Annotated in this window: 194 protein-coding genes and 2 pseudogenes (1 of these 196 cut by a window edge); 97 read left to right on the top strand and 99 right to left on the bottom strand. The window is 52.4% G+C overall.

The genetic code is table 11. The features are described from left to right. Positions 1-1,153: the start of an EAL domain-containing protein gene (locus PSCS_RS08520; protein ID WP_068811682.1), read on the bottom strand. 2,108 nt of this gene lie to the left of the window's left edge; 1,153 of the gene's 3,261 nt are visible here — the first part of the coding sequence; it begins with the start codon at positions 1,151-1,153; the stop codon falls past the left edge of the window. Positions 1,154-1,257: 104 nt separating this feature from the next. Here PSCS_RS08520 and yrfG point away from each other — a divergent pair, with 104 nt between their 5' ends. From yrfG to gshA, 3 genes are all read left to right on the top strand, one after another. Then, complete coding sequence (yrfG, locus tag PSCS_RS08515) at positions 1,258-1,917, top strand: GMP/IMP nucleotidase (protein ID WP_068811681.1); 660 nt, start codon at positions 1,258-1,260, stop codon at positions 1,915-1,917. Positions 1,918-1,931: 14 nt separating this feature from the next. Further along, positions 1,932-2,351, top strand: coding sequence for an RNA-binding S4 domain-containing protein (locus tag PSCS_RS08510; protein ID WP_229694580.1), 420 nt, complete (start codon positions 1,932-1,934; stop codon positions 2,349-2,351). A 178-nt stretch (positions 2,352-2,529) separates the two neighbouring features. Beyond that, entirely contained in the window at positions 2,530-4,116 is a 1,587-nt protein-coding gene (gene gshA / locus PSCS_RS08505; protein WP_082866466.1) for a glutamate--cysteine ligase, read from the top strand. A 38-nt stretch (positions 4,117-4,154) separates the two neighbouring features. On the opposite strand, the gene PSCS_RS08500 is transcribed toward gshA, so the two are convergent. Beyond that, entirely contained in the window at positions 4,155-4,685 is a 531-nt protein-coding gene (locus PSCS_RS08500) for a disulfide bond formation protein B (protein ID WP_229694581.1), read from the bottom strand. 31 nt (positions 4,686-4,716) lie between these two features. Next, on the bottom strand, positions 4,717-6,189 hold the full coding sequence (locus tag PSCS_RS08495; RefSeq protein ID WP_082866463.1) for a mechanosensitive ion channel family protein: 1,473 nt from the start codon (positions 6,187-6,189) through the stop codon (positions 4,717-4,719). A gap of 99 nt (positions 6,190-6,288) precedes the next feature. Here PSCS_RS08495 and PSCS_RS08490 point away from each other — a divergent pair, with 99 nt between their 5' ends. The 5 genes from PSCS_RS08490 to ubiD all read left to right on the top strand — a co-directional run bounded on the left by PSCS_RS08490 (position 6,289) and on the right by ubiD (position 11,392). Beyond that, positions 6,289-6,783: a flagellar basal body-associated FliL family protein gene (locus PSCS_RS08490; RefSeq protein WP_082866462.1), complete on the top strand. Its 495-nt coding sequence runs from the start codon at positions 6,289-6,291 to the stop codon at positions 6,781-6,783. 53 nt (positions 6,784-6,836) lie between these two features. Beyond that, a complete protein-coding gene (gene hemB, locus PSCS_RS08485) occupies positions 6,837-7,865 on the top strand; it encodes a porphobilinogen synthase (protein ID WP_267890012.1) in 1,029 nt (342 codons plus the stop codon). Between the two features lie 141 nt (positions 7,866-8,006). Beyond that, entirely contained in the window at positions 8,007-8,333 is a 327-nt protein-coding gene (gene trxA, locus PSCS_RS08480) for a thioredoxin TrxA (protein WP_068811678.1), read from the top strand. Between the two features lie 306 nt (positions 8,334-8,639). Further along, complete coding sequence (gene rho, locus PSCS_RS08475) at positions 8,640-9,899, top strand: transcription termination factor Rho (RefSeq protein WP_068811677.1); 1,260 nt, start codon at positions 8,640-8,642, stop codon at positions 9,897-9,899. Positions 9,900-9,916: 17 nt separating this feature from the next. Further along, entirely contained in the window at positions 9,917-11,392 is a 1,476-nt protein-coding gene (ubiD, locus tag PSCS_RS08470) for a 4-hydroxy-3-polyprenylbenzoate decarboxylase (RefSeq protein ID WP_068811676.1), read from the top strand. Here ubiD and PSCS_RS08465 read toward each other — a convergent pair whose 3' ends face one another. The 4 genes from PSCS_RS08465 to hemC are packed head-to-tail and all read right to left on the bottom strand — an operon-like array spanning position 11,393 to position 14,727. After that, positions 11,393-11,638, bottom strand: a complete 246-nt coding sequence (locus tag PSCS_RS08465; protein WP_068811675.1) for a heme biosynthesis HemY N-terminal domain-containing protein — start codon at positions 11,636-11,638, stop codon at positions 11,393-11,395. A 4-nt stretch (positions 11,639-11,642) separates the two neighbouring features. Beyond that, a complete protein-coding gene (locus PSCS_RS08460) occupies positions 11,643-12,965 on the bottom strand; it encodes a uroporphyrinogen-III C-methyltransferase (protein WP_068811674.1) in 1,323 nt (440 codons plus the stop codon). A 7-nt stretch (positions 12,966-12,972) separates the two neighbouring features. Beyond that, positions 12,973-13,761 (bottom strand): uroporphyrinogen-III synthase, encoded by a 789-nt coding sequence (locus tag PSCS_RS08455; RefSeq protein WP_082866460.1) that lies wholly within the window; start codon positions 13,759-13,761, stop codon positions 12,973-12,975. 33 nt (positions 13,762-13,794) lie between these two features. Continuing rightward, complete coding sequence (gene hemC / locus PSCS_RS08450; RefSeq protein ID WP_068811673.1) at positions 13,795-14,727, bottom strand: hydroxymethylbilane synthase; 933 nt, start codon at positions 14,725-14,727, stop codon at positions 13,795-13,797. A 132-nt stretch (positions 14,728-14,859) separates the two neighbouring features. Here hemC and argH point away from each other — a divergent pair, with 132 nt between their 5' ends. Beyond that, positions 14,860-16,272 (top strand): argininosuccinate lyase, encoded by a 1,413-nt coding sequence (argH, locus tag PSCS_RS08445; protein ID WP_068811672.1) that lies wholly within the window; start codon positions 14,860-14,862, stop codon positions 16,270-16,272. Positions 16,273-16,482: 210 nt separating this feature from the next. On the opposite strand, the gene PSCS_RS08440 is transcribed toward argH, so the two are convergent. From PSCS_RS08440 to PSCS_RS08430, 3 genes are read right to left on the bottom strand one after another with little or no spacing between them, the layout of a single operon-like run. Beyond that, positions 16,483-18,294 carry a hybrid sensor histidine kinase/response regulator gene (locus PSCS_RS08440; RefSeq protein WP_068811671.1) on the bottom strand — a complete coding sequence of 604 codons (1,812 nt, stop codon included), beginning with the start codon at positions 18,292-18,294 and terminating at the stop codon, positions 16,483-16,485. 4 nt (positions 18,295-18,298) lie between these two features. After that, on the bottom strand, positions 18,299-23,983 hold the full coding sequence (locus PSCS_RS08435) for a GMC family oxidoreductase N-terminal domain-containing protein (RefSeq protein WP_068811670.1): 5,685 nt from the start codon (positions 23,981-23,983) through the stop codon (positions 18,299-18,301). Then, a complete protein-coding gene (locus tag PSCS_RS08430; protein ID WP_158662868.1) occupies positions 23,980-24,714 on the bottom strand; it encodes a response regulator transcription factor in 735 nt (244 codons plus the stop codon). Before PSCS_RS08430 ends, PSCS_RS08435 begins: the two co-directional genes overlap by 4 nt. 213 nt (positions 24,715-24,927) lie before the next feature. Between PSCS_RS08430 and lptM the strand changes: the two genes are divergently transcribed. The 6 genes from lptM to PSCS_RS08405 all read left to right on the top strand — a co-directional run bounded on the left by lptM (position 24,928) and on the right by PSCS_RS08405 (position 33,013). Continuing rightward, positions 24,928-25,095: an LPS translocon maturation chaperone LptM gene (lptM, locus tag PSCS_RS16490; RefSeq protein WP_423811323.1), complete on the top strand. Its 168-nt coding sequence runs from the start codon at positions 24,928-24,930 to the stop codon at positions 25,093-25,095. Next, positions 25,055-26,308 (top strand): diaminopimelate decarboxylase, encoded by a 1,254-nt coding sequence (gene lysA, locus PSCS_RS08425; protein ID WP_068811669.1) that lies wholly within the window; start codon positions 25,055-25,057, stop codon positions 26,306-26,308. The genes lptM and lysA overlap by 41 nt, the downstream gene beginning before the upstream one ends. Before the next feature lie 83 nt (positions 26,309-26,391). Further along, positions 26,392-27,234, top strand: coding sequence for a diaminopimelate epimerase (gene dapF / locus PSCS_RS08420; RefSeq protein ID WP_068811706.1), 843 nt, complete (start codon positions 26,392-26,394; stop codon positions 27,232-27,234). Positions 27,235-27,292: 58 nt separating this feature from the next. Beyond that, positions 27,293-27,955 (top strand): DUF484 family protein, encoded by a 663-nt coding sequence (locus PSCS_RS08415; protein ID WP_068811668.1) that lies wholly within the window; start codon positions 27,293-27,295, stop codon positions 27,953-27,955. Beyond that, positions 27,952-32,142 carry a glycosyltransferase gene (locus PSCS_RS15560; protein WP_082866456.1) on the top strand — a complete coding sequence of 1,397 codons (4,191 nt, stop codon included), beginning with the start codon at positions 27,952-27,954 and terminating at the stop codon, positions 32,140-32,142. Before PSCS_RS08415 ends, PSCS_RS15560 begins: the two co-directional genes overlap by 4 nt. A 4-nt stretch (positions 32,143-32,146) precedes the next feature. Further along, positions 32,147-33,013 (top strand): phytanoyl-CoA dioxygenase family protein, encoded by an 867-nt coding sequence (locus PSCS_RS08405; protein WP_068811667.1) that lies wholly within the window; start codon positions 32,147-32,149, stop codon positions 33,011-33,013. Between the two features lies 1 nt (position 33,014). Here PSCS_RS08405 and PSCS_RS08400 read toward each other — a convergent pair whose 3' ends face one another. The 5 genes from PSCS_RS08400 to PSCS_RS08380 all read right to left on the bottom strand — a co-directional run bounded on the left by PSCS_RS08400 (position 33,015) and on the right by PSCS_RS08380 (position 38,222). Further along, positions 33,015-33,974 (bottom strand): glycosyltransferase family 2 protein, encoded by a 960-nt coding sequence (locus PSCS_RS08400; RefSeq protein WP_068811665.1) that lies wholly within the window; start codon positions 33,972-33,974, stop codon positions 33,015-33,017. Continuing rightward, positions 33,974-34,915 carry a glycosyltransferase family 2 protein gene (locus PSCS_RS08395; protein ID WP_157885672.1) on the bottom strand — a complete coding sequence of 314 codons (942 nt, stop codon included), beginning with the start codon at positions 34,913-34,915 and terminating at the stop codon, positions 33,974-33,976. Before PSCS_RS08395 ends, PSCS_RS08400 begins: the two co-directional genes overlap by 1 nt. Before the next feature lie 65 nt (positions 34,916-34,980). After that, positions 34,981-35,445 carry a hypothetical protein gene (locus PSCS_RS08390; RefSeq protein WP_068811704.1) on the bottom strand — a complete coding sequence of 155 codons (465 nt, stop codon included), beginning with the start codon at positions 35,443-35,445 and terminating at the stop codon, positions 34,981-34,983. Between the two features lie 150 nt (positions 35,446-35,595). Beyond that, on the bottom strand, positions 35,596-37,737 hold the full coding sequence (locus PSCS_RS08385) for an ANTAR domain-containing protein (protein WP_157885671.1): 2,142 nt from the start codon (positions 37,735-37,737) through the stop codon (positions 35,596-35,598). A 26-nt stretch (positions 37,738-37,763) separates the two neighbouring features. Further along, entirely contained in the window at positions 37,764-38,222 is a 459-nt protein-coding gene (locus PSCS_RS08380; RefSeq protein WP_068811661.1) for a response regulator, read from the bottom strand. A gap of 209 nt (positions 38,223-38,431) precedes the next feature. Here PSCS_RS08380 and gshB point away from each other — a divergent pair, with 209 nt between their 5' ends. Genes gshB through ruvX form a run of 4 tightly spaced genes read left to right on the top strand, consistent with a single transcriptional unit; the run spans position 38,432 to position 41,360 of the window. Beyond that, a complete protein-coding gene (gshB, locus tag PSCS_RS08375; protein WP_068811660.1) occupies positions 38,432-39,388 on the top strand; it encodes a glutathione synthase in 957 nt (318 codons plus the stop codon). Positions 39,389-39,394: 6 nt separating this feature from the next. Next, on the top strand, positions 39,395-40,243 hold the full coding sequence (locus PSCS_RS08370; RefSeq protein ID WP_068811659.1) for an energy transducer TonB: 849 nt from the start codon (positions 39,395-39,397) through the stop codon (positions 40,241-40,243). Between the two features lie 18 nt (positions 40,244-40,261). Then, positions 40,262-40,879, top strand: a complete 618-nt coding sequence (locus tag PSCS_RS08365; protein WP_068811658.1) for a YqgE/AlgH family protein — start codon at positions 40,262-40,264, stop codon at positions 40,877-40,879. A 1-nt stretch (position 40,880) separates the two neighbouring features. Next, on the top strand, positions 40,881-41,360 hold the full coding sequence (gene ruvX / locus PSCS_RS08360) for a Holliday junction resolvase RuvX (protein WP_068811657.1): 480 nt from the start codon (positions 40,881-40,883) through the stop codon (positions 41,358-41,360). 72 nt (positions 41,361-41,432) lie between these two features. On the opposite strand, the gene PSCS_RS08355 is transcribed toward ruvX, so the two are convergent. Beyond that, positions 41,433-42,116, bottom strand: coding sequence for a fumarylacetoacetate hydrolase family protein (locus PSCS_RS08355; protein ID WP_068811656.1), 684 nt, complete (start codon positions 42,114-42,116; stop codon positions 41,433-41,435). A 24-nt stretch (positions 42,117-42,140) separates the two neighbouring features. Then, positions 42,141-46,640 carry a DEAD/DEAH box helicase gene (locus PSCS_RS08350; RefSeq protein WP_068811654.1) on the bottom strand — a complete coding sequence of 1,500 codons (4,500 nt, stop codon included), beginning with the start codon at positions 46,638-46,640 and terminating at the stop codon, positions 42,141-42,143. A 171-nt stretch (positions 46,641-46,811) separates the two neighbouring features. On the opposite strand from PSCS_RS08350, the gene lepB reads away from it, so the two are divergent. The 5 genes from lepB to PSCS_RS08325 all read left to right on the top strand — a co-directional run bounded on the left by lepB (position 46,812) and on the right by PSCS_RS08325 (position 52,862). Next, complete coding sequence (lepB, locus tag PSCS_RS08345) at positions 46,812-47,471, top strand: signal peptidase I (protein WP_068811652.1); 660 nt, start codon at positions 46,812-46,814, stop codon at positions 47,469-47,471. A gap of 100 nt (positions 47,472-47,571) precedes the next feature. Further along, positions 47,572-48,684 (top strand): glycine cleavage system aminomethyltransferase GcvT, encoded by a 1,113-nt coding sequence (gcvT, locus tag PSCS_RS08340; protein ID WP_068811650.1) that lies wholly within the window; start codon positions 47,572-47,574, stop codon positions 48,682-48,684. 31 nt (positions 48,685-48,715) lie between these two features. Then, positions 48,716-49,099 carry a glycine cleavage system protein GcvH gene (gcvH, locus tag PSCS_RS08335; protein WP_068811648.1) on the top strand — a complete coding sequence of 128 codons (384 nt, stop codon included), beginning with the start codon at positions 48,716-48,718 and terminating at the stop codon, positions 49,097-49,099. After that, positions 49,096-51,984 carry an aminomethyl-transferring glycine dehydrogenase gene (gene gcvP / locus PSCS_RS08330; RefSeq protein WP_068811647.1) on the top strand — a complete coding sequence of 963 codons (2,889 nt, stop codon included), beginning with the start codon at positions 49,096-49,098 and terminating at the stop codon, positions 51,982-51,984. The genes gcvH and gcvP overlap by 4 nt, the downstream gene beginning before the upstream one ends. A 26-nt stretch (positions 51,985-52,010) precedes the next feature. Beyond that, on the top strand, positions 52,011-52,862 hold the full coding sequence (locus PSCS_RS08325) for an ion transporter (protein WP_068811645.1): 852 nt from the start codon (positions 52,011-52,013) through the stop codon (positions 52,860-52,862). Between the two features lie 22 nt (positions 52,863-52,884). Here PSCS_RS08325 and PSCS_RS08320 read toward each other — a convergent pair whose 3' ends face one another. Beyond that, complete coding sequence (locus PSCS_RS08320) at positions 52,885-53,919, bottom strand: type IV pilus twitching motility protein PilT (protein ID WP_068811643.1); 1,035 nt, start codon at positions 53,917-53,919, stop codon at positions 52,885-52,887. Positions 53,920-54,097: 178 nt separating this feature from the next. Between PSCS_RS08320 and PSCS_RS08315 the strand changes: the two genes are divergently transcribed. Beyond that, the gene (locus PSCS_RS08315) at positions 54,098-54,550 is read left to right on the top strand and encodes a hypothetical protein (protein WP_068811642.1); all 453 of its coding nucleotides are present in this window, start codon (positions 54,098-54,100) and stop codon (positions 54,548-54,550) included. A gap of 263 nt (positions 54,551-54,813) precedes the next feature. On the opposite strand, the gene PSCS_RS08310 is transcribed toward PSCS_RS08315, so the two are convergent. Continuing rightward, positions 54,814-56,391, bottom strand: a complete 1,578-nt coding sequence (locus PSCS_RS08310) for a S8 family serine peptidase (protein WP_068811640.1) — start codon at positions 56,389-56,391, stop codon at positions 54,814-54,816. Between the two features lie 113 nt (positions 56,392-56,504). On the opposite strand from PSCS_RS08310, the gene PSCS_RS08305 reads away from it, so the two are divergent. The 4 genes from PSCS_RS08305 (at position 56,505) to PSCS_RS08290 (ending at position 59,902) form a co-directional block, all read left to right on the top strand. Continuing rightward, positions 56,505-56,978, top strand: coding sequence for an RNA polymerase sigma factor (locus PSCS_RS08305; protein ID WP_068811638.1), 474 nt, complete (start codon positions 56,505-56,507; stop codon positions 56,976-56,978). A gap of 15 nt (positions 56,979-56,993) precedes the next feature. Further along, positions 56,994-57,719 (top strand): hypothetical protein, encoded by a 726-nt coding sequence (locus PSCS_RS08300; RefSeq protein WP_068811636.1) that lies wholly within the window; start codon positions 56,994-56,996, stop codon positions 57,717-57,719. An 86-nt stretch (positions 57,720-57,805) separates the two neighbouring features. Further along, entirely contained in the window at positions 57,806-58,513 is a 708-nt protein-coding gene (locus tag PSCS_RS08295; protein WP_068811634.1) for a YggS family pyridoxal phosphate-dependent enzyme, read from the top strand. Between the two features lie 9 nt (positions 58,514-58,522). Continuing rightward, positions 58,523-59,902 (top strand): serine hydrolase domain-containing protein, encoded by a 1,380-nt coding sequence (locus PSCS_RS08290; protein WP_068811632.1) that lies wholly within the window; start codon positions 58,523-58,525, stop codon positions 59,900-59,902. Positions 59,903-59,918: 16 nt separating this feature from the next. Here the strand turns inward: PSCS_RS08290 and PSCS_RS08285 are convergent, their stop codons facing one another. The 3 genes from PSCS_RS08285 to efp are packed head-to-tail and all read right to left on the bottom strand — an operon-like array spanning position 59,919 to position 61,853. Further along, on the bottom strand, positions 59,919-60,224 hold the full coding sequence (locus PSCS_RS08285; RefSeq protein ID WP_068811631.1) for a hypothetical protein: 306 nt from the start codon (positions 60,222-60,224) through the stop codon (positions 59,919-59,921). Between the two features lie 55 nt (positions 60,225-60,279). Next, complete coding sequence (gene epmA / locus PSCS_RS08280; protein WP_068811629.1) at positions 60,280-61,257, bottom strand: EF-P lysine aminoacylase EpmA; 978 nt, start codon at positions 61,255-61,257, stop codon at positions 60,280-60,282. A gap of 26 nt (positions 61,258-61,283) precedes the next feature. Further along, positions 61,284-61,853, bottom strand: coding sequence for an elongation factor P (gene efp, locus PSCS_RS08275; RefSeq protein WP_068811627.1), 570 nt, complete (start codon positions 61,851-61,853; stop codon positions 61,284-61,286). A gap of 65 nt (positions 61,854-61,918) precedes the next feature. Here efp and epmB point away from each other — a divergent pair, with 65 nt between their 5' ends. The 5 genes from epmB to PSCS_RS08250 all read left to right on the top strand — a co-directional run bounded on the left by epmB (position 61,919) and on the right by PSCS_RS08250 (position 68,470). Next, positions 61,919-62,914: an EF-P beta-lysylation protein EpmB gene (gene epmB / locus PSCS_RS08270; RefSeq protein ID WP_068811625.1), complete on the top strand. Its 996-nt coding sequence runs from the start codon at positions 61,919-61,921 to the stop codon at positions 62,912-62,914. 4 nt (positions 62,915-62,918) lie between these two features. Further along, positions 62,919-65,021 (top strand): EAL domain-containing protein, encoded by a 2,103-nt coding sequence (locus tag PSCS_RS08265; protein ID WP_068811623.1) that lies wholly within the window; start codon positions 62,919-62,921, stop codon positions 65,019-65,021. 140 nt (positions 65,022-65,161) lie between these two features. Then, positions 65,162-67,798: an intermembrane phospholipid transport protein YdbH family protein gene (locus PSCS_RS08260; RefSeq protein ID WP_157885670.1), complete on the top strand. Its 2,637-nt coding sequence runs from the start codon at positions 65,162-65,164 to the stop codon at positions 67,796-67,798. A gap of 76 nt (positions 67,799-67,874) precedes the next feature. Continuing rightward, entirely contained in the window at positions 67,875-68,090 is a 216-nt protein-coding gene (locus PSCS_RS08255) for a YnbE family lipoprotein (RefSeq protein ID WP_082866452.1), read from the top strand. A 29-nt stretch (positions 68,091-68,119) separates the two neighbouring features. Continuing rightward, the gene (locus PSCS_RS08250; RefSeq protein ID WP_068893763.1) at positions 68,120-68,470 is read left to right on the top strand and encodes a YdbL family protein; all 351 of its coding nucleotides are present in this window, start codon (positions 68,120-68,122) and stop codon (positions 68,468-68,470) included. 49 nt (positions 68,471-68,519) lie between these two features. On the opposite strand, the gene parC is transcribed toward PSCS_RS08250, so the two are convergent. Continuing rightward, a complete protein-coding gene (gene parC, locus PSCS_RS08245; protein WP_068811616.1) occupies positions 68,520-70,775 on the bottom strand; it encodes a DNA topoisomerase IV subunit A in 2,256 nt (751 codons plus the stop codon). An 81-nt stretch (positions 70,776-70,856) separates the two neighbouring features. Here parC and PSCS_RS08240 point away from each other — a divergent pair, with 81 nt between their 5' ends. Beyond that, a complete protein-coding gene (locus PSCS_RS08240) occupies positions 70,857-71,621 on the top strand; it encodes an exodeoxyribonuclease III (protein WP_068811614.1) in 765 nt (254 codons plus the stop codon). Positions 71,622-71,697: 76 nt separating this feature from the next. Here PSCS_RS08240 and PSCS_RS08235 read toward each other — a convergent pair whose 3' ends face one another. Both PSCS_RS08235 and metE read right to left on the bottom strand, forming a co-directional pair. Continuing rightward, on the bottom strand, positions 71,698-72,579 hold the full coding sequence (locus tag PSCS_RS08235; protein ID WP_068811612.1) for a LysR family transcriptional regulator: 882 nt from the start codon (positions 72,577-72,579) through the stop codon (positions 71,698-71,700). 82 nt (positions 72,580-72,661) lie between these two features. After that, entirely contained in the window at positions 72,662-74,953 is a 2,292-nt protein-coding gene (metE, locus tag PSCS_RS08230; protein WP_068811610.1) for a 5-methyltetrahydropteroyltriglutamate--homocysteine S-methyltransferase, read from the bottom strand. A 196-nt stretch (positions 74,954-75,149) separates the two neighbouring features. On the opposite strand from metE, the pseudogene PSCS_RS08225 reads away from it, so the two are divergent. Next, positions 75,150-76,787 (top strand): annotated as a pseudogene (locus PSCS_RS08225) (carboxylesterase/lipase family protein). A 52-nt stretch (positions 76,788-76,839) separates the two neighbouring features. Here the strand turns inward: PSCS_RS08225 and PSCS_RS08220 are convergent. From PSCS_RS08220 to PSCS_RS08210, 3 genes are all read right to left on the bottom strand, one after another. Then, a complete protein-coding gene (locus PSCS_RS08220; protein WP_068811608.1) occupies positions 76,840-77,052 on the bottom strand; it encodes an RNA-binding S4 domain-containing protein in 213 nt (70 codons plus the stop codon). Between the two features lie 68 nt (positions 77,053-77,120). Then, complete coding sequence (locus PSCS_RS08215; protein WP_082866449.1) at positions 77,121-78,368, bottom strand: alkaline phosphatase family protein; 1,248 nt, start codon at positions 78,366-78,368, stop codon at positions 77,121-77,123. A 203-nt stretch (positions 78,369-78,571) separates the two neighbouring features. Further along, a complete protein-coding gene (locus tag PSCS_RS08210) occupies positions 78,572-81,790 on the bottom strand; it encodes a TonB-dependent receptor (protein WP_068811606.1) in 3,219 nt (1,072 codons plus the stop codon). A gap of 224 nt (positions 81,791-82,014) precedes the next feature. Here PSCS_RS08210 and PSCS_RS08205 point away from each other — a divergent pair, with 224 nt between their 5' ends. Together PSCS_RS08205 and arsS are read left to right on the top strand one after the other, a co-directional pair. Next, entirely contained in the window at positions 82,015-82,890 is an 876-nt protein-coding gene (locus tag PSCS_RS08205; protein WP_068811604.1) for a universal stress protein, read from the top strand. 32 nt (positions 82,891-82,922) lie between these two features. Continuing rightward, positions 82,923-83,873, top strand: coding sequence for an arsenosugar biosynthesis radical SAM (seleno)protein ArsS (arsS, locus tag PSCS_RS08200; protein ID WP_068811602.1), 951 nt, complete (start codon positions 82,923-82,925; stop codon positions 83,871-83,873). Here the strand turns inward: arsS and PSCS_RS08195 are convergent, their stop codons facing one another. Further along, positions 83,874-84,464, bottom strand: a complete 591-nt coding sequence (locus tag PSCS_RS08195) for a DUF2726 domain-containing protein (RefSeq protein ID WP_068811600.1) — start codon at positions 84,462-84,464, stop codon at positions 83,874-83,876. A gap of 481 nt (positions 84,465-84,945) precedes the next feature. On the opposite strand from PSCS_RS08195, the gene PSCS_RS08190 reads away from it, so the two are divergent. Further along, complete coding sequence (locus tag PSCS_RS08190) at positions 84,946-85,563, top strand: outer membrane beta-barrel protein (RefSeq protein WP_068811598.1); 618 nt, start codon at positions 84,946-84,948, stop codon at positions 85,561-85,563. Between the two features lie 58 nt (positions 85,564-85,621). Here PSCS_RS08190 and parE read toward each other — a convergent pair whose 3' ends face one another. The 4 genes from parE to PSCS_RS08170 are packed head-to-tail and all read right to left on the bottom strand — an operon-like array spanning position 85,622 to position 89,573. After that, on the bottom strand, positions 85,622-87,544 hold the full coding sequence (parE, locus tag PSCS_RS08185) for a DNA topoisomerase IV subunit B (protein WP_068811596.1): 1,923 nt from the start codon (positions 87,542-87,544) through the stop codon (positions 85,622-85,624). A gap of 22 nt (positions 87,545-87,566) precedes the next feature. Continuing rightward, on the bottom strand, positions 87,567-88,427 hold the full coding sequence (cpdA, locus tag PSCS_RS08180) for a 3',5'-cyclic-AMP phosphodiesterase (protein ID WP_082866448.1): 861 nt from the start codon (positions 88,425-88,427) through the stop codon (positions 87,567-87,569). Between the two features lie 23 nt (positions 88,428-88,450). Continuing rightward, on the bottom strand, positions 88,451-88,984 hold the full coding sequence (locus PSCS_RS08175; protein WP_068811594.1) for a DUF1249 domain-containing protein: 534 nt from the start codon (positions 88,982-88,984) through the stop codon (positions 88,451-88,453). Next, positions 88,968-89,573, bottom strand: coding sequence for an NUDIX domain-containing protein (locus PSCS_RS08170; protein ID WP_188619120.1), 606 nt, complete (start codon positions 89,571-89,573; stop codon positions 88,968-88,970). The genes PSCS_RS08175 and PSCS_RS08170 overlap by 17 nt, the downstream gene beginning before the upstream one ends. A 132-nt stretch (positions 89,574-89,705) precedes the next feature. Here PSCS_RS08170 and PSCS_RS08165 point away from each other — a divergent pair, with 132 nt between their 5' ends. Further along, positions 89,706-90,284 (top strand): DUF2889 domain-containing protein, encoded by a 579-nt coding sequence (locus PSCS_RS08165; protein WP_068811592.1) that lies wholly within the window; start codon positions 89,706-89,708, stop codon positions 90,282-90,284. A 92-nt stretch (positions 90,285-90,376) separates the two neighbouring features. On the opposite strand, the gene pdsS is transcribed toward PSCS_RS08165, so the two are convergent. Together pdsS and pdsR are read right to left on the bottom strand one after the other, a co-directional pair. Continuing rightward, positions 90,377-92,578 carry a proteobacterial dedicated sortase system histidine kinase gene (gene pdsS / locus PSCS_RS08160; protein WP_229694582.1) on the bottom strand — a complete coding sequence of 734 codons (2,202 nt, stop codon included), beginning with the start codon at positions 92,576-92,578 and terminating at the stop codon, positions 90,377-90,379. Positions 92,579-92,608: 30 nt separating this feature from the next. After that, positions 92,609-93,322, bottom strand: coding sequence for a proteobacterial dedicated sortase system response regulator (pdsR, locus tag PSCS_RS08155; RefSeq protein WP_068811590.1), 714 nt, complete (start codon positions 93,320-93,322; stop codon positions 92,609-92,611). A 324-nt stretch (positions 93,323-93,646) separates the two neighbouring features. Here pdsR and PSCS_RS08150 point away from each other — a divergent pair, with 324 nt between their 5' ends. Beyond that, positions 93,647-94,309 (top strand): glutathione S-transferase family protein, encoded by a 663-nt coding sequence (locus PSCS_RS08150; RefSeq protein WP_068811589.1) that lies wholly within the window; start codon positions 93,647-93,649, stop codon positions 94,307-94,309. Positions 94,310-94,546: 237 nt separating this feature from the next. Beyond that, positions 94,547-95,752, top strand: coding sequence for a GGDEF domain-containing protein (locus PSCS_RS08145; protein WP_157885668.1), 1,206 nt, complete (start codon positions 94,547-94,549; stop codon positions 95,750-95,752). 2 nt (positions 95,753-95,754) lie between these two features. Here the strand turns inward: PSCS_RS08145 and PSCS_RS08140 are convergent, their stop codons facing one another. Then, a complete protein-coding gene (locus PSCS_RS08140; protein WP_068811584.1) occupies positions 95,755-96,831 on the bottom strand; it encodes a 3-deoxy-7-phosphoheptulonate synthase in 1,077 nt (358 codons plus the stop codon). Positions 96,832-96,923: 92 nt separating this feature from the next. Then, positions 96,924-98,855 (bottom strand): phosphomethylpyrimidine synthase ThiC, encoded by a 1,932-nt coding sequence (gene thiC / locus PSCS_RS08135; protein WP_068811582.1) that lies wholly within the window; start codon positions 98,853-98,855, stop codon positions 96,924-96,926. Between the two features lie 259 nt (positions 98,856-99,114). Here thiC and PSCS_RS08130 point away from each other — a divergent pair, with 259 nt between their 5' ends. Next, a complete protein-coding gene (locus tag PSCS_RS08130; protein ID WP_068811580.1) occupies positions 99,115-100,470 on the top strand; it encodes a TolC family outer membrane protein in 1,356 nt (451 codons plus the stop codon). 122 nt (positions 100,471-100,592) lie between these two features. On the opposite strand, the gene hemH is transcribed toward PSCS_RS08130, so the two are convergent. The 6 genes from hemH to PSCS_RS08100 all read right to left on the bottom strand — a co-directional run bounded on the left by hemH (position 100,593) and on the right by PSCS_RS08100 (position 106,864). Continuing rightward, positions 100,593-101,672 carry a ferrochelatase gene (gene hemH, locus PSCS_RS08125; protein WP_068811698.1) on the bottom strand — a complete coding sequence of 360 codons (1,080 nt, stop codon included), beginning with the start codon at positions 101,670-101,672 and terminating at the stop codon, positions 100,593-100,595. Beyond that, complete coding sequence (locus tag PSCS_RS08120) at positions 101,672-102,088, bottom strand: hypothetical protein (RefSeq protein ID WP_157885667.1); 417 nt, start codon at positions 102,086-102,088, stop codon at positions 101,672-101,674. Before PSCS_RS08120 ends, hemH begins: the two co-directional genes overlap by 1 nt. Before the next feature lie 24 nt (positions 102,089-102,112). Beyond that, positions 102,113-103,387 carry an O-acetylhomoserine aminocarboxypropyltransferase/cysteine synthase family protein gene (locus tag PSCS_RS08115; protein WP_068811576.1) on the bottom strand — a complete coding sequence of 425 codons (1,275 nt, stop codon included), beginning with the start codon at positions 103,385-103,387 and terminating at the stop codon, positions 102,113-102,115. A gap of 41 nt (positions 103,388-103,428) precedes the next feature. After that, positions 103,429-104,871: a GTPase/DUF3482 domain-containing protein gene (locus tag PSCS_RS08110; protein WP_068811574.1), complete on the bottom strand. Its 1,443-nt coding sequence runs from the start codon at positions 104,869-104,871 to the stop codon at positions 103,429-103,431. Continuing rightward, entirely contained in the window at positions 104,864-106,285 is a 1,422-nt protein-coding gene (locus PSCS_RS08105; protein ID WP_068811572.1) for a DUF2868 domain-containing protein, read from the bottom strand. Before PSCS_RS08105 ends, PSCS_RS08110 begins: the two co-directional genes overlap by 8 nt. A gap of 81 nt (positions 106,286-106,366) precedes the next feature. After that, positions 106,367-106,864, bottom strand: coding sequence for a lipocalin-like domain-containing protein (locus PSCS_RS08100; RefSeq protein WP_068811571.1), 498 nt, complete (start codon positions 106,862-106,864; stop codon positions 106,367-106,369). A 247-nt stretch (positions 106,865-107,111) separates the two neighbouring features. On the opposite strand from PSCS_RS08100, the gene PSCS_RS08095 reads away from it, so the two are divergent. Beyond that, on the top strand, positions 107,112-108,017 hold the full coding sequence (locus PSCS_RS08095) for an acyl-CoA thioesterase (RefSeq protein WP_068811569.1): 906 nt from the start codon (positions 107,112-107,114) through the stop codon (positions 108,015-108,017). On the opposite strand, the gene dinB is transcribed toward PSCS_RS08095, so the two are convergent. Further along, positions 107,993-109,099 carry a DNA polymerase IV gene (gene dinB, locus PSCS_RS08090; protein ID WP_068811567.1) on the bottom strand — a complete coding sequence of 369 codons (1,107 nt, stop codon included), beginning with the start codon at positions 109,097-109,099 and terminating at the stop codon, positions 107,993-107,995. The two genes, PSCS_RS08095 and dinB, sit on opposite strands and share 25 nt — an antisense overlap. 45 nt (positions 109,100-109,144) lie before the next feature. On the opposite strand from dinB, the gene pepQ reads away from it, so the two are divergent. Beyond that, the gene (gene pepQ, locus PSCS_RS08085; protein WP_157885666.1) at positions 109,145-110,551 is read left to right on the top strand and encodes a Xaa-Pro dipeptidase; all 1,407 of its coding nucleotides are present in this window, start codon (positions 109,145-109,147) and stop codon (positions 110,549-110,551) included. Here pepQ and waaA read toward each other — a convergent pair. After that, positions 110,525-111,895: a lipid IV(A) 3-deoxy-D-manno-octulosonic acid transferase gene (gene waaA / locus PSCS_RS08080; RefSeq protein ID WP_068811565.1), complete on the bottom strand. Its 1,371-nt coding sequence runs from the start codon at positions 111,893-111,895 to the stop codon at positions 110,525-110,527. The genes pepQ and waaA overlap by 27 nt on opposite strands. A gap of 170 nt (positions 111,896-112,065) precedes the next feature. On the opposite strand from waaA, the gene PSCS_RS08075 reads away from it, so the two are divergent. Further along, a complete protein-coding gene (locus PSCS_RS08075; protein ID WP_157885665.1) occupies positions 112,066-113,277 on the top strand; it encodes an FAD-dependent oxidoreductase in 1,212 nt (403 codons plus the stop codon). Then, positions 113,256-114,068, top strand: a complete 813-nt coding sequence (locus tag PSCS_RS08070; protein WP_082866446.1) for an aldo/keto reductase — start codon at positions 113,256-113,258, stop codon at positions 114,066-114,068. Before PSCS_RS08075 ends, PSCS_RS08070 begins: the two co-directional genes overlap by 22 nt. A 23-nt stretch (positions 114,069-114,091) precedes the next feature. Here PSCS_RS08070 and PSCS_RS08065 read toward each other — a convergent pair whose 3' ends face one another. Beyond that, entirely contained in the window at positions 114,092-115,837 is a 1,746-nt protein-coding gene (locus PSCS_RS08065; RefSeq protein WP_068811563.1) for a hypothetical protein, read from the bottom strand. Between the two features lie 30 nt (positions 115,838-115,867). Further along, positions 115,868-117,742 (bottom strand): signal peptide peptidase SppA, encoded by a 1,875-nt coding sequence (gene sppA, locus PSCS_RS08060; RefSeq protein WP_068811562.1) that lies wholly within the window; start codon positions 117,740-117,742, stop codon positions 115,868-115,870. Between the two features lie 148 nt (positions 117,743-117,890). Here sppA and wrbA point away from each other — a divergent pair, with 148 nt between their 5' ends. After that, on the top strand, positions 117,891-118,499 hold the full coding sequence (wrbA, locus tag PSCS_RS08055) for an NAD(P)H:quinone oxidoreductase (RefSeq protein ID WP_068811561.1): 609 nt from the start codon (positions 117,891-117,893) through the stop codon (positions 118,497-118,499). On the opposite strand, the gene tal is transcribed toward wrbA, so the two are convergent. Continuing rightward, complete coding sequence (tal, locus tag PSCS_RS08050) at positions 118,496-119,443, bottom strand: transaldolase (RefSeq protein WP_068811560.1); 948 nt, start codon at positions 119,441-119,443, stop codon at positions 118,496-118,498. The two genes, wrbA and tal, sit on opposite strands and share 4 nt — an antisense overlap. A gap of 189 nt (positions 119,444-119,632) precedes the next feature. Between tal and PSCS_RS08045 the strand changes: the two genes are divergently transcribed. The 5 genes from PSCS_RS08045 to PSCS_RS08025 all read left to right on the top strand — a co-directional run bounded on the left by PSCS_RS08045 (position 119,633) and on the right by PSCS_RS08025 (position 126,677). Next, positions 119,633-120,475 (top strand): hypothetical protein, encoded by an 843-nt coding sequence (locus tag PSCS_RS08045; protein ID WP_157885664.1) that lies wholly within the window; start codon positions 119,633-119,635, stop codon positions 120,473-120,475. Positions 120,476-120,588: 113 nt separating this feature from the next. After that, positions 120,589-121,602, top strand: a complete 1,014-nt coding sequence (locus tag PSCS_RS08040) for a hypothetical protein (protein WP_157885663.1) — start codon at positions 120,589-120,591, stop codon at positions 121,600-121,602. Positions 121,603-121,746: 144 nt separating this feature from the next. Next, positions 121,747-124,296, top strand: a complete 2,550-nt coding sequence (locus PSCS_RS08035; protein WP_068811557.1) for a TonB-dependent receptor — start codon at positions 121,747-121,749, stop codon at positions 124,294-124,296. Positions 124,297-124,390: 94 nt separating this feature from the next. Continuing rightward, positions 124,391-125,299: a tyrosine-protein phosphatase gene (locus tag PSCS_RS08030; protein ID WP_068811556.1), complete on the top strand. Its 909-nt coding sequence runs from the start codon at positions 124,391-124,393 to the stop codon at positions 125,297-125,299. A gap of 151 nt (positions 125,300-125,450) precedes the next feature. Beyond that, on the top strand, positions 125,451-126,677 hold the full coding sequence (locus PSCS_RS08025) for an alpha/beta hydrolase family protein (protein WP_229694583.1): 1,227 nt from the start codon (positions 125,451-125,453) through the stop codon (positions 126,675-126,677). 12 nt (positions 126,678-126,689) lie between these two features. Here PSCS_RS08025 and PSCS_RS08020 read toward each other — a convergent pair whose 3' ends face one another. Then, positions 126,690-127,598, bottom strand: a complete 909-nt coding sequence (locus PSCS_RS08020) for a glycosyltransferase family A protein (protein ID WP_068811554.1) — start codon at positions 127,596-127,598, stop codon at positions 126,690-126,692. A 319-nt stretch (positions 127,599-127,917) separates the two neighbouring features. On the opposite strand from PSCS_RS08020, the gene PSCS_RS08015 reads away from it, so the two are divergent. Next, the gene (locus tag PSCS_RS08015) at positions 127,918-128,694 is read left to right on the top strand and encodes a 3-deoxy-D-manno-octulosonic acid kinase (RefSeq protein WP_068811553.1); all 777 of its coding nucleotides are present in this window, start codon (positions 127,918-127,920) and stop codon (positions 128,692-128,694) included. Between the two features lie 24 nt (positions 128,695-128,718). Here PSCS_RS08015 and PSCS_RS08010 read toward each other — a convergent pair whose 3' ends face one another. After that, positions 128,719-130,179, bottom strand: coding sequence for a flavin-containing monooxygenase (locus tag PSCS_RS08010; protein WP_068811552.1), 1,461 nt, complete (start codon positions 130,177-130,179; stop codon positions 128,719-128,721). Between the two features lie 230 nt (positions 130,180-130,409). On the opposite strand from PSCS_RS08010, the gene PSCS_RS08005 reads away from it, so the two are divergent. Both PSCS_RS08005 and PSCS_RS08000 read left to right on the top strand, forming a co-directional pair. Further along, entirely contained in the window at positions 130,410-132,470 is a 2,061-nt protein-coding gene (locus PSCS_RS08005; protein ID WP_068811549.1) for an outer membrane protein assembly factor BamB family protein, read from the top strand. Between the two features lie 185 nt (positions 132,471-132,655). After that, on the top strand, positions 132,656-133,528 hold the full coding sequence (locus PSCS_RS08000) for a cytochrome c (RefSeq protein WP_157885662.1): 873 nt from the start codon (positions 132,656-132,658) through the stop codon (positions 133,526-133,528). A 311-nt stretch (positions 133,529-133,839) separates the two neighbouring features. Here the strand turns inward: PSCS_RS08000 and PSCS_RS07995 are convergent, their stop codons facing one another. Then, positions 133,840-134,325 carry a c-type cytochrome gene (locus PSCS_RS07995; RefSeq protein ID WP_068811547.1) on the bottom strand — a complete coding sequence of 162 codons (486 nt, stop codon included), beginning with the start codon at positions 134,323-134,325 and terminating at the stop codon, positions 133,840-133,842. 66 nt (positions 134,326-134,391) lie between these two features. Beyond that, positions 134,392-135,819, bottom strand: coding sequence for a bifunctional D-glycero-beta-D-manno-heptose-7-phosphate kinase/D-glycero-beta-D-manno-heptose 1-phosphate adenylyltransferase HldE (gene hldE, locus PSCS_RS07990; RefSeq protein WP_068811694.1), 1,428 nt, complete (start codon positions 135,817-135,819; stop codon positions 134,392-134,394). A gap of 124 nt (positions 135,820-135,943) precedes the next feature. Between hldE and lpxL the strand changes: the two genes are divergently transcribed. Continuing rightward, positions 135,944-136,885 carry an LpxL/LpxP family Kdo(2)-lipid IV(A) lauroyl/palmitoleoyl acyltransferase gene (lpxL, locus tag PSCS_RS07985; protein ID WP_068811545.1) on the top strand — a complete coding sequence of 314 codons (942 nt, stop codon included), beginning with the start codon at positions 135,944-135,946 and terminating at the stop codon, positions 136,883-136,885. Between the two features lie 3 nt (positions 136,886-136,888). Continuing rightward, a complete protein-coding gene (locus PSCS_RS07980; RefSeq protein WP_068893761.1) occupies positions 136,889-138,427 on the top strand; it encodes an ArnT family glycosyltransferase in 1,539 nt (512 codons plus the stop codon). A gap of 34 nt (positions 138,428-138,461) precedes the next feature. On the opposite strand, the gene PSCS_RS07975 is transcribed toward PSCS_RS07980, so the two are convergent. Genes PSCS_RS07975 through glnE form a run of 6 tightly spaced genes read right to left on the bottom strand, consistent with a single transcriptional unit; the run spans position 138,462 to position 148,098 of the window. Beyond that, a complete protein-coding gene (locus tag PSCS_RS07975) occupies positions 138,462-140,219 on the bottom strand; it encodes a carbamoyltransferase family protein (protein ID WP_068811541.1) in 1,758 nt (585 codons plus the stop codon). A gap of 3 nt (positions 140,220-140,222) precedes the next feature. Beyond that, positions 140,223-141,764 carry a lipopolysaccharide core heptose(I) kinase RfaP gene (gene rfaP, locus PSCS_RS07970; protein ID WP_068811539.1) on the bottom strand — a complete coding sequence of 514 codons (1,542 nt, stop codon included), beginning with the start codon at positions 141,762-141,764 and terminating at the stop codon, positions 140,223-140,225. Beyond that, entirely contained in the window at positions 141,761-142,909 is a 1,149-nt protein-coding gene (locus tag PSCS_RS07965) for a glycosyltransferase family 4 protein (protein ID WP_068811538.1), read from the bottom strand. Before PSCS_RS07965 ends, rfaP begins: the two co-directional genes overlap by 4 nt. Further along, complete coding sequence (gene waaC / locus PSCS_RS07960; protein ID WP_157885661.1) at positions 142,909-143,991, bottom strand: lipopolysaccharide heptosyltransferase I; 1,083 nt, start codon at positions 143,989-143,991, stop codon at positions 142,909-142,911. Before waaC ends, PSCS_RS07965 begins: the two co-directional genes overlap by 1 nt. After that, positions 143,972-145,099 (bottom strand): lipopolysaccharide heptosyltransferase II, encoded by a 1,128-nt coding sequence (waaF, locus tag PSCS_RS07955; protein ID WP_068811535.1) that lies wholly within the window; start codon positions 145,097-145,099, stop codon positions 143,972-143,974. The genes waaC and waaF overlap by 20 nt, the downstream gene beginning before the upstream one ends. Next, positions 145,096-148,098 carry a bifunctional [glutamate--ammonia ligase]-adenylyl-L-tyrosine phosphorylase/[glutamate--ammonia-ligase] adenylyltransferase gene (glnE, locus tag PSCS_RS07950; RefSeq protein WP_157885660.1) on the bottom strand — a complete coding sequence of 1,001 codons (3,003 nt, stop codon included), beginning with the start codon at positions 148,096-148,098 and terminating at the stop codon, positions 145,096-145,098. The genes waaF and glnE overlap by 4 nt, the downstream gene beginning before the upstream one ends. Positions 148,099-148,203: 105 nt before the next feature. On the opposite strand from glnE, the gene PSCS_RS07945 reads away from it, so the two are divergent. Both PSCS_RS07945 and PSCS_RS07940 read left to right on the top strand, forming a co-directional pair. Continuing rightward, a complete protein-coding gene (locus tag PSCS_RS07945) occupies positions 148,204-150,129 on the top strand; it encodes an ATP-binding cassette domain-containing protein (RefSeq protein ID WP_068811532.1) in 1,926 nt (641 codons plus the stop codon). A gap of 10 nt (positions 150,130-150,139) precedes the next feature. After that, positions 150,140-151,015 (top strand): DUF1295 domain-containing protein, encoded by an 876-nt coding sequence (locus PSCS_RS07940; protein ID WP_068811530.1) that lies wholly within the window; start codon positions 150,140-150,142, stop codon positions 151,013-151,015. A 6-nt stretch (positions 151,016-151,021) separates the two neighbouring features. On the opposite strand, the gene PSCS_RS07935 is transcribed toward PSCS_RS07940, so the two are convergent. Continuing rightward, positions 151,022-151,831, bottom strand: coding sequence for a DUF2189 domain-containing protein (locus tag PSCS_RS07935; protein ID WP_068811528.1), 810 nt, complete (start codon positions 151,829-151,831; stop codon positions 151,022-151,024). Between the two features lie 287 nt (positions 151,832-152,118). Between PSCS_RS07935 and PSCS_RS07930 the strand changes: the two genes are divergently transcribed. Then, positions 152,119-153,750, top strand: coding sequence for a methyl-accepting chemotaxis protein (locus PSCS_RS07930; protein WP_068811527.1), 1,632 nt, complete (start codon positions 152,119-152,121; stop codon positions 153,748-153,750). A 103-nt stretch (positions 153,751-153,853) separates the two neighbouring features. On the opposite strand, the gene PSCS_RS07925 is transcribed toward PSCS_RS07930, so the two are convergent. Together PSCS_RS07925 and PSCS_RS07920 are read right to left on the bottom strand one after the other, a co-directional pair. Then, positions 153,854-155,011, bottom strand: a complete 1,158-nt coding sequence (locus PSCS_RS07925; RefSeq protein ID WP_068811525.1) for an NHL repeat-containing protein — start codon at positions 155,009-155,011, stop codon at positions 153,854-153,856. Positions 155,012-155,155: 144 nt separating this feature from the next. Next, complete coding sequence (locus PSCS_RS07920) at positions 155,156-155,986, bottom strand: DUF4097 family beta strand repeat-containing protein (protein ID WP_068811522.1); 831 nt, start codon at positions 155,984-155,986, stop codon at positions 155,156-155,158. 336 nt (positions 155,987-156,322) lie between these two features. Here PSCS_RS07920 and PSCS_RS07915 point away from each other — a divergent pair, with 336 nt between their 5' ends. Then, positions 156,323-158,314 carry a transglycosylase SLT domain-containing protein gene (locus PSCS_RS07915; RefSeq protein WP_158662867.1) on the top strand — a complete coding sequence of 664 codons (1,992 nt, stop codon included), beginning with the start codon at positions 156,323-156,325 and terminating at the stop codon, positions 158,312-158,314. 82 nt (positions 158,315-158,396) lie between these two features. On the opposite strand, the gene PSCS_RS07910 is transcribed toward PSCS_RS07915, so the two are convergent. The 3 genes from PSCS_RS07910 to PSCS_RS07900 form a co-directional block, all read right to left on the bottom strand. Next, entirely contained in the window at positions 158,397-158,942 is a 546-nt protein-coding gene (locus tag PSCS_RS07910) for a pyridoxamine 5'-phosphate oxidase family protein (RefSeq protein ID WP_068811520.1), read from the bottom strand. Between the two features lie 99 nt (positions 158,943-159,041). Then, the gene (locus PSCS_RS07905; RefSeq protein WP_068811518.1) at positions 159,042-159,425 is read right to left on the bottom strand and encodes a DUF1761 domain-containing protein; all 384 of its coding nucleotides are present in this window, start codon (positions 159,423-159,425) and stop codon (positions 159,042-159,044) included. A gap of 30 nt (positions 159,426-159,455) precedes the next feature. Then, positions 159,456-161,027 (bottom strand): amidohydrolase family protein, encoded by a 1,572-nt coding sequence (locus PSCS_RS07900; protein WP_068811517.1) that lies wholly within the window; start codon positions 161,025-161,027, stop codon positions 159,456-159,458. 309 nt (positions 161,028-161,336) lie between these two features. Between PSCS_RS07900 and PSCS_RS07895 the strand changes: the two genes are divergently transcribed. Together PSCS_RS07895 and PSCS_RS07890 are read left to right on the top strand one after the other, a co-directional pair. Then, positions 161,337-162,434 (top strand): branched-chain amino acid ABC transporter substrate-binding protein, encoded by a 1,098-nt coding sequence (locus PSCS_RS07895; RefSeq protein WP_068811516.1) that lies wholly within the window; start codon positions 161,337-161,339, stop codon positions 162,432-162,434. Next, complete coding sequence (locus tag PSCS_RS07890) at positions 162,421-164,349, top strand: diguanylate cyclase (RefSeq protein WP_068811513.1); 1,929 nt, start codon at positions 162,421-162,423, stop codon at positions 164,347-164,349. Before PSCS_RS07895 ends, PSCS_RS07890 begins: the two co-directional genes overlap by 14 nt. On the opposite strand, the gene PSCS_RS07885 is transcribed toward PSCS_RS07890, so the two are convergent. The 4 genes from PSCS_RS07885 to PSCS_RS07870 form a co-directional block, all read right to left on the bottom strand. Continuing rightward, a complete protein-coding gene (locus PSCS_RS07885; RefSeq protein ID WP_068811511.1) occupies positions 164,315-165,736 on the bottom strand; it encodes a PepSY-associated TM helix domain-containing protein in 1,422 nt (473 codons plus the stop codon). The two genes, PSCS_RS07890 and PSCS_RS07885, sit on opposite strands and share 35 nt — an antisense overlap. A gap of 7 nt (positions 165,737-165,743) precedes the next feature. Further along, on the bottom strand, positions 165,744-166,337 hold the full coding sequence (locus tag PSCS_RS07880; protein ID WP_157885659.1) for a hypothetical protein: 594 nt from the start codon (positions 166,335-166,337) through the stop codon (positions 165,744-165,746). Continuing rightward, a complete protein-coding gene (locus PSCS_RS07875) occupies positions 166,324-168,492 on the bottom strand; it encodes a TonB-dependent receptor (protein ID WP_068811507.1) in 2,169 nt (722 codons plus the stop codon). Before PSCS_RS07875 ends, PSCS_RS07880 begins: the two co-directional genes overlap by 14 nt. A 110-nt stretch (positions 168,493-168,602) precedes the next feature. Further along, positions 168,603-169,820 carry a GNAT family N-acetyltransferase gene (locus PSCS_RS07870; RefSeq protein ID WP_068811505.1) on the bottom strand — a complete coding sequence of 406 codons (1,218 nt, stop codon included), beginning with the start codon at positions 169,818-169,820 and terminating at the stop codon, positions 168,603-168,605. A 64-nt stretch (positions 169,821-169,884) separates the two neighbouring features. Between PSCS_RS07870 and PSCS_RS07865 the strand changes: the two genes are divergently transcribed. After that, positions 169,885-170,163: a SelT/SelW/SelH family protein gene (locus PSCS_RS07865; RefSeq protein WP_068811503.1), complete on the top strand. Its 279-nt coding sequence runs from the start codon at positions 169,885-169,887 to the stop codon at positions 170,161-170,163. On the opposite strand, the gene PSCS_RS07860 is transcribed toward PSCS_RS07865, so the two are convergent. The 4 genes from PSCS_RS07860 to PSCS_RS07845 form a co-directional block, all read right to left on the bottom strand. Then, positions 170,160-170,501: a hypothetical protein gene (locus tag PSCS_RS07860; protein WP_157885658.1), complete on the bottom strand. Its 342-nt coding sequence runs from the start codon at positions 170,499-170,501 to the stop codon at positions 170,160-170,162. The two genes, PSCS_RS07865 and PSCS_RS07860, sit on opposite strands and share 4 nt — an antisense overlap. Before the next feature lie 60 nt (positions 170,502-170,561). Beyond that, positions 170,562-171,401, bottom strand: coding sequence for an alpha/beta hydrolase family protein (locus PSCS_RS07855; protein WP_082866439.1), 840 nt, complete (start codon positions 171,399-171,401; stop codon positions 170,562-170,564). Between the two features lies 1 nt (position 171,402). Further along, positions 171,403-173,163, bottom strand: a complete 1,761-nt coding sequence (locus PSCS_RS07850) for a tetratricopeptide repeat protein (protein ID WP_068811498.1) — start codon at positions 173,161-173,163, stop codon at positions 171,403-171,405. A gap of 135 nt (positions 173,164-173,298) precedes the next feature. Then, positions 173,299-173,787, bottom strand: a complete 489-nt coding sequence (locus tag PSCS_RS07845) for a GNAT family N-acetyltransferase (protein WP_068811495.1) — start codon at positions 173,785-173,787, stop codon at positions 173,299-173,301. 635 nt (positions 173,788-174,422) lie between these two features. Here PSCS_RS07845 and PSCS_RS07840 point away from each other — a divergent pair. The 5 genes from PSCS_RS07840 to PSCS_RS07820 all read left to right on the top strand — a co-directional run bounded on the left by PSCS_RS07840 (position 174,423) and on the right by PSCS_RS07820 (position 178,377). Then, positions 174,423-175,802, top strand: a complete 1,380-nt coding sequence (locus PSCS_RS07840; RefSeq protein WP_082866437.1) for an MFS transporter — start codon at positions 174,423-174,425, stop codon at positions 175,800-175,802. Between the two features lie 19 nt (positions 175,803-175,821). After that, positions 175,822-176,532 (top strand): GDSL-type esterase/lipase family protein, encoded by a 711-nt coding sequence (locus tag PSCS_RS07835; protein ID WP_068811493.1) that lies wholly within the window; start codon positions 175,822-175,824, stop codon positions 176,530-176,532. Positions 176,533-176,678: 146 nt separating this feature from the next. Further along, positions 176,679-177,161 (top strand): hypothetical protein, encoded by a 483-nt coding sequence (locus tag PSCS_RS07830; RefSeq protein ID WP_068811491.1) that lies wholly within the window; start codon positions 176,679-176,681, stop codon positions 177,159-177,161. Next, entirely contained in the window at positions 177,161-177,394 is a 234-nt protein-coding gene (locus PSCS_RS07825) for a helix-turn-helix transcriptional regulator (protein ID WP_068811489.1), read from the top strand. Before PSCS_RS07830 ends, PSCS_RS07825 begins: the two co-directional genes overlap by 1 nt. After that, entirely contained in the window at positions 177,394-178,377 is a 984-nt protein-coding gene (locus tag PSCS_RS07820; RefSeq protein ID WP_068811487.1) for a homoserine kinase, read from the top strand. The genes PSCS_RS07825 and PSCS_RS07820 overlap by 1 nt, the downstream gene beginning before the upstream one ends. Here PSCS_RS07820 and PSCS_RS07815 read toward each other — a convergent pair whose 3' ends face one another. Then, on the bottom strand, positions 178,378-180,021 hold the full coding sequence (locus PSCS_RS07815) for a hypothetical protein (protein WP_068811486.1): 1,644 nt from the start codon (positions 180,019-180,021) through the stop codon (positions 178,378-178,380). Positions 180,022-180,126: 105 nt separating this feature from the next. Between PSCS_RS07815 and PSCS_RS07810 the strand changes: the two genes are divergently transcribed. Continuing rightward, positions 180,127-180,879, top strand: coding sequence for a class I SAM-dependent methyltransferase (locus tag PSCS_RS07810; protein ID WP_068811484.1), 753 nt, complete (start codon positions 180,127-180,129; stop codon positions 180,877-180,879). Here the strand turns inward: PSCS_RS07810 and PSCS_RS07805 are convergent. Continuing rightward, entirely contained in the window at positions 180,856-181,488 is a 633-nt protein-coding gene (locus tag PSCS_RS07805) for a DNA-3-methyladenine glycosylase family protein (protein WP_068811482.1), read from the bottom strand. The two genes, PSCS_RS07810 and PSCS_RS07805, sit on opposite strands and share 24 nt — an antisense overlap. Positions 181,489-181,584: 96 nt before the next feature. On the opposite strand from PSCS_RS07805, the gene PSCS_RS07800 reads away from it, so the two are divergent. Then, positions 181,585-182,424, top strand: coding sequence for a methylated-DNA--[protein]-cysteine S-methyltransferase (locus PSCS_RS07800; protein ID WP_068811480.1), 840 nt, complete (start codon positions 181,585-181,587; stop codon positions 182,422-182,424). A 63-nt stretch (positions 182,425-182,487) separates the two neighbouring features. After that, positions 182,488-183,411, top strand: a complete 924-nt coding sequence (locus PSCS_RS07795; protein WP_068811478.1) for a hypothetical protein — start codon at positions 182,488-182,490, stop codon at positions 183,409-183,411. A 27-nt stretch (positions 183,412-183,438) separates the two neighbouring features. Here the strand turns inward: PSCS_RS07795 and PSCS_RS07790 are convergent, their stop codons facing one another. Genes PSCS_RS07790 through PSCS_RS07735 form a run of 12 tightly spaced genes read right to left on the bottom strand, consistent with a single transcriptional unit; the run spans position 183,439 to position 196,834 of the window. Then, positions 183,439-184,911: a M48 family metalloprotease gene (locus PSCS_RS07790; protein WP_068811477.1), complete on the bottom strand. Its 1,473-nt coding sequence runs from the start codon at positions 184,909-184,911 to the stop codon at positions 183,439-183,441. 33 nt (positions 184,912-184,944) lie between these two features. Continuing rightward, a complete protein-coding gene (locus PSCS_RS07785) occupies positions 184,945-185,628 on the bottom strand; it encodes a hypothetical protein (RefSeq protein WP_232790084.1) in 684 nt (227 codons plus the stop codon). 18 nt (positions 185,629-185,646) lie between these two features. Further along, the gene (locus PSCS_RS07780) at positions 185,647-186,288 is read right to left on the bottom strand and encodes a hypothetical protein (RefSeq protein ID WP_068811475.1); all 642 of its coding nucleotides are present in this window, start codon (positions 186,286-186,288) and stop codon (positions 185,647-185,649) included. A 29-nt stretch (positions 186,289-186,317) separates the two neighbouring features. After that, positions 186,318-187,328 (bottom strand): hypothetical protein, encoded by a 1,011-nt coding sequence (locus PSCS_RS07775; RefSeq protein WP_068811473.1) that lies wholly within the window; start codon positions 187,326-187,328, stop codon positions 186,318-186,320. Further along, entirely contained in the window at positions 187,325-188,422 is a 1,098-nt protein-coding gene (locus PSCS_RS07770) for a hypothetical protein (RefSeq protein ID WP_068811471.1), read from the bottom strand. The genes PSCS_RS07775 and PSCS_RS07770 overlap by 4 nt, the downstream gene beginning before the upstream one ends. Continuing rightward, on the bottom strand, positions 188,406-189,824 hold the full coding sequence (locus tag PSCS_RS07765) for a hypothetical protein (protein ID WP_068811469.1): 1,419 nt from the start codon (positions 189,822-189,824) through the stop codon (positions 188,406-188,408). Before PSCS_RS07765 ends, PSCS_RS07770 begins: the two co-directional genes overlap by 17 nt. Then, on the bottom strand, positions 189,821-190,660 hold the full coding sequence (locus PSCS_RS07760) for a MotA/TolQ/ExbB proton channel family protein (RefSeq protein WP_068811467.1): 840 nt from the start codon (positions 190,658-190,660) through the stop codon (positions 189,821-189,823). The genes PSCS_RS07765 and PSCS_RS07760 overlap by 4 nt, the downstream gene beginning before the upstream one ends. Positions 190,661-190,681: 21 nt before the next feature. After that, complete coding sequence (locus PSCS_RS07755; RefSeq protein WP_068811466.1) at positions 190,682-190,984, bottom strand: hypothetical protein; 303 nt, start codon at positions 190,982-190,984, stop codon at positions 190,682-190,684. Further along, on the bottom strand, positions 190,981-193,107 hold the full coding sequence (locus tag PSCS_RS07750; RefSeq protein WP_068811464.1) for a PEGA domain-containing protein: 2,127 nt from the start codon (positions 193,105-193,107) through the stop codon (positions 190,981-190,983). Before PSCS_RS07750 ends, PSCS_RS07755 begins: the two co-directional genes overlap by 4 nt. A gap of 8 nt (positions 193,108-193,115) precedes the next feature. Further along, positions 193,116-194,612: a tetratricopeptide repeat protein gene (locus tag PSCS_RS07745; RefSeq protein WP_068811462.1), complete on the bottom strand. Its 1,497-nt coding sequence runs from the start codon at positions 194,610-194,612 to the stop codon at positions 193,116-193,118. Then, positions 194,612-195,814 (bottom strand): hypothetical protein, encoded by a 1,203-nt coding sequence (locus PSCS_RS07740; protein WP_068811460.1) that lies wholly within the window; start codon positions 195,812-195,814, stop codon positions 194,612-194,614. The genes PSCS_RS07745 and PSCS_RS07740 overlap by 1 nt, the downstream gene beginning before the upstream one ends. Positions 195,815-195,838: 24 nt before the next feature. Beyond that, a complete protein-coding gene (locus tag PSCS_RS07735) occupies positions 195,839-196,834 on the bottom strand; it encodes a hypothetical protein (protein WP_068811458.1) in 996 nt (331 codons plus the stop codon). Here PSCS_RS07735 and PSCS_RS07730 point away from each other — a divergent pair. Continuing rightward, a complete protein-coding gene (locus PSCS_RS07730; protein ID WP_068811456.1) occupies positions 196,833-197,201 on the top strand; it encodes a hypothetical protein in 369 nt (122 codons plus the stop codon). The two genes, PSCS_RS07735 and PSCS_RS07730, sit on opposite strands and share 2 nt — an antisense overlap. A 185-nt stretch (positions 197,202-197,386) precedes the next feature. Here PSCS_RS07730 and PSCS_RS07725 read toward each other — a convergent pair whose 3' ends face one another. After that, positions 197,387-198,856: an energy transducer TonB gene (locus PSCS_RS07725; protein ID WP_068811454.1), complete on the bottom strand. Its 1,470-nt coding sequence runs from the start codon at positions 198,854-198,856 to the stop codon at positions 197,387-197,389. Positions 198,857-199,004: 148 nt separating this feature from the next. Here PSCS_RS07725 and mutM point away from each other — a divergent pair, with 148 nt between their 5' ends. Further along, complete coding sequence (mutM, locus tag PSCS_RS07720; protein WP_068811452.1) at positions 199,005-199,820, top strand: bifunctional DNA-formamidopyrimidine glycosylase/DNA-(apurinic or apyrimidinic site) lyase; 816 nt, start codon at positions 199,005-199,007, stop codon at positions 199,818-199,820. Positions 199,821-199,929: 109 nt separating this feature from the next. Here the strand turns inward: mutM and coaD are convergent, their stop codons facing one another. The 3 genes from coaD to rsmD are packed head-to-tail and all read right to left on the bottom strand — an operon-like array spanning position 199,930 to position 202,201. Continuing rightward, on the bottom strand, positions 199,930-200,418 hold the full coding sequence (gene coaD, locus PSCS_RS07715) for a pantetheine-phosphate adenylyltransferase (RefSeq protein ID WP_068811450.1): 489 nt from the start codon (positions 200,416-200,418) through the stop codon (positions 199,930-199,932). Between the two features lie 33 nt (positions 200,419-200,451). After that, positions 200,452-201,477: a YheT family hydrolase gene (locus PSCS_RS07710; protein ID WP_068811448.1), complete on the bottom strand. Its 1,026-nt coding sequence runs from the start codon at positions 201,475-201,477 to the stop codon at positions 200,452-200,454. Between the two features lie 46 nt (positions 201,478-201,523). Then, complete coding sequence (gene rsmD / locus PSCS_RS07705) at positions 201,524-202,201, bottom strand: 16S rRNA (guanine(966)-N(2))-methyltransferase RsmD (RefSeq protein ID WP_068811446.1); 678 nt, start codon at positions 202,199-202,201, stop codon at positions 201,524-201,526. Between the two features lie 211 nt (positions 202,202-202,412). On the opposite strand from rsmD, the pseudogene ftsY reads away from it, so the two are divergent. From ftsY to ftsX, 3 genes and pseudogenes are all read left to right on the top strand, one after another. Then, positions 202,413-203,480 (top strand): annotated as a pseudogene (gene ftsY / locus PSCS_RS07700) (signal recognition particle-docking protein FtsY); the annotation flags it as partial. Next, positions 203,467-204,159, top strand: a complete 693-nt coding sequence (gene ftsE / locus PSCS_RS07695; RefSeq protein WP_068811443.1) for a cell division ATP-binding protein FtsE — start codon at positions 203,467-203,469, stop codon at positions 204,157-204,159. The pseudogene ftsY and the gene ftsE, both read left to right, overlap by 14 nt. Continuing rightward, a complete protein-coding gene (gene ftsX / locus PSCS_RS07690) occupies positions 204,156-205,121 on the top strand; it encodes a permease-like cell division protein FtsX (protein WP_082866572.1) in 966 nt (321 codons plus the stop codon). Before ftsE ends, ftsX begins: the two co-directional genes overlap by 4 nt. Here the strand turns inward: ftsX and PSCS_RS07685 are convergent. After that, on the bottom strand, positions 205,108-207,219 hold the full coding sequence (locus PSCS_RS07685; protein ID WP_082866573.1) for a M13 family metallopeptidase: 2,112 nt from the start codon (positions 207,217-207,219) through the stop codon (positions 205,108-205,110). The two genes, ftsX and PSCS_RS07685, sit on opposite strands and share 14 nt — an antisense overlap. Positions 207,220-207,303: 84 nt before the next feature. On the opposite strand from PSCS_RS07685, the gene rpoH reads away from it, so the two are divergent. The 7 genes from rpoH to PSCS_RS07650 all read left to right on the top strand — a co-directional run bounded on the left by rpoH (position 207,304) and on the right by PSCS_RS07650 (position 214,121). After that, on the top strand, positions 207,304-208,179 hold the full coding sequence (rpoH, locus tag PSCS_RS07680) for an RNA polymerase sigma factor RpoH (RefSeq protein WP_068811440.1): 876 nt from the start codon (positions 207,304-207,306) through the stop codon (positions 208,177-208,179). 208 nt (positions 208,180-208,387) lie between these two features. Beyond that, the gene (locus PSCS_RS07675) at positions 208,388-208,768 is read left to right on the top strand and encodes a DUF423 domain-containing protein (protein WP_068811689.1); all 381 of its coding nucleotides are present in this window, start codon (positions 208,388-208,390) and stop codon (positions 208,766-208,768) included. A gap of 16 nt (positions 208,769-208,784) precedes the next feature. After that, positions 208,785-208,985, top strand: a complete 201-nt coding sequence (thiS, locus tag PSCS_RS07670; RefSeq protein WP_068811439.1) for a sulfur carrier protein ThiS — start codon at positions 208,785-208,787, stop codon at positions 208,983-208,985. Between the two features lie 86 nt (positions 208,986-209,071). Beyond that, complete coding sequence (locus PSCS_RS07665) at positions 209,072-209,866, top strand: thiazole synthase (protein ID WP_068811437.1); 795 nt, start codon at positions 209,072-209,074, stop codon at positions 209,864-209,866. Then, entirely contained in the window at positions 209,866-210,654 is a 789-nt protein-coding gene (gene trmB / locus PSCS_RS07660) for a tRNA (guanosine(46)-N7)-methyltransferase TrmB (RefSeq protein WP_082866574.1), read from the top strand. Before PSCS_RS07665 ends, trmB begins: the two co-directional genes overlap by 1 nt. A 134-nt stretch (positions 210,655-210,788) precedes the next feature. Further along, a complete protein-coding gene (locus PSCS_RS07655) occupies positions 210,789-212,012 on the top strand; it encodes a TAXI family TRAP transporter solute-binding subunit (RefSeq protein WP_157885657.1) in 1,224 nt (407 codons plus the stop codon). Between the two features lie 96 nt (positions 212,013-212,108). Further along, entirely contained in the window at positions 212,109-214,121 is a 2,013-nt protein-coding gene (locus PSCS_RS07650) for a TRAP transporter permease (RefSeq protein ID WP_082866577.1), read from the top strand. Positions 214,122-214,197: 76 nt separating this feature from the next. On the opposite strand, the gene PSCS_RS07645 is transcribed toward PSCS_RS07650, so the two are convergent. Then, on the bottom strand, positions 214,198-214,947 hold the full coding sequence (locus PSCS_RS07645; RefSeq protein WP_157885656.1) for a M48 family metallopeptidase: 750 nt from the start codon (positions 214,945-214,947) through the stop codon (positions 214,198-214,200). Positions 214,948-214,994: 47 nt separating this feature from the next. Here PSCS_RS07645 and PSCS_RS07640 point away from each other — a divergent pair, with 47 nt between their 5' ends. The 4 genes from PSCS_RS07640 (at position 214,995) to PSCS_RS07625 (ending at position 218,575) form a co-directional block, all read left to right on the top strand. After that, positions 214,995-215,420, top strand: coding sequence for an HIT family protein (locus PSCS_RS07640; RefSeq protein ID WP_068811435.1), 426 nt, complete (start codon positions 214,995-214,997; stop codon positions 215,418-215,420). Between the two features lie 14 nt (positions 215,421-215,434). Then, a complete protein-coding gene (cmoA, locus tag PSCS_RS07635; RefSeq protein ID WP_317621797.1) occupies positions 215,435-216,181 on the top strand; it encodes a carboxy-S-adenosyl-L-methionine synthase CmoA in 747 nt (248 codons plus the stop codon). Then, the gene (cmoB, locus tag PSCS_RS07630; protein WP_232790083.1) at positions 216,145-217,185 is read left to right on the top strand and encodes a tRNA 5-methoxyuridine(34)/uridine 5-oxyacetic acid(34) synthase CmoB; all 1,041 of its coding nucleotides are present in this window, start codon (positions 216,145-216,147) and stop codon (positions 217,183-217,185) included. The genes cmoA and cmoB overlap by 37 nt, the downstream gene beginning before the upstream one ends. A 418-nt stretch (positions 217,186-217,603) precedes the next feature. Beyond that, entirely contained in the window at positions 217,604-218,575 is a 972-nt protein-coding gene (locus tag PSCS_RS07625; RefSeq protein ID WP_068811429.1) for a helix-turn-helix domain-containing protein, read from the top strand. Between the two features lie 138 nt (positions 218,576-218,713). Here PSCS_RS07625 and rpmG read toward each other — a convergent pair whose 3' ends face one another. The 3 genes from rpmG to radC form a co-directional block, all read right to left on the bottom strand. Further along, positions 218,714-218,869: a 50S ribosomal protein L33 gene (gene rpmG, locus PSCS_RS07620; protein ID WP_068811427.1), complete on the bottom strand. Its 156-nt coding sequence runs from the start codon at positions 218,867-218,869 to the stop codon at positions 218,714-218,716. 27 nt (positions 218,870-218,896) lie between these two features. After that, positions 218,897-219,133: a 50S ribosomal protein L28 gene (gene rpmB, locus PSCS_RS07615; protein ID WP_068811425.1), complete on the bottom strand. Its 237-nt coding sequence runs from the start codon at positions 219,131-219,133 to the stop codon at positions 218,897-218,899. Between the two features lie 109 nt (positions 219,134-219,242). Beyond that, positions 219,243-219,917, bottom strand: coding sequence for a RadC family protein (gene radC / locus PSCS_RS07610; RefSeq protein ID WP_068811423.1), 675 nt, complete (start codon positions 219,915-219,917; stop codon positions 219,243-219,245). A 179-nt stretch (positions 219,918-220,096) separates the two neighbouring features. On the opposite strand from radC, the gene coaBC reads away from it, so the two are divergent. The 4 genes from coaBC to slmA all read left to right on the top strand — a co-directional run bounded on the left by coaBC (position 220,097) and on the right by slmA (position 224,645). Next, entirely contained in the window at positions 220,097-221,326 is a 1,230-nt protein-coding gene (gene coaBC / locus PSCS_RS07605) for a bifunctional phosphopantothenoylcysteine decarboxylase/phosphopantothenate--cysteine ligase CoaBC (protein WP_397387224.1), read from the top strand. After that, positions 221,326-222,780: a phosphomannomutase/phosphoglucomutase gene (locus tag PSCS_RS07600; RefSeq protein WP_068811421.1), complete on the top strand. Its 1,455-nt coding sequence runs from the start codon at positions 221,326-221,328 to the stop codon at positions 222,778-222,780. Before coaBC ends, PSCS_RS07600 begins: the two co-directional genes overlap by 1 nt. A gap of 217 nt (positions 222,781-222,997) precedes the next feature. Further along, positions 222,998-223,945, top strand: coding sequence for an acetylglutamate kinase (gene argB / locus PSCS_RS07595; protein ID WP_068811420.1), 948 nt, complete (start codon positions 222,998-223,000; stop codon positions 223,943-223,945). A gap of 61 nt (positions 223,946-224,006) precedes the next feature. Continuing rightward, entirely contained in the window at positions 224,007-224,645 is a 639-nt protein-coding gene (slmA, locus tag PSCS_RS07590) for a nucleoid occlusion factor SlmA (RefSeq protein WP_068811418.1), read from the top strand. Positions 224,646-224,916: 271 nt separating this feature from the next. Here slmA and pyrE read toward each other — a convergent pair whose 3' ends face one another. After that, complete coding sequence (gene pyrE, locus PSCS_RS07585; protein ID WP_068811416.1) at positions 224,917-225,570, bottom strand: orotate phosphoribosyltransferase; 654 nt, start codon at positions 225,568-225,570, stop codon at positions 224,917-224,919. A gap of 54 nt (positions 225,571-225,624) precedes the next feature. Beyond that, on the bottom strand, positions 225,625-226,374 hold the full coding sequence (gene rph, locus PSCS_RS07580; protein ID WP_068811414.1) for a ribonuclease PH: 750 nt from the start codon (positions 226,372-226,374) through the stop codon (positions 225,625-225,627). Between the two features lie 289 nt (positions 226,375-226,663). Here rph and PSCS_RS07575 point away from each other — a divergent pair, with 289 nt between their 5' ends. After that, the gene (locus PSCS_RS07575; RefSeq protein WP_068811412.1) at positions 226,664-227,530 is read left to right on the top strand and encodes a YicC/YloC family endoribonuclease; all 867 of its coding nucleotides are present in this window, start codon (positions 226,664-226,666) and stop codon (positions 227,528-227,530) included. Between the two features lie 199 nt (positions 227,531-227,729). Here the strand turns inward: PSCS_RS07575 and PSCS_RS07570 are convergent, their stop codons facing one another. Both PSCS_RS07570 and PSCS_RS07565 read right to left on the bottom strand, forming a co-directional pair. Further along, positions 227,730-228,002, bottom strand: coding sequence for a hypothetical protein (locus PSCS_RS07570; protein WP_068811410.1), 273 nt, complete (start codon positions 228,000-228,002; stop codon positions 227,730-227,732). Beyond that, the gene (locus PSCS_RS07565) at positions 227,999-228,157 is read right to left on the bottom strand and encodes a hypothetical protein (protein WP_317621795.1); all 159 of its coding nucleotides are present in this window, start codon (positions 228,155-228,157) and stop codon (positions 227,999-228,001) included. Before PSCS_RS07565 ends, PSCS_RS07570 begins: the two co-directional genes overlap by 4 nt. A 141-nt stretch (positions 228,158-228,298) precedes the next feature. On the opposite strand from PSCS_RS07565, the gene tnpA reads away from it, so the two are divergent. From tnpA to tnpC, 3 genes are all read left to right on the top strand, one after another. Further along, positions 228,299-228,670: an IS66-like element accessory protein TnpA gene (gene tnpA, locus PSCS_RS07560; RefSeq protein WP_068810618.1), complete on the top strand. Its 372-nt coding sequence runs from the start codon at positions 228,299-228,301 to the stop codon at positions 228,668-228,670. After that, positions 228,667-229,002 carry an IS66 family insertion sequence element accessory protein TnpB gene (tnpB, locus tag PSCS_RS07555; RefSeq protein ID WP_068810617.1) on the top strand — a complete coding sequence of 112 codons (336 nt, stop codon included), beginning with the start codon at positions 228,667-228,669 and terminating at the stop codon, positions 229,000-229,002. Before tnpA ends, tnpB begins: the two co-directional genes overlap by 4 nt. A gap of 85 nt (positions 229,003-229,087) precedes the next feature. Continuing rightward, a complete protein-coding gene (gene tnpC, locus PSCS_RS07550; RefSeq protein WP_068810616.1) occupies positions 229,088-230,671 on the top strand; it encodes an IS66 family transposase in 1,584 nt (527 codons plus the stop codon). The last annotated feature ends 15 nt before the right edge of the window (positions 230,672-230,686 follow it).

The raw sequence follows: 230,686 nt of genomic DNA, 5'->3' as shown, positions 1-230,686 counted from the left end.
AAACCAGACAACGCTCTTCACGATGCGCCCCGGAAAGCAGGCTGCCACTTAATTCGAAGAATTTCTCTTTACCGTCAATGCTAAGTTGATAGCTGCGACCCGTCGTATAACCGTTTTGGAAAATATCCTGAATAGCCAACGCCACTACGTCAGAAACAGCAGGCGGTAAGATATCCTGATACCGCTTTCCAAGAAAAGCAGCAGGTGGCATCATTAACTTGGAGCGCGCGTGATCTGAGTAATAGGACAGAATATCACCGGCTCGATTCACCTCGAAAATCATGTCCGGTATAGCATCAATAATCGCCTGCAATCTTTTGGTTAGCTGATCCAGCTGCAAGTATGGCGCTTTAATACCGGTGGCCACCAATGCCTGATAAATAAATGCAAACCCGATAAGTTCATAAACTTCCCCCAGCAATCCTGATGCCACGTGACCTTGTGGTGTCCCGTAATAGACTTCACTCATTGCCAGCAAAGCGGCTGCCACGAACAGATGAAGAAGGTCTATCCGCTCATCCTTGCGCGCCTTTTGGAACCAGCGCCAGGCGCTGAACAATAAAGCAGGCAGGATTAAGTGGCTTAAATCAAAAGGGAAAGGAAGCCAGACCGGCTCAAATCGCAGTAAAGGCAACAACGCGATATCAGAGCCAACCAACAGCAGAAAGACCACTGACAGGAAAACCAGTGCGCCACCCCAGATCAACATTTTCACACCAGATCCAAGCGGCGCGCGTGTCGGCATAAGAGCGCTGCCAAGCAAGGCAAAACCGGTACAAAAACGGGACAAAAACCAGAAATTCTCAGCCTGTTGTTCAGCCGTATCGGCTGTCACACCAAGCAGGCCGGCATGGGAAAGCAGGTGCCCCATATCCAGAACTGCTATCACCGCAAAAAAACTGCCCATTATCAACAGCCTGGCATCGCGGCGACCCGTCAGCGTATGCCAGACCAGAATGGCAATCATGGCCGTTATGACAATGCCAACCAGGTCCAAAATGCCGTGAGCTGTTTCCTCAACCCCCAGCAATGCCCCACCAGCTGCACCCGATACAAACAGTATCGGCACTGCCAGAGTGACTAATAAAGCAAAACACAGCAGCACACAGGCTGCCCGGAAACTACGGTTGTAAAAGGCTTTTCGGTCGTGCAATTTAGGCTCCGATCAACTATACAGAGATCGCGTCTGTCTCTATCATGAACATGATAAGTTCAATGTCCGCTTTTTGCTATTAAAACACTGGGACCAAATCAGGCATGATTGACTGGCAAGAGATTGATACAGTGCTGTTCGATATGGACGGTACGTTGCTCGACCTGCATTTTGATAACTTCTTCTGGGAGACCCTGGTACCAAAAACCTGGGGAGAACAGAACGGTATGAACCTGGATCAGGCCTGGCAACAGCTGCAGCAACACTACAATTCCATCCACGGCACCCTGAACTGGTATTGTATTGATTACTGGACGCAGCAACTGCAACTGAACATCCAGGAACTGAAAGATTCTGTAGCGGACAAAATCAGCATGCGCCCTAACGTCATACCATTGCTGACAACGCTTAAACAGCAAGGCATTCAACGAGTTCTGGTAACTAATGCGCACCCTGGCAGCCTGACCCTGAAGATGGAGCGTACCCAACTGGATCAGCACCTTGATTTCATAATCAGCTCCCATGAACTGGGCAAAGCGAAGGAAAATGACGGTTTCTGGGAAGCCCTGCACGGGCGCTCACCTTATCAGCCAGAACGTACCCTGCTGATTGATGACAACCTGTCCGTTCTGGCGTGCGCAGAACAGTCCGGTATTCGGCACCTGCTGGCAATTACGCAGCCTGACAGTCAGCGCCCCGCGCTTGCGCCAGGTAAATACCGACAGGTTGAGAATTTCTCTCAATTACTAACGTCGACGACTTAGACAGAATTTCAGCGATGACCAAAAAGCAAAACAGTCAGAAAACCGAACAGGCCTCGATGACCAAAGTCCGATTGGATAAATGGTTGTGGGCAGCACGGTTTTACAAAACCCGCGCACTGGCAAAAGCCGCGATAGATGGCGGCAAGGTGTCGGTTGATGGGCAAAAAGCCAAACCCAGCAAAGAAATCACCACAGGTAATCGGGTAACCGCCAGGCAAGGCTGGGATGATAAAACAGTCGTGGTCCTGGCATTATCGGAGCAGCGTCGGTCGGCCGATATAGCAAGCCAGCTCTATGAGGAAACAGCCGAAAGTATTCAGACCAGGAATGAACGCACCGAGCAGCGCAAAGCTAATGTACTGCATTCCCTGCACGAAAAGCCCAACAAAAAAGAGCGTCGGCAGCGTCAGGCCATGAAAGGTAAATTACTTTGACCCGTGACAAACCCTGCTCCTGTCACAGTAGCCAGACAGCTGTCAGAGTTTGGTATTCAGTTGCCACAAACTTTGGCATAATGCCTGGCAACCCAGCTTTGTAGCAGAAGGTGCGGGGCTCTTACCTCATTGCAAGAGTCAAACAAACAGCCGCTATGCCGTTTACAGAGGCAATATTTTGTCCGATACATTGAAATCAGCGCTGGAGCGCTTTTCGCTTTCAGCCTTCCCCAAACAATGGGCCCTTATCCAGCGCGGTATTGAAAAAGAAAGCCTCCGTGTTAGCGCCAACGGTCGCCTTTCTCAATTGCCGCATCCGCAAGCACTGGGCTCTGCGCTGACCCACCCGTACATTACTACGGATTATTCGGAAGCCTTGCTGGAACTGATTACCCCGGTTTCCAATGATATTGATGAGTCTCTCAGCTTCCTGCAGTCTTTGCACAATTATGTGTATGACCACTTGCCGGAGGGTGAAAGACTATGGGTTGCCAGTATGCCCTGTCTGCTGGAAAGCGAATCCGAGATTCCGCTGGCACAATATGGCACTTCCAATATGGGGCGCCTGAAAACCCTCTACCGCGAAGGGCTGGGGCATCGCTACGGTCGTCTTATGCAGACCATCTCCGGCATACATTACAACTTTTCCATGCCTGATACGTTTTGGCAGGAAATGTATGAAGAGAGTCAAGGTTTTAACTCTCTGCAGGATTTCCGCACCCACAAATACCTGCACCTGATCCGGAATTTTCACCGCTATTCCTGGCTGCTGGTTTACCTTTTTGGCGCTTCACCGGCTGTATGCAGCTGTTTTACACGTGGCCGCCCTCATCAACTGGAAGCATTTGATACGCGCACCCTTTATCTGCCTTATGCAACCTGTTTACGCATGGGTGACCTGGGGTATCGTAGCGACGCGCAAGGATCCATATTTGTCTGCTACAACGATCTGGATAATTATATCGACAGCCTTTACCAGGCCATGTCGACGCCTTACCAGCCCTATCAGGAAATTGATCAGGGAGCGGCCAAAGGCGAATATCGGCAGATCAACAGCAATTTACTGCAGCTGGAAAACGAGTTCTATGCCACCATCCGGCCCAAGCGGGTTGGCAGCGACGGACGACGTCCCCTGCAACTGCTGAAAGCCGAAGGCATACAGTACATCGAAGTGCGTGCACTGGACTTAAATCCTTATCTGCCTCTTGGCCTTGACGCCACCCAGATACAGTTTCTGGATAGTTTCTTATTGTTCTGTCTGTTGGCAGACAGCCCGGCTTGTAACCAGGATGAACATCAGCAGATTGAAAGAAACCTGTCCAGGACGGTTAACCGCGGCCGCGAACCTGGCCTGACACTGGCAGACGGGACAAAAACCAGAACACTGAAAGAATGGGCAGAGGATTTGCTGGAACAGATTAACGACAGCGCAATTTTGCTGGACAGCGCCGCTGAACAGCCAGACCTTCACCAGCAAGCCGTTACAGCACAGCTGGCAAAAGTTATCGATCCCGAACTCACTCCCTCGGCTCAAGTTCTTGCCGACATGCGAGCTAAGCAGCAGTCATTCGGCGAATTTGCCAAACAGCGCTCCAACCAAACACTCGACACACTCCGAGGCAAAAGCAATGGTGACGAGCAGTGGCAGCAGGATTTCAAACAGGCCAGCGAGCAGTCACTGGCAGACCAGCGCAAGGCGGAAGCCGCGGACAAACTGTCCTTTGACGACTTCCTGCGCGAATGGAATGATTACTCGCTGGACTAGCGAGCTGCTTACACTAACGGCCCTGAATCACCAGCCCATCAGCTTGCCGCTGGGCTGGGTTCCTGTCGAAAAGCCTGAAACAGGCACAGTGAAAACAGTCCAACAAAGCCAATCAGAGCCAGCTCAGGAATAGACAGCAGCCCCAGAAAGCGCCAATGCACTTCTGCACAGTTACCATCGCCTTTGAGCAGAAAGCTTAATGTATCCATCAGGGGAAAGTTATCCAGCATGTAGCTGAACCCCGGACCACAGGCAGGCACCTGGTCTTCAGGCAGATAAGTCAGCCAGATCTGGCGAACAGCAAAGTAGCCACCCACCACACACAGAGCGGCGGCCGCCATACCGTAACGCCGACGCCCAGTCGCTGATGGATTATGTATCGCCGCTGCCAGGCAGACCAGCCCCGTCAGCACCACAAAAACCCGTTGCGTGATACACAAGCCGCAAGGCTCAAGCAGCATGACATGCTCCATGTATAGCACGATGCCGATGATCGCCACTGATGCCAGGAATATCAGCAGATTAAGTGTTCGGGACTTTGGCATCATTGCCAGGAGCTTTTCAGTCATTGCGTTTTCCTTACGATGGAATGCGTACTCATTAATTATCGCCCGATTCAGACCCGGAGTCGTCCTCTTCTCGTTCATCCGATTGCGTTTTTTTCTGCCTCACCGAGCTTTTCTTTACCGTCTTTTGTTTAGTTTTCTTTTCTTGTTCTTTCTCTTGCTCTTGCTCTGTCTCATCTTCAGTATCCGCTTCTGCACGTCCCTCATCAGCAGCCGAATCATCCAGAACCGACTCATCCGGAACTTTGCGGCGTTCGTCCTGTTGCTCGGCCAGTGATGTGAAGGACATTCGCATATCTTTACCACTAGGTACCTGGAATACGGAAAGCCCGAACTCAGGAAGAATGGAGAGCAAATGATCGAACAGATCTGATTGAATACCCTCATAATCAACCCATGCTGTTGTATCAGTAAAGCAATACACTTCCAGGGGCAGCCCTTCTGGCCCCGGACTCAGTTGGCGAACCATTAATGTCATATCTTTCCGCAGCTTGGGGTGTGCCTTGAGATAATTAACAACATAAGCCCGCAACGTACCTATATTGGTGATACGACGGGTATTGGCCGGCAACTCGCCAGCGTCCTTTAATTCGGCATTCCAGTCATCAATCTCTTTTTGCTTGTCTTTCAGGTAATCAGTTAATAAAGAGAAGCGGGTCAAATGCTCTTTCTGCTCGTTGCTGAGAAAATTAACGGTATTCTGATCCAGATATATAGATCGCTTAATGCGCCGGCCGCCCGCGTCCTTCATGCCACGCCAGTTCTTGAAAGAATCTGACAGGAACAGCTTGGTAGGGATGGTAGTGATCGTTTTATCCCAGTTCTGCACTTTTACGGTATGCAGCGCGATATCGATGACATCGCCATCCGCGTTCAGTTTGGGCATTTCAATCCAGTCACCCAATCGGATCAGGTCGTTGGAAGAAATCTGGATACTGGCAACCAGTGAGAGCAAAGTATCCTGAAATACCAACATCAAAACGGCAGCAAGAGCACCCAAACCAGACAGCAGAATCAGAGGGGAGCGATCCAGCAATGTGGCGATCATCAACAATGCCGCGATCAGATAGATCACGATCTTTACGATTTGCAGATAACCCTTGATGGGGCGGACATCGTCGGCCCCTGAGCGGCGCGAATATATATCATTACCCAGATCAAGCAGACCTGACAAGGCAAGCGCCAGTGTCAACACAATGAAGGTATTAGCCACATTGAGCACAACCGTAACGGCAGCTTCGGGCATATCGGGAATCAGTCTGACACCAAAAGTAATGACCAGTGCGGGTATCACATTAGCCAGACGGCGAATGAATGCCCGCCCCTGCAACATCCCCGGCCGGGTCAGCTTGGAATCGATCAGCTTGTCGATGCCACGGACCAGTATGCGTTTGGTGATGAAATTCGCTACCCAGGATGCAAGCAGCACAATGACAATGGCGTACAGGGTATAAATCCAGTCATGCGCATCCATCCACTCTATTAACTCAGGCGGTAATTCTGGCATTGCTTCCCCTAAGACATTTAAATAAGGCATTTGAAATAATGAAGAGCATGCTACCAAAAAGCGCTTCAGATTTGCCAGATATCGCCGACATACTTCGATATGATTACTTTCACGGCATTTATGGCCTCATTACTGCGCTTACTTTCCCACCGGAACAAACCAGTACTGGTGCCCTTTGTATTGCTTATCGCGGCACTTGCCGCGACATCACCTGATGCCTGGTCGGCCGCATCTGCGCCTGCCCCCCCCAGCAATGTCACTGCATCCGGTGAAGTATACATTCAGCTTGGCCCCAGTTTTGTGACCAACTACGACGGTGCTGGCCGACTCAAATACCTCAAGGCAGACGTCAATGTCCGAGTGCACCAAAGCTCAGAGGACACCTTGCGCGAGCACATGCCGTACCTGCGCAATCAACTGGTTGTTCTGTTCTCTCAGCAGTTGGAAGAGGATCTGACGTCGATTGCAGGCAAGGAATTGTTGCGGGAACAGGCGTTGCAAACTGTGAAAACAGGGCTGGCCCACCTTGAATCACAGGAACTCGCCGACCAGGTCAGTGATCTGTTCTTCACCGCATTTGTCGTCCAGCGCTAGCCCTGTGGTATATTGATACGTTACAAACGTAGCGATTCCAAAGGTCCATCACCGTGAGCCAGCAATCTGTAGCAAACAGCCCAAACCGCCAATTCCCCTTCGCCCGGATGCGCCGCATGCGCCGGGACCCCTTCAGTCGTCGCTTGATGCGTGAAACACGACTCACGACGGATGACCTGATTTACCCGGTTTTCATTGTCGAGGGTGAAGGCGAGCGCCAGGAAATACCATCAATGCCTGATATCTACCGACTCAGCATAGACGAGTTGGTAGAGGAAGCAAAGGAACTGGTGGAGCTCGGCATACCTGCCATCGCCTTGTTTCCCTCCCCCAACCCGGACACCAAATCACTGGATGGCCAGGAAGCCTGGAACCCGGAAGGCCTGGTTCAACGAGCCGTCAGAGCCTTGAAAGCAGCACAACCCGAACTCGGGCTGATTACAGATGTTGCCCTCGACCCTTATACAACACACGGTCAGGACGGCATCATAGATGATGATGGCTATGTACTGAACGATGAAACAGTTGCGGCCCTGGTCCAGCAAGCATTGTCACACGCTGAAGCTGGCGCCGACGTCGTCGCCCCTTCTGACATGATGGATGGCAGAATTGCTGCTATTCGCGAAGCGCTGGAAGAAGAAAGACACATCCATACCCGCATCCTGGCTTACTCTGCCAAGTATGCATCCAGTTATTATGGCCCCTTCCGTGATGCGGTTGGTTCCTCCGGCAGCCTTGGCAAAGCGGATAAAAACACCTACCAGATGGATGTCGCCAACAGCGATGAAGCACTGCATGAAGTGGGCATCGATCTGGATGAAGGCGCTGACATGATCATGGTGAAGCCCGGCATGCCCTATCTGGATATCGTTCGGCGGGTCAAAGACGAGTTTGGCGCCCCCACCATGGTCTACCAGGTCAGCGGCGAATACGCGATGCATATGGCTGCCGTGAAAAATGGCTGGCTCGATGAAAATGCCGTTGCCATGGAGTCATTGCTTTGTATTAAACGGGCCGGTGCTGACGCCATCCTGACTTATTTTGCTAAAAAAGTAGCCAGGTTGCTGCAACAAAGCACTTGAAACCAGAATTTTAGGCCTTATGATAGATTACAACCGTTGCTGATCAGACAAGGATTGGCAACAGATCAACACCCGAATTGTTATTAAGCCGCTCGAGCGTTGCGCCTGAAGCTTAGAATGACACAACGTAAGGAACTCGATATGAGCGACAAAATCGTTCACACCACTGACTCCGGTTTTGAACAAGACGTATTACAAGCTGACAGCCCCGTTCTGGTAGATTTTTGGGCAGAGTGGTGCGGTCCCTGTAAAATGATTGCTCCCGTTCTGGACGAGTTGGCAGACGAGTACGACGAGCGCCTGAAAATCTGCAAACTGAACATTGATGCCAATCCGGAAACGGCACCACGATATGGTGTTCGGGGCATTCCAACGCTGATCGTTTTCAAGAACGGTCAAGTCGCTGGCACAAAGGTTGGCGCCTTGTCTAAATCGCAGCTCGCTGCCTTTATCGACAGCGTTATCTGATCTGAACCGATAACTTGGCCTGACAGAGATCGCATTTTCTTTGTCAGGCCAAAAAAGAGCGGACTTTTTGGCAAATAGTAGTAGACAGCGCTTCATTTAGTCTTTATATTCAGCCTCATCCCCGCGAGAGCGGTACGGATTCCAGTCTCTTACCTGACTGACACTTAGCCTGAATCCTTATTAGCATTTAACCCGAATCTTTTTAGCAACCGGCATTCGCCAGTCCGTTTTCTTTATTGCAACGATTATTGGCTGTGCTGCCTGTAATGCAGATTCCCATATCCGAAACCAACTTAACCTTAGCCTATGAATCTTACCGACCTAAAAACGCAGCCCATTGCCAAATTGCTGGAAACAGCACAAGAGATGGGACTGGACAATCTTTCCCGCACCCGTAAACAAGACATTATTTTCTCCATCCTGAAGAAACACGCCAAGAACGGTGAAGACATCAGTGGTGATGGCGTACTGGAGATCCTGCAGGACGGGTTTGGTTTTCTGAGGTCCTCAGATTCATCCTACCTGGCGGGCCCGGACGATATTTATGTCTCTCCCAGCCAGATTCGTCGCTTCAACCTGCGCACAGGTGACACGATTGCTGGCAAAATTCGCCCCCCGAAAGATGGCGAGCGGTATTTTGCACTACTGAAAATTGCTGAGGTCAACTTCGCCAAGCCGGAGAATTCCAAACAGAAAATCCTGTTTGAAAACCTGACCCCACTATTTCCAACCGACCGCCTGCGACTTGAACTGGGCAATGGCAGCACCGAAGACCTCAGTGCTCGGATCATTGACCTCACGGCGCCGATTGGCAAAGGTCAGCGCGGCCTGATCGTCTCCCCGCCCAAAGCCGGTAAAACACTTCTTCTCCAGAACATCGCCCAGTCCATCACTCGTAACAACCCGGAAACCCGCCTGATCGTTCTGCTGATCGACGAGCGTCCGGAAGAAGTGACAGACATGCAGCGTTCTGTACGCGGCGAAGTCGTCGCCAGTACGTTTGACGAGCCACCAGCACGTCACGTACAGGTTGCAGAGATGGTTATCGAGAAAGCCAAGCGCCTGGTCGAACACAAAGAGGACGTGGTTATTCTGCTTGACTCTATTACTCGTCTGGCGCGTGCTTACAACACCATCGTTCCTTCGTCAGGCAAGGTATTGACCGGTGGTGTGGATGCACACGCACTTGAGCGCCCCAAGCGTTTCTTCGGTGCGGCACGTAACCTGGAAGAAGGCGGCAGTCTGACTATCATTGCCACCGCTCTGGTAGAAACCGGCTCCAAAATGGACGAAGTTATCTACGAAGAATTCAAAGGCACAGGTAATATGGAAATCCACCTGGATCGCAAGATTGCCGAAAAACGCATTTATCCGGCCATCAATGTACGCCGTTCCGGCACACGCCGTGAAGAGTTGCTGACATCCGAAGATGAACTGCAACGCGTCTGGATCCTGCGCAAAATCCTCAGTTCCATGGAAGATGTACAAGCCGCAGAGTTCATCATCGACAAGCTGAAGGACAGTAAAACCAACGACGAGTTCTTCAACGCGATGAAGCGTAAATAAGACAACGGACTCCTCGCATGGCCTTTCGCGATTTACGTGAGTTCATCGACATCCTCGAGGCTGAAGGTGAACTCAAGCGCATTCAGGTACCGGTCGACCCCAACCTGGAAATGACAGAAATCTGTGACCGCACGCTGCGTGCTGGCGGTCCGGCTCTGCTGTTTGAAAACCCGGTCGGTCACAGCACACCGGTGCTGGGCAACCTCTTTGGCAACACGCGCCGCATCGCCCTGGCCATGGGGCAGCAGGACCTGGAAGGCCTGCGCGACTTGGGCAAGCTTCTGGCCTTTTTGAAAGAGCCAACGCCTCCTAAAGGATGGAAGGAAATCTGGCAAAATCTGCCCAGCTATAAGCAGATCCTGAACCTGCCTCCTAACGTGAAAAAAAGCGGCCCTTGCCAGGAAGTCCAGATCGACGAGCCGGATATTGATCTGGGCAAATTGCTGCCGATTCAAACCTGCTGGCCCGGCGATGCGGCCCCATTGATTACCTGGCCTCTGGTTATCACTAAAGGCCCGGATAAAGACCGCCAGAACCTTGGCATCTATCGGATGCAGTACCTGGGTGGCAACCGGCTGATCATGCGCTGGCTCTCCCACCGTGGCGGCGCCCTGGATTTTCGTGAGTGGCAACAACAGCATCCTGGCGAACCCTTTCCAGTATCGGTAGCTATTGGCGCCGATCCGGCAACGATTCTCGCAACAGTTACCCCGATACCCGATACATTATCGGAGTACGCCTTTGCAGGGCTGCTACGAGGCGACAAGACCGAAGTGGTCAAATGCCTCACAAATGATCTGCAAGTACCGGCCAGCGCCGAATTCGTGCTTGAAGGCGTGATTGAGCCAGACGACCTGGCTCCGGAAGGTCCCTATGGCGATCACACTGGCTATTATAATGAGGTGGATAACTTCCCGGTTTTTACGGTTAAAAAAATTACTCACCGCAAAGATCCGATCTATCACAGCACCTATACCGGACGCCCACCGGATGAGCCAGCCATGCTCGGCGTTGCCCTGAACGAAGTTTTCGTGCCGCTGCTGCAAAAACAGTTCCCTGAGATAGTCGATTTCTATCTGCCGCCTGAAGGCTGTTCCTATCGCCTGGCAATCATCAGCATCAAAAAACAGTATCCTGGTCATGCCAAACGCGTCATGTTCGGCATCTGGTCCTTCCTGAGACAGTTCATGTACACCAAGTTCGTCATCGTCACAGATGATGACGTGAATATTCGTGACTGGAAAGATGTGATCTGGGCGATGACGACACGGATGGACCCGGCCCGGGACACCATCATGATAGAAAACACCCCGATTGATTATCTGGATTTCGCCTCACCTGTATCCGGACTTGGCTCCAAAGCAGGTTATGACGCCACCAACAAGTGGCCAGGTGAAACAGACAGAGAATGGGGTGAGCCGATTGTCATGGATCCAGCTGTCAAAGCCCGTGTCGATGAGATATGGGACGAGCTCGGCATTGATCAAAACTGATCAGTTGCGCCTTTCCGTTTTGTCAGCCTTCACCCACCGAGCGGGATTCATCCAGCGCAACAGACTCAGAATCAACTTTAGCAGTGCGTAAAGAATGATCATCACCACAATCAGTGCAAACAAGCTGGTTTCAAAGGTGTAATTGCCGTAGGCAATCATAATGTAACCTGGATCACGTACAAGCTGAACCGCCAGGGCAGCGCCAGCAATAAGCGCCAGCAAGATCAGAATAAAGCCTTTTCTCACAGCCCTACTCTCCGCCGTCTACTGAATCAGCCGCCAGCTGACGCACCAGATTTACCGAATCCGTCAATGTCGGCAACGTGGTAGTAACCTCCACATCACGCATCGCATTAAGCTCTGACACCAACTGTACCGCCTGGGCACTATCCTGATTAAGGTAGCGCTGCATGATTGCTTGCAGCTGATCCAGTGTTATCTGGTACATTTCTGCATCGGCCTGAACCACCGCCAATCGGGCCTGTTCGAGTTGCAGCAACATTTGCTGCTTAACAAGCTGCTCCTGATCCGGCATGAGTGAAACTGACTGGTCAGGGTCAGCTTCACGCCAGACAAACACAGTACGAATCAGATTCAGTGCCGCTGCCCACCAGCTTTCCATACCGGCCTCTCCCTGAGCCAGGCGCTGCTGGACCGACTCCACATAAGCTGCCTGGCGCGAAGATGACAGGGACAGGCTATCGAGCTCGCGACTCAGATCATTCAGACGCTCGGCAATGCCAACCCGGTCAGGCAACCGCAATGCTTCCAGCCGCTGAATGTCACGACGCACACTATCCCGGGCGGTATTGGCCAACATACTGTCCTGACGAGATAAAAGATCTTCGACCGTTTTTAACAGCAACATGGCTGAAGCCACATCCGCCTCCATGGCCAGTTTGCGCTGTGCCAGGCGCATCAAATAATTAGCCTCACTATTTAACCAGCCCAGGTCCTGGTTCTGCAGGTCAGTTACCTGCCCTTGCAGTGCTGACACCAACGTGGTGACATCGCGCATATCTTCCGATAGCCGACTTGCTACCCCTTCCATGTTCCTGTTAAGCGAGTTCTGCAGCTCTTCGAGTCGTTGAGCATCCGCCTCAGCATTACTGTCAATTTCAGCCACGGCTTGTTGTAGCAGACTTTCACTTTCACTCAGCCTGGCCACCTGGTTATCCACAGTTTCAGACATTGCCGAACGGGCCTGCTCCAGCTGCTCGCGCATTTGCGCATTTTCCTGCTCCAGCTCAGCAAGTGACGCCTCATATTCCTTTTGCGCCAGCCATTGCTGATACGTAAACCAGCCTCCGGTACCGGCAAGAACCACTATCAGCAGAAAGAGCGCCGCAGCAGAAGCATAAGAGGTTTTGTGTCGACCGTGGACCTGGTTCTTTTTCTCCAGCTCAGCAAGCAATGCAGCTGTATCGACTTTACTGTGTCTCTGCCCGGATGAACCAGCTGCTGACGTGGCAGACGCCTCGGCAGACCGACTCTCATCATTGTTCACATCATCTTCTGCTGGCAATGCCTCACTATCATGGTCATTGCTGGAGCTGCCAGGGTTGTTCGACATCAACTTGCTACCTTGTCATTGAAACCACTTTTTCCAGAGCATCGAGAACTGTCTCATCATCAGCACCTCCGGCATTTATCACAACATTCAGTCCATAATCCATGGCACGCTGCCGCACGCGTTCAGACGGCACCAATACCGGCACCACGCGCAAACTATCAGCATTTTGTCGTGAGCAATGCAGTAACACATCCAGTATTTGGGCACTTGTGACAACAACAGCATTAATGTTTCGGCGCTGAATCAACTCCGACACAACATCCTGAGAATAGTCTGGTGTATGACGACGATAGAGTTCCAGGTAGTCAACCTGGGCACCACGTTTGCGTAATGTCTCGGCGATTAGCTCTCTTCCGCCCACACCACGGAATAAAGCAATACGCTTGCCTTGTGCCTGTTTTAATCCTGGCAGAGCCAGGAGATCCTCACTGGTCACGCCCTTATCAGATACATGGACCGGCCAGTCAAAGTGACGCAGGATTTTCGCGGTACCGGGCCCAACAGCGTAGGCTTCCAGCCCGACAGGAAGTTGCGGCCAGTACTGATCGATCCACTCCATGCCCAGCTGAGCCGCATTACTACTAATAAAAATCGCCGCATCATACTGATCCAGGGAGAGAATTCTGGACTTTATGCCTTCTCTCGCATCGTCATCCATTTCCGGCTCAATTTCGATTAAAGGCAGCTCACAAACATCCCCCTGCCGCTGGCGAATTGCTCGCGCCAGGCTGTCTGAACGCCCTGAAGGTCGGGTCAGCAAAACCGTCAAGCCAGACAAGTCGTGCTGTTTACTCATATTTCTGCCTGCTACTTAGACAAATAGTGCGGATTAACTGTTAGCGTATAATTCTGCCAGGATTTTGTCAGCCCCTTGCGCCAGCAAGTGCTCGGCAGCCTCAATCCCCATCTTTTCAGCATCACGACGGTGCCCGGTTTTTTCCGTGCGCAAAATCGTCTTGCCATCGACTGAGCCAACCAGCCCACGCAACCAAAGATCATCGCCATTCAACTCGGCGTAACAGGCAATCGGCACCTGACACCCGCCTTCGAGGCGACGATTCAGGGCACGCTCGGCCATCACCCGATCTGCAGTATCAACATCATGCAGCGGTTTGAGCAACTCGATGACCCTGGCATCGTCGCTGCGACATTCTATGCCAACCGCTCCCTGACCGCCTGCTGGTAAAGACAGGGTGTCGGGCAGATACTGAGCAATTCGTGACTCCATCTTGAGTCGCAGCAAACCGGCAGAGGCCAGCACAATTGCATCAAACTCACCGCTGTCCAGTTTGCCCAGACGGGTCTGAACATTCCCTCTCAGGCTGCTGATCTTCAGGTCTGGCCGTGCTGCCATCAGCTGGCATTGTCGGCGCAAGCTTGCAGTACCGACATGAGCCCCCTGTGGCAACTCATCGACGGAATGATAATGATTGGAGACAAAAGCATCTCTGGGGTCTTCCCGTGGACAGATCACAGGTAAAAAGAGCCCATCAGGAAACTCCATCGGCACATCTTTCATCGAGTGCACTGCAATATCAGCCTCACCCGATAACATGGCCACTTCCAGCTCTTTCACAAACAGGGCTTTACCGCCAATTTTGGCCAATGGCGTATCAAGGATCTTGTCTCCTCGAGTCGCGATACCGACCAGTTCAACCTGCAACTCCGGGTTACGTGCCAGCAGTTCATCGCGGACATATTCGGCTTGCCACAACGCCAGCGGGCTGCGCCGCGTGGCAATACGAATGGTTTCTGCGCTCATATTCCTTCCAATTACATAATCATGACTAGATGGCCAACATTCTACGCCAAATCGCGATTTAATGCGCCCTCGCAGACTGCCAGCCCGGTGCATGCTATACTCTTCCGCCACTTTTCAACCAGGTAGGGACTGATGAGTAATTCGGGAAAGACACAAGGCAGCGGCTCCAACACGCTTTGGGGCGGTCGGTTTTCAGAAGCGACGGATGAATTCGTACAACGCTTCACCGCATCGGTAAGTTTTGACCAACGCATGGCGAACCAGGATATAACCGGGTCTGTCGCCCATGCACGCATGCTGGAGAAGGCAGGCATTCTGAGCGCTGACGAATGTAAAAGCATCATCGATTGCCTGGAAGCCATTCGCATCGACATCGCCGAAGGACGCATGGAGTGGTCGGTTGCGCTGGAAGATGTGCACATGAACATCGAAGCCGAACTCACCAAACGCATTGGCCCTACCGGCAAGAAACTGCACACTGGCCGTTCCCGAAACGACCAGGTAGCCACGGATATACGCCTGTATGTCCGGGATGCCATTGATCATCTGACCGGTGAGTTAACGCGTCTGCAATATGCCCTGGTTGAATTGGCAGAGCGGGAAGCGGACACCATCATGCCGGGCTTCACGCACCTGCAAACAGCTCAACCGGTGACTTTTGGTCATCATATGCTGGCCTGGTACGAGATGCTGGACCGTGATCACAGCCGACTCCTGGACTGTCGCAAGCGGATGAACGTCTCCCCGCTGGGATCAGCAGCCCTGGCAGGCACAACCTACCCGATTGACCGTCACTTTACTGCCGAGCAGTTAGGCTTCGACGGCCCGTCTCGCAATTCACTGGATTCAGTGAGTGACCGCGACTTTGCCATCGAACTCAGCGCCTGCGGCTCGTTAATCATGACCCATCTGTCACGATTCTCAGAAGAGCTGGTTTTGTGGACTTCAGCTCAGTTTGACTTTATAGACCTTCCGGACAGGTTCTGCACTGGCTCATCCATCATGCCTCAGAAAAAGAACCCGGATGTACCGGAGCTGATCCGAGGCAAAACAGGTCGCGTGCACGGGCACTTGATTTCATTGCTGACGCTGATGAAATCCCAGCCCCTTGCCTACAACAAAGACAACCAGGAAGACAAAGAGCCCATTTTTGATCTCTTGGACACCCTGAGCGACTGCCTCAAGGCCTACGCAGACATGATGCCAGCTATTACGACCCGCAAAGAAAACATGCTGACTGCCGCGCGTAAAGGCTATGCAACCGCCACTGACCTGGCTGACTATTTAGTCAAAAAAGGCATGCCCTTCCGTGACGCACATGAAGTCGTCGGAAAATCGGTTGCCTACGGCATTGAACAGAAAAAAGACCTGGGCGAACTGAGTCTGAGCGAGTTGCAGCAGTTCTCAGACAGCATTAGCGAAGATGTATTCGATGTATTAACGCTGGAAGGTTCAGTGGCTGCACGTAATCACATCGGTGGCACAGCACCCGAGCAAGTACGGGCTGCAGCAGCCAATTGCCGGATACTGCTCCAGCAACGCTAGGAACTATCTAACATACTACCCAAAAAATAAGAGGCTGGACAATCCATGAGTCCAGCCTCGAATGGGAGTATTCACAATTTAGCTTTTTTATCCAACCAGCTCTGCAAAAGCAAACGCTAATCGGACGCCCTGCTGTCAGGGAGGGTCCTTCCCCCCATGTGACTATCCATGTCGGGCCCAGCTTGTTGCCGATAGTGCCACAGGCAACAATCAAGACATATTAGCCATATGGGTTAGTGTTTCCTGAAGCTGCAAGTGTTCAACAGGTTTAACCAGCACTTTGAATCCTGCCCCTTTCAAGGTATTGAGGCGAGTACTGTTAGCGTTTCCTGTGACCAGAAGTATTTTGGATGTCGGCACTGTCGTCTGCAGTTGCCTGGCCAGATCCAGACCGGTCAGTTCATCATCCAGCATATCATCAAGCATGATGAGGTCATACTGACTTGCTTGCGGCAGGTAAAAGCGAAAATTTTTCACATCAGCGACTGCGTCAACATAGCATCCCCAGGTATTGAGGAGGGAGGTCATGGCATCAAGGATTGAGTGATCATCATCAACAATCAACACTTTCTTTCCCGACAGCACTTGCCCATCTACATCCTTACTCAGCATGGGCTCCGGCTCGACAATCTCATCAACCACAATTCGGTTTGGCAGCAACAAGTTAAATGTACTGCCCCCACCCAGGCTCGATTTCAAGGTAATTTTAATATCCAGCAGACTGGCAATACGTTTCACAATCGCCAGACCAAGCCCGGTGCCTTTCGCGGTTTGTCGGGCCTTGTTACTCACCTGATAATAATCCTGAAAGATTCTCTGCTGCTCTTCCAATGAGATACCCACACCCGTGTCTATGACCGCAATATTCAACCCGTGCTGAACCCGCCTGGTATGCAAGCTGACCGCACCACTCTCGGTATAACGTACCGCATTGGTAACCAGGTTTCGCACCATACGTTCCATCAATAACATATCAGAACGAATCACGATGGGAGTGGTGTACAGGTGCAAGGAAATATCTTTTTGCTGCGCTTCCTGTTGTGCGGCATCAGCAATATTTTTCAACATATGGTCGAGACGAAACTCTGCCTCGTCGGCAGTGACCACACCGGCATCAAACTTAGACAAATCCAGCAAGCTGTTAAACTGTTCATGAAGCAGGGTGGTGGTCTCATCAATCCGGTCGACAACATTCAATACTTTCTCGTCCTGAACCATATGACGCAGACTACCTAAAAACAGCGTCAACGCGTGCAAGGGCTGCCTTAGGTCATGACTGGCAGCCGCCATAAAACGATTCTTCTCTTCATTGGCTGAAGTCGCCATATCCAGCGCTTTCTGGATAATGAGCTTATCCTTTTCCAACTTGATGTTCTGCGCCCTGTTTTCATCCCGCATTCGAATTGAGTCCGCAAAAATATTGGAATTTCGTCGAGCGAATTCATTTAACAGGATAGCAATGGCAATAATAGCCGCGCTGACCTCAATCTCAGCAGGCTGAACAAATATAGTCAGATAAACAAAGGCCTGTCCGAGATTGGTAATGAGCAACACCCAAAAGCCACGGAAGTGAATGGAAGAATTGACCGTGGTGCCAATCGCGTAAATTAAAGAGAGCAGGATGAGGGCGAATACCGACCTCGGTGACCCTCCAAGACCAACCATCCAGAAACCTGCGCCGACCGCCAATGTGCTGAACAATGACGTCAGATAAAGGTTCACTTCATTACGATATAGCGCCGGCACTGTCGCTAGCGACAATCCTGCCTCCACCCTGCGACAGACCATTACCCGGATAACTGCAGCTAATGCAATAAGACTCAACCACAGCACCAGCGCACCACTGTCGACCTCATCCCAAAGGCCATAGAGGTAAACCAGTCCTGACAGTATGACCAGCCACAATGATTTATGAGACTGAGCCACTCTTACCCGCTGAGATTCTCGCGTCAGGCTAAGCAGGCCGGCGTCGAGGGACTGTTCATAACGACTAAACCCAACAATGTAATCAAGAACCTTCATGGTGTTAATCCAGCGCTAACTCGATTTTGTCTGTGATGGCATCACCGTAACCGTCATAACAACTCAGCTCAAGAACAAAGTGCGAAAGTTGATGCCGCAATGTTAAACGCGTGAAATGCTGAGCGGCATCACTCATCAGGCGTTGTTCCCCGGCAACTCTGACTGCATTTTCCTGACCATGATGCGTCAGCATAAAGTCAAAAGGCTCGTGCCAGTCATAAGCTGCCGGGTTGGCATTGGCAAATGGAAGTGGCGCGTACAGACCCGAACTGCATATCTGCGTTATTTTCACCATACTACCATCAGTTGTTGTAAGTGAAAGTCGGGCCGTACAGGACAGGTGCGGATCCCCGCACAACCACACCAGGTGACCTGCAACTTTACTCTCTGAAATCAGTTTTGCCAGACTGGACAGGAAGGCCGGATAGGCCAGTAGTGAATCTTCGTTAACCGCCAGCTCGGGGTACTGACTGACTGACCGGCTAACCGGAGCGATCGGTGATCCACTGACCAGGAAAATGACCGGCTCCCCAGCCTGGGCGGAAAACCATTGCTGCAGTGCGTGCCACTGCTCATCATCCAGCAGACGCATCTCGCGCTCAGTCTCAGGCTGGGTAACTCGCTGGAAACGGCTGTCTATCACAAAAAAAGGATACCCCATGCTTTCAAAATCGTACCAGAGTTTTGCCATTTCAGGTTCAGGCGACTGCGGTCGTACATGGCGTTGAAACAGTGCTGCCATCTGGCGCGCATAATGAAATTCTGCCTGGTCCCCCTGGTGAATGCCACGCCAGTTATCACGGTATTCATGATCATCAACAGCAAAGTAACTGGGCACATGGCTGAAAAGGCGGCGAGCAGCCGGGTTCGCCAATGCTAACTGGTAAGGGTTGCGGTAGCGCTCATAGTGCGTTTTGGGATCAAAAAGATCGGCTGTGGCATCGGCGTATATCTGGTCACCAAGCAAAACAATAGCATCCACACCTGCCCATGTATCATCTACAGCCGGACTAACATGACGGAACATTCCACTAAATACCTGCTGTGCCAGTTCCCGATCAAGTGGAGTACCGGGATAGAAACATGAACCCAGCAGCAACCTCAACCTGTCTTCTTCGTCGGCACGATCTGCCAGATCTGTCTGATTCTTTTCGCTGTGCTTTTGTTGCTGTTTTTCCAGTCCCCTTGACACCCAGTCGAGATCTGCAAGATTAACGCTTACACTATCTTTTTCATCCGGGAACTTATGATCATCGACCGGGTAGTCAAACGCCCAACTTATCTGTCGATCTGACTCTGGAAAAACCACCCGGCCTAACCAGAACTCTCGTTCTGAATAAGCTGTCGATGGCAACGGTGTCACCATGTCTTTCACCAACTCGTGATCTGTCGTCAGGGCTGTCGCCTCAAGCGCACAAAAACCCTGTTCCTCTGCCCAGACCGTCAACTCAAGCTGCCCACTTTCATGCCATTGCGGCCGCGAGATGACTGGTCCCGCTTTAGGGCGTGTCACAGGTTTTTGACGTTGCTGGCTACCAGCACTGGACCAAAATCTCTGCAAATCGGCATGACTTACATCTGCTCTGGAGTAAGTTTCGGTCACTGACTTGCGCTCTACAGCCTCAAAGAAACGATGCAGTCGCGGGAAGACATCGAGATGACCACTTTTGCTGAAAATCATGTCCATGTGGCCATAATCATTGAGCACTTCTATCCAGATATTTTCTTCAGCATATTGATTGGGGCTCAAGGGCCCGACAGGCAGTACCCCGGTACGCTCCTTGATGCGCAGTCGCGTTAACTGATCCGCTGAATGGCGCGAGGACGCCATATCAAACACTGTATTGCGATTGCCGTGCAGGAACATTGTCGGAAACGTCCAGTGAGCGGCAAAATTATCAGCCTTAACAAAATCATTATTACCACTTTTGCTGGATAGCAGGCCTCTTGTCATCGAGAAATACACCTGTTGCATGACTCCGATAGGCACCGGCCCGATCATCCCTGCAAACTCCCGGCGGGTTTTCCGGCTGATATTCTCATTCCACCATTGGCGGCCCCAGAAAATGGTATATCGTGTATAAATTGAGCGCGCAAACCCGGGGCCACGCCAATCCCGAAAGCCATATAACCACCGCCACTGTTTACTCTCATCTCGGTTGACCGCCAGCGCAGCCAGCCTGTCATAAATCAACTCCAATGGTTTCGGGTCACGGTAAGGCAATGGTTCTATCACCTTAATGGGCTCAAGTTCTTTGATCAAAGCCCAGGCATTAGCTCGCACCCGGTTTTCTGCAGAAGCGGTCAACCACGGTGTTACCGCATGAGGGACAAGTGATGCCAGCATCGAACGCTGACTCAACTGACCTTCTGGGGTGCGATAATCGTAATCAAGGTCACCTTTTAATGCTGACATGGATATGGCACCAGCGCCGATACAGTGGGCAAAAACATGGATACCCTTTTCCTGCCCCGGCAACGATAGCCTGTTCGCCTGGTTAAATGCCGTTTTCACGGCCCAGGGCACATCCCGGTGTGCTATTTGTTCCCAGGTGTGCTCCGGATCAATGTGTCTGACATAGTTTGCGCTGACACGATGATCCAGTATCCAGACATCATAATTTTTATTCAGAAAATACTGCGTAAAATTGCAGGTGATAGTATCCGTCCAGAAAACACGACTACTGTGCGCCAACCCATGTATGAGCAGGATTGAACGGCGCGATTCAACTCCACCGTGTGAAGGCTGGTATCGAACCAGGCGGGCAACCGGTATGGGTTTACCGTTAACCATTTCTGCATTTTCGTATTTCTCTTTCGGCAGGCTGTGGTGCTCACCATTGTCACCGTAGAAAATCATATCCGGCGGCTCGTAATAACGCCCTTGCTTTTCCGTGGTTTCAATCGCTTTGCGCTTGGCATACTGCGCATAATCGGGCGCGGCAAATGACCAGAAATGCGTTTTCATGACCAAACGCAAGGCATACATACCAAACCCGGCAGCAGCCATCACCGAGGTAGGCAAATCCGGCGAACGCGTAATCTGCAGCGGTGCAGGACCTTGACTGATACGCTGACCATCCAGCTCCAGCACGGCAGTATCACACTGTCTGCCCTGGCGTATTGTCACGGGCAACACCATCAGGGCACGCAGCAAATCATCAGCCGCCAATCGATAGCAAAGTGTTTTTTCTCCCTGAATTTTCAAGCCCTGCTCTGACTCAAACCGATAACTCAACAGGCGTGGCTCGGCTTGCAGCGCGGCAATGCGGATAAAACTTTTTATTTCTGCCCAGATGCCCCTGTTATGTTTCTGCTTTTGCCCTGATTCTTTACCAAATCTCACTTGCCAGGCTTTCTCGGGTAATATGAAACGTGCCGGGCCAGCAGGAATCCGGCATAGCAGATCCAGACCCCGGTAACGCAGGTAGCGCAGCAGAGCACTGATGATACCCAGTGTTTTCTTGATCATCCCCTGAGACCTGGGTATGCCTATACATACCTCACCAGTCAGTGTCGCTAAAGGGACCAGGTGGCGATCTTCGGTTGTCAGAATACTGCCCTTGGTGTCACAGCTTAGTGTGGCCCGAGCATTTAAGGGTGAAGCGGGATGTTGTAACCACTGGTCCAGCGAGTTGTCTTGTGCGAAGAAAAATGACACATCAAGAACAAGTGATTTCGTATCAGCGTCTATAGTGTCCAGACCAGTCAGTGATATGAGTCGTTGCAGCGATGGGTTTTTCCCGCGTCGACTCCAGGGCAAAAAAGACCGTTTACTGTCATCCAGGTGCATCACCAGACGTTCATTAAAACGTGCTTCAACGCGCTTGTCAGTCGCAGAGCGCAGCCGCCGGGGCTCACCAGGCGGAATCTCGCGAAATGCCTCTTCCAGGACGGGGAAGTGACTGGCAAAAACTGCCTTTTTCCCTGACAGTTGCTGACGTATTTTTCGCCCCAAACAAAAACTCAGAGAGGCTATCGTTAAAAACGGGTTTGTGCCAACCGGGCCGGGCAAAATGGCACCGTCTGTCACATAAAGCCCACTCCATACACTCTCATCGCCACCCTCTTCCAAAGAAAATACCTGCCCGTCAGGGTTGACCACCCCCTCTTCAGGCTTGCCCCCCATTGCGCAACCACCCAGCGGGTGCACTGACAGGGCCAGGCCACTAAGAGCATCTGCACCCTCAACAACATTCTGGAAGGCAGGAGGCAAGGGCTGTGAGAGGATATTCGGAGAGTACAGCCCCGCATCAAAAGCAACTGCTTCATGCTGCCTTAACGCCCGATCCAGTACGGCATAATAACTATCATCACTGTCTTCCGCCGGCCAACTTGGGCGAATACCGTCATCCTCCCACTGCAGACACCCCTGCCCTTCATCGTGTCCCATTATCAGCAAGGTTTGCGAATGTCTGGCCAGTTCATCTGAACGAGCAAGCAGGTCATGCTCCGGATTGGCCTGATGCCAATGCGACAACTTGCCATCACCGAAGTGACGCAACAATGCCTGACTGGCGATCATTTCCTGCCAGACATCCCGGAGCGCGTTGGGTATAACAGCATCCTCTACAGTAACTGGCGGAGCCCTGTCATCTATATTGATCGATGCCATCCCGGAAATAGTCGGTCCGACTGCATCAGTGGCGATAATATCGGGACCAGGGAAAGGGGCTTGTTTACTTGCTTGTTGCTTCTGACCAATACCAAACACCAACGCATCGCCATTTGTCGAAAATCGCTGCCCCAGCATTGGCGATAAGGACAGTCCGGCTTCTTCACGAGAGCGCATCAGTATTTCGGTGCTACCCAGCGTACCCGCCCCCAGTATCACCGTTTTGCAATTAACCATGAAACGCTGCTCAGGCTGGCCAGCAACCTGACAATGAACCAACCAGCGGCCGCCTTCTTCGCGAGACAGATGGCTCACTACAACCCCGGTAAACAGCTCCGCACCCAGCTGTCTCGCCAGCGGCCAGGCATTCATATTAAGGGAACCCTTGGCACCGGAGTGACAACCAGTAACGCAATTACCGCAGTTATTACAGGGAGCATGCCGGGCGCTGTGAGGCGTAGGGCCATCAAAATTGATCGTCAACGGCGCCGGCTCTGCCTTCCCCCCCATTGCTGAAGCGCTTCGCCCCAGGCTCTGAAAAGAAACATTATTGGCAATATCCGGGTGCCGGGACACACCTAGCAATTTCTCAATCCGCGGCACAACTGACATCAACTCCGTATGCCAGCGACCGCTCTCGAGCGTGTTTGCACCAGGCCATTTGTCCAGCACAGCGGCGGAAGGCCGGGCTGCGACATTGGCATTAACCAGTGAAGTGCCACCCAGGCCACGCCCACTGACTGTTACAACATTATCTCCCAGCCTGACGTCCCAGAGCCCCCGACTGTTTATTGAACCACTGCCCACTTCGCCGGGCAGGTCTGACAAATTGCCCGGAAAATCACCAGGCACGTACTCTTTGCCGCGCTCAAAAATCCATATTCGTTCTGACAGCTGCTGACCATCCTGATCAGGCTCCAGCAAGGCAAGTGCCGCCATTGCAGCACCATAGCCGGAGCCAACGATCAGCACGTCCGTTTCAATCTGATGGGTATGGCGATTGCCAGGCTTTGTATAGGGGTAGTGCTCATCCTGCAGCAAACGCTCTACCGGTTTAGATAACCAGTGCGTCACTGACTTGCGATCTCCTCATATTGAACAATGTGCCCCGGTTGTATACCAAGCTGGGCAGCAGCATAAACAGCCTCCGTCCGGTTCTGAACACCGAGCGTGCGAAACGCGACGGAAAGGTGTGCTTTGACTGTGTGATCCGATATCTCAAGCTCACGCGCAATCACTTTGTTGGACTTGCCCTGAACCGCTTTCATCAGCACTTCAAATTGTCGGCGGGACAGGTTAGCCATATTAGAGTCGGCGTACCTTTGCATAGCCCCGCTTGATCTGACTGCTGATGGCTGCGAGATGCCTTGAGGCCTCAGGGCATGCTTGGGCAAGTATGTTCCACCGCCAAGAACGACTCGCAATGCGTTGCATAACTCATCTCGCGACGATGACTTGGGAATATAGGCAGAGGCTCCCAGCTCAATTGATTCACGAATGACACGCGGGTCCTCTTCGCCCGAAACCACTACCAGATTGGCACTTTCATAGGCATCACGGCAGGCACGCAAAGCGCTCATGCCACCCACGCCAGGCATGTAGTAATCCATTAAAATCAGGTCGATAGGCTGGTCTGGCTGGATTTTTAACGCTTCATCCAGGCTACCAGCCTCATAATAGGCCACTTTTTCGTCCAGGACCGGCAATAGAAACTTGAGCCCTTCACGAAACAGGTCATGATCATCTATCAGCAATATATGCACCTGCTCGCTCCTTCCTGTATAGCCAGCATAATAGCTTTCCATGTTGTTATTTCCCCGTCGTGTAAGCATATCGCCTTGTCATGTCCATGTGTAGCCAAGAACTGTCGCATAACGTGTCAGACAGGACGACTAGCCATTTGGGTAGGTCAGCCTGACAACCGCTGGGAATAGGTGCTGGAAATTAGCAGAAGGTCACACTCATCTGTATAATCCGCGCAATATTCGCCTTTTCCGGTTCTCTGAAGGATCCAGCAGATGTCTGATGTTACCCGCCTGCTACTGACAGCCACGACCCTATTGTTGTTGGCCGGGTTAGTTGCCTGTGGCCAAAAGGGCCCGCTGCGCCAGGAAGAACCGGCAAATTACACAGTTTCAGGACATCATGACCGCATTCCACTATCAAGATCACTCACTATTTGTTGAAGAACTGCCGCTCAGCCAGGTTGCAGAACAGTTTGGCACGCCTTGCTTTGTCTATTCACGGCGAGCGCTGCAGGACAACTTCCTGGCCTACGAGAAAGCCTTCTCTGGCAGCGACCATCTAATTTGCTACGCTGTGAAAGCGAATTCCAACCTGGCCGTCCTGAACGTCCTGGCAAAACTTGGCGCTGGCTTTGATATTGTCTCTGGCGGTGAGCTGGAACGGGTTATCCGTGCCGGTGGCGATCCTGCAAAAGTGATCTTTTCTGGATTAGGCAAAACTGAAGATGAAATCCGGGCTGCACTCAATGCCAATATTCTGTGCTTCAATGTCGAATCCGAAGCCGAGTTATTGCGCATCAGTGCCGTCGCCGATTGGCTTGGCAAGACAGCGCCGATCTCCCTGCGGGTGAATCCGGACGTGGATGCAGGCACTCACCCATACATATCCACCGGGCTGAAAGAAAACAAATTCGGCATTGATATCAATCGCGCACTATCAGTCTATGAACAGGCGAAGACCCTGCCCGGCATCTCAATTGTAGGTATTGATTGCCATATCGGCTCTCAGTTGACAACAGTCGCCCCATTCCTGGACGCCGTTGACCGGGTACTGCAACTGGTAGACACCCTGTCAGAACGAGGCATTAAGCTGACTCACATCGATGTCGGTGGCGGTTTAGGCGTAACATATCGAGACGAGACACCTCCCGACCCTTCAGTCCTGGTATCCGCCGTGCGGGACCGTCTTGGCGACAGGGCCCTTGGGTTGATTATGGAACCAGGCCGCTCCATCGCGGCCAATGCTGGCGTTCTGTTGACCCGGGTTGAGTTTCTAAAGCCCACAGAGCATAAGAATTTTGCTATTGTCGATGGTGCTATGAACGATTTACTGCGACCCTCCCTGTACAGTGCCTGGCAGGATATTGTGCCCGTTGAAACCAACCGGGATGACATTCAGTCATACTGCTACGATGTCGTTGGCCCGGTTTGCGAATCTGGCGACTTTCTGGGTAAAGATCGTGATCTGGCGATAGCCGCAGGTGATTTACTGGCTGTTAAATCCGCTGGCGCTTACGGGTTCGTCATGAGTTCCAATTACAATACTCGAAATCGGGCCGCCGAAGTAATGGTTGATGGTGCTCAGTGCCACCTTGTCCGCCAGCGCGAAACGATTGACTACCAGTTAAGTCTGGAAACAGTTTTACCGGAATAACTGCCATGGCCGATACAAGGAATCGACAGCGTCGTCATAACCGGGGTCAACGCCAGACCTCATCCCGCCTGCCATTTACAAAAATGCACGGCCTGGGCAACGACTTTGTCGTTATTGACCTGATATCGCACCCAGCCAGCCTGAGCAGCGAACAAATCAGGGAGCTCGGCAACCGTCACCGGGGCATTGGTTTCGATCAGTTATTAATGATTGATGCCCCGAACCGACCGGATGCTGACTTCCTGTACCGGATATTTAATGCCGACGGCAGTGAAGTTGAGCATTGCGGAAACGGTGCCAGGTGTTTTGCAAAGTACGTGCTGGATCGTGGCTTGATAGCCAACAGTCCGATTCATGTTGAAACCGCCAATCGCCTGCTTACCCTTCATAGAAATACCGATGGGCAGGTGCAGGTCGATATGGGAGAGCCTGAGTTCACGCCAGCCTCACTACCACTGGACGCACAACAACAGGATAGCTACCAAACCACCGTCAATGCAGACGGCAGCGACCATCTCATCGAGTTCTACGCCGTTTCCATGGGCAACCCGCACGCGGTTCTGGTGGTATCTGACTGTGAGAATGCCCCTGTTAAATCTCTGGGAGCCAGGATTGGCAAACTCCCCTTGTTCCCCCAAGGTGTCAATGTCGGGTTTATGGAAATACAGGACCGCAACCATATCCGTTTGCGTGTCTTTGAGCGCGGTGCAGGTGAAACAGAAGCTTGTGGCACGGGCGCCTGTGCCGCGGTCGTTGCAGGCATCAAAGCCGGCTTATTGAACAATACCGTCACCGCCACACTGAATGGTGGCCAGTTGCAAATTAACTGGCAAGGTGAAGGCCACCCGGTGCTCATGACAGGCCCGGCAGCTACTGTTTTTGAGGGACATATCACGCTCCCGAAAAGAGCAGGGACGGGTGAATAATACTCACACGGGTGATTGACGGATAACAAAAAGCAGACAATTATTCAGGAGCAGACTTTTGGCAAATAGTGATTCCAACTCCAGCATCAGTGCCAGCGCCATTGCGGACTACCTCAAAGAAAACCCGGATTTTTTTGCTGACAAGGATGACCTGCTGGCAGACATGACGGTACCACACGAAAGTGGCAGAGCAGTATCATTACTGGAGCGGCAGGTTAAAATACTGCGCGAACGAACCATTGAGTCACGCCACACACTGAACAGCTTACTGGAAAATGCCCGGTATAATGATCAGCTATTCAATGTGACGAGGCACCTGATTTTATTGTTACTCGAAGAGACTCACCCCAAAGGACTGATCTCTGTTACGGAAAGCAACCTGGTCACTCAACCAGGTATCGATGCCTGCCGGTTGATTCTGGTTGATACCCCCCAAGTCGCAACCAACATGCAGAACCGCTTTCCCTCATTGTTCCGCAGCAAGCAGGTATTGGCTGAACAACTGGACAAAGAGACGTCGCGCTTCCTCTTCCCGGCAACTCTGAATCCGCTTCGATCGGCAGCGCTCTGTCCTATTACTTATCAGAACAGCCTGCTGGCTATCCTGGCCATTGGCAATCAGAGCCAGAATTATTTCAACGAGGACCTCGACACCCTGTTCCTCGATTTTATTACTGAAGTACTGGGTACACTGTTACACAGGATGGATACTGCATCATGAGTGACGTGCCAGTTTCGTCGTTACCTACGGTTTCTATCATTTGTCGTACCGTTTTCCGGGACACATTAAAAGAAACACTGGCTTCGGTGACGGCACAAACCTGGCCTAATATTGAACTCATTATTGTTGACGCCGCAGGTAATGGTCAGCACGGCATTGCACTGGATAAATCAGCTTACTCTCTTGTCAGTAAAAACTTCCCTTTAGACCGCCCTCAAGCCGCCAACGCAGGGCTGGCAGCAGCTACCGGCGATTACCTTCTTTTCCTGGACGATGATGACTGGATCAGTTCGGATCACATCCAACGGCTGGTTGACACTCTTGCCCCTTCAGATGCACTGGCCTGCTATAGCAGTACCCGCAAAACGCTGGATGATGGCACATTAACAGATGAAGTGATCGACGAAGCATTTACCCTGGCGAAATTGCGTCGTGATAATTTTATGCCAATCCATGCCGTACTGTTTTCCCGGCAGCTACTGGGCTCGGGCTGTGCATTTGACGAATCGCTGGCGGTTTACGAAGACTGGGATTTTTGGCTGCAATGCGCGCAGTTTACAACCTTCACCAAGGCACAACATATCGGTGCCTTTTATCGTATGGGTGGCGATTCGGCCACTATGCTTGATGAGCATGAGCAACGTTATCAGCCAGGTCACCCAATGGCAGATGCGCGCGCAAAAGTCCTGCATAAATGGCGCAATAAATGGAGCGGTAGCGAATGGAATGAACTGCTCGGCCTTGTCGATCAGACACCGACTCTGCAGAAAACACATGATGAACTGGTAGCCGCACACCAGGTTATCGGAGAAGCCAATTCAGAAATTGAATTGCTGCATGACAAACTTTCCGAGCTGGATGTATTGCGCGAAGAGCACCAGAATCTTCAGATAGCACATGCAGAATTAAATCTGGCACACGAGGAACTCGATCAGGGTGTGCGCGAAATTCTTGATTCTTTTTCCTGGCGGATAACAGCTCCGTACCGTTACCTGCGACGTCGGCTGCATCACTGGATACCGCTATCAAAAGAAGCATCCCAGCCCCAGACAGCCGCAATGCAACCTGCTGGTAAGGACCAGGAAAAAAATGGTGCCCTGGAGGGCGGCATACTGCTGCCAGTACGCGACAACATGCTGTTCACTCAGAATCCGACCATCCAGGCCTGGGCATGGTCTGCTGACAAATTATCAGCACTCACTATCAGCCTGAACGACACCGTTATCATTGAGCAACTGCAACCCCGTACTGAAGAGACAACCGAACTCGCCAGACGTATCGGCATGGCCTGGTCACTGAATGAAAAAGACCTGACCCCAGGGACACACAAAATTGATATCACTGTCTCGGACAGTGTCGGGCGAACGATAACACTGTCACGCTCATTACTGTTTCAGCGACCCGCGTTACGCTATCAGCAGTACCTGAACAAACACCAGTCTCAACCAAAAAGTTCACCCGTGCCAGAGACTGAATTCCATGTCGTCTTGCGCATTAACGGCCAGGTTGACGAACAAGCACTTGAGCAGTCCATCTCCAGCCTTGAGTCTCAACCTTTTACCGACTTCACGCTATACCTGTGGACAACAGAAAGCATAAAGCCGGAAGTATCATCACGGTTGGCAATAACACCTGTTAGCAGTCTTAAAGAACTGCCAGAGAGCAAAAACTGCTTTACCGTTTTTCTCGAACCCGGTGACAAGTTATATAAACACTGCCTTTGGGAAGTCGCATCAACCCGACAACGTCAAAAACTGGTTTACACCGACCATGATAAATATGACAGCAAAGGACAGCGCAAATCACCCTGGCTGACATGGGACTGGTCACCTGATTTATTACTGAGCACACATTATATTGGCAATGTATTCTTTGCCCGTCAGGAGCTGCTCACAGAAACAGTGCTCAACCAGGCGCTTGATGTTGATCATTCCGCCTGGCGCTATTCGTTGCTGTTAGCACTGACTGACTCACTGCAAAATGAGCAGGTTCGTCGAATCCCTTTATCACTGTGGGGTACTGCTGAACAGGCACCAGCCGCTGAACAGGAAAGTGAACGACAAGCTGTAGCCAATTATTTACCAAGGCTCTCGGCACACCAAACAGCTGTACAGCCTACAGGTGTCACAACACTGCCTGCTACGGGTCATCGACGTGTGCAGTGGCAGGTCACCAGGCAGCCCAGAGTTTCTATCATTATTCCAACTACGGGGAATATGCAATTTCTCAAACCCTGCCTGGATACACTGGCAGGGAGTGATTATCCGGACATTGAAGTGGTTATTCTGGATAACAGCCGAGGCAGTCACCCCGAGGGCATTCAATATGCCAATGACCAGGGTGCGGTAGTCATTGAGTGCAACGAAGCCTTTAACTGGTCCCGGCTGAATAACATTGGCGCAGAAAAAAGCAGCGGTGACCTGCTGCTGTTTCTCAATGACGACATTGAGGTCACTGCCCCAGACTGGCTTGATGACCTGGTCGCGCAAGCCTTACGAGAGGATGTCGGCACTGTAGGATGCCTTCTGCTTTACCCTAATGGCACCATCCAGCACGGCGGGGTTTTCCTGGTTGATCACGGTGGTGGCGCTCGCCACCTGTTCCATAAGCAATTACCCGATAGCGGCATATACCAACGGCTTGATGACTGTGTGCGGGAAGTCTCCGCAAACACAGGCGCCTGCCTGATGATTACCCGTGACAAGTTTGACAGGCTGGGCCGCTTTGACGAGTCACTAGCTGTAGTCGGCAATGACATCGATCTGTGCTTGCGAAGCCTGGAAGCCGGTTACCGAAATATCTGGACACCGCATAGCCAGCTGATCCACCACGAAAGCGTTAGTCGTCAAAGCAAACCGATCGGCAAGGACGAGCAATCCATGTGGAAGCGTTGGGGACATCGTTTCAAATCCGGTGATCCTTATTACAACCCTAACCTGTCTCAGCAACGAGAAGACTGCGCACTTAGAGACGACAGGCTGCCAGCCACCAGCAGGCGGCCTGCCAATGTCGTCAGCCGGCAAACAGAGAAGTCACTGCCTGCCGAGTCAGCACCAAATACCAACGACGCAGTTAGTGGTGTCAACCTGATCGCATATATACGCGCCAGCATGGGCGTCGGTGAGGCCGCAAGAGGTAACGCCTCGGCATTGCAAGCGGCCGGAATTCCTTTCAGCATTATCAATTATGAGAAGGGAAACCCGGCACGAATGGATAACCTGCGCTGGCAGCACAAAGAATCGGACGAAGCGCAACACCCGATTAATCTATTGCATATTAATGCTGATCACAGCCCCGCAGTGATGAAAGACCTGGGTCGGGCAACTTTTAAAAACCGCTACAATATCGGCTTCTGGGCCTGGGAAATGCCGAAGTTTCCGGATCGATGGCTCAACAGCTTCGACCAGTTGAACGAAATCTGGGTACCTTCACGCTATGTCTATGAGGCAGTCGCAGAAAAGTCGCCCATCCCGGTCATCACCATCCCGCATATCATTGATGTCGATATGGTCAGCGCACAAACCTATGACCGGACTTCCTTTGATATACCGGAAAACAGCTTTGTCTTCCTGAGCATGTTTGATACGCACAGCATTGCCCAGCGAAAAAACCCCTTCGGTTCGATCATTGCGTTTCAACGAGCATTTTCAGCAAACGACACTGCAGCGCACCTGGTCATCAAAATCAACAATGCTGATGATGCTGCAAGCAAGTCTCTGCATGACATGATCACAGGCTGGTCTAATATCCAGATCCTTGACCGCCATCTTGACCGGGCAGGTATTGACTCCCTGATCAACTGTTGCGACTGTTATGTGTCCTTACATCATGCAGAAGGATTTGGCCTGGCTCCTGCCGAAGCAATGGCTATGGGTAAAGTCGCTTTGCTGACAAACTGGTCCGGCAATACTGAATACATGACATCTGACAATTGCATCCCCATCAGGTACTCGCTCAAAACCCTGGGGAAGGACTATGGCCCCTATGAATCACATCAATACTGGGCAGTGCCTGACCTCGACCACGCAGCCAGCGAAATGGCTGCCATCGCTAACGATAGCGTTCGTGCCGATCGACTGGGAGAATCTGGACGCAAAACCATTGATGAGCATTTCTCTGCCGATGCGATTGGCAAACGCATGAAAACCCGACTGAAGACAATCAACCAATTAATTAAAACGAGGTAGCAACATGAAAGCAAGCGAGACATCTACGAACGGTGGTAACGGCTATCTTAGTGACGATCAGATCGCTTTCTTTGAAAAGAATGGCTATGTCATTGTTGATTTCGGATTCAGTGAAGAAACACTCGATGCTCTGGTCAGCGAACTTCATCCCTACTACAACCCTGAACACCTGCGTGCTCCCAGTTTCGGCGCACGTATTCAGGACGCCTGGAAGTTTGTTGAACCGGCTCATCAACTGGCCACCCAGGCAAACGTACTGTCTGCGCTGGAGCAGTTGTTTCAACGCAAACCGCTCCCTTTCCAGACACTCAACTTCCCGGTAGGCACTCAACAAGCCACACACTCTGACACCATTCACTTCAACAGCATGCCGAACGGATTTATGGCCGGAGTATGGATCGCACTGGAAGACATTGACGAAGAAAACGGACCGCTTGAATACTACCCCGGATCACACAAGCTTCCCGAAATTACCATGCAGGACGCGGGCCTCGAACCCGGCTACCAGAACTACCCTGAATACGAAGCTTTCATCGCCAAACACGTCCAGGAGACAGGTATCGAAGCAGCTTACGGCTACATGCCAAAGGGGCATGGGCTAATCTGGCATGCCAATCTGCTACACGGCGGGTCAAAGCAAAAAGATACCCGTCGCACACGTCACTCTCAAGTGACTCATTACTTCTTTGATGGCTGTCAGTATTTCACGCCGATGCATAGCCAACCAGGCAAGCCAGCACTACGACACCCAGAATGGATCGAACCAGGCAATTTCGTCTATCGTCCGCCACATGCGACAGAAGATGGGACAAAGTCAGCACCGGTTAGAAGCGTGAACCGGCTGCTGCGCTGGTTAAAGCGAAAAATCTGACTTATTCAAACCAGCGCTGCCAACGAAACAGTATTCGTTGTTGCCAACGTCCCAGCGTTGGCATACGCTCGGCTCTATCCAGACTTTTCTTCTGCTCTGCTGTCAATTGTGCAGCAAATCTGGACCGGAATGCTTTTGCCTGTTCAGCGCTTTGGTAAAATAATTGCTGAGCCTGCCCTGCTTCTTGCGAGGCCCCGTGCCCGCTCAGCAATGTTTTCAATCGCTGCCAACCCGGCTTTGAGTGCTTTCTGGCACCCAAAGTATTGGCACCATGTTGCCGATACTCGATCAACGGTTCATTCACATAGGCGATTTCCCCGAAAGCACTGGCGACCAGTGACAGCCACCAATCATGCATCATGGCCTGCTCAGGGACAGGGAGAGCCAGTTCCAATAAGGCTTTATTACAGACAGCTGTACAGCCTGTTACCGTGTTACTTAACAACTGAGAGGAAAATTTCCTTTTGCCAGCATCAAGTCCTTGGTACTGCATCAAGGATGCTGCAATTTTCTCTCCTTTTTTATCAACAACCCGCAGGTCCGTATGCACGAGAAGCGGATAGTCACCCGGTTTCCCCTGGGCAGATCGCATCAGCGCATCAAGTGACAGCTTAAGCTTATTTGTTAACCAGATATCATCCTGATCAGCCAGAGCGATCGCTGCATAGTCGCAACCTGATTGCCATTTCCTTAACGCAGTAGACAATAGTAAAGAGAAACTGCCAACTGCCCCTAAATTATTATCCTGCCCTTCCAGCAATTCGATTTGATCAGGATATCTGGCTTGCCAGTCAGCCAGGATCTCAGGTGTACTGTCACCAGAACCATCATCGCGGACCAACAATGCTATCCGAATACCTTGCTGTGCCAGAATCGAAGACAGTTGCTCATCAAGATATTCAGCGCCGTTATAGCAGGCCATCACGACCAGTACGAATGGTAGTTTTTCCTGGGCCATCATCAGGGCAACCTCTTACTATCGCGCCTGGCGTTCCACAGCGCACGCCAGTATTCAGCACGCTGGTTGCTGCTTATCAGGAGGTAGACGGTTTTAATCAGGAAGCGCAGGTGATCCCGCCATACCCAGTCGCTGGGGGCATAAGGCTGCTGTCTGAGGTGGAGTCGATTCCGGGTAGAATAGTAAAATCGCAACGGGCCATGTGACACCATAAGCCCATGTTTTACCAGCGGGTTGTCAGAGACCTCTCCAATCCGATGCAACAACTCAGCACGATCGCAGCCGAGCAGTTGCCACCCCAGATTGCGCGCACGAAAGCACCACTCCAGATCAATATTGTCGACAAAATAAGACTCTTTCATCGGCCCAATACTCTGCAATGCTGACAGTGACAACAATGTGCCGGAGCTGATCAGAAAATCTGCGGTAAACAGGTCAGTGGCGCCTGGCAGTTTGCTATCGCTGCGCTGGCTCAGGCGGAAGCGACGGAAAGACGTTTTTCTTCCCGACTCAGGATCCACCAATCGTGGTCCTAGCGCTGCCAACCGGCCTGTTAACTGACTGCCCGTATGCCATGCAGACAGCATGGACTCACAGAAATTATCAGAGATATCACTATCCTGATCGAACAGCCATGCAAACTGATAACCTTTTTGTCTGGCCCAGGACAAACCACGATTCATGCCTGCAGCCAGCCCTTTGTTGTCCGGCCAGGGCAACCAGCTTATCGGCTGCGCGGGTGTATTATCGCCGGCAGTCTCACTTTTCACCAGCGAAGGCTTCAGTTCATCGATTAATGCAGCGATGTCAGGCTGGTTACCCGAGCCATTATCAACGATGACAATTTCAACACCCTGCCCCAGCAATCTGGCCACCAGCCGCCGCAATGAGGTGACATCCGGCTGCCAGGTAATGATAATGGCAACACACTGCGATAGCATCATTGATGCTGGATTGCTCTTCCCCGGATCTTGCGTGTCTGACTTAGGGGTTGCAGTCATTGCTGGTCTCAGACTGGTACATCTGGCGAAGCAGGCAAGCTAGCCGCACCACTTTGCCGGAGCTTGAAAACGAAAAACAAAATAGAAAGTACACCAACGCCCAGGCCAGCAACGACACCAACATCAACAATGCCACGCCAAGGCTGTGGTAGCAGCCTTACCATAAGCACAAAACATATAATCATTGTTGTCAGTGCGATTGAAACCATGCGCCTTTTGGCCGTTGCGTGAATGTACCCCATGCAAAACAGTGGGGCGAGCAGAACATGCAGCAAACGCGGGTTAGCAGCAAGATAATTTGCCCGAACCACCACTCTGGGTGCAAATGCTTTATAAAACCCTTTATAACCTTCAGCCCAAACCATATAAATCAGCCAGAATAGCAGTATGGCCCACTGCCATAATGATAATGCTGCCTGGTCAAGTTCAAAGATCATGCCGCTCAACCGGGATATAGCAAACCCAAGCAGCATGATAATGCCACCTATACCCCATATAAAACCAATTACACCCACCGAAGACTGCCTGTTGATTAACTGTATGAATACCACCCGCGTTACTCGCGAGTGACTGCAACTGTTGCAAACCGGAAGCGGGCATTATAGCCAGTTTAGCGCACTTCATCATGGACTAAATGCATCCCTGAGCAGTCTCGCCTGCTCATTGATCAGCCGCCCCAGTGTAGAAGCAGCACCAGATTGCAGTTTTTGCTCCTCCAGGACCATTTTAATCAACTGGTTCAACTGCCTGCATTGTTGATATTTATCTTTTATGTCAGCAGCTTGCCTGTAATTACCAGGCCCTAGTTCAGCAACCTGGGGCAGAGTGCGGTTTTGGCCATTAACGTCTTGCTGGCCGTCGAGCAAACTTTCAGCACCAAATCGCAATTGCAGTAACCGGTTTATGCTGCCAGAAGCGGCGGACACCTTTTGCCAGGCTGCAGCCTGGTCCAGCATTCGACAAAGCCGATAGAGCCCACGTACCACCAGTCGGCGCCGGGCTGCTCTCTGATTCTCCTCAGACTCTATCTGTAGCGCTTGCAGCAGGGCATACGCCAGTGCTCCAACCCAGGTAACGCCTAATCGTTCGGCACCAGTAATCAGCCGCCTTAACTCCGCCTGAAGATCACTGACCAGCGTTGCACTGCCCGCTTTCCCGTTCATGAGAGAGGATGCTATCAAGTCCGGACGAGGCAACAGGTGCAGACCGCCTGATAAACGATACTGCACTGCTTTAGAACGAACAGCCCGCGATAGCCTGATCTCGAAACCAAGGCAACGCGTCAGCAATCCACTACTTCCGGAACGCAGTAATGTCAGGATAGTAACCAGCTCCCAGTAACCTTCTGTTCGCTCGCTGCGATCATGCCAAACCAGATTTCTGGACGATTGATAGAGGCTTCGCAGTAAAAGGTTTTCAATGAGACATTGCCAGGCTGATTGCTGCTCTTCAGCCGTGACTTTCACCGAGACCATGAGTTGATACAACGCGTCACTAATGAAAAGCATATGCTGATCCAAGGCATCAGCCTTTGGGGAATCTGAGGGCGTGACCCTGCGCAACAACAGATCCAGCCTTGTACAGCAAGCATTTGTACCGGGGTGTTTCAACCATTTTCGCCACACATCATTGCCAACCTCTGGCAAGGTGTCACCCATATTCATACAAGCGTTTTTGACTTGCCTGTGGCCCTTTTTATTATTCCCGTAGCGTACACATTGGCTGACCGAGACCCGTTGCGAAAACCACAGCCACTGACCACGACTGTCCTCTAACAAGTCATGTTGTGAGGCGGCAAGGTGAACAAGCAAAGCAGGTAATTGACTTGTCCACCTTAGCGGTAGCTGCCGGGGGTTTAACGCTTGTACTGATACCACTATAGACAGTAATCGTTGACGCAGACGCTGCTGATCCGATGATCTCTGACCACTCTCCAATCGGCTTAAACCAGCCAGCAACTCATCTCTGATTACCTCACAGGCCTGCCAGGCCAGAATTGGCTCAATACCGCGGCGCAGTTGCCTCCCCGGGTGATTGGCAGACATGACCGGATATTTCAGCACCTGAAGGCATTTCCAGCGTTGCAATGGATGCTTGCCCCTGACCCATTCAACCAGTTCGCGATCCAGCAACCGGAACACAAAAGACATTACCTCCTGCTTGCTGAACAGAACACCTCTGTCATAACTGTCAATATCCGGACTGTTTCTCAGGGTACTGCAGCTCGCCAGCGTTTCATTCAGGACTTGGGCGAGCTGTTCTCTGGCATGTTTAAATACCAGCACCTTTTTTCTCATTTTATTGATGGGATGGGAGCTCTTCTTCTCCTGTCCCCATGCAACCTGCGAACCTGAATTAACAGAGGGAGTGATGCTGCCTTTCTCATTATCCATATTCAAAGCCCTGCGGATAACTTGCAGGAAAGCCTTTTTCCCCTGGAGGCGAGAGCAGCAAAAAGTGATGCCCCGAGACCTGGACCATTGATGGTCAGCCTGATCATTTCGGTCACTGAGCAAGATCACCGGACATGTCAGATCCCGACTCAACGTTGCTGCCAGACTGAAGCCATTGCCTTTACAACGCTGTAATTCAACCAGTACCAGAGTTAACAGATGCTGGCGCTTACTTTCACGGCAGACCTGCCGTGCAGCCGGCAAATTTTCAGCGCAACACACATCCACACCAGGTAAAGTGCGCAACAGAGCCTGAGTGGCATCACAAAGCGGACCCGGCTCAGCGACCAGAACAACACGCTGTTCTTTCACACTACGAGCTCCCACACCGTGATCTGTCACTCTGCTACCGAGGGGGCCAGTATGGCTGACAGATCCTCTGTACTGAACGGGCTGGATAAAACACCGTCAGCGCCACAATTTGCCAACTCAAAGGCTGTATTTTGATTATGTCTATCACCATGGCTGAGAATGAATATCGGCAAATGCTGATAATCCGGACACTGTTGCAACAAGGCGCAAACTTGCGGGCCTGTTAATCTGGGTAAATCGACTGAGGCCATCAATATATCGGGACGCCACTCGGGAATACGGCAAATGAGTTCAAAACCATCAGCAACACTGAACACCTTAAACCCCTGATCTTCCAGGATGCCTTGCATTCTTTTACGGCACAGGTCGTCACTCTCAGCCAAAATGATGCGTGAGCCGGGCTGCAGGGGATTTGCAACACCTCCGGCAAACTGCCCAGCAAGAGGCTCTTGCACAACGGTCTTATCTATCACTGATTCCTGCATAACTTTCCTCCCTGAAAATGCGAGCACCAGGGCCTTTGAATGCCCCTACAGTTAATAGCAGATCGGTCTGGACTTCGCTGTTTCTGCCCATTCAGGTTTTGCCACGACCCTGGCCCTCAGGCTGGCAAAACGTTCGCAAACAAGTCGCTGGCCCACTATCCATGCTATGATTCACGCCATCAAATGACGTTGTTCAGGAGTCAACACACATGTCGATCAAGATTGGTATCGTCATGGATCCTATCCAGGCTATCAGTTACAAGAAAGACACCAGCCTTGCCATGCTGGTTGCTGCTCAGAAGCGCGGCTGGTCATTGTTCTATATGGAACAGGGCGACCTGTATTTGCAAGGCGATGCAGCCATGGCAGAGATGCGCCCATTGAAAGTCGCTTATGACCCGAATGACTGGTATGCGCTGGGCGACGCAGTTCAGCAGCCACTGGCTGAACTGGATGTCATCCTGATGCGCAAGGACCCGCCTTTCGACAGCAACTTTATTTACTCCACTTATTTGCTTGAGCGAGCAGAGCAAGCTGGCACACTCATTGTGAACAAGCCGCAGTCTCTGCGCGATTGCAACGAAAAGGTGTTTGCCACGCAGTTTCCACAATGCTGCCCTCCACTGCTGGTCAGCAGCAAAGCCAGTCTGTTGAAAGCCTTTCACAAGGAGCACGGTGACGTTATTTTCAAACCGCTGGATGGTATGGGCGGCAGCTCTATTTTTCGCTTGCAGGCTGGTGACCCGAACTTCAGTGTTATTGCTGAGACGCTGACTGCCGGCGGCAAAAACCCCATCATGGCACAACGTTATCTGCCGGAAATTATCAATGGTGACAAGCGCATTCTGCTGATTGATGGTGACCCTGTCCCCTACGCGCTGGCCCGAGTGCCTGCAATCGGAGAAACCCGTGGCAACCTGGCGGCAGGTGGCTCGGGTCGAGCCCAGCCTTTATCAGACCGGGATCGCTGGATTTGCGAACAGGTGCGAGACAGTGTGCGGGAGAAAGGCCTGTTATTTGTTGGTCTGGACGTGATCGGTGATTACCTGACCGAAATCAACGTGACCAGCCCGACTTGTGTGCGGGAAATCGATCGTGCCTATGACTTGAATATTGCGGACGACCTGATGCAGGTTATCGAGAACAAATTGCAAACTTCGAATTAACGCACTATGCAATCGGAACGATTTGGCTTCACTGTTTTCCTGTCAGCCTGCCTGCATGTCATTATCATCGCGGGAATTGGTTTTGCTTTCCTGAACGAAAGCCCGGCAACACCTGCTATCGAAATTACACTGGCGCAATTCCGTAGCGAACAGCGTCCGGAGCAGGCTGATTTTATCGCCCAGGCAAACCAGGTCGGCAGCGGCAGCGTTGAGGAGAGAGTGGCGCCAGCCACACCGATTGAGTCAGCGGTTCATGCCGACACGATACAGGAAGTTCAGCCAATTCCCGCCGTGGAAGCCAGCTCTCAGCAACAGGATGATACCCGCGTTATCACGGCTACCAGTGCTGAACAGCAAATCAGCCAACAGTCCGAATCTGACGTGCTGGATAATTCGCGTCGCTTATCAGAAGAGTCTGCACCACAAGACATCGCTTTGGCAATCGCCAGCTTGCAGGCACAGCTTGACCTTCAGCAGGAAGCGTATGCCAAACGACCCAGACGTTATACGATTTCATCAGCATCAACACAAAGGCGCCATGATGCCCTTTATCTGGACAACTGGCGAAAGCGCATTGAGTTTATAGGTAACCAGAATTACCCCAGTGAAGCCCGACAAAATGACATATTCGGCAGCCTGCGTATGATGGTCGCCCTACGCCCCAATGGGACGGTGGCAGAAATCCGCGTTTTGCAGGGTTCCGGGCACCAGGTACTTGATCTCGCCGCAGTCGAAATTGTACAACGAGCCGCACCATTCGACCCATTCCCGGCAGAGTTGCGAGGAGAAGTTGATATTCTGGAAATCATCCGAACCTGGCGATTCATGCCTGGCAATGCTTTCAGCAGCCGATAGCGGTTGAGGAGAAGTTCCATGACTGACAAGAAAATACCGCAGCCTCAAGGTGGCACCTTACAGGAAGATACCGTCAACTGTCTGGAGCATCATTTCCTTGTTGCAATGCCCCAGTTGAATGACCCCAACTTCAATGGCACGGTGACCTACCTGTGGAAACATGACAGCCAGGGTGCCATCGGCATTGTCATCAATCAGCCAGCCGAACTGTCAATTGGCAGACTACTGGAAGAGCTTGATATGGATATTTCAGATCATGTCCTGCCGCAACTCGATACTCAGGCTGTCGTCGATGGCGGCCCGGTAGAGCGCAACAAAGGCTTTATTATTCATGATGCGGGCACTGAATGGGAATATACCATTCCGATCAATGACGAGATCAGCATCACCATGTCGCGAGATATTTTACAGGCGATTGCTGAAGGCGAAGGACCACAGCGTCACCTGGTCGCACTCGGTTGTGCCGGTTGGGATGCAGACCAGCTCGAACAGGAAATTGCCGACAATGCCTGGCTGACAGTCCCCGCTAACAGCGACCTGCTTTTCTCCAGGGATTTTGATGGTATGGCTGCTGCAGCCGCAGGCATACTGGGCGTTAGCCTTTCCCAACTCTCATCCATGGCAGGCCACTCCTGATATGAGTTTGCCACAATGGCCATCTCGGTTGAAAAAGCCTATCAATGTGCTTGCCTTTGACTTTGGTACCAAACGCATAGGCGTGGCATTCGGCCAGAGTCTGACAGGCACCGCGCGCGCTGTCGCCATCGTTCCCGCAAATGACGGTGTACCTGACTGGTCGCAACTGGAAACACTGGTCCAGGAATGGGAGCCAGATGTCTTTGTTGTTGGCCTCCCCTATAACATGGACGACAGTGAGAATGAATTGTTTTTCAGAGCCAGAAAATTTGGCCAACGCCTGGAAGGTCGATTACATAAACCCTGCTATGGCATGGATGAAAGATTATCTTCATTTGAAGCTCGCGATCAGATTGTGAACCGCGCTGGTGCCGGGAAAAGCAAACATACAGACCTGAAAAAAGAAGTGGATGGCCTGGCAGCCAAACTGATTCTGGAAAGCTGGTTGGCCGGTTTGCCGTCCCTGCAGGCCGAAGATTGAACGACCGAATTGCCGCCTCTCATCCTGCCTGCCAATCAGCCCGCCCATCAGTCAACCTCAAACGTAACACGGCTATTTCAGCTGAAAGCCCAGTTCTCCCAGGTCTGCAATCTGGCAATGAATGCGATCTCCGGCTGATACGGGGCCAACACCGGACGGGGTTCCGGTAAATATCACATCCCCCGCCTGCAAGGTGTACCAGGTTGATAACTCAGCAATGATTTCATCCACCTTCCAGATCATATCAGCCAGATCTCCCCGCTGCCGGAGCTCATCATTTACAGTCAACGTAATCTCGCCATGATCCAGCCAACCTGTATCAGTCAGCGGTCGTAGCGCCGAAGCGGGTCCCGAGTGATCAAAACCTTTGGCAACATCCCAGGGACGCCCGGCTTTTTTAGCCGCCGCCTGGATATCACGCCGGGTAAAATCGACAGCGACAGCATAACCATAAACAGTGGCACGTGCTTCTGCCAGACTCAGATTGCAGCCACCCTGTTTCAGCGCTACCAGCAATTCCACCTCATGGTGCAACTCTTCTGTGCGGGGTGGATACGAGACGGAGCCCTGCGGGCTAAAGACAGCTGAAGCCGGCTTGCTAAAAAAGAAAGGCGGCTCTCTTGACGGGTCGGCGCCCATTTCCCGAGCATGGTCTGCATAGTTTCTTCCCACACAAAAAGCTCGGTTCAACGGGAATAACTGATCGCTGTCCGCGATCGGTAATGCCGGTGTCGGCAGATCAAACAAATAAGTCACAATAACTCCTGACAGGATTAAACGTTAAGGTCGTATGCTGGCTGAGCCAGCCCGACCAAGATAACTGCGCAACCTCGGGTTCACCTCCTGTCGGCGCAGCAACTGTTCCACCGCCCAGCGGAATTGCTCAGGCACCTCTCTTAGCAGGCGAACTTTAGCGCCTTCCAGGACAGCGATGGGGGTACCGTTTTGAAACAATACGCGGTTCCGCACCACCCTGGCCAATTTCACTTCGGGTAGCAAAATAGCAAGATGATTAACCGGATCGCAAGCTGAAAGACTGTGATAAACAGCGCCTTCCCAGTCAAGCTCAGCTGATTGTCGCGACGCCAGTTCACTGGCAGCCTTTCGCAAGGGCTTCACATCATCGGGATGGGCAAATTGCTCCCCACCCATACCCGCAATAAACCGTCCACCTCGTAACTGCCCCCGCAATTCCATGGTTCGTAACACGGGCAGCAACTCTCGCCAGGGTGGTGCATGTACCTCTCTGGCGAGGATTTGACGGCTCAGTACTCCCCAGCGCCTGATATAAATGCCGATTAACTCGGCACGTTCATCTTCGGACAGCGCCTCAATATCACGAGGCCGCCGAATCAGCGACCATCGACCCGCATCGGCAGCCTGATAGGTAGCACTGCGGCGTCGGCTTCGGCCACCTCGCTGGCTCGATGGTGTCAGTAATGCCCGCAAACCGGTAAATGTGTCACTGGTTACCCTGCCAGCTGCAACCAGTTCCGCCAATGCCTCTTCAACCTGAACAGGCATTAACCTGCTGTCTTGTTGTAATTCGTGATAGAAACTTGCGCCATGTTCTTTCAGTACTGTGAGGACTGATTCAGCATTGTGGCTTAACGAGGACTGTCCGGCCGCTTCGCCTGTCAGCTTTAACCAGAGCGCTAATGAAGAGCGCGCTGCCAATGAGACTGGCGTATTCTTGATCGGTGTGGCACTTTTCCTTGGCTTCGCAGTTGTTGCAGACCTGGCACCGGAAATGGCGGTCGTCAGCCGATATCGCCCCCACGTCAACCGCCCACTGCTACATAACTTATCCAGCCAGGAAGGATCATAAAAACTGAGCCTGGCTGGCAAAATATCGCCTTCCCAACTCGCTGCCGGCGCATCAACACCGTCCAGTAACTGGCAAACCCGCTCAAGCAGAGCCTCAGACTCAGCACCGGCCGGTAATGCCTGGGGCCGTGGCACTATAGATTGGGTTCGTAACTCATGGCGGCTAAACAGGAACAGCGTCCAGGCCTGTAATGATACTGGCTTTATGCGCTCGCGATGGGATTCCAGTGTATAACGATGAATACGTTGCAGCAGACGTCGCTCGCACCATTGTTGCTCCGCCTCAGTTGTTACAACGTTATTGGTTGTCGTTGCCGAGTATTGTCCGCAAAATGCAAAGCCTTCACTTTGTAAAGCCAGTAAAGCCTGCTGCGTATCAGCCAAAGAAAGCCCCCCCAACCCGGAAAGCTCCCTGGCTGTCACTGGCCCCATCACACTCAGGCGGCGCTGAATCAGCTGCTTTACAGCCTCTTCTCTGCTCAACTCTAGCGACAGCAGTTCATCGGGCAACACCGGTTCGCGGTCCACCTGACACGCTGGCCAAACCAGGCGGCAAAGCGGAAGTACTTCAGCAGCCACATGCAACAATACCGCATCGCAACCACTTTGTTCACTGTTAATCGTGATCGAGCAGACGCGATGACTGGCCTGCAATGTTTGCCACAAAGGCTGAAGCTCTCCGGCGCTTAGTTCGGAAGCGACAAAAAAACCGGCGGTATAAAGCGCATCATGCAGTTCTTCAGCATCCCGCATCAGCGGCCAGGCTTCTTCTGTGACACGCGTTATTGCCGACTCATCCAGATGTCCGTAATGGCCGGCATCCTCTTCACCCTGCCAGCTTCGGTTCCTGATCGCGAGTGTTCTACGTTCTTCAAACGGCGCATCATCCAGAAAGGCATAAGGCCGGGCATTGATGATTTCCTGGGCAAAAGGAGAAGGCTCCCGAAGATCCATAGCCAACAGGTTCAGAGAGCCACTTTCCATCTGTTCCAGCAAGGACAATAAACCATCTACGTCCATGGCTTCGGTCAGGCAGTCATCAATGGTTTGCTGAACCAGAGGGTGATCCGGTACCGTCCGTTCACCCGTTAAGTTTTCCTGACAGGCTAGCTGATCGGGAAACACCTGAGCGACCAGGTCCTCTGCATCCATGCGCTGAAACTGCGGCGGCACCCGTTTGCCACTGCGGTTACGTTGAATGGCCAGCGCCCGGGTTGCATTCCAGCGCCAGCGCACCTCGAACATCGGTGCATCGAGCAGCGCCTGGGTAAGCACTTCTTTCGCACTGGCTGAATTCAAATACTTGAACACTTCATCGAGCACAAAACTGTGTACTGAACCCAGCGAGATAACGATGCTGTCTTCATTGGCGGCGGCTTGCAGCTCAAAATTAAAACTGCGGCAAAAACGCTTTCGTAACGCCAGCCCCCAGGCACGATTGTGGCGACTACCAAAAGGGGCATGTATCACTACATGCATATCACCTACATCATCAAAAAAACGTTCCATGACAATATTCTTTTGGGTAGGCATCACCCCCAGCGCACGACGACCGATTGCCAGGTATTCAACCAGTTGCTGCATGGCATGAACGGGCAATGACAAACGTTCAGCCAGTATCCCGGCAACCTGTGTTTCTTCCTGCTCCATCAGCAGTTCATCAACCACCTCACGTAAACGGGATACCGATACCGACAGTTCCGCACTACGCCCCGGCCCTTCGCCAAACCAGAATGGCACTGTCGGCTTTTGCCCGACAGCATCACGCACACGAACCTTGAGCCCATCGACTCGCATTAATTGCCAGGCATGTGAACCCAGCGTAAAGATATCGCCGGGCAATGTTTCTAACGCAAAGTCTTCATTCAGGGTACCCACGACCTGATCATCTGGATCCAGCACCACCTGATAGTCGAACATGTCAGGAATGGCCCCACCGTTGGTTAATGCGGTCAGCCTGGCACCACGCCTGGCACTGACTCGGGCATTGACTCTGTCCAGGTGAAGCCAGGCGCCACGACGGCCCAGCCGTGTGGCATAACCTTCGCAGAGCATGCTGAGCAGCTTATCGTACCTGTCACGCTCCAGGTCGCGATACGGCCAGGCCGAGCACATGACATGAAACAGTTCCTCAACACAACTGTTCCCCTCTGCGGACTCATCCTGACGAGCCGCAATTTCAGCGACCAGTTGTTGCGCCAGAATATCTGCCGGCTGTTCTGGCATCAGAATTTTATCCAATTCTCCCTGATGTATGCTGTCGATCAGCGCCGTACATTCCACCAGGTCATCACGAGTCAGCGGGAACAGCACACCCTTGGGCACACCACCTACCTGGTGCCCACTTCGCCCAATGCGTTGCAAAAACGTGGCAATACGAAGTGGCGAGGAAAATTGCACGACCAGATCAACAGAGCCAATATCAATACCCAGCTCCATTGATGCGGTGGCAACCAGCACTTTTAGCTTACCGGCCTTTAATTGCTGCTCGGCATGATGACGCCGCTCTTTACTCATACTGCCATGGTGCGAACTGACCAGACCTGCCGCACCGTCACCATAAAGCGCATCCGACCCCAGGCGTTCACTTAGCGCCAGCGCCAGGCGTTCGGACAGCCGACGTGTATTCACGAACACCAGCGTCGTCTGATGCTGCTGTATCAGGGCAACCAGTTGCTCATACAGCTCACCCCAGACATCATTGCTCATCAGTGCCGTCAGCGGTGAGTCCGGCATACCCAGTCTGATATCCAGTTTCCGCTGGTGTCCGGTATCAATGATTTCACAGTGCTCCTCACGATTCCCGACCAGGTAATTCGCCACCAGTGACAGTGGTTTCTGGGTGGCTGACAGGCCAATGCGCTGTAAAGGGTGCTTCACCAGCGCCTGCAACCGTTCCAGTGACAACGCCAGATGTGAGCCGCGCTTATCTCCCAGCATGGCATGAATTTCATCGATGATGACGGTCGTGACGGTTGCCAGCAGACGCCGGCCCTGTGTGCTGGTCAGCAACAAATAAACAGATTCAGGGGTTGTCACCAGAATATGTGGCGGCTGGCGCAGCATTTTCTGACGTTCAGATGCTGACGTATCACCGGTTCGAACAGCGACCCGAATATCCGCAGCACGCTGCCCCTGCATGAACAGTTCATCTTCAATACCCGCCAGTGGCTGGCGAAGGTTGCGTTCAATGTCATTGCCTAAAGCTTTCAGTGGCGACAGGTAAAGCACACGGGTCTGGGCTGGCAAAGGCTGACTCTGGGCTTCCTGAACCAGGGCATTTATGGAGGTATAAAAGGCGGCCAGCGTTTTACCGCTACCGGTAGGTGCAGCGATCAGTGTGTGCTTGCCTGCCTGAATAGCTGGCCAGGCCTGTGACTGAGCCGGGGTGGGCTCACCCAGAGTATTTTGAAACCATGCCTGGCAGGCTGGATGAAACTGAGTTAAGGCCATACGTTATAACGAAGTCGGTATCGCTAATGAGTCCAGAGTGACTGACATTAGCAGAAATTGTCCTGTTTTATACAATTTTGTCTGTAACGTGACTGTCATCCATTGACCTCAGCGGCCAATTAGGGCTATTGTCGGAATTCGTGTTAATGAAATTCGCCAGCAAAAAACCGCATGAGACACTACCTGACAGCTTTTTGGCGTGACAACCGCAAGTTCTTGTTGATACTGGTCAGTATCGTCTGTTTCAAGAGCGCTGTCGCCGACCTGAACTCCATCTCCGGACGCTCCATGCAGCCCACCCTGCTTGATGGGGATAAGGTCTGGGTCAACAAACTGGCCTACGACCTCAAAATTCCTTTTACTGGCATTTCACTGGTAGAAATCGGCGACCCGCAATATGGCGATATCGTTATCATCGATTCTGAAGCGGCTGGCAAACGCTTAATCAAGCGTATCATCGCCGTCCCTGGCGACACCGTTTACATGCGTAATAACATGCTGATCGTCAATGGCGAAATCGTTGATCATAAAGTGCTGTCTGAAGGTAATGATGGCATCGTCATCTCCGAACACCTGTTTGACCAGACCCACCAGGCCTTGCTCACCAGTCCACGCAACCGTCGTCTGACCCGCAGCTACGGCCCTGCCCGTGTGCCTGAAGATCACTTTTTCGTACTCGGTGACAACCGGGACAACAGCGCTGACAGCCGGCTCTATAGCTTTATCCCTCGAAGCCAGCTGGTTGGTCGTTCAAGTTCTGTGGTTTTTTCTCTGGACAATGAACACAGCTTCCGTCCGAGAACAGAACGTTTTCTGGCCGAGCTGGACTGATACTGCGCTGTTAAATACGCGAAACAACGCTTAAAATACCTTCTTTTCCTGCACCAGAACCGAGTGGTGTGCCATTCAGTAGTTTGTAAGCGAGGTGTGTGTGGGCAAACGAACAGCGCTTTTTGAGAATCACCAGCAATCCGGAGCAAAACTGGTCGACTTTGGCGGCTGGGATATGCCCATTCAATACAGCTCACTGATGGAAGAGCATCGAGCTGTGCGAGAACAAGCCGGCATGTTCGATGTCTCTCACATGACCATCGTGGACATTACCGGCCCGGATGCCAAGCCCTGGTTGCGCCACCTTCTTGCCAATGATGTCGAACGGCTGCACCCGAATCAGGCACTTTACACCGCCATGCTCAATGACGAGGCTGGCGTGATCGATGACCTGATCGTTTATCAGCGTTCATCCGGCTATCGACTGGTCGTCAATTGTGCGACGCGCGAAAAAGACCTGGCCTGGATGAACAGTCATCTGGCGAATTTCGACGTCACCCTGACAGAAAGATCCGATCTTTCCATCATCGCTGTTCAGGGCCCTCAGGCCTTATCTATTCTGGCCCCTTTATTGCTTAACTATTCTTCGTTGACCGAGGACAGCCTGTCCGGGTTAAAACCTTTTTATGCCATCGAAGCGGACAGCGTTTTCGTGGGCAGAACCGGCTACACCGGCGAGGACGGCGCGGAGCTGATGCTGCCGCACCATGATGCGCAACGCCTTTGGGATGAGTTGCTGTCTGCCGGTGTAAAACCGGCAGGTCTGGGCGCAAGAGACACACTGCGCCTTGAAGCCGGCATGAATTTGTATGGACACGATATGGACGAGACAGTCTCACCGTTAGCCGCCAACATGGCCTGGACCGTTGTCTGGGAGCCTGAAGAGCGTCAGTTCATCGGCCGCGCTGCCCTTGAGGCGCAGCGCGAGCAACGCCAGGAGCAGCCATCTCGCCAAGTATTAAAAGGACTGGTTATGGAAACGCGAGGTGTCTTGCGTGAAGGCCTGACCGTGCACTGCCAACTGGATGATGGCAGTGAGGCACAAGGCCTGATTACCAGTGGCACCTACTCACCGACATTGAAGCACAGCATTGCTTTGGCTAGAATTCCGGCCAACACCACATCCTGTGAAGTCGAACTTCGCAACAAACGCATTCCGGTCCGAATCGTTCGACCGGGCTTTGTGCGATTCGGCAAAAAAGTATTCGATTAATTTCCCACCCTTTAGCCATGAGGACTGAACCGTGAGCGACCTTCCCTCCGAATTACACTACACAGCTACCCACGAATGGATTCGCGTTGAAGAAGACCATTCCGTCACCATCGGTATTACCGATCACGCACAGGACCTGCTGGGTGACATCGTCTTTATTGAACTGCCTGAAGAAGGCAGCACGGTGGCAGCCAAAGACGAACTCAGTGTAATCGAGTCCGTCAAAGCGGCATCTGACATTTACGCCCCTGTCTCCGGCGAGATCATTGCCGTCAATGAAGACCTCGCGGACGCACCAGAAACCGTCAACTCATCACCTTACGAAGAAGGCTGGATTTGCCGCATTCTGCCAAGTAACCCGGCAGAGCTGGAAGAGCTGCTTGACGCTGACACTTACGCTGGAATGTGTGAATGAACATAGATACGCCGCTGAATGCACTGCACGATGATGACGCTTTTATCGGTCGCCATATCGGCCCTGATGCGTCCGCCATTCAATTGATGCTGGAAAACCTGGGCTACTCTGATCTGGATGCCCTGGTCAAAGCCACGGTGCCGGAAAGCATCGCGCTCAACAAACCGCTGGCTCTCGATCCTCCACGCAGTGAGCAGCAGGCACTGGCCAGCCTGAAAGAGCTGGCCGATCAGATAGACCTGCGCCGATCCTATATCGGCCTGGGATATCATGACACAATTACACCACCTGTCATCGTGCGCAATGTACTGGAAAATCCAGGCTGGTATACAGCATACACGCCCTATCAGCCGGAAATTTCCCAGGGCCGCCTGGAAACACTGATCGCCTATCAGCAAATGGTACTGGACCTCACCGGCATGGAACTGGCTAATGCCTCCATGCTGGACGAGGCAACAGCTGCTGCTGAGGCCATGGCGCTGGCCAAACGGGTCAGCAAGAACAAAGCCAGCCAGCAATTCTTCCTCGACGAAGCCTGCCTGCCGCAAACCCGCGACGTGGTAGAAACCCGGGCCGAGCGCTTCGGCTTTGACATCATTGTCGGCCCTGCAGCAGAAGCCGGCCAGCACGACGTCTTTGGCGCATTACTACAGTACCCTGACCGATACGGTCGAATTACCGATCTCAGTAACATAGCCACCGAGCTACACGACAAAAAAGCAATCGTCTGTGTTGCTGCCGACCTGATGAGTCTGACATTGCTGACACCTCCTGGCGAAATGGAAGCCGATGTCGTCGTAGGCAACACACAGCGTTTCGGTGTCCCAATGGGACTGGGCGGCCCGCACGCCGCCTATTTTGCCACTCGCGACGCGTTCAAGCGCGCCGTACCCGGACGCATCATCGGCGTATCAGTCGACAGCCGCGGCAAGCAGTCCTATCGCATGTCATTGCAAACGCGGGAACAGCATATCCGACGCGAAAAGGCGAACAGCAACATCTGTACCGCTCAGGTATTGCTGGCCAATATTGCGGCTATGTATGCGATGTATCACGGCCCGGTCGGCTTGCAGAAAATTGCCTTGCGCATTCACCGACTGACCCGGATTCTGGCGGCAGGACTACACAGCAACAACCTGAACATCAACGAGACATTCTTCGACACACTGACCCTGCAGGTTACTGCTGAGCAGCGTACTGAAATACTGCATCGCGCTGATGCGGCGCGGATAAATCTGCGCACCACTGAAACAGATGCCATTGGTATCAGCCTCGATGAAACCACGACAGTGGACGACATAGCTACACTGCTGGCGGTTATCACAGGCGATACCGTTACTCCTGACAATATTAAACAGCTGGACAGTGGCCTCTACCCGCAATTTGGCATTCCTGCCACCTTGCAACGTCAGAGCCCGTTCATGCAGCACGCCGTCTTCAACCGTTACCACAACGAAACAGACATGCTGCGTTACCTGAAGCGCCTGGAGAACCGCGATTTGTCACTGGCCCACGCCATGATCCCACTGGGCTCCTGCACCATGAAATTGAATGCCACGGCCGAGATGATGCCAATCACCTGGCCTGCTTTCAGCAAACCACACCCGTTTGTACCGGCAGATCAGGTCAGCGGCTACCGCAGTATGATCGAGGGACTGGAACACATGCTGGCTGAAATCTGTGGCTTTGATGCCGTCAGCATGCAGCCTAACTCTGGTGCCCAGGGTGAATACGCCGGCTTGCTAGCGATTCGCCGCTATCTGGACGCCCAGGGGCAGAAGGAACGCACCGTCTGCCTGATCCCCAGTTCTGCTCATGGCACCAACCCTGCCAGCGCACAAATGCTGGGCATGAAAGTGGTTGTGGTCGCCTGTGATGAGAAAGGCAACATTGACCTGGAAGACCTGAAAGCGAAGTCGGCCCAGTACAGTGACACACTGGCTGCGCTGATGATCACGTACCCGTCAACGCACGGCGTGTTCGAAGAAACCGTCAAAGAAGTCTGCCAGATTATTCACGATCACGGCGGTCAGGTTTACCTTGATGGTGCCAACCTCAATGCCCAGGTCGGTCTCGCCCGACCCGGTGATATTGGCGCTGACGTGTCCCACGTCAACCTGCACAAAACCTTCTGCATTCCGCATGGCGGCGGTGGTCCAGGTATGGGCCCGATTGGTATCAAGAAGCACTTGCAGCCCTATGTTGCCAACCATAGTGTCGTCGCTCTGGATGGCCCTGAGAAAGACAGCGGCGCTGTCTCTGCCGCCCCCTGGGGCAGCGCCAGTATTCTGCCGATTTCCTGGATGTACATCACCATGATGGGGGCCAGCGGCCTGCTGAAAGCCAGCCAGGTTGCCATCCTCAGTGCCAACTATATTGCCAGCCGACTGGAAGGGCATTATCCGGTGCTGTACACCGGAAAAAATGGTCGGGTCGCACACGAATGCATCATTGACCTGCGCCCCCTGAAGGCAACGACCGGCATTACCGATGAAGATGTCGCCAAACGATTGATGGACTACGGCTTCCACGCCCCTACCATGTCATTCCCGGTACCCGGCACGCTGATGATTGAACCCACGGAAAGTGAACCCTTACAGGAACTGGATCGCTTTATTGCAGCCATGATTGGCATTCGCCAGGAAATCGCACGCATTGAGTCGGGTGAGCTGGACGCTGAAAACAACATGCTCAAGCAGGCGCCTCACACCTTGGCAGATATCATGGATGAATCCTGGGATCGCCCCTACAGCAAAGCGGAAGCAGCCTATCCGGTTGATTCACTGCGCGAAGACAAATTCTGGCCCAGCGTTAACCGGATTGATAATGTCTACGGTGACAGAAACCTTTTCTGTGCCTGCCCCAGCATTGATGATTATCGCTGAGAAGCGCATATAGAGACCGATAAAGTATGACAAGCCGTTTTCGCCAACGAACCGCTGAGTGGGTGGAGAGTCCAGCGGTTCAAAACTTTATCATTACTCTCATTATCATCAATGCCATTACTCTGGGCCTGGAAACCTCCAGCACGATCATGCGTGTTGCAGGCCCGGCACTGGAGTGGCTGGAAAAGGGCATTCTGGCGATTTTTATTGCTGAAATTGCGCTCAAACTCTACGCCCATGGCTGGCGGTTCTTCCGCCAGGGCTGGAATGTCTTCGACTTCTCCATTGTCGCCATTGCGCTGGTACCGGCGGCAGGGCCTTTTGCCATACTGCGTTCGCTGCGCATCCTCAGGGTGCTTCGATTGCTGACCCGAATCGATCGATTGCGACGCATTATTGAGTCGTTATTACAGGCCATTCCCAGCATAGGCTGGATTTTGTTCCTGCTCACCATGGTGTTCTACATTTTCGGTGTCATGGGCACGCAGCTGTTTTCTGAAGAATTCCCTGAACGCTTTGGCAACCTGGGACTCACGCTTTACTCGCTGTTCCAGGTAATGACGCTGGAAAGCTGGTCTGAGGGGATATCGCGGCCTGTCATGGAAGTGTTTCCATACGCCTGGATCTACTTCACTACCTTTGTTCTGATTACCGCTTTTGTCGTACTCAACCTCTTCATCGGTATCATCGTCAGCACCATGCAGGAGCAGCACTATGAAGAGGAAAATCGTCGACGCAATGAGAACGAAGCGACTGCTCACCAGGAACGTGAAGAAATGCTGTTAATTCTCAGAGACCTGGACAAGCGGGTGAGAGAACTGCAAAAACCGCCCAACACTGACGCCAGCGCTGTAAAAAACACGCCAGCGTCGGAGTAACCTTCCTTAGCCGTGTTCCGGCTTAGAAGTGTTCCGGGTTGCGTGCTTTGCTGCGGGCAATTTCAGACTCGACCATGCCAGACTCAACCAGCCGCTTCAAATGCTGATCGAGAGTCTGCATGCCTTGTTGAGCACCTGTCTGTATCGCCGAATACATCTGGGCAATCTTATCTTCACGAATCAGGTTTCTAATCGCCGTCGACCCCATCATAATTTCATAGGCAGCAACACGCCCTCCACCTTTCTTTTTCAGCAATGTCTGAGCAATCACGGCCTGCAACGACTCAGATAACATAGAGCGAACCATCGATTTCTCTCCAGCGGGAAATACATCAATGATTCTGTCGACTGTTTTCGCTGCCGATGACGTATGGAGTGTGGCAAATACCAGATGGCCGGTTTCCGCCGCTGTCAGCGCCAAACGAATAGTTTCCAGGTCCCGTAGCTCACCGACCAGTATGATATCCGGGTCTTCACGCAACGCTGAACGCAGCGCATTACTAAAGCTCCTCGTGTCCCGGTGCACCTCTCGCTGATTCACCAGGCAGTTCTTACTCTCATGGACAAACTCGATGGGATCTTCGATTGTCAGAATATGCTCATGTCGGGACTGATTAATGTAATCCACCATGGCCGCAAGTGATGTTGATTTACCTGACCCAGTTGGCCCGGTCACCACCACCAGTCCGCGAGATAAATTGGCGATTTTCTCAAACTGTTCCCCCATCCCCAGATCCTGCATCGTCCAGACCTTGGACGGAATGGTGCGGAAAACAGCTGAAGCTCCACGCTTCTGACTGAAAGCGTTGACACGAAAACGTGCCAGCCCGGCGATCTCATACGAAAAATCTGTTTCCAGGCTTTCGTTGTACTCTTCTTTCTGAAATGGCGACATGATTGCATCAAGCTGTTTGCGAATAGCCTTGTCTTCAAGCGCAGGCATATCTATGCGCTTCATGTCCCCGTCAATCCTTATCATTGGCGGCATCCCGGCTGCCAGGTGTAAATCGGAGGCATTATTGTTAACAGCAAACTCAAGTAGCTTATTTATATCCATCGTTAATATCCATCGTCGTCAGGTCGCCCACAACTTATAAGTGATTGTCTATTAGAGAACTTTTTAGCATATCGGCCAGCTTTACGCCAAACATTAACTCGACCCGGAATTTTTTCAGGAATAAAAGGCTGAAAGCATCCGTCGAACAAGTGTCAGACACTCAAAAGGAGGTATTGACATGATGACGTTTAACCTGAACAACGTTTTTAAGCCTTCCATGCTTGCATTGGCTTGTGCAACCACTTTTAGCACGGCCGTTGCGACAGCTCAGGTGTCACCGCTTGAACCGGACGTTGATGTCAGCGGTGAAGTCAACAGCAACACAACTCTGGACACTGACAATATCAACAGCACAACCGATGCTCAGCTGGATGGCCAAATCTCAGCTAATACCGATACGGAAGCCGCAATTGAAGCAAGTGAAAACGCGGCAGAGCAAGCTGTACAAGTTGAAGAGGAAGCGGAATCCGCCGTTGAATCCAGCATTCAAAGCAGCCAGGAAATGGCTGAAGAAGCAGAATCACGCAGCGACGAGGCTCGTGCTGAAGCCGAAGTGGAAGCCAATGCTGACGCTGCCGTCCAGATGGGCGCCATTATCAGCAACCATTTTGACTACTCAAGAGCCAGTTAACGTTAGTCATTTCCTGGGCAGGTTTACACCTGCCCAGGCGACCACTTCTGAGTACGATAAAGGAAAAGGTAATGACGTTATGGAGCCTATCATCGACAGACCTCAGAGTTTTTCACCAGCCACCTTATTAATAGACCGACCATTCACATTCATCACCACAACGTTATGTACGGCTATTGCTTTGATGAGTTTTCAATACCAGGCTATAGCACAACTACCAAGTACCGAATACCGCGAAAACCGGCAAAATCCCGACCTTGAAATCAGTTTCTGATCGTCGGATGTAAGATGCCATAGCCAAAGATGCTGTCATGACCTGGCTCACCCACATCTTTACTACGCGCCTGCAACTGACGTTGAGCCAGTTGAATGTTGCCGGAAGACTGAGCTGCTTCGCAGGCCAGATAAGCAGCAACAATAGGCGAAGCTAAAGAAGTGCCCGACTGAGAACCAATGCGCCCATCATCCCTGGCAACCGGCAAATCGACACCCAGGGCAGCATAATCAATATGCTCTCCCTGATTTGCCCAACGATAAATCCCGCCCTGACGATCTACCGCAGTCACAGCAGTGACTCCAGGGTATGCGGCGGGAAAGACCGGTGGTGCATGAGCGCCGTGATTACCAGCCGCGGCAACGACTGCAACGCCACTTTCCATGGCCAGGTCGAGGGCCTGTTTGAGCACACGATTTTCTGGCCCCGTTAAACTGATGTTGATAACGGAGACCTTCTGCTCCATCAGCCAACCCAGCGCCCGCATAAGATTCAAAGCGGTTGCTCCCTGACGATAACGATCTTGTCCGTGTACGGCTGTTGCACTATAGACATTGGCATTTGGCAATAACGGCCCCAAAGCCGGATCCTCGCCAATCAGAACACTTGCCACTGCTGTACCATGACCCAGCGGACTGATTAATTCAGGCGCCAGAAAACGCCTGATTTGCAACCGGCCTGGTACTAAATCCCGAAACACCGCGTGGCCATTATGGATGGCAGAGTCGATCATGCCTATAGACACTGGTTCATTGCAGACAGCCGACATGGGCGTCAATAATGAAACCTGCTCATTTACTACAGATGGTGTACCTGCTGGCGTGGCAGCCCTCTCTTCGAGATTTTGCACTTGATAGACATGATTTCTGTCTATCAATGTGCGAAAGTTTTCCGGTACCAGTTCCAGAACTGCATTATCCGCATCCAGTGATGCCGGAATGACAAATGTCAGCACTTCGGCATTCAACACACCAAACTCTGTGCTGTCACTCAAATAAGGCAGAAGTTCCGGCGCATCAATAAACAATTGCTGGCGCTGCTCCTCAGTTACCAGCATAATCCATTCGCGTTCGATTGTGCGAACACCCGGCGCAACCTCAACTTCCACATAAACAGTTTCGCCATCCGGCCCCGTCACTTCCAGGCGCTGCGGCAAAGGCGGAAGCAACCCGGCAGCCTGGCTTTGCTGTGCCAGCGCCTGAAGGGGTTCTTGTTGCACAGCACTGATACTAGAACTGTTCTGTGCCTGAACTTCCTCCCGGCGACTTTGCTGCTGTCCTGACAGGTCACTCTGCAGGCGCTCCGTGACGGACTCAAGGCTCGATGTTGGGGTATCAGTTTGCTGTCCGGCCAGCACCAAACCATCTGCCTGGCCTGCACGCGCTCCACTTGAGGCTGTGTTTTCGATCACTTGCTCGAAAATTGCTTCTGCGGGCAAACCATTTTGGTATTCGATTACCGCCGATGATTCCGGTAAACTTTGCGCTCGCGAATTAAGGTAGCTGCCTATCGCGTAAATACAGGCAAAAACCACAACCAGCAAGATGTATCGTGTCTGTTTGTTCATAGTGCTTAATCGCATACCAACTAGAACGAATAAAACATAAAAAAAATCCGGTTCCTCCCGGAATAAAGTAAACTACCACCCGTTGTTTAATTAAGAAAGGAGTACAGGGGCATATGCAAGCTCAGTTGACGGCCCTGTTACCGGCCCTGCGACGCTTCGCTTGGTCACTGACACAATCTGTTCATGATGCTGACGACCTGTTGCAAGCGACCGTAGAACGTCTTCTGAGCAAAGGTGTACCTGAAAACGTTGATCTATCACGTTGGGCATTTACCGTGTGCAGAAATCTCTGGATTGACGAATATCGTGCAAGAAAGATCCGCAAGACGGTCGACGTCGACCCGGAAGTGTTCGAAAGCGGCCAGGTGGATGGCGAACGTGAAGTCCACGGCAAATTACAGTTAAACCAGGTGATGACTGCCATGAAAAACCTGCCTGAAGATCAACACGCTGTACTCAGTATGGTAGCCATACAGGGACTTAGCTATAAAGATGTGGCTGCAGAGCTCGAAATACCTGTGGGAACGGTGATGAGCCGGCTATCCAGAGCACGCTGCAAACTGGCTGAATTGCTTGCCGCCGGGTAAGCTGGGAGAGTGGTGATGATGCAAATTAATGATGAAATTTTATCAGCCATGCTGGATGGCGAACTGGATGCGGAGCAAATCCAGGAAGTGAATCACGCAATGGTGGCTGACCCTAAGCTGGCCGCTCGTTTCGCTGAACTGGCAGCTGCTAACGCCAGCTTTGTGCAAAGCGCCAAAATGATTGATGAAGCGCCCATGCCGGACGCCGTTACGCGCCTCCTCGAAAGCGCTGAACAGGACAGTAATGTGGCTGACCTGCAGGCCTTTCGACAACTACGCAAGCCCACGCACAACGCCAGCAATAAACCTGCACTGCGCTGGGCGGCACTGGCCGCATCACTGGCACTGGCTGTTGGCCTGGCCGGTGGCAACCTCCTTGGCACTGGGAGTAGCAGCCATGCCCTCAGCCCGGCTGTTGCTGACGCACTTAATTCGGTATCCAGCGGCGAGCAGGTAGAAATTGGGTCAACGGAATCGATGCTGGCCGGATTCAGTTTTGTCGATACAGATGAACGCTTCTGTCGTCAGTTCAGTGTTAACAGTCAGGATGGCAGCAGCAACCAGATTGCCTGCCGTGACGGCGAAGACTGGGAACAGGTGGCTGTTATCCGCTCCACAGAACAATTGTCAGAAAGTTATCAGCCCGCCTCTGCCAATAACCAGGCACTGGATGGCGTACTTGATACCATTATGGTTGGTGCACCGCTGAGCCTGGAAGAAGAAGCTCGCTGGCTGGACTGACCCACTTTCACCTTCCACCGCAACCCTCTTTGATGAGCCGCTGGTCGTGATGACGATCAGCGGCTTTGTCATGCTAATATACTGGCATGACAGAACACACCATTATAGAAAACTATCAGCGTGTCATGGCCGATATTGCGGCAGAGGCGACCCGTTGCCAGCGCTCTCCTGACAGCGTGCAATTGCTGGCGGTCACCAAAACACATGCCATCGACAAAATTCGTCAGGCTTACGAGGCCGGCGCTCGTGATTTTGGCGAAAACTACTTGCAGGAAGCACTCGTCAAAATCGAGCAACTGGCTGACGAAGACCACCCAATGAAGGATGTGCGCTGGCATTTCATTGGCCCAGTTCAATCCAACAAAACACGGGATATTGCAGCTGCGTTTGACTGGCTGCACAGTGTGGACCGCCTTAAAATTGCCCGACGACTGAGTGAGCAACGCCCGGACTCGATGCCAGCCCTCAATATCTGCCTTCAGGTCAATCTGTCAGATGAGACCAGCAAGTCCGGGGTCGCACTGCACGAGGTAGGCGCCCTGTGCGAAGCCATTGCCCCGCTACCAAGGCTGCACCTGCGCGGACTGATGGCCATTCCCGCACCGACTGATAACTATGAGGCGCAACGTGCTGTGTTCCGCCCGCTGTCAGACTTGTTCAGAGAACTGCAGGCCCGGTATGATCAGTTCGATACATTGTCCATTGGCATGAGCGCAGACTACAAAGCCGCCATTGCCGAGGGCGCCACAATCATTCGCGTCGGCTCGGCCATATTTGGCGCACGCAATCGGTGAATACAGTTGATGAAAGCACTTAAACGCACATTCTGGTTCCTCATCCTGCCCCTGATCTTTCTGCTCACCCTGTTATCGTTTATTGGCCTCACACCAACCTACCTCCTGAACGCCCCTGCTGTCGCCAGCGGCATCGGCGCCAAACTGTTATGCAGTGCCCGTTATGTGAGTGGCTTTACGCCAGCCCAGGCAAAGTCAGACCTGATCCAGTATTCACCGATTCTCGAATATCTCAGCATTTCCTATGACGATGAAAACAGGCAGGTTACCACTTCATTGCAGGGGCTGGCGGAAACCACAGCCAGTTATCGCAACGGCATCGGCTGCTATACGGAATTCAGCGGTTATGCAGCAAGAGCCGAATATGAACACAGCCCGCTCACTCCCTCACCTGCCAGTTGGCCTGCTGGCAATCACGTCGATACAATCCAGCCCGCCTGGCAGCGTCTGACTGACAGTATCGTAAGCAGCGACAACGAACAGGGACTGAATACCCGGGCGTTGCTCGTTGTGCATAACGGTGAAATCGTCGCTGAAAGCTATGCACAACAAACTGATACCGAGACGCCACTGCTCGGCTGGTCCATGGCCAAAAGCCTGAGCAGCATCATGATTGGCAACCTGGTTTATACCGGCAGATTGCAGGAAGATATTCAGCCTGTGTTCGCTGAATGGGCCGATGATGAGCGCCAGCAGATTACGTTACAGCACTTGCTGACCATGACTGACGGACTTTCCTTTATCGAGGACTACAGCCCTGGCGATGACGTCACTAAAATGCTGTTCACCGGCCCGGCTGCCTCTGATTACGCCGTATCACGCCCTCTTTTGCACGAGCCTGGCAGCCATTTTCATTACAGCTCCGGCACCGCAACGCTGCTAAGCCGGCTTTACTTTCTTAATACTGGCGCCTCACTAGAATCATCTCTGGCGGCTTATCGCCAGGACATTGCCCGTCCGCTGGGATTTCAGCATGCTGTGTTTGAACCCGATGCCGCCGGTGTTCCCGTTGGCAGCTCCTATTTCTTTGCCCCGGCTCGTGACTGGGCTCGCCTGGGGCAACTGATGCTTAATAAGGGGACGATTAACGGTACCAGGGTGGTCTCCGAAGACTGGATAGAAAAATCATTGCAGCCCGGTCCTGCAGGAAACACCAGCTCCTATGGCTATCAATGGTGGCTGAACACCGGCGGTGCAGACAAACGCTGGCCAAGCCTGCCCGAAACAACGTTCTCGGCCACCGGCAACCGCCAGCAGTTCATGATGATGGTGCCCTCGGAAAACCTGATTGTGGTTCGCCTGGGCTGGACATCAGGACAATACCCGACTGACGAAACGGTCAGCCGGCTATTACCTGAAAATGTACTTCCCCTGAATGAGTTAAAGTAAGAAAGTATTGCACAGGTTATCTTTCTGAATAAGACAAACCACAGTGCGCACAGGTGCGACGAAACGGGTTGAGAAAATACTGTTTAACAAAAAACTGCTCATTGCAGTCCGGGCAACGCTTCACCGTCATTGCGATGCCAAAAGCAGCATAAATCGCCATGTATACCAGCATCAGCCAGGTGGTATCCTGACCATTATTCAGCAGGCGAGTCACTGCGATGACATACAAGGGGAAAGTAAGAAAGCAGACCATCAAGCGACTGCGAGAACGCTTAATTGCGTTCAGCACATCACGTTTGCTTTCATCGGCAGGTGCGGACATATCAAATCTCTTCTTATTCACTTGTTTATGTCTCAGATTATCATCTCAATACCGGTTATGCATGATCTGATGTAAAACTGAGCACGTCTGCAATCGAATTTGCCTGCTGGGCCAACATGATCAAACGGTCCACACCAAGGGCAACACCAGCGCAGTCGGGCATGCCATGCTCCAACGCTGCCAGTAAATGGGTATCCACGGGAATTTCCGGCCGGTTTTGTAACTGTCGCTGACGGTTGTCTGCTGCAAAGCGATGTTGCTGCTCAGCGGCGTCGGTTAATTCCTGATAGCCATTGGCAATCTCCATGCCCAGACAAAACAGTTCGAAACGATGCGCCACCGGATCACCTTCTGCATCCTTCTCGATACGCGAGAGTGAGGCCTGACTGGCAGGAAACTCCGTGACAAACACGGCTGACTGCAGGCGCGGTTCAATACAATCTGCCATCAGCAGGTTGAGCCAGTCATCCCGAGACATATCCGACAACTCTACCTGTAACAGCTCACTGGCATTGAGCGCCAGCGTCTCATCAGCAATACGCATAGGATCAAACCCCAGCTCACGCAAAAACAGCTGACGGTAGGTGATTCGTGCAAATGCAGCGGATGGCAAAGCCGGACTGTCCTCAGGCAGACAATATCGCAACAATGCTTCCACTTCTGCCATTAACTGCTCGACGCTCCAGTCCGGACGATACCACTCCAGCATGGTAAATTCCGGGTTATGCCGCTGCCCCTGTTCATCCTGCCGAAAAGCTTTACATAACTGGTAGATTGCACCACTGCCTGCCGCTAGCAGGCGTTTCATGGCGAACTCTGGGGAGGTTTGCAAATATACCGGTGCGCCCGGGAAAGGCCGCTCTACTTGCATGCTCTGCAAATGCAGATCAGTCGCGGTACTGTGACACAGCAGGGGGGTCTCGACTTCCAGTACCTGGCGTTCGGCAAAGAACGTGCGGATGGAAGCCAAAGAACGGGCGCGTTGTTGCAACGCGCCGATTGTCGCACTGGGGCGCCAGGCATTCTCGGTCATCAGATCAGCCCGGCAACACAGGTATCTTAGCGAACACGGTTCTGGTATTCACCAGTACGGGTGTCAACTTTCAGCACATCGCCGATATTCACAAACAAGGGGACGCGAACCACCGCGCCAGAGCTCAGGGTCGCGGGCTTGCTGCCGCCCTGGGCAGTATCACCTTTGAGGCCCGGATCCGTTTCTGTCACTTCCAGCTCCACAAAGTTGGGCGCTGTGACATTGATCGGGGCATCATTGTATAACGTTACCAGATAGACTTCTTCTTCCTTCAGCCAGTCCAGCACATCTGACATCGCCGCTTTGTCAGCGGCGAACTGCTCAAATGAACCGTCTGTTTTCATGAAGTGCCAAAATTCGCCATCGGAGTACAGGTAACTCATGTCCGTTTCCATAACATCCGCACTTTCCAGGGATTCACCTGACTTAAAAGTGCGCTCCCAGACCCGGCCATTGATCAGGTTACGCAGTTTGACGCGATTGAAGGCCTGACCTTTGCCTGGCTTGACATATTCATTCTCCAGGATGCTACAAGGGTCACCTTCCAGCAGCACTTTCAAGCCGGGTTTAAATTCATTTGTGGAAAAGTTCGCCATGCTAAACCTCTTGATATACTAGTGTGTCGTTAAACTTTGATTATTGAATACAGGCCTGATGTTTCATGATGCTAGTCGCCAAAGAGACCAGCTGGCAACGCCAGCTATCTGATCTGATTACTGATCCAGCCGAACTGTTGTCGATACTGAATCTTTCTCCCGGCGATTACCCTGTCCCGGACGATATTCTGGCAACATTCCCGCTAAAGGTGCCGCGCGCTTTTGTCAGCCGCATGCGCCCGGGCGATCCGCTGGACCCGTTATTGCGCCAGGTCTTGCCCATCATGGAAGAGGGCGATGATACTCCCGGATTCACAATTGATCCACTCTCAGAGGCTGATTTTAACCCGCAAGCCGGTATTCTGCATAAATATCAGGGGCGAATCCTGGTGCTTGCCGCTCCTCATTGCGCGATTCATTGCCGTTACTGCTTTCGCCGCCACTTCCCCTATGATGAAAATATCCCTGGTCGCGCCCATTGGGAGGAAAGCTTAAAGTGGCTGGCCGACCGCCCGGATATCCGTGAAGTCATCTATAGCGGCGGTGATCCACTGGCAGCCAACGACCGCCATTTGGCCTGGCTGACAAAAAGAATTTCAGAAATTCCGCACATCCGCCGATTACGTATACATACCCGGACACCTGTGGTGATTCCGGCAAGGGTGAATGAGTCCTTATTGACCTGGCTGAATGACTGCCAGTTACAGAAAGTCATGGTGGTACATATCAACCATGCTCAGGAAATCGACGCTGAAGTCGCCCAGGCACTGCAGAAGTTACGCAATGCCAATGTCACTTTATTGAACCAGAGCGTGTTGCTGAAAGGCATTAACGACAATGTCGATGCACTGGAAGCACTCAGTGAGTCACTCAGTGCAGCTGGCGTACTGCCGTATTACCTGCACATGCTGGATCGCGTACAAGGTGTTGCGCATTTTAATGTCAGTGACGACAGGGCGTTCGCGCTTATGGACAAGTTGAAGGCGCGACTGCCCGGCTTTCTGGTACCCTCGCTGGTCAGAGAAGAGCCCGGCGAAACGTCGAAAACCAGGCTAATATAAATTTATGGATGCATTGCGAAACAATTACACGATTCTAGTCAGTCATGGCTGCATGGAGCAGGCAGAGCCCCTGGTGACATTACTGGGCCGCTCCGGTATGTCATGCCAGCTGGCAGAGTGTCCGGCTGACGGCATTGCTGATCAGTTACCAGGCGTAGACAGTTTTGACCTGGCCTTGCTGTTCACCGAAGCAACAGGACTGTCCAGTGAAGCTATCCTTAAGCAGATCGTTGCCAGTGGCAATGAAATACCCTGTTTCATTATCAGTCCCTCGCCCGTCCGCCACCTGCCCCTGATGAACCAGGGTGCTGCCGCGGTCATCTCTGCTAATCAATTAACCTCTCAAGGCGGCCAGATTCAACTGGTGTACCAATTACGACGGGAGCTGTCGCAACTCAATTTCAGGCGGGAGAACCGTCGGCTCAGTAACAGCGTACGTGAAATGGAGCAACGACTATCCAGCCTGATGTCGCAAAGCCCACTTGCTGTGGCAACAATAAAAAACGGTTGGCATAAGGAAACAAATGAAGCCTGGCAACAGTTCTTTGGTTTTGATGACCAGGATGCTGTACAAAGCGTTCCTTTTCTGGACCTCGTCGCAGAGCAGGATGTTGAAAAGGTACGTGAGTTCCTCAATAAAACGCCGCTGCAAGCTGGCGGGTATTGCGAATTTGAAGCCAGCCGGGCCGATGGCACTACGTTCAATGCGCTCCTTCAGCAACACGCCATATACAATAATGGCAAAGCCTATATCCAGTTGACTGCTCGCGAGCGTTCCGGCAACCCCGCACATGACAAAGAGATACAGGACGCCAGACAGCGCGATCTATTAAGTGGGCTTTTTAATGAAACCCACATCACGCGCTGCGTCGACCAGGCCATCAGTGAAGCCATTTATCACCACCAGTTCTCCTGCCTGATTTTGCTTTCAATTCCCGGAATGACCGAAGCATCAACAGTGCTAGGTAAAAATGACACATGGCTACTAACCAGAGATATTGCCAGTCAACTAAAAGCACAGTGTCCGGACGACGCGCAGATTGGTCGCCTTGACAGCGGAGACTTTGTCATTGTGCTGCCCGGCTCATCAATGATGCCAGACCAGGAGCTGCTTACCCGACTGGAAGAATTGCAAAGCACCATTCAGACATTGCTGCCGGTCGGTTTAACACTGACTTTTCATTGCGGCTCTGCTCTGGTCACTGACGAAGCTCCCGATGCCGAAACATTATTTATTCGCGCAAGACAGCACCAGTCTGCCCGGCAAATGCAACTGCAGCTGCCCAGCCAGGGAGGCCTGCAAGACTCGGAAAAAACCGATGTCTCTTCACAGTTGCGGGAAGCAGTTGAGCAGGAATCATTACAGATCGTCTACCAGTCTATCGTCAGCCTGCAAACTGACTGGTCACCCTGGTTTGAAGTCCGCATCCGGTTACCCATTGGCAGCCAGGTACTGCTGCCACACAGTTTTATCGACCAGGCTAACCAGCATGGCTATGGTGAAAAAATTGATCGTTATGTCCTCAGCAAGGCAATCAACGTGCTTGCCGAGCACAAAGAATCCAAACTTCGCCTGATCGTAAATCTGACCGCCAACTCGCTCACCAGCCAAACCTTACTGGTATGGTTAACGCGGGAACTGGAGAAATACCGGCAAGGACCGGAGAAACTCATTTTGCAGATCAGCGAACCTGACAGCCTGAATGCGCTGGAGCGTGTTCGACAATTTACAGAAAATGCCATCGGGCTGGGCTTTGAAATTTCCATCTCCCAGTTCGGCTGCAGCCTGGATCCGCTGAGGCTGGTCGACCAGCTCAATGTCACCTACGCCAAACTGGACAAGGTGATGTTGCATCACATTGATATGGATGCCCCGCAGCGCGAACGGTTACAGGATGTGGTCAATCACCTGCACAGCAAAAATATCCGGGTTATCGCGCCATTAATAGAAGATATAGAGTTACTGCCCCTGCTCTGGCAACTGGATATCAATTACGTGCAGGGTTATGCGCTGCAAACACCAAGTGAGCAGTTGGAGACAGGTCTGTTTGTGCCTGCCTCCATTAGTTCATCTGGTGATAATTCACCGCCAGTCAATCTTCAGTAACCGCACCCAGCCTCTGGTGTCCATGTGCCAAACCAGGGACACAGCCACTGCTGCCCCTGGTGATGTACAATCTGCTCTCATGTGAGCCGTCATCGTGACGGCCTGCGCCTGCGGAACCCAATGGTAGAGGTATGCGCGGAGTGAAACGACTGCTAGCTGCAACTGTTGTACTGACCAGCCTGCTGATGCTGTCAGGTACTGCCGCCTGGTTATGGCGTGACAATATTGCCGGGGCAGTAGCCAATCGTCTGCTGAACGGCACTGGCCTGCGCATTACGGAAATCAACGATGTGCAACCCTCTCTTGCCAGGACCACTGTTGGAGCGTTGGCTGTCGAGGTGACCGGTTCCGGGCGAGTACAACGCTTCCACGACATCGAAATTAGCTACGATGTCAGCGGGTTGCGCAAAGGACAGTTGCAGAGCGTACGTATTAGCAGGGCGGATCTGGATTTGGCTGCCGGCGCAGCAACAGCAGAATCAGTCACGCCAACACCACGCCTGACGGATGTCAGCGAGCTAATTCGACAGGCACCTCTGCAGTCCATCCACATCGATGACCTGAGATTCCAACGCCTGCCTGCCGAACAACAGCGCCGCACAGACAAGTCGATGGCGCTGTTTCTGCACTGGCAGGACAACCAGTTGACGGGGCAACTCGGTGACGGGCAGTCGAATTTGCAACTCGATATGACCTGGCAGGTTAACGAGACGGAGGGGCGCCCGCCATCCACCTCTTCGGCCTGGCCATTCGCGGTTGAGATACGCGCGCAGACAGGGTCATCGCCTGCACTGGCAATGGAACTCGCTGTCATCCCGAGCAACGACACACTCCAGGTCCGGCTCTCCGGACTGTTTGACAATGACACCGTTCAGCCCGCCATCAAGGCCGTGGCGGAGCAGTTATCGTTACCGGCATTGGCAAATCTGCCACTGGTGCTGTCGGCCGACATCGCGCTCCAGGCCATAGTGCCTGATGCGCTGGAGATTCCGCAGACCCTGCAGCTGATCGCCAGCATCGAGGCCGATGGCGAGATAACAGTTCCTGCCTCTCTGTTCACAGATTTTGATGCCGGGGCTGTGGAAGGGCATTGGGACGAACCCATGACGCTGGTTATCGACAAGGGAGGTGCCAGCCAGGAATGGGAGTGGACAATAAATGGCGATCATCTGGCACTGAATATCTCGAACATTGATACGGGTGCGTTCCAGCTGAGCAATACGGCTTTGACGCTGACCGGCTACCGGCTGCAGTGCCTCTCCATGATTCAATGTGAGTTCTCCGCCAGCAGTGCAGTGGAAACGACAAGTGCCACATGGGTACTTTCTGACGCTGCTCCGTCGGAACCGGTGCAGCTAAAGGGGCCTTCATTGACAGTCCCGACAATGCAAGGTTCTCTGGAAGATAACATCCTTTCGTTACAGGTCTCTGCCGGAACACAAGTCTTGCTGCCGGAAGGAGGTTTTACCTCATGGTCAGTACGAGACACGGAATTGACACTTGACGCAGCCGCCAGCTTGACGCTTCCGCTGACCAATATAGAGAACCTGCACCTGCAGACCGGCGAACTGTCTATCAATCTGCCGCTCCTGCGCAATAGTGAACATATGATGGGTTTGCATCTGCATGCACAGCACCTTGACACCCGACCACTCAGCCGATTCATGCTGGATACTGAGTTCCAACTGAGCAACACCTATACCAACCTGACTTCAATAAATCTGTGGGACACGACGCTTAACACGAAAATTGTGGCAGAGAATGACATCTTCGACTTTGATGCATCAGCCACGTCCAATGGTCGCACTGTCGCCTCTATCAATGGTAAACATGATCTGGCGACCTCCACAGGAGAGGGGATACTCAAGGTGTCTAGTATCACTTTCGATGACGCTGACAACAGCCTGAGTGATTTCATCAACCCGCTGCCAGTACCGGTGGATCTGGTCTCCGGTGTATTCGGCGGAGAAGCTGCACTGACGTGGCGATTACCGGAAGAGGAATTCCTGCCGGTGGTAACCGGCAGTGTAGATTTTAAACTGACGGACATCGCCGGCTTCTACGACAACATCGGCTTCCTCAATTTGAATACCAGACTTCACGCCCGGCTTAAGGAAGATCTGCACCTGGAGAGCGTAACGGAAGAGCCATTCCGTATCGGCCGCCTGGATGTCGGTTTTCCCATCGAGGACATCAAGACAACCTACCGCTTCGACAGTGCGAAGCCGGCGATCCAGTTGCGCGATGCGGAGATGACGATGTTTGCTGGCCGAGTTACCGCAGATCAGATGGTGTACGACGCCACGATGCAAACCAACAGCAACACGCTGTTGCTGGAGCGCATCGACATCGAGCAAATTCTGTCGATCAGCGCCTACGAAGGCATCATCGCCACTGGCATCGTCAACGGCGAGATCCCGATGACCATTCGCGGATCACAGTTGACGGTCAGCGACGGTAGCATCGTCGCACTGCCTCCCGGCGGAATTATCAACTATCGGGGTGGCTCGACCGATACCGGGAATAACAACCTGGACCTGGCCTACGGCGCTCTGAGCAACTACCACTACAGCCAGTTGGAGGCAGATGTCGACTACATGGCGGACGGCGAGCTATTGCTGTCGGTGCGCATGGAAGGGCTGGCACCGGCCATCGATAACCAGCGCATCAACCTCAACATCAACATCCAGGACAACATTCCCACTCTGTTGGAGAGCCTTCAGGCCGGCAGGGATATCGCGGAATCAGTGCAGCTGCAACAAAGAGGCGGAGAATAGTCGATCTGTTCATTCACCGTTAATGTGAGTCTGATATACTGACATCAACTGTTCTGAACCCGTCAGGTGGAATCGTATGCAAAGCACAAAGACAGGCATTCTGCACCGGAGGTCTCTGCCAGGGCTGTTGTTCTGTGCGGTTGTAGTTACCGCCTGTACGCCAACGGTACGGATGGCAGCGCCGGAAGAGCCCATCACCATCAACCTGAACGTGCGTATTGAACACGAAGTCCGGGTGCGCGTAGAGCGCGAGCTCGACGATATATTTGCCCAGGACAGTGATCTGTTCTGATAACCCGCTCTACTTAGGAGCTGCCATCTATGAAATATTCCTCCATCCTCGGAAAGTGTACGTTGCTATTGCTCGCGTTATTGCTGTCAGTTGGTATCAGCCATGCACAGGAAATGTCCCTGAACGAGGCCAAGTCGGCCGGCCTTATCGGAGAAGGGCGTGACGGGTACATCGCGCTGGTACAACAGAACGTGCCAGAGCAAGTGCGCGAACTTGTGCAGAGGGTCAATCGCGAGCGCCGCGAGCGGTACCAGGAAATCGCCAATGAGAATGGTGTCGCCTTGCGAGATGTCGCCCGGCTTGCCTATGCGCGGGCAGTGGAGGCGACGCAACCGGGGCATTTTGTGCAGGATGACCAGGGCAACTGGCTGAGGAAGTAATGTGCGTCATGGGAGCCACCCCATGACGCAGTAAACGGGGTAAGTCGGCTCAATCTTCAGTAACCGACACCCGGTCAACATTCTGAAAACCTCGAGGCAGTTTATTGCCTCGCCTGCCCCGCTCACCCTGATAATGTTCCAGATCACTGGCTTTCAATGTCAGGTGGCGCCGTCCGGCGTACACGGTAAGCGATTGGCCGGCAGGAACAACGGCCATGGAGACGACAAACTCCAACCGGTCGGCAACACGCCCGGTCGGGATACCGATAATCTTGTTGCCTTTGCCTTTGGCCAGCACGGGCAGTTCCGCAACGGGGAAGCAAAGCATGCGACCTTCGTTGGTCACTGCCACCAGCAAGTCAGTCTCTTTGTCCTGTATTTCAACCGGTGGCAAAACCCGGGAGCCTTTCGGCAAGGACAAGGCCGCTTTACCAGCCTTGTTTTTACTTTGCAGATTACCCAGTTCAGTGACAAAACCATAACCGGCATCACTGGCCATCAGGATGGCCTGCTTGTCATCGCCTAGCAACACACCTTCGAACGATGCACCGGAAGGCGGTGCCAGACGACCGGTTAATGGCTCACCCTGCCCTCTTGCCGAAGGCAATGTATGCGTCTGTACGCTATAGGACCGACCGGTAGAATCGAGAAAAATCGTGGGCTGGTTACTGCGCCCTTTAGCCGCAAACTTGAAGCCGTCTCCCGATTTATACTGCAGGGATTCAGGGTCCACTTCATGGCCTTTGGCTGAGCGTACCCAGCCATGTTTGGACAATACCACTGTCACCGGCTCGGAAGATATCAATGCAGTTTCACTGAAGGCCTGGGCCTCACTGCGTTCCACCAGCGGCGAACGCCGGTCATCACCAAATTTCTCAGCGTCCTCTGTCAGCTCTTTCTTGATCAGCGTTTTCAGGCGACGATCCGAACCGAGCAGTGCTTCCAGTTTGTCACGCTCTGCCGCCAGCTCGTCCTGCTCACCGCGAATCTTCATTTCTTCGAGCTTGGCCATGTGACGTAATTTCAGTTCCAGAATCGCTTCCGCCTGAATTTCATCCAGCCCGAATCGTGCCATCAGCACCGGCTTGGGTTTGTCTTCGGTACGTATGATATGAATCACTTCATCAATGTTCAGGAAGGCAACCAGCAGGCCTTCAAGGATATGCAAACGATCCAGCACTTTGTTCAGGCGATACTGAAGACGCCGCCGCACCGTTTCTGTCCGGAATGCCAGCCATTCTTTCAGCAGTGACACCAGATCGCGAACACCCGGCTTGCCGTCCGTGCCGATCATGTTGAAGTTGACCCGATAGGTTTTTTCCAGATCGGTCGTGGCAAACAGGTGCATCATTAATTCATCAGTATCGACGCGATTGGATCGCGGCACGATGACAAAGCGCGTGGGATTCTCATGATCCGACTCATCACGCAGGTCTACCACCATGGGCAGTTTTTTCTTCTGCATCTGTGATGCAATCTGCTCCAGCACCTTGGCGCCCGATACCTGGTAGGGCAACGCCGTAATGACGACATCCCCATCTTCAACACGATAGACTGCCCGCGCACGCAACGAGCCACGACCGGTTTCATACAGCGTTCGCAAATCTTTCGCTGGCGTAATCAGTTCAGCGTCTGTCGGAAAGTCCGGCCCTTTGACATGTGTCATCAGGTCAGCAAGATCAGCCTTGGGTGAGTCCAGCAGATGAATACAAGCGCTAACCACTTCACGCAGGTTATGCGGCGGAATATCCGTGGCCATACCGACAGCAATACCGCTACCACCATTAAGCAGCACATTGGGTACACGCGCCGGCAACAGGGCAGGCTCGTCCATGGTGCCATCAAAGTTCGGCTTCCACTCAACCGTGCCCTGCCCCAGCTCAGAGAGCAGCAACTCCGAGTACTTGCGTAAGCGGGATTCGGTATAACGCATGGCCGCAAAGGATTTGGGGTCATCCGGCGAGCCCCAGTTACCCTGGCCATCCACTAATGGATAACGATAACTGAATGGCTGAGCCATCAACACCATGGCCTCGTAGCAGGCTGAGTCGCCATGTGGATGGAACTTGCCGATCACATCACCAATGGTTCTGGCTGATTTCTTGAACTTAGCCGTTGATTTCAGGCCAAGTTCTGACATGGCATACACAATCCGGCGCTGCACGGGCTTGAGCCCGTCTCCCAGATGCGGGAGCGCCCGGTCATTGATGACGTACATGGAATAATTGAGGTATGCCTGCCGCGTATAGCTGCTCAGCGCAATCTGTTCAACGCCGTCAGGGCTGATGGTGATATTAGTTGTCATACTGCCTTTCGTCTGCTTGAATGCGAATCCTTGGATGTCGCTGTTATAGCATATTAGAGGCCTGCTAAACGAGGGGGAAACATGCGCTTGGTATCATGGAACGTAAATGGCGTCCGCGCCGCCGTCAGAAAAGACTTTGTCAGCACCGTGGCCAGCATGCAGCCAGACGTGCTTTGTTTGCAGGAAACCAAAGCCCAGGACGATCAGGTGCTGGAAGCCTTGCAGGAGCTGCAGGGCTACGAGATCCACCCCTATTCCGCCATTCGCAAAGGGTACTCGGGCACCTGTGTCATCAGCCGCAAAGCGCCACTGTCTCTGCGTTATGGCATCGGTCATGAAGAACATGACCAGGAAGGCCGGGTGATCACCGCCGAGTTTACCGACTACTTTCTGGTGACGGTCTATACCCCGAATGCCGGTGCCGGACTTAAGCGCCTGGAATACCGGACCCAGTGGGATATCGACTTCCTTACCCACCTGCGCAAGCTGGAAGAAAGCAAGCCTGTCATCGTCTGTGGCGACCTGAATGTCTGTCACCGCGAAATCGACATCGCCCGCCCCAAGGCCAATTACAACAAAAGCCCGGGCTATACCCAAAAGGAAATTGATGGTCTGGACCGTATCATCGACGCCGGCTTTACCGACACCTTCCGCCACTTCTATCCCGATACCGTCAAATATTCCTGGTGGAGTATGCGTGGCGGTGCCAGAGAGAAGAACGTGGGGTGGCGGCTGGACTATTTTCTGGCTTCATCAGCCTTGCATGACCGCTTATCCGATGCGTCCATTCTGAACCATATTTATGGCTCGGATCACTGCCCGGTGGTGCTTGAACTGAAGAAATAACTGACGAATCCCGTATTCATACGCTGAACGACAAACGCTGGTCACTGGTCACTGGTCACTGGTCACTGGTCACTGGTCACTGGTCCAGCAATTGTGTGACAAAGTGGCAGGCCAGTGCGCCAGCCGGGTCCTGATGGCGGCGCCCCAGGTGAATCTGCTTGCTGACACCCTGTTTACCCAGCCTGACCGGCACCACTGGCATGGCAGGCCGATAGGTTTCCACCAGCCACTTCGGCAGGCTGGCCACACCCCGGCCCGCTGCCACCAGTTGCAGCATCATTTCCGTGGCTTCAATCTGCTTGTGTTTGCCAGGACGACATTCTGCAGGCAATAAAAAGTGAGTAAAGATATCCAGCCGGTCGATATCAACCGGGTAGGTAATCAACGTCTGGGATAACAGATCCTGCGGCTCGACAAAGGGCTTGTCTGCCAACGGGTGGTGGCTGGCAACCACCAGCACCTGTTCGTAGTCAAACACCGGCACGAAATCCACCCCTTTATGCTGCATCGGGTCAGGTGTAACCAGAAGGTCAATTTCGTAATTGAACAGCGCCGCCATGCCGCCAAACTGAAATTTCTGGATAACGTCTATATCGACGCCCTGATTCCGGTGCAAAAAGCCGGGGACAACCTGCATCAACCACTGATAGCAGGGGTGGCACTCCATGCCAATACGCAGCGTCCCCCGCTCTCCCTGACTGATCTGACGGATATTGGCTTCTACCTGTTCAAACTGAGGCAGGATACGATCCGCCAGGCTCAACAGTGCTTCACCTTCCGGGGTCAACCTGACCTTACGCCCATCACGAAGCCAGAGCTGCACATCCAGTTGCTGCTCCAGCTTCTTGATGCTGTGGCTGACCGCAGACTGTGTCAGGTGTAACTGCTCAGCCGCTGCGGTCAGCGACCCCAGTTCATTAACCCAGTAAATAATCTGCAGGTGATGTCTGTCCAGCATAAGGCCCCGTTCAACCCTTCATCATAATGACCGCCAATATAGCGCAATGTGGATTGAACGGGAACGCCAGAGTCGCTCAAAGCTAACTGGCCTGCGCACGCAAGACGCCTGCCGCTGCAATCATGTTTTTAAGCGCGGGCAGCACTTCTTCCCAGCGACGCGTCTTCAGTCCGCAGTCAGGGTTCACCCATAACCGCTGCGCGGGCACCCGTTGCGCAGCCAGCTGCATCAGTTTGACGACATGTTCCTGGGTTGGCGTATTCGGTGAATGAATATCGTAGACACCCGGCCCGATTTCATTCGGGTAATTGAACCGGTCAAAGGCGTCCAGCAGCTCCATGTCCGAACGTGACGTTTCAATCGTGATTACATCGGCATCCATTTCAGCAATCGCTTCGATAATATCGTTGAATTCGGAATAGCACATGTGTGTGTGGATCTGCGTATCGTCTTTTACCCCATTAGCGGTGATGCGGAAGGCTTCCACGGCCCAGCTCAGATAGGCGTGCCATTGTGACTGGCGCAGTGGCAATCCTTCACGCAGGGCTGCCTCATCAATCTGGATAACGGACACACCTGCCTGCTCCAGGTCCAGAACTTCATCACGGATGGCCAGTGCCAGTTGGAAGCAGGTTGCTGATCTGGGCTGATCGTCCCGAACGAAAGACCAGTTCAGGATCGTCACCGGACCCGTCAGCATGCCCTTCATCGGCTTGTCTGTCAGTGACTGGGCATACTTTGTCCACTCAACGGTCATTGCCTGCGGGCGGCTGATATCACCAAACAGAATCGGTGGTTTCACACAACGCGAGCCATAGGACTGCACCCAGCCGAACTGACTGAATACATAGCCTTCCAGCTGTTCACCGAAATACTCGACCATGTCATTACGCTCAGCCTCACCATGCACCAGCACATCAAGGCCCAGGGTTTCCTGTTCCCGTACGCAGTGTTCGATTTCTGCTCTCATGAGTGACTGGTAGTCTTCCGTTGAGATTTCACCGCGCTTGAATTTCAGACGTGTGGCACGAATATCCTGTGTTTGTGGAAAAGAGCCAATCGTGGTGGTCGGGTAGTCAGGCAGTTTCAGTTTCTCGCGCTGTAACTGCGCACGCTCAGCATAAGGTTTGTTGCGTTGGCCATACTGTGTTGTGATTTTGCTGACCTTCTCCCTGACTTCCGGGTGGCTCACTCGGGACGACTGGCGGCGGCTGATCAGGGCTTGCTGGTTCTCCTCCAGTTCATGATAGACAGCTGCCCGCCCTTTATTGAGCGCTGTTTTCAGCACATACAGTTCATCCAGCTTCTGCACCGCAAACGCCAGCCAGTTGCGAACCTCCTTATCCAGTCGCTCTTCCTGCTCAAGGTCCACCGGCACATGCAACAGGGAACAGGAAGGAGCCAGCCATAACCGGTCGCCCAACTGTCCGGCAACCGGCTCCAGCCATTGCAGCGCTTCAACCAGGTTGGTTTTCCAGATATTGCGACCGTTGACCACACCCAGTGACAGCACTTTATCACTGCCCAGTGCTGCCAGCACTTTGCTGACTTCATGCTGGGCATTGATCGCATCCAGGTGCAAACCCTGCACATTCAGTTGCGAAAAGGTGTCCAGGTTATCCTGCAGGCAGCCGAAGTAAGTGGCGAGCAACAATTTCGCCTTGCCCTCACCCAGCACGGCATAGCTCTTTTCAAGCGCTGCAAGCCATTCCTCACTCAGATCAGTGACCAGTACCGGCTCATCAATCTGCACCCACTCTGCGCCCTGGTCTGCCAGCTTTTCCAGCAACTGCTGATAAAGCGGCAGTAATTGATCCAGCAAGTCCAGTTTGTTGCTGTCATCTTTCGCCTTGCCCAGCCATAAATAAGTGACCGGGCCGATCAGGACCGGTTTGGCATTCACGCCCTGGGCCTGCGCTTCAGCAAGCTGGGCCAGCAGACGAGAGGCATCCAGTTCAAATTGAGACTGGGCGCTGAATTCGGGGACAATATAGTGATAGTTGGTGTCAAACCACTTGGTCATCTCACCCGCCGCCACACCAGCGCAACAGGCCTGCTCTTCAGCTTGCTCGGCAGATCGACCACGAGCCACGCGGAAGTAGTTATCCAGATCGCTGCCGTCAAAACCCTGAAAACGCTCAGGCAGATTGCCCAGGGTGAAGCTCATGTCCAGCACCTGGTCATAGAAAGAGAACTCACCGACCGGAGACCAGTCCAGTTTTTTTTGCAGTTGCCAATGTTTGCTGCGCAGGGTCTCGCCGACTGCAATCAGGTCATCTGCCGAGGTTCTACCCTGCCAGAAGGATTCCAGGGCAAACTTCAGTTCGCGTTTGGCGCCGATGCGCGGAAAGCCGAGATTGTGTAGTAATGCCATTTCTGTTCCTTAGCGTTGAGCCACAAGACGTCGTATTGAGATTGGCGTGAAGCTTACTCGGCTCTTTAAATGAACAAAAATGGTATATTTTCAATTATCAATTAGTATTATTCATATATTGACTTCATGCACTCATCGCAGCTTTCTGTGATCGCGTCCCGTTCAAATTGACCTGTCTGTGGTGGCCGGGCTAGAAATGGCATCAACGCCTCAGCCATTCAATCAGCCAACAAGTCACTGGAGAACAGCCATGAAGCCCCCTGCCATGGATCGCCGCCATTTCCTCAAGCTCGCATCGGCTTCCGGCCTGCTGTTGCCCAGCACCTTCAGCCTGGCACAGGAGGCAACAGTGGATGCTGAAACCCGCTTTGGCCGGGTTCGAGGCAAACGCATCAATGGCGTCAATGTCTTCAAAGGCATTCCCTATGGTGCCGACACCAGCGGCAGTAACCGGTTTATGCCACCGCAGGACCCTGCCCCCTGGTCAGGCTATCGGGAGACGTTTGATTACGGCCCGGCGGCGCCGCAAAGCGACCCGGCCTCCGGGCGTCAGCAGGACGGCAATGAAAGCGAAAATTGTCTGGTGCTGAATGTCTGGACTCGCGGTATTAATGATGGCGGTAAACGCCCGGTGATGTTCTGACTACATGGCGGCGGTTTCCGTTCTCTGTCCGGCTCTTCTTCGCTGTATGACGGTACGAATCTGGCGTTGCGTGGTGATGTGGTTACCGTGACGATCAACCACCGACTGAACATGCTGGGCTTTACAGAGTTTGGTGAGCTGGACAGTGACTTTGCCTCATCCGGCACGGTGGGCATGCAGGATATTGTCCATGCACTGAAGTGGGTAAGGGATAATATTGAGAGCTTTGGCGGCGACCCGGATAGGGTAATGATCTTCGGTGAATCCGGAGGCGGCCGAAAAGTGGCCACCATGCTCGGTATTCCGGCAGCCAAAGGACTGTTCCATGCTGCGGTTATTCAAAGTGGTGCGACGTTGAGATTGCCGGAAAAAGCGCAAGCGACCCGGCTCGCTGAGATGGTATTGGATAACCTGGGCATTGCTCACAATAACGTCAGGGCAATCCAGCAGGTGCCACTGGAGCGGCTGATGACGGCTTACCACGCGGTGGGAGCCGGGGCAGCGGAAGTGGGCGGTGGTGCCTTTGCGCCAACCATGGAGGGTAATGTGATTCCACATCATCCATTCTGGCCGGAGGCTTCACCCGTTAACCCGGATGTTCCCGTCATCGTCGGTGCCAACCGCACAGAGTTGACATATTTCTCACCACCTGGCGCCTTTAACATGGACAGCAGCCAGCTACGCAGGCAGGTTGCCAACATCGCAGGCGAGGACAACGCCGACGCCGTCATTGATGTCTACCAACAGGCAAATCCCAATGCATCAGCATCGGAAATTTATTTCCTAATTGCCAGTGATCGAAGTTATGTCATGCCATCCATCACCATTGCCGAGCGACGTGCGGCACTGGGTGGAGCACCTTGCTATTTGTATTATCTGTGCTGGGAATCGCCCGCCGATAATGGCCGCTTCATGAGCCCGCACACGCTGGATATCCCGCTCGTCTTTGACAACGTCAACGCGTCACGCCTGACGGCCAACAGCAGCGAAGCAGCGGCATTGGCCAGCAAGGTAAGTGACAGTATTATCCATTTTGCTCGCACCGGGAATCCGAATGCGGGGGCTTTACCTGAATGGACACCGTACGAAAGTGCAAATCGAGCCACGATGGTGCTTAATAACACAAGTCAGGTGGTAGGTGACCCAATTGCTCGACGGCGAGAGGTGATGCAGCCCATTTTGCAGCTATGACCGGCTCTGAGGCTGCAGACAATACAGCTACAATAACTGATTCAGAGTGATTTCATGGAAGCACGATACGCAATTTTTCCGCACCAAATTCTACAATATCGTTCGGGATAATTTTTTTGCGTTTCTGGATCTCCACCTCGCCGTTGACCTTTACCTGGCCTTCGGCGATCACGGCTTTGGCCTCTGCACCGCTGCTCACCAAACCTTCAAATTTCAGAATTTTGTAGAGTTCTACCGGTACTTTTACAACTTCAACATCACGCATAATCAATTAACTCGTCATTTCAGATGCCTGAAGGGTACCGCAATAAACTCTGCACCACCATGCCCGTATCACTGACGTAACAAAGCCTGGACACGTGATGCGTTCCCATCATTGTTTGCAGGTGAAAGCTGCATCAACCGAACTAACAGACTGTAGATATCAACCACATGCAGCATGGGCACGTCCTTTCCCTCAGCAAAAGCGGGACCGTAACCCAGCAAGGTCGCTTGCATATCCGTTTCCAGTGGCGAAAAGCCATGCGTCGCCCGGGGGCCATAGTATGGCACTCCCCGTTTTGAAACCAGCCAGCCATTGTCCGGCATGATGACCAGGCCCGGCTCACGAACTGGGTGTGACAGATGGAACCAATCTGGGTATTCGCCTTTCCTGAACACGGACAGATGCTCATGCCTGTCTTTAATTGACTCATAAAATGAATCAAGGTTGTCCGGCTCTCCATAAAGAGCCGCATACACAGCATTGCCCTGACGATCACCACTGAGTTGCGGGCTGTACAACTGAGAGAACTCAGCTCTCAGGTCTACATAGTCATCCAGATATATGATCTTCTCAGCAGACAGGTTAGTCATGCCGTGATCACCAACGACAACAATATGACTTTGCGACAGCAACCCTCTTTGCTGCAACCCTTGCCAAAGACTGCCGACCAGATCATCAATCTCACTGGCTGCAGCCGCCTCCTCATCACTGCCAACACCAAAACCGTGACTGGCACTATCCAGTGCTTCAAAATAAACGCTGATAAAATCAGGCCTGTCAGCAACCGGAAGGTCGACCCATGTCATGACCTGGGCGACACGTTCGTCGTTTTCCACACTGCCATCGAAAGGCCGCCAATAGCTAGGCCGAACACCTTCATACGCAGCGGCAGTGCCAACCCAGAACATGGTGGCGGCTATCTTGTTCTGTTTTTCGACAGTGATCCAGACAGGTTCACCTTCGAACCAGCGACTATCATCCTGGTCGCTCATACGAAACGTTTTTTCCAGTACCGGATCAAATCCCGCGTTACCCAGTACACCATTGTTTTCCGGGTACAGTCCGGTAGCAATGGCATAGAAATTAGGAAATGTTTTTGACGGCATGACCGGTTGCAGGTGTTTCACCCGAACTCCCTCTCTTGCCAGACGTTCCAGATTGGGAAGCTCATAGCGATCAAGAATATCCCAGCGAAATCCGTCCACACCAACCAGTAATGTCAGAGGCTTCTCCGCATAAACAGCGAAAGGCGTAGTCAGCAGCATCAAAGCCAGTAAAGTCGCTAATGGTCTACGGAAACTGTGTCTGTGTATCATTTAGATCATCCTTCAGAGACAGAAAAGCGCTGCAGAGGTATCACAACTGCAGCGCTACAAAATGAGGGAGTCATCCCTGATTGGCCAGTCCCTGGCCTTATTGCATTCCCTGTCGTCCGACAATCCCTGCCAGACGGTAAGTCTTGATCCGCTTTTTCTCCCGCAAGGGCTGGGAGAGAATCAAAACTCAAGTCGATCTGGCACTAGAACTCCAGTTGCACACCAAAGCGCACTTGCCACAGTGACTGCGCTTCCTGCAGATCACTGACACTACGCTCGTTGAACCGCTCAAAAACATACTGTCCTTGCGCATTGACGGATGAAGTCACAACGTCAGGAGAGAAGAACTGCGCGTCATACTGGTGACCCCACTCATCATCAAGCAGATTCATCAGGTTATAGACCTTCATGTACAGCCGCGCTTTACTGCCACCAAAGAACGTTGGCAGCTCTTGGTCCAGCCTCAGATCCAGACGAGAAGACCATTCAGTATAACGGTCATTCCGGGTCACAAATCCCTGGCCCAGACCATTGGCATCAATAAAGGCTGAGAACGCAGCAATATCAAAGTCAGGACCAGCGATAACATTAGGATCGTTAGCGCCAGGAACATATAGCAGGTGACGGCGGTTATTAGAGTTGTCACCCTCCAGACCGCGGCTACTCATTGTGTAACTGATCGGCTGCCCCTTGGCACGGAACCACTGTGCCGTGACACGCGTTTCATAACCGGCCATAAACTCTTTACCGTAACTCAAACGAGCCGTAAATCGATGTGGTGACTCGTAGTTTGAGGTGCCAGCCGTTGGGTTATTCAGATCGTAAAGCGCCAGGTTGCTGAAATTTGAAGATGCAACTGCTGATGTCATCGGACTCACATCTTCTGCCTGCGTATAAGCATAACCCAGCGTCCAGTCCAGTCCCCAGTCATAACGGTTGTTAACCATTAGCGAGAAGGCGTGGCTGGCAGGACTTTCACTTGAGTTGGTTAACATCAGGTTGCTTTGACCGCGCACATCGCTGTAGATCGGCTGGCCAGCAGCGGTGGTACCGGTCACGCTCTGCGACACATCCACATAATAAGCTGGATCGTTCTGTACGGAGTACAGGTAATCGCCCTCTACCGTGGTCCCATCGGCCAGGTTCCAGGTGGCACCCAGTGAGAACTTCCATTCGGATGCCTGCTCATAGTCCGGATCAATCAATACCAGGAAGCTGTCAGAAGCATTTGCATCAGTGGTTGCTGCCACCTGATCTTTCAATGACTGCGGAACATCATAGCCAGGGCGACCCTGACCGCTTAACTGATAGTCCGTCAATACAGACATGTCAGCATCATTACGGTCTCTGACCTGCACATTAGACAAACCGTCATTACTCCAGGCATTTGAGATCCACACATTCGGGTTACCACCTGAATAAAGACCAACGCCACCGCGCAAGGTCAGCGCATCGGTTGCCTGCCAGGTCAGACCAAAGCGAGGCATCAGCAGGTCGACCCCATCGATATTGGCATCATTACGCAAGCCATTGTTCAGCGCGGTGAAAGCCGGGTTATAAACTGGGCTGTCATCGCTGGTGAACCAGTCATAACGCAAACCGGCAACCACCGTCAGGTCGCCATCAGCCATCAGGAATTCATCCTGAATATAAATAGTGTTCAGAATGTTACTGAAACTGGCTGCAGCATCAGCAGCGTTATTGGTACCACCACCGCTACCGTAGTAAATATCATCAGGAATACCCAGTTCATAACGATCCAGGCCTGACATGCCGCAATCCGGGTCAGCCTGTCTGCCTGCCGGTGTCAGGCTGTCACAGCGCGCCGGGTTGCCGACAGAGTTATCGTAAAAGCGATACTCACCGCCACGGGCGTGCTGTACAAACTGGTTAAAGATGCTGAGTTCTTCACGCTCGAAACCGGCCGTGATGACATTGTCACCTAACAGGTATTCCAGGTTGAACTTCATATAATCTGATTCCGTATTCAAGGCATTGGCCTGACGCGAATCATCGGCACCCAGATAAACTGTGTTGCCATCCATTTCAATCTGGAATTCTGCAAAGTCTTTTGGTCCTACCGTGATCTGGGAGTCGTCCATGGTATTGCGGCTGACAAAGAAGTCAGTCGACAATGCACTGCTCCATTGTGAAGACAGTTGCAATGTCATAGTTTCTGACTCGGCACCTTTACGATAGAAATGATTGGCAAACTCGAACTCATTGCTGTCTGAGTCAGAAGTGCGATCTTCAATGCCTTCATAAAAATTATAGATCAGTGCCGCATCGTGCATATCACTGATATTCCAGTCCATGCGCAGCATGTATTTCTCTTCGGTCTGAGCACCATCGCTGGCCTGGCCACCGGCATCGTAGCCGTAAACGTCACTGGCAATCTGACTGATACGGTTATAGTCCGACTGGCTCAACCAGGGACGCTCAACGCCATTCCCGGATCCTGCAAAACCCTGGGCAATAAACTCTGGCTCTTCTCGCTCTTCATAAGCGCCATAAACGAATAGCCGGTCAGCCATGATGGGGCCACCCACACTGAAGCCGCGGGTTTCTTCTTTGTAATCAAGCGACTTATAGTCTGCCTGTGTGCCATCAACAGTCAGAGAGTCGCCACGAAAGTCCTGATTGTTATATTCATAGAAGGCAGTACCAGTCCACTGATTGCTACCGGACTTAGTCACAGCATTGATGTTACAGGCCGTAAAACCGCCGTAAGTCACATCAAAAGGCGCCAGCTCAACAGCGACCTGGGAAATGCCTTCGAAAGGAAACGGCATACCTGTTGCTGTAGAGTAACCGTTATCATTCAAGCCAAACCGGTCATTCTGACTGACACCGTCCAGGCTAATGCTGTTAAAGCGCGGGTGCTTACCCACACAGTTGATGGCAGAGTTGGTATCCAGGTTCATACGCGGGTCATACATGAAAACATCTTTGATATCGCGATCGAACGCGACAGCCGTGTTCATGTCGAACGTAGAGAATGTAGCAGCAGGGCCTGATGCAACATCTACGAAAGCACCGGATTGCCCCAGTACGAGCACTTCTTCGACGGCCTGCTGATCACCAAGCTGCAAATCCAGGTTATAGATATCACCCAAAGCGATCGAGTCAACAATCACTGACTGCTCACCACCAACCGTTACACGGTAAGGTCCGCCGACGGGCAGGTTGGTTGCATAAAAAGCACCACTCGAATTTGACTCCAGGACGCGCCGGGCGCCTGTGCGTATATCTTCAATAACAATCGTGGTATCGGCCTGTGGGTTGCCGTCTACACCAATCACACTGCCACGGATGGCAGAAGTTGTACTCTGTGCCCAGGCTGATGCCGATGCAATGCCCAGGCCCAGCACAATCGAGCTAACCAGCAAGCGCTGGGTAAAGCTGCGTTTTCGTTGTGACATGTTCTTGTTCCCCTGATAATTTTATAGTGTCAACCGGCTGGTACGATAAGCCGGTTGTTTGACATATCAGTGAAGCAAAGATGGCAGTTTCGTGAATTTTATGTGGCATGAGAACGAGGTAACACAATCCTCTGCCAGCAAATTCAGTGAGTTTGACAATGCTGATGAAGGTGACAAGATAGGAGTCCACTAAATCAGACAAGTCATGGAGTGAGGGGCGCATTATGTCTGAATCATCGACCGCATCAGCCATCACAGCCTGCATTGATGGCTCAGGTATGACCGGAGCTATCTGTGATGCCGCAGGCTGGTTAAGTCAGAGGCTCAGCACACCAGTCAGGCTGTTACACGTCATTGAGAAATCTCAATCACCTGTACTTGAAGATCTGTCAGGGACTATCGGTCTGGGCAGTCGCGAGCAACTCCTGGAGGAACTGACGTCACTGGATGAGCAGCGCGGCCGCCTGGCAATGGAGCATGGCCGGCACCTGCTGGCTGATGCTGAGGCTCATATCCGTGAAATGGGGAACATTGAGGTCAGCAGCGCACAGCGGCATGGCAGCATCAGCGAAGCCTTGCAGAATTACGAGAATGAAACCCGGGCCTTTGTCATCGGGCGCCGCGGCGAGGATCATCAGACAGAGCCTCACCGAATTGGCTCCAAGGTTGAAACGGCAGTTCGCGCCATTCACAAACCGGTACTTGTCGCCCCCAGCGACTTCAAAGCCCCAGAGCGCTACATGATTGCCTTTGATGGCTCCCCGGAAAGCGATCGCGCGCTGGATGAGCTGGCCCACAGTCGTTTATTGTCCGGACTGCAAGGCCACCTTATTATGGTTGGCGGCAAAGAGTGCCGCCAACAACTCAGTGAGACCTGCAACCGGCTGATAAATCAAGGGATGCAGGTCATGGCCCACCTTCTCCAGGGTGAGTTGCTGCCTACCCTGGCCCAGTTTCAGGAAGAGCATAATATTGATCTGCGGGTTATGGGCGCTTATAGCCACTCTCGTTTCAGGGAGTTTTTCGTGGGCAGTAATACGTCCCGAATGATCAGTGAAAGCAAAATTCCACTTCTGCTATTACGTCGCACTGAAGACTGACCCGGAAGACTACAATAGGAGCCACCCTGATTATGCATGCCACCTTGCCGCTATTGGAAGTAACAGATTTTCCTGACATTTACCGTGATGCAGCGAACACACTGCAGGTAAATCTGGGGTACCGCTGCAATCAGCGATGCCTGCACTGCCATGTCAATGCCAGCCCTGATCGTACCGAGATGATGGGGGAAGAAAATCTGCGGCTGATCATCCCCGTCATGAAAGCCAGAGGTATGACAACGCTGGACCTCACCGGCGGTGCACCAGAGATGCACGACCATTTCAGAAAGCTGGTCAGCGATGCGTATCAAGCTGGCATTCATGTCATTGATCGCTGCAATCTCACCATTTTGTCGGAGCCTGGCCAAGAAAGCCTGGCTGAGTTCCTGGCAGAACATCGTGTAGAAATCGTAGCGTCTCTGCCATGCTATTCCGTAGCCAATGTTGACCAGCAAAGAGGCAAAGGTGTATTCGACCGAAGTATTAGTGGCTTGCAGCGCCTGAATGAACTTGGTTATGGCCGCAATGATTCCGGACTCACCCTGAATCTGGTCTATAACCCGCAAGGGCCATCATTACCACCTGACCAGCTAGCACTGGAAAATGATTATAAGCGCGAACTGAAAGAACACTTTGATATTGATTTCAACCATTTATTTGCGCTGGCAAACATGCCAATCAAACGCTTTGGCTCCACTCTGATTTCGAAAGGCCAGTTTCAGCCCTACATGGAACTGCTGAAAAAAAACCACCTGGACGCAAACCTTCCTGGCGTGATGTGCCGGCACCTGGTAAGCGTGGATTGGCAGGGTAATTTGTACGACTGTGATTTCAACCAGCAACTCAGCATCACCATGCCAGGACAAGCCAGACATTTAATGGATTTACTGAACACTCATATTGATGGCCAGGCCATCGCTGTCGCCGAGCACTGCTATGCTTGCACAGCGGGGCAAGGCAGTAGCTGCGGAGGCGCTTTATAGTTAAGCGCCAAGGGCTCCCTGATCTGCTGGTTTCTGCTGGAATGATGAGCTTTTCTCATCTATACCAGCATCAATAGCGTTAGGCACCTTCAACAGCTTGGCATTGATGGTTAACCAAAGCGCTTCCAGATCGTAGCCCTGCTGCGCGGGAATTCGTAACAGTGGCACTGATGCCGATGCACAAATCTGATCCAGAAAGTGATCACGACGCAATTTCTTAACAGAGCGCTGATTGCCATCATCCAACTCAATTATCAAACGAATCTGGCTGTCTTCAGCAGTACAAACCACATAATCAAAATGCTTGCTGCTGATGCGCCCGTATGCATCCTGCCAGTCATTACCTACCAGGGCTTTACCCGGGTTGATAACATCAGCAATGCGTACTTTGGCAAAAACCATCAAATCATCAAGATTTCGGTGTGAATTCAGTGTCTGCACAATTGATTGGTAGAGCTCTGTTTCAGTTTTCGTCAGGAGTCGGCTTTGAGGCTGATAAGGAAAATCAGAAGTCGATTGCCGTGTACGAAACCATGCCAAAATGGTGCCCAGCAGAAGCGCTAAGATAACGATATATAAGACGTTTTCCATGTGTCACTCGTTACATCCGTTAATCATTCAAATGAGTAAGTACAACAAGAAGCTCGTCTTGACAATCCATTATCGTGGACAAGCTTCTATTTTCTCGGTGTATTTGCCCCTTATCGCCCCGTACACTGAGACGAATTACAAAGAGTTTGAGACGCAATGCAAATGTTTCGAAATTCTCACATCTTGACTGCTAGTTTCAGGAAAAGTCTTAAACTCAGCAGGAACAAATCAGTTTCGAGTGTCTTCCCTTAAACAACCAAAGTCAAGCCAAGACAGGTAGTTTTTGCTATTCATATCAATAACAACAGATATTATTCTGTGTTGTTAATTCAAATTAATGACAACAGTTGACGATAGTACCTAATTACACCAAATTTGAGCTTTCAGGAGATAATCAGAATATTGATTGGAATAATATCTACTTCCTCTCGTTGTCACTATTGAGTCATCTAAAAGTAACAAGATGAAGGGAGAGACGACTATGATGAACATTAAGCGATTGCTTCTGGGTACCAGTATTGCCACTTTAACTTGCGCCTATGCAGGTTCAGCATTGGCCCAGCAGCCAGGAAACTCGCCTTTTTCCTACAATTATCTGGATCTAGGTTATACCGAAGGCGAAATTTTTGATGAAGATTTCTCATCATATGGCGCTCAGGCAGCATTCTCTATCAGCCCTGCTTTTTTCCTGAAGGGCAGCTATAGCACAGGCGAATCAGATCGCTCATTCTTTACTGGCACTGGTTCTGAGCCTATCGAAGTCGACAATTACTCATTTGGTCTGGGCTATCACACACCACTGTCATCAAACACAGATCTGGTAGCAGGCGTCAGCTATCTTGGCAGCGAAGGTGAGTTCGCAGGATTTGAAGAAGAAGGCGACGGCTATGGCGCAAACCTGGGGGTACGGACGCTGTTGACCGATAACTTTGAAGTTGAAGGCGGCATAAACTATGTTGACGGGGATGATATTGATGGCGAGGTGGGCTACGACGTCACTGCCCGGCTCTACCTGACAGACCAGGTCTCACTGAATGCCGGCTATGCTGAAATTAAAGAACAGTCAGGTGTCCGTGCAGGTATCCGGCTGAATTTCTAACCCCTTGCCTGTGTGCATGAGAGCAGCCTGCTAAAGCAAGCACTCTCATGCACATCCATTAGTTCAACATCTCAGCCAGGTTGCCATATTCTTCCAGCCAGTGCTTTCGATCCGAAGCGCGCTTCTTGGCCAGCAGCATATCCAATGCTTCATCTGTTTCACTGTACCCGGCTTTGCCGTCCTCTTCCGGCAGCACCAGTTGCACCAGGCGGCGGGTGTCCCGACTCATGGTTGTTTCACGCAATTGCAACGGGTTCATTTCGCCAAGGCCTTTAAAGCGCTGAACATTAACTTTGACGTTCTTTCTTTCGGCCGCGATGCGATCCAGGATACCGTTTTTCTCGTCATCATCAGTCGCGTAGTAAACATCTTTGGCGGCATCAATACGGTACAGCGGTGGCATCGATACATAGACCCGCCCCGCTGCTACCAATGGTCTGAAATGCCGGACAAACAGTGCGCATAACAACGTCGCAATGTGCAAACCATCCGAGTCAGCATCCGCCAGGATGCACACTTTGCCATAGCGCAGACCGCCCAGATCTGCTGACCCCGGGTCCACACCCAGCGCTACGGCAATATCATGGACTTCCTGTGAGGCCAGAATCTCTGACGAATCCACTTCCCAGGTGTTCAGGATTTTCCCACGTAAGGGCATGATGGCCTGTGTTTCACGATCGCGTGCCTGTTTGGCTGACCCCCCTGCCGAGTCGCCTTCCACCAGGAAGAGCTCGCCAGCCATCACATCCTGAGTGGCACAATCGGCAAGCTTGCCTGGCAGCGCCGGACCAGACGTCACTTTTTTGCGTGCCACTTTTTTATTGGCCTTCATACGCCGCTGCGCCTGACTGATACAAAGCTCAGCCAGTGCTTCTGCATCTGCTGTGTGCTGGTTCAGCCACAGACTGAATGCGTCTTTAACCACACCAGAAACAAAGGCGGCGCACTGTCGGGAAGACAGACGCTCTTTAGTTTGTCCGGAAAACTGCGGGTCCTTCATCTTGGCAGAGAGGACAAAGCAGCAACGCTCCCAGATATCATCAGGCGTCAGTTTGACGCCTCGGGGTAGCAGGTTGCGAAACTCGCAAAATTCACGCATGGCATCAAGCAACCCCGTGCGCAAACCGTTAACATGCGTCCCGCCCTGTGCCGTTGGGATCAGGTTAACGTAGCTTTCCTGAAGCACATCACCCTCTTCTGGCAACCACAGTACTGACCAGTCAACCCCTTCATCATTACCCGCACTGCTGCCGTTAAACGGCTCAACCGGCAACGTCAGGTAATCACCGGTGCCCTGCAGCAGGTAATCATTCAAACCATCCTGATAGCACCATTCTTCACTTTGTGCCTTGTCCTCGCTGACCGTGTTGTCGATGAATACAACGCGAAGTCCGGAACAAAGCACGGCCTTGGCGCGAAGCACATGCTTTAAGCGGGTTATGGAAACCTTTGGGGAATCAAAGTATTTGGCATCGGGGAGAAAACGGACGGTAGAACCTGTGTTACGGCGACCGACACTACCGATCACATTCAACTCGCTCGCCTTTTCACCATCCCTGAAGTCCATTTGATGAACATTACCGTCGCGCCTGATGATGACTTCAAGCTTGCTCGACAGCGCGTTAACCACAGAAACACCCACGCCATGCAGGCCGCCTGAGAAGTTATAGTTTTTATCTGAGAATTTGCCGCCCGCATGCAGCCGGGTCAGGATCAGCTCAACACCTGACACACCTTCTTCCGGGTGAATATCAACCGGCATACCCCGGCCATCATCCTCCACTTCTATGAAGCCATCTTTCTGTAATGTCAGCTTGATAGTCTTGGCGTGACCAGCCAACGCTTCATCAACACTGTTATCCAGTACTTCCTGAATCAGGTGATTGGGGCGTGATGTGTCTGTATACATCCCTGGACGTTTTCGTACCGGATCCAGCCCCGTCAGCACTTCAATTGCGTTAGCGTTATAGCTATTGCTCATATTACCCTTTTTCTCTGTTGTCTCAGTAACCCGGGGCCGACATATCAATAGTCAGTTCAAAGTTTTGCAAGTGGCAAACCCCAGTTTCTATGCGACCATCATCATACAGCTCCAGCCAGCGATACGCAGGCTGTAAAATATCCAGCTCAAAGTCTGTCACATGCGGCTTGAATTGAATGCTGGTGGATGGTGTACAAATATAGCGTATTCCATCCTCATCAGCCCGATCAATGTTCTGGTGAATATGCCCAAACAGAACCGCAGCAATCCGGTGCCGGAAGGGCTGCAAAACCTGTTGAAACGCCGCCGCGTTCTTTAATCCGATTTCCAGCATCCATTCTGATGTGCCCGGTAACGGGTTATGGTGCAGACATACCAGACAAAACTGATCCTGCTTCTCTGCCTGTTCCAACTCAGCCTTCAGGCAGGCAAGCTCCCTGTCGGACAACTCACCATGCACCTCTGCGGGTACGCTCGTATCCAGCATGATAAGACGCCACCGCCCAATGACAACTACCCTGTCACCAATACCACCGCCGTGAGCTTTGGCAATTTCCGCCATTAAATTTGCGTTATCGTGATTGCCAGGCAACCAGGTAAATGGCAAGCCTAGCGGAGCCAGCATGGCTATCAAATTTTCATAAGCGGGAGCTGAGGCATCCTGGGCAAGATCACCAGTGAGTACGATATGATCAATTTTATCCGCTGGCAAATGACTCAGTACCTGTTGAAAGCTATTTACAGTGTCCATACCCAGCAATGTTCTGCCCGGGGTACCGAACAAGTGTGGGTCTGTCATTTGCACAACATAATGGGGCGGCGCACCGGAGGGCGAATTATCCAGGTTCTGCCGATCTGTCTGTGGATACAGGGCTTGTGTCAAAATCTAGTTCTCTACCATTCAACTCAGGTACACAAGGGGTCGTGTCGGGTCATTTCGACACCCGATTGCAGGCACAGGTCCAGCCAGGCTGACAAAAACTCATTAATCTGGTGCTTCTCGTCCTGGTGATACATACGCTCATTCGGAATCGCATTTTTAACTGGCACGCGGCGGTGCCCCTGATAACTTACCGGCTCAGCCGTCATCGCATCATGGTAGACCCTCACCTGCATAACAGGATCCAGGTTAGGAAACCTGGCCGGCCAGACGGGTTGCTGCCGCAGCAGCTGTATTTCCAGTGTCTGAGTATAGCGAAAACTCTCAGTGACACGGATGGAGACCAGCAACTTATTGGCATGATCACTGCTGCTGCCGTTGCGCCTGTGCCTGATCTGCAAATATCGGGTTTGATTCTCACCGGCCACGGCCAAACCCGGCCATAACGCCAGGAGTTGGTGATAATTACCATCACACAGCGACATGTAAGCCGATAAATCCACACGATAGCGTGGCTTGTTAATAGTGTCTGAAGACAATGCGTTACCGTTTGTTTCCATAATTCAATTCAAACCATTGCAGAGCAATAATGGCCATCGCATTATTAATACGGCCATCGTGCAGTGCTGCCAGCACCTCAGATACCGAAAGCACAACAACCTTTATATCTTCATTTTCTGATGCCAGTCCATGAATACCACCTGCCTGGCTACTATCCACCTGGGCATAATACAGGTGGATTTTTTCATCACTGCCACCCGGACTGTTGTAATACTGGCAAACCGGCGTTACGGATTGCACCTGCAGGCCCGTTTCTTCTTTAATTTCACGCCTGGCCATGGTTTCCATATCCTCAGCCTGGTCCAGCATGCCTGCCACCAGTTCCAGTGCCCAGGGGCTCTCTTCTACATTATCAATCAAGCCAATTCTGAATTGTTCAACCATGACAATTTCGTTGCGCTCAGGGTCATGCAACAAAACACCTGCGGCCTGGCCGCGACAAAAAAGCTCTCGCTCGAAAGGCTCTGTCCAGCCACCCTCATACCGCCGATGCCGGACTGTCAGACTTTCCAGGGCAAAAAAGCGCCGGAACAATGTCTTACGCTCTATGACTTCGATGTCTTTTGACGAAAATTCAGCACGATACAAAAAAATCGCTCCTGAGAAAAACCAAAAACAGCGATTATGCCGTAGCCAGCACCGGGTTGCCAGCAACCCACAGAACCGAACGCTTGCCCGATTTTTGCGTTATACTGATAGCGTCTAATTGGGAGGTAGCCAATGCCATTGCCAGAGCCGGCAAAACGCCAGCACATACACACCCGTCAGATTAATTTCACCGGTTATGAGCGCGAGGACGGGCTGTTTGATATCGAAGCTCACCTGACTGACACCAAAACCTATGCCTTTCAGAACAATTGGCGGGGCAGTATCGAGCCTGGGGACCCGCTACATGAGATGTTATTGCGTGTCACAGTCAATGAAAAACTCGAAATCAAAGACATCGAAGCCGCGACCGATAATAGCCCGTTTGCCATGTGCCCGGATATCACACCGGCATACAAATCACTGATTGGATTAACCATGGGGCCGGGCTGGCGACAGGCCATACGACAAAAGGTCGGAGGCGTTCAGGGCTGCACACATTTGACGGAATTACTGTTCCCCATGGCGACCGTTGCCATCCAGACCATCAAACCACTCCAGAATCATCGACGACGTGTAGCAGATTCAGATAACTCACGGTACAAAGGCAAGCCTTTTGTGTTGAACACCTGCCATGCCTGGCATGAGAGTTCCGAGGTAGTGAAAAAAAATGCCCCGGATTATTTTGTGCCCGTCCATCAGGAGTCAGACTGAGCAAAGGGCTGATTGAACCGCGCTATTTATTACTGCTTTCTCTCTGACAGGTCTCTGTCTGACAACTGTTGGTATCGGCAACTACCTTGCCGCTACTCATGCAACAGAGGCACCGTCATGGTGATGGCAACGCCTTCATAGTCAGCAATATTTTCCGCGCGGATTTGCCCTTGGTGGAACTCTGTGATCAAGCGGGCAATATGCAGCCCCATACCCAGATGAGGCTCCCTTTGTTTCTCTTGCGGGCGCACCGAAATCATTGAGTCAAACAACCGGTCTTTCATTTCTTCAGGCAAGTACGGCCCATAGTTACTCACCCGCAATATGGCTTTATCACGACTGGCCCGGCAATAGACGGTGATCGGCCTGTTCTGATAACTGAATTCCACTGCATTGGCTATCAGCTTGTCCATCAACTGTGCAATATATTCGGGGACGCCCCGGATCATAATCCGTCCCTGTAAATCTGCCTGAATCTCCGTATCAGGGTAAGCAAGACGGTAGCCTTCAACACAGCCGGCCAGCACTTTAGCCAAGTCAATTGGCTCTTTCTCTGAGGTCTGCAGCATCTGCTCAAGCCGAGTGGCTTCACTCATATTGGTAAGGATGAGATTAAGACGGTTAATCCCCTCCTCCGCACGCTCGATATAGACAGACGTCTCCTTGTCACTAACCACCATACCGAGATTTTCCAGGGACGAGCGCACTACCGTGACGGGAGTGCGGAGCTCATGCGACAGCCTGGAAGACATATTTTCAAGATAATTAGTGTACTGCCCCAGGCGTTCAACCATATGGAAAAAGCTACGTGACAAATCACCGATCTCATCAGAATTCTGGCTGGCGACGATGGTGTTTTGCAGGCGCCCGTTGTCGTCAATAATATTCTCTGCCTGATTACGCAAGCCCCGGATCCGGGAGGAAATACGGGAAGCAAAGAAAAACAGGCCAAAGACGACGATCAGCATAACGCCAAGAATGGTATTAAAGAGTGTTTCCAGCGCCTGGTTCCGGAATGTCCGCAGACCATTCATGTTCTGATCAACCACCACCGCACCCATTACATCGCCATCAGCCATGATCGGATGAGCCGCCTCGAGAATACGGGTCTCACTGTCATCCAGCGTGCGAAACTGGGTCATCGGTTGCCCGGCTAATGCCGCCGTCAGGTGCGCCCCTTCCAGGGTACTGCCCACATAGAGGTCATCAATAAAGTCATTCGAAGGTTTGGTCAGAATCTGGTAATAAATCGGATGCAACACCCTGTCTTCTACATAGCGCCAGTATTTGTTGATCTGGTCCTCAGCGGGTTCTCTGGAAAGCGCCAAACCAGTGGCCGACTGGATATCACCTACGCTCAGCAGTACCCGATTATTACGATCAACCACCTGTATCCTGGAATTGGTATGCCCCATGCCTTCGACGATTTTATCTATCTCAGGCGTTGGGCGCAGCAGGCTGCCAAGTCGCTCGGCACTGTTCACATCAGAGGTGGCTACTACGGCGGACACGTCCCTGGCCTGGGGGTCATCGACATCGTAGATTGCAAAACCCAGCTGATCGCCCAGCAGGTTCAACGGCAAACGCAATTCGACTGTGTAACCGTCACTGGTCTCGTACCACTGGCCATTGATTCGCTCTTCATGGACAAGAGCACCAATATCCCGAATATCTTCGCCCAGGCGATAGGCATAGATAAACTCAGGCCCTCTGGGCGAGATGACATAGCGGGTCAACTCGTTATCCGGGTTGACCATGGAAATTTGCAGAAAGTCGCTGCGATGAATACTCAAACTGTCTGGTGAGCGGTATACAAGGTTGTCGTCAACAACCTTGATATAGGCATAGAGGTAACGATTATGTTCACCTACCAGCAGACGGAAGTTCAGTGAATCATCATTATGGTAATAACGCGAAAACTCACTCTGCTGGTTTAACGGTGTGGCAATGGTATTGGCCCGTCCATAGGGCAGTTCATACCGCTGATAGTCCCGCCAGTCCATGGTCGCACTGTCATCAAGCGACATGGAATAATAGATCGGGTACACATAGAGGTTTTCCGGACGTTTCGCAGCAGGTGAGAACGTCCCTTCATCAAACAGTTCTGGCCGCTCATTCAGGGCTGTCGCCAGTGCCTGTGCGGTACCCAGAACCACTTCTTCCTGGCCGCGGCGCAGGTAGTCCTCCATTTCCAGGATATACTGGTAACCCAGCCAGGGGATAACCAGCAAAAAACTGGACAGGAAAACCAGCTTGAAGCGAATACCAAAAGGTGTTCTCCAGATGCCTGCCATGGTTAATCGACCCGAAACCTAAGTGACATATCAGCTTTCTGCCCCGGCTACCGGCTGCGTATTCCAGCGATAGCCCATGCCGTATACCGTCTCAATGCAGTCAAAATCGGAATCTACTTGAATAAACTTTTTACGCACCCGTTTGATATGCGAAGTAATAGTACTGCCATCGACAAATATCTTGGATTCCTGCATCAGCACCTGACGGCTTTTGACATGACCGGGAAATTTGACCAGAGCATGCACCATCCAGAATTCTGTGACCGTTAACGGCACTGATTGCCCGTCCCACTGCACCGTCAATCGGCCTATATCCAGTACAAGCTGATCACGCTGCAACAGGTTCTCTGGCGATGTCGGCTGATTCAAGGCATCCTGGCGGCGGAATAGCGCCGCGATACGCGCAGACAAATGTGGCAGACTGATGTCCTTGGTCAGGTAGTCGTCAGCGCCCATACGCAACCCGCTGACGGTATCAAAATCATTATCCCGCGCGGTCAGGAAAATAATTGGCAATGCTTCTGACATGGAGCGCAATGCCTGGCATAGCGCGAAACCACCATCTATCTCGTTTTCAAGGCCGATATCAATAATCGCCAGATTGGGAAGTCGCAGATCAAAAGCTTTCATCGCTTCTTTGCGATTGGGGAAAGTCTGTACTTCATAACCTTGCTTGCGCAATACATCAGCGTAGTTCTCGCGGATTGCGGCTTCATCTTCAACAATTGCAATGCGTCTTGCCATAAAACACCCTGGCCCGTTACTTGATTCTAGCGTTGTTGCTCAGACATGCTAAGTCAGCCTGGCAACAGTGCTGACTATATCGCATTTCTCCATGCCTCATTATCGACGGCGGACTTGCCTGACTGGTTTGTCAGCATTTTGCCATAATTAGTCAGGACATCGCCTTTGTTTATGCACCGGGCTGCAATAAACCTCTTGTCTAATCGAATATCAACCTCTTAAACACAGAAGACGGTTTACAACAAAAACGGTTAACTACAACGCTGAACAATAAAAGACCGTTGAGAATAAATTCATCGACAACTAAGTTGGGGCAGCCAGATCATGAAGGCAGTAAAACTGGTCATTGGCAATAAGAACTTTTCCTCCTGGTCCATGCGGCCTTGGTTATTATTAAAACACTTTGGGATAGACTTCGATGAAGTACAGGTTCCCTTGTATCAACGCAATACTGCTGAAAAGCTCGGCCCGCTTTCGCCTTCATTGAAAGTACCGGCATTGCTGCATCAGGAAACCACGGTCTGGGACTCACTGGCTATCTGCGAATACATATCCGAGGCATTGCTGGATGGCAAGGGCTGGCCTGCCAGTCCACGTAAGCGCGCCACAGCACGATCAGTATGCGCCGAGATCCATGCCGAATTTCCGCATTTGAAAGAACACTGGCCAATGAACTGTAAAGCCTCCGTTGATCTGTCCGTTCCCGAGCCCATCGCCAATGAAATTGCCCGCATTGATGCTATCTGGAGTTGCTGCCGACGTAAACATGGCGCTGGCGGAGAGTACCTGTTCGGCAGGTTTTCCATTGCAGATTGCATGTATGCACCGCTAGCCATCATATTTAACAGTTACGGCGCGGTACTTAGCGCTGAAGCCCAACGCTATGCTGACACCTTGCTGGCAGATCCCTGGGTCCAGTCATGGATAGCTCAGGGTCAGGCTGAACCAGACGATACCGCATCATTGAGCATTGTCAGTAACCAGTAACTTTTCCCTCAGCTGGAACCTTAACGGCTGAATACCAGCTCCTCCCAAGCAGTAGTAGTGTAGTAGTAGAAGTGCAAGCAAGTAAAAAAGAGGGATACACAATGAAACTTGAGTCGCTAATTTTATCGTTGTGTTGATTTACCTCTAGAACTGATGAGTTATTCAAGGCAGGTCATTGACCTGCCTTTTTTTTACGGGCAATGTTGCATTTTTGAAAACAAGATCAACATAGCATCTATGCTGGAAAAATTGCGCCATTTATTTCTGCATCAACGAGCGTTGCACAAGCAATACCGACTAACGCTGATTCACAGGACGGTTAACCGTTTCTTTTTTATTGGCATGGTAGCCTCACCAGTCTCTGCTGCTCATATATGGTTGTTTTCACAATACCAAGCGACGACTGCTGCTGAAGCCCAGTGGCGAACCGGGCTGCTCGTGTATCACTTTGCACTGATGATAGCGGCAGCTGTGCTGGCGCTAATTGCCTGGCATTGCCGTCAACGACCAGTGGCTCCGGGCATGCTGCGATTTACCTATTGGCTGGGCTTTATCACTGTTTTGCTCGCCGGGGTCGTTGTCGTCACCGTCGATCAATTAGTGACTCCGGCTGTCACGCCCTTTCTTATCGCATGCACCGTAATCGGCGTTTTATTTCTCATGCCTCCCTGGCATGCCACTGTCATCTGCTCAGTGCTTTATGTGTGCTTCTACTATGCTGTCGGCATCACTCAGACAGACCCTGAAATCCTGTTGTCGAACCGGGTGAACGGATTAACCGCTACCGGTGTGGCTCTGGCATTGTTACTGATCCAGTGGCGCAACACGACTGTTCAGCTCAACCAGGAATCCCGGATACAGGAGCAGCAAGCACTGCTGGAAGACAGTAATCGCCGCTTGCAACGCCTGGCAACAGAGGATGAGTTAACCGGACTGGCAAACCGCCGTCTGTTTAACTTACTGGTCAAGGAAGAACTGGTCCTGCAACAACGTCACGGCCGACCACCCAGCCTGATCCTGCTGGACATTGATCATTTTAAAAAGGTGAACGATGAATATGGCCACCTGACCGGGGATGAAGTCCTGAAGTCACTTGCTGCCATTTTACGAAACTCGGTTCGAAGCAGTGACCTGGTCTGCCGGTGGGGTGGCGAGGAATTTGCCATCTTGCTCAGGCACAGTTCCGCCCAAAAGGCGGCAGAGGTTGCTGAAAACCTGCGAAGAAAAGTAGAAGAGGCGACGTTCCAAGTAAACGGCAAACCTATCAGAATTACAATCAGCCTGGGTATCAGTGAGTTTGATCACTCACGAGAAGAGGCACTCGACGAAGCCTACCAACGTGCCGACCATGCACTGTATAGCGCAAAAAACAACGGTCGCAACCAGGTACAGACCTCGCCCGCCACTCAAACCACAAAAAAAACTGAGGTGCCCGTCGTCTGACGTTAGTCAGCCACACGTTTGGGCAGCACATCACGAAGCTTGTCTGCCATCTCCAGAATGCTTCTTTCGGTTTCAGCCCAATCGATACAGGCATCCGTCACTGACACACCGTATTTCAGATCATCCAGGTTCTTGGGGATTTTCTGGTTGCCGAAATTAATATTACTTTCCAGCATCAAACCAATAATGGACTGATTACCTTCCAGAATCTGATTGGTCACATCTTTCAGTACCAGTGACTGAATCTGTGGATCCTTATTGGAGTTGGCATGACTGCAATCGATCATGATGTTCTGGTTAACACCACCTTTTTCCAGTGCCTGCTCTGCTTTTGCCACATGCACCGAGTCATAGTTAGGGCCGCTGCTGCCACCACGCAATACGACGTGTGCATACGGGTTACCCTTGGTGCGAACAACCGAAACCTGTCCTTCCTTGTTGATGCCCAGAAAGCGATGCGGGCTGCTAACTGACTGCATTGCGTTCACAGCCACGGTAAGGCCACCATCAGTACCATTCTTAAAGCCCACTGCTGATGACAGACCGCTCGACATTTCCCGGTGAGTCTGGGACTCAGTGGTTCTTGCACCAATAGCTGACCAGGCAATCAGGTCCTGCAGGTATTGTGGCGAAATCGGATCCAGCGCTTCTGTCGACGCAGGCAGGCCAAGCGACACAATGTCCAGCAGCAGTTGACGACCGATTTTCAGACCTTCTTCAATCTGGAAGGTATCATCCATAAAGGGATCGTTAATCAGACCTTTCCAGCCCACAGAAGTGCGCGGTTTCTCAAAATAGACACGCATCACCAGGCACAGCGTATCATCCACTTTGGCAGCCAGTTCCTTCAAACGGTGAGCATAATCCATGGCCGCTTTCGGGTCATGGATTGAACAGGGCCCTACCACAACAAACAGCCTGGGGTCTTTCCTGTCCAGGATATTGAAAATGCTTTGCCGGGCGTTTTGCACTGATTCCAACGCCTTGCCTTCCAGTGGCATCTGTTCTTTCAACTGCAAAGGCGTCATCAGGGTCTCTATCGATTCGATGTTCAGGTCATCAGCTTTCATTTCAGACATTAAAGCAACTCTTGTATTCGGGCAGTGCACGCTCGGAAAACATACCATCTGTTCCGGCGGCACTGCATTAATAATGTAATCCCAACCGTGGATTAAACCTTGTGGTACAGCTTGCGGCCACTGTTGTTATATTCTTCAGACATTTTGGCCATACCCGCCTCAATCTCGGCACGGGTTGCAGCCGTTTCTGCATTTTCTTCGCCATTGTCTCCCTGAGCGGCAGCGTAATCACGCACTTCCTGAGAGATTTTCATGGAGCAGAATTTAGGTCCACACATGGAGCAGAAGTGGGCCACTTTGCCAGAATCCTTGGGCAACGTTTCATCGTGATAGGCGCGCGCAGTTTCCGGATCCAGACCCAGGTTAAACTGGTCTTCCCAGCGGAATTCGAAACGGGCTTTCGATAGCGCATTATCACGTAACTGCGCACCCGGATGTCCTTTGGCCAGGTCTGCTGCATGAGCAGCAATCTTGTATGCCATCAGACCTTCTTTTACGTCCTGCTTATCAGGCAGACCAAGGTGTTCTTTTGGCGTCACATAGCAAAGCATGGCACAGCCAAACCAGCCAATCATGGCAGCGCCAATACCGGATGTGATGTGGTCGTAGCCAGGTGCAATATCGGTCGTCAATGGCCCAAGCGTGTAGAACGGCGCTTCATCACAGACGGCCAGTTGCTTGTCCATATTCTCTTTGATCATGTGCATGGGCACATGGCCAGGACCTTCGATCATGCACTGCACGTCATGTTTCCAGGCGATTTTGGTCAGCTCGCCCAGCGTTTCCAGTTCACCGAACTGAGCCGCGTCGTTGGCATCAGCCACAGAACCGGGGCGCAAGCCATCACCCAGCGAGAAGGTCACATCATAGGCCTTCATGATTTCGCAGATGTCTTCAAAGTGCGTATACAGGAAGTTTTCCTTGTGATGCGCCAGGCACCACTTGGCCATGATCGAGCCACCGCGCGATACGATACCGGTTACACGTTTGGCCGTCAGTGGCACATAGCGCAACAATACTCCGGCATGGATGGTGAAGTAATCAACCCCCTGCTCAGCCTGTTCGATCAGCGTATCGCGGAAAATTTCCCAGGTCAGATCCTCAGCTACACCACCGACTTTTTCCAGTGCCTGGTAGATCGGCACCGTACCGATGGGCACCATGGAATTACGGATGATCCACTCGCGGGTTTCGTGGATATTCTTGCCCGTGGACAGATCCATGACGGTGTCCGCCCCCCAGCGCGCCGACCAGGTCAGCTTCTCGACTTCCTCTTCAATGGAAGAGGTCACTGCTGAGTTACCGATGTTGGCATTCACTTTTACCAGAAAGTTGCGGCCAATGATCATCGGCTCCACTTCCGGGTGGTTAATGTTGGCTGGAATAATGGCGCGGCCGCGAGCCACTTCATCGCGCACAAATTCAGGCGTGATCTCTCTGGGAATTGCCGCACCAAAGGACTGCCCCGGATGCTGGAACTCAAGATCACCCGGTGTAGCGACACGATCGCCAAGCTGTTCACGCATCTGCGCAATGCTCATGTTTTCGCGAATCGCGATATATTCCATTTCCGGTGTAATGATGCCTTGTCTCGCGTAGTGCAGTTGGGATACATTGGCACCTGTTTTGGCTCGGCGAGGCTTGTGGATATGCTCAAACCGCAGATGCGCTGTTTGCACATCAGCCTGACGCTGCTGGCCGAATCGGGAAGTCAGCCCCGGCAATGTCTCGGTATCGCCACGCTCAGCAATCCAGGGTTCCCGGATGGCGGGCAGCCCTTCACGCAGATCAATCGTGGCGTCCGGATCTGAGTAAATACCGGAGGTGTCATAGACACGCAACGGCTCGTTTGGCTCCCGGCCATTCTCTGTCAGCGTATCCGACAGGATGATCTCGCGCATAGGTACACGAATGTCCGGACGCGAACCGTTTACATACACTTTGCGCGAGTTGCTGAACGAATACTTGGTTTTATCGTCCAACTGGGTAATTCTGTCGAGAAAGTGTTCGGGGTTGGCGCTCATTACTCTATCCTACTGTCTGGCCTGTGTTTTATGCGTCAGGACGTGAATTCAGGGATGCCCATTATGCCTGAATATGGCTCAAAGTGTTACCACAGAGCCACTCAATTCGTTGCAAAATAGTGCCTTTTGTCATTTGGCCAAGGTATTGACACTGTGTAAAATTGCATCAGCTCTGCAGGACCCGTCAGCGGCTATAATACTAATAAAGAACCGCTGCTGATCATTTCAGCTAAAGATTGATCTGACAGGATTTCTTATTATGGTACGTTTTTTCCGCACAACAGCAATCGCGGCAGGCTTGCTTGTTGCTTCTAATCCAGTTTTCGCTGACGACCTGGTCACTATCATGGAACTGGCCATGCGTAATGACCCGACACTGCGTCAGGCTGAAGCACAACTGAATGCCAATCGCACACAGCTGGATATGGCGCGCGCCAGCATCCTGCCCCAGGCGAATGCCACTTTTTCTGAGCAACGCCAGAACTCCGGCCTGGCAGGTGACATCAGCTACACCGAACTGCCAGCCAGTACCCGACGCTACAGCTTGGGACTTTCGCAGGCACTTTTTAACCTGTCAAGTTGGTACAACTATCAAGGTGCCAAAGACGCAGAGCGTGCACAAATCCTGAATTTCCAGGCACAGGAACAAGACCTTATCATTCGGGTCGCGACCGCCTACTTTAACGTGTTGCGCGCCATTGATGATTTGACAACACGTCGTCAGGAAGAAGAAGCGTCGCAGCGCCAGTTTGAACGCACCCAGCAGCGCGAAGAAGTAGGCCTGGTTGCCATTACAGAAGTCTATGAGGCTCAGGCAGTGTACGACCTGGCGCGCAACAACACGATTCTTGCCCAGGATACCCTGGCCACCAGCTACGAGGCTCTGGAAGCCATCACCGGCCAACCTCACCCGAACATCGACACGTTGGTCGATGACTTCCCCGCAGAGCAGGTTGAAGGTGACATGGAGCGCTGGGTCAGTGAAGCACTGAACAATAATCCACAGTTACTGGCCGCCCGTGCTGCCGTGGAAGCACAAACGGAAGTTACCAAAGCCAGACGCTCTGCTCGTCTACCGACTGTCAATCTGCAGGGCGGGTACCAGTATGTAGACTCCACTGCTAATCAGGGTACTGACGGCTCGGTTCGGTCTGCTGGCGCCATTGAGGGTGTCAGCCTGTCTGTTCAGGTCAGCATTCCCTTATATACCGGCCACTCACTAACTGCGCAGCAGGAACAGGCAGAATACAACCTGGTCGCGCAGCAGGAGGCAGCCACACTGGCAAGGCGCCAAACCACGCAAAACATCCGCAACGCCTACCGCCGGGTTAACACGGATGCACTGGTGATCAATCAACGTCAGCAGGCCATTGTATCTGCCGAAGCCGCACTGAATGCGATCGAAGCAGGTTACGAGGTTGGCACCCGTAACATTGTTGATGTGCTCCAGTCTCGCCAGCAGTTGTTCGTTGCCCTGAGAAACTATTCCGATGCACGTTACAACTACGTCATTGATTCTCTGGAATTAAAGCGAAGAGCTGGTGTCCTGACTCCGCAGGACATTATTGACCTGAATGAATGGCTGACTGACGAAAGCGAATCCGCAACTCAGTGAAAACAAAAAAGGGTCCAAGCAAAAGCATGGGCCCTTTTCATTTCTGTCTTCTTTGCCGTGTTATGCACAACCTGAGTTGTCTTCTTTTTGTCCCTCTGCTGTCCGGCCGACCTGATTACTCGTTAACTTTTTGCACCTTTCGCTCTGGCGCGGGATTCTCGCTGATGATCAATTTGCGGTAACGGCCAGCCTTGCAGGTGCTGTAACACGAGTTCACTTAATGCATCGATATGGGCTGGGTGATCATTGAGTGCGGCAATGTATTCATATCGCTCACCTCCGGCTTCGACAAAATAATCCCGGTTCTCTTCGCCGATTTCTTCAATGGTTTCCAGACAGTCTGCCGAGAACCCCGGACAAAACACCTGCACGGATGTGACCCCTTCTGCCGGGAGGCTTTTCAGTGTCTCATCCGTATAAGGTTTTAACCATTCCTCTTTACCAAACCGAGACTGGAACGTGGTCAGAAATTCACCACTTTGCAAGCCCAGTGCCGCGGCTAACAACCGACTGGTTTTATGACATTCGCAGAAATAAGGGTCGCCGTTATCCAGATAGCGTTGCGGGACGCCGTGATAGGAAAACAGCAGGCGGTCAGCCCGACCATGCTGATCCCAATGTTCGCGAATGCGAGTCGCAGCCGCCTCAATGAACAGGGGATAATCATGATAATGGTTAATGAAGCGCAGTTCAGGTATCCAGCGACGCTCACGAAAATCGGCACTGACGGCATCAAACGTGGAAGCCGTGGTTGAAGCCGAATATTGAGGATACAGAGGCAGCACCAGCAACCGGCGCACACCGGCATCCATCAATGCCTGGATGCCATTTTTGATCGATGGATTGCCATATCGCATGGCCACTTCCACCACCACATCATCCCGACCTTTTTGTGCCAGCGCCGCTTTCATGGCATCACCCTGACGCTGAGAGTGTACCAGCAGCGGCGAGCCTTCTTCCGTAAAGACCGTTTTATAGGCTGCCGCAGAACGCGCTGGCCGGATGTTCAAAATGACACCATTGAGTATCATCCACCACAATGGACGAGGCACTTCAACCACCCGAGGATCCCAGAGAAACTCTTTCAGGTAGCGCCTCAGTGCAGACTTCTCAGGTGCGTCCGGCGTGCCAAGGTTCGTCAGAAGCACACCGACTTTATCCATCTGTGCATGAGTGAATTCTGGACTGCCTTTAAACATGATCAAACATCCTTTGTGCTACTATTTTCCTGCCGACTGAGATAGGAAGCTATCACAAACTGGGGTATCGACAGCACTGTCACGAATATCATGGCCACAGGAAACAGCGTATTACCATACAATATGGAGGCAAATACCTGACCCAGCATCATGCTCAATGGCCAGCGCCAACTGCGCTCCGGGCACTGCTGGGTCAGCCAGGCTGTTCCCAAACAGAAAAGCGGCCAGCCCAGCAAATAATACCAGGGGGTTGCCCAGGCGACTGATACATTGGCCAGGCTGGCCACCAGGATGTAGCCAGCCAAGCCTACGACACCTGCCATCAGATGAAAACGCATCTGAAGCGATTTTCTCCCATTCGACTCCTTACTATTACTGGAATCAGCTTCGGATGGTTTACTTTCTGTGTCGTTAGTCATGCTTTTTTCTATCTCCTTTGACACTCACCCGACTTGAGCCAACGCCTGGTCGATATCGGCAAGAATGTCATCGATATGTTCGATACCAACAGAAAGTCGAACCAGATCTTCGCTGACGCCGGCAGTCGCCAGCTCTTCTGGACTTAACTGACGGTGAGTCGTGGTTGCCGGGTGGCAAGCCAGAGATTTTGCATCACCAATATTCACCAGCCGCAAAATCATTTGCAAGGCATCGATAAACTGGGCACCCGCTTCCCGACCACCTTTAATGCCAAAACTTAAAATACCGGACGCCTTACCATCACAAATCTTCTGGCAGACAGCCTGATAGGGACTGTCAGGTAGTGCTGCGTAATTGACCCAGGACACTTTGTCATGATTTTTCAAGTGCTGTGCAACACGCTCGGCATTTTGACAGTGACGCTCCATTCTCAGCCCCAGCGTCTCAAGTCCCTGCATGATGAGAAACGCGCTGTGTGGTGACAACGCCGCACCGGTATTTCTGAGCGGCACCACACGACAACGACCGATAAATGCTGCCGGCCCCAACGCTTCAGTATAGACAACACCGTGATAGGAAGGGTCCGGTTCATTCAGCATCGGAAAACGGTCTTTGTTGGCAACCCAGTCGAAGCGTCCGGAATCAACAATAATGCCACCTACGGTGGTACCGTGTCCCCCAATGTACTTGGTCAGGGAGTGAACGACGATATCAGCACCATGATCAATGGCCCGACAAAGGAACGGTGTCGCAACTGTATTATCAACAATCAATGGCACACCGTGACGGTGAGCAATGTCGCTTAAACGCTTTAGGTCTACGACATTACCCGCCGGGTTACCTATCGATTCACAAAACACGGCACGGGTTTTATCGTCAATCAGACTTTCCAGTTTCTCATAGTCATCAAACGATGCCATGCGCACATCAATGCCCTGATTCGGTAATGTATGAGCAAAGAGATTGTAAGTGCCCCCGTATAGCTGGCTGGTACTGACAATGTTGTCGCCAGCACGTGTAATACACTGAATGGCGTATGTGATGGCCGACATACCCGAAGCCAGTGCCAACGCAGCGATACCGCCTTCCATTTCTGCGACCCGTTGCTCCAGTACATCGTTGGTCGGATTCATGATACGGCTGTATATATTACCCGGCACTTTCAGGTCGAACAGGTCAGCCCCATGCTGGGTATCATCAAACGTGTAGGATGTTGTTTGATAAATCGGGACAGCCGCCGCTTTCGTGGTCGGCTCGGATTGGTACCCATGATGTAATGCCAGTGACTCCAGTTTCATACGCTTCTCCCATCATTCAGTGTTATTTATTGAGGTATTATTTACCTGGGCTCATTCAAGTCAGGCATTTTATCCGCCATTTCTTTGGCCACTTGCTCTGCCTGGGCAGTAAACCCGGGGCTCTCCCACCCTTCTTTGGTATATGCCCATTCCGGATGGCGACGGGCAACTCTCAATAGCTTTGGCAAGGTAGACTGCATGGCAGCCGACAATTTGCTTTCCTGCTCTCCATCGACATTGGTCCGGGTTCTCGCTGCATGCCCGCGGCGCTCCAGAGCAATAACCAACGCGCATTCTCTGGCAGCCAGTCCGAGCAGGATATTATCATCAATGCGAAGTTGTTTTGCGCCGGTCAGCTGCCCTTTTAACTGTTCCCCGAAATGCCGGAATGTCTGCCATCCCCCACCGATAAGGGCCCCCGTGGCGGCAGCAGCACCGAGCGTCATGCCACCGAGCAGGACGTCCACACCCAGACCAGCGGCTGCACCAGCGGCGGCTCCACCTCCCACTCGAATGCCCATTTCCTGCAGGGTATCGGGGTCAAAAATATCTGTTTGCCAGCGACCATTGACCAGAGGTAACTGACTGGACGCAAGCTCATCCGGATAGAACCGATAAAGACTGAGCAGATGCGAAACACAGCGTTGCTCCCAATCTCTGACCAGGGTATTTAATGTGTGCGCCGCCGATTCAAGATCCGACTCTGACTGTACATCAACTATGCGGCGAAGCCCCGCACAACGAACCAGCAATGCAGCGATTTGACTTAGTGCTGCGCTGCGCCTTTGCCGGGCATCATCAGCGTGACTCTCCACCAGCGCGTGCAATTCAGTGGCATGGGAATCCAGTAAACTAGCCATCTTCCCGTACAGCAAGCGCTCACCATCAACGGGAGGCACCACCGTATCAAACCGGATAATGGCATGCAGCCCCAAACCCGCCATGGCCTCACGCCAGGCTGCCTCATGACTGACATCATCAGCGACGAAATTCAGCAATGGCATGAGTGGAATCCCGCAGAGATTCAACACTGCCAGTTCATCTCTGTGTTTGGCCAGCACATTATCCCGTGCATCAATTACGAACAGGGCAGCATCACACTGCCGCATCTGCCGCAAGACTTTCGCCTCCTGCTCAAACTGATGCGATGCGGGTGATGAAGCCAGAAATCGATCAATACGTTGCGGCCCTGGCTCACGACTGCCTGATCGGGACTGTTCATCTAGCAACGCCAACAATTCAATCGGTTCTTCAATGCCAGGCGTATCGAAAAGTTCCAGCACTACCCGCCCGTCTACAAACAGCTGGGCGCATTCAACATGCCGTGTTGTCCCTGGTAAATCAGCCACCTCACCAAATCTGGCATCCCGAGTCAGGGTCCGCATCAGAGACGTTTTCCCGGTATTGGTATGGCCCACGATTGCCAATCGAAGGGGTGTTTTCTGGCCATCGCTGCGCTGTTGGTGTTTGTGTGGTTCAGACATTGCCCTGGCTCTCCTCCTGCCATGAGGACGAACCTGCTTCCGGTTGCAACCACTGACGAACCTGATGCCAGTCAGTCATCACTCGTTCCTCTGGCAATTCAGCCTCGGTCAAAAGCTGGCGCCAGATAACCTGGCGGTCTTGCTGTCCAGTTTGCGGCGGCATAAGGAAGATACCCAACTTGCCGGCACATGCCCCCGCTCTGGTTAACCAGCGCAGTGTACCGCGGTCCGGTGAATTGCCAGACTCACAAAGAATCAGCAGCTTTTTCGGACGCGTGGCTTTCAGCCAGTGAAGTTCCTCTTCCCGCTCTACCCGGGTATCCACTTCACGAATCTGCCCGGCAGATAATCTGAGCTCTTCGCTTGTCTGTGAAGCATCCAGTTCAAAACGAATGGCCGCATCCGGCCCATCAAATACCCCTTCAGGCTGGGCAAATCGAGCTGATACCAAAGCATCGGGCGCAGGGTCTGTAATTCGACCGCCAGTGGCGGTTGGCAGGCAAATCCCCAGCACTCTTTGCCAGTATGGATGGCTGAGATCAAGCTTGGCAAAGCGTGCACGCAAAGTAAGCGCCAACAAACAGATGACAAAGGCCAATAAGCGGGGCAGCAAACCGTACATGATAACGACGACAATCATCCAGCTTGCCCAGGCACGCCGTTCCTCATCTGCCAGACCGGTGCCGTTGTCCGCCAAGGTCAATGTATCACTGCTCACACCGAGTATTCGGGGTAGCCAGGACAGTGACTCCTGCAGCCATTGCAACACACTGCCGGGCAACAGCGTAGTCTCCCAGCTAAACGAGTAATATTGAAAGGAAAAGGCAGTCAGTAACGCCAGCACACTGCCGAGCAATCCAGCCAGCCACACCAGCTGACTGACACTGCCCAGCCACCAGGGCATGAGCTTGTTTCGCTGACTCAAGGTGACGAACCCTTGCGCCAGTTCTGCGCCGTGATGACCACGCAGGCGCGCCAGCAAGCTCAACAACAGCCGTCCGGACCAGGCACCATCACTCCGGATAAACAAGCTGATTATCCAGATTAACAGCATGAGAAAGTGGATACCGAGAATGGCCGACAGGGACCAGGGAATATTGACGACACCTTGCTGGCTGTCGAGCATCGTTATCGCACCGGTGAAACCGGCCAGCAATGACAGCAGCATGCCAATCATCAGGAATAGCACTGCACGACGCTGCCAGCGCAATTGATCCTGAACTAACCCATCACGCTCTGCGACTGACAGAGACCAGTTTACTGCTAATGTCTGTGGTGCGTTATCGGGTGTTGCCGCCCTGACCTGGCTGACAGCCTTGTGATTCAGCCAGTCAGCGTTAACCGAATTGATCACCCTGAGGGTTTCAGCCAGCCAGAGCCCTGCAAAACCGCTGCGTTTCGTCTCTGATCCCAATGCCTGTCCTTACATTAATGCCTGCATTGACGCATTTTAACGGAAGCGGGCCAGAGACGACACCAATCCAACCAATCCCGTTTAATTCGATTCGATTCGGCGCCAGGTCAATGTGCCAATCAGACGGCCGTCTTCATCTTTCATGGACAGCTTCAGCAGCCCGTCATCCGTAAACTCATAGTACCTGACGTTATCTTCACCAACCCAGCTGCCACGTGTTGGTGAACCGGTGACATGATGCGTCACAATACCATTGGCAATATCCCAGGAAACCGACCCCCAATATGCAAAACCACCACTAATTCGCTCACTGCTTTGCGCGGCTCGTTCCGGCAGATCCTTTGGCATCCCCTGCGCTGACATTTCGTCATTATCGTCGTACATGATGCGACCGACATAGTTATTGTCGACAACATCGCCATTTTCGCGGAAGCTGACAAAACTGACCAGTTCATAGTGGCCGACAAACTGCTGTTTGACTGCTGCCAGTTCATCACTATCAGCAGCCATAGCCTGATTGCTTGAAAATATCGCCAGTAATGCCCAAAGCACAGGGCTGACTTGAAATAGCCGTTGCATGACACGCTCCTTGAGGTCTTGTTTGTTGTTGTATCCTCTGACAGAGACTGATCATACGTCGCCAGCATCGTGCGCGCAAAGCAAAGCAGGGTCGTTTCATCGAAAAACAGGACAAATGTGAGCTAACCGTCACACCCGGTGAGTATAGTGGCCCCAACTTTACACCTTGGTACACGAAATACGGCATAAACTGGTACTATTAGACCTGTTAACACCAATGCGGTCGCAGCACAAAGGAATGGCTTACATGCAAGAGACGCAAACCAATGAGCAGTTACAGCAGCTTTTCAGGCACCTGGAGCTGGAAAAACTGGATGAAAACCTTTACCGCACCAAACACGCCAATGAAGGCTGGTTTCGTGTTTACGGTGGGCAGGTACTTTGCCAGGCTCTGTTAAGTGCCACCCACACCGTTCCCAAAAACCGCCATGTTCATTCACTGCATGCCTACTTCCTGCGTCCCGGCGATCTGAATCATCCCATTATTTTTCAGGTGGACCGCATCCGTGATGGCAAAAGTTTTACCACCCGCCGCATCGTGGCAATTCAGCATGGCCGCGCAATTTTGAACCTGTCGACATCATTTCAGGTGGATGAGCCTGGATTGAACCACCAGATCGAAATGCCCGATGTTCCCCCACCGGAAGAGTGCGACGACCGCGCCCAGATGGTGGAACGTTTTCGCGGCAAGGTCAGCGACGATATCCTCGAACGTTTTACCGGCCCCTTCGCTATTGATTTGCGACATGTCGATGCCGACAGCATTTTCAGTAACCGCCCCAAACCACCGACCAACAGTGTCTGGTTCAGGCTGAATGCGGAACTGCCTGAGCATTACACACAACATTCACACCTGCTGGCCTATGCCTCTGATATGACGCTGTTGCAGACCAGTCTGCGCCCCCATGGACAGAACCTGTTCGACCCTAAACTGCAAATTGCCAGCCTGGATCATGCCATGTGGTTCCATCGCCCGTTCCGTATGGACGAGTGGTTGCTGTATACCCAGGACAGCCCTTCTTCTTCGCAGGCCAGAGGATTCAACCGGGGTAATATCTTTACCCAGGACGGTTTACTCGTCGCCTCCGCCACGCAGGAAGGACTGATCCGCATCCACGATAAACGACATCAGGACAGTGGCAGATCAAGCTGAGATTGTAAGTACTCACTATCAGCAGTGCTACTGATTGGGGACAATCGCACACCAACCCCAATCAGGCGCACCGGTCGGCGATGACGCTGCCAGGCGGTTTCCATTAGCGGCGTGTAGTTCATGCGATCTGGCGATTCTGCCGTCTGCTCGGCCGTAGTCGTCACAAAATTATCGAACTTCAGTTTTACAAAACAACCCTGAACGCGATACTTCGATTTCAGTTTCTGCCAACGTTTCACCATCTGCTCAAACAAGACTTCAAGCTCAAACTGACAGGCAGGTAAATTCGGCAAATCGACCGGAAACGTATTTTCGACACTTAACGATTTGCGTTGCCGCTCAACCTTCACTTCACGCTGATCAATGCCCCTGCACAACTGATATAAACGCTGACCAAAACTGCCAAAGCGAGAGACCAGCTCTGCTTCTGTGTATCCTCTGAGCTGGCCGCATTTTTCCACGCCCATCTCATGCAGCCTGGCCGCCATCACCTTGCCCACACCAAACAACTTCTTAACCGGCAGTTCCGACACAAACGCATCGACCTCATGCGGTAAAACCACAAACTGACCGTCTGGTTTTTCCCAGTCACTGGCAATCTTGGCGATAAACTTATTGGGTGCAATACCCGCAGAAATCGTAATACCCAGTTCGGCGCGCACCCGTTCACGTATCTCTCTGGCCATTAAAGTCGCACTGCCCTGGCAGGCTGTGGCCTGGCTGACATCCAGGTATGCCTCGTCCAGTGACAGCGGTTCAATCAACGCGGTATATTCCGAAAAAATCTCATGTACCTTAGCGGAAACTTCACGATACACATCCATGCGTGGCGGAACGACAATCAAGGGCGGGCAGCGACGCAATGCCGTTGATGTAGGCATCGCCGAATGAATACCAAACTTCCTTGCTTCATAATTACACGTCGCAACCACACCTCTGCGTTCACTGGCACCACCAACTGCCAAGGGCCGCCCTCGTAACGCCGGATCATCCCGCATTTCTATTGCCGCATAAAAACAATCGCAATCGCAATGGATTATTTTCCGCTGTGGCTCGTCATTATTTTCTGGTACAGCACCCATGTTTATTCCTGGGCCAAATTCATTAAGTGTTTGCCAAGTAGAACAATGAGCGTATTATCACATAATATGGAGACCGCCGAGCTGTTTGCCAGCCATCTTGCCGGGTTGCAAGATACGATGACTCAGGGTTTGACATCCGTCAAACCAGGCGCTGATGCCGTACTGATTCACAGCGGTTCTTTGCACTATCATTTTGCTGACGACATCGCCAAGCCATTTCGTGCCTGGGGACATTTCCTGCAGTGGGTTCCAGTCGACAGACCAGATCAATTCCTCTTGTTCCGACCCGGCCAGAAGCCAGTCTACTTTGCCGTGATACCTCAGGATTTCTGGCACGACAGCCATATTGACATGCCAGAGTGGTGGGCAGAGCAGTTTGAAATTGTCGTTTTGTCATCAGTCAGCGCGCTATGCGAGCAACTTCCCCGCCATATCGCCCCCCAATGTGTTTGTCACTTCCTGGGCGAAGGCAGGGATATCGCAGAATCACTGGCAATACCCGATTCCCAAATTAATCCGAAAACCTTACTGGACTGGCTCGACTATGCCCGGGCCTATAAATCCCGGTATGAAATTTCCAGACTGGCAGAGGCCAATGCAACAGCACTGGCCGGACATCAGGCAGCACTGGATATGTTTCTGATGGGCGGCGATGAATATGAAATCCATATGGCCTACCTGAACGCATCCCGCATTTGTGACGATGAACTGCCCTATCCCAGCATTGTCGCTCTGAATGAGCACAGCGCTATTTTGCATTATCAGCACAAGCAAAGGCGCCATGGGAAACGAGAGCCTGACGCCAACCGGGTGTTGCTGATTGATGCCGGCCACCGCTCCTGGGGATATTGTTCTGACATTACGCGCACCTGGGTAAGGCCTGGCAGTCATCCGGTTTTCGCCGCTCTGGTGAAAGGGGTGGAAAGAATACAAAACCAGATCATACGCTCATTGCAGACTGAACAATCTTATACAGATCACCACCATGCGACACATACTGCCGTCGCTGACCTGCTGATTGAAACAGGAATTGCCAAAGGTCATGCCCAGGATCTGGTCGACCGCGGTATCACCTATGCGTTTTTACCTCATGGACTTGGTCATCATCTCGGACTACAGGTTCATGATGTCGGCGGAAAATTATCCAGCCCCGCTGGACAAATAATACCGCCGCCTGACCAATATCCGGCGCTGCGCAATACCCGACCCATCGAGGCCAATATGGTTTTTACCATTGAGCCTGGCATCTATTTTATCGACAGCCTGCTAAACAATATTCGTCAGGATGATCGGGCAAATGCTTTGAACTGGCCACTGGTGGAAGCGCTGATGCCGTATGGTGGTATCAGAATTGAAGACAACATCTGGGCAAAACCAGATGGCAAGATGCACAACCTGACAAGGCGCCCGATCACAGGCAGCCTGTTATTTCGACCGGACGTGGCTGCCTGAACCTTTTTTTACATCGCCTTTCTCTTCATCGCCGCTTTCTTCATCAGAGCCAGGAAGGAAGTTTTCCACCAGCCGAAACAGCCGGCTTAATGCTCCTCGGTTATCGGCTATCGCCTGTTTGCCGGCATCGCCCATTTGCTGACGGACAGCCTCATCCTGGAACAAGGTAATCAACTTCTTACCCAGCACCTCAGCTGTATCAACAGTGACCAGCGCACCGCAACTCTCCAGTCGCTCGCAAATTACCTGAAAATTATATTGTGATGGCCCCACTAGTACTGGCTTCGCCAGGGCGGCAGGCTCAAGCACATTCTGACAACCGGTATCGACCAGGCTTCCACCCACAAACGCAATATCAGCCAGACTGTAATAGAGCAGCAACTCACCCATACTGTCACCAAGGAAAACATCGACATCCCTGCTCACAGCTTGCGATGAACTTCGTCTGACAACGTTCATCTGACTGGACTGGAACAGTTTCTCTGCACTCGAAAAACGTTCCGGGTGTCGCGGCACCAGGATCAGCAGAGCATCAGGAAAATGCTCCCTGACCTGCTTGTGAGCAAGCAACACTTTCTCATCTTCGCCCTCTCGTGTACTGGCTGCAATCCAGATAGGCCGATTACCCTCAATCCGCTGACGAAAATTCGCCACCCGCTGCTGCAGATCTGAGGGCAAGGTGATATCAAACTTAATACTGCCGGTTATTTCAAGTTGCTCTTCGCTTACGCCAAGCCCCTTAAAGCGCTCGGCATCACTGGCTCCCTGGGCAGCAATCAAATCAATTTTTTGCAGCATTGGCTTGCCCAAAGCCGAAAATTTTTCGTAGCCGCGGAAAGACTTCTCAGACAGGCGGGCATTGGCAACCAGTAATCTTGCGCCACTTTGTTTGCTGTAATGCACCAGGTTCGGCCAAAGCTCGGTTTCCACCAGAATCACCAGTGCAGGATGAAATGCTTTCAAAAAGCGAGTCACGGCGCCTCGATAATCGTATGGTGCATAAACGTGACAGACATTATCGCCAAACATCTCAAAAACACGCTCAGACCCAGTCGGCGTCATCGTGGTAACCACTACCCCCCAACCCGGTAACTCACTGCGTATCTTATGAACCAGTGGTGCTATTGCGACAGATTCGCCAACAGAGGCGGCATGCACCCATATCCATTGTGTCTCACCAAACTGACGTCGGCGGCTTTCAGCAACATCGGCAACAAACCCTAACCGTTCACCCCAACGACGCGCATAAGCTGGCGCTGGCAGAAAAAGCGCCCGCCACAATAAACGCAACACTATCAAAGGTAGCAACAGATAAAATGCCAGATTATAAATCGTCCTGTTCACGCCTTCTCCATTCTTAGCACCGTGGGCAGCATCGTGTTACTATTCCATTAGTCAGGGAACGAATCATTGCAGGATTCATTCCCTGGTGCAAACCCCATAACAGGTGATCATTGGTGCCTCTAACTTCTGTGATGCCCCACGGATCAGCCAGCACATACATCAGATATCAAGTGACAGAATTCGATTCGCAAATCACAATAGTTGGCGGTGGCATAGCCGGGTTATGGCTGCTTAACCGACTCTGCCTGGCCGGCTATGACGCCATTCTGCTGGACAAAGGCGGACTGGGCAGCGGTCAGACACTGGCCTCCCAAGGCATTATCCATGGCGGGCTGAAGTATGCACTGAACGGCATATTGAACCCGGCCAGCAGCGCTATCGCTGACATGCCGGAACGTTGGCGTGCCTGTCTGCAGGGAGCCGGCGAAATTGATCTCAGAGCGACCCGCCTGCTATCGCCATCCTATTATATGTGGTCGGGTGGTTCGATGCGATCCCGCTTCAAATCCTTTCTTGGCAGCAAAGCACTAAGAGGCAGGATAGATACGGTGCACCCTACGGAGTACCCGTTCTTCTTTGAAGAGGCCACTGAGAACAATATCAGGGGAACACTATACCGGCTGCCTGACTTTGTTGTAGACACACCCTCGTTGCTGGAGTCATTGGCCTCTCCCTGGATGGACAGGATTTTCTCCTGCCGGGATGTTTATCTCGAAGGCGACCGGCTCACGGTTAAAACACAAGGCGCAAGCATTCGCATTCGGTCTGACAAAACCATTTTATGCGCAGGTGAAGGCAACGAAGCCTTGTTATCCGGACTGAGTCACCCGGCCAAAAAGAAAGCACCCGCCATGCAACGCCGGCCACTGCATATGGTTGCAGTCCAATTAGCCCATCCTTTTCCGGTTTATGTGCATTGCATAGGCGACCGCTTTGGCATGACCCCAAGATTAACGGTCACCAGCCACCCTTGCCCGCAGGATCGTAAACGGCCTTGGATCTGGTACCTCGGCGGTGAACTGGCGGAAACCGGTATCAACCTAGAGCCGGCTCAACAGCATGAAAAAGCGCGCCAGCTACTCTCTACCATGTTCCCCTGGGTAAATCTGGAAGATGCTCAATGGCAGAGCATTGTGGTCAATCGGGCTGAGCCCAAAGTACCGGACCTTAACCGCCCTGATAACGCCTTTGTCTCTGACCTTGGCAAGGTCATGGTATGCTGGCCCACCAAACTGACTTTATGCCCAAATCTGGGAGACACGGTACTATCCAGGATTGAGAGTGAGTTCCCACCCAGCCAGCTGATTTGCAAACCAGGCCTGACTCCTTATTTATCGCAGGCCAGACTGGCGTTGCCTAAATGGGAAAACCTGCTGTCATGAACGACACCTTACCTAGCCGAATACTTGGCAGCACTGGCCTGGAAGTTTCTACACTCGGACTGGGCACTGTTAAATTTGGCAGAAATTCAGGCGTCAAATATCCCAACCAGTTTGACCTGCCCGATGATGAGCAAATCCGTCAATTACTCGCGCAAGCGAGCGATCACGGCATGAATTTACTCGACACAGCTCCGGCATACGGCAGTAGCGAGGAACGTCTGGGCTCCCTCCTCAACAACCGCAAGCACTGGGTCATATGCAGCAAAACCGGTGAAGAATTTACATCAGGCGAGTCATATTTCGATTTCAGTGCTCAGCACACTCGTGCCAGTGTGGAGCGCAGCCTGCGTCGATTACAAACCGACTACCTGGATATTGTATTGGTGCATTCTGATGGCAATGACCTCAACGTTATCAATGAAAGCGATTGCCTCGAAACTCTGGCGCGCCTGAAGGAAACCGGCCATATTCGCAGCTACGGCTTTTCCGGCAAAACCGTTGCCGGGGGGTTACGGGCACTGGAACTATCAGACATTGTCATGGTGACACTGAACACCAGCTACCAGGAAGAGATACCCGTTATCGAGCATGCGCGAGCATTAAACAAGGGCGTATTAATTAAAAAGGCCTTTGCCAGTGGTCACGCAGTCCTGAAAGGTCAGCCATCACAAACTGTTCAGCAAAATTTACGCGCTGTCCTGGAACAGCCGGGTGTCTCATCAGCAATATGTGGCACGATTAATCCTCAGCACCTGGAAGAAAATATCGCGGCAGCTATTCAAATTGGCTGATACTGGCGAAACTTTAACACTGCTTAAATTCCATCCCGCAAGATACGGTAACGCTGCTGCTGCCAGTTTTGAACGTCGTTCTCTATATCCTCCATGGCAAGCGAGTACGCTCCCATCAGTCCGGCTGCACGCTCAACGCGATCATTGCTTAACGCCTCCATGATCACTTGCTTTAATTCTTCACGATGCATGGCCTCATCGGCCCGGTTAATGAGCCAGTCTGTTCCTAGCCAGGCACCTGCCGCCAAGACAGGAGCACATACCACCACCATTGGCCCACAAAGGACACCAGAACTGCTACTGACTCCGCTGGTGGCAGCGCGTGAGGCAAACCGGCTGGCAGACCGCGTTGCGACAGCCTGACCACCGCGCTGCATGGCAAAACGAAAACCAAGGCGTGTTGCTGCATAGCTGGACAGCCCCGCAATGCTTCCCAGTCCAGCTGTGGTTCGTGCCAGCTGTGCCGGCAATGTCGGCACAGCCAGACCAAACTGCAGACAATCTTCATCCATTAGCGAATCCAGGTAACTGGCATGCTGCCGCCCGAGACTGGCAACTTCAAACTCGAATGCCGATTGCAAGTCACTGTCCAGCGCCGACAGCTTCTCTTCCATTGGAGCACTGATGTATGAAGCCATACGTGACTGGATAAAGGATTCATACGACTGACCACCCAGCCTGCTGGCCGCCCAGACTCCGAGCTGACTGTACTGCCCCCTGATACTGTAATGCCAGTCCAAAAACTCATCTACACCCTGCTCAGCAGACAGATAGATGGCGTTTAACTGATCATCCATTCGACTCTCTATTCGCCCCAGACCGGCATTGCTTTGAATCTCAAGGTGCTGTGCACTCTCTGCTTTCATCTGTCGTTTTTTTTGCGGAGAAACGCAGTTGCTCTGCAGCCCGGCGAACTGTGTCAAACTCTCCGGCCTCATCAGGCTGAGCCAGCCTGGACTGTACAGAAAACTACTACCAAACAGGGTTAGTACAATCACCAGCCCAAAAGCCATTTGACCGTTACCAGGGAGACGTGGCGGTGCCAGCCTGGCCATGCCCCGGAAAGCCCACACGAATGCCAGGAAACCTGCCAGCGCTGTCCAAAACAGTGCAGCTGTTGCAGTTTTCACAATCAGAAAACTGCTCCATGCAAAGATTTTAACACCGCGCGGCAAAGCCATTGTGGCATCAGCAGCTGATTGCATCACGAACCACAAACCAGCATCCAGGGATGAGTTCAATCCAAACAGGACGCCAAACAAAGGACCTCCTGCCTGCGACCCTGCCTCATATTCTGAGAGCAACAAGGAACGGATATTGCTGCCACGGTAATCCGGCGCTTCCAGCCAGAATAATGTCAGGGCAACCAATGCGATGGCAGTGATAATGGTTATAACAATAACCGCCACCCGCAGGCTGGCCAGCGCTACCAGCGTGGGGGATATTTCCCGAACCAGTATTTTTGGTGGTGAGATAACAATCAGAAAGAAAAATGGCAGGGCTGCCCAGAGTACATACCACTCAAGGCGCTCAAGTCCCGAAGCAAATACAATCAATAACAAAGCTGCGATTAAAGCCTGAACAGAAAGCAGCAGCATGGCAAACGTTTGTCGCCATAGCAGGCGGCGCAATGCCCCGCCCGACTGTGTGTAATGAGCCAGCCAGGCCCGGCGTCGATATAGCTGCCACGGTGCCTGATACTGATATATAAACCAGGCAATAACGAACAATGCCGCGACTAATACACTATTAACCCAATTCGCACCCATAGCCACCTATTGCGGCGATTACCCAGCCGACTACCTAAAAAGCATACAACTGTCACAATATGCCATTCGCTGCATTTGCCCAGCGCCCTGCACTGGACTTAACAGCCAGTTAAGCTGATCCGTCAGGCCTGTTCGTTGCGCGATTGGCAGAAGAGAAGACCAGACCGGACTGGCAAACCTTTCCATAAACCTGGCACCCAGCCACTGCGTTGTTGCGGGCGAAAAGGCCATGCGCCCGTCGGTGCTCAACAGCTGTAAAAGCATTTGATCCAGCAAGCCAAATTCCGGCTGAACATAAACCGCCTCATAGTCGCTCAGACCCGCAAGATTAGCAGCCGCATCGACTGCCTGCTGCTGGTTTCCCAACGCGTCCACCAATCCCAGCTCCAGCGCCTGCTCTCCGCTCCAGACCCGACCCTGCCCAATGGCATCAACTTCAGCAACGGTCATGCCCCTGGCATTAGCCACCAACTGCATAAACCGCTGATAAGTATCATCAATCGTGGCCTGGTAAATCATTTGCATATTTTCATCAGGCGCGCGCAACACATTACCGGCACGACTGAGTTCTGTCGTACTAACGCCATCAAGCCCGATTCCCAGCGCATCCATGGCACCCTCCAGACTGGGTACCACTCCGATAACTCCGATGGAGCCGGTTACGGTGGAGGGTGAAGCCAGGATCTGGTCGGCTGCAGTAGCGATCCAGTAACCGCCTGACGCTGCTGTACCACTCATGGATACAACCAATGGCTTGCCACTTTGACGAAACAGGGAAAGCGCCTCACGTATTTCCTCTGAAGCCAGAGCCGATCCGCCAGGCGAATTCACCCGCAGTACCGCAGCCTTCACACTGGCGTCCATTTGGGCTCGTGAAATGCGATCAATCAGACTCTCTGAACCAACTATACCCGTTAAATCTTCACCTGGCATGATAGTACCTTCGGCAACAATCACCGCCACTTTGTCGCTGACTGGAGAAGGCAGAGGGTCTGTAATCGCGACATAATCCCCGTAATGGATCTGTCGGAAGTCGCCATTTTCCACACCACTAACCGCTGCTACCTGTCGTCGAAAACTGTCTGCCGCAGCAATGTTATCAACCAGGTCATGCTCAAAAGCCAGTCTGGCGATATTACCATTGGCTTCATTCTGCAAACGTACAGCAAACTCATCCGCATAACCTTGCACGGTTTGCTCTGTAATCATGCGATTGTTGGCCACCCGGCTTCGATAACTTGCCCAAAGGTCATCGACCAGCGCCTGAGAAGCCGCTCTGGACTCCTCTGACATATCCATTCGAACATAGGGCTCCCCTGCTGATTTGTATTCACCCGCCCGAAAAATATCAACACGCACATTCAGCTTGTCCAGCAGATCGCGAAAGTACAACTGGTCCCCACCAAAACCGGTCAGCATCAAATTTCCCATGGGATGAAGTGTGATGTCATCGGCGTAGGAAGCCAGCGCATAACCTGCCTGGGAAAAATAACTGCCGTAGGCAAACATGGGTTTGCCACTGTCTTTAAATGACAGCAGGGCATTGCCCAGGTCCTCCAGTTGTGCAGGTGTAATACCCAGCAGTTCACGTGTATCAATCACAAGGCCGGATATCTGCTCATCCATGGCAGCACGGTCCAGAGATCGCAACAGGGCCGACATGGTCGAATCAACCGGCACATTACTGTCCAGTAACGCATTGGCCGAAGGCAGCAGGCTGACTTCTTCAGTGACCACCCCAGACGGTGCCCAGACCATGACTGCGCCATCCGGAACCCGGCGCTCCGGCGGAGATGAAAACAGCACAAACGCCAATCCCACCATTAACAGAAGAAACAGAATACGCCCTGCCCAACGCATGATGGTGTCTATCACCTGAGCAATGCCTGCAAAGATCCTTTTCATCCTTTAATTCTCCTGGTCATGCCAGCACAACATTCCCGTTAGCCTCGGCAAAACATCAAAATATTCGATTTATCTGGTATATAAAATGCGACTTTCAAGCAACCTTGCTGATGTATCTTTATGGCATCTATTTACAAGGAGCTCGATCATGACCCGCATACTGGTTCTCTATCATTCAATGTACGGCCACATCGAAACCATGGCAACTGCTGTCGCAGAAGGCGCAGGTAGCGTGGAAGACACTGAGGTTATCATCAAACGTGTGCCTGAAACTATGCCGGAAGAGGCTTTTAAAAATGCCGGCGGCAAGACAGACCAAAGTGCCCCGGTCGCCTCACCAATGGAACTGGCCGAGTATGACGCCATCATTTTTGGCGTACCTACACGGTTTGGCAACATGTCCGGTCAAATGCGTAATTTTCTCGATCAGACTGGCGGGCTGTGGGCAAAAGGCGCACTGGCGGGCAAGGTCGGCAGCGTGTTCGCTGCCACCGGTACCGGTGGTGGTCAGGAAATGACCATCACATCTACCTGGACAACGCTGGCACACCACGGCATGGTCATTGTACCGCTGGGTTATACCACCGAAGAGCAATTTGATATTTCCACTGTCAGCGGTGGCACACCCTATGGTGCGACCACGCTGGCAGGTGGTGATGGCTCCAGGCAACCTGATCAACGGGAATTAACTATTGCTCGCCACCAGGGCAAACAGGTTGCCAGCATAGCTGCCGCTCTTGCTGCCAGCAGACGCTAGAACTTCTCAGCAAGCAGTTGCTTCAGCGACAGATAATCTGCATGGAATTTTCGAATACCCTCTGACAGCTTCTCTGTCGCCATGGCATCTTCGTTAAGTGCCCAGCGGAAACCGGGCTGCTGCAGCACTTCGCGTGAATCATCACTGGGCATGTCTGCGGATAACTGTTGTGGCAATTCGCCTGCATCTGCCTCCAGCTTTTCCAGCAATGCCGGAGAAATGGTTAGCCGGTCACAGCCGGCCAGTGCCTCTATTTCTCCGGTATTTCTGAAGCTCGCCCCCATCACAATGGTCTGGTAACCATGTGCTTTGTAGTAACGATATATACGTTTTACCGACAGTACTCCAGGATCTGTCTCAGCGGTGTATTCCTGCCCGGTTGATGCTTTATACCAGTCCAGTATTCTGCCCACAAAGGGTGATATCAAATAGACTCCGGCATCTGCACACGCCTGTGCCTGACAGAAGCCAAACAAAAGGGTCAGATTGCATTTTATGCCCTGCTGCTCAAGTTGACGCGCAGCCTCAATGCCTTCCCAGGTGGAAGCAATTTTGATCAGTATGCGGCTGGTATCAACCCCAGCCAGATCATAGAGCTCCAGCAGACGATGCGCCTTTTCAATCGTGCCGCGCGTGTCAAATGAAAGTTGCGCATCCGCCTCAGTGGACACATAACCCGGCACAACATCAACGATTCGCTGCCCGAAATTAACCGACAGTTTGTCGATCGCCGCTTCAACCCGCGACTCCAGCGTACTGCCGATGCGCTGGCCATAAGCGATCGCATCGCTGACCAGGTCTTCGTATTGCGGCAATCTGGATGCATTAAGAATCAACGACGGGTTAGTTGTCGCATCTTGCGGCGCAAATCGCCGGATTGCATCAAACTCACCAGTGTCAGCAACGACAGTTGTCATTTGTTTGAGTGCTTGCAATTTATTCATGGCTATCACAGTTCCCTGTGGTGATTACTATTTCATTTAAAGCTAGTCGATCACTGTCGAGAGGTCAATTGCCCGATCACTATTAATCCATCCGATTTGCACAACGGTTGCACCAGCAATAACTGTCAAATGGCTGTCATATTACCCAACTACACTTCGAGACTCGCCCTTCAGACCAGACCACCCCTTATGAAGATACTTCGTTTCTGGTCAGCCAGAATGCGGCGAATAGTGGTTCTGGCGACTGTTACTGTATTTTTCGCCGCCAACATTGCTGTCAATATGGTCTACGACCTGACCATCGCAGAGGCAGATTACTATCGTACCAGTTGCCAGACTGGCAGCCAGGAGCAACAGGCTCGCTTAACTGTCCTTTTAGTGACGGCACACCAGGCCGGCGATATAGCGTCCCGCCTGTGTCAGTCAGAAAGCATCAGCAAAGCATACGGTAGCGTTGACGTTTCCTGGAAACCACGTACCCAGTTATCATCGCAAGAGCTAATCACTGAGGCTTATGATGTCATCTGGAGCCGGGAGCATGTCCTGATCGGGCTTGTTCCCAATATCGGACAGTACTATGACCCTCTGCTACATTTTGACCACTACTCTGTGTACTGGTTAAGCCTGCAGAATACCCCGGTGTTAACAGCAGAATACTTTCAGGAAAAGCGTATCGGTCTGCTGGCCGACAAAAACAGCCATACTCACTACCTGTTACCTCTGGAGTCATTACACCGATCCGGCATCGCATCAGACTCATTAGAGCTTGTGCATTTTCAGGACACCAATACCCTGTATCAAAGTTTTCAAAACGGGGAGATCGACCTGATCACCGGTGGGTCCGGCTATACATCACCGACCCCCGTATATTCAACACTGATCGATGATGATGCGATAGCCGCCAGTTTTTTCGTGCGCCAGGCATTGAGTAATCAGACGATACGGTGTGAGCTGATACACGCCCTCAGCCCTTTAAAATCTTTGTGGCAAGGGATTGCCCTGCATCAGAGCGTTCCTCAGACATGCCCTTGACTCTCCACCTCTTGCGACGATACGGCTTTGTGTTTCTCCTGGCATCACTGCTGTTTGCCTGCAGTGCTGTTGGAACATCACTGCTTTCAGCGCGGTGGCAGGTCAACAACCTGATGAACGATCGCATTATGCCTGGCATTATTGAGGCCAGCCGGTACAGCCTGATGGATGAGGCGACAGTCGTTACCATTGCAGAGCAAGTCAATAACGATCTGCAATCGTTGTCATTACAAAGCTGGCTTGGAACGCTGTCGTCCTGCGAGCTGCAACTGCGCGCAATTGAAAACACTGCCATTGCCTCCGCCCCAGCCAACCATGGGTTTTCTCAGCACCTGCAGGTGACACATCAAACTGGCCAGCAAGACGCTCTCTCAGCCTCTTTGTCAGCTTCCTTTACCCTGGATTGCCTGGTTGCGCCAGGCCCTGTGTTGTCAATGAGTTTTCTTTTCGCCGCCTTTGTCACTGCGTTAATCGCTGGCTTGCCACGCGCCTACTCGCCACAGCAGCGCCAGTTACTTAATGTGTTGAGCGATGTGGGACTGGAATGGCAGGACATTCAGACAGTACTGACACATTTGCAGAAAAACGATACTGCCAGTCTGCAGTGGTATGACTTTCTAATTCAACGCATTCAATCCGGCTCCCTGAGTGTCGAGCAGTTGATGCAAAGTGCCAATGCCAGCGATTGCATCCAGTTTCATCATGACCGGCAATCAGTTTCCATCAGAGGGATAGAGGTTCCTCTGAGCCGAACTCCCTATTTTTATTACGCACTTTACGCGCACCAGCGTCATGATGATGCTCAACGCAATTTCTCAGCCTGTGACGACAATGGCTGGATACTCAATCCCGCCTCTGGGCGGGCAAACCCGGAACACACTCGCTTGTTACTAAACCTGATGAAAACACACGACGGGCACCAGAAAGCCATCAAGGAACTGGAGGCACATGGCGTCAGAGCGAAGACAATGGATCAGAACCGTAACAAGGTCAAAGAAGAATTGATAAAAGTGCTGGGTGAATCAGTCGCAGAACAGTATTTATTTGAGACCAGGCGCGATTCCCGCACAGGCAGAAATCATTATCGCCTGAAGACCAGTGCGACCAAGATCATTCTACCTCTTTGATAAGCACATGATTTTAAATACATTATTTTTTAGAGATATCTAAAACTCCACTAGAGACATCTTATTCACCGTTGCGTCATACAGCCACGCCACCATGCTCCCCGACTTGTTAGATACCCGAACCCACACGGAGCAATGCATACCATGAACATCTCTTCATCACGCAAATTTGCGCGCTTGCCTCTTTCCCGTCTGCCGTTGTATGCCGCCATCATGATGGCCGCCATACCTGCACAAAACAGCATGGCCCAGGAAGACAATAGCGCAGAACAGATTACCGAAGTTGTCACCTACGGCAGTCCGATCCGTGACAGCCAAAAAGCAGCCATTGATCAAAAGCGCAATGCCGATAACTACCTGGACGTTGTTTCCGCTGATACCATCGGCCGTTTTCCTGACCAGAACCTGGCCGATTCTTTAGGCCGTATGCCCGGTCTGGCGATTGAGCGCGACCAGGGTCAGGCCCGTTACATCAACTTCCGTGGCGCCCCCTTCCGTTATACTTCCCTGGCCATTGATGGTTTGACCATCCCCGGCGCAGAAAACGGCCGTGTACCGCGATTTGACGCCTTCCCTGCGGTTATTACCCGCGCCATTGAGGCGAACAAGGCCGTCACACCAGCCATGCCAGGGGAAGCGGTTTCCGGCTACATCAACATCCGTACCTTTGATCCTTTTGAACATCAGGGCTGGTCTACCACTACCGATATCGGTCTCGGTGAGCAAATGCTGGGTGACGGTGAAGTCAGCCGATACAGCGCCCGCATGTCATGGTCAGGAGAGACACTGGGTTTCTCCGTGTTTGGTTCTCGTAACCTCAGAGAACAGATCACGGATAACCGTGAGCTGGATCTGACTCTGGACCCTGCCACTCAGGACATTACCGTAAACGCCATCGACATGCGCAATTATAAAGTCGCTCGACAGGACACAGCATGGGGCGGCCGCCTCGAATATCGCCCGGAAGGCAGCATGGATCGCTACTTTTACTCGGTACTGAGCAGCGAATTCCTGGATGAAGAAGAGCGCAACCAGTACGTTTTCGAATTTGATGCTGGCGCGGAAGCAATGGGCGGCAGCGTGGCACCGGGCGTCACAGGTTATCAGCCATTGGCACTGGCGCGACGAATGCTGGAAGCGGGCGAATACCGTAACGCCGCTCTGACTCAAACATTGGGTTCCGACTTCACCGTTGGCGACTGGTTCCTGGAAGCCCGATTAAATCGCACCACTACAGAAAACGAAACATTCCTGCCTATTCCACTCAGTGCCGGTGGCCAGGTAGCGGCCAGCTATGATGTCTCCAACCTGGAAGACCCCCTGGTATCGCTGATGGTCCCCTTCAGCCAGACGCCCATGTCGTCTTCTGACATTAATTACGCAATGACACTGGCGCTGGTTATCGATTCAAACCTGGATATTGATGGTGACAAAGTCAAACTGGATGCCGAGCGCAGCCTGTCACTATTTGGTCAGCGCAGTGTGCTGAACACTGGCTTCCAGTACGACCAGAAAGAAGGTCGAGGTGTCGCGCTGGCTCAGTCACAAAGCGGCTTCCCAAGCTCTATTGATATCGACAATTTCAATACTGGCAAACTTTGGGATACGGACATGACCAATGGTATCGCTGGCACAGTTTACGATAACTACGGCATTCTCAGCGCCTGGAAACAAGCGGCGGGAGATCTGTCAGTAGCAGCACCTGCGGATCAACTGGTGAGTATTGATGAAGACATCATGGCTGTATACGCCATGACTACGACTGACTTCAGCTGGGGTAATATTGTTGCCGGTCTGCGTGTTGAAAACACCGACTACCAAAGCACTGGGCCTCTGGCCAGTCACGCCGATGAACAAACTCACGTACTGCCTAGCGCCCACATCAATATCGACCTGCGCGAAGACCTGAAATTGCGTTTGGCAGCAGGCAGCTCTATCAGCCGGCCAACCTACACGGAATGGCGCGCTGCTGCGTCGGTCAACCCAGTCGATCAAGCCGTCACCGGTGGTAACCCCACACTGGAAGCGGAAGAAGCACTTGGCGCAGACGCATCACTTGAATGGTACCTGGGTGATGCCAGCATGCTCTCTGCCGGACTTTTCCATCGCAGCATTGATAACGTGATTTATGCCGACAGTACTACCATTGATGGTGGTTTGTATGTGCCAGGAGCAGAGGGCGAGCAATGGCAATATACCGGCTTTGTTAATGGCAATGAAGGCCATCTCAGCGGCATTGAAATCAACCTGATAGCACAGGCATCAGATGTCTTCCCCGGCATGCTGGATGGACTTGGTTTTACCGCCAATATCACGGCTCTGGACAGCGAGTTCGACACGCTGACTGGCAACAGCTTCAGCCTGCCTGGCACGTCAGACCTGATTTATAACACATCGGTCTATTACGAAACGGAAAAACTGTCTCTGCGCCTGAACTATCAGTACCGTGATGACTGGCTCTCTACTACAGAAAATGACTCCTTCGCAGAGTACTGGGCCGCACAGAAACGACTGGACCTGAATATCAAATATGACCTGCCTATCCAGACATTTGGTGCAGACCTGTCCGTTTACCTGAACGCCAACAACCTCAACGACGCGGTTGACGTTCGCTATGCCGGCACTGCCGCCACACCTAACCAGGTCGAGCGTTACGGCCGCCACTACATGGCAGGCGTTCGCGCCTCTTTCTAAGAGCTCACAATTACCGGCTGAGCAAGCCGGCTGACATTTCTCAGCCGGTTCCCAGCCAATTCATTACACCGCATTAATATTCAAGGAACTGACCATGAAAATCATGAAGCAACTTGCCTACTGGGGCGCCATCACTTCTGTTTGTGTGGCTTCACTAACAGCCATTTCCATCACTTCAGCAGAAGTCAATAACAACGAAGAACTAATAGAAAGACATCTGATACAAATGGAAGGGAGCCGAAACTTTCGCGACCTGGGCGGCTACCAGACCAAAGATGGAAGAACGGTCAAACCCGGGGTATTGTACCGCTCTGGTGTTCTGCATCACTTGACAGATAGCGATTATCAGCAAATCAGTGACCTGGAAATCAGTACTGTTGTCGATTTTCGTGCTAACGATGAACGTCAATCAGAGCCAACTGAATGGAAAGCAGGCCCTGCTCATATCATGACCTGGGACTACGAAATGGAAATGACGGCAGACGACGGCCAGATGGCGCAGTTCATGAATCCGGAACTTGATGAAGCGACGGCGGAAGCTCTGATGGCAGAAATGTATCGCGGCATGATCTTTGAACAGCAGGAGCATTACCGCGACATGTTCGATGTGCTGGTGGAGACTGATCGCCCACTGTTGTTTCATTGCTCAGCAGGAAAAGACCGTACCGGTATTGCTGCAGCCTTGATCCTGCATGCACTGGGAGTCGACCAGGAGACTATCATTGCTGACTACACACTGACTGAAGCCATCTATACCAATCCAGCATACACTAACAGTGCTCCATCGTTGACCGATATCGATACCAGCGATGAGCAGTATGCTTTTATGCAATCCATGCCAGAACCTGCCCTGAATGCCCTGATGGGTGCTCGCGCCAGTTACATCGAAACTGCTTTCGATGAAATGCGTCAGGAATTCGGTTCGGTTGATGCCTACCTGAGAGACGGTCTTGGGCTGAGCGAGAACGATATCGCTGAATTACAGGCTCGCTTGCTGAAGTAATAGCTTACAAAGGTCTGAATAACAGCCCAGGGCACAAGTACAAGCAGCCCTGAACAAGTACAAGCAGTCCTGATGTCGGGCTGGTATAGTGTTGTCTCTTCTTATCACTCATAATGACGGTATTCCGATGAAACGTCTGTTGATAATATTAATGATGACACTAAACAGCCCGACACTACTGGCCGAAAACAACCGTATTGATCTGATCCGGTCTGACGCTCCCGAACTCGCCGCCTTTGGTGAGCACGACATCGGTGTTCGCACGCTTACGCTCACCAACCCTCAGCAACCAGATGTCCTTAATACACCACGAGATGGTGACACGGTATACGCAGATCGCACACTCACCGTAGAAATCTGGTACCCCGCCACGCTGCAAGACCAGCAAGCGCCCGGCACCCAGTACCAGACCACGACCCGAAACCCGCAGCTTAGCGCAGTGCTGACCGGAGTAGCTGTTCGTGATGCTGCCCCGGCAAATAACAACACGCCTTACCCGCTGGTGATCATTTCACATGGCTTTCCGGGTAACCGCTACCTGATGAGCCACCTGGGCGAAAACCTGGCCAGCAAAGGCTACGTGGTCGCCTCCATTGACCATACTGACAGCACTTATGAGGACCAGAAAGCGTTTGCCAGCACCCTCTACCACCGCGCTCCCGACCAGCGCTTTGTGCTTGACCAGTTAGCGACATTAAACGAGCAGCCGGACCACTTCCTCTTTGGCTTGATAGACGCTGAAAATACCGGTCTGATTGGCTACTCCATGGGTGGCTACGGTGCCGTCAATAACATGGGCGCCGGATATAGCGAACAGGGCGTCAATTTCTTCGGCGGGCCACCTAATCAACTGCTTCAGGATCATGCTGCGAGCAATCCGGATTTTCGCTCTGAACTGGATCCACGTATAAAGGCGGGTATTCCGATAGGCCCCTGGGGCATGAACATGAGTTTCTGGGATGAAGAAGGGCTCGCCGGCCTCACTGTACCTGCCTTATTTGTGGCTGGCAGTGTGGACACAACATCAGGCTATGAAGAAGGCGTCAAAAAAATCTACGATGGAGCTGTTAACAGTGACCGCCACTTGCTGACATTTATCAATGCCGGCCACAGCGCCGCAGCGCCAATACCTTTGCCCGCTGAATTTCATCGCCACGACAACCAGGAAGGCGCAGGGCATTACACCGACCCTGTCTGGGATACCTTGCGCATGAATAATATATTGCAGCACTTTGCGACGGCATTCCTGGGCGTTCACCTGAAAGATGACAGCGAAATGGCAACCTATCTGGACATCCCGGAAGGTGAGAGTAACGGGCAGGAATGGCCCGGTTTTGAAAGCGGCAGCGCCATCGGCCTGCACTGGCAGAAACGCTAATGGCCGGCGAGGCTACCCTTTAATCCTGGCAACCAGTTGCCGAAGCGTGCCACGCAACCCGTTGCTTAGCCGGCTTCCCGTGTAGCGGCCTTTGGCCGCATGCCTTATACGGTATACACCCGGTACCGCCAGGGGTTCTCCCTGGGTTTGCAATAACCAGCGGAAGGCTCTGTCTTCATAGGCTTTACACCAGGTATGCGAGGGACGCTGATAGTAAGACAGCGCTTCGCAGTATCCAACCGTCCTCGCCACATCGCCGTGGGTGATCTGAAGCGGCCCGGTCGCCCGGCTTTTATCGAAGCAGCGGAACAAGGCCGGATCAATATCCTTCGGCTCAATGTCGCTCATATCCGGTTGCAGTAGATCGTGCTCAGCCGGCAACAACCCTGTGCAGTTTTCCTGGCGAGGATAAACCAGAGCATCTTTTCTGCCTTGCAATACATCATTCAGTGCATCCAGACAATTTTCCCGAAACAGTACATCACAATCAGTGAACCATACCCAGTCGGCTCTGGTCTCTTTCGCAGCCAGATTTCGTCCGATAGCCCTGCGGAACAAAGCCTGGGTTGGCAACTGGCGCCAGTTCCAGGTGACGCCCGGGATATGGATATCAGCAAAACGGGCAAGCAAAGCAGAGGTTTCCGCATCGGCTTCATTATAAAAAACAGTCATGGTGATGCGTATTTTTTCAGGCGGAAACAGAACCAGAGAACTCAGTTGATACAGCAGCATGTTGGCGTAATTCCAGCAATGACTGACAATCTCCAGGTGTAACTCTCCTGAGCGTGCTTCACGCGACTCAAGAGCAGGCAGGTCAGACTCAAACCACTTCGCCGGGATATAACCGCTCGCAGCCAATCGTAAAAAGCGCCCTTGCAATCCGTCGTGCCACCGCGAGTCCGGGACCTGGTAATCTGTCATTTTCAATGCTCTTACATTTGATAACTGGAACTTTAACCGGACCCGCTGGTCTGTCAATGAGACTACTCTCATCGGTCATAATACGGTACATTAACAGGGCTCGTTAAATTTTCAGGAAATTTTGTTTACCCTTGCTTTCGCGTGGGAAAAGTTTACAGTTTTGCCGTGATTTTTGCGATAGCTTTTTGGCAGCAACACGTGCCAGCATATGCGCCTGGTTTCACCGACCGAATTAAAGCGGCGGCTGATTCAGGTATAATAATAACAACGTCTGTGGGCTTGTCACAGCCATGACACGGGCAGCAACTATAAAGAGCACATGCAAACTTCAGAGTACAGGAATGACAACTCATTTGTGCTGGTCAATAAAAATGTACTGACCGGCACTCAGGAATGCATCTTTGGTGATCATGCCGATAATGCCTGCCCGGACGTGTCCGACGACCAGGGCCGCGGCAAAGTTATTTTCTTCGATTTCGAGCAGCTGGAATTAGTGCTGAAACGCTACCATCGTGGCGGCCTGCTTGGACGGTTGATAAAAAATACCTACCTGTTTAACGGGTTGCAACGCACTCGTATGTGGCAGGAATTTCATTTGCTGGCAAAGATGCGCGACAAAGGCCTTCCCGTACCACGACCAGTGGCCGCGCGCTGCACACGCCATTCCGCATTCGGTTATCAAGGTGAGCTGATCATTGAACGCATACCCAATGCCCGTACCCTGGCGGAAATTCTCAGCGAAGAATCACTACCCGACAATGTCTGGCAAAATATTGGCCTGATCATTCGCCGTTTTCATGAGAACTGTATCGATCATACAGACCTCAACGCCTGCAATATTATGCTCAACACAAACGGTCAGATTTTCCTCATTGATTTCGACAAATGCTGCGAACGCAAGCAGGCCTCAAAAGACTGGAGAGCAAACAATCTCGCCCGCCTGAAACGCTCCTTGAACAAATGGTCGTCACGAGAAACCGGTTTTAACTTTCAATCTAAAAACTGGAACATGCTGCTAAGTGGCTATCAAACATCACGGCAACAATTAAGCAAAGGGATGCAGGGCCAGAGCAAGGCCGGACGCCTGGCCTCATAGCCTGGCTGGTTCCAGCCTGCCCTCTTAAAGAAACTTCAACACCCCATCATTGACATTGCCATAACGCAATTCCTTTTTGTCTTCGGCATAGCTCTGTGTGTTTAGCCAGGGCGCCCTGTCACCCTGTTTAGGCATTTTGTCCATCGCCCGCTGCATGTACCCGGAAGAAAAATCATCGATGAATGGTCTGGCCATCATTGATTTATCCTGTTCACGCAACATGGGCCGACATGTGTGAGCCCCCCTGACCTGCAAGTGCTGCCAGATGCGACAAAGAAACTCTGCGGTCAGGTCTGCGCGTAATGTCCAACTCGCATTGATATAGCCAAAGGTGCATATCAGATTGGGCACCCCGGAAAACATCAATCCTTTATATGTCCAGGTGTCACTCATATTCAGCTCCTCCCCGTTCATTGAGAAGCGAATATCGCCGAGTAAATTCAAATTCAAACCGGTTGCCTTGACGATAATATCAGCAGCAATTTCCTGTCCGCTGCTGGTGACGATGCCGTTGGGCACAACCCTTTCAATATGATCTGTCACCATATTGATCTTTGCGTCATTAACTGCTTTAAAGAAATCAGCATCAGGGCTGAGACAAAGCCGTTGGTCCCAGGGATAGTATGGTGGGGTAAAATGCGGACTGATATCTGTCTGCAACTCTTTTTGTGTCATCTCCAGCAAACGGCGCTTTAACTGTTGTGGTCGGCGCCTGGATTGTCGGTACACCCATTGTTGCAGGGCTATATTTTTCTTCCGCACAAGCGCATAAGCCCAGGAGGCAGGCAGTAATCTGTTCAACCAGACTGCAACTTTATCAATTGAGGGACGGGCCACAATATATGTTGGCGTACGCTGCAGAACCGTCACTTCACTGGCTGTTCTGGCCATCGCCGGGGCCAGTGTGACGGCTGTTGCACCCGACCCGACAATGACAACCTTCTTGTCACGGTAGTCCAGGTCCTCAGGCCAGTGCTGGGGATGAACAAGGGGGCCGGTGAACCTCTGTTCATCAGTCAAGACAGGGTTATGCGGCTGCTCATAGTTATAGTAGCCGGCACATACATGCAGCATGCGGCAACGAAACGTTCTCGGGCGGCTTTCACCCTCCACAGACACTTCCAGGTGCCAGCAATTATCCAGGTCTGACCAGTTAGCTGCAGCCACCTGATGCCCGTACTGAATCTTCTTGGCGATTTCGTACCTGTCTGCCGTTTCCTTGATGTATTGCAGTATCTCGCCACCTTCAGCAATTGCATTCTCTGATGTCCAGGGCCGAAAAGAAAATCCCAACGTATGCATATCACTGTCCGAGCGAACCCCCGGGTACCGGAACAAATCCCAGGTACCACCCATTGACTCCCGGCTTTCCAGGATGCACCAACGCGCACCAGGGCTTTGTTTCGACAAGTGGACTGCAGCCGAAACACCTGACAAACCCGCCCCGATGATGATGATGTCAAACAGCTCCCTGTCTTCAGACATAAACTTTGATCCATTGCCTTATTTACTATTCAGTATAACTTAATTTGAACCCATTCATTTATTAATAGGCAGAATGTTTCTGTCTTTAGACAGATTGTGTGTCATTACCGAATCCTGTCACTGTAAAAATAGACACTTGCAGATGAATGCATTCAGGCATACTCTGCTGCATGGGTCTCGACTGTTTGCTAGGCAGACGTACCCAGTATAATAAAAACAGGAGTCTAATCATGAGCATTTCGTCAACAAACGAGCCGCCTCTGACGGCCCGTGTACGTCGACTCGCGTCTGTCCTATTACTGGGAATGGGCTTGAGTGCAGGCACTGCACAGGCACAGCAGGAGACGGTTGAGTGGGTGACACTGGGCGGTGACTTTGCCCATACCCGCTATACCCCATCCGAACAGATTAACGCTGATAATTTCGAAGAGCTGGAAGTCGCCTGGGTTTGGGACGGCGCTAGTTTCAAGGCCAGCAGCGGCCGATCCACCCCCAGTTATGTCGATGGCAAGTTGTTTACCGTTGCCGGTGACCGCCGTCACGTTGTCGCCATTGATCCAGAGACCGGCGAAACTCTCTGGTCATACCGCGAGCCTCACACCTTCCGTTATGAATACTCCATGCGCAAAGACTACGGTAAAGGTGTTGCGTATGGTGAGGTGGATGGCAAAGGGGTGATCTATATCATCAGCCCGGCTTTCTTCCTGACAGCACTGGATGCTGAAACCGGCGCTCCACTGGAAGGCTTTGGCCACCCAATTGGCGTGGAAGGTTTCCCAGAGACTGGTGTCGTTGACCTGCAACGTGTCCTTGCCGAAGCCAATGGCTACGACTTTGATCCTTACTATGGCATTCCCATTGAAGAAGGATACATCACAGCCTCCTCTCCTCCCATTGTCGTCAACGACACCGTGGTCGTGGGCAACTCTGCCGAGCAGGGCTATAACCAGACCCGTATCGAGAACATTCCTGGCGACATTCTGGCTTTCGATACCAAGACAGGTGACTTTAAATGGAAGTTCAATGTCATCCCTGAAGCTGGCGCATTCGGTAGTGACACCTGGGAGGGCGTGGAAAACCCCCGTGACCTGACGGGTGAAGTCTCCCCATGGGCACCCTTGTCAGCAGACGTGGAAGCAGGCATTGTTTACGCCGTGACCAACCCGCCAACAATTGATTATTACGGCGGCCATGCACCGGGCGACAATCTCTTTGGCACCAGCATCATCGCCATGGATGCCGATACCGGTGAACGTGTCTGGCACTTCCAGTTCGTGCACCACGATGTCTGGAACTATGACACGCCAACAGCGCCCGTGCTGCTGGATGTTGAGATTGATGGACAGACAATCCCTGCCGTTGCCCAGGCAACCAAGCAGGCATTTGTTTACGCCTTCAACCGCCTGACCGGTGAACCTCTGTGGCCCATCGAGGAACGACCCGTGCCACAATCTCTGATCCCGGGCGAACAAATGCCGCCAACGCAACCTTTCCCGACCAAGCCGGCAGCATTTGATATGCAGGGTCTGACACACGATGACCTGATCGATTTCACCCCGGAACTGCGTCAGCAGGCAATTGATGCCATCGCAGACTACCAGATTGGACCATTGTTCCTGCCTCCGCTGCATAGCAATAACGATATCGGCAAGCGTGCGGCACTGTGGTGTCCTGGTGACGGCGGCGGTGCCAATATCCCTGGCCCGGCCGTGGCGGACCCGACAACCGGTGTGCTCTATGTTACGTCCCGTTCTGCTTGTTCATCGCGCCTGGTAACAGACGCTGCCGAACGTGATGCCATGATCGAAATGCCAACAGGCACAACCTTCTCCCGTTATGCCGCATTGCGCTCAATGCCTGTTCGTGGCCCGGGTGGATTGCCGCTGTTCAAACCACCATACAGCCGTATCACGGCAATCGACATGAACACTGGCGAACACCTGTGGATGATCCCGGTCGGTGATACACCTGACCGTATCCGCAACCATCCTGCTCTGGAAGGGGTGGACATAGGTGATACTGGCAACGGGGCACTGGCACCTATGACGGTAACGCCTAACATGTTGCTCTATGCAGGCACTGGCTCGGACGAAACACCTTACCTGTTCGCCATCGACAAGATGACAGGCGAGGAAATAGGCCGGGTGGAAGTACCTGAAAACAGCCGCTACGGTATGAGCAGCTTTACGCACAAAGGTCGTCAATATGTGATGCTGCAAACGGGCAGCACGCTGACCGCCGTCGCGATACCTGACCCGAATGCCAGCAGCATGTCGAGTGGTGGCCACTAACCCGCTGACGCTATCACGATAGCGCCACTTCAAACCTGAAAGGGCCGCAGACCAGAAAATGAGTCTGCGGCCCTTTTCTTTTTCGCTGTCGCCGGATTCTCATGACATTGCTATAGTATGCACAAGACAGAGATGTGGCTTGCGGATTACCAAGGCCCGAACAACCTCAAGGGAGACGTTACGCTGTGAATTCAAAGTGGTTATGGCCATCAATTATCGCCGTATTACTGATCGCAATCTGGCTGTACCTGCCCCCTGGTATCGATCCGGTTGCCGTCCCTGCCGACAGTGACAGTATTGCTCGTGGTGAATACCTGGTAAAAGCCGGCGGCTGCATCAGTTGCCACGAAGGCAGCGAAGGAGAGGGAGGGCTCAGTGGCAGCGCTGCTGTAGAGTCTCCCTTTGGCACGTTTTACGCTTCCAATATCACTCCTGACCCGGAAACCGGCATTGGCAACTGGTCAGGCGAAGATTTCATCGCAGCGTTACGCCATGGCCGCAGACCTGACGGCAGCTTCTACTATCCCGCCTTCCCTTACCGCGCCTATAAAGGGTTAAGCGAGGAAGAAATACTGGATATCGCGGCTTACCTTCAGAGCCAGCCAGCCATTAGTCACTCAGTCGCCCCCCATGAACTTCCGGCCTGGGTAGGGCGCTGGCAGATGCTGGGCTGGAACTTGCTGGCGGACTGGAAAGAACCGGGAAGGGAAATGAATGATGATCCGGAAATCGCCCGTGGCGAACACCTGGTGCGTAACCTGGGGCATTGCTCCGAGTGCCACAGCCCAAGAGATGCGTTAGGGATCATTCAGTATCGTGATGAATTTAAGGGCGGAGAGATTCCCGATGGGCATGTAGAAGCGATTGATGCGGAAGCACTGAATAGCTGGACAGAAGAGGATCTTGCATTGTTTTTCCTGATCGGAATGAAGCAGGACGGCGAATTCGTTGGCGGTAAAATGGAACCCGTCATCGAACACAATACCAGCCAGTTGACGGATGCCGATCGCGAGGCTATGGCGGCGTTTTTTAAACGTGGCCTGCCTGCCAGCCCATGACCGTTATTACCAGGATCGACTCAGCTTGTGTGGGAAAGCAGCCAGGGCACCATAGACCAGATTGCAGACAGTAAAGACCACGTTCAGCAGATCGGGCGTCGCTCGATAAAGCGGGCGGACTGTTTGAAGCCGTCAGGCTGAGTTTCCGCCCGCCGAGCGACGCCCGAGGTGCTGTGGTCGTCTGCAATCTGGTCTATGGTGCCCTGGCGATATGCTATTTTTTGCTGCAATTCTGGCCTCTCGCCATGCCAACAAAAAACGGGGCTTTTGAGCCCCGTTTTGTTATTCAGTCGAACATTTGGACACAGCCATCAATCGACTCGGAAGTCATCATGGCAGTTACCGCAAGTCGAACCAAAGGCACGCAACCCACCTAACACCTGAGCCCGATCGCCGCCTGAAGCCGTCTCGGCAAATGTTAAAGCAGCCTCTTCAAGTGCAGCAGCTTTCTCCTGAAAGTCGCCCATGTTGTCCCAGATGACAGGCAATGCCTCTGTTTCCACATCAAAGTCTCGCGTATCACGCGCGGCAAAAAGCTCCGGAATCATTGGTGCCAGGGCAGCAATGCGACGTGCATTGCGCTCTGCCAGTGCTGCATCAAATTCTACCTGGCCCCGAGCCATGCCACCAATCGGCCCCATGTTGAATGCCAGCAGCTTGAATACGGCCTGACGGGTTTCTGTCGCGGACTGAGCCAGCTCTTCAGGTGTTGGTTCATCATCTTGCGCCTGAACAGAAACAGCCAGGGTTACTGCCGCTAGAAGGGTCAATCCTAAACTTGCACTTCGCTTCCACATAACTATTGCTCCAGTGTGCTCTCATTGGCTAATTGTCCGGCACGTATCCAGGTGCCGGGAAGTTGGCTATGACGACTTGCGAACTTTATCCACAATCGCCGAGGTCGAACAGTTATCAAGGAAGGCCAGCACTTTAACGTCACCACCGTAGGCCCTGACCAATTCGGCGCCAACGACCTGATCAGGTGCGTAGTCCCCGCCTTTTACCAGAATATCTGGCTTGAGCATTGATAACAGATGCTCGGGAGTATCTTCGCTGAAACTGACCACCCAGTCCACCGCTTCCAGACCTGCCAGCACTGCCATGCGACGTTCGACCGGATTGATAGGACGACTATTGCCCTTCAGGCGCCGCACAGACTCATCCGCATTGATAGCTACGATAAGGCGCTGCCCCAGTCTTTTTGCTTCCGCCAGATACCCTACATGGCCAGCATGAATGATATCGAAGCACCCATTGGTAAACACAATGGTCTCTCCGGATGCCCTGGCGTCCTCAACGGCACTCAACAGCTGTTCCTCTGACATCACGCCCCTGCCCAGACCGTGCATGGACTGAACAGCCCTGCGCAGCTCTGGCCCGCTGATCGAAGCCGTTCCCTGACGTGCGACGGCCAACCCGGCCGCAATATTGGCCATCGCCATCGCCTCATCCAAAGCACTGCCAGCGGCCAGCGCAGCCGCCAGCACGGCGACGACGGTATCACCCGCGCCTGTCACATCAAACACTTCCCTGGCCTGTGCAGGCAGGTGCAATGGCTGCCTGTTCTGCTGCAGCAGTGTCATGCCCTGCTCGCCCCGGGTAATCAACAAAGCACCCAGTTCAAGTGTCTCTCTTAACGTCTGCCCACGACTGATAAGCACTGACTCGTCCTGACAATGACCCACTACCGCTTCAAATTCACTCAAATTAGGTGTCAGCACTGTCGCGCCACGATATTTACCAAAATCCTGGCCTTTAGGGTCGACCACAACCGGAATCCCGGCCTCTAGCGCAGCCTGAATATACTGCTGAGGGTCATCCAGCGCACCTTTACCATAGTCAGACAGCACCAGAACATCACAGCCTGGGATAGCCTGCACAGCACTATCACCCAACGCCTGCAAATCCTCCGGCTGGTAGCTCTCTTCAAAATCCACCCGCAACAGTTGCTGCTGCTGACTGATCACGCGCAACTTGGTAATGGTCGGTGCGCTGGCGGCACGGGCAAAGTGGCAGGCGACACCCGCCGCCTCAAGCCGACCCTGCAAGACATCACCCGCCTCATCCTGGCCTCTGATCGCTGCCACAGACGCGGCTGCTCCGAGCGCGGCAATATTCAACGCAACATTGGCTGCGCCGCCAGGCCTGTCCTCATTGCCGGCAACCTTGACAACGGGAACGGGCGCTTCCGGAGAAATACGGGCTGTCTTGCCATGCCAGTACCGATCCAGCATGGCATCACCAATAACCAGGACAGCGGCATTTTGAAAGGCAGGTGTAACCAGTTCCATATTTCGAACTCCAGGCAGATCCATCCAGGACAGTATAAAATCAACCCAGTAATGATACATCAGCCCCACCACAGATGCCTGTCGTCTGATACAATTCCTGTTTTATTGAGCTAAACTGACTCGCGTGAGCAAAAGAAAACAACAATACAGCGACCGTCCTTCTGACTACCTTGGTCCCCGTTACTGGCCGACCTGGATCGGTTATGGCTGCATCTGGCTGATCGCCCATTTACCCTACCGGTTACAGATATGGCTGGGAAAACGGCTCGGGCACCTCATGTATTACCTGGCAAAGAGCCGGCGACGGGTCTGTGCCCGCAATATTGAGCTATGTTTCCCGGAACTCTCGCCAGAGCAGCAACGCAAGCTGGTCATTGATACCTTCAAGTCCAATGGCGCTGGTATTATGGAGATTGGCCTGGCCTGGTGCCGTAAACCATCCGATTTCAGCCATATGGTCGAAGAGACTGGCCTGGAAAACCTGATAGCTGCCCACCAAGAAGGCCGCGGCGTCTTATTGGTTGCAGCGCATTTTTGCACGATCGAGTTTGTTGGCAGCCTGATGTCATTACTCTACCCTGTCGACATCACTTACAGGGCACATAAAAACCCTTTATTTGATGCATTAATGAAGCGCGGGCGAAAACGTCTCTATGGGGCTGTTGTAGAACGGAAAGAAGTGCGGGCCGCACTCAGGCGACTGAAAGAAGGCAATGTGCTCTGGTATGCAGCCGACCAGGACTACGGGCCAAAGCATTCGATATTCGCTGATTTCTTTGGCATCCCGGCCGCCAGCATTACTGCCACGACCAAGTTTGCAGGTTTTAATAATTCACGTGTAGTGTTCATGTCACATTACCGCAAAGAAGATAACAGCGGCTATCACCTGTACTTTAGCGAACCTCTGGAGCATTACCCGACCGGTAATGACGTACAAGACGTGGCACGTATTAATGGTTACATTGAAGCAGCGATACGCAAGGCACCCGATCAGTACATCTGGCTGCACAGACGATTCAAGACGCGCCCTCCCGGTGAACCCGATCTGTACAAGAAGCGATCCTGAAACATGCCTCGACTGAGTCATCTCATCAGCGCATCAGCAATGCAGGGCCAGCGAAATAGCCTTTATCTGGTCACTGTGCTGATCAGCCTGCTACTGTCATGGTTTGCTTTCAGTTTTGGCGAACTGCCTAACCGTGATACCTATGCCTATCTGCGCACAGCCGAACTGGCTATTAGTAATGGCATTGGCAGTGCCTACGAACATTACGCCTGGGCACACTTCTCGATTCTGATCGCAGCACTCAGCCAGATCAGCGGCATCAGCCTGATGTTATCTGCACAAATCATTATGAGCTTACTGTTTGCTCTGCTTTCAGTGGCTTTTGTCAATCTGGTGTCGATGCAGACCCATAGTCGTCGAATTGCATGGCTTGCTCTTTTGGTGATTTGCTGTTTTCCATTACTGAACGAATTTCGCGGCTATGTTGTCAGGGATGTTGGGTTTCTCGCTTTCATGCTATTTGGCCTGGTGCAGCTGATTCACTACAAACAGTCACTCTGGCTACGCCACGGTCTACTGTTTTGTCTGTTCGTCCTGCTGGCTTTTTTATTCCGACCTGAAGCGATACTGTATTTTATTTTTTTACCCACCGCCCTTCTCTTACCAGGCTCCTTGCAAGAGGGGCACCGCCGCGCAGCCTACCTCCGATTGACTGGCATGATGCTGATACTGGGGATTGTTCTGGCTCTGCTGAGTAGCCTGGCATTGCAGATCAGCATTGGCGAACAGTTCATTCGTTTCGCCAGCATCTATCAACCTTTCCTGCAAAGTCTGGCAAATGTCTTCAACCCCGAGCCCGCGGTAGCCAATGCCATGTTTGGCGAATATGGCGCTCAGTTTGTTGGCGACTATGCCAGTATATTTATGCTGACCGGCCTGCTTGCCATGACACTGGCATGCATCATAGACAGCCTTGGCCTTGTTGTTGCACCACTGCTGGGATACTCGATCTGGAAGCGTCGCGTGCATTTACCCAAAGATGCCCGCAGCATTCTGCTCAGCAACATTATCATTGCATCAGTCATTCTTGTTGCTTTTGCCATTCTGACCCGATTTTTGACGACCCGGTACACATTGCTACTATGCATATTGCTGCTGGTTTATATACCTTTTACGCTTGATTCTATTTGGCGACAGTCAATAGCTCAGGACAAGAAAAAGCGCTTCTATGGCATCGCAGGATTCCTGCTTCTGTACTGCGCTCTCGATGCCCATGTTTCATTTGGTGGGCAGAAGCATCACCTCTATGACGGTTCAACATGGGTGCAACAATACACTCGCGCTGAAGCGCCTCTCATTACCAATGAAGTATTAATCGCTTTTGAAAGCGGCAGGATTGAACACTACGATCAAACACCCCAGCGCATCCTTCCCCAACAACTGCGTTCAGCACCACTTGGCAGCATCATCGCTGTCACACCCGATGATGAACTGGTACCAGTGCTGGAGGCGGAAATAGACAGGGGTGGATTGCGATTATTGCAACGATTTGAGGCCGACCGTGGGGCCGACCTCCTGATCCTCGAGAAAGAACTCAACTAGCATTGTTATTTAACAGAACAATGTTGATGACTCATTAGTCCCAGCCTTTGATTTCATCCCCTGACTTCTTGGTTACCAGAATATTTTCCATAATAAGATATTCCAGGTCAGAGCCATGAAACATATTCAGCGCATCTTCCGGCGTACAGATCAGTACTTCTCCAGGCCGGTTTAAGGAGGTATTGAGGACAATACCGTCTCCTGTGCGTTCCTCCATGGCCTGTAACAGCGCATGAAATTGCGGGTTGGTTTTTTCTTTCACGACATGCGCCCGGGTCGTTCCATCTTTGTAAACCACAGCAGGAAACTTCTCCCGCCATTTTTGATGGACATCAAATGCGATTGTCATGTAATCCGCCGGATGGCTTAAATTAAACATCTCACATGCAACTGACTCAAGCATACTGGGAGAAAACGCTCGCCATTTTTCGCGAAACTTCACTTTTTCATTAATCTCCCCCACGCTCTCACTGACGCGAGGATTACCGAGAATACTTCGGTTACCCAATGCCCGCGGGCCAAACTCAGCACGCCCCTGGAACCAGCCCACCAAATGCCCCTGAGCCAGCAGTTCAGCTGCCTTGTCAGGCGCATTATCCAGCACTTCAAAATGAGGTCTTTCTCTGTGTTCTTTACAGGCATCAATACAGTGTTCGCTGCTATAGCTGGGCCCAAGATAATTATGATTCAGCGGTTTTACCGGTTTTTTCTGGCGTGCAACCGCGTATGCAGCAGCCCCCAGCGCCGCACCCGCATCACCGGCAATGGGTTGCACAGAAAGTTCACGTACCCAGGGCAAGCCCAGCAATTTTTTGTTTAGCTTGACATTAAACGCGCCGGTACCAGCCAGCGCCAACTGACCACTTTCTTTGGCAATACCTGACAGGTAATGCGTTGCCAGTTGCATGACAGTTTTTTCATAGAGTTGTTGCATGGCAGCAGCATAGTGCACATAAGGATCTTTGAAAATGTCATTACGACGTCGTGGCCCCAGCTCATCAACAAGTTCCTGGCTGAAAGCATGACCAACACTGCGATACTTGTAGCGACGGACTCCCACTGTGCGAATCATTCGCGTATTAACGCGAAAATTCTCACCTGAACAGTCGGACAAAAACGACAAATCATATTTGTCGGGGTCACCATGCGTGGCTACACCCATGACCCTTGGTTCACCATCCAGCATGTCATAATTAAGGTAATCACAAAGTGACGCGTACATCCCGGGTAACGAATCCGGTTCATACAATTCTTTAATCTTATGTATGCGTCCTTCTTCCCCCCAGGCAAACAGCGTGGTTGCGTATTCGCCACGCAGATCCAGGCTCAGTAACGCCGTTTTCTTTTTGAAGCCACTAAAATAATACGCACTGGCCGCATGCGCCATTTGGTGCTCCACAGGATGAATTTTGATCTTGTTTACCGGAATCGCCAACTCATTCAGCATTTGTTTGACACGTTTTAACCAGCGACGATAGCGCCTGTTGCCGTTAAACAGAGCATCAACGCCACGATCAGGTGCATACCAAAGTCGCTTTGCATAGTGCCAGCGCGCTGGACTAAAAATTGAGATAGGAGCATAGGAAATGGCTACCTGTTCAATTTGCCTCGGTCTTAAGCCACCGGCCCGAAGACAGTATCGCACTGACTCAATTGGCATCATCCCTTTGGCGTGACGGCGCCGTACCAGCCGCTCTTCTTCAACAGCTGCCACTACCTCGCCATCAATAAATAAGGCAGCAGCCGGGTCATGCCCAAGCTCTCCGGAAATGCCCAATGTTATCAACGACATAATTTACTCACTATCAAACCCTGTTGCTGGCATTGATGATTTATCTGCCCAGTTAGCCTTAAATCTTTTCCAGTCACGCTGGCTATACTTTTTAAGTGAAGCATTCCACCACTCTGGCCGCATACTATCCAGATCCAGTATAACCAGCCCGCCATTATCAAGCAGGATATTACTGGATTTCATATCACCATGAACAAATCGGGACTGATGCAATCTGTCCAAAAACTGCTTCACCTGACTCATCACATGTTGCCAGTCCTGACTATCACCACCCTGCGATTCAATCATGGACTGCAGGCTATCCCCATCGCGCCACTGTGTAACGAACCATGCCTCTCTTCTCAACCTGCCCCAGCGTCGCTCAATCATGAGTAAAGGGGCTGCCGTATCAAGCCCCAGTTCCGTTAACCAGTGCGCATTACGCCAGCAATACCAGGCGCGGCTGGGCCGAAACAAGCGCCGCAGTAAATAGCCTGTGTTCTGTATATTATAACGCTTTACCACAACATCCTGGCCAGCCAGCGGCAAACGGACAACGGTCGTGGAATCTCCGTCCTTAAGCATCACACCTTGCTCCATGGCGCCATCAGGATCCTTTAAAAACGTCTCAAGTTCTGGACCTGCGATCGATTTCTTATAAACAGCCATTTGTTCGAACCGGTCAGTGCGCTGATTCTCATCAGTGCTCTGGTATAGCTGACTCGATACCGAACGCAAACGTTTACGGTATTCACGCTGCTGGAATGACATTGCTCGCTGGTAAACTCTTTGCCAGAATTTCCGCTGCTGCTGGAAAACCACTCGCAATGGTCTACCGGTATAGAGACGGATGAAACGAAAATAATCCTGCCGGGAAAAACCACAGTCCAGTGTTGAGAAATATAAAGCCGCCAGATCCTTCACCTGCCAGCGAGTCCAGCGAAAAGCAAATGGCTTGATTAATGCCCGATGCAGATCAATGACATGCAGCCGCAGATTCTCTGGCATCGACTTATCCGAAGGCACACAGGCATCGGGCAAGAGAAAGTGACACAAATAGAAATCACGATGAAAAATGCCATTTTCGTGCATTCGCCGGGCTATTCGGGCCAATTCTTCAATAATGTTCTGTTTGAACCGGAAAGCTGGCGGTGTACTCGGCCATTGCCCGCAAATCGTTTCCAGGCTGTCTGCGGGCGACAGGTCATGTGTCACTAAAAATGATTTCCGCGTTGCGGGATTGGCTCCGGTTTCTGCATAGGCTGCAGTTCTCATAGTATCCAGGCCAAGGGACTGCATTGCCTTGATAGCCAGATACTCCTGCCTTGCTCCGACAATCGGTTTGCGGAATGTCAGTAAATTTTTGGCAATCTCTTGCCAGCCGACCCCATCATGAAGTTTGATGAAAAATGAATTACCGCCCTGACTAAATTGTAATGTACGCCGTCCCTCAACTTCACGATAGACTTCACCCTGGAGTTTACAAGCTTCATCCCAGGGATCACGATCACGCCACATCTCACTAAAAGGGTAAGACAGGTCGATGTACCGATAATTCCGACTCATACCTCAGCCTCCTGCCCGGATTGTCGCTGAGCATATTCCTGCTCCAGCATTGTGACAACGTAATCAGCCATTCCTCTGAGGTTTGCTGCTTTCCCATAGGCAAGTCCGTTCTCCTGCCATTTCAGTCTCTCATCCGATTGCAACATATCTCGTAATGCATCATTCAATGATTGTTGGCTAAACGGGCTTGGGCTGACGACACCTGCGCCAGAGTGCTCAACATGATAAGCATACCCACAGGTATCTGTTGTCAACACAGGCAACCCGTTCACGATACCTTCCAGTATGGAATAACCCGCACTTTCCTGAATCGCCGGGTGGAGCATATAGTCACAACCACTGAGAATATCCGGGATATCATCTCTACCCCCCAGAAACAGAACCTGTTGACTGACACCCAGGCGCCTGGCCAGCCGCCGATAACTACCACTTTTTCCTTGGCCCACGATATACAGTTTGCACCGGTTGCGCAGATCATCCGGCAATGCAGCGACACTTCGAATCGATCGGTCTACACCTTTAATTCGAAAACCAGATCCAACCTGAACAATGGCGATGTCATGACTATTTAAGTTTTGCGCCTCACGAAAGCGTTTACGTCGTGCCAACCTGTCATCACCGGGAAACCGGTTACTACTTAAACCAGGTGGCACAACATGCAACCGTTCCTTGCTGCCAGGGTAATACTGACAAAACTCCTCCAGTTGCTGAGGAGAAAGCAACATGACTTTGGTATCAGCACCCGTCCTGAAAACCGCTTGCTCATAGGCAAGAAAGTGACGATAACGCGGCAGGTATTTGATCAGTGGCCGCTTGTCCCGCTCCAGCTTTGCCGCGAAGCAGGGGTCTGCAGCGAAATACATATCCAGACCCGGCATCTTATTAAACCCGAGTACCAGGTCATATGCTTCCTCTGCAATTCTATCCTGCACCCATTCGGTGTAACGCTGATAAAGCAGGTGCCGAGTTTTTGCACTCACTGGCACATGCTGGACGGCTATTCCTTCCGGTAATACTCCGTCCCATCTCATGCAATAAACCGTGACGTCATGACCATTCGCCACTGCCTGCTTCGCAATCTTCAGAAAATCACGCTGCTGCCCGCCGTAGGGGAAATATTGATAAATCAGAATTGCCAGGCGCATTAACTACCTTGCTCCAATGACATCAGACGACACAGGTGATCCCAGACTGGACCAGGCGGATGTGTTCGATAACAGGCAGGCTCCACAACCAGACTGCGGCCATCAGTGAGTGTATCGACTTGAGCTTCTCCCTGATAATGGCAGTCTCGCTTCATGCATGGGGCACAAGGCAAATCAGACTTTAGGTGAAGTTGATGATAGCCAAAAGTGCCTGATAGCGCCGGATTGGTTGAACCATACAACGATACAACGGGTAAATTCTGTGCAGCGGCCAGGTGTCCCAGCCCCGTATCAACGGCAACAACTCCCTGACACTGACTCATGTACAGTGCCAACTCTGTCAACCCGCATTTCTCCAGTACACGACAGCCCGTTGGTGAGACATCCGCAATATCTTTCGCTCGCTGCTGTTCCTGTAAATTGCCCCACGGCAGCAAAACCTCAAAGCCGTTAGCAGTCGCAATACGTGCCAGGTCCTGCCAGTATGCCAGCGGCCAGTGTTTGCTGGCCCAGGTTGTGCCATGCAGAAACATGATAGCAGATTGCTTGCCTGTAACACCGTCCTCAGGCTCAGCAATACCGGGCAAACTGATACCATAATTAATAGCCGAGTGATCGAATGTATAACCCAGCGCTTTGGCAAATAATTCTCGAACCCGTTGAACGGCATGCTGGTTTTTCTGCACCGCTATCCGCTGCTGATAAAAGCGACTGGCCAGTGGTTCACGAATACTGTGCTGATCCAGACCGGCCCGAACCCCTCTAGCCTGGATGCAGATCAGTGCACTTTTCAACAACCCTTGTGCATCAATAATCAGATCATACTCCCTGGCGCGTAGCTGATCCCGGAACCGGGCAACCTCACCAGAGCGAAACGACTGTACCCAGGATTTACGCCACCTTCTTACTGCTACAGGTATCACATTCTCTACAGCCGGATGCCATGACGGGACTTCAGCAAAGGATTCTTCCACCACCCAGTCCACCTTCAACCCCGGGACAGCTTCCTGAGCATCGGTTAATGCCGGTAGTGTATGAATAACATCACCCAGTGATGATGTTTTAACAATCAACAATTGCAATACTGGCCGCTCCATTACTGGCGATCTGGGGTTGCTGCAGTCTCTCTATCGCACTGAGCACCTGATCCGGTGTGATTTCTGTTAAGCATCTTTTATGTTGTAACGGACACGTACGCTTAAAACAGGGGCGACATACTATATCTGTCGCCAGCATTTCGACCCGGTCACTCAACGGCGGGGTGAAATCAGACGAAGTGGATCCGTAAATGGCAACCAGTGGCCGATGCAAAGAAGCCGCAATATGCATAAGACCCGAGTCATTACTAACAACAACGGTTGCCAGGGACAATAAGTCCACGGCTTCTGCCAGTGTGGTCTCCCCTGCCAGATTCAAACAGGGTCCAGAACTTGCCGACATACCGGAACTGAACGAGACCTGGTCCACAATTTTCTGGCAAACACTACGATCTTTCGCCGAGCCAAACAGGACTACCCGGGCATTTTCGTTATTCTGCAAATAACTTTCAGCAACAGCAGCGTAATAATGATCTGGCCACTGTTTCGCCTCACCAAACTCCGCACCAGGGCACAACGCCAGGATATTGCCGTTATGTGCGGAAATTGAAAATTTCCCAGCCACTTGGGCGACTCTCTCATGGTCCACTTTTAGCCCTGGCACAGGTGTAGGGTCAGGCACAGTTGTTGTTGCTGAAACCCCCAGGGCCGTGAACCGCTGTACCATTAAAGGTAAGGCAGATTTATCAAGGTCACGACAATCGTTCAGTACCCAGCCACGTTTTTCTCCGCGCCATCCAGTACGCAACGGAATGCCAGAGAACAACGGCACCAGCGCCGATTTAAACGAATTCGGCAGAACAATCACCTGATCATATTGTCTGCCCTTTAAGAACCTGCCCAGACGCCAGCGTTTTGCCAACCCCAACTCACCATGCGCCAACGGCATATCGATTGCTCCGGCAACTTCCGGCATCCTGTCCAGCAATGGGCGACTCCAAGGCGGAGCCAGTACGTCAATGTGACAACCCGGACGCGTTTGTTTCAACACCTTGAACAAGGCCTGAGCCATCACCATGTCACCAACCCAGGAAGGGCCAACAATCAGGATACATTCATCCGTCTCGCCTTGAGTATCAGAGGTCTTTCTCATAATGCTGCTCTGCTTTCCTTGGTGTTGTCCGGGAACAACTTGTTCCAAACCATTACCACTTTGTCTCTTGTGTCTGACAATGGATCCAGAACAGCAGCCGCATCATCATCACTGAGCGTGTTACTATCAATCTGCTGCAGTGCAAACTCATGCAAGGTTGACCGTAAGGCCAGGTAGGCTTCCATCAACACCTGGATATCACCTCCTGACAACACATCACAACGTTCAGCGGCTTCGAGGATTCTCATGTTATCCGAGAACTCTGTTAAATCAGGGCAATCTCTGGCTCCTGACAAAACGATATACTGAACCATAAATTCAATATCAACGATTCCACCTTTCGCCTGCTTCAGAACAAAGGCTGGGTTTTTCGCTTTATTTCCTGCCTTGCGTGTCAATTCATCACGCATGCGCTGCCGCATTTTTACGACATCTTTCGTTAGAGAATCTTTGTCTCTGGTTTCCTGTAGTATTTTTGCGCGGAGCAACTCGAATGCCCGCCCCATATTTGTCGACCCCGCTACTGCACGGGACCTGACCAATGCCTGATGCTCCCAGGTCCAGGCTTCATTGCGCTGGTATTTCTCAAAAGCTGGTAGTGTCGTGACCAGAAGACCCGACTCACCGGAGGGACGCAGCCGCATGTCAATTTCATAAAGCTTTCCTGACACAGTTTGCGTGCCCAGCATGGACATTATGCGTTGCGCCAGGCGTGTGTAGAATTCACGGCTGTTAATCGCACGTTGCCCCTGGGCAACTACTGTTTCCTCATCAAGCGCACCATCGTGAATAAACACCACATCAAGATCCGACAAATAACTAAGCTCGATACCACCAAGTTTGCCGTAGGCAATGACCACAAAGTCCATTGCGCCATGTTGCCCATCACCATTCACAGGAAACCCATGCTTGCGAGTCAATTCCTGCCAGCACAACGCCAGCACTTGTTCCAGAATTGCCTCTGCGGTGAAGGTCAGATAATCACTGACCTTCATGACGGTCATCGAGCCGGTTATCTGCGCAGCGGCAACCTGAAGCGTATGACATTGTTTGAAATATCGCAAAAACTCCATCTGCTCTTCGACACTGTCTTCCGGAATACGCAGTATCCCCTGAGCCAACTCTTCCTCCAGAGCCTGTTTTCCAGGCGGTTGTTGTACCGAGGTCAGTAACTCATCCAGCAACACAGGATGCTGGCTAAGAAATTCCGCGACAAAGGGGCTGGCTGTACACAATTGTACAAACTGCTTCATGGCATTGGGGTTCTCAGACAACAACACCAGATATGCCGTGCGACGCGCAACTGCATTGACAAGAATCATCACACGAGACAACCCCAGGCTTGGCGTTTTTTCTTGCGCTAAAGTAGCCAGCATCAGGGGCATAAAGCGCGCGAATCGCTGCCGACTTTCATTTGGAAGCGTCTTGTACAGACGACTGGATTTAAACTCCAGCAGTACTTCCACACTTCCTGCCGGGTTTTCAAAACCCAATTGTGCAAGCTTCTCCTCACCAGCCTCAGCTTCTTTTTCACCTTGCCAGAAACTTGCCAGCGCCGTGACGTCCACATCATGACGGGCCGCATCATCATCCTCATCCTCCAGATGAATCACCTCTTTGAAATGGCCGCGGACAATTTCCCGGTGTTGTTCGAGCACGTCCATCAACATATCCCAGCTGGCACCTTTGACATCAGGAAAAGCCATCGCCACTGCCACACGCTTCTGCTCTTCTGCGTTATCGGGCAGTGACTGGGTTTGCTTGTTAGCGAATGCCTGCAGTTTATGCTCAAGGTCACGTAAAAAGTTATAGGCATTTCGCAATTGCTGAATCGTGTCTTCCGGCAAGTACTCACCTTCGACGATCATATCCATGGCCTTGTAGAGTGACACCTGCTGCAACTGCTTATCTCGCCCACCATGCACCATCTGCAGCGCCTGCACAATAAACTCCACTTCGCGGATTCCGCCTGCACCCAGCTTGATATCTTCGTGCATGCCTTTGCGACGAACCTGTTTGTTGATCTGCAACTTCATACTGCGCAGCGATTCTATCGCAGAAAAGTCCAGGTAACGGCGATAACTGAATGGCCTGAGACGATCCAGCAACTCCTGCCCAGCTTCAAGGTCACCCGCCACTGCCCTTGCTTTGATCATAGCGTAGCGCTCCCAGTCACGTCCCTGCAACTGGTAGTAATTTTCCATGGCATCAAAACTGCACACCAGAACACCTTCACTGCCATAAGGCCGGAGCCGCATATCGACCCGAAACACAAACCCGTCTGCTGTGACCGCATCGAGGGCATCAATTAATTGCTGCCCCAGTTTCAGAAAAAATTGCTGACAACTGATCCCTGATTCCGTTTCACCTGGTTCAGGATAAGCAAAAATCAGATCAATATCCGAGGACAGATTCAGTTCACCCGCGCCGAGCTTGCCCATTCCCAGCACAACCAGTTGCTGAGCGTCGCCACTATACTCGCCTACAGGCACGCCGAGTTTGTCACTGAGGCGCTGATAGAGTAGTTCCAGGGTGACATCCAGACAGATCTCTGCCAGCAACGAGACATCTGCGGCAGTCTCTCTGACCGAACTTTGCTGCGTCACATCCCGCCAGATCAGCCGCAACATCTGCGCTTTCTGAAACTGTCGCAGCACTTGTTTCAGCAACGACTGCCAGGCATCGTCCGTTGTTTCTGCTGGCATGGCGGTGAGTTCGTTCAATGCTGATTGCAGTGACTCACGCAAGCCGGAAACACTGGGTTGATGCAAATCATCACTGTCAATCAGCTGTGCCAGTATTTCCGGATTTTCGATACAGAGATTCGCCGCATAATCACTACAGGCCCAGACCCGGGCAATTTGTCGTGACAGCTCAGGCTGCGTTTCGATGCGCTGCATCAACGCCTGAGTGTCGGGTGAAAGCTGTTCGCTGAAACGCTCCCAATAGCACGCTAAGGTATCAGACAGAAAATCAGGGAGATGGTCAATTGTGAGCACAGAAAATCCTAATGGCCGGGTGACTTGCTATTCGCTATATGAAGGGCTTAAGTTTATACTGCGGCGCCCTAAATACAAACCGGCCCAATAGGTATTGTCTTAATCATGCTTCTGTTTCGTTTATCCGATTTATCCCTGGCTTTTGGTGAGCACGTATTGTTGGATCGTGTATCGCTGACCGTTCATAAGGGCGAGAAAATTGGCATTCTTGGCCAAAATGGCGCAGGAAAGTCCACCTTTATGAAAGTATTGCTGGGTGAGCAGCATGCCGATAGCGGCGATCTGTGGCGAGCTGATGATATCAAGGTGGCCTGGCTGGACCAGACATTACCGGAACGCACTGATATAGCGCTGTACGATTACATCGCCAGCGGCCTGGAAGGGCTGGGGGAGCTGTTATCAGACTATCACCACCTTACCTATGACCCCGATGTCGACCTTGCTGATGAGAGCAACCTGAAGAAGCTGGCCAGCCTGCAAAAACAGATTGAACAGGTCGACGGCTGGACTGTTGAGCACCGCATTGAGGCCATTCTGGATATGCTCAGGCTACCTGCCACAGCGAGCATGAAAAGTCTCTCAGGTGGTAGCCGGCGCCGCGCATCAATCGGCCGCGCCCTGATTGCTGAGCCCGACTTGCTGCTGCTGGACGAGCCCACCAACCATCTCGATATCCCGACCATTGAGTGGCTGGAGAAAACCCTGCTGGATTTCAAAGGCGCCATCATGGTCGTCACTCACGACCGGCAATTCCTCCAGGCCGTGAGCAACCGCATTGTTGAACTGGACCGTGGTCACCTTCGTGTCTGGGATTACGGCTATGAAAAATTTCTCGCCTTCCGGGAGCAGCAGCTCCAGGCAGAAGAAAAGGCCAATCAGGAATTTGACAAAAAGCTGGCCGAGGAGGAGCGCTGGATTCGTCAGGGCATCAAGGCGCGGCGCACTCGTAACGAAGGCCGGGTCAGAGCGCTTAAACAGATGCGGGAAGAGCGCAAACAGCGCCGGGAACTGGCTGGCAGTGCCAAAATGGCGCTCGATCAGAGCAGCTCCTCGGGTAAAATTGTCATTGAAGCCAATGACCTGCACCATCGCTTCGATGACAAACCGCTGATACAGAACTTCTCCTGCAAAATCCTGCGTGGCGACCGTATCGGGCTGATCGGCCCCAATGGCAGCGGCAAAACCACGCTGCTTCGAATACTGCTGGGCGAGCTGACACCAGACAGCGGCCAGGTCAAGCTTGGTACAAATCTGGACATTATTTATTTTGACCAGCTTCGCAATCAGCTTGACCAGAACCAGAACATCATCGACTACCTTTCAGAGGGCCGTGAATACATCACCCTGAAGGGTAAACCGCGCCATGTTATCAGCTACCTGCAAGACTTCCTGTTCAGCCCTGACCGGGTCAGGCAACCAGTACGCTCGCTGTCAGGTGGAGAGCAAAACCGCCTGATCCTGGCAAAATTATTCAGCAATCCCGCCAATCTGGTCGTACTGGACGAACCAACCAACGACCTGGATATGGAAACGCTGGAACTGCTGGAAGAGCTGTTGCTGGAATTTGAGGGCACACTGCTGATTGTCAGCCACGACCGGAAATTCCTCGATCACGTCATTACCAGCAGTCTGGTCTTTGAAGCCGGTGATCATGTCCAGGAGTATGTTGGTGGCTACCAGGACTGGCGGGACCAGGGCGGCAAAATGGATTCCTTCCTGACAGCGCCCTCAGCGCAGTCTGCAGCGGATAAAGCCAGGAAAAAACCTGATTCTGAGCCGGCTAAAGCGGACAAAGCGCAAAAACAGGCGGAACACCAGCGCCAGCGCATGCGCCAGAAAGAACTGGATCAGGTTACGCGCAGGATCGAGAAAAAAGAAAGCGAAATCGCAGCAATTGAAGCCAAAATGGCCGAACCTGATTTCTATGACCAGGATTCAGCATCGATGCAACCGACCCTGGATAAAATGGCGACATTGCAATCCGATCTGGATGCTTTATACGTACAATGGGAATCATTAGAAGACGGCTAGGGCTGTTGCCATGACCCATTACACATTGCTTGCCACCATTGCCCTGCTTCTGCTGGCCGCTGCCGCAGGGGCGGGTGCTCAAACCCTGATGATCGGGGACATCAACCTGTCAGTCGCTTTGTTATGTGCCATCATTGTCCTGGCACTGAACTGGCTGGCCTTTATCCCGGCCTGGATACGCCAGACAGAGCACTTTTTTGACCTCACCGGCAGTTTAAGCTTTATTGCTGCGACAGGCACTGCTGTTTACCTGACCACCGCCCCGGATGCGCGCGCCCTGTTGCTGGCCACACTTGTTGCTGTCTGGGCGTTTCGCCTGGGAACTTTCCTCTTCCTGCGCGTACGCACAGACGGCCAGGATGGTCGGTTCGACACAATCAAGCCGCATTTTTCACAATTTCTCATGACCTGGACGCTTCAGGCCTTATGGGTCATTGCCAGCAGTGCCATGGCCCTGGCGGCGATTACGACATCATCCGGCAAGCCCTTGGGACCAGTGGCTTTTATAGGCCTGGGCCTGTGGATCACCGGCTTCCTGATAGAGTGCATAGCGGACTGGCAAAAACGTCGCTTCAAGCACCGACTCAAACAGCAGAGTAACCCGGAACAACCTTTTATAAACACTGGTCTCTGGGCATGGTCCCGGCACCCGAACTATTTCGGAGAAATTTTACTGTGGCTGGGTGTAGCCTTTATCGCAGCGCCAGCATTAAGCGGTTGGCAATGGGTCACGCTGGTCTCCCCGGTTTTCGTTATCCTGCTGATCACAAAAATCAGTGGCATCCCCCTGCTGGAAAAGCGCGCCAATGCCCGCTGGCAGGACAATACAGCCTACCAGCGGTATAAGCTCAAAACACCGGTACTGATTCCCAAGCCACCAGCTTAGAACCTGTTAAGGAGCTCCCACCTCACGATTGACCAGCATGCGATACAGATGCCAGGTAGCATGGCCGACAATGGGCAGCAATATGGCCAGTCCAAAAAAGAAAGTCAGCACACCTACCCACATCAGCGCCGCCACGACAACATACCAGAGCATCAACGTTTGCCAGTTACGCAAACAGACTTTCAGAGACAGCCCCACAGCCTGTGCAAAACGCGCCTGTTTATCCACCATGGCTGGCAAACTGACCACGGTCATGACAAAGACCACTGCGCTATAAAGCAGGCCCATTGCACAACCGCTGATCAGCAATTGCCAACCTGCCGCAGTGGTAAACACCTGCTCCATTAATACTGTCAGGGAGCCAGGATTCAGATCACCAAAGTACACCCCGTAAAGCGCGATAGCGGTCTGCATCCAGCAGAAAAACAGGACTGCCAGTATCGCTCCCATCAATAATATGGCAGGCCTTGATGGCGATGACAGCACATCAAACGCATGCCACCAGGCATAATCCAGCCCTTTTTCTTTCCGGCGGCTCAGCTCATAAATGCCACAGGCCGCTAAAGGACCGATCAAGGCCATACCTGCTACCAGGGGAAATATCAGTGGCAGTGGGTTTTCTCCCAGCCCGAACAAGGCAACCATCGCTGCAACAATCAAATAAATTGCCGTCAGAAATACCGGGTGAGTCGGACTGTCAAAAAAATCTGACGTCCCTCGCTTAAGGGCGCGCCATAGGTCATTTCGGTCAATTTGCCGAACTTCAATGGCCGAGAATAGACGATCTTGCGATGAAACGTGGCTCTTGTAGGACATTATGCACACTCCACTTCGCGAATGAATTGTCTGTGTACCATCAAGGGCTTAGACCTGATATCCGGCATTTTTGTTCCAAAACGCTAGATTCAGCGTCACAAAATTGACAAGAAAATTTAATAAAAATCTTCCTGATCAATAGCTTGCGTATCTTTTTATTAAAGTCTGAAAGCCAGTGGCCGATTACATTGCTGACCCGCCCCAAAAGACACAATAACAGCAGGTTGTCGGTCATCGGTTCCTGATTAACAAGCACAAATTCATGAATTCAAGTAGTAGAGCCCCTGATGAAATCGATACAAACACGCCTAGTCCTGCTGATTGGCACCGGCATTGCCGCTATTTTTCTTGTTAGTCTTTCAGCCACACTGATTCTGTCCTCCAACATCACTGCCTACCGCAACCTGGTTGATAACAAAGTTGCTGCTGAGATGGACATCCAGCGCATGAATGTTGATTTCAAGACCCAGGTACAGGAATGGAAAAATGTTCTGTTGCGTGGTGAAGACATCAGTCGCCGTGAAAGATACTGGCAACAGTTCCATGACATGCATGCAACCATTCAGGAAACCGGCCAGCAAGTACTGCAAGAACTGGAAGACGGTCATGTACGCCAGTTAGTGCAAAGCTTTATCGACCAGCATAACGATCTACTGGCCGCCTATGAACAAGGCTACCAGGCCTACATGCAAAGCGGACTGGATTTTCGGGCTGGCGACCAGGCAGTCACTGGCATCGACCGTGAACCGACCAGCTTGCTAAATGAAGCCGCCACAACGATGGAAGCAGATACCCGCGAGGTCTCACTGGCACTTTCCCGAACCAGTCAGCAACTCACATTCTGGAGCCAGATCGCAGTTGTGACCATTGTGATTCTGGTGCTGGCGTTAACACACTGGTTGATTCACCGCTGGTTTGTCGCACCGTTGCGGGTCATTGGCGATACCGTCAGAAAGATGGCAGATGGTGTTTTCGACCAGAATATTTCTTCCCGGCGCAATGATGAGTTGGGCCAGTTGACCAATACACTATCTGACATGCAGGATCGTGTTGCCGATATCATTCGCTCCGTGCAGGAAAGTGCCAGCGAACTCAGCATTGCCTCCCGGGAAATCAGCACCACGGCACGACAGATCAGTGATCATACTGAGAGTTCTGAAAGACATACTGACCAAGTTGCGGCCGCCATTACTGAAATGAGTCAGACTGTTCAGGAAGTCGCGGGCAATGCAGTAGCAGCGGCTTCGGCCGCAGAACAAGTAGACGGCTCTGCCCAACAAGGCTTTTCTATTGCCAAACGCACCAGCGATGCCGTGAATACGCTTTCGCAGGATGTTGGCCACATTGCCAACCTGATGAATGATCTGGATAGGAATGCAGGCAGCATTGGCACGGTACTGGATGTCATCCGGGATATCGCCGAGCAGACCAACCTGTTAGCCCTTAACGCAGCAATTGAAGCGGCACGTGCCGGAGAACAGGGGCGTGGTTTCGCTGTGGTAGCCGATGAAGTACGCGCCCTGGCGCACCGCACGCAGGAGTCGACTGCGGAGATTCAGAGCATGATTGCGGAAGTTCAAACCGGAGCCACTCGCGCTGCAGAGGCCATGCAGGATGGTCTTACCAGAACCTCGGAAACTGTCACCCTGGCTGATCAGTCGCGGCACTCTCTGACGGAAATCAGCAGTGCTATCACGCACATAAAAGACATGATTACGCAAATCGCAACGGCTGCGGAAGAACAGAGCTATGCGACCGACGAAATTAATAAAAACGTGGTACTGGCTGTGGAGCAGGCTCAGTTGTCCAGAAAAACAGCGATGGGTTCAACATCTACGGCAGATAATCTGGATCACTCATCCAACCATCTGCGCGACATGGTTAATACGTTCAAGGTGCAACGCAAAAGCAGACACTAACTGCCTGAACACCGAGCACTTGCCAGAGCGTATCCCCGGTTGCTGCTGACTTATCACATTAACATGCCAGGTCAGCGGCAACCCGCGTCAACTTATAGGGCTGTCAGGGGACATATTGCGGCCCAATCAGGTGTTTCGGATCTGCATCGGCTCGCGGTATCAGCTTCTGTGGTCTGGCATACTGATTATCGGTGCCATACAGGTTGCCCTGACTGTCGACAGCAAATGAGTGCATCTCCAGCCACTTGGTCGGTCCTTCCGCCGGCAGCAGCCAGGTATAAACATGATTGCCTTCCAGATCGAACTGAATGATTTTGGGCGGCCGTATGTCAGTGACCCAGGCGTAGTCTTCGTTGACGATAATATCCAGCGGGAAATCCGGCCCCTGCCAGCGCGCATCAAACTCAAACTGCGGCGTTTCACCATCCTGTCCGGCATTGGTTTGACGAAACACCTGTATGTTCATGGCGTTGCGATCAACCACATAGACTTTATTATCTGGCCCCATGGCAATACCGTGGACACTTTGAAACTGCCCGGGCGCTTCACCGGCTGAACCAAACTCGCCGACATACTGCCCTTCCAGGTTCAAAATCACCACCCGGGTATTTTCCAGGCCATCGGCAACGAGCACATGACCATCCGGTAAGAAGGTAACATCCTGGGGCAGCCCAAAATGCGTTTCATCTGAAGCGGACACACCTTTCTCACCCAGCATGCGAATCAGGTGCTTGCCGTCTTGGGAAAAGACATAAATAACATGGTTGGTTTCATCAATGACCCAGGCGCGACGTTCCGGATCATAAGGACTGACTCGAAGGCGGTGCGGACCGGGGCCATCTGTACCCTCCCAGAGGTGATCCCACTGGTTCCAGATCTCCTGCACCTCACCTTCACTGTTCATCACGTACATCAGGTTTTGCCAGGTTCGCCCCTGACCCTGGATCACGTTCCAGCCCAGGGAGCCTGGGAAATGCTTATATTCTTCAGGTACCGGGTCAGGCAGCTTCGTCTCACCCCGTTGCACGATGAGGATACGATCATCCGTCTCGACATGGACACCGGAGTTACCGCCCCAGGAAAAACCAGGCTCGGCGAAAGGTTCGGCCCAGTACTCAACAATGTCGTAAGGCATCGGACCGGTGGGATCCAGCGTATCCATATCATCCTGGGCGCTAACGCTCGCCCCCAAGAGCAGCAGGCATATGGCCAGTAATGCCGTCAGAGCATGGCCGTGGTCTCGCACAAACAGGTATTGCATACTTTCACCCCGCAGTTTTCGTTTTTATTATCGAACTGTCAGACGGGACAAGTCTGGCACTTTTTCAGCAAAAGTAACAAGCTGAAATGCCAAAACCTGCAAATAAGACATCACAGCGGGGGATTACCCATGGAACGCCAGCCATTACATACTGACATTGCCTTCGATATCACTGAAATGCAGACCACCGGACCCCGTGCTTCCCATGGTCAGATCACCGGTCACACGGTAGACATCAATACTGCCTGAGCCATCTTCCTCAATACGGACATTACCATCGATATCTTCAATGGTAATCGGACCTGAGCCGTCATCATCCACGGTGACATTGCCCACGATCTGAGTAATGTTCATATCACCAGAACCATCATTAAGGTAAATATTGCCTGTCCAGTTGCTGATATCAATATCGCCTGATCCATCTTCCAGCTCGATATCACCTTCGCCCTCAGTCAGATGAAGCGAGCCAGAACCATCATCAATATCCACGGCTCCGAGTATGTTGCGTAGTTCTATCGACCCTGAGCCATCATCAATTTCCATCGCCCCTTGCCAATCACTGACAAGCAATGAGCCACTGCCATCATCAATATCCAGATCGATACCGCCAGGGGCCTCAATGGTCATTTCCAGGTAGGCGTAACTGTCTCTTGTCCAGCCAAACCAGCCGTCATCGGCCTTGGTCTCACTGATCACTTCCCAGCGATCACCGTTGCGCTCATACTGCAGTGTCACACCATCCAGCGAATCCTCTGAAGAAGCACATGCCCGGGCGGTAATTCTAATGGAATCGCCACCCTGGCCACTGATTTCAATAGGGCCAGCACCTGCATCTATTTCCAGTTCCTGGATCTGGTTGGCATCCAGGTCAATGTCATAATCGCGCTGATACTCACACTCCTGTGCCTGTAAGGTAGCAGTGCTGGCCAACGTTGTTAAAAAGATAAATACGGAAGCGACTTGTGCTGTTTTCATGTGTTTTTTCCTCAATGTTTGAGTCAGGCATTGGGGCCTCTTCACAGACCCCTGGGTTATTCTCAATGAAGCAACAACTGCGCCAATAAAGTAAACACCTTGACTGCAACGCTTGCCTGGTACCAGATAAAAGCATAACTCTCTGTTTAAAAACAGTTTTAAATTTTAAACAGGCCCTCCAAAGGCTGACAGCTATATACCCGCGCGTCCAGTAATTCGACCAACTATTAACCAAACTGGCTGACTGTTGGCATATCTGCCAATCTGGTGGAGCCGTCTTCAGGCTAATGGTAGAGTGTGATTCCCATGGTCAGAAACAGCACCGAACGCGAATTTATGTCCGAACTGCATTCCTGGTACAACACAACCAGTCGAGCGGCCAGCAATCTGGTACGCCACACAAATTTGATGGCTATCATGCTCATTTGCCTGATTTTGCCGGATCACGCAAACGCGCAATCCTCAGACTGGTCAGATGAACGACAGCTCTTTCAGCAAGCCCAGGAGGCACTGGCAGCAAGAGAGATGGAACAGTTCAATACTATGCGACAACAACTGGCCGAAGCGAACTACCCGTTGCTGCCATACCTGGACTATGCAGAGCTGGAGCCACGGCTGGGAAGCCTGCCTTTTGAAGATGTCGATAAATTTCTGGCCGATTATCAGCCCTCTTACCTCGCAGCCAGGCTGGAACGCCAGTGGGTAGCGACGCTGGCTGAACTTGACCAGGAACAGGCGCTCATTCGTTATTTCAACCCTGACAACAGCTACACCCAGTTAACCTGCCAGGCATTACTGGCTCGCCACAACCAGGGCGATGCATCGGTTCTCGACCAGGCACCGGCACTCTGGAACGTTGCCCGCTCTCAACCGAACGAATGTGATCCCCTGTTTGACGCCTGGATGGATGCGGACGGGCTGACTCCAGAACTGATCTGGGAGCGATTTGAGAAAAACATGCAGGCGGGTAACCGGAACCTGGCCAGCTATATCAGCACACTGATGCCCGTTGACGACAAAGCGCTGGCCGATCTCTGGCTCAACGTGGATCGCCGCCCGGAGCGGTTGGCCAGCGACGCTGGCCTGGAAAACACTGATCCGCGCGTTCGCCCCATGATCCTCCGGTCATTGCGCAAGCTAGCCAATATTGATGCGGCGCAAGCGTTGTTGCAATTAAACCACTATCGCGAGATTCATCAATTCAGCAACTCAGAAATGTCCGGCATTCAACGATATATTGCCCTGCGGCTGTTATTTCAGGGATTCGTTGTTGAGACAGAGTCTCTGATACAGAACACTCCGACGCTACAGACTGACGTATTGGTGGGCTGGCTGATACGCGATGCCCTGGCTGATCTGGATTGGCAACGCGTGCAAAAGTGGCTTGCCTTACTACCGGATGAAACCCGCAACTCAGAACGTTGGCGATACTGGCGGGCCCGTGCAACCCAGGCGATCAGTTCGGATGAGCATAGCCAGCAACAAAGCCTGAGCACCTTTCAGGAATTGGCAGAATCGCGCAGCTACTATGGCTACTTATCGGCAGACCGGGTGGATGAACCTTATGCCCTGACACATATCCCTGCCCCAACTGATGCCAGCACACAGCTGGCCTTGTTGCAGCGCCCGTCGGTCCAGCGTGCTTACGAGTTACTGCAAGTGGGCGAGGAAATAAATGCCCGCAATGAATGGCGTTACCTTCAATCCTCTCTCAATGACCACGAAGTGGCTGCCAGCGGCGTACTGGCAAAAAACTGGCAATGGCACCGGGAAAGCATCCAGGCCATGATCCGCATACAGCACTGGGACGACCTGGAACTGAGATTTCCTGTCGCCTATCTCGACAGTTATGACCAGGCATTTCAGGATACCGGACTGGACACCACCTACCTTTATGCCATCACCCGACAGGAAAGTGCTTTCATGGCTGACGTGGTCTCTCCCGTTGGAGCACGTGGCCTGATGCAGTTGATGCCCGGCACGGCAGGCGATGTTTCACGCAACCTGGGGCTGTCTGTGTCACGCAACGACTTATTTGAACCATCAATCAATATTCGACTAGGCAGTGAATATCTGTCACAAATGATCGAATCGTTCCAGGACAATCGCATCCTTGCCACTGCCGCCTACAATGCCGGACCAAACCGGGTCCGGCAGTGGTTACGAGATCAGGCTCAAACCTTGCCAGCCGATGTCTGGGTCGAGACCATACCATTCCTGGAAACGCGGCAGTATGTACAAAATGTGCTGGTCTATGCGGTGATATATGGGCACAGACTGGGTCGGCCACAGGCGTTTCTACAGCCGTCCGATCTGGAGATCCCTTAGTTTACTTGCCCTGATAAAACGCATAAAAAAACAGCAGGCATCACTGGTATGATTCTATCACCGAGTCAATATAGCGCACCGCCTATATAGTAGGGACACCCGTCTCTTTATCGTCAAGGCTTCGGGTATTCTTCACCTGCCAGTATTCCCGGATCCCGTCCTCTCCTTTTTTCATAGCCCATTTATCAAGCGTATCCCGTTCACCATCAAACGTATAGAACGGCACGGCAAAGCCACAGGAAGTTTGCACCAGTGCAATATCCAGAACAAAAACCTGACGCGCACCTGCCGGGTTGCCAAACTGAGCCAGCCATTCATACCAGTCTGGGTCTGTCGCCTGAATACAACGAACCTTGCCATACAGACGAAGGATGAGTGGCTGACGATCAAACGAGCAGAACATCACTGTCATCCGGTTAGCTTCCAATAAATGCGCAGCTGTCTCATTGCCACTGCCGGTCAGATTCAACCATGCCACCTGATTCTCATTCAGAACACGTAATGTATCCCGTCCCTTGGGTGATACATTAACGTATCCATCTGGTGCCGCTGTACCAACAAAATACATATGTTGCTGTTCAATAAATGCTTGATGCTCTGCCAACATGCGTTCAAAGCGCTCTGCCATTCCCTAATTCTCCATTCCACTTCATGCTGTACATATTTTTCGCTGCACAGCTACTTATTGCTTTACGGCTGTAATACCTTCAACAAGAGGCCTTAGCTCTTATAGCACTGCCAGTATCAGACCATAGAGCGTAAACTGCAGGGTATGATACCCGGCATCAATAAAAAACAGTTTCAGGCTACGCTGTGCAAACAGGTAATTAATACCATAAGACGTCGCTACCCAGCCGGCCCCGGCTGCGACACCAGCTCCAACCCCCAGCCCCAACCCTGGGTCCGGTCCAAGAAACATGGCAAACACAAAAGCCGAGACAAAGGCCAAAATAAATGCGCCACCAAAGACCTGCAACGGTTTGATGTTATCAATATTAACACCGGTTTCCTGCTGCCAGATTTTGCCGAATAGCGCCTGCGAATACCAGGCTCCCCCCAGAATAAAAGCAGACAGTGCCGCCAGAAAGACTGCTAGCATATTGACTTCCATTCTTACCTCTCCTCATTTTCACTATCATCATCAAGACATAGTAGGCAAAGTGAGTGGCCCGTCCTGCAATATCCGGCTCCAGACACGCTGCCCGACCTGGTAAGCTTCCTCCATCAATGCACCTTCATCCACTGTCAGTACACGATGATCACGCATAACAAACTTTCCATCCACCATGACAGACTCGACATCAGAAGGTTGACCATTGTGTAGCCATGCCGACAGAATTCTTCCTGAGGGCGTCAGGTGTGGTTTCATGACATCAAGCACAATCAGGTCAGCTTTTTTACCCACCGCAAGCTGACCTAACGACCCCCCCATATTGACTGCACTTGCACCACCACTGCACGCATCTGCAAGCAGGTCTTCCGGTTGCGGCAAAATGCCCGGGATATCATCAGCGCGCTGAATACGCTCCATCTGCATGGCAACTTTCATGACATGGAGCATATCGTTATTGTTGTTATCCGTTCCCAGACACATACGCACACCGCCACGGCGCAACCGGGTAACCGGCGGATTGACACCACGATTGGCGGCCATCGACGCCTGGTGTGTCACCATGGTTCCTGAGTCAGCCAGCACCCTGATCTCATTATCATCCACATAACGCGCATGGGCGGCAAAGAGCCGGGGCCCAAGATAGCCATGTTCCTGCAAAAACAAAGCGGGCCGCATGCCGTGATAGCGCAACATGAAATCGACCTCAGCCTGAGACTGCGTCATGTGAATCGTGTAACCCAGCTCATGCCGGTCTGCAAACTCGCGTACATCTCTGAGCAACTGAGGTGAAGACAATTCGACCAATGCCGCTGCGGGGAAAACCTGAATCCGACCATTATCATAACCATGCCAGCGATCAAACAGATCACTGATGCGCTGCATGCCCTCCTCCCTGAGACGATCGGAGAATTGCGGTGGCACACTGTTGGCTAACCTCGGCGGTGACATTGGGCCATCGACTGTTTCGATGTCCCTGACCGATTCCGCAAACACCCAGCGCTGCCCCGTCTCTGCCAGCGCCGCAGCATCCCTGGCGATGTTACCCACATTCTGAACGACCGTTGTAGTACCACCCCGCAAGGCTTCAAGCGCACCCACCATCGACATTAAAGTGGCTTCTTCTTCACTGATCAGGCTAAAGGGACTAACAGGCAGATTGAGACTGTTGGGAAAACCGAAGTCTTCGTTAAATCCTTTGTCGAGTGCCTGGGCAAGATGGGCATGGCAATTGATCAAGCCAGGCAGAATCGCTTTTCGGCTACCGTCATAAACAGCAGCATTGGGGAAACGTGACAACATTTCGTCCGTATTCCCGATAGCGGCAATGGTGTCGCCCTGAACCACCAGGGCAACGTCTTGATAGGTCCGGCGATCTGCATCGTTGCTGACCACTGTAGTATGGGTAAATACCGTTATGTCATTATCCGCAGAGCCTGCCTGGGCACCTGTTGCTTGTGCAACAGCCTGATTCGGGTTGTTGACTAAAGATGCAGCTACCAAACCACTACCAGCCAGGGCGACACTGCTTTGCATGAACCGCCGCCGGGAAATCAGGGGCTGGCTTGATTGAGGGTCTTGCTGTCCGTCCGAATGCTTCATGTTAGCTTCCTCACCTCGCAGAGATATTAATATTCACCGAACCGACAGCACGAATCTGCCAATGCGGGCTCCCCCCTCTACTGGATGACAAGCTATAAATCTCATATTCATGGTGAGCGCGCAACTGCTAATCTTTGAAGGAAGGACTAAGGCTTGCCTCATGCTGGCCGATAATCTGTTAACTACTTCACATTTCAGAACATTTGGCGCAAAATTGACTGAATTTTTCGCCGTTTATTCGAGGCCAGCGTCATAGTGGGAAATACAAGCAAACAAAACATGCTTTGGCTTTGCCAGTGCTTGCTATGCTTGTTGTTAACACTGGCTTCAGCCACGCACGGCCAGGGTGAGAACCCAAACACCGCCACCATTGCCATTGCCGGTCCCATGTCAGGCACCAGCGTATCGGTCGGGACACAGTTTCAAGCAGGGGTCAGGGCAGCAATCGCCCTGGAAACTGATGGGACCTTGCTAGGTAAGAAATTGATCGTCACAGAGTTTGATGACCGTTGCCGGGCCAATATTGCACTGTCAGTTGCCGAGGAGGTCGTCAGACAAGAGCCAAAGCTGGTTATCGGCCACTCCTGCTCCACCTCTACACTTGCCACTGCCCCAGTCTATGCTGCCCAGGAAGTCCTTCAGATTACCCCAGCATCGACTGACCCTAACATTACCGAACTGGGCCTGAAGACGATTTTCCGCATGCTCGGACGGGATGACCAGCAAGGCCAGCTGGCAGCACAACATATTCTGGAACACTTCCCTGAGGCACGCATTGGTATTTTGCGCTTTCCTACCAGCTATTCCATAGGAGCGACTGAAGAAGCAATGCAGGTGCTTGAAAGGGCCGGGGCTGAGATTGCACAAATGACTCAAGCAGTGGCTTCCGCAACCTCATATCTGGAGCAAGTGCTGCTGATGATGGAGGCTAATGTTGATGTTGTTTATGTGGTCGGGGGCGTACTTGATATTGGCGTTTTCACTCGCCAGGCAAGCATGCTGCGCGCTGATTTTCGGATTATCAGTGCAGACAGCCTGATTTCATCTACTTTTCCCAGTATTACCGGGCCTGAAGCTGACGATGTTATGTTCACGTTTCCCGCCGAGATCGACAACCAGGTATCACCGGAACGATTTAGCGAAATTGCACAGGCTATTTACCAGCATCGCAATGTAGAAGCCAGAGGATATGCTTTACTCAGCTTTGCCGCTGTCCAGGTCTGGATAGAAGGTGTAAACAGGGCAGGCTCATTTGCTGCGGCTGAAGTCGCCGCCGCCATTCGCGAAAGCACCATTGAAACCATCATAGGTGATGTCTCCTTTGACGAGAAAGGCGATATCACAACTGATTACCCAAACTTTACATGGCATATCTGGCGCGATGGAGAAAGTCATGTCATGGAGTAATCCGCGCTATGCTGGCAAGCGCTCCCGTGGCTGGCGCCGCTATCTACATGAAGGGTTGGGCATACGTCGCAGCTTCCTGCTGGGCATTACGTTAATGACAGGACTAATGGTGTTTGTGGTAAGCACAGCACTGATCAACTCTGAGCGCCTGACCGGGGACGTCAATGATATTCTTGGCGAACGCCTGCCCTCGACAATGAACAGCTTCCGGACAGCACGGGCTGTGGACAACCTGGCGGCCCGCGCCCTGACCCTGCTGAATATCAGTAGTGAGGCGGAGAAGCAGCGCGCTTTTTCTTCACTGGATGAAGCCCAGGCTCAGGTTGAACCCTACCTTAGGTCGCTTTATGACAGAGAGGGCGATGAACCTACGCAAACCATTTTACAATTATCCACTGAACTCAACGCTAACCTGGCTGACCTGAGAAACCTGGTTGAACAACGTCTGGATATTCTGATCACCCGTGATCAATCCCGTCGCGCCCTGTCAGAGGCCTGGCAGGCAATGCAGCAGCACCTGACTTTCCGTATCCGCATGCTTGAAGCCGACAGTGATGTAATTGCCCACCTTGGTACGCAACCGGATTTCCCCGCACAGGATTTAAGGCAAATGGCTATCGATAATGCCAGGCTTGTGCCCATCTCCAGGTTATATACCTTGCTTGGCATGATCAGTGGCGATCAGATAAGAGCCACCACAAGCTCAACCTTAAGTCAGCTGGAAGTATTCGAGCAGCAAATTGCCTCCGACCTGGCAGAAGCCAATGAAGCCAAGAGTAAATTACCGGATTTTATTCAGGAAGCCATCGAACCTGACTTTCAACGCCTGATCGACATCAGCAATTCACCTGACAATCTGATTAATTTACGGCGTAGAGAGCTGGAGCTGTTAAGCAATGGTTATTCCTTATTACTCCAAAACGCAGAAATCACCTCACAGATTGATGAAGCCTCGGAGAATTTGGCAAGCCAGGAAGTCAGGCAAATCAATCGGGCAGGCGAGAATGCTCTGTCCTACAGCCAAAGCTCTCGCCTGATTTTATTGACCGTTACAGCGACTGGCCTGCTGGGTATGCTGCTGTTCTTTTACCTGCATGTTATGCGTAATCTCATCCAAAGAACCGCCAACCTTAGCTATACCATGCAAGAAATTGCCAGTGGTAATTTTGATGTCAGTCTGCCGCAAGAAGGCCGAGATGAATTAGGCCGCCTGGCCAGTGCTGTTCACCAGTTTCATCGCGTTGCCCAAGAGGCCAGTGCCCGCAACTCGCAACTGGAAAGCAGCAAACAGCGCACAGAAGCAGCCTTACAAGTGCTGACAGAAAAAACCCGCGAACTTGAGTCCGCTAATACACAGCTGACTGAACTGTCTGTTTCAGATGCTTTAACCGGACTGGCAAATCGCCGCCGATTTGACGATGTACTGGAAAGTCAGTGGCAGCGTGCTCTTCAGGCCAATGACGCGATTGCAGTTCTGATGATAGATGTGGACCGGTTTAAAGAGTATAACGATCTTTATGGGCACCAGGATGGGGATAGCTGCCTTCAACTCATAGCTTCCACCCTGAAGTCTCATATTAACCGATCTTCCGACATTCTGGCCCGTTATGGGGGAGAGGAGTTCAGCATTGTCTTGCCAAGCTGCAAACTCGCTGACGCCTGCCGAATCGCAGAACAGGTGCGTCAGGCGGTAGAGGCATTGAATATGAAACATGACGAATCTGCAACCGGTACCGTGACCGTCAGCGTCGGTGTGGCCAGCACCACACCTGGCAGTGAAGAGTCAGCAGACCTGTTACTGCGCCAGGCAGACAGTGCTCTTTACCGTGCTAAGAGGGCTGGTCGGAATACCGTGTATTGTCGTCAGGACAATGAGTACGTCAGCGCTGCTTCCTCAGATACATCAGGGCAATAACCAAACAACCTGTCACCAGCAAACTGATATTAATCAGCAGCGCCACCCCATGGAAAGCATCACCGCCGTATACCAGCGCGTGTACAGCAGCAAGCACTCCCGCCAGCAAAGCACTCGCGGTAATCAACCACCTTCGTGTGATTGTTGCTGTTTTTATCACTAGCCCAAGCATCGTGCTCAACGCCAGTAACAGCCAAAAAGCAGAAACCGCTGACAGACCGGACAGCAGACTGATCAGGGCCGAACCAAGAATCGCCACAGGTACTCCCCATACGAAGCCTGGCCAGATGTCATTGATAACGTCTTTGTGTTTACGTTTATTTAGCCAGATATTTACCCCGCTGACGCAAACGACACACAGAGCTATACCCAGAAAGCCATACAGAAGCATAACCGGTAAACCACCAAAATGGCCAAAGTGCACACGAAACACAGAAAAGATGGCCTGGCGCCCTACAGGCCCATCGGTATATCCCACATTATCAATATAGTCACCATTCTGATCAAAACGGTACTGCTCTGCATAAATCAAACGATCAGTGTGGTGAGCACCTATCAGCATATATTGTGAAGGTGAGTTAGCATCCTCAATCGTGACATAGAAAGGATCTGCTTCGGGGACAATTTCTTCCAACGTCGCCAATGCACGGGAAATATTGACGGGCACTACCTCCTGCTCCAGCGTTGGAGGGCCACCAAAGACCTCAGCCAGCCGGGCCTCATCATCACCGCCAAAAAACGCGCTGGCAATGATGGCATTCATCAAAACCGCCACGCCAAAATAGGCACCCGAGACGGCAATGATCAGATGGAAGGGAGCCGCCCAGACGCTTAAGCGATTATGCAGGTCTGTTTGCTGCAACCTGGGTGAAGCTCCTTGTCGAAAATGAAAGGCATCACGAAAAATACCCGGGTGGGAAAGAAATCCTGAGACAATCAGTGCAGTCATTAAGACACCCGTAATACTGACCACGATCATTCCCCAGGTTGCGGGCAAGTGAAGATGATCATGCAGACTGATCAACATATTTGTCCAGGGGCTGGCAAGCACCTTGCCGCGACTCCCATCCTGGTTCAGCAGCCATGCACCTTGCGAGGAAACCAGTGACGCTCTGGGTATGCCTTCTCTGGGTAACATGACCAGTACATCGCCAGCAAGGTCTGGGGTTTGTTCTACCAAATCACGATAAACATTGTTCAAAATAGCCGTGTCTATCTGGGTGAATTCCTGAACATCCGGCTGTTCCCAGCGATCAAGGTATCGCGCAAACACAGTCACCGTTCCAGAGATACACACCAGATATAAAACAGCAGCCATTGCCAGGCCAATCCAGGAATGACTTTGCAAATAACGTTTGACCAAAGCGGGTGGCAGAGAAAATTTCATTTGCAAATTATCCGAATAAATAAAGCGCGCTTAAGAGTCCAACAACAGCCAGAGCTGCAACAGGTCGCAGCAATGATGTTTGCGCTAACAACCAACTGGCAACAATGCCCCAGACTAATGACCCAGCCAATAACGCCAGGACCAGCGTGTCATTTTTTATCAAGGGGAGAAGATCGGTGAGTGCGACTGTTGCCAGCAAGGACACAGCGCCGGCATATGGCAGAACCATAGCGGTACGGAGCAGCAGTACCAGCCAGCGCTGCGGATGGTGTAACTGGTATACCTCGGTCACAGGGCGACGTGCTTCTGTGACCGGCTTTTTATCATGACGTTTTGCGACTTGATTTTTTGTAGCAATAAACCATTGTCTGCCAACAAAAACCCAGGCCAGGATACCCGGCACCAGGAATGCATACATAACAGCAAACTCAATACCATGCGCCAGCGTCCAGGGTAGCGTCGCCAGCGCGATCAACAGCCAACCAGCAACTGTCCACCATTGCTGACTGGCGGTATGTCGACACCACCGAAAGTACAGCAGCATCACACCAGCCATTGCCATGATCAAAGCGAAAAGCGTATTCACCTCAGAAATCAACACTGGCTGACATGACCAGTGTGCGCGGTTCTCCGAGCACCAGATAATTGGAGCCGGGGAAGCCACCCACGGAAACCCATTGGTCTTCATCAGTCGCGTTGCGCAACCGCGCCCGGAAAGTCACCGGCTTTTCATTAAAGCGACGTGCGTAACGCAGCCCAAGATCAAAACGCTGCCAGGACTCCAGCTCAACTGTATTGGCTGCATCCGCATACTGCGATCCGGTGTTAACCATGCGCCCTTCCAGCGTCAGCCCTGCTACCGGTGTATCCCATTCCACATTAATATTGGACTGGTTTTCCGGAGCACCAACGGCTGTATTGCCATCGAACTGGCCGTTCTCGGTGCGTTGCTGCTCCGCCTCAAGACGAGTGTAACCGGCGATGATGCGGACATCTGGTGTAATTTCACCAAAAGCACTGATTTCCAGACCGCGATTTTCCTGCTCACCATAAGTGCCAAATACATTATTTTCTACATAACTACTTGGCTTACTGGTCTGATAGAAACTGATTGAACCGCCAACACTACCGAAATCGCCTTTCACACCCATCTCAAACTGTTCTGACTGATAGGGATCAAACACTTCACCAGCATTGAGCACCGGGGCACCGCCACTATTGGCAGGAGCAATTTCTCCGGGCAACAAACCTTCAATATAGTTAGCATAGAGAGAAACTGTTTCGCTGGGCTTATATACCACGCCCAACACCGGCGTCACACGAGATTCATCGTAGCTTGAAAGCTCTGTGCCTGAATTGTAATCAAACGATGCCGTAGCAATATTCTGCCAGCGCGCACCGACTGTCACCAGAACCTGGTCATCCAGAAAGCCCATCATATCCGCTACCGCAAAGCCTTCATTATCAACTTTTTCTGTGATATATGGCGCCGACATGGATCCACCAACAAAAAAGTCTGCATCCGGCGCATCCACAGTAAAAGGATCATAGAGGTCTCCGGCAAAACCACTGAAGCTGGAGAAAGCATAAGCGTTTCGGGATTCGAGCGAGAATGACGACGCTGTGACAGTCACCGCATGTGATACACCCCGGTAATCAAGATCCGCACGCATGCCTACTTCGCCTGACAAAATGTCGTCTTCACGAACATTGTCAAACCGATAGGCTGAGGTCGTACCATCGACTGCAGCGTTCGGGTTTGCCAGGCGATTCCTTTCTTCGCCCTGACGCGCACCGATTGCAGCCCATGCTCGTAGATTCTGGTTGATGTCATACTCACCACGGGCCGCACCGAAGAATTGTTCCTCATCCGTGAATGTCCACGGCTGGGCAAAGTTCGTATCGGCTGAAGGTGCAGCCGGTATCTCGCCGTTCGGTGTGACACTCGGACGCGGTGAATCAATGCGGTGGTCCTGATACCCCATATCCGCAGACAACCTCAGCCGCTCCCCCTGGTGATCCATACCCAGGGACATCGCTGTCAGCTCACGCTCCTGATCGTTCACCGACGTTTCACCATCGCGACTGACGATGTTGCCGCGCACACCAGTTTCACCGTTGCTGCCAAACCGGCGACTGACATCAGCGGCCAACTGCCGCTGGCCGCCAGACTCCAGACCCACCGTGACTCGGTTCAGGTCAAGCACATCTGCTCGTTTTGGAACCAGATTCACAGATCCACCCAAGCTGCTACCACCGGGTGCTGCGCCGTTCAAAAAAGCACTGGCACCGCGAAAGACTTCCACCCTTTCTGCAATCTCTGCTGCGACAAACTGACGAGGCAAAATACCGAAGACACCGTTATAGGTCATGTCGTCGGAATAAACCGGAAAGCCACGAATCATGTACAGCTCCTGAAAGTTGCCAAAGCCTTTGGCAACCCGGACGACCGGATCATTCTGCATTACATCGGCAACGCTGACAGCCTGTTGCTGGCGAATCAGATCTTCAGTGAAATTACTGCTGGCAAAAGGAGACTCCATCATATCCAGGTTACCAAGCATGCCAGCACGCCCCCCACGAGCGACCTGACCACCTGAAAAAGCTTCAGGCAGGGCCACCTGTGAACCGGTTACGATAATTTCTTCCATTTCGGATGAAGCCGCACCTTGTGCAAGCAGTGACGGGGACAGAGTGATAGCGCTGATAACCAGGGCAAGTTTGAATGACGAAGTACGGTTGAGGCTGTTATTCATGAAGTATATCCAGACGAAAACAGGTCAGAATGACCCGATAGAGAGCACGTAAGAAAGAAAGCAATCTTAACGATAATTACTCTCATCTGCAATCAATTTATCAATGCTGGCTACCCCCGCAATCGATAAATCAACGTCTTACGGCCATTTTCGTCATCGATGATATCTTCATGGTGCATACCTGATTTTTCCAGGATACGTCGCGAGGCCTGATTGTCTGGATCAACGGTTGCGATCAACTCCGACAGCCCCAGTTTAATTTTGGCATACACGATAAGCCCTGCCACCAGTTCACTGCCCAGTCCCTCTCCCCAACAATCCCGGTGCAACGCATATTTGATTTCAGGCTCCTCCTGGTTACCAGGATGCACGATCCCGGCGAAGCCAACGATCTGACCGGTGTCACGTGTTTGCAAAGTAAACATCCCGTAACCTCGTTGCCGATAATTACGCTCGGTGACAGCAAACCAGTAATCTGCCCCTTCCTCAGTCAGGGGGCTGCCATCCCCTACCCAGCGAACTGTCTGTAAATCACCGTATACATCCAGAAGCTGACCTCTGTCTTGCAACAGCCACCGCCGGCATAACAGTCGATCGGTGCTGAACAAGTGACGACTGGCAACCGCATCCTCAATAAACGCTTTTATCCAGGCGGCGACCCTCAAGCCCTCAGCGGGTAATTTGGATAGTGTCTCTCGCGCCGCCTCAACGTCACTCGGCGGCAGACTATCCTCGCGCACGCTCAACAAGTCTCTTGCATATTCAACAGTAAACTCAGGATGCCCCTGCACAGCCAGTACATTGCGCGGGATGTGAAAACCCGCATGCGCACAGAAGTCATTCGTCAGCAAGATTTCGGCTCCTGGCGGCAATGACAGCACCTGATCCTGATGACTGGCTATCAGCGCCACATCCTCAATACTGTCAAGAAACGGTAATTCAGCTTTGATCTGATACTGCATTACACCGAGTCCCCAACCTGCATCACTGCGACCAGCCACACCACCCAGGGCATGTGCCAACACCTGGTGACCAAAACAGATACCCACCATTGGCATACGACTTTTATAAAGCCTGCGCACATATTCTCTAAGCTCAACAATCCAGGGAGTGTCCGCAAAGCTGTCAAACTTGCTCCCGGTAATCAGAAACGCATCAAAGCTATCGAGTTCAGCCGGGTATTCGCCTTCAATCACACTGAAGGTTTCTATTTCCCAGTTTAAGCCAGCTTCCGCAAGCAGATTGCTAAACATTTTTCCATAACACTGGTAGCGTGGCCGCAAAGAGTCGTAGAGAATATCCGTATCAAGTATGGCGAGCTTTCGCATTCAAATCACCTGCGTGTGTTAGACAACCAATACCGGCACCAAAGATACCAGAGGAACTCAAATTATGGCATCCACTGTCACGATTCACTACTGCACACAATGTCGATGGATGTTGCGCTCTGCCTGGATGGCACAGGAACTGCTGTCAACCTTCGACGGAGATATCAGCGAACTGACGCTGAAGCCGGGAACAGGGGGAGTTTTTGAAGTCTGGGTGGATGAGTCACGCGTGTGGTCACGGAAGGAGATGGACGGCTTTCCTGATATTGTAACTTTGAAGCAACGGGTACGCGACGTTATTGCCCCGGACCGAAGCCTGGGGCACGCTGACAAGCCCGGTTAGAGGTCGTTTAAAATATCGACAATTTCCAGGGAGTTTTCGATAAGCCGAATCACTTTACCTTCAATACGAACCGTAACGCGTCCTTCTTCACGGTCACGATAAAGCACATCAGCACGGCGATAAATGTCGCGATCAAGGTAACCGCCGATTTCCAGCTTCCGTTCCCAGCCAGGAGGTAACGGCTTTCCTTCTTCGACTTTTTTCTGCAGTCCTGGCGGCAAAGAGTTCGGGTTCTGCCCTGGCTGAGCTTGACTAAAAGAGCTCACGAATGCAGTGCAAAGAAAAACCACTCCAACCGTAAATCGCTTGCGCATTCTAAAAGAATGAACTTTAAGCATTGCTGCCTCCTCAATTACCCATTATTAAAAGCTCACCTGTTAATAATGACGTTATTCGGGCTATTTTATTCGCACCTCCCAGCGTGGATCCTGACATAACACACAGCGACTTCCTTCAAACAGAGCTGCTGCCTGACTATCGTTGCGCAGATACCAGCGAAGCCAGGCTGTCACCGGGCCAAGATAGCTGCCACCGGTATACATGGGTGCCAAGTGAGAGGCGCCACGCAATGTCAGCCAGGTTACCGGGACTTCAGCGGCATCAAACACAGGTTGCTGTTGCTCTGTCGGCGGGGCGGTATAGTCTTCAGCGCCAGACAGAAGCAACAGTGCCCCCTGCTGAGATTGCCAGGCTGATGGTTCATGTCCTCGGCCGGTGACATAAGGCTGGATCGCTATCACAGTCGTGACGCGCAGGTCTTGACCCAGCATAATCGCACCACCCCCTCCCTGCGAATGACCGGCAACTGCTACACGTAATGGCATCAACTTATTCTGAAAAATGCTGCCATCACGAGTATTCTCATCAAGAATATCATCAAGGCAACCTCCCATTTCCCGACCCGTCCCTGCATTGGGTGTCATCGCGGCGACAACAACCATGCCATGGCTGGCCCAATGTTCCAGCATACTCCGGTATGAAGCTGGACTGGTGTATGTCCCGTTTCCCCAGATCACGATAGGGTGACGGCCATCGTCCATCAGTTCAGGATGAAAAACACGACACTCCCTGCCCAGCCTGGTGTCACTGACGGCAGGATAGTTGCCAGTCCGAAAGTAGTACTCCAGCAAAGCAGAATCAGATTGCCCGGAGGCTTCGCTGATTGGATTGGGTGCCGTGTTAACCTGGGCGCAACAGCTCAGAGCAATAAAGATGATCAGGAAGGATAACTTCAACACACTAAAAATGTGCCGCTGGCAAACTGATATCTGCATCTTCCCAAGCCTCCGCAAAACGCACTTCAATTCTGGCTGCACGCTCTGGATCTTCAGCTGCGTGCAATGCATCTGCCAGCCCTCTTAGTGCCCAGCCATTATTCTGCAGTAACTGCAGGTCACGCTCAAATACAGCAACGGCGTCTTCAGGACGCCCAGCGTTTATCAGCGCCTGGCCAAGATATAAACGCGTCGACTGCAACCAGTCTGGCGGCTCCATATATGCCAGTTGTTCCTGCAAACTGACCCCATGGGCAAAGTGCTTAATGGCCATGTCATAATCCAACTCAGCATTGGCAATCTCACCTGCGAGCATGGCCTCTGCTATACCCAGCAAATCACTCGCCGTATTGACGCTGGCTTTGATGGCTGACAGGCCTGGCGAGGTACGGGTTGACTGTAAAGCAGCCAGTTCTTCACGGGCTGCAGCCAAATGTCCCTTGTTGGCATGAGCCGCACCATGGAGCCAATGTAATAAACCTTTCAGATAAGGATTATCCGGTGCAGGGTTAACCGTAGCAAGCAGGTCGTCGAACAACCCAAACGCTCGCAGCGTCATCCAGTGGGCAGCAAGTGTTCGCGATCCATTGCCGTGGTGGAGCTCCGTTGTTTTCACATAAGCAGCATCATACTGAGATATTTCAATCGCAGCAGCGCGGTTGCCCTGCAGGATACTCGCCCAGTGGATAAAGTTGCTAGCATGAGCGCCATGGCTCAAGGATGACATGTTATCAGTGCCTTGGTGCCGCAGCGCCCTATCGCCCCACATCAGTTGCAGGTAATCGTCGGCGTCGAGTGATCTTTCGTTGGTGCTGATCGCGTCCTCGTATCGACCAAGCCGCATGTAAATGTGCCCTGGCATATGGACCATGTACCCTGCCATGGGAGTTAACGATGCCAATCGGTCAGCTGAAGCTTCAGCCCGAGATGGTGTATTCGACGCTTCCAGCAGGTGTACATGCAAGTGCGTCAGCCCCGGGTGTTCAGGATGCAGGGCAATACCACGCTCCAGCACTTCCAACGCCCGAGGGATACCAGCCATCGGCGCGCCACTACCCGACGTATAATAAGCCCAGGGCGTGGACATCATTATCGCATGAGGCACTAGAAATGCTGCCTCGAGATCATTGTGGTGCACCTGGTAATTTGCCACGGCTGATTCGATAAAAGCTTCAGTTCTGCTGGTTTGATCGGAATAAGATGTCGTGTCATAAAGCACAGACAATGCCCTGATAAGACCGCTGTCAGCATCAGACACTTCGCCCGCACCAGCCTGCGCCAAAGCAATGGATCTTTCCCCCAGACCGTGAGGGTCATCTGGCCTGCCGCTATAACGGCTATTCGGATTTGGTCCCAGCGCCAGCGCCTTCCCCCAGTGCAGCATAGCATTCTCAGGTTCCAGGCAAAGTGCTGCATCGAACGACGCTACAGCTTCAGGAAAGTAATAACCATAGGTCAGCCTAAGGCCCTGATCAAAATAAGTTTGGGTCAACGGATATTTTGCATCAACAGGACGACTGTAAGTGCCAGTCTCTGGCACAACAGGCGCAAAACTATCAGCGCAGGCCAGCATATCTGCACTGGGTGTATCGGGCAGGATATGAACCGGGGACTCTGTTAATTGCGCTGACACAGTGGCGCCCCTGTTACCTTCCTGGCTACAGGCAAACAATACCAGAGTGACAGTTCCTATTGCCAAAAACGGCAAAGAACCTGAGCTTTTCATTAGGGGTGACACCTTGCTCGCTTTGTTTTTATAGTTATCCCTGACCTCTCCCGTCAGGTGAACAACTGACTATACCCCTGTTGGATGCTGACGCCAAATCACTTCTATGTGTTCAGGTTATTCACCAGGCCAATATCACGTCAACTTAATCGACATAATAGTGACGTCTGTACCGTTATAATTCTCGCTAAGAAAATGTTGCCAGCCTAGCTGTTCATACAACTGCTCCTGACCAGGCGTGTAAAGATACAAGGTTTTGATCTGTGCTTCTTCGGCATGCTGCATAATCTTTCTTACCAGCGCAGAAGCAATGCCACGGTGCCGGTATTGAGCGTCAACAAAAACACTGGCCAGCCATGGCCCCAGTTCAGGGTGTGTCGACATATCATCATCCAGAATCGTAGCTGACCCGGCCAGTTTGCCATCAACCTCGGCAAAATACGTGGCTGGCACGGCATTTCCTGCCAGGTCCAGTTGCATGTCCTTCAGGCGCTCTTCAAAACTTCTTTCCGGATTGAGATAGGACCACTCTGCATGGTGCCATTTGGCCAGTTTATTCAGATATTCAGGTTTATCAGTGAGGGGGCTGATAACCAGATTCAGAGTAAGATCATTGGTATTCATAGTGGGCATTCACGCTGTCATTATTGTCTTGATATGAAAGCATTGTAACACCAGGCAACTGGCTAACCTGACTCTTGCAAAACCAGGCCAGTCGTTCTTCTATGAATTTATAGGAAAATGCAATGATCTAGTTGGCCTTTAGACTAGCAACATACACATCCAGATAGCCAAAAACCAATCCTCCTAGATAAAGAGATACTGCCATTAATGGAATGCCAACCACCATACCAATAGTCGATGTTCGACAAACCTGACGTATCTCCTCACCTCCTTTCCACTTGAAATACCCATCCAGTAAAAAAAGCATATCACTGCGATTTCCATCACGATAAGACTTGCCCAAGGCGATGAGCGACCAATTAACCCGGCTACGATTGGACTCAAACCCATAGGTAGTAAAGCGAGATCACGCGAAATAGTTTTCACCAGGCTCTCATTTTCCACATACAGACATTTCAACCTAACCAGTGATAAATCGCCAAAGCTACTGGAACGTAAAGTGCCGCAAAGGCAGTAATCAAACAGCTTCATAATTGATATAGCAGCTGCGCTGGCTGAGTTCAGAAATTTTTACCCGCCAGTGCTATGATGAGCGCTTGCTCCATCTCGAATACACCGGAAACAGGATAAGTTCTTTGGCTTCCCAGTCTCGCCCAGGCATCGTCCTGGTCATGCTTCTGCTCAACGCATTTGCAACTCCTTTGATGTTGTCCTCGACCAATGTGGCTTTGCCGGGCATCGCTGAAGGGTTGTCACTCAGTGCATTAACCCTGAGCTGGGTGCCGATGGCGTTTCTGATGGCAAGTGCCATGTTTGTCCTGGTTTTCGGTAAATTGTCGGATGGTCTGGGGCGCAAACGGGTGTTTCTCACTGGCGTCATTTGCGTTATTGCCAGTTCCATATTCGCGGCGTTTGCTGTTTCCGGTGAGATGCTCCTGGTTGCCCGGTTTCTGCAAGGCACCAGCGGCGCCATGATCAACGCGACCCAGATCGCCATTATCAGTTCGGTGGTGTCGCCCAAGGAACGTGGCAAATATATCGGCATGATCACCGCTGCTGTCTACGTGGGGCTTTCAGCAGGCCCGTTGCTGGGCGGGATCGTTATTGACCAGGTTGGCTGGCGCGCCGCGTTTGTCATGCACGTGCCTCTTGCCTTTGTGGTGTTGCTGATCGGACTCTTCGCCGTCAAAGAAGAATGGCGCAATGAAAACCCGACCCGCTTTGACCGTGTTGGCGCATTACTCTGGACCAGTAGCATCGCCATCTTCTGTGTTGGCGTGTCACTGCTACCTTCCCTGATCGCATTAGTACTGATCGCCACCAGTTGGACAATACTGTATCTGTTCCTGAGGCACGCCAGAAAAAGTGAGTACCCACTCTGGGACGTGAAGCTGTTCTTCCAGAACCGAGTTTTTACTCTCTCCGCGACAGCCTCATTACTGATGTACGCTGCAACCTATGCCAACGTGGTGTTGTTAAGTCTTTACCTGCAGTCCATCAAAGCACTCTCTGCCAGTCAGGCGGGCCTGATCATGATGGTACAGCCGGCAATGATGGCTATTTTCTCACCCATCATGGGGCGATTGTCCGACCGGGTAGAGCCACGCATGCTGGCCTCGGCGGGTATGGCCATTACCGCTACCGGACTGTTTATCCTGGCCCGCCTCCATACTGAGAGCGACATCACCCAGGTGATTGTGGCCTTATTGCTGACCGGCGGTGGCTTCAGTCTGTTTTCTTCACCCAATATCAATGCCATCATGGGCTCGGTCACGCCAACCTACTATGGCAGCGCATCCGGCGCAGTCGCCACGACTCGAATCATCGGCCAGCTATCCAGTATGGTCCTGGTCACGTTGTCGATCAGCCTGGTTATGGGCGATGTCGCGGTGTCGCCAGAGACGAGAGACTTGCTGGCCAATGCCATTGATCTCAGCTTCACAATTGCCGGTTGCCTCTGTTTGCTGGGCATTTTATTCTCAGTATCAAGGGGACGCTTACATACAGAAGTCTGAACATTGAATCGAGGTGGATATGAATTCCTTATTGCGAGCACGTAACAACACACTACTGGCCTGCCTGGCGCTATGCCTGCTGCCTTTCTCGACAATGGCACAAGAACTGCCTGACCCCACCCGTTTTGAAGATGATATTCGCCGTTTTGAGGCGCAAGACCGACAATCTCCACCACCGGCCAGCGGCATTGTACTGGTGGGTAGCTCCAGCATCATGTACTGGAATGAAGATGCGATTGAAGACCTCGCTCCGCTGACTGTTATTCCGCGCGGTTTTGGCGGCAGCGTCATGCATGACTTGCTGTATTATCTGGATCGCACCGTACTGACATACCGCCCCAGGGCCGTCGTCATCTACGAAGGCGATAATGACACCGGCAGATACCGTATCCCTAATGATGTGATCATGGAGCATGTGCAGACCGGTATCGATAGAATCCATGAGTCTTTCCCGGCAGCCCGTATCTACCTGCTTTCTGTCAAACCCAGTATTGCCCGGGAAGATTACTGGCCGATCGCTGTTTCCCTGAATAACCAGTATCAATCACTGGCCGAGTCTGACCCACGTATTCACTATATCGATGTAGCCACGCCCTTCATGCAAGACGATGGCAAAGTTCGCGATGACATCTTTGTCGAGGATAACCTGCACCTGAATGAAAAAGGTTACGACATCTGGGCAGAAGCCATTCGTGAGGTGTTGATGGAGCATGAAGCGCAGTATGAGTAGGATCAGGCGCGTATCAGACTGACGAAGAAAGACAGAATTAATACCGGTAACGTCAAATATTATTTACACTATGTAAAATATATTTGACACAGCGATGTGGCTTGGGCACTATTATTCCCGCGATTACATACAAGGGAGGATCGCTCATGTCCTGGCGCGAAAAAAATTTATGGTGTGAGACCCTGATCAGCGCCCTGGTCTCGGTTTATTTTTTCTATCATTCTTTCGCTATTTTGCTCAGCCTGGATGCAGACAGCGCCTTTCCGGTCAGAGACTTGACCCGCCTGATTATCAGCACGGTCATCCTCAGTATCATCCTGTCCACGGTGCTATTTACCCTGCTTCGGATGCTCAGCGGCGATCACAGTGCCACTGTTGAGCCCAGCGATGAACGCGACCGCCTATTTGAGCTACGTAGTAACCAGGTCGGATACTGGACCTTGTGTGTGATCACGGCGTTTGTGATTGGCGCCATTGTGATCAATACCACCTCAGCTGATAGCGATACGCTGCAGCTCAACATACCAATGAGTCCATTGTTGATAGCCCAGGCTCTGATTGCTGCGTTAACACTGGCATCGTTAGCCAAAGCAGCCAGTGCCTTGTTTTATTATCGGCGAGGGTACTGATGAGCGGTACGCTGGTAAAAAACAATATTCGTCGCTTGCGCTTATTGAATGATGAAATGACACAGGCAGAGTTGGCCAGGCGAATCGGGGTGACCCGGCAAACACTGAATGCTATAGAAGCCGCCAAGTACTCACCATCACTGGAGCTTGCTTTCAAAATTGCTCATGAGTTTGATCAACCACTGGATGATGTATTCAGTTATGCAACTGAAAATCACAGCAAGGAGTCTTAGTGTCCGTATTCACGCCACTGCAGGAAGATGAGATCAGAGAATTTATCTCAGACTATAATCTGGGTGATATGGAATCTTACCAGGGCATTCAAGGCGGTAGTGAGAACACTAATTTCTTTGTCACCACTGCCTCCTCTGGCCATCAGCAGCATTGGGTACTGACACTTATTGAGCGCGGCCCGGTCGACGAACTGCCGTTTTTCATCGATCTGCTAGAGTCGCTTCACACCAGTGGCCTGTCTGTTCCCTATGCACTTCCCGACCGGCATCAGCAACGAATCCGGCACCTCAAAGGCCGTCCAGCCCTGCTCCAGCCCTGTCTGCCCGGCGAACATCCAACCTGCATCACGCCCGAATTAAGTCATGCGCTGGGAGTATGGTTAGCGAGGATGCATAGCGCCACAGAAAACACTTCCTTAAATCGTCAAAGTGATCGCAGCCCGCAATGGGTGGTGACACAAGCCCGATCGCTTTTACGTTCGCATTGGCAATCTCATCAACAATGGCTGGCGCCCGCTCTGGATCAACTGGCCGATTGGTTGCAATCACCGCCCACCATGCCAGTCAGCATCATTCACGGTGACCTGTTCCGTGACAATGCCATGGTGAGCGGCAACTCAATCAACGGTGTTATTGATTTTTACAACGCTTACCGGGGCTGGACCCTGATGGATATGGCTATCTGTGTGAATGACTGGTGCATTGATTTTGATAACAGCATGCAGCCCAGAATTCAGAGAAAAAACATACAGGCACTTTTCAGCGGCTATCGGACCATCAAACACCTGACACCTTCAGAATCAGAGCACTGGTTAAGCATGCTGCAGCTGGCTGCGCTGCGTTTCTGGGTTTCCCGGCAACAGTCCTGGAAACAACAGGCAGCAACACTGGAGATTACCGTAAAAGACCCCGCGCCTTTCGGTAGACTCTTTCGCCTTTACCGCGAATTACAATTGAGCAATGCCAGCGACGCAGACTGGTAATCACTCTATTTCCTGACTGCTCTCACCAGCAATAACGGCAGGCTCACCAAACCACCATTGCTGCCAGTTTGTCGCAAACACCTGATACCGTTCACCAGGAGCAGGCCTGACCAGTTGGCTGGCAAACTGCGGCAACGGCACAGCAAAAGCCCGGTCAATAAAGAGCACACCAGCAGTGAAGCCTGGAGGCGGGTTCATTGACCAGGACAAAATACCCTCACTGAACTGTGGCTCCTGATCAATTTGTGGTACCGGACCGTTATTGCTGCAGCGCTCAGTCAGTACTGCTCGCTCCAGCAATGCCCCCTGGTCATCAAAGGCAATCATGTTCTCCGGTTCACGCGCCAGCGCCAACTCACAGTTCTGGGTTAATTGCGGCCAGGGCCGCTCCAGCTTACTGGCGACACGCATCAAATCACCCTGGATATAATTCATGGGCAACAGCACTGTCGTCTGCGCCAGTGCCGGAGCACGATCCAGGATATAGCGGGTAATACGATAATCCGCTCGCTCTGTTACGACCTGCCGATATGAAGCAGCAAAAGACGCCTGCCCGGCTACCGAAACCGCCAGCAATACGACAGAGGCAACTCCCAATTGCCGTCGTTCAGCAATGCGCGCCAATACTGGCCCGAGCGATGCAGCAATCACTATAACCAGGCCTGTATTCATGGCAAAAAAGATACGATCCGCGTGCATGGTGTGATCCACAATACCGTGAGTGACTGCCAAACCCGGCAGCGCGAACATCAGCGCCAGGGGCAGTCTAGGCAATACTGTCCGAGGATTCAGAATCAGCACAATCAGTGCAGTCAGCAACAACAGATAATGAGTCTGTACATACCAGATTAGAAACGACGCCCATGCAGCCAGAGGGATGTTCCAGAAACCGGCAAAATAGCTGTTTTCCTGACCCAGCGCCGGACTGCCTCCGAGCATGACTGAGCGCCACAGCCAGTAAATCAGAAATGTGACTAACAACCCGCCCAAGAGCTGCAGGGTTTCCCGCCCGGCACGGTACTGGTGCCAGGCCAGGTAAACCAGCAACGGCAGCAACATGACATAGACTTCCTTACTGGCCATCGCTAACAGAGCAAGCAACATCAATCCGCCAATGCGCAGTGGCGTTAACGCCTGTCGATAACATAGCAGTACTGCCAGCAGCGCAAATACTGCACCGACGAGGTAATGCATGGTGTAAAAGCGTGATGCCAGCGTCAGTGTGGTCTGGCAGGAAAACAACAGCACAATGCTGGCAAGGCCAGAGAGTTTGCTGGCACTGAGACGCTGCACCAATAACGCAGTCAGGGTCGACACAATGGTCAGCATTCCCAGCATGAAGAGCACAAAAAACAGTGGCCGCATGGGAAACAGTTGCGAGAGCAGGTAATAAAGACTCAATGGCAAAGGCGTGAAATTTGCCACCGATAGCTCTTGATAGCGAGCGGCGTCAAACCAGGGAAGAATCGGGCCGTAATCCAGGGCTACGCGCATGATATGCGAATCATCTTCCGTGAAAATCCCCCAGCTCAGCAAGGGAAAGAGGCTCAGATACAGTATGCCACTGCATATCAGGAAAAGTAGCCAGGAAGGGGTTGATTGCAGTCGTTGCGACAACTGCTGCATGCTTGCTGGGGTTTGCATTTTCGCGTCCTGTTGTTCTGTGCGAGAATACGCGACACGTGGATCAGTCGCCTCGTCAATTCTTGTTATGCGCCTGATAGCAGATCATACACACAGAGTGGCCTGATGCCTATGAAAAGAGAAGTGACCAATGTCATCCGCACCATTCTGGATGAATGGGTTCCCCCTGTTATCCGGGACAGTCGCTTATTCATGTGGCCGTTTTTCTGCCTCGCCTACCGTTTCCATAATATCCGTGAAGTCATGCAGTTCAAGGACCGGGTCTGCAATTTTACTGAAGAAGAATACGAAGACTTTTACGCCAACCTGAATTCCTTATCCCGGCACCGGCAAACCGATCTGACCGAACGCAGTATTGAAGCAATACTGCGCGAATGCGAGGGCGCCAGCCAGGTACTCGATGCCGGCTGCAGCGCTGGCTACCTGTTAAAACGCATGCATCAGCACAACCCTGCCCTGACACTCTCTGGCTGCGATGTCCTGCCCTCGGTCGAAGAGAATGGTTTCAGCTACCGCAAGAACAACCTGACTCACCTGGATTATGCCGATAACGCCTTTGATACCGTCACCTGCTGCCATACCCTGGAGCACGTGCTGGACCTTCGACAGTGTGTCGCTGAACTGCGCCGCGTGACGGCCAGAAAGCTCATTATCGTGGTCCCCAGACAGCGGTACTATTTCTATACCCTGGATGAGCATATCCATTTTTTCCCATCTAAAGAGCAGTTGCTGTTGCAAATGGGGTTTCAGGCCAATGAAGTGAAGCGGCTGGAGAATCTGGCTGGTGACTGGTTATTGGTAATCGATATGTGCGCTGATGCACCCGTTGATGTGTCAAAGACGGGTAGCCTGCCATAAATACCAGGTAGCCACACTGCGGTGGGGGCGCCAGCGCTCCCCAAACTCAAGCAGTTCGGCAGGTTTCGGCATGGCATCGAGGCCATAACGCATCATGAACCCTTTCTGTACGCCCAGATCATTGGCGGGCAGTACATCCGGGCGCCCCAGCTGAAACAGGAGAAACATTTCTGCTGTCCAGCGGCCGATGCCTCTGACATCAACCAGGCATTTCACGATGTCATCATCATCCCGTTCTCGTAACTCACTCAGCGCCGGAAGATGTCCTGACTGCACTTTCTCCGCCAGGTCTTTCACGGCAGCCACTTTTGCTCTCGGCAATCCCGCCGCCCGCAAACTTTCATCGCTGCTTTTTATGATCTGAACAGGTGTCGGTGCCACTTCCGGGTTGCCATGCAAGGCGCAAACCCGGCCAAAGATGGTTGCAGCCGCCTTACCTGACAGCTGCTGACTGGTGATGGCATCAAGTAATGTGCCAAACAGATCATCAACCGTTTTCACTGGCATGGCAAAATCACCCACCACAGCAATCAATTCAGCCATGACGGGATCGTGTTTACGGAAATGCGTTAACGCCGCTGTCTCGTCAATCATCTTGTTCTGTGGCATCGTGTCGCCTCCCTGTTAAAACCGCAAGATCCGGCTCGACACCCTCTGTCTCAAGCGCCAAACTATCGCTCAAAACGGTGCCATTGAGATTCCAGTATGTCCGATTACCAGAAAGTGGCCAAGACCATAGACTACCTCTTTCATCATGTCAGCGAACAGCCTTCCCTGGCAACATTGGCTGGTCAGGCAAAGCTCAGCGAATATCATTTTCAACGTGTTTTCAGTCGCATGGTCGGTATCAGCCCAAAGCGTTTTTTGCAGCTGCTAACCTTGCAGCAGGCACAACAGGAGTTGATCAATAACACGGCCGTGACACACACCAGTGAAAATGTGGGACTGAGCAGCTCATCTCGCCTGTATGATCACTTTGTTACACTGAATGCGGTAACACCAGGGGAGTTTAAAGGCCAGGGGGAATCACTGACTATCACGACCGGCATACATGACACACTCTATGGCCCTATCTTTCTCGCCAGCACACCCAGAGGTATCTGTCAGCTTGGCTTTGTCGACCCCAAACAGCCCGATGCGGAACTGGCATTACTGCAACGTAACTGGCCAAAGGCAAAGATTCACGAACAAACCACGTTGACGGCAACGCTGGCCGAACAGCTCTTCTCACCAGGCACCACAAATCAATTTGCACCACAGCGCCCCTTGTCACTTCATGTCAAAGGCACAAATTTTCAGGTGGCTGTCTGGCGGGCTTTAATGCGACTGCCCTTCGGTGAGACCGCAACCTACTCTGACATCGCCCGGCAAATAGAACGTCCTCGTGCCGTCAGGGCGGTTGCCTCGGCGATTGCCAACAACCCGGTTGCCTGGCTGATACCCTGCCACCGGGTGATTCGTAAAAGTGGCCTGACGGGTGAGTATCGCTGGGGCAGTGAGCGAAAAAAACTGCTACAGCAATTTGAATCCTTTACTGTTGCTTGACCTGCTGACTGAGAGTTGCCATGCTTTTCGCGTCCCGATACCTGCAAGAGCCATACGATACTCATGAGCAACCATGCCACTTCCCCCCTGCAGTTTCTTGTCTTCTCCTTTAATCGGGGAGATTTCCTGAACAACTGTGTTGAGAGTATCCAGCAATGTGCACCGCAAGCGGGTATTACCATCTGGGACGATAACAGCGACGACCCGCTCACGCTGCAAACCCTGAACACGTTATCTGCTCAGTGTGACATCAGACAACCTGATCAGCAGGCTGTGGAATACAGCAAACTGCACGGCGGGCTTTATGGCAACATGCAAGCGGCCATTGAGAACCTGTCAGGCAACCCCCTTATATGTACGATTCAGGATGACATGCAGGTCGTCCGGCCAATATCGGCACCAGAGATTGAGCGATGGCAGTCCTTGTACCATGACAAGGCCTTTAAAGGATTCTTCCAGCCTGGATTTATCAAGCGCGCTAAAGAAAGCATTACCTATGTACCGGCTTTGGATGGCTACCACATTGATCGTTTGCACCGTAGTGCAGGCGCTTTCTACTCAGACCTATTCCTGATCCAACGTAACCTGTTAATGGAAACGAACTGGAAGTTTTATGACAATGAAGCGAAAAATGAAGAACAGGCACGCCAGCATTTTTCGCAAATGATATTTATGAAAAACCCGTTTATCGCCTGGTTGCCTGGTGTACCTGCCTGGCGTGGACGCAAACGCACCTGGGCGTTGCGTTTTGCGGAACGCCAACGAAAATGCGGACTGTATCCATTCAAGATCATGGACGCTGACACTGTGCAACCATTCTGCGAGAGACCTTCCAGTGATATTCCTCTGGCTGAACGTTATCTCACCTTCTCAGGGGACTCATTGCCCAGGCCCTGGTTCTATCATCCATTGCAACGACGAAATATTCTAAGACAACTCAACAAACTAGAATTACACCTGGGCCGTAGGTTCGGCGGATGCGACTGACGATACAGCAAGTGGGCCAGGCAAAGCCTACTGAAGAATTTTTATCCACTCACCTGGCTCAGGGTCACCATACGGGTAATATCCATTCAGCAGGCGAAGAGTCTCTTCGGGATATTGCTGAATGGGACTGCGGGCAGCTAACGCTGGCCAGCTGAAGCCATTGGTTACCTGTACATAGCGGATACGTAATGAGCTGGCGCTGGCACGCTCGTTCATCTGAATGGCCCGGAACGTTCTCATGGAAGCCAGCATCAGGTCATCCATGTCTTCCGGTTCTTCTGCACCATTGACTTCACCACGCAAAACAAAGGCACGTGGCCCCAGATAGAGAACTGATACACGTTCCTGCCGGCCAGCCTCATTTTCATGAATACCGGTGTAACCCGTCAGCCGATACTGTGACAAAGATTCTGACTGCTGCAGATCAGTAATGCCGAGATCTTCTCTGATAAAGAGACGCGGCTCTTTGTATTGCCGCAGACGCTGGACGGATATATTGATGCTGGCAACCTCTTCAGGTGCAATTGCCGTGACAGTGGTTGGTGTTTCCCGGATCTGCCATTCATTGGGAAAAACCACCGTGTAGCTCAGCAAGTCCTGATAATAGCGATTCCGGTCACCGCTTGGTGTGCGGGTTTCCCCGTATGCCAGCCCGTCCATCTCTTGTCTGAAAATGGCCGAATCGCTGGCTTGTATTTCGCTGCCTTCCAGCTCTCCTGAATTAGCGACCGCCTGCTGCAAGCGCACATCATTTCGCGGGTGGGTTGTAAACAAACCATGATAGCTTGGCTGGCGCTGAGCAACCCGGACATTAAAGTCTTCCTGATTCTTCAGTACCGTCAGCACCTCAATCATGGCAGCAGGATCATAGCCTGCCTGAGCCAGGTACTCGGAACCCAGAGTATCAGCTTCCAGTTCATGTTCCCGGCCAAAACCGCTGGCACCGGCAGCCGCCCAGATAGAGCCAATCTGAGCCAGCTCTGAACCGATATAACCACTACCGGTAGCCACCGCAGCAACAACACCCCCAACTGTCGCAGCGGCATTACCCAGACGACCACGCGCCTGCTGCTGCACCGCATGACGTGCCGTTACATGCCCAATCTCGTGCGCCATGACGGCAGCCAGTTGGTCCTCGGAATTCAGATACAGCATCAATCCGCGGTTCACATAGATGTAGCCACCTGGCAGGGCAAAGGCGTTTATTTCAGGGCTGTCAATAATGGTGAACGTGTATTCAAGATCAGGTCGGTGGCTGGCGGCTGCCAGACGCTCACCGATTTTCTGTACATAGGCGTTTAGGGCTTCATCCTCAACAACCTGGGCAGAAGCAATGATTTTCTCATGCTCCTCCTCGCCAATTTCCAGTTCACGGTTTTCGGACATTAGTACCAGGTTGGGACCACCCGTTGCCGGGTTCACTGCACAACCTTGTAGCAGAAAAAGTGCGATTGCAGCTAAAGCTGTTACTTTGGCGAGGTCTCGCAGTGCTAAATTCATACTGTTCCCCCGGTTAATACCATCAGTGCGGGGTTAACCGCCTATCACAAACTGTTTGAGCTGATCCGCCAGCGTATTGCAGGCTTTCGCTTCAACCCTGGCTATCAAAGGAATCGGCACAAAAACCGCTGGCATATAAGACTGTCCAGAAGCATCTGCACTGATCGTACCCACGGCTGTGCGCGAAGAGACATCCCAGATACGCGCTTCAAAACTGGAGTCATCTTCCCAGGAGCCGAAACCAAAACAGCCACCACCGCCGGGACCAACCGCGCATGAAATGGAGCCCATCTCATTGGTGCGCTGGGTTTCACCATCCAGCCAGACGATATAGCGTATACCAAATTCGCTGATTTTTTCCGGCACCAGTGGCTGTGCCATCAATTGCTCCAGGTCATCACTGCGCATGGGTGCAGTGCGAGGTTCAAACCAGGGAAACAAAGCATCCACGAACAGTTGTTCCGGGACAATATTGACGCCATCACGCCCATTGCCCATGCGATCGCCTACACACTCAACAAATTCCTCGCGCGTTTCATAAGCCGCACCTTGGCGCCGCCCCAGGATAACAACGCTTTCATGTCCCTCAATACCCGTATCACCCTGCCGGTACTGATCAATTGTTGTCGTGGTGCAACTTGCCAGGAATAACGCAGCCAGAGCGACCAGACAAAACCGGACGCCCGGGTTGATTAAATGCCAGCCTGCTCTGATCATGCCCTCACCCTCCGCCTGTTAATTCGCCCGAGATGCAGTGACTGCATTATTTCTGGCATTGAGCCAGTCACTGACTTCCGGAATCTGATCAAAAGTCAGTGCAAAATTGGATGCCAGGTCCCGCATGGATGCCACTGCCGCATCGTTAATGCCTCGTTCGGTTGAACTGAAAGTTCCCTGGCTGGACTTGCCATAAGCTGTCATTACCCAGTCAGCAATGTAGCCGCCATCGGGTCGGGTCAACCGCATGTTGTACCGGACCCAGACCTCACAAGCATCCAGTCGCGTTTTTGCCGGAATGCCCAGCTGAAACTCATCGATAGATGGCATAAACACAGCATCAACTTCAGCGCTACCTGCAGCTGCCAGATCATCCAGAACAACAACACGCTGGAACATAGCAGGCAAAAGCGTATTGAACAGTTCGATGTGGGAGTTTCCCGCCTGAACAAAATACTCTTCGTTACCGCGATCGGTGAATTCAGTATATACAAAATTACGAAACTCGTCTGGATAATACACACCCAAGGTTAATGCTTTGGGCGGGACATTCGGCGTTGGATAATTGCCCTGCACTGTAACTGTGCTGGCACCACAACCACCCAGTATCATCAACAATAGCAACGTGAATACATTGACTGACTGGCGACCTTTAATCACTGCTGGCTCCTACTCTGACTTTTCGTATACTAATTGGCCTGATATGAATTCAGCCCGACAAAACTGCCACCATTACGCTCTGCCAGTTCACGCATCAACGTGGCAAAACGGTACACACTTTCGTGAAACCGCGGATCCAGATCAAACAATACCGGAAATCCGACGGCATGGATACGGACCAGGCGACTTCCATCATTCTGGTCAGCATTGATCCGGTCGACCGTTTCTATGACCCGGGTAATGGAACCGCCCTGCTGAAAATCATCTCCAAATGAATAAATACTGACTTTCTGCCCCGGCTGATAGAACGCGCTAATCGCTCGGGTAATGCCCTCCACCGGACTGCTGTTACTGAACGGTGCCCAGTTGCGCAATGTGCTGATAATGGCCTGACGACGTGCTGGCGTATCTGGAATCCATTGCCCCCGATAGGCCGGAAACATGTAATCGCCCATGTCATTCATAACCTGGATACCCTGCACCTCCGGATATACGTTCAAAATCTCATCGACCATACTCAGCACGCGCGGCCATGCGTTATAAAACATGCTGCCTGAGGTATCGATGATGAAAATAATGTATTCACTATCGACCGGAATACCACCGATGACATTTTCTTCACGTGTAAAACTCTGACCCAGCAGGCGCTGCATTTCTTCCGTTAGCGATTGCTTGGCTATTGCCAGTTGCGACTGTTCCTGCTGCATTTGATCAGCCGTTTCATCAGAGGTTTCAAACTCGCCCCGTATGTTTGACATCTCCCGCTCCAGCCGTGCAATACGCTGCTGATAGGCTGACAGTTGTTCACGTCGTGCGTTGAGATCCCGGTTAACTATCTCTGTTTCACCACGGATTTCAAACAGGGTTTCCTGTAACTCGGCAATCGGCTCGTCCCGGGGCGATTCCGTGCTCTCCAGTGTCACTGGAGCGGAGTTCTCAGTGATCATCAACAACAGAATGATGGCGCCAAAGCCACAGGAGATCACATCCAGGAATGCAATCCCGCCGTTATCTTCTGTACTTCGTCTGCGTCTGCTCATGGCCAGTCTCTCGATGGCGTTATGAATGATCCGCCTGTTATCAGGCCTAATTGCCAATAGGCAGCAGCGGCTGCCGGATCGCCTTCCATCGGCAGTAATATAGTATTGACCGGAATATTGGCCGGAAGATTCTCAATCGCATCCCAGTACAGGTCCAGTCGCTGCCTGGGCGTGACTGTTGACGACCGGGGCTCACTGTTATCTCGGGTTGGCAGACTGTCAGTCACCAGGTAAATATTATCGGGCAAAGGCTGCAAGCCCCTGATAGCCTGGACTGCTGCCTGGAGGTTATGACCGCCCTCTGGCACCCAATTGCCGACAGCATCGGCGACAAGGTTTATCTGGTCTTCATCAGCCACTTCCAGCCATTGATTCTCAGTTCCGTCCAATGCTGAACGGACAGTCTCGTTAAAGCCAAAAATCTGATACTGGCTGACCAGGGGCAACTGACTGGTAATCCAGTCAACAATCCGTGTGGCACGCTGCCATTTCTCCGAATTCCGGCGTGTACCCACATCCATATTGCGGGTACGGATTACATTCACCAGAGATTCATCGAGCATACTGGCTGACATATCCACCAGAATCAAAATACGATTACCACCCAGGTACATACCGGAGAGGTACTGTCGGTCGCCATCGCCCAGGAACTCCCGGTTGCTGTTGCCCTGCTCTTCAATCGCAGTCGATTGCAGCCTCAGCATCTCCTCCTGCAGGGATTCAACATCAGCGCGGAGCTGTTCAACGCTCTCCTCTGTCGCCATGGAATCTCCTTCCAGGGCAGCCAGCTGCGCCATAAAATCATCTATCTGTTGCTGGATGCGATCAGCCAGCCCTTCTGCTTCAACCACTTCCATGCTGACACTGTCCAGTGTATTTCTGAGCTGAACCAGATTTTCCCGGCCATCGACAATTTCTTCCTCCAGCAAACTGACTTCTGCTGTTGTGGCCGGGTCAGCTTCTTCATTAGACTCTGTGACGGTATGGTCAAGAATCAGGAATAGCAGCACGACAGCACCGAAGCCGCAGGACATGACATCCAGGAATGCCATGCTCAATGGATTAAAACCACCGCCTTTACGCTTGCGAGCCATGTTCCACCGCTACGTCGTGCTCCACTGCTATAAACGTGACCTGTTGTTCACCCAGGCTCAATACATCACCCGGCACCAGCTGCGCACCTGGCGCGACATCCCGTCCATTGAGCTGCGCGCTCAGCCCACTTATTTTTTCAACGGTTGCTGTACCTGATATTTTCACATGCGCCTGATTCGTATCTGTTGCCGAGGAAAGATCGCTGACCACGCTACCAATCAGGCCCAGCCGACACCCCCTATCAGGTGAAACAGACCGTGCTACCCCTTGATACAGCCAGTAAACACCGGAGGAAAACGAGCCAGACGATAACGCTGACCCGCCAGAGAAATGTTCTTGTTCTGCCGGGGCGCCATTGCCAGTACGGGCTAATAGCGTCTTGTGAATATTTTTAACCAGTGATACCGACCGTTCACTTCCAGGCTCAACATCACTGCTAAGTCGCGAGACATAATCTGAGGCAAAGCGGACAATCTCATGATCGCCTACAACTTTGACTTGCTGCGTTGCAAAGATATCCATCAGTCCGGGTATCAAGTGGCTATTGCCAGCGAGTAATACCGGGACATTATCAAAGTCCTGTTTTATTCCCTGCCACTGCTGATGTATTTTTTCCAGTGATGGTGCCAGCTCATCCATGCAGTCCAGCGCCTGCAACGTTGCCGAGACCTGCTGGCTGTCCGTTTGTAACTGACATGGAATAACTGTCTCCCGCTGACTAAGCAGCGTTAACCAGCGTGGCAGATCATCATACAGCGACTGCTCCCAGGCAGCATTTTGCTGCGGGTTATAACGGGTCTGGGCAACAAAAGCATCACTGGCTGCCTGCAGTAATTTATTGCTCATACTGAAATAGCCAAGATCAGGGAGCAGCTGTGCATTGTCACAAACCAAGGCATGCTGTTGCTGTCGAATCAGGCTAAGCGTTAAACCATGCTGATACTGCTCAACGACCACACAAAGCTCAGTATCAGGCAGCTGGCTACCAACCACTGCCAAAGGAATCGGCATCATCCAGGCAGGCTGGAACTGACTGTGCCTGGCAACACCCGAAAGAAGTGCCAGCTGTGATTCGCTATAGCCGGCAGGCGTTAGCAACAATGCCGATTGTCCTGTAGCATCGCCTGACTTGCCTGATTCGAACATGTCACTAAGGTGAGCAAAAACCAGGTCGGCGGCATGACGGCAATTAACAACAGGGCGGGAAAACCGGTCCTGACTCAAGCGGTGCCAGAAACTATGATGCGTATTCAGAGGATGTACCCGGCTCTGTTGCTCAGCCCGTTCACCAAAGTGCAGCCCTTGCTTCTCGGCATAGATAAAGCCTGGACTGGCATATTTCTCATGACCATCTTCATACCAGGCAATTCGCTTGTCATTGAGTAACAGCGCTGTCCTCATACGGTCTCCGCTGACTCATCTGACTGTCGCGCCGTTTTGCCCGGCACTTGCAAAAAACGAATCAGGTGATCGTCACAATAGGTTTGACTGTCCAGCACCAGACGGTCCTGAATCAAAGATAGCTGGTGTAGCACGAACATCAGCATAATACTGGTTACCAGCGCCACGAAAGTTGAATTAAATGCCACCCCCAGGCTCATGGTCACACCCAGAATATCACCTGAAACGGCCTGGTTAGCCTGACCCAGGGCAGTACCGATACCTCTTACTGTACCAAGGAAGCCTATCGACGGTATTGCCCAGGCAATATACCGGACGATGGCCAGTTCACTTTCCAACCGGTCCGCCTCACTGTCACAGACATCACGGATCGTTGCTGAAACATCCTGAACATTACGCGTGGTGCCAAAGCGATGTAGCCCTGCAAGAATGGCTCTGGGTAAAAGAAACCGCCTCTCTTTCTCGGGCAAGGACTGCACTGGTCGTGCATAATGCCTGGCATCCTCTGGCAGAATGCTGGTGCCTTCAGGGACCTGCAGTAATTCGTGATCCAGCAGCCGTCGTTCGCGCATGGTACGCACCGTTTTCATTCCCACCATGCTCAGCGCCCAGAAGAACAGAATAATGCAGGTTTCCTGCTCGAAGTCACGCATCACGATGTATACCGAACGCTCCGGGACATAGCTCTCATCTGCTGCCTGCATGGCACTTTGCTGCTCGGCTATGATATCTGCGTTGGGTCGAATGACTGCGACATAAATGGCATGCACGACTATGACGACTATCACAAGCGCAAATATCTGGTAGACGACTTCTGACAAATATTTCTGTTTCATGCAGGTTCCCTGTATTTCTGGTCAGACATCGACTGGAAATGACACGCCGAGGTCAAGTGATATTTGTTCGGACGGTACAAATCGTCCGGGTCTGTTACTGCCATCGCTTTCGATTGGCTGATTATCGATATCAGGCCTGTCTGCCTGTTCTTGTGCAGCGGCTTGATCATTGCCGGTATCTTCGGCAACTGTTTCCTGATCCTGATTTTCGTCTTCAGCAACAGTTTCATCGGTTGGCTGCGCCAACACATCACCGGAAAGCAAGGGTATCGGACTTGAAAAAAGCACACCCAGTAGCACAGCATAAAGCCTGTCTTTTCTCATGGCGCTTCCTCCAGGAACCTGGCTACCCGAAAACCTACATCATTGCGGGGCTCTTCACTGAAGTCACGGTAAGAAGCCCGTAGCTCTACTACCGAACCATGCCGCCAGGAAGAACCTTTAACCGTGTGATAGCGCCCGGCCTCCGGACCCATCGGATCTGTTTCTGCCGCTGTGTTAAGACCACTCACAGCGCCATAAATATCATGCACCCATTCAGACACGTTTCCTGCCATATCATAGAGACCGCGCGCATTGGGGGGAAATTGACCGGTATTGGATGTCACCGCATGACCATCGTTATAGCCACGGATAAACTGTGCCAGAAATGATTGCGTCGACTCATCGGCAAAATTGCCTTCATTATTGCTGGGTGGCCAGCTGTTACCCCAAGGAAACCTGTGGGTGACATCTGACTCGCCCTCAGTTCTCGCGGCCCACTCCCATTCAGCTTCTGTCGGCATACGATAACCTGTTGAGCCAGCATTAAAACCGGTGACATTGCCCTCTTCAACAATATAAAACGGGTCCAGGCCTGCCTGCTGGCTGAGCCAGTTACAATACAAAGCTGCATCGTCCCAGCTGATCTGGACCACCGGCTGACTGGCATTATCCAGCGTTTGCCCCTGCAGAACGCCAGAGGCATGTTCAGAACGAAACTGTTTAAATTGCGCATTGGTGACCAGGTTTTCTGACATGTAGAAATCCCGTGTTAATACCACATCCCGCAAGGCCTCATTAGCGCGCCGCCCCGGCTCTCGCCGCGAAGCTCCCATGGTGTATGCATACGGATAAAACAGTTGCAGTGTCTGTCCCCCTGGCGATGTGATTTCCGGCTCAATGGCTGCCAACCGGGCTGCTTCTTCGGTGACCAGCGTGGCGCGAATCTCCTGATCGATACCTGGACGAGCAACAAACTCCGACTCATAAGGCACGTAGCCGTCTCTCCGGATCTCAATACGCTGTGCCGCTGCCATCAATTCTATTTGTTGATTCTGCTGCTCGTCGACACGACCGCGATACTCACCGTCGACGTAAATTTCTGCATCCGCCGGTTGAGCGATCAACCGAACCGGGCTGGTTATCGCATCAAGTGCAACCGTCAGATCTGTCGATTCACCAGATGACGTAGTGATTTCGCGTTCAGCAACATCATAACCCGTCCGGAACAGACGAATGCGGTAATCCTCGCCAGGTGGCAGCGTCAGCTCCAACGGTGTCTGCCCCATAAAATCATCATTGACAGTGACATTGGCACCGGCTGGTTCGGAACGAATGAATACCAGACCATCGGCAGCTTCCAGTACCGGCACATCAATGCGCTGATCATTACCTGCTGTGAGTACCAGATCCTGCTGCCAGGCTTTGTACCCCGACTCTCGCACGGTCAGCACATAATTACCCTGCATTTGTGCAAATTGAAGTGGCACTTGCCCCACCACCTCTCCATCCAACAGGACATCAGCGCCATTCCTTGCACCAACTATCGATAGTTCTGCCCACGCTGGCTGTAATTCTACGCTGAGCTCTTGCTCCTCAAGTCTGCCAACAATCTCTATCTCCTGGCTCACATCCAGATAACGCTCGCTTTCTATCACCAGATTATGAGTGCCCGGCTCTACTGGAAACTGCTCCAGCGGCGCCTCACCCACATCCACGCCATCAATTTTGATGCGTGCCAGCATATCAACCGAGTTGCCCGGCATGGGTTCAGCATCAACAGTCAGATTCAAATAGCCTTCTTTAGGACTAAGCTGATATTCATGTGTCTGTGCAGTGGCTTCGGATACCCCCAGGGTTGCCTGCAAATCATCATAACCGTATTCACTGAACGATACCTGGTATTGCCCGGGCCGGATCAGGTAACGAGGCCCCACCTGAACGGCCAGCCCCCCATCAATTTCAATGTTTGCCGTAGCAGGTGTCACATCGATAAATACTGATCTGGCAGTCAACACAAACCAGGAAGTATAGAAGACGCTGGCTGCTGCCAGCAGAATAACAAAGTGATACCAGCGCGGACGCCAGCGTTTTTCTTTAATCCGGGCGGGTGGTGGAGAAAAGTCCACCGACTGAATTTCTTCGACACCGTCAGGACGGTTGTTCTGAGGTTGCGTATCCTGCATTGTGCTGATTACTCCGCAGACGCAATCTGGTCATGACAGCGTATGCTGACAGCGGCTGGTGCGTCATCCAGTCCAACGACAAATTCTTCCCTGACATCCCGGTAGCCACTGCGCGTGCCAACTGCCACATAACGACCCGGAGTCAGGCTTACTGTGGTTTGCTCAAAAGTGCCGAGCTCAGCGACCCGGTATAATGTTACCGATGTCATTCCATCCGAATTCAATGTTATGTTTTTGGGGATAACAACTTTTTCCAGCACAACAGCCAGTTCATCAACCTGAGATAACAGGCGATCTCCCGGGTGAACACCATCCTCTCTCAGGTCAGCCACTAACCCGGTGGCAACGCCGAGCAAATTTTGAGCTTCTTGATAAACAGCCTGGTCAGAAAGCCTTAGCGGGTCATCCAGATTGGCCTGCATGAGTTGGTCCAGCTGCAGGCGACGCTGGGAATAATCTTTGCCTTCCTGAGCAAATACCAGGTTGGCATCCAGATTCAATGCCTGCTGATAAGCTTCCACAGCTTCCTGCCAGCGCTCGTTCTCTTCATGGTCTTCAGCCTGCTCACGAAGCCGGGCAATTTCACTCATCTCCACCTGATCCCGAGCCTGCTGAATCGCTGCTTCGGCCTGGTCAGAACCTGGCTTGATCGCCAATGCATTTTCAAATGCCGATATCGCCGCATCGGTATCTCCCGCCTGCAGCGAAGTAAACCCTGCTGACATTGCTGTGGAGAAGTTGCGGTCAATAATTTGTTGCTCGATATCTGATGCCAGCGATTGCGCCTGGGGGTGCGCAGCATCTAGCCCCAAGGCCTTCTGGTAGCGGTCCCTGGCACTTTCCAGTTGGCCACTCTCGGCCAGAGCCTGCCCTTCAACCAATAATGCCAGCACATCTTCCAGAACCCTTGCCCTGTCCAGTGCATCGGCTGCAGCCTGACTGCTGGGCTGAATCCGGGAGGCTAATTCAAACGCCGCCGTAGCCGCTTCAGCGTCACCGTCCGTCATGGCTGTTTCACCACGCGCCATGGCCGACTGATATTCGTTATCACGGGCACTTTGCAGTGCAGCAAGGCCGTCGTCAGCCTGCTGGTAAAGCGTTTCAGCCTGTTCAAAAGCACCTTGGCGATAGAAAACGTCACCTTCTTCTGCCTGCGCCAGCGCATATTCAAAGGCATCTGGCGCCCATTCCTCCACAGCAAAAGCTTCCAGTTCAGACTGTCGTTCCAGCAGGCTGGCCAGGATATCCTGGGCTGCCCGACGCTGGCGTGCCTGCTGCGCTTCTTCAAAAGGAGAAACATTGCCGCCGGAATTTCTACCACTATTAGCGCTGCTTCCGGCAACAACTTCGGTTGCAGCTGGCTCTGGCCGCTTTACTAATGGCAGCTCGTAACGCTCCACAACCCCTGGCAACACGAATATCACAGCCAGTGCCAACAAAACCAGTGCAGCAAGAGACACCCATACCCACCGGGATACTGCCTGACTACCTTGTTTACCTGCCATTACAACCCGCCCGTTTCCGTACGATAGATTTCCATTAGAATGTCTTGCCATTGCTCGTACTGTTCTTCAACCGTGCCTGTGAGCATGATACTGCGATCTTCCAGTTCAATGACTTTGGGAGCAACCTCTGAGTTCATGGACTCACCAATCTCCTGCAGCGCGGCAATATGCATTTCAGCTTCGGCCGAGCGGTCAAAGCCACTGCGTACCAGATAAGCACCCGCACCGACACCAACAATACCTGCCGTTTGTGCAGCTGCGTTATTGGAACCTACCGCCGCAATACCACCAGCGATGGCTGCAGCACCTGTAATAAACCGCCTTCTTGCCGAACGCTCTGCGTCTTCCAGCGCCAGCGTTTCCTGAAAGCTGACTTCACGCCAGGCGTCATATGGACCCCGCATTTCGCGCACAAAGGTCGCGTAATAATCCTGGATCGTATCGACAAACAGGTAGTCCCTTTCACGAATTTCACGAATCCTGGCCATATTGGGATCATTTTCAGCAGGAAGTCGCGCCACCTGCCTTATACCATCCTCATCAGTTGTTAAGTAATCACCGTATATCTCTGGTGCAAACTCGGCCGCAAAACGCAACTCAGCAACTGTACGGATATTGCGGATACTCTCATCGGCAACATTCTCCTGTCGGTATTCCAGCAAATCATTGGCGATCTGGTTGTAAATCACCTGGAATGGATCATGAAGCTGGCGCTGCCGGGGTTCATAGTTGTACTGACTGATATGTTCTTCATACGTTTTGGTATACCAGTGACGTCCTGTTGCATCACTGACCGAAACCTCGATAATCATACCTTCGCCATTGGACAGCAGCAGTTTCCCTTCAACATTAATGTCCATGACACTACGGTCGCCAGGTATCACACGAACTACACCCCAGTTACCGGATCGCTGCAATGTGTCAGCCATCAGGTAGGGTGTGTACCGGGCCTCAGCACGACGTATATCGAAATTGGTCCGATCGAGCTCATCATCTTCGACTTCATCAATACCCGGATCAAAAACGTGGACACCCACATCCAGGATCAAAGCCTCGTCCATGGGGATACTGTCCTGGACAACAGGAACAAACTCCGTTGATTTCACTGACGTCGTCGAACATCCTGCCATTACCAGCAGCAGAAGGGTTGCCCTTAATCCTGTCAACGCTAGCCCAGTCAACGTTACCTTTGATACTGCCATTTATCGGCTCCTGTCTGTCTCTTACTACTCACTGATTCCAGTATAGCGACGATACTCATCCCACAAGGCTTCACGCAGCTCCGGATCCGGCTCGTTCATTGCCGCTTCGCGGATCTGCCGGGCAACAACATCATCGTTATTGCCGCTGGGGATGTCATCAGGTACCGGATAAGCACCTTCACCAGAGCCTTCACCGCCCTGCAAACCGCCTACGGAACCGCCAGAGCCACCAGCTTGTGGCTCAGGACCATCGCCCTGCCCTCTGCCAGTACCAGCAATTATCCCGCCTTCGCCCGGCAGTGTGACACCTGGCAACTGCCCATTATCACCTCCAGGTTGCCCCTGGCGTCCACCTGGCTGATTGGCTGGGTTGTCATAAAGCCCCGCCGGATCAGAGCCCACTGCATTACTTTCCCGCTGCGCCCTGGCTCGTTCATCCAGGATCATGCCATCAAAATCTTCATAACCGCGACCCAGTTGCCCATCAAGTACGGCAACCCGCTCACCTGCCGTCATGGTGCCGGTACCGCCTATACCACCTGCACTGCCTGTCCCTGCACCTATACCTCCCGTTCCGGGCATAGTACCGATACCAACATCCGTACCAGTACCCGAGCCAATACCTCCAACGTCAATGCCTCCAACACTGATACCTCCAGTACCAACACCGACACCGGCACCGGCACCAGTGTCTACGTTGACATTGACACCTGAACCAGACTGGTTACCTGTACCAGCCATGGCGCCAGAACCTGTCGATGTACCACCAGCATCAGTGCCTGTAGCGCCGGCAATGCCACCAGTGCTCATGCCACCCGAACTGCTTCCAGTCCCGCTCATCACTCCAGGCTGTGTTCCTTGTCCGCTTTGCGAACCACCTGGCATGGATGCCCCGGCACCGGTACTACCGGCGCCTGAGCCGGAGGCCGATTGACGCCCACGGGAAAAGTCCGGAATACCACTACTACCACTGACAGTCACACCGCCAGTGCCACTGGCACCACCGCTACTGGTTGACATGCCACCACTGCTGCCCGCTGACCCTGAACTGCCTGATCCCGGTAACCCACCTGATGCTACAGATCCTGACGACGCTCCTGATCCACTACTGGATGAAGGCATGCCTGACGACGAGGCCGTAGCTCCACTTGAGCCGCTGGAACCGCTTGAAGATGAAGGCATTCCCGAGGACGGCATACTGGGTGAAGGCAAACCGGAAGATGGTGAGCCTGAGGATGACGCCGACCCACTGGATGGCATGCCACCAGAGGATGAGGAACTGCTGGACGAGGAACTTGAAGACGAGCTACTGCTGGAGGAACTCGACGATGAAGAAGACGACGGCATACTCGGCATCTGCGGCATGGTCTGCGACTGTTGCTGCTGAGTCGTCTCGCATGCCGTCAGAATCAATGCCAGCGTGACGGCACTGCTCAGTGCTAACGGTCTGTGGAATCGACGATTCATTGACTGCTCCTGACGCGACACAGTCGCGTACTGCCTGTATAAATTCAAATACTGTTACTTATATCAGACCGCCTGAACACTGCATTATTGCGTTGTATCTGGCTGTCAATCCATTCCGAAACTGAAGCTCTTGGTCAACAGTTCGCTATCCTGCGCTTCCCCATCCACAATCCATGGACGAAATTTCCGACTTTGCACAAGACTCACCACCTGGCGTCTCAGATCCTGGTCATCTTCAGGCGCGACTTCAACAACTTCCACCTGTGTCGGCCTGCCAAAACGGTTAATTTCAAACTCCAGGGTTACCCTTCTTGCAGCCCTGCCGGAAGACAGAATGCTCAACACATCTTCGTTCAGAAAGGCCCGGGTATATCTGGGTACGGTCAACCCAGTCTCATTGTGCCCTTTGACAATATCATCAGAACGAAACAATGGCAGCATAAGAACATCCTGAAAACCCTCTTCGGGCGCGGCACCACTGTGCGCTGCCATCAGTTGCCATGACCGTTGATATAAATCCATGGCCTCATAACGACGCTCAAAGACAAGATTCCAGTCTGCGTGCTGCTTGATCGCTTCGCTGTAAAGCAGCAACGATTGCCTGTAATCAGGAGAGTCTTCGTCTGTAGCTTCAAACTGGGCCTTGCGCAGAGCAACAATCTCCTCCAACGCTGATTCACCCATCAGATAAGGGCTACGCTGACTGACATAATTCTCGTCGGTCATGTTAATAACCCAGGCATCCTCAACCACACGGGCATCCAGCTTGTCCGCATCCAGCCACATATCCAGATCACTATGTTGGATCAGCCAGGCGATGTAGGCCATCTGACGCAGGTAGCTGGCGCGAGGATAAGCTTCCGGCGTAGGGTGCCGGTCAATGATGCTGTCCGCCACGCGTAATAACTGGTAGGCATCAACCAGCCGCACCGAAGGGATCGCACCATGCCCGTCTGCATATGAGCTGAGTTGCCAGTGCGCATAATCAACCAGGGCCGGAATCATCTCAGCTTCATTGTCAGCCAACGCCTGGGTGTGGACATAGAATGCATACTGCATGCGTTCATCAGCAGCTTGCCAATCCTCCATGGCCAGATGGCTTCGCACCTGAAGCAACAATGCCGGTATTTGTTGAAGAGCGAACAGCCCATGATTAACACGATTAATGTGGACAGCACGTTCTAACTCAGTGATTGCTGCCGGATGATCATCCAATGACTGCAATGCAACACCGAGGGCCAACTGGGATTCAGCGATGCCTACATGCCAGGTATTGCCGTCTTCAGCGACTTGTGCCGCAATACCCTGGCGCAGTAAATTCACTTCCTGCAACAGATTTTCTACCTGTCTGGCAGCTTCCCGGGCAGCTTCTACAACACCCTCGGCAAGATCCCTCCCTTCCATCTCAGCAACATTATCAAGTTGCTGATCTGAGTCCGCTGCCTGCACCATTGACATAGCAAGGCAAGCAACGGATAAACAAAAAGCCTGCGCGCACTGCTTCAGACCTGCCAATACCAGGCCATCGCCGCCGAATGTTAACAGTCCATGCTGCTTTTGGTTCAGTTCATCCATACTGTCCGCCAGACCTCCTGCACTCTTATTTATATTACGCTTTTTCAGGGATCGTCTTTTAACTCTATAATGCACAGCGTATTTTGCAAGCCAGATTGCTTAACCCTTGTGACAACAGACACATACCGTCGCAAAAAACGGAGCGTTCATGCCAGAATTACCGGAAGTCGAAACCAGCCGCCGAGGTATCGACCCTCATGTGTGCAACCGCACCATCAACCAAGTCATTATCCGTGAACCGCGCCTACGCTGGCCTGTTGACCCGCAGATCAGCCGTATCTTGCCGGGCAGTAAAATCACCTCAACGGACCGGCGCGGCAAGTACCTGTTGATATATACGACACAAGGGTGCCTGATTGTTCACTTGGGCATGTCGGGTAGCGTCCGCATTGTCTCTGCCAGCGAGCCAGTTCGAAAACATGATCACATTGATATCGTGATGGACAATCATACGGCGCTTCGCTATCACGACCCGCGCCGTTTCGGCGCCATGCTGTGGACAACCGAGCCTGTCCTTGAACACGACCGATTACGCCACCTTGGCCCTGAACCGCTGGACGACAACTTCAACATCCCATACTTATACAGATGCAGTCGAGGGAAAAAGGTTCCAGTCAAAACATTTATCATGGACAGCCGCATTGTGGTTGGCGTGGGTAACATATATGCAAATGAAGCACTCTATATGGCAGGAATCTCTCCTAAACGGGAGGCTGGAAAGATTTCACGGCAGCGTTATGAGCGCCTGATAGCTGCCATCAAAGACGTCATCGCCAACGCCATCAATGTGGGTGGGACGACATTACGGGACTTTGTGGGAAGCGACGGAAAACCGGGATATTTCAAGCAGTCATTGCAGGTCTATGGTCGCGCAGGTCAACCCTGCCAGAAGTGTCAAACCCCATTAACCGAGATAAGGATAGCGCAGCGCAGCACGGTATACTGCCGTAACTGTCAACGTTAGGCACATGGGCTTAGGTATCTGGATTTAGGTACCTGGATTTAGGTATCTGGATTTAGGTACTTGAGTTTAGGTACATGAATTTCAGCACAGAAAGTGCCGAGACAGTCGCTCAGGATTTTTCCTTGCGGTGCAGCTCTTTCATGGCTTCATCAACCAGCGGATGAACAAATCGTGAAATATCGCCGCCAAATGAGGCAATTTCGCGTACTAATGTCGACGAAATGTAGGAAAGATGTTCTTCTGGGGCCATAAAAATAGTTTCGATTTTTGGATCCAGCGCCCGGTTCATACCCACCAGTTGAAACTCGTATTCAAAGTCAGCGACGGTGCGCAAGCCACGCAGGATGACCTTTGCCTCCCGCTCCCGGACAAAATCAATCAGCAGCGTATCAAAGGAGCAGACTTCCACATTATCCAGATGCCCCAGCACCTGACGGGCCAGCTCCACCCGTTTTTCCGTAGGCAACGTACCGCTTTTCTGGCGATTAACACCGATTGCAACAATGACCTTATCGAATAATTTGGCGGCTCTTTCTACCAAATCACTATGACCGTTGGTGATCGGGTTAAACGTCCCTGGATAGACGGCTGTTTTCATGTTGTTATTGCTCCCTGTCGAACCCTGCTAACCCTACACCAGCACGCCACCTTGCGCCAGTCTGATGAAGGCAATAAGTTGCTGTTCCAGCCAATCTTTTTGTCGCCGGTCAATAAAACCAACATGCCCGCCCGAAGGGCTTAGTTTGATATGTACATTAGCAGGCACTTCGTCTTTGGCGGGCAAAACACCTGGTGGGATAATCGGGTCATCGGCAGCGTGCAGAATCAGCAACGGCACCTTTACGCCAGCAATAAACTGACGGCTGCTACAACGCTGGTAATAATCCCTGGCACTGTCAAACCCGTGCATCGGTGCGGTGACCCAGTCATCAAACTCCCACAGGGTTCGTGCCTTGCGCCAGTTACCCAGTGCATCGAGTTGTGCAAGCCCCTCCGAATCGCCTTTTTCCTGGAAAAGATGATATTTTTCTTCAAGATCACGACACAATTGCTGCAAAAAGTAGCGACCATACCAAAAGGGAATCCCCTTATCCATGCTGGCACAGCACACATCAAGGCGCAGTGGATTGGATACACTGACACCGCACACCACCTGATTTGAAAACCGGGTTTCAGCCAGCCATTTCACCAGCACATTCGCCCCCAGCGAGTAACCGACCGCAATCACCCGCTCCACTGTATTTTCTCCATCAAGCAACTGGGCAACCACCTGCTCAACATCATCAGAACAACCAGAGTAATAGGACTTGGCCAGGCGATTCGGCTCGCCACTGCAACTGCGAAGGTTTAACGCGGCACTGTTCATCCCAATCTGAGCAAGGGACTGCTGCATATTGAGTATGTAAGGGCTTTCCGAGCTGCCTGCCAGACCATGCACAAGCAATACGAGCGTGTCTTTGGCGGGTGTATCAGGAAGATTATTCTGAGTGGTATCCGGTTTGAGCCAGTCCAGATCCAGAAAATCGCCATCCGCCAGTTCAACCCGGCGGCGCTGGCGCCGAAGCTGCGGTTTACTAATGAACTTTCGCCACAATGTCTGCCGGTGACCACCGGCCAGCACCCAGGGAGGTTGTAGCTCATCGTTGATCAATGCCATCTTGCTTCCGTTTGATTGTGCGTGATTGATACCTGCACTGTTTCACTCAGGCGCTATCGCTGGTACCAGTTGCCAGTCGCTGAAACAAGGCAAAGCGCACCGCACCGGCTTTTTTCTCTTTCAGCACCTGCCAGTTCGACAACGGCGCCAACTGGCTGACCAAAGGTATCGAGCTACCGGACTCAACATAAATCAGTGCTTTCTCTTTCAGCAGGCCGCCGGTTTCCAGCTGCTGACTGATTTCCAGCAGACAGTCGTCTGCAAAGGGAGGGTCCAGAAACACCAGTCCATATGGCGATGACTGGTCTGCATTGCGTTGCAGAAAATCCTGGGCGCTGACATTGTGAATCTGAGCCGATGGTTGGTGGTCACTTTGTCCCTCAAGTAACTGCCTCAAACCAGTTTGTAAGTACCTGCACACCTCTGAGGACCTATCTACAAATGTGACCGTACTAGCACCTCGAGACAGACACTCAAACCCGCAAGCACCACTACCAGCAAACAAATCCAGGCAATGTTCGGCCACCACATCTGCCTGCAACCAGTTAAACAAGGTCTCGCGCACCCGGTCAGCGGTGGGGCGCAAGCCCGGCAAATCTGGAAACGTAAGCCGTCGACCACGAAATTCGCCAGCAATGATTCGCACCTTGCGAGCACTTGCTGGTCTTGCCTGTGATGTGGTGCCGGCTGGACGCCTTGATTTGCCTTTTGTCGAACGAGCCATGTGTATCCGGTGTAAGAGTGGAACAGAATGCGGTGCATAATAGCAGCACCGCACAAGGTTGACGACGCACACCACAAAACACATCCAGCAAAGTACCCAGAGCAGCGATGACGGCACACATAGCAAATGCTAGACTACGCCATCGCCTGTTCCGCGCTCGAGAATGCAATATATGTTTGGTCTTGGAAAACTTGGCAAGAAGCCAAAATCACCTGAAGAAGAAGGCAAGCCTGAAGCTTCAGCTACCGATGTCCCGGCTGAAACCGCAGCCCCTGATACCAATTCGCCTGACACTGACTCATCACCAGCAGCCAAACCCAGCGGTTTTTTTGGTCGTCTGAAGCAGGGACTAAGCCGCACCCGCAATAATCTCGCTGAAGGCCTGAGCTCTCTGGTCATGGGCCGTAAGACCATTGATGCGGACCTGCTAGATGACATTGAAATGCAGCTTTTAACAGCTGATGTCGGCATAGAAGCGACAGATCAGGTTATTTCATCACTCACGGCCAAAATGAAGCGCAAGGAGCTCAATGATGCGGATGCGCTGATGACTCAGCTGCGTAGCGAACTGCGCTCCATACTTGACCCTTGCACTGCGCCACTGGCAATTAACAGCAACCACAAACCCTTTGTTATTCTGATTGTGGGCGTCAACGGTGTTGGCAAGACCACCACCATCGGCAAACTGGCAAAACGGTATCTGGGCGAGAACCGCAAAGTCATGCTGGCCGCGGGCGATACCTTCCGGGCAGCAGCCGTGGAACAACTGCAGGTCTGGGGTGATCGCAACAATGTGCCAGTCGTCGCTCAGGCAACAGGCTCAGACAGCGCTTCTGTAATTTATGATGCCTATCAGTCAGCCAAAGCACGTGGCATGGATGTCTTGATCGCCGATACCGCGGGCCGCCTGCACAACAAAGCCAACCTGATGCAGGAGCTGGAAAAAATAGTCCGTGTGCTGCGCAAACAGGATGAGTCCCTGCCTCACGAAGTGATGTTGGTGCTGGATGCCACCACAGGTCAGAATGCCCTGAGTCAGGCCAAAAGTTTCAATGACGCCGTTAACCTCAGCGGACTGACGCTGACCAAACTGGATGGCACGGCCAAAGGCGGCGTCGTGTTTGCCATTGCCAAAGCCATGCAGCTACCTATCCGTTTCATCGGTGTCGGCGAACAGGCAGAAGATCTCCGCCCCTTTGATGCCGACGACTTTGTCGCCGCTCTCTTTGGCTCACAGGGAGACACACCAGAGGCCGGCAAACAAGATGATTCGCTTTGATGAGGTCAGCCAACGCTACCCGGGTGGCCATGAAGCCCTGAAGCAAGTCAGCTTTGAGCTGGAACGTGGCGAAATGGCTTTCCTCACCGGCCGCTCTGGCGCAGGCAAGAGTACTTTGCTGAAGTGCATCATGCGAACTGAATCCCTGAGCCAGGGACAAATCCTGGTGAGTGGTCGCAACATCCAGCGGATTTCCGACAAACAAATCCCTTTCTATCGCCGCCGCATCGGCGTGGTCTTTCAGGATCACCAGTTGCTTTACGACCGCAGCGTGTATGAAAACGTTGCGCTGCCGCTGCGCATTGACGGTTATCGCGAAGCGGATGCCGCCCGACGTGTGCGCGCCGCACTCGACAAAGTCGGCCTGCTCAGCAAGGAAAAAATGAATCCCATTGCCCTGTCTGGCGGCGAGCAGCAACGCGTCGGTATTGCCCGAGCCGTAGTCAACCGACCACAGATCCTGCTGGCAGACGAACCGACCGGCAACCTGGACCCAGAACTGGCTGCGGATATCATGAAACTGTTCGAGCAGTTCAATCAGATCGGCGTCAGCATGCTGATCGCCAGTCACGATCTGGCGCTGATCACCCGACTGCGCCACCGTATGCTGACCCTGGATAATGGTCGCCTGATCAGGGATGAACAACACCCCAGTCGCCAGGGAGCTGGCTCATCATGAAAGCAAGTCGCACCCGCAAAAGTGCTCCTTCCCGAGCCGCCTCAGGCAAACTGCGAGTATCGCCTGGGGAATGGCTGCGACAGCACTGGCTGTGTGCCAAAGATGCTTTACAGCGTCTCTTCAGTCAGCCTGTTAATACTTTCATGACACTGATGGTTATTGGCGTCGCCCTGCTCTTGCCTGCTCTTCTGTACGTCCTCGGCAGCAATCTCGCACAATTCGGTAATCGTCTGACAGAAACAGGTCAGATCACTGCTTACTTTCACGATGCAACCAGTGACGCTGATCACCTGTCACTGGTCAACTCATTGCAGACAGACGACCGGATCAATGTCGTCAATTACATCTCAACGGAACAGGCAATGCGTGACTTTGCTGACTGGTCAGGCCTCGGTGATGTAATGAGCAACCTGGAAGAAAATCCCTTGCCAGCCAGTCTGGATATCCACCTGCCAGCCAGCGGACTGACAGATATCAATGCTCTGGCTGAAGAGCTGTCAGCAAACGAGCTGATTGATCTCGTTCAGGTAGACGAGCAGTGGTTAATCCGGCTGGAGCAGATACTTATGCTTGGCGATCGTATTGTGCTGGTGCTTGTCGCTGTGCTGGCCATGGCTGTGCTGTTTATAGTTGGCAACAGTATTCGCACGATCATCGCCAACCGCAGTGATGAAATTCAGGTCATGAACCTGATCGGCGCTACTCGACAATACATGGCCCGACCATTCCTCTGGCTGGGATTGTGCTATGGATTCCTCGGCGGTGTCATCGCCTGGATTCTGCTGGCACTGATGCTGCTTTTTATTCACGAGCCCGCCAGCGCTTTGTTAGGCTTCTACGGTAGTGAATACCAACTGATCGGCCTGGGCTGGCAAGCCAGCCTGAGCCTGCTGCTGGGTAGCGCATTGCTCGGCTGGCTGGGTGCCCGTATTTCGGTGTCTCGTCACCTCACCAAATCTTGACCCGCAGCGCTTCCGGACGGTGCATACCATCATCCACTTCCACGCCAAATGCTTCATAAAACTCAGGCATGTTGGAGAGTGTTCCACGCACCCGAAACATCGGTGGAGAGTGCGGCCCGGTGGTCAACTGGCGACGCATGGCATCATCACGGTACTTGGCACGCCAGATCTGCCCATAACCAAGGAAAAAACGCTGCGGCCCGGTGTAACCATCGATGACCGGAGCTTCTTGCCCATCAAGGCTGCGTTGCCAGGCCTGGTAAGACACTGTCAGCCCGCCCAGGTCTGCAATGTTTTCACCCAGCGACAATGCCCCCTGTATGTGCATCCCTTCAATCGGCTCATAGGCATCATATTGATCGATCATGAGCTGGGCGCGCTCGCGAAACTGCACCTCATCACCCGGTGCCCACCAGTCACGCAAATTACCATCACCGTCTGAACGCCGACCCTGGTCATCAAAGGCATGCGTGATTTCATGGCCGATCACGGCCCCGATAGCGCCATAGTTAATGGCATCATCTGCTTCCATGTTAAAGAAAGGGGGCTGCAGAATGCCCGCCGGGAACACGATTTCATTCATCGTAGGCGAGTAGTAAGCATTCACTGTCTGCGGCGTCATACCCCATTCATCACGATCCACTGGCTGACCCAGCCGATCAACATTGCGCTGAAATTCACAGGCAGCCGAACGCTTAACGGTCTCCAGCAGTTGCGCAGGGTCGGTCTGCAGGCACTCATAATCGCGCCAGACATCAGGATAGGCGATCTTGGTATTGAGCTTGGCCAGTTTTTCCTGGGCCTCAACCTTGGTCGATTCACTCATCCACTCCAGGTCATTGATGGCGACTTCAAAAGAGGCCAGCAAATTATCCACCAGGTCTTCCATCCTTGCTTTGGCTTCCGGGCGGAAATGACGGTCAACATAGACCTTGCCCACCGCAAAACCCATCAGGTTTTCAACCAGGTCACCGGCACGGCGCACGCGTGACCGAGGTGCTGGCTGACCACTCAGTTCGCGACCAAAGAAATCAAAGTGCGCCATCATGAACTCATCGCTCATATACTGGGCCGAGGTTCGCAGCAGGTGATAGCGTTGATAGTTTTGCCAATGTGATAACGGAATGTCCTGCCAGATCTCGCCCACCGCCTGCAGGTAATCCGGCTGCATCACAACCATGGCATCAATATCTGGCAGCCCTGAATTGGCAAGGTATTGATCCCAGTCAATACCTGCCGCCTGGCTGGCCAGCTCATCAGGTGTCATACGGTTATAGGTCGCCGTCCGATCCCGGTTTTGTACGCGAGTCCAGTGCTGCTCAGCCAGTTGGGTTTCCAGTGTCAGAATCTGCCCGGCAGCCAACTCTGGCTCTTCCAGCCCGGCCAGTTCGAACAATGTCGCAATGTGAGCCCGATAGCTCTCCCGAATCTCCGTGAAACGCGCCTCTTCGCCCAGATAATATTCCCTGTCAGGCATGCCCAGGCCGCTCTGGTAGAACAGCGTGATGTATTGATCGGATTGTTGCTGATCCTGGGTGATCGCAAAGCTAAAAGGCGCTGTTAAGCCGTTGGAGCGTGCAGCCGCCCAGTAAGCCAGCAGATCTGCATAACTGGCAATATCATCGATATCGGCCAACTCATCTGTCAGCGGCTCTGTACCCAGCGACTCAATTCGCTCCTCATCCATGTAGGCATTGAAGATATCAGCCATCTTGGCTGTTTCTTCGGTATCTTCGATTTCACCGGTTGCCAAATCTCGCAAAATTGCCAGAACACGTTGATCAGCCCTCTCATTAAGCTCATCAAAACTACCCCAACGTGAACGATCTTCTGGAATTTCAGTGCTATCGTCCCAGCCCCCGTTCACGAAACGATAAAAATCGTCCTGGGGACGCGCCGAACGATCCATGTTATCCGGATTGATACCAAGCCCTGCCTGGCCGCTCTCGCTAGTGTTAGCAGCGCTTATCGACACCGGTACGTCTGAATTGTTGCCGGGACTGGATGTTTGTGAGAGGTCCTGAGAACAGGCCAGCAGCGTTAATGTGATGGAGCCGACTGCCAGGCGCTTGAGGGGATGTAAAAAGATACTGGACATAGGGTGATCACTCATGTAATAAAACGTGCTAAAATAGTGTTTGGTAAAGATTCAACATCAGTTATTTAAGTGGAATCTAGTGATATGACCACAGAGAATATGATGGCAGGAAAGAGTTTACAACTGGCCAGCCCGGCTGTTCCGGGTCGTGACCTCACGGCTTATATAGCCTCTGTCAACAGCGTCCCCGTATTAACCGCGGAGGAAGAGCTGGATCTGGCGAAACAGTACTACTACGAAGACAACCTCGAGGCCGCCCGGCATCTGGTTATGGCACATCTGCGCTTCGTGGTCCACCTTGCCCGCAGTTATTCAGGCTACGGTCTGTCCCAGGCTGACCTGATTCAGGAAGGCAATGTTGGCCTGATGAAAGCCGTGAAGCGCTTCAACCCGGAAATGGGCGTGCGTCTGGTTTCGTTTGCCGTGCACTGGATCAAGGCAGAAATGCACGAGTTCATCCTGCGCAACTGGCGCATCGTCAAGATTGCCACCACCAAGGCACAGCGCAAGCTGTTCTTTAACCTGCGCAGCGCCAAGAAGTCCCTGGGCTGGCTGAACAACGACGAAACAGAAGCCGTCGCCAAGGACCTGGGAGTCGACCCCAACGTGGTTCGCCAAATGGAAGGCCGCATGGCTTCTTTTGACAAAGCCTTTGATGTCGACCCTGAGGCTAACGACGACGAGTCATTCCAGGCACCCGCTTATTATCTGGAAGACAGCAACTCTGATGTCGCCCGTGAAGTGGAAGAGTCGCAATGGGAAGAGGCGCAGAACAACAAACTGCATCTGGCCATGAGTGAACTCGACGAGCGCAGTCGTGACATTATCAGCAGCCGCTGGCTATCAGAACCGAAAGCCACATTGCATGAACTGGCCGCCAAATATGGCGTTTCCGCTGAGCGCATCCGCCAGTTGGAGCAAAACGCCATGAAAAAAGTCAAAGGCGTCATGTTGGCCTGAGCCGTTTTCTGACCGGGGCCAATCCGGACAGCTTCATACCGGCTTGATGTACCTGGCGTGTTTCCAGGAAACGCTGATTGATCCATCAAAGCCGCTGCTTACCCAGCGGCTTTTTTATCGCCTCCATCCCTGGGGGCCACCCGTTTGGCGATTGCCAGTGCAACGTAAAAAATTGCGCCCGGCAATTTTTAATACTCAGGAGAACACCATGCCATCCGTCTTTATTGCCATCGCTGCCATCAATGGCCTGCTCGGCGTCATTCTCGGTGCGTTTGGCGCACACGGACTGCGAGACCGAATGCCTGCCGATCTGATGGCAATCTATCAAACCGGTGTGCAATATCAGATGTACCACGCCCTGGCTTTGTTTGGCGTTGGCATTCTGTGTCTGCACTATGGCGATTCAGCCCTGCTGCGGGCCAGTGGCTGGGCCTTTCTGGCCGGTATCATCATTTTCTCTGGCAGTCTTTATATCCTGAGCCTGACCGGTGTACGCTGGCTGGGCGCCATCACCCCAATCGGTGGCCTGGGTTTTATCATTGGCTGGGGGCTGCTGGTCGCAGCCATGCTGATGACACGCAACGCATAGACACAGTGGTAGCAACATGAAAGTGACGATTAATGGCGATGAACGCGAATTACCAGACGGCAGCACACTCGTCGCATTACTGGAATTACTGGATATGACACGCGGCCGTGTTGCCGTTGAAATCAACCAGGAAATCATCCCTCGAAGCCAACATAAGCAACATTTACTGCATGATGGCGACAAAATCGAGATCGTTCACGCCATCGGTGGCGGTTGAACTGTTGACGAGATTCTTAAGGTGGCACTGATTTGTGATATGAGTGCCGCAGCAATACATTTTTTAATGCATTCGCAGGACAAGGCATGACTACGCAAAAGCAAGATACACCCCTGGTACTCGCGGGAAAAACCTATCAGTCAAGACTGATCGTTGGCAGCGGCAAATACACAGACTTTGATCAGAACCTGCAGGCACTTGAAGCCAGCGGCGCTGAAATGATTACGGTCGCGATTCGTCGCGTCAACCTGGGACAGAACAAAGGTGAGCCCAACCTGCTGGATGTGATTTCTCCAGAAAAGTACACCATTTTACCTAACACGGCCGGTTGCTATAACGCGGCCGATGCCGTGCGCACCTGTCGCATGGCAAGGGAACTGCTGGATGGCCATTCGCTGGTCAAACTGGAAGTCCTGGGTGACCAGAAGACGCTGTACCCTAATGTGACGGAAACACTGGTCGCGGCACAAGAGCTGGTCGCTGATGGCTTTGACGTCATGGTTTACACCAGCGACGACCCGCTGATTGCCAAACGCCTGGAAGAGATTGGCTGTATCGCCGTCATGCCGCTCGGCGCCCCCATCGGCTCCGGACTGGGGATCCGCAACCCTTACAACATTCGCATGATCCTGGAGAACGCCCAGGTACCTATTATTGTTGATGCGGGTGTCGGTACTGCATCTGACGCGACGGTTGCCATGGAGCTGGGTTGCGATGGTGTACTGATGAACACCGCTATTGCTGAAGCGGGTGACCCCATCCGTATGGCTAATGCCATGCGCCTGGCGGTAGAAAGTGGGCGCGAAGCCTGGCTGGCTGGCCGTATGCCTCGCAAGCTGTATGCAAGTGCATCCTCACCGATTGATGGAACATTCTTTTAATGACTGACGCCAAGCAAAGTGAGCACCCACAAACCAATCAGCCTGGAAATACTGACGATGTGGTTGCCAATGACGCGAATACAACTGAGCAACCTGAGGGCAAGAAGCATCATCGCCCCTTACGCAGTTATGTCATCCGCGCCAGCCGCCTGACCGCCGCCCAGAAAGAAGCCCTGGCAAACTATTGGTCGAAGTATGTTATCGAAGACACCAGCAGCCCGCTGGACGTTCAGTCGACCTTTGGACGTGAGGCACCGCTGGTGGTGGAGATCGGGTTTGGCATGGGCGACTCCCTGGCCATGATGGCCAAAGCTAATCCTCACCTGAACTATATCGGCATCGAAGTACATAAGCCGGGTGTGGGCAAATTGCTGCACGCCATTGAGGCAGAACAAATCAGCAATCTGCGCATTTACTGCCACGATGCCGTAGAAATTCTGCAAAACTGCATTGCCGATCACAGCCTGGCAGGCGTGCAGATCTTCTTCCCTGATCCCTGGCACAAGAAAAAACACCATAAGCGGCGCCTGGTACAGCCCGCTTTCATTGAGAAGCTAAAGAGCAAACTGGCGCCTGGCGGTTTTATTCATTTGGCGACCGACTGGCAACACTATGCCGAACAAATGATGGAAGTCATGGAAAGTGCTCAAGGGTTTCATAACACGGCTGGCCAAAACCAGTATGCCCAGGATACCGGACGCCCCGAAACCAAGTTCGAACGTCGCGGCCAGCGGCTCGGCCATGGTGTCTGGGACCTCCTCTTCTCGGTTGAACCGCCCAAGAGTTAATCCTGTCTCAGCCATCTGGTACTCTCACAGATGGCTGCGCTATTCTGCCTGAATGTTGTATTGTTGTCTGATGCAGACAGCCATCGCGATTATGGAACTCGCGAGATCCTTACACCTGCAGGAGAATGGACCCTATGGCCAGCTTGCTACACCCTCGTCGACGCTTTTTATACCGTCGCCCTCTGTTGTCCGCACTTACACTGCTATCGCTGTCCTTGCTGACCGCCTGCGGCGTTGAAGAATTACCCGAAAACCCACCTGCCGGGCAATTGAACATGCCCCGTACCATCGCCTGGTCAGCCTATCCAACCGGCACTGGCGGCTATAGCCAGGCTGTCGCCATCGGCAATATCCTGCAACGTCAATATGGGGTCAACCTGCGAGTCGTACCTGGCCGGAATGACGTCTCTCGCCTGGCCACACTTCAAGCCGGGCGGGTCAATATGTCCGCTGGGGGATCGGAAGCGGTCTACGCACAGGAAGGCATTCTCAATTTCGCCTCTCATATCTGGGGGCCACAGCCAATCCGAGTTCTACTCTCAAACTATTCAACCAGTTGCTCCTTTAGTTTCGCGACTGCTGAAGACGCCGACATTGAGTCCGTGGCGGACATCGCCGGTAAACGTCTGACCTTCGTACAAGGCGCACCATCACTCAATAATGCCAGTACAGCACTGCTGTCTTACGCCGGATTAACCTGGGACGATGTTGAGCGCGTGGAAGTTGGTGGTTACAACGCTTCTATCGATGCTGTCATCAATAACCGTGCCGATGTTGCCGGTGGTGCCTGCAACTCTCCCCCGTTTCTGCGACTGGAAACCTCACCTCGCGGCCTGTTCTGGGTGCCATTCCCGCATGACAACCCGGAAGGCATTGCCCGTGTTCGTCAGCGCTTACCCTGGTATGTTCCCCATGTCGCCACACAAGGCCCGACTATCGACCCGGAAGAAGGTGTTGAAGTATTCACTTCGGCTTATCCCTTGCTGGTGTCCATGGCTGACCTGGATGAGGACATGGTTTATGGCATCACCAAAGTCATTTCCGTGCACTATGATGAATACAAAAACTCAGCACCGGGTGCCAACGGCTGGCGAATCGATGGACAGCAGCTGGAAAATGCCTTCATCCCGTATCACGAAGGTGCCATCCGCTACTTTAAGGAAGTTGGCATCTGGACACCCGAGGCTGAGGAGCGACAGCAGCAGAATCTTTACCGCCAGGAAGTCCTTAAAGAGGCCTGGGATACTTTCTTGCCAACCGCACCAGAAGACCGTGAGGCCTTTGCTGAAGCCTGGCTTGAAGTTCGGGCAAATCACCTGGCAGAAAATGGACTGATTACGTTGTCTGACTCGCAATAACAAAAATACAGTCGACAAGGGGAGCTGGCGCCAACGGCAACAGCTGACATGAGGAACTGGGCTTAATCGCCTGAATCAGTGGATAACGATAATAATATGAGCAACTCAGCCGCGCACGAGACCAAAACAGATCAGAACCTGGGCGCAAAAGCCGACCCTGAGAAAGTGGAATTACCGATCATTGGCCGCTATAGACAGCTGGCCACCAAATGGCGCGCCCTGATGGCCGTACTGACTGCCGCTGCCAGTCTGCTGGCCATGAACCAGATATTTGCCTGGGGCTTTTTTGTTGACTACACCATGCTGGACGGCCGCTACCTGTACCTGATAACCGGTCTGATGCTGATCATGGTGTTTATCACCTTTCCTTCTCACCAGAGCAACCTGAACTTTGTCCCCTGGTACGATAAGGTCATCATGGTGGTCATCGCTGTGGTGTTTTCCTACTTCGCCTACAACGCCGACCTGATTATTCTGGATGCCTGGGAGTATGTGGCCCCGCCACTTGGGGTAGCACTGGCCCTGATTACCTGGGCTATTGTCCTGGAGGCCGGACGTCGTGCCGGGGGCTGGCCGATTTTCTGTATCGTGCTGGTTCTGTCCCTTTACCCTACTTATGCGCATTTGATGCCAAGCGTTATTGCCGGCATTGGCATGCCCATTCACGATGTTGCCATTTTCCATATTCTGGGCGAGGAAAGCCTGTTTGGCGTGGCGCTGAATTCTTTTGCCATGCTGGTCTTTGGTTTTATTCTGTTTGGCGTCTCACTGCAATATACCGGTGGCGGCCCGTTCTTTATCAATCTGGCTTTTGCCTTACTGGGACACATGCGCGGCGGTCCTGCCAAGGTCGCCATTTTTTCCAGCGGCCTGATGGGCTCGATGAGCGGTGGCCCCATCACTAACGTGCTGACAACCGGCCCTTTGTCCATTCCAGCGATGCAACGCGTTGGCTTTTCACGAGGCTATGCCGCTGGTGTTGAAGCCTGCGCCTCAACCGGCGGTGTCATGATGCCGCCAATCATGGGTGCCACAGCATTCGTGATGGCCAGCTTTCTGGGTGTCAGTTATGTCACCGTGGCCGTGGCAGCCATCGTGCCATCGGTGCTGTATTTCTTTGGCCTGTTTATGCAAATTGATGCCTATGCCGCCCGCAACAAACTGGAAGGCCTGCCCAAGCCTGAACTGCCCAAACTGGGCAACGTGATCAAGGAAGGGTGGTACTTTATCGCCGTATTTGCCGTGCTGACCATCATGCTGGTTTACATGCAACGGGAAGCCACCGCACCATTTATTGCCACGGGTGCACTGCTGATCATCAACCAGTTCACCAGCCATCGCATGGACGCCAAGAAATTCATGCTGATGGTCGCCGCCACTGGCCGGTTGATGGCCGAGCTGGCCGGTATTCTTGCCGCCATCGGTTTGATCGTCGGCTCACTGGCAGTGACCGGCATGGCCGGTACACTGGCCAATGACCTGGTCTACCTGGCTGGCGACAACACCCTCATCCTGCTGATCATGGGCGCATTAACCAGTTTTGTGCTGGGTATAGGCATGACGGTAACCGCTGCCTATATTTTCCTGGCCATCGTTCTGGCACCGGCACTGATCAATGCCGGCCTGGATCCACTGGCCACACACATGTTCATCATGTACTGGGGTATGTTGAGCTTCATTACACCGCCTGTGGCACTGGCTGCATTCGCCGCCGCCTCAGTGGCCCATGTATCCGCTATGCGTGCTGGCTGGGAAGCAATGCGCCTTGGCGCCATCATCTACTTCATCCCCTTCTTTTTCGTCTTCAATCCGGCTCTGCTGCTGCAAGGCAGCGTTGGCGAGAGCGTATTACTGGTAGGTACCGCTCTGATCGGTGTCGCTCTCCTGTCTGCCGGCCTGCAAGGCTATTTGCTCGGCTATGGACGGCTTGGTGAAGGCAGGGTGGGCCTGGTTGGCAGGGCCTGCGTCTGTGTCTCCGGCCTGACCCTGGCAGCACCAGCCGGCGGTATGCTGGGTGTCAGCCACAACGCCTTGTTCATCGTCAGCGCCATCCTGCTGGCCGCTGGCATCGGCATCACCCGCTGGCAGGCCCGGCAACTTGCCTACTAATCAGTAAAAGAGAAGTAACAGGAAAGGGTGATGCGAAGCGTAATTGAGGCAGTTAAGTCGAGGCAAAAACACCCTGTTAGAACCAGAGGCGGTGTTCGTTCGCCTTTAACCAGCCCACATAGCGCTGGTAGTCAGGGCAGACACTGGCAACCGCGTCCCAGAATGCCGGAGAGTGGTTCATGTGTAACAAGTGGCAGACTTCATGGCAGATCATGTAATCAATGACCCCATCAGGGGCCAGCATGATCAGCCAGTTGTACTGAATCCGGCCCTCAGACGTACAATGACCCCACTTGCTGCGCGTCTTGCGGAATACAACTTCTTTGAGTTTGTGATCAACCCCAAGGTATTGCGCTAATGCCTGAGTGCGTGCCGGGAGATACTCTTTCGCTTTGAGTTTCAGCCAGTCGGTCAGGATTTTTTCTGCTTTGGGGTCAGTAATGCCTGGAGCCTGAATGCAGAAACGGCCAGGCTCCAGCACGACACCGGTTGGCCGCTGGTCACGAATCACCAGTTGCCACTCCTGGGCTTTGTAGAGGATATGCCGTCCAGCGGCCAGGGTCAGTTTTTCGGCGTGTTTGCGCTGCTTTTCTTTTAGTTTTTTGCGAATCCAGCGCTGATGTTTCTGCACAAACAACTCAATGGGTGTGCGCTTCATGCGCAATGGCGCCCTGACTTCCACACGATTATGCGAGACATGAACGGCCAGGCTTTTGCGCTGGCTTCGTTTCAGCTCACAAGGAACCGGTAAATACTCCAGCTCCAGAATTTCATGGTCAGGCTGTCGACGCAGCAACACTTTCATGGCTTTCATTTGGACTGACACAGCAAATCCCTCATAATAGCCCCCTGAACGGCACAGGAGTCAATGGTATGAGCAGTCTGTTTACAAAAATACGTCAAGGTGAAATTCCGGGCCATAAAATTTGGGATGACGGTCGTTGTTTTGCCATTCTGACTATCGAGCCCATTCGTGAAGGTCATTTGCTGGTCATTCCCTATGAGGAGGTTGACCACTGGGTAGATATGAATGATGACACCACTGCCCACGTCTTCCAGGTTTCCCGACTATTGTCAGAGACCATGGCAGAGCTGTTTCCCTGTGAAAAAGTGGGCATGATGATCGCCGGGCTTGAAGTACGGCATACTCATATTCACCTGGTACCCATTCAGGCCATTGCTGATCTTAATTTTGCGCTGGCAAAACCGCGAGAAGATGCATTGCAGGCTGAAACCGCCGTCAAGATCAGGCAAAGACTGATCGAAAAAGGCCAGTCTGATCATGTTCCCTCCGCATAAGCACCTGACACAGTATAGCTAACATGACCCAGGATTCGCTCCGCGACAATATCTTTGCCAGTCGGCAAGAAGCTGGTGACTTTGTTTTTGACGACAAAGTCGCCTCCGTCTTTACCGATATGATAAACCGCTCTGTGCCCGGTTACGCAACGACTCTGTCGATGATCGGCGTGCTGGCGTCACGGTATTGTAAACCGGGTAGCCGAATTTACGACCTGGGCTGTTCACTCGGTGGCGCCAGCCTTGCCATGGCGCACCAGATTTCACATCGGGATTACGAGTTGATTGCCATCGATAACTCGACTGCCATGATCGAACGTCTCACAGACCGACTCAAGTCCGAGGAACACCAGGGCTTACCCGTGACCCCCAAACTGGGCGATATCTGTGAAGCAGACATCTCCAATGCCACGGTAGTCGTTTTGAACTTCACCCTGCAGTTTGTTCCTCTGGCACAACGGCAGGCGCTAATCCAACGCATAGCCGACGGTATGCAACCAGGTGGCATTTTGATTTTGTCCGAAAAAATTCAGTTTCCCGACGATGATCTGAACGAACTGTTCATTGATCTGTACCACAAGTTTAAACAGGCCCAGGGCTATTCCGAACTGGAAGTCAGCCAGAAACGGGCGGCACTGGAAAATGTCCTGATCCCCGAAACCATAGATACTCACAAACAGCGCCTGATGGCAGCAGGGTTGAAGAACTGTGACGTCTGGTTCCAGTGCTTCAATTTCTGTTCCATGGTAGCGGTGCGCTGATGCGGGATACCACAGCACAACAACGACTGGCGGCCCTGCTTGAGGGTTCCGGCCTGGAACCTATTGCCCACTTTGCCAGTGAAGCTTACCTCTATTCCCGGGGCCATGGCCTGACTGACAAATGGCTGCAAATGTATGACGACTTGCCAGACGTTACGGCCAGCAGCTACGACTTCACATCGCAGGTCCGAATTGGTCGACGTGAGGATGTCAGCGATGAACAGTATCAGGCCATCCATGACGCTGCTCGCTCGCAAATCCCCTGGCGCAAAGGCCCCTGGTCATTGTTTGGCGTAGAGATTGACAGCGAATGGCGCTCGGATATGAAGTGGGACCGTTTGTTGCCTCACATTCAACCCCTGCAAGGGCGCCGGGTCATGGATGTTGGCGGCGGCAACGGTTACCACCTTTATCGTATGTATGGTGAAGGCGCCAGAATGGTACTAGGTGTTGACCCTCACCCGGCCTATTATTTCCAGTACCGCCTGTTGCAGCATTTTTTACAGGAACTGCCGGTACATTCCATTCCGGTGACACTGGATCAGTTTCCGGAAGGCATACCCTGGTTCGATACCGTGCTTTCCATGGGTGTACTCTATCACCGCCGATCGCCAATCGATCACCTGTTCCAGCTTCAGTCCTATTTGCGGCCTGGCGGCGAACTGGTGCTCGAAACCCTGGTCGTGGATGGTGACGAAGGCTACGCACTGACGCCACCAGGTCGATATAGCCGCATGAACAATGTCTGGTTTCTCCCATCAGTACCTACAACAGAGTCCTGGCTACGCCGCTGCGGATTCGAGAACGTTCGTACTGTTGATGTGAATACCACAACTGCAAAAGAACAGCGCCCCACTGACTGGATGCCCTTCCAGTCCCTGACAGACGGGCTTGATCCCGCCAATCCTAACCTGACGGTTGAAGGGCTACCAGCCCCCAAACGGGCTATCACCCTCGCGACCGCACCCGAACTTGCCAGGCGCAAAGGTGGCAAAAAGCGTTAAAGCAGCCACTCTGTGAGGCCTGGTACAGGTTCCATGAGCAACAATATGAATTTATTCATATTGTAAGGTTCGCTCCCTTTCCCCTGTCATTATTAGTAGTGATTCTGAAGTACATGTCACGTTTTTATTCCCGAAATCCTATAAAATCTTGACGTGTCAGGGAATACTTAACGACTTTTGACGTCATATTATGACAAAATCAGTATAAACGGACCAAAAATATACTATTGACCTGTATTCTGTAACTGGTTCAGTATAAATAAGTAAGGCTGATTTTGGGGTCACCTGTATCTAAATGTCGCTTATTTCGCATTTAGATGAACCGAATAATATCCACGCGCGTATTGTGTAGTTGCGCTGTAAAAGAGTGAGATTGACGAGAAGTCAGACAACCATTTGCAACACAAGGAACGCTACTATGGCAAGACCACTTCGCATTGAATATCCGGACGCTGTCTACCACGTCTCTAACCTGACGCTGGATGGTCAGCGAGCATTCCCGTCTGCAAAGTACTATGAAGCCATGCTGAAGGTCATAGAGGACACCTGTACACGTTTCAATGTAAAAGTCCTGGCTTACGCCTTCCTCAAGGATCAGTACCATCTGGTCATTAAGACACCTGAAGGCAATCTGAGCCGCTTTATGCGACAGATAGACGGCTTGTACACACAAAACTACCAGCGCATGAAGAAGTCCGATGGCTCACTGTTCAAAGGACGATACAAAGCTGTACTGGTTCAGGCAGACAGTTACGCGTTACCACTGACCCGATATATTCACCTCAGTGGCCGCAAACCAGACATGGAAAAGCCCGAGCGCAGCAGCCTTTCCTACTACACCAGCGCCGTCAAGACTCCCGACTGGCTGGACAGGGACGAAGCTCTCAAACAGATGAGCGGTCCGGCTAACAAGCGCTATCAGAATTATGTCGCTTACGTGGGTGAAGGTGTTGATGAAGAACTTTCGCACTTTTATGGCAAGAAAAACCTTTCCTCCATTATGGGTGACGAAAAGTTCAAGGCCTTTGCTGCCAAGAAACGCAGTGCCACCAAGGCACGTGGCGTATCACGCGGCGTCAATGCCAAATGGCGCCCGTCCTGCAAAGAAATTGTGACAGCCGTTGCCAAGCACTTTAAGGTGACGGAGAAGAGTATCTACCAGGCGGCCCGGGGCCCTGGCTCGAAGAATGTGCCACGCTGGGTTGCCATGTATCTTTGCCAGGAGCTCTCAGCTTCGACGCTGCAGACCATCGCCAAATTATTCAAGCTGAAGCGCTACGGCACCGTATCCACCACTGTGGGCAAACTGAAGAAAGAGTTTGAAGTCGACCCTAAACTGCTGGCCACCACACAACGTCTGGCCAAGTCGCTCAGCAAGAAAAAGAGCTGACCAGACAAGGTCTGACTCAGTCAGATTACGTCAGAAAAATGGATCGACCAGAGACGGGAACACCCGAGCTGCCATGGGCAGGTCGGGTGTTTTTGTAACGAGTACTTAAATCTGATCCGGGAAGCCCTGGGAAGGGGCTTACTTGATCTTGGATTCCTTGTACATTACGTGCTTGCGAACAACCGGATCGAATTTTTTGATTTCGATCTTGTCAGGCGTGTTTCGCTTGTTCTTGTCTGTCGTGTAGAAATGTCCGGTTCCTGCAGAAGAAACCAGTTTGATTTTATCGCGCATCGCTAAATACCACCTGAATCAGTAAAATTAAATTTTAACGCCGTTGGCACGGATATCGGCCAGAACGGCATCAATGCCCTTCTTATCGATAGTACGCATACCTTTTGCGGATACTTTCAGTTTGATGAAACGATTCTCGGACTCAACCCAGAAGCGGTGTGAGTGCAAGTTTGGCGCAAAACGACGACGCGTTCTGTTATTAGCGTGAGATACGTTGTTACCTGTAATCGGCTTTTTGCCGGTTACCATACATACATTTGACATAGTTCTGCCTCGTTACAATCCCGTACAGAAAAAATTGAGGCGCGATTTATACCAAAATCCCCTCCTGAAGGCAAGAAACTTCTTCATTTTCCACTATCTTGTCACTCCTTTACAACAAACCACGGTCTGCAAAGGACACCGCATGACTGTGCCCGACCACCACGTGGTCCAGCACCCTGACATCAATGGTGTTGAGCGCCAGCTGCAAGCGCCGGGTAATGGCAATGTCTGCCTGGCTCGGCTCCGCCAGCCCGGAAGGGTGGTTATGGGCAAAAATCACCGCCGCGGCATTATTGCGCAAACAGCGTTTTACCACTTCTCGAGGATATACCGCTGCGCCATCTATCGTACCCTGGAACAGCTCTTCCATCGACATGACGCGATGCTGATTATCAAGATACAGACAGGCGAAGACTTCATGCTGATAATCGCGCATACAGGCTCTCAGGTAATCCCGCGTCAGATCCGAGTTGGTCAGCGCATCAGTTTCCGCCAGCCTCTCACTCATGTAACGCCGCGCCAGCTCCAGGACTGCCTGAAACAGCACATACTTACCCGGCCCAAGACCATCATGACGGCAAAAGCTCTCCATATCTGCCCTGAGAATAGGTGTCAGGCCACCAAAATCCATCAACAGCTTGCGCGAGACATCCAATGCACTTAAACCCCGACTGCCGGTACGCAGAAATACCGCCAGCAGTTCGGCATCAGACAAGCTGGCTGCCCCCTTTTCCAACAGTTTTTCCCGCGGACGCTCGCCGCTTGGCCAATCCTTGATACTCATCCGTCCCTGACTCCCCTCTTCGTCTCCCCTTCCCAGGCAAACCTTATATAGCACTTGAGCAGGCATCACGCAGGCAGATGCAATGACGCCAGAACGTCCGTTCCTTGCTGATCTGGCACAGGGTGCATAAAATGAAGTTCTGTTTTCAGCCTGGACGCATGAACATGCCCACAGAGACACTGGCCACATTAGCCAACAAACGGATTTTGCTGGGGATGACCGGCGGCATAGCTGCCTACAAATGCGCCGAGCTGACGCGCTTGCTGACCAAAGCAGGCGCTACCGTCAAAGTCGTCATGACCGCCGCGGCCACTGAGTTTATGACGCCCCTGACCATGCAGGCGCTGTCTGGTCACAAAGTTCATCTGGATTTACTCGATGCTGATGCCGAAGCCGGTATGGGCCACATTGAGCTGGCACGCTGGCCCGACCTGGTCCTGGTCGCCCCGGCCAGCGCGGATTTTATGGCGCGGCTGGCCAGCGGCCAGGCAGATGATCTGCTGACCACCCTGTTACTGGCCACACCTGCCCCGGTAGCGCTGGCTCCGGCCATGAATCAGGGGATGTGGAGCAAGCCCGGTACCCAGGCCAACCTGACAACGCTACGCGAACAGGGCATCCATCTCTTCGGCCCTGATAGTGGTATCCAGGCCTGCGGCGACACCGGCCCTGGCCGTATGCAGGAACCTGAAGCACTGGCCGCCAGCTGCGCCAGCCTCTTCCCGACCAACATGCTGAGTGGTCGCCACCTGCTTATCACTGGCGGCCCCACTCGCGAAGCCATAGACCCGGTGCGTTACATCAGTAACCACAGCTCAGGCAAGATGGCCTACGCCCTGGCCGAAGAAGCCGTCCTTGCTGGCGCTCGGGTTACTCTGGTCAGCGGCCCAGTCAACCTGGCTGTACCAGATCGGGTCTCCTGCCTGTTTGTCGATTCTGCCCAGCAAATGCTGGCTGCCTGCGAACAGGTGCTTGATCAGCAAGACATGGTCGATGCGTTTATCGGTGTTGCGGCTGTGGCCGATTACCGGGTTGCCCAGGTCAGCGAGCAAAAAATCAAGAAACAGGACGAAGAAATGGTGCTTCGCCTGGTGCGTAACCCCGATATTCTGGCAACAGTCGCCGAGCGTCAAGAGCGCCCTTTCATGGTCGGGTTTGCCGCTGAAACCGAAAACCTGCTTGCTCATGCAGGCAATAAGGTTCGCCGTAAAAAGCTGGATCTGATCTTTGCCAACGATGCCAGTGCGACGTTCAACAGCGATGCTGCAGCAGCAGTGGCGCTCTGGCCGATGACTGGCGAAGATAAACTGGCTCAGCAGTCCCTGGGACCCGCCACCAAGTCTTTCCTGGCTCGCCAGATGCTGACACTGATCAGTGAGCGCTTGCTTCAGCGCGAGGCAAATGATTAATGGATGCTCCCCTGGCAGCCAACGCCAACACAGCAAAAGCAAAACAGCGCTGTCATCTGCCTGCACACATGTTTCGTGCCTATGACATTCGCGGTGTAGCCGGTGAAGACCTGACCAAGGAAAATGCGCGTCTGCTAGGCCAGGCCATCGGTTACCTGGCCATGCATTTCGGTCACCCGGAGGTGCTCTTTGCCAGGGATGGCCGACTCTCCAGCCCCTTACTGGCTGAACCCTTGCAGGCCGGCATTCTCGACAGTGGCTGTAATATTATTGACCTGGGGATCGTGCCAACACCATTACTGTATTTCGCGACACACACGACAGAATGCAGTGCTGGCGTGATGCTGACCGCCAGCCACAACCCGGCTCATTACAATGGCATCAAGATGGTCCGCCATCGTGCCAGCCTCAGCCCGGAACAGATTCAGGGCGTCAGGGAACAGGCCATTTACTTGGCCCGTCATCCTGACAGGGTCAGACCTGCTGATCAGCCCAAAGGTGAGATCCGCCAGTTGAATATTATCCCCGATTACCTGAAACGCATCTGCCAGGACATTCCTCTTGAGCGTCCGCCCAAACTTGTAGTCGACTGCGCCAATGCCGTCCCTGGCCTGGTAGCGCCTGACTTGTACCGGGCCATGGGGTGTGAGGTTATTGAGCTGTATTGCGAAATCGACGGCCGCTTCCCCAACCATCCTCCTGATCCGACAATTGCCAGCAACCTGGACGCGTTATGTGACCGGGTCAAAGCCGAAGGAGCGGACCTGGGCATTGCGCTGGATGGTGATGGAGACCGGATCGTTATCGTCAGTGAAACCGGCGAAATACTGGACACAGACCGGCTGTTGATGCTGTTTGTACGCGATATCCTGCCACGTTATCAACATCGTCCGCAGAAAGCACACGTGGTTTTTGATGTGAAATGCAGCAATCTGCTGTCCAATGAGATAGAAAGCCTGAACGGCGTACCGGTCATGAGCCGAAGTGGGCACTCATTCATGAAAATGAAGATGTTTGAGTCCCAGGCAGTGATCGGCGGTGAGTTTTCAGCGCACATCTTCATCAAGGATCGCTGGTATGGTCATGATGATGGTTTGTATGCTGGCGCCCGCTTCATGGAGCTACTGGTGCGCAGCGGCGAGCCGGTGTCAGCGCTGATACAAACCCTCCCTGACAGCGTCCATACTCCGGAGCTGCGTATTGATGTGGAGGAAGCTGTCAAATTCAACCTGATGGCCCGAATTGCTGAAGCGGCTGACTTTCGCGATGCCGATGTCAATTTGCTGGACGGCGTACGGGCTGATTTCAAAGATGGCTGGGGACTGATCCGGGCATCCAATACGACCCCTGCTCTACTGCTACGCTTTGAGGCCGCGAGTGAGGTGGCATTGCAGCGAATTCAGGCAAGTTTTCAGGCATTGCTGAACCAGATCGACCCCGCACTTAAGTTCTAGTGTGAACAGCATGGTTGCCTGGAAAGTGTATACTAACTTCCTGCCCAGACTGCGCCACTACTGATCTATCGCAAACAATCCTGCCACGCAACAGTTTCACTGACGACCCGCTAGGCGTATAATTTCCCCTTAAGACATCGATAACGACAATATGAACGCCCTGGCGCCCTCCCGCGCCCCAGATAACTTAATAACCAAATAAGAAAGGCCCTACGTTATGCCACTGGATTTTGCCGCTGCCAAAAACATCGCCAACGTACTCACTGAGTCACTGCCTTACATTCAGCAATTCACGGGTAGCACCATCGTGGTCAAATATGGCGGTAATGCCATGACGGATGAAAAGCTGAAAAACAGCTTCGCCAGGGACATCGTATTGATGAAACTGGTCGGCATGAACCCGGTTGTAGTGCATGGTGGCGGTCCGCAAATCGGCTCGCTGCTGGAACGACTCAACATTCAGTCAGAATTTATTGATGGGCAACGTGTCACCGACAGCCAGACCATGGATGTGGTCGAGATGGTACTGGGTGGCCTGGTCAATCAGGAAATCGTGGCCATGCTGAACAAAAACGGTGGCAAGGCGATTGGTATCACGGGCAAGGACGGCAACCTGATTCGCGCCGAGAAACTGATGAAGAAAAGCGCCCAGGACAACGGCAACGACAAAATGCTGGACCTCGGCCAGGTCGGGTCGGTAAAAAGCATCAATACCGAAGTACTGCGCATGATGGAGCACAGTGACTTTATTCCGGTAATTGCCCCGATTGGCGTTGATGAAACGGGTGCCACCTATAATATCAATGCTGATACGGTCGCCGGGGAAATCGCTAAAGTGCTGCATGCCGAAAAACTGATGTTGTTGACCAACATTGAAGGCGTCAAAAACAAAGCCGGCAAGGTACTGACCGGGCTGAGCACCAGTCAGGTCGATGAGCTGATCATGGACGGCACTATCTATGGTGGCATGTTACCGAAGATTCGCTGCGCGCTTGATGCTGTCAATCACGATGTCACCAGCGCCCACATCATTGACGGACGCGTTGAACATGCTGTCCTGCTGGAAATCTTTACCCATACCGGTGTCGGTACGCTGATCAGCAATTCCAGCAATGTAGCAGAAGCCGCCAAAGCGGCTGCACTTTATCAGTCAGACCAGCAGTAACCGATTAAAAAAGTTCTGCCTCAAAGGCGGGACAAGAAGAATCAATAACAGGAGAGAATAAATGAGCGCCGCACAAGCCAAGGCTGCCAAAAAACAATCCCGCAAGGAGCACATCCTGCAAGCGCTGACCCAGATGCTTGAGGCCGGCCCCGGTGAACGCATCACCACGGCCGCACTCGCCCGTGAAGTCGGTGTCTCGGAAGCTGCGCTGTATCGTCACTTCCCCAGCAAGGCCAAGATGTTTGAAGGGCTGATCAAGTTTATTGAAGAGACTTTGTTCATCCGCATCAACCGTATCCTGCAGGATGACATGAGCACCGCAGAGCGCTGTCAACGTATTCTAACGCTGCTGGTCACCTTTGCTGAGAAGAATCCCGGCATGACGCGCCTGATGACAGGTGACGCCCTGACCGGCGAAACTGACCGACTGCGTGTGCGTATCACACAGATGTTTGACCGCCTGGAGTCGCAGCTCAAGCAGATTCTGCGTGAAGCGCCCATTCGCGAGAAGATGAAACCATCGGTTTCGCCTGCCGTGCTGGCGAACCTGTTATTGGCAGCTGCCGAAGGTCGGCTGATGCAGTTTGTACGCAGTGGCTTTACACGACTGCCGACCGAGCACTGGGATGAGCAGTGGCACTATCTTGAGCAGAATCTGTTGCAGCCTTATAGTGGGGATGAGAGTCCTTACACCTTCTGAGGTGTCTTGTAACACCTGGCTTCTAATCTGAGACGGTCAGGGCGGCATAGTCCCCAGAGCAGACGGCCACAGCACACCGGGCATCGCCCGGCGGGCGGAAACTCAGCCTGACGGCTTCAGACAGCCCGCCCGCTCTTTCGGGCGATGCCCGATGTGCTAGGCGTGGCCTTACTGTCTGCTCTGGGGACTATGCCGCCCTGGCCTTGTGCTTGTCTTCTACTGTGTTTTTCTAATACACGGGCGCAGCAGGTGTAAATAGTTTCTGTGTTTGTTAAACGCCGTAGCGCTGACGGTACTCCCTGATGGCGGGGAGGTAGGTGGTAATCGATTCATCGTCCTGCAGGCGCAGGTAATCAATGATCTGGGTCAGGTTGATCAGGCTGATGACCGGGACTTTGTAGTCACGTTCAATCTCCTGGATGGCAGACAAATCCCCTTTACCTTTTTCCTGGCGATCCAGTGCAACCAGAATGCCGGCCGGCCTGGCACCGGCCGCACCAATCATGTCCATGACTTCACGGATGGCGGTACCGGCTGTGATCACATCGTCCACAATCATCACGCGGCCTTCCAGCGGGGAGCCCACAATGGTGCCACCTTCGCCATGTGCCTTGGCTTCCTTGCGGTTGAAGCAATAGGGTTTATTAACGCCCTGCTCATTAGCCAAGGCGGCGGCTGTCACTGATACCAGGGGAATGCCTTTGTAGGCCGGGCCCATCAGCACATCATAGTCCAGTTCTGCGCGCTGCAACGCTTCTGCATAGCACTTGCCGATAAAGCCCAGGGCTTCACCGGTATTGAACAGACCGGCATTGAAGAAATACGGACTGGTACGTCCTGACTTCAGCGTAAACTCGCCAAAGGTCAGGATGTTGTGCTCAATCGCGTAATCCAGAAATTCCCGCTGGTATGGCTGTAGTGACATGATGGTTCTCCTGAATGAGTCGGCAGTTTACCGCCTTTTCCTGTGATCAGCGGCTCAATCGCCGCTGACGCCCAGTGCCTGCTTCTGAATATCGACCAGCTCGGAGATACCTTTCTCGGCCAGGCGGATCATGGCCTGCAGTTCATCAAAACTGTATGCGCCATCTTCAGCAGTGCCCTGCACTTCAATGAACTTGCCTGCTTCGGTCATGACCACGTTCATGTCGGTATCGGCAGATGAATCTTCCGGGTAATCCAGATCCAGCACTGGCTCTCCCTTGTAGATACCCACTGACACCGAGGCAATCATCTGCTTCAGCGGGCTGCTCTTGATGATGCCGCGCTCCAGCATGGCATTGATGGCATCAGCCAAAGCCACACAGCCACCAGTAATGGACGCTGTGCGAGTGCCGCCGTCCGCCTGAATCACATCGCAGTCGATCTTGATGGTGTTTTCGCCCAGCAGATTCATGTCAATGGCGGCACGCAGCGAGCGGCCGATCAGACGCTGAATTTCCTGGGTACGGCCACTTTGCTTGCCGCGTGCCGCTTCACGATCCATGCGGGAACCGGTCGAGCGTGGCAGCATGCCGTACTCAGCCGTCACCCAGCCACGACCGCTGCCTTTAAGGAATCGCGGGATGTTCTCTTCCACGGACGCCGTGCATATCACTTTAGTGTCACCAAACTCGACTAAAACTGAACCTTCAGCATGCTTGGTGTAGTTGCGGGTGATTTTGACATCGCGCAGTTGATCGGCTTGACGCTGGCTTGGACGAGCTGGGCTGGCATTGTTTTGAGACATGGAACCTCTTTAACTGTTGTGTCTTTCGATGAATGACTGATGAGCTGGCTCTTCACGGCGTAGCTTTGAGGGGCTATCTGGTAGTGATAGCACAATTATACGGGGAATGCGGTTTGGCTGAAACAGCCATACCGTTTTGGGTTACACTTGGGCCAGACGGGCTGATGCAGGTTGAGACATCATCCCGTCAACTCAAACACGCACAGTTAGGCTCAGACACATAGGGTATAGGCACTCACAGCCATGTCGCCGAGCATGGCTGTCAGACACTAAGACAGGAGGACGGGACATGGTAGCCAGCATGACGGCGTTTGCACGCCAGCAGCAGGAATTCGACTGGGGCACACTGAGCTGGGAGGTGCGATCGGTCAATCACCGTTACCTCGAACCTGGCATGCGCATCCCCGAACTGTTCCGCGCTATCGAGCCCAACGTCCGCGAGACTTTGCGCAAGTCTGTCGCCCGCGGCAAAGTCGAATGCACCCTGCGCTTTCAGATTCAGGAAAGTGGCCAGAGCGAGATGCAGCTCAACGAAGACCTGGTCCGCCAGCTACGCGGACTGGCTTCACTGGTCGCTGACACCCACATCAATGCCAGCCCGCTCAGTGTCGCCGAAATCCTGCGCTGGCCCGGCGTCCTGCAAGAGCACCAACTCGACATGGATGCCGCCCAGGCCAATGCCATGGGCCTGTTAAAAGACACCCTCGACGCTTTCCAACGTGCCCGCCAGCGTGAAGGCGAGGAACTGGCCAAACTGATTCGTCAGCGCCTGGACAGCATCCGCGACATCGTCGCCACTGTCCGCAAGGCCATGCCCGACATCCTGCAACGTCAGCAGGACAACATCCGCGAACGCCTGGACAGCCTCAAATCCGAAATCGATCCCGCCCGCATTGAACAGGAACTGGTCATGCTGGCGCAAAAGAGTGATGTTGACGAAGAGCTGGATCGCCTGGATACGCATGTCAGCGAAGTCGAACGTGTCCTTAACTCCAAACAACCCATTGGCCGCCGGCTGGATTTTTTGATGCAGGAACTGAATCGGGAGGCGAATACCTTGTCGTCGAAGTCAGTGGTTGCGGAAACGACGCTGAATGCCGTGGAGTTGAAGGTGCTGATTGAACAGATGCGGGAGCAGGTGCAGAATATCGAATAGCTTATTTAGCCGTCCAAGAATGTCTTAGAAGCCCTTACTCACTGATGGTTCACTGCAAAGCGTCAAGCTCAAGTATGATTCATTGCCTATTTAGTCATCTAAGATACTGCCTTTAACACAGTACATCCGTGGGCGAGTATCCATTGGTTAAGCTGGCTTAAACAGGCGGCTTCTACTTTTTGCGCTCGCCAACTGTGGCTCAATTGATTAGGCTTGCCCCAAAAGCCCAATCAGGCGATGAGTCGAGAAATGCACGGAAGTTTTTATCGGCTTCGTCGTTGTAGAGCTCACCAGAGTGAAGCGTCAGGATTGGATCGATTTGCAAGCGATAGGCTGAGGTTAAAAACGCTTTATCATAGGCAAAACCAAACACGCCTCCTTGGCTTGAATCGCTGTAAGTAAGCCGCCCTATTAGCAGTGGTGCTTCGATTGGCTGCCAGTCGGCATAGACTTCGACGATTTCACGGCTCATTTTGAACCTTCCAGCAATTTTATGTTTTGCAGCTTGATAACAACTTCATCATGAGCGGCCATTTCCGCAAAGTTGCTTTCCATGCCAAGTACGGCCATTACTTTTAAGTAAGTGCCTATGGCAACGCCCGGATCACCTGCGAAGACTTTGTTCACGGTTTTATGATCAAAGCCAGTACGCTCACACAGCAGCTTTTTTGTAAAACCACGTCGTTTCGTATCCGTCCGGCCATCACATCTTGAATTGACATGCGTCTGATTCGATAGTGTCCACTTATTTTTAAGCGGACACCTATCATGAACGAAATAAGCGTAGTTAACCGCGCACCTAAGCGCAAACGCTATACCCAGGCATTCAAACACAAAGTCATTACTGCCAGTTTGCAACCTGGCGCCTCGGTGGCCCGTGTCGCACTGGAGCACGGACTTAACGCCAACATGCTGCGTAAATGGATTCGATTGGCGAAGAACAACACGACTGACACGACACCGAGCTTTGTCGCACTGCCAATGCCTGGTCAGGCCTCGTCCGTATCAAGTGCCAGACAAGGCGTTGACAGTGAATCAATCCGGATGGAGATTCCGTATCGCCATCAGAGCATCAACATCAGTTTGCCGCTCTCACAGATGGAGCGATGCCTGGCGTTGTTGCGAGAGCTGTTACAGTGATCCGTATTGATCAGATCTGGCTGGCCACTGAACCGCTGGATATGCGCGCCGGTCCTGATACGGCACTGGCGCGGGTGGTTCAAGTCTTCGGCAGTGCCCGGCCGCATTGTGCGTATTTGTTTGCCAACAAGCGCGCCAACCGGATGAAGGTGCTGATCCACGACGGCCTGGGCATCTGGCTGTGTGCCCGGCGGTTGAACCGCGGTAAGTTCTACTGGAGCGAGCCGTGGCAAGCGGCGCAGCTGTCGCTCAGTGATGAGCAGCTGCAGGCGCTGGTTCAAGGTCTGCCCTGGCAGCGCATCGGCGAAGCCGGGGTGGTCACTATCGTGTAATGTATATCGAATCATACCCTTGTGCTCAGTGCTATTACCCAATAAGCGTATCGAACTGAACGCCTGGCAGTGGCATACTTGTGCCATGACTCAACCGGATCTGAACAAGCTGGATGCCGAACAACTGCGCGCCCTGGTCACCCAGCTCATGGGTAATGCCGCCGAGCAGCAGGTCGAGGTGCAAGCCCTGCAACAACGCACTGAGCGTATTGAGCAGCGCAACCAGCACCTGGAAGCGGTCAACGCCAAGCTTTCACATGAGTTGCTGCTGCTTCGCCGTTTAAAGTTCGGTAAACAAAGCGAGAAGCTCGACTCACTGCAGCGCAGTCTGCTTGAGGACATCATCGATGCCGACACCAGCGCCATCGAACAGCAGTGGGCAGATCTGGTCAAAGATGAGCCGATCAACAACAAACCCAAAACGCAGCCCAAGCGGGTGGCATTGCCAGCTGAGCTGCCTCGTACACTCATACGGCACGAACCTCAGAACACGCATTGCCAGTGTGGTTGTCAGCTCAAACGCATCGGCGAAGACATCAGCGAGAAGCTGGACTATACACCCGGTGTGTTCAGTGTCGAGCAGCATATCCGTGGCAAGTGGATCTGCACTGACTGCGAAACCCTGACCCAGGCACCGGTTCCAGCACACGTGATCGATAAAGGCCTGCCGACCACCGGATTACTGGCCCACGTACTGGTGGCCAAGTACGCCGATCACCTGCCACTGTATCGCCAGGAACACATCTTTGGCCGGGCCGGTTACCCGATTGCCCGTTCCACCTTGGCGGATTGGGTGGGCCGCTGTGGTCACGCCCTGCAGCCGCTGGCCGATGCGCTGCGTGAGACGATCCTGAATCATCCGGTTGTGCACGCCGATGAAACACCGGTGCCGGTGCTGGAGCCGGGTAAGAAAAAGACCAGTCGAGCCTACATCTGGGCGTACTGCACGACCCCTTATGCTGACACCAAGGCAGTGGTGTATGACTTTGCACCCTCGCGTGCCGGTGAGCATGCCCGCCGCTTCCTTGAGGGCTGGCAGGGCAAGCTGGTCTGCGACGATTACAGCGGTTACAAAGCCAGCTTTGGCCAGGGTGTGAGCGAAGTGGCTTGCATGGCGCACGCTCGTCGTAAGTTCTTCGAGCTGCATGAGAGCAGTAAAAGCACGCTGGCGGCCACTGCCCTGGAGCAGATCGGCCGACTCTATGAGATAGAGCGTCAGGCCAAGGGGCTTGATGATCAGCAGCGCCATATACTCAGGCAACAACGTGCCAAACCGATTGCCGATGAGCTACATACCTGGCTGGTGGCCAGTCGTCAAAAAGTGCCTGATGGCACAGCAACGGCTAAGGCTATCGATTACAGTTTAAAACGCTGGGGTGCCCTGATCCGTTATCTGGATGATGGCGGTGTGCCCATCGACAACAATCAGGTTGAAAACCAGATGCGTCCCTGGGCGCTGGGTCGCAAAAACTGGCTCTTTGCTGGCTCGCTTCGCAGCGGGCGGCGTGCCGCTGCTGTGATGAGTCTGATACAGTCGGCCCGGTTAAACGGTCACGATCCTTATGAGTACCTGAAAGATGTGTTGGCCCGATTGCCGACCCAGCAGGCCAGTGCCATTGCTGAGCTGCTGCCACACAGCTGGAGTCCGGAAACGGCTGTCAATGTGTGATGAGCGAACGCTTAC

It is taken from the genome of Pseudohongiella nitratireducens (assembly GCF_001642735.1).
GTDB classification, from domain to species: domain Bacteria; phylum Pseudomonadota; class Gammaproteobacteria; order Pseudomonadales; family Pseudohongiellaceae; genus Pseudohongiella; species Pseudohongiella nitratireducens.
The sequence above is the reverse complement of the archived record's forward strand: the minus strand, read 5'-3'. Positions and strand labels throughout refer to the sequence as shown.

What these genes read in the sequence shown, in the direction of transcription:
- thiC (WP_068811582.1), bottom strand. Translation starts at nt 98,855, where the DNA reads ATGAGCGCCAACCCCGAACACTTTCTCGACAGAATTACCCAGTTGGAC.
- trmB (WP_082866574.1), top strand. Translation starts at nt 209,866, where the DNA reads ATGACTGACGCCAAGCAAAGTGAGCACCCACAAACCAATCAGCCTGGA.
- PSCS_RS07930 (WP_068811527.1), top strand. Translation starts at nt 152,119, where the DNA reads ATGAAATCGATACAAACACGCCTAGTCCTGCTGATTGGCACCGGCATT.
- PSCS_RS08165 (WP_068811592.1), top strand. Translation starts at nt 89,706, where the DNA reads ATGCCATTGCCAGAGCCGGCAAAACGCCAGCACATACACACCCGTCAG.
- parC (WP_068811616.1), bottom strand. Translation starts at nt 70,775, where the DNA reads ATGACAACTAATATCACCATCAGCCCTGACGGCGTTGAACAGATTGCG.
- PSCS_RS08100 (WP_068811571.1), bottom strand. Translation starts at nt 106,864, where the DNA reads ATGCAACGGCTATTTCAAGTCAGCCCTGTGCTTTGGGCATTACTGGCG.
- PSCS_RS07910 (WP_068811520.1), bottom strand. Translation starts at nt 158,942, where the DNA reads ATGGCAGAGCGCTTTGAACGCATGTTGGCAGAGCATCAAGCATTTATT.
- PSCS_RS08395 (WP_157885672.1), bottom strand. Translation starts at nt 34,915, where the DNA reads ATGATGCTATCGCAGTGTGTTGCCATTATCATTACCTGGCAGCCGGAT.
- yrfG (WP_068811681.1), top strand. Translation starts at nt 1,258, where the DNA reads ATGATTGACTGGCAAGAGATTGATACAGTGCTGTTCGATATGGACGGT.
- PSCS_RS08035 (WP_068811557.1), top strand. Translation starts at nt 121,747, where the DNA reads ATGAACATCTCTTCATCACGCAAATTTGCGCGCTTGCCTCTTTCCCGT.
- PSCS_RS08350 (WP_068811654.1), bottom strand. Translation starts at nt 46,640, where the DNA reads ATGGCCTTAACTCAGTTTCATCCAGCCTGCCAGGCATGGTTTCAAAAT.
- PSCS_RS08195 (WP_068811600.1), bottom strand. Translation starts at nt 84,464, where the DNA reads ATGGAAAACGTCTTATATATCGTTATCTTAGCGCTTCTGCTGGGCACC.
- PSCS_RS08510 (WP_229694580.1), top strand. Translation starts at nt 1,932, where the DNA reads ATGACCAAAAAGCAAAACAGTCAGAAAACCGAACAGGCCTCGATGACC.
- PSCS_RS08215 (WP_082866449.1), bottom strand. Translation starts at nt 78,368, where the DNA reads ATGATACACAGACACAGTTTCCGTAGACCATTAGCGACTTTACTGGCT.
- PSCS_RS08235 (WP_068811612.1), bottom strand. Translation starts at nt 72,579, where the DNA reads ATGCTGGACAGACATCACCTGCAGATTATTTACTGGGTTAATGAACTG.
- pepQ (WP_157885666.1), top strand. Translation starts at nt 109,145, where the DNA reads ATGAGCGTATTATCACATAATATGGAGACCGCCGAGCTGTTTGCCAGC.
- PSCS_RS08370 (WP_068811659.1), top strand. Translation starts at nt 39,395, where the DNA reads ATGCAATCGGAACGATTTGGCTTCACTGTTTTCCTGTCAGCCTGCCTG.
- radC (WP_068811423.1), bottom strand. Translation starts at nt 219,917, where the DNA reads ATGAGTATCAAGGATTGGCCAAGCGGCGAGCGTCCGCGGGAAAAACTG.
- PSCS_RS08115 (WP_068811576.1), bottom strand. Translation starts at nt 103,387, where the DNA reads ATGAAACTGGAGTCACTGGCATTACATCATGGGTACCAATCCGAGCCG.
- PSCS_RS08015 (WP_068811553.1), top strand. Translation starts at nt 127,918, where the DNA reads ATGCAAACTTCAGAGTACAGGAATGACAACTCATTTGTGCTGGTCAAT.
- coaD (WP_068811450.1), bottom strand. Translation starts at nt 200,418, where the DNA reads ATGAAAACAGCCGTCTATCCAGGGACGTTTAACCCGATCACCAACGGT.
- PSCS_RS07655 (WP_157885657.1), top strand. Translation starts at nt 210,789, where the DNA reads ATGGCCAGCTTGCTACACCCTCGTCGACGCTTTTTATACCGTCGCCCT.
- PSCS_RS07785 (WP_232790084.1), bottom strand. Translation starts at nt 185,628, where the DNA reads ATGATCAGAGCAGGCTGGCATTTAATCAACCCGGGCGTCCGGTTTTGT.
- PSCS_RS07920 (WP_068811522.1), bottom strand. Translation starts at nt 155,986, where the DNA reads ATGAAAACAGCACAAGTCGCTTCCGTATTTATCTTTTTAACAACGTTG.
- PSCS_RS07810 (WP_068811484.1), top strand. Translation starts at nt 180,127, where the DNA reads ATGCCTATGAAAAGAGAAGTGACCAATGTCATCCGCACCATTCTGGAT.
- argB (WP_068811420.1), top strand. Translation starts at nt 222,998, where the DNA reads ATGCCACTGGATTTTGCCGCTGCCAAAAACATCGCCAACGTACTCACT.
- lptM (WP_423811323.1), top strand. Translation starts at nt 24,928, where the DNA reads ATGTCTGATGTTACCCGCCTGCTACTGACAGCCACGACCCTATTGTTG.
- gcvP (WP_068811647.1), top strand. Translation starts at nt 49,096, where the DNA reads ATGAACATAGATACGCCGCTGAATGCACTGCACGATGATGACGCTTTT.
- PSCS_RS07830 (WP_068811491.1), top strand. Translation starts at nt 176,679, where the DNA reads ATGTCCTGGCGCGAAAAAAATTTATGGTGTGAGACCCTGATCAGCGCC.
- ftsX (WP_082866572.1), top strand. Translation starts at nt 204,156, where the DNA reads ATGAAAGCAAGTCGCACCCGCAAAAGTGCTCCTTCCCGAGCCGCCTCA.
- PSCS_RS08490 (WP_082866462.1), top strand. Translation starts at nt 6,289, where the DNA reads ATGATTACTTTCACGGCATTTATGGCCTCATTACTGCGCTTACTTTCC.
- PSCS_RS08065 (WP_068811563.1), bottom strand. Translation starts at nt 115,837, where the DNA reads ATGGGTGCGAATTGGGTTAATAGTGTATTAGTCGCGGCATTGTTCGTT.
- PSCS_RS07730 (WP_068811456.1), top strand. Translation starts at nt 196,833, where the DNA reads ATGCCACCACTGCTGCCCGCTGACCCTGAACTGCCTGATCCCGGTAAC.
- PSCS_RS08300 (WP_068811636.1), top strand. Translation starts at nt 56,994, where the DNA reads ATGATGCAAATTAATGATGAAATTTTATCAGCCATGCTGGATGGCGAA.
- PSCS_RS08240 (WP_068811614.1), top strand. Translation starts at nt 70,857, where the DNA reads ATGCGCTTGGTATCATGGAACGTAAATGGCGTCCGCGCCGCCGTCAGA.
- PSCS_RS08305 (WP_068811638.1), top strand. Translation starts at nt 56,505, where the DNA reads ATGCAAGCTCAGTTGACGGCCCTGTTACCGGCCCTGCGACGCTTCGCT.
- PSCS_RS07640 (WP_068811435.1), top strand. Translation starts at nt 214,995, where the DNA reads ATGAGCAGTCTGTTTACAAAAATACGTCAAGGTGAAATTCCGGGCCAT.
- PSCS_RS07790 (WP_068811477.1), bottom strand. Translation starts at nt 184,911, where the DNA reads ATGAATTTAGCACTGCGAGACCTCGCCAAAGTAACAGCTTTAGCTGCA.
- PSCS_RS07865 (WP_068811503.1), top strand. Translation starts at nt 169,885, where the DNA reads ATGGCATCCACTGTCACGATTCACTACTGCACACAATGTCGATGGATG.
- rpmB (WP_068811425.1), bottom strand. Translation starts at nt 219,133, where the DNA reads ATGTCAAATGTATGTATGGTAACCGGCAAAAAGCCGATTACAGGTAAC.
- PSCS_RS07725 (WP_068811454.1), bottom strand. Translation starts at nt 198,856, where the DNA reads ATGGATGAACTGAACCAAAAGCAGCATGGACTGTTAACATTCGGCGGC.
- PSCS_RS07875 (WP_068811507.1), bottom strand. Translation starts at nt 168,492, where the DNA reads ATGAATAACAGCCTCAACCGTACTTCGTCATTCAAACTTGCCCTGGTT.
- lepB (WP_068811652.1), top strand. Translation starts at nt 46,812, where the DNA reads ATGAGACACTACCTGACAGCTTTTTGGCGTGACAACCGCAAGTTCTTG.
- PSCS_RS07900 (WP_068811517.1), bottom strand. Translation starts at nt 161,027, where the DNA reads ATGAAGCATTCGGACGGACAGCAAGACCCTCAATCAAGCCAGCCCCTG.
- gshB (WP_068811660.1), top strand. Translation starts at nt 38,432, where the DNA reads ATGTCGATCAAGATTGGTATCGTCATGGATCCTATCCAGGCTATCAGT.
- PSCS_RS08045 (WP_157885664.1), top strand. Translation starts at nt 119,633, where the DNA reads ATGAAGATACTTCGTTTCTGGTCAGCCAGAATGCGGCGAATAGTGGTT.
- PSCS_RS08265 (WP_068811623.1), top strand. Translation starts at nt 62,919, where the DNA reads ATGGATGCATTGCGAAACAATTACACGATTCTAGTCAGTCATGGCTGC.
- PSCS_RS08250 (WP_068893763.1), top strand. Translation starts at nt 68,120, where the DNA reads ATGAAATATTCCTCCATCCTCGGAAAGTGTACGTTGCTATTGCTCGCG.
- metE (WP_068811610.1), bottom strand. Translation starts at nt 74,953, where the DNA reads ATGGCATTACTACACAATCTCGGCTTTCCGCGCATCGGCGCCAAACGC.
- rsmD (WP_068811446.1), bottom strand. Translation starts at nt 202,201, where the DNA reads ATGGCTCGTTCGACAAAAGGCAAATCAAGGCGTCCAGCCGGCACCACA.
- rfaP (WP_068811539.1), bottom strand. Translation starts at nt 141,764, where the DNA reads ATGAGTCGGAATTATCGGTACATCGACCTGTCTTACCCTTTTAGTGAG.
- lysA (WP_068811669.1), top strand. Translation starts at nt 25,055, where the DNA reads ATGACCGCATTCCACTATCAAGATCACTCACTATTTGTTGAAGAACTG.
- PSCS_RS08190 (WP_068811598.1), top strand. Translation starts at nt 84,946, where the DNA reads ATGATGAACATTAAGCGATTGCTTCTGGGTACCAGTATTGCCACTTTA.
- PSCS_RS08495 (WP_082866463.1), bottom strand. Translation starts at nt 6,189, where the DNA reads ATGCCAGAATTACCGCCTGAGTTAATAGAGTGGATGGATGCGCATGAC.
- PSCS_RS07570 (WP_068811410.1), bottom strand. Translation starts at nt 228,002, where the DNA reads ATGAGCCGTGAAATCGTCGAAGTCTATGCCGACTGGCAGCCAATCGAA.
- PSCS_RS08255 (WP_082866452.1), top strand. Translation starts at nt 67,875, where the DNA reads ATGCAAAGCACAAAGACAGGCATTCTGCACCGGAGGTCTCTGCCAGGG.
- PSCS_RS08390 (WP_068811704.1), bottom strand. Translation starts at nt 35,445, where the DNA reads ATGCTGCTTGGGTTTGCTATATCCCGGTTGAGCGGCATGATCTTTGAA.
- ftsE (WP_068811443.1), top strand. Translation starts at nt 203,467, where the DNA reads ATGATTCGCTTTGATGAGGTCAGCCAACGCTACCCGGGTGGCCATGAA.
- PSCS_RS07760 (WP_068811467.1), bottom strand. Translation starts at nt 190,660, where the DNA reads ATGAAACAGAAATATTTGTCAGAAGTCGTCTACCAGATATTTGCGCTT.
- PSCS_RS07755 (WP_068811466.1), bottom strand. Translation starts at nt 190,984, where the DNA reads ATGAGAAAAGACAGGCTTTATGCTGTGCTACTGGGTGTGCTTTTTTCA.
- PSCS_RS07800 (WP_068811480.1), top strand. Translation starts at nt 181,585, where the DNA reads ATGTCCGATTACCAGAAAGTGGCCAAGACCATAGACTACCTCTTTCAT.
- PSCS_RS07850 (WP_068811498.1), bottom strand. Translation starts at nt 173,163, where the DNA reads ATGAAAAGCTCAGGTTCTTTGCCGTTTTTGGCAATAGGAACTGTCACT.
- PSCS_RS08110 (WP_068811574.1), bottom strand. Translation starts at nt 104,871, where the DNA reads ATGTCTGAACCACACAAACACCAACAGCGCAGCGATGGCCAGAAAACA.
- PSCS_RS08430 (WP_158662868.1), bottom strand. Translation starts at nt 24,714, where the DNA reads ATGGAAAGCTATTATGCTGGCTATACAGGAAGGAGCGAGCAGGTGCAT.
- waaF (WP_068811535.1), bottom strand. Translation starts at nt 145,099, where the DNA reads ATGAGAAAGACCTCTGATACTCAAGGCGAGACGGATGAATGTATCCTG.
- thiS (WP_068811439.1), top strand. Translation starts at nt 208,785, where the DNA reads ATGAAAGTGACGATTAATGGCGATGAACGCGAATTACCAGACGGCAGC.
- PSCS_RS07945 (WP_068811532.1), top strand. Translation starts at nt 148,204, where the DNA reads ATGCTTCTGTTTCGTTTATCCGATTTATCCCTGGCTTTTGGTGAGCAC.
- PSCS_RS08220 (WP_068811608.1), bottom strand. Translation starts at nt 77,052, where the DNA reads ATGCGTGATGTTGAAGTTGTAAAAGTACCGGTAGAACTCTACAAAATT.
- PSCS_RS07710 (WP_068811448.1), bottom strand. Translation starts at nt 201,477, where the DNA reads ATGGCATTGATCAACGATGAGCTACAACCTCCCTGGGTGCTGGCCGGT.
- PSCS_RS08175 (WP_068811594.1), bottom strand. Translation starts at nt 88,984, where the DNA reads ATGGAAACAAACGGTAACGCATTGTCTTCAGACACTATTAACAAGCCA.
- rpmG (WP_068811427.1), bottom strand. Translation starts at nt 218,869, where the DNA reads ATGCGCGATAAAATCAAACTGGTTTCTTCTGCAGGAACCGGACATTTC.
- PSCS_RS08455 (WP_082866460.1), bottom strand. Translation starts at nt 13,761, where the DNA reads ATGAGTAAACAGCACGACTTGTCTGGCTTGACGGTTTTGCTGACCCGA.
- PSCS_RS07860 (WP_157885658.1), bottom strand. Translation starts at nt 170,501, where the DNA reads ATGCTTAAAGTTCATTCTTTTAGAATGCGCAAGCGATTTACGGTTGGA.
- PSCS_RS08500 (WP_229694581.1), bottom strand. Translation starts at nt 4,685, where the DNA reads ATGACTGAAAAGCTCCTGGCAATGATGCCAAAGTCCCGAACACTTAAT.
- PSCS_RS08365 (WP_068811658.1), top strand. Translation starts at nt 40,262, where the DNA reads ATGACTGACAAGAAAATACCGCAGCCTCAAGGTGGCACCTTACAGGAA.
- PSCS_RS08030 (WP_068811556.1), top strand. Translation starts at nt 124,391, where the DNA reads ATGAAAATCATGAAGCAACTTGCCTACTGGGGCGCCATCACTTCTGTT.
- tnpC (WP_068810616.1), top strand. Translation starts at nt 229,088, where the DNA reads ATGACTCAACCGGATCTGAACAAGCTGGATGCCGAACAACTGCGCGCC.
- PSCS_RS07750 (WP_068811464.1), bottom strand. Translation starts at nt 193,107, where the DNA reads ATGCAGGATACGCAACCTCAGAACAACCGTCCTGACGGTGTCGAAGAA.
- PSCS_RS07890 (WP_068811513.1), top strand. Translation starts at nt 162,421, where the DNA reads ATGTCATGGAGTAATCCGCGCTATGCTGGCAAGCGCTCCCGTGGCTGG.
- PSCS_RS07770 (WP_068811471.1), bottom strand. Translation starts at nt 188,422, where the DNA reads ATGGCTCGCAAGCGTAAAGGCGGTGGTTTTAATCCATTGAGCATGGCA.
- PSCS_RS08405 (WP_068811667.1), top strand. Translation starts at nt 32,147, where the DNA reads ATGAAAGCAAGCGAGACATCTACGAACGGTGGTAACGGCTATCTTAGT.
- PSCS_RS07650 (WP_082866577.1), top strand. Translation starts at nt 212,109, where the DNA reads ATGAGCAACTCAGCCGCGCACGAGACCAAAACAGATCAGAACCTGGGC.
- PSCS_RS08285 (WP_068811631.1), bottom strand. Translation starts at nt 60,224, where the DNA reads ATGTCCGCACCTGCCGATGAAAGCAAACGTGATGTGCTGAACGCAATT.
- PSCS_RS07870 (WP_068811505.1), bottom strand. Translation starts at nt 169,820, where the DNA reads ATGCGAAAGCTCGCCATACTTGATACGGATATTCTCTACGACTCTTTG.
- PSCS_RS07935 (WP_068811528.1), bottom strand. Translation starts at nt 151,831, where the DNA reads ATGTCCTACAAGAGCCACGTTTCATCGCAAGATCGTCTATTCTCGGCC.
- pyrE (WP_068811416.1), bottom strand. Translation starts at nt 225,570, where the DNA reads ATGTCACTACAGCCATACCAGCGGGAATTTCTGGATTACGCGATTGAG.
- pdsS (WP_229694582.1), bottom strand. Translation starts at nt 92,578, where the DNA reads ATGGCAGGCATCTGGAGAACACCTTTTGGTATTCGCTTCAAGCTGGTT.
- PSCS_RS08320 (WP_068811643.1), bottom strand. Translation starts at nt 53,919, where the DNA reads ATGGATATAAATAAGCTACTTGAGTTTGCTGTTAACAATAATGCCTCC.
- PSCS_RS08070 (WP_082866446.1), top strand. Translation starts at nt 113,256, where the DNA reads ATGGGAAAACCTGCTGTCATGAACGACACCTTACCTAGCCGAATACTT.
- rph (WP_068811414.1), bottom strand. Translation starts at nt 226,374, where the DNA reads ATGTCTCAAAACAATGCCAGCCCAGCTCGTCCAAGCCAGCGTCAAGCC.
- PSCS_RS08010 (WP_068811552.1), bottom strand. Translation starts at nt 130,179, where the DNA reads ATGTCTGAAGACAGGGAGCTGTTTGACATCATCATCATCGGGGCGGGT.
- tal (WP_068811560.1), bottom strand. Translation starts at nt 119,443, where the DNA reads ATGAATAAATTGCAAGCACTCAAACAAATGACAACTGTCGTTGCTGAC.
- PSCS_RS07885 (WP_068811511.1), bottom strand. Translation starts at nt 165,736, where the DNA reads ATGAAATTTTCTCTGCCACCCGCTTTGGTCAAACGTTATTTGCAAAGT.
- PSCS_RS08145 (WP_157885668.1), top strand. Translation starts at nt 94,547, where the DNA reads ATGCTGGAAAAATTGCGCCATTTATTTCTGCATCAACGAGCGTTGCAC.
- PSCS_RS08120 (WP_157885667.1), bottom strand. Translation starts at nt 102,088, where the DNA reads ATGACTAACGACACAGAAAGTAAACCATCCGAAGCTGATTCCAGTAAT.
- PSCS_RS07995 (WP_068811547.1), bottom strand. Translation starts at nt 134,325, where the DNA reads ATGTGGAAGCGAAGTGCAAGTTTAGGATTGACCCTTCTAGCGGCAGTA.
- ubiD (WP_068811676.1), top strand. Translation starts at nt 9,917, where the DNA reads ATGGCCTTTCGCGATTTACGTGAGTTCATCGACATCCTCGAGGCTGAA.
- argH (WP_068811672.1), top strand. Translation starts at nt 14,860, where the DNA reads ATGAGTAATTCGGGAAAGACACAAGGCAGCGGCTCCAACACGCTTTGG.
- parE (WP_068811596.1), bottom strand. Translation starts at nt 87,544, where the DNA reads ATGAGCAATAGCTATAACGCTAACGCAATTGAAGTGCTGACGGGGCTG.
- wrbA (WP_068811561.1), top strand. Translation starts at nt 117,891, where the DNA reads ATGACCCGCATACTGGTTCTCTATCATTCAATGTACGGCCACATCGAA.
- PSCS_RS08205 (WP_068811604.1), top strand. Translation starts at nt 82,015, where the DNA reads ATGTCTGAATCATCGACCGCATCAGCCATCACAGCCTGCATTGATGGC.
- efp (WP_068811627.1), bottom strand. Translation starts at nt 61,853, where the DNA reads ATGGCGAACTTTTCCACAAATGAATTTAAACCCGGCTTGAAAGTGCTG.
- PSCS_RS07805 (WP_068811482.1), bottom strand. Translation starts at nt 181,488, where the DNA reads ATGCCACAGAACAAGATGATTGACGAGACAGCGGCGTTAACGCATTTC.
- PSCS_RS07745 (WP_068811462.1), bottom strand. Translation starts at nt 194,612, where the DNA reads ATGGCAGGTAAACAAGGTAGTCAGGCAGTATCCCGGTGGGTATGGGTG.
- PSCS_RS07975 (WP_068811541.1), bottom strand. Translation starts at nt 140,219, where the DNA reads ATGTCGTTGATAACATTGGGCATTTCCGGAGAGCTTGGGCATGACCCG.
- PSCS_RS08295 (WP_068811634.1), top strand. Translation starts at nt 57,806, where the DNA reads ATGACAGAACACACCATTATAGAAAACTATCAGCGTGTCATGGCCGAT.
- PSCS_RS08380 (WP_068811661.1), bottom strand. Translation starts at nt 38,222, where the DNA reads ATGCAGGAATCAGTGATAGATAAGACCGTTGTGCAAGAGCCTCTTGCT.
- PSCS_RS08315 (WP_068811642.1), top strand. Translation starts at nt 54,098, where the DNA reads ATGATGACGTTTAACCTGAACAACGTTTTTAAGCCTTCCATGCTTGCA.
- PSCS_RS07740 (WP_068811460.1), bottom strand. Translation starts at nt 195,814, where the DNA reads ATGGCAGTATCAAAGGTAACGTTGACTGGGCTAGCGTTGACAGGATTA.
- PSCS_RS07600 (WP_068811421.1), top strand. Translation starts at nt 221,326, where the DNA reads ATGGATGCTCCCCTGGCAGCCAACGCCAACACAGCAAAAGCAAAACAG.
- PSCS_RS08040 (WP_157885663.1), top strand. Translation starts at nt 120,589, where the DNA reads ATGAACGATCGCATTATGCCTGGCATTATTGAGGCCAGCCGGTACAGC.
- PSCS_RS08025 (WP_229694583.1), top strand. Translation starts at nt 125,451, where the DNA reads ATGATGACACTAAACAGCCCGACACTACTGGCCGAAAACAACCGTATT.
- PSCS_RS07625 (WP_068811429.1), top strand. Translation starts at nt 217,604, where the DNA reads ATGGCAAGACCACTTCGCATTGAATATCCGGACGCTGTCTACCACGTC.
- PSCS_RS07980 (WP_068893761.1), top strand. Translation starts at nt 136,889, where the DNA reads ATGCCTCGACTGAGTCATCTCATCAGCGCATCAGCAATGCAGGGCCAG.
- PSCS_RS08460 (WP_068811674.1), bottom strand. Translation starts at nt 12,965, where the DNA reads ATGTCGAACAACCCTGGCAGCTCCAGCAATGACCATGATAGTGAGGCA.
- PSCS_RS07815 (WP_068811486.1), bottom strand. Translation starts at nt 180,021, where the DNA reads ATGCAAACCCCAGCAAGCATGCAGCAGTTGTCGCAACGACTGCAATCA.
- rho (WP_068811677.1), top strand. Translation starts at nt 8,640, where the DNA reads ATGAATCTTACCGACCTAAAAACGCAGCCCATTGCCAAATTGCTGGAA.
- hldE (WP_068811694.1), bottom strand. Translation starts at nt 135,819, where the DNA reads ATGGAACTGGTTACACCTGCCTTTCAAAATGCCGCTGTCCTGGTTATT.
- tnpA (WP_068810618.1), top strand. Translation starts at nt 228,299, where the DNA reads ATGAACGAAATAAGCGTAGTTAACCGCGCACCTAAGCGCAAACGCTAT.
- PSCS_RS08400 (WP_068811665.1), bottom strand. Translation starts at nt 33,974, where the DNA reads ATGATGGCCCAGGAAAAACTACCATTCGTACTGGTCGTGATGGCCTGC.
- PSCS_RS07775 (WP_068811473.1), bottom strand. Translation starts at nt 187,328, where the DNA reads ATGAGCAGACGCAGACGAAGTACAGAAGATAACGGCGGGATTGCATTC.
- dapF (WP_068811706.1), top strand. Translation starts at nt 26,392, where the DNA reads ATGCACGGCCTGGGCAACGACTTTGTCGTTATTGACCTGATATCGCAC.
- slmA (WP_068811418.1), top strand. Translation starts at nt 224,007, where the DNA reads ATGAGCGCCGCACAAGCCAAGGCTGCCAAAAAACAATCCCGCAAGGAG.
- PSCS_RS07905 (WP_068811518.1), bottom strand. Translation starts at nt 159,425, where the DNA reads ATGGAAGTCAATATGCTAGCAGTCTTTCTGGCGGCACTGTCTGCTTTT.
- PSCS_RS08440 (WP_068811671.1), bottom strand. Translation starts at nt 18,294, where the DNA reads ATGAAGGTTCTTGATTACATTGTTGGGTTTAGTCGTTATGAACAGTCC.
- rpoH (WP_068811440.1), top strand. Translation starts at nt 207,304, where the DNA reads ATGACCACAGAGAATATGATGGCAGGAAAGAGTTTACAACTGGCCAGC.
- PSCS_RS07795 (WP_068811478.1), top strand. Translation starts at nt 182,488, where the DNA reads ATGAGCAACCATGCCACTTCCCCCCTGCAGTTTCTTGTCTTCTCCTTT.
- PSCS_RS07925 (WP_068811525.1), bottom strand. Translation starts at nt 155,011, where the DNA reads ATGCAATACCTGTTTGTGCGAGACCACGGCCATGCTCTGACGGCATTA.
- epmB (WP_068811625.1), top strand. Translation starts at nt 61,919, where the DNA reads ATGATGCTAGTCGCCAAAGAGACCAGCTGGCAACGCCAGCTATCTGAT.
- PSCS_RS08150 (WP_068811589.1), top strand. Translation starts at nt 93,647, where the DNA reads ATGAAGGCAGTAAAACTGGTCATTGGCAATAAGAACTTTTCCTCCTGG.
- PSCS_RS07685 (WP_082866573.1), bottom strand. Translation starts at nt 207,219, where the DNA reads ATGTCCAGTATCTTTTTACATCCCCTCAAGCGCCTGGCAGTCGGCTCC.
- sppA (WP_068811562.1), bottom strand. Translation starts at nt 117,742, where the DNA reads ATGAAAAGGATCTTTGCAGGCATTGCTCAGGTGATAGACACCATCATG.
- PSCS_RS08020 (WP_068811554.1), bottom strand. Translation starts at nt 127,598, where the DNA reads ATGACAGATTACCAGGTCCCGGACTCGCGGTGGCACGACGGATTGCAA.
- PSCS_RS07735 (WP_068811458.1), bottom strand. Translation starts at nt 196,834, where the DNA reads ATGTCAACCAGTAGCGGTGGTGCCAGTGGCACTGGCGGTGTGACTGTC.
- PSCS_RS08290 (WP_068811632.1), top strand. Translation starts at nt 58,523, where the DNA reads ATGAAAGCACTTAAACGCACATTCTGGTTCCTCATCCTGCCCCTGATC.
- PSCS_RS08210 (WP_068811606.1), bottom strand. Translation starts at nt 81,790, where the DNA reads ATGTCACAACGAAAACGCAGCTTTACCCAGCGCTTGCTGGTTAGCTCG.
- PSCS_RS08005 (WP_068811549.1), top strand. Translation starts at nt 130,410, where the DNA reads ATGAGCATTTCGTCAACAAACGAGCCGCCTCTGACGGCCCGTGTACGT.
- PSCS_RS07915 (WP_158662867.1), top strand. Translation starts at nt 156,323, where the DNA reads ATGTCCGAACTGCATTCCTGGTACAACACAACCAGTCGAGCGGCCAGC.
- pdsR (WP_068811590.1), bottom strand. Translation starts at nt 93,322, where the DNA reads ATGGCAAGACGCATTGCAATTGTTGAAGATGAAGCCGCAATCCGCGAG.
- PSCS_RS07575 (WP_068811412.1), top strand. Translation starts at nt 226,664, where the DNA reads ATGGTAGCCAGCATGACGGCGTTTGCACGCCAGCAGCAGGAATTCGAC.
- dinB (WP_068811567.1), bottom strand. Translation starts at nt 109,099, where the DNA reads ATGGGTGCTGTACCAGAAAATAATGACGAGCCACAGCGGAAAATAATC.
- PSCS_RS07965 (WP_068811538.1), bottom strand. Translation starts at nt 142,909, where the DNA reads ATGCGCCTGGCAATTCTGATTTATCAATATTTCCCCTACGGCGGGCAG.
- PSCS_RS07835 (WP_068811493.1), top strand. Translation starts at nt 175,822, where the DNA reads ATGAATTCCTTATTGCGAGCACGTAACAACACACTACTGGCCTGCCTG.
- PSCS_RS07665 (WP_068811437.1), top strand. Translation starts at nt 209,072, where the DNA reads ATGACTACGCAAAAGCAAGATACACCCCTGGTACTCGCGGGAAAAACC.
- PSCS_RS15560 (WP_082866456.1), top strand. Translation starts at nt 27,952, where the DNA reads ATGAGTGACGTGCCAGTTTCGTCGTTACCTACGGTTTCTATCATTTGT.
- PSCS_RS08140 (WP_068811584.1), bottom strand. Translation starts at nt 96,831, where the DNA reads ATGTCTGAAATGAAAGCTGATGACCTGAACATCGAATCGATAGAGACC.
- mutM (WP_068811452.1), top strand. Translation starts at nt 199,005, where the DNA reads ATGCCAGAATTACCGGAAGTCGAAACCAGCCGCCGAGGTATCGACCCT.
- PSCS_RS07675 (WP_068811689.1), top strand. Translation starts at nt 208,388, where the DNA reads ATGCCATCCGTCTTTATTGCCATCGCTGCCATCAATGGCCTGCTCGGC.
- PSCS_RS07765 (WP_068811469.1), bottom strand. Translation starts at nt 189,824, where the DNA reads ATGAGGACAGCGCTGTTACTCAATGACAAGCGAATTGCCTGGTATGAA.
- PSCS_RS08095 (WP_068811569.1), top strand. Translation starts at nt 107,112, where the DNA reads ATGCAAGAGACGCAAACCAATGAGCAGTTACAGCAGCTTTTCAGGCAC.
- PSCS_RS07940 (WP_068811530.1), top strand. Translation starts at nt 150,140, where the DNA reads ATGACCCATTACACATTGCTTGCCACCATTGCCCTGCTTCTGCTGGCC.
- epmA (WP_068811629.1), bottom strand. Translation starts at nt 61,257, where the DNA reads ATGACCGAGAATGCCTGGCGCCCCAGTGCGACAATCGGCGCGTTGCAA.
- PSCS_RS08130 (WP_068811580.1), top strand. Translation starts at nt 99,115, where the DNA reads ATGGTACGTTTTTTCCGCACAACAGCAATCGCGGCAGGCTTGCTTGTT.
- hemC (WP_068811673.1), bottom strand. Translation starts at nt 14,727, where the DNA reads ATGAGCGCAGAAACCATTCGTATTGCCACGCGGCGCAGCCCGCTGGCG.
- PSCS_RS08325 (WP_068811645.1), top strand. Translation starts at nt 52,011, where the DNA reads ATGACAAGCCGTTTTCGCCAACGAACCGCTGAGTGGGTGGAGAGTCCA.
- PSCS_RS07825 (WP_068811489.1), top strand. Translation starts at nt 177,161, where the DNA reads ATGAGCGGTACGCTGGTAAAAAACAATATTCGTCGCTTGCGCTTATTG.
- ruvX (WP_068811657.1), top strand. Translation starts at nt 40,881, where the DNA reads ATGAGTTTGCCACAATGGCCATCTCGGTTGAAAAAGCCTATCAATGTG.
- PSCS_RS08310 (WP_068811640.1), bottom strand. Translation starts at nt 56,391, where the DNA reads ATGAACAAACAGACACGATACATCTTGCTGGTTGTGGTTTTTGCCTGT.
- arsS (WP_068811602.1), top strand. Translation starts at nt 82,923, where the DNA reads ATGCATGCCACCTTGCCGCTATTGGAAGTAACAGATTTTCCTGACATT.
- trxA (WP_068811678.1), top strand. Translation starts at nt 8,007, where the DNA reads ATGAGCGACAAAATCGTTCACACCACTGACTCCGGTTTTGAACAAGAC.
- PSCS_RS07845 (WP_068811495.1), bottom strand. Translation starts at nt 173,787, where the DNA reads ATGAATACCAATGATCTTACTCTGAATCTGGTTATCAGCCCCCTCACT.